The sequence below is a fragment of the Pseudoalteromonas sp. 1CM17D genome (assembly GCF_023161805.1).
Lineage (GTDB): Bacteria > Pseudomonadota > Gammaproteobacteria > Enterobacterales > Alteromonadaceae > Pseudoalteromonas > Pseudoalteromonas atlantica.
In genome coordinates this window covers 1-230,686 of the sequence record NZ_JALNTP010000003.1, presented here as the reverse complement: position 1 = coordinate 230,686, position 230,686 = coordinate 1, and the positions used below count along the sequence as shown (strand labels likewise).

Below are 230,686 nucleotides of genomic sequence, written 5' to 3'. Positions count from 1 at the left end.
AACGTGGTCAACGTGTTAATCGCACCTGGGGCCCTGAAGAAGAGCAACTTAGCGAACGACATAACGCCAGCGACTTTTAATCTAACAGCCCATAACAAGACATTGTGTTATGGGCATTTTTTTATTTAAAATCTGCATTTTCCCTGTCATTAAACTATATTTATTATTGTGTTTTTATAAAATGTAACCTGCTTTACCCGCATTACTTTTCATAAGGCTTTAATGAGTGCAATATAAAAATTTAAATAGTGATGAACGCAGAGAAGCCGTAAAACTTTTATATTCTAATGCTTTATCTGGCATTGGTGTTTCGGCGTTAGTTAGCTTTGTACTTGTATTTGCATTTGACCTAACGGATGAGAGAACAAATCAAGAAAAAATAATTTGGCTTTTTTTTATGCTGGTTGTTTTAGCAGCAAGGCTAATGGATGTTATTTACTTTAACTACACCAAAGAAGTTAACCAGCCTTTTAATGCAAATAGCTTTTTAAAACGCTTTTCGGTGGGGTGTATAGCGACCGCGATTTCGTGGTCATGTTACGCACTGTGGTTTCATAAAAGCTCATCCACCGTTGAAATTACCACCACAATAGCTATTTTGTCGGCATTTGCTGGTGGCTCAGCCAATTTGCTCTCGGGTAGTCGCTTTACCTCGGTGTGTTACAGCATTATTTTATTAATGCCTTACTCTATAGTACTAACCTTATCTGATGACTATTACCACTATGTATTAGGCTTTTTGGGCATTACTTTTTCGGCAATTATGATCGCCTCTTCTTATAAGTCGGCCACATTTACCCAAACAGCCATAAAATTACGAAATCAAAACCGCGAACTACTTAACGAAATGGAAAGCAAAGTAGAAACACGCACAGAAGAAATTTACCGTTTATCAAACACTGACCCACTAACAAGTTTATTAAACCGTACCGCTTTTTTAAAAGTGGCAAATAAACAGCTGGCAGATCACCCCGAGGAAAAACTCGCTTTACTGTTTGTAGACTTGGATGGCTTTAAGCAAATTAATGACTCTATGGGTCATAAAGTTGGCGACCAAGTACTTAAAGAAATAGCCGAGCGACTCACTAACGTTTGCACCCGCCACTTATACAAATGCCGCTGGGGCGGAGATGAATTTTTAATTTTAACAACCTATGAGGATGAACAAGACTTATTTGATTTTTCCAAAAAGGTTATTAAAAGCATTCGTGCCGAGCATGAACGATACAAATACCAAAGCTGGGTATCTGCCACTATTGGCATAGCGTTATTTCCTGAGCATGAGGGCGATTTAAGCGCGTTAATTCGTTCAGCAGATTTAGCTATGTACCATCAAAAACGTATTGCCAAAGGCTGCGTAAATATTTACAACAACGACTTAAAGCGCCAACAAGAGCGCGAACAATTGCTCAGTAAACGCTTGGCAAGTGCAATAAAAGACAACGGCTTGCGGTTAGTGTTTCAGCCTATTGTGGATAGCCAAACAGCGAAGGTAACCTCGTTTGAGTCACTTTTACGCTGGCAATTAAATGACGAAGCGATATTTCCTGATGAATTTATTGCCATTGCCGAGCAATACAACCTCATAACCGAACTTGGCTTATGGGTGATTGAGCAAGCGTGTGTGCAAGCTTGCACGTTTAAAAACGTACAACCCCCTATTGCTGTGAGCGTTAATGTATCTGTAATACAACTTCAAGACCCTGATTTTGTCACTAAGGTTGTAAATATCGTTGATCAATACGGCGTAAAGCCAGAAAACCTGCACCTTGAAATCACTGAATCTGTGTTTGCTGAGGATAAGCTCACCTTTTTAGCAGCAGTAAAAGAGCTGCAAAAACAAGGATTTTGTATTTCTATTGACGACTTTGGTACTGGGTACTCATCCTTGTCGAGCATGTTAGATATTGGTGTAGACATAGTAAAAATAGATAAAAGTTTCATTCAAAACATGGATAAGCGAGGCTTAAGTATAATTCATGCGATTGTGCAAATGGCCTCAACACTTGATTTTATAGTAGTCGCTGAAGGTGTAGAAACCCTAGAGCAAGCCAACATGCTAAAAGAAATTGGCGTGTCTCACCTACAAGGTTATTACTTTTCAAAGCCTATGGAGCAACACTTTGTAGATTCGTACCTCAAAGAGCAAAACAAATTGTGTAGCTAGCAGTATGAAAAAACTCACTAAAGAGCAAGTCTATAAACGCCTTAACAACGATGAAGACGCACGCGCCTGTAAAGACATAAACGAAGATGACTGCAAAGAGGTGGCCGGTAATTTTATTCTTTTATTAACAAGCCAGCTTTTTAGTAAATTTGCCGATGCCCTCCTCAACCCTAAAGTCACTCTGCCTTGGTTAATGCAAAGCTTAAACGTGCCAAGCGCGTTTATAGCGTGGCTGGTGCCTATAAGAGAATCGGGCTCTTTATTACCACAATTAGCGATAGCCAATATTATCCGTAAACTCTCTGTAAGAAAGTGGGTATGGGTTTGCGGTGCATTTGCCCAAGCTTTATGTATTGGCGCTATGGTTGGTGTTTCATTTGTGTTAGAAGGCGCTCAGGCTGGCTATGCAATTTTAGCTCTGCTGGTGCTCTTTAGTCTCGCCCGCGGGTTTAACTCTATTGCTGCTAAAGATGTATTAGGCAAAGTTATTCCTAAAAAAAAGCGGGGCAATATTAGTGGCCTGGCGGCAAGTATAGCTGGCTTTGCAACACTCACTTTTGGTTTAATGATGTGGTTTTTTTCGGGGCAAAAAGAGCAAAATACGGTATTAATTGCGCTGTGTTTAGGCGCCGTTTTGTGGGTTGTTGCTGCACTTTTTTATAGCCGCATAAACGAATACAAAGGGGCGACACAAGGCGGTAAAAATGGCTTTTTAAATGCGCTAAGTAAATTAAAGCTGCTTTATCAAGATAAACAATTTGCACACTTTGTAATTACCCGCGCCTTTTTACTTTGCTCAGCCCTAAGCGCGCCTTTTTATATTATTTTAGCAAGCTCTCAGCAGTTTGAATTTTCATTATTGGCAGTATTTTTAGCCGTGTCTGGCTTAGCAAGTTTAATTTCTGGGCCAATATGGGGAAGACTCAGCGATTTTTCTAGCCAAAAGGTGCTTGTGATCAGTGCGTTACTTGTCACCATAAACGGGGTGAGCGTGTTTGTAATAGCCACATGGTATAGCCAGCTGTTTGAATATGCTTGGGTAATACCTGGTTTTTATTTTTTGCTATGCATTGCTCATCAAGGCGTGCGGCTCGGGCGTAAAACCTATTTAGTAGATATGGCACAAGGCAATAAACGCACTGATTACGTGTCGGTTAGTAATACTGTAATTGGCATTTTGCTTTTAATGTTAGGCAGTATAGGGCTTTTAGAGGTGTTTTTATCAACCGCACAGCTTATTTTGTTGTATAGCCTGCTCGGTTTGTTAGGTGCTATTAGCGCGATTTTTTTGCCTCAAGCGGAGTAATACCAATGCGCAATAATACGTAATCAATTAAGCGAATTAGTATAATAAAAAAGCCCAACAAAATAATTGCCGGGCTTTGGACTTAAGACCTAAGGATAAACAGTCAGCTTTACCTCAAGTTATAACACCTAAGCAGTTACATTTAGCAGTGAGTCACCTTCACTTAAACCAAATTTTTCTTGTACCGATGAAAGAATTGATTCTTTATCTTCATCAGATAGCTGGCTTGAATACTCAGTTAATAACTCATCTAAGTAGCTAACCACTTCGTCAGTATCAACAGATTCTAGCGAGTTTTGCGGCGGCGGTGGCGGGCGCTGCCCTTCAGGGCGTCCTGCATCGCCAATACTTTTAGCGTCAAAATCAAGTTCGCTCATTAAATCAGCCAACTCTTTTGTCGGCGAGATCCCCTGCTCTTCAAATGCAGCTTGAATACTTTGCGCATCTTCCGTGCTGAGGTTTTGTGCATCAAATTCTGCAAGTGTTTCTTTAACAAACTCAGTTTGCTCTGAAGTTAAAGCGCTTACTTGGCTAGATTGTTGAGTCATAAAACTCGCTGAACTACCAATACTGTTGATCATATTTTTCTCCCTTAACGTGAGCGGCGTGGTGGCTTGTGTTCACTTAATTCTTGTTCGCTAATTTCGCCATTCCCATCGGCATCTATTTCGTCAAAAATAGTTTGCGCATCGCCTTGCGGTGGCGCACTTTCGCTAAATTCTGCAAGGCTAATCACACCGTCACCATCTGCATCTATGCTTGAAAAGTCAGGTTTAGGTGGTGGGTTATCACCGCCTCTGGCTGCAACATTGGCTGAAAAAGCCATTGATAATAATGCAGCAACGGCAAAAGTAGAAAAATGCTTCATCGTGGTCACCTTGGGTTAAATATTAATAAAGGGTATGAATATAAAGTACGCTTAAAAAACGCAAACATTGTGCAAACAATAAGGAAATAAAAATAAATCCGATTTTTATCATGTTATTTTTACCTTATTCGGTATTTCGGTTATTGTGATAACTAATTACTTAAAACCACTTTCAATACCTGTTTGAGAGCTAACATACTAAGGACTTATTAACATACATGTTTAATCTTCCAATTTTTCTAGTTGTATCGCAGTGAAAATACCTAAACGCCTCCAGCCACTCGTTGATGATGGCCTAATTGATGAAGTGATAAGCCGCTTAATGAGCGGTAAAGAAGCGGATGTATTTGTGGTGCGCAGCGGTGGCGAAATTCGCTGTGCTAAAGTCTACAAAGATGCCGTTAAACGCAGCTTTAAAAAGGCAGCTCAGTATCAAGAAGGCCGGAAAGTAAGAGGCGGACGCCAAGCCCGCGCCATGGGTAAACGCTCTAGTTATGGGCGACAACTAGAAGAAGAAATTTGGCAAAATGCAGAAGTAGACGCGCTTTCACGTTTATCACGCGCTGGCGTCAGAGTTCCTGATACTTATTACTGTATTGATGGTGTGTTGTTAATGGAGCTTGTGTGCGATGAAGACGGAGATGTTGCTCCACAGTTAGGGCATGTGACCCTTACACAGCAAGACGCTATTGAGCAGTACAGTATGATGGTTCATTATATTAAATTAATGCTGTGCGCTGGTATTATCCACGGTGACTTATCAGAATTTAACGTACTTGTTGATAGTAAAGGGCCTGTAATTATTGACCTTCCACAAGCTGTAAACGCCGCAGCCAATAACAGTGCGCAAGCAATGTTTACGCGCGATGTAAACAACATACGTCGTTATTATGCGCAGTTTGCACCTAGCCTATTAAACACTCATTACGCTAAAGAAATGTGGGCACTGTTTGAAGAGGCCAGCTTAACGCCAAACACTGTGCTCAGCGGAGAATTTGAAGACAGTAACGAATCTGCAGACGTAGATGCGGTACTCGATGAAATACAAGCGGCCGAATACGAAGAGTTCGACCGTTTAGAGCGTATTAAAAACGCTGACGATGAGTAAAACTGCGCTCACGTTTAGCTATTGAGGATGAACAAACCGATAGCCCACACCGTAAACCGACTGAATAACACTGTCGGTTTGCGTTACTTCATCAAGCTTTTTACGTAACTTTTTTATGTGGCTGTCTATAGTACGGTGGCTAACTATACGTTGGTCTGCGTACATGGTGTCCATTAAGCTATCGCGTGAATAGATTCTGTTAGGGTTTGAATACAAAGGCTTAAATAGCTGAAATTCAAAATTAGTAAGTTCTATACTGCTATTTTTATAATTTACACTGTAAGTACTTTCATCCAGTGTCATGGCATTATTTACCGGCTCTTTTGTGGTATTAACACGCCTTAAAATTGCTTTTACTCGCGCCACCAGCTCAGCATAACTAAACGGTTTACAAATATAGTCATCGGCGCCCAGTTCAAGTCCGAGTAACCGGTCAATCTCCTCCACCTTTGCCGAAACCATAATAATGGGCACATTAGAGAACTTTCTTATCGCTTTGCACAGCTCTATACCGCTTTGCCCTGGCAACATAATATCTAATAAAATAACACTTGGCTTATTACTTTCAAGCCAGCTAAGTACTTCATCACCATGATGAATAAGGTGCGTTTGATAATGATGGCTTGTTAAAAAGTCGCTCATTAAATTGGCAAGTTTTATTTCATCTTCAACAATGAGTATTTGCTCACTCATACTTATCCTCTACTGAACTAATAAGGGTAATTTAATAACAATGCCAAGCCCGCCAATACTGGCTTTTTCGGCTGATATTTCGCCATTATGACCTTTAACTATATGCTGACAAATAGACAAACCTAAACCAGAGCCTCCCTCTTGGCGATTGCGAGAGCTGTCTACACGGTATAAATATTCAAACAAGTGCGATAAATGCGTTTGCTCAACGCCTATCCCGTTGTCCTCTATTATAAGCTCTAAATAGGCTTGGCCTTTAATATTTACGTTATTGGCACTTAAAGAAATAGTTGAGCACTGGGCGTAATGCACCGCATTCATTAATATATTATCTAGTAATTGCAGTATACGTGTTTTATCTGCGTTTACTGTGGTGTTGTTAGCACTATTAAGAAGGTAAAAATTAATAGCGTGCTGCTCAAAAATAACGTGATACTTTTGCTCTATGGAGTTAAGTAAAAAGCCTACGTCGGTAGGTTGCATGGTGTAATGCATGCCACCTAGCTCTGCGCTGTTTAGCATGTGTAGGTCGTCAATCAAGCGTTTTAAATGCAGCGCTTCATCGTTAGCAGAACTTATATTTTTATTATTTGGTTCACGTATTCCAAGCAGCATAGCTTCGAGCTCACCGAGTAAAATGCTCATTGGCGTTCTTAGTTCATGAGAAATATTAGCTAACCAGCGTTTACGTACTTGCTCATCTTTAGCGAGCGTAAAGGCCAAGGTATTAAAATCTTCACTAAGCTGGCCCAGCTCGTCTTTTCTATCTAATAAAAGTTTGGTGCTGTACTGCCCTTTGGTTAGCTTATGCATACCACTGGCTATTTGCTTTACAGGGCCAACTAAATGCCTTGCCAGTAAAAAAGACAACATTAAGGTAAGTAGCCCTGCGGTTAACGCAATAAGCCATAAATAGTTAGTTTGTTGCTTTAAAAAATCCAGCTCGTACCCATCTGCTAGGCTTTTTCTTTTTGAAACAGCAAGGTAAGCAATTGTTTTACCTTCAAGCTCTATGGGCGTTTTAATGTACTTTAAATCCTCAAATAATTTACCAAAAATACGCTGCTGGTTTTCATCCAGTAGTGCATAGTGCGCGGCATGCTCGGGCGGTGGGCGTCGATCTCGTTGCGCCATATGCTGTGGGGGTCTGGGTCTGCGTTCACCGCGAATTTCTGGGCGCTGTGGCATATCGCGTAAACTAGGTAAAAACTGGCTTGATTGCAATTGCGATTCAACCAACCTTAAAAAGCGCTGATCGTTACCTATAATTTTATCCCACGAGGGAGTTTGCGCGTATTTATTAGCCAGCTGTACCGCTAATGGCTCTAATGCTTTTACTTCTTTGGCGTTTACAAAATCAATAATACCTTGGCCAATACTGTACTGAATAAGCACAACTAGCCCTGCAATAATGCTAAAGGTGAAGCTAAATAATATTAAAAAAAGTTTGTTATGAATTTTCATTTATTTTTTATAAACCTGACTCTAAAAGCATTTGAGCTGTTATTTATTGCGTATTTTTTTACTGCTAAAACGTATTTTTAAAAGCTCTAAGCCCTTTAAAGAATAGTCTGTAATAACAATTGTATTAATTGCGTGTTCTATTATAGCGACTTATAAATAGCGCCTTTAACAACAACGTATAACGTTAACAAGTAAAAGTGCAAACAATGTGCATTATATGAAAAATTACGCTCAAAAAAGGCGACCTAAGTCGCCTTTGTTATTAATCGTTTTTTAAATGCTTATCAAAAAAATCGAGAAACGCTTGTAACGTTTTAATTCTATGCGGCTGATAGGACAAGTAATGATCGCCATCTTCTAGCTCAATGTAAGTAACATCTTTATCTTCGTCATCTAGTTCATCTTCCATTTCTCTACTATGGTAAATAGGGACAACACTGTCGTCGCTACCATGCACAAGTAAAACAGGTTTGTTGATTGATTTAGCAAAATTGACCGGCGAATTGGCCTCTAACTTATCGCTATTTGTTCCAAACTGTTTTCGTACTATGTCTTTGTTTGTAAAGTGGCGGGCTTTACTCACAATATGCTCAAGGTCAGTTACCCCTGCAAAACTTGCCGCACATTTAAATGTTTCAGGGTGTTTAATAACAGCCATTAAGGCGGCATACCCACCGTAGCTTGCGCCACCAATACAAATTTTATCAGCCTGAGCAATCCCTTGGTCTATTAACCAATTAGCTCCATCTTGTAAGTCATCTTGCATGGCTAAACCAAAACCTTGGATCGACTGCATTAAAAAGTCATAACCATAACCGCTTGAGCCACGAAAGTTAGGCTGTAACACGGCATAACCATTATATGCCAGTAGCGCAGTCCAATAGTCAAAGCCTGCATAGTCTCGCGCCATAGGCCCACCATGTGGAAATATAATAGTGGGTAACTTATCGCCTTTCTCATAGCCAACAGGCAGCGTTAAGTAGCCTTCTATAATAAGCCCGTCACGTGCTTTATAGCTAATGTGTTCTTTACCGGCGTATACGCTTTCGTTAATGTGTGGGTAAACGTCTGCAAAAAATGTTAAGTCACCTCGCTTTCTGTCACCTAACATGTAGGCGCCTGATGTTTTATCTGAGCTGACATAAAGTACATATTTTTGCTGATCGTCGCTGGTGCTAACAATATCCATTTCAAATGAATCTTTAGGTAGTGATGCTCGTAAAGAGCGATGTAGCTTGTCTAAGTCTTCATCCCAATACGCAATACCATCTTCTAAATGCGAATGCGTAAAGCCTGCCACTTCGCCAGTTTTACGGGAGTAAAAAATATCGCCATCGACATCATACTTGTCGTCGCTAAAAATGAGCTCACGTTTGTTAGTTGTTAGATTAAGCTTAAATAATGCATCACGCCCTTCATGTAACGCAGTGATGTATAAAAAGTTAGGGTCTTTATCAAAGCCAAGTATCGAAATGCTTTGCTCACTAAATACTTCGTAGCTAAATAGTGTTTGCCACGACTCATTTTGCTCGTTGTACAGCTCGTAAGTAAATTGTGTTTCATCCATTTTTTTAGCAATACGAACCTTGCCTTGTCTATCAGCAAACCAACTGGTTACATCTGCACGAGCACGTTGTATTTGTTTTTTGCGTAAGGTAGTTAGGTCAAGTTCATACACCGCAGGGGTATTGGCTATTTTAAAATCGCCCTGCACGAGTATTTTATTTTCTTGTTCCGGTAAAAAGCTAATAATTCGGTCAGAAAACTGAGGCTGCTTTTCATCACGCGTGTTGTTTGCTCTAAACGCCAGTTTTATTCCTTTATCATCACTTAGATTATACGAATACATTAATGTAGACGCATACTTAACCCCACCAAATTGATATTTAATGTATCGTGCGCCCAATAACAACACATCATTATTTGCCCAACTAAACCAGTCAAAAAATACAGTGTGGTTATCCGATTTAATAATCGGCTTGCCCTTGCCTGTTGTAAGGCTTTGCACCATTAAAACTAAATCGCCATCAAGGTTTCTAACATACGCAATGTTATTTCCATCTGGTGAGAGCTTAACTTGGCTTATGCTTTTTAAGCCTGCAAACGCTTCTATGGGTAGCTTTTTATCAGAGGCTGATAGGCAGCTAAAACTAAGTAGGGCAAATACTAAAGTGAGGTAAAGTTTAGACATTCAATATCCATTTGTTTTTATAAGTAACGCTTAATGAGTTAACAGTAAGTGTATAAAGTTAATCTGTTATTTTACAATTGTGGCCGCTTTAGTAAAAATTTATCTTTAGTAGAGCTAAAGTAGTCTCCACCCATTTTACCTACGCTGTTTAATCGCGTGGGGTCTATATAGCCATTCACTAACACGTTATCGTCAATATAAATCCCCACCACGTTGAGTAGCATAACTTTGCCGCCACCTGGTTCGTCGCTTATCTGAATAACGTCTCTTAAAGTACACTCGTATCTTACTTTAGCCGCTGCGGCGCCTGGGGATGTTACGTGTGTACTGGCGATTGTTTCAATATTTGCCGCCTCAAATTCACTCACATTATGCGGATAATTAGCGCAGCTTTGATTCATTTTTTCTACTAGCTCTTCACTAACAATATTAACCACGCAGTTGTTAGTGGCTTGAAGGTTTAAAAGCGTGTCTTTATTGGCTTTGTCGCGTGGGTTTACTTGGGTCACGCTCAGCACGGGCGGGTTACAACTGGCCACTGTAAAAAAAGAGTACGGGGCAATATTAGCAATCCCCTCTTTACTAAGTGTGCTTACCCAAGCAATAGGCCGTGGGCTAATACCCCCCACTAAATACGAGTAAACATTGTGCTGCGTGCTTTGCGTTAAATCTAAAAACATAATTTCCCTTTATACGTCGTACTGCAAATCGTAAAAGCGCTTTATTGCGTACAGTATTTCATAACTGCAGCCACTTTTTTAAATATGCGCAAAAAAATAAACATAGTGTGGTTTAAACGCGATTTACGCCTTAGCGACCATCAACCACTTAAAAATGCATTTAGTGATGATTTACCCACGTTACTGCTATACAGCTTTGAGCCACTAATGCTTGAGGATGCACATTATAATGCGCGCCATTGGCGTTTTGTTTATCAATCAATAGGCGAAATAAATCAGCAGCTAACTCGCTATAAAGCAACGCTGTATATTTTTAACCAAAACATGCTGACACTGTTAAACACGCTTAATCAAACATACCAAATAGCAAACATATTTAGCCATCAAGAAATTGGTTTAAACAATACCTTTGAGCGCGATAAAGCCGTGGCTACATGGTGTAAAGCTAACAAAGTTAACTGGCTTGAGTCACAAACGGGCGGCGTTATTCGTGGCAAAAAAAACCGTAAAGATTGGAACGCACGCTGGCAACAAACAATGCAGGCCCCTATTGCTATTCCTAATTGGAAAAACATAAAAACCATTACACTTAATAACTACCAAACACCTAAATTACCCCACAGCTACACGCAAAATGATGACAACTTTCAAATAGGTGGGCCTTTAACTGCGCACACAATATTGCAAAGCTTTTTTGCTGAGCGCGGTAAGGGATATCAAAAAGGCATATCTAGCCCCAGCTTAAGCCGTATTCATTGCTCTAGGCTTTCGCCTTATTTAGCGTGGGGTAATATTAGCCTTAAACAGGTTTATCAAACCGCTATTGATGCATACCATGCAAAACACCCAAGCAAAAAAGGCTGGAAGCGCCCGCTTGCTGCATTTGTATCGCGTTTGCATTGGCACTGCCATTTTATGCAAAAATTTGAAAGTGAGAGTACGATGGAATTTAAAGCGCTCAATGCGGGGTATCATCAGTTCCCATATAGAAACGATGACAACGTACAACACGATATTGAGCGCTGGGCACAAGGCCAAACGGGTATACCCATTATTGATGCCTGTATGCGCTGTTTAAAAACCACGGGCTATATTAATTTTAGAATGCGCGCTATGTTGGTTAGCTTTGTAACGCATCATTTAAATATAAGCTGGCAGCAGGCAAGCTTACCTTTGGCAAATTACTTTTTAGACTTTGAACCTGGCATTCATTACCCACAAATACAAATGCAGGCCTCAGTTACGGGTATTAACACCATTAGGCATTACAACCCAATTAAGCAATCTGAAGATCAAGACCCAACCGGCGCCTTTATTAAAAAATGGTGCCCCGAACTTGAAAAGCTGCCGATAGAATATTTACACGAGCCTTGGCAACAAACACCAATGGAAGCGTTGTTTAACGACTTTAAACTTGGTGAGGACTACCCCGAGCCCATGCTTGATTTAACTCAAGCCTCCAAACAAGCGCGCGAACGTTTATGGCAATATCGCGAGCGCGCCGATGTTAAACGTGCAATTCCTAACATATTAAAAAAGCATGTAGGGCTTACTCGTACACATAAAAACACCGCAACAAGTAATTAATATGGCACATAAAAAAAGTCACTTACCACAAAAAATGTGCCCTGTTTGCAATAAGCCTTTTGCGTGGCGTAAAAAGTGGCAGCGTGATTGGGATAACGTTATTTACTGCTCAGAGCGTTGTAAACGTAATAAAAAGTAAAGGTATTAATCCTTTATGCTATGCGTGAGCTGGCGTCTATTTTGCAAAGGTATGAATAACTCGGCTTTTAAGGCTGTATTTAGGTGTTTTATGTAAATAACGCTTAATAAGCCTGAAAAGCTTACATGCAACGCAAGGAGAAGATGATGACGATTAAAAAAACGGCAAACTCAACCTGGTCAGGCGATATTAAAACAGGTAAAGGCAGTATTTCTACACAAAGCGGCGCACTTGATAAACAACCATTTGGTTTTAATACTCGCTTTGAAGACGAGCCTGGTTCTAACCCAGAAGAATTAGTGGGAGCTGCGCACAGTGCCTGCTTTAGTATGGCGCTTTCGCTTGCACTTGGCGATGCCGGTTTTAAAGCCGATAAAATTGATACTAAAGCCACCGTAAGCCTTGATGAGGTTGATGACGGCTTTGCAGTCACCCATATAGCGCTTGAAGTAAACGCACGTATTAAAGATATTGCTAACGAGCAATTTCAGGCATTGTGTGAGCAAACTAAAAAAAGCTGCCCTATTTCAAAGCTACTTAATACCGAAATCTCCCTAAACGCAACGCTCGACTCAACCGCATAAAACGTAATTTTTAAACCTTACGGTTTTACGCGTTAAGCCAGGTAACCTGTTACTTGGCTTAACACTCATCCCTAACCCTTTTTGAGTTATTTGAGTTTAATAACTCATTTAGCAGTGCTATACCCATCCCTAAAGCAGGCCAAACTACCCATAAATTATTTGGCGATGTAATTAAGTTTATCGCGGTCAAAAATACCAAAACCACAAAGTAACGTGTTAAATTATCAAAAAATGCTGGTGTATTCATGTTTGCTCTCCTCTTAAAATGTAAGGTTATTATTGCCTTAATTTTTAAGCCTGAAAGGTGCTATTTGTCATCAGTTAATATGACATTAGTCATAAATTTATAGTGGCCCCTTCAAGCGCATCTCTACAAATACTTATACAAACATACAGTTACTTACAATTATTTAAATGTATTTTAAAGAGTATTTAATATAATACCTTTTCTAGATACACCTATTTAATTATAAGAAAGGATACTTATGCGCTACTTAATACCACTCTCTTTACTTGCACTTAGCTGTGCTAAGTCAGTAAACGCTGAACAATCAGCATCAAAGCAATGGTTTAATACAATTAACTACGCAAAAATTGATTCACGCTATTACAGCGATAATGTGTACGGATTATCTACGCATTATTACTTTGAAGAGCAACAAAGCTCGGGAGTGTGGGATGATTATGGCTACCTAGATACAGATAGTAATATAGGCTTAAATTACTTTAATTCAGATGGTTTTAGTAGAAAAGGGATTTTTGGAGAAGGCTTTTACGGTAATGCTTTTGCAACCATAGAGCTGCCTAATATTGGCGATACTGATACCTATTCACTTGGCATAGGTTACTTATTTGTTGATTCGTTAAAAGTATCTGCACGTATGGTAGATTACGAATATGGTGACACAGTTTATTTGTTTAAAGCGCAATATAATCACCAAATTAATGACACCGACTACATTGGTTTTACTGTTGAGACGGATGATGAAATAGAGTCGTGGGACTTATCATCACGTTACTTTGCTCACCTTTACGATGAACGCTACTTTACTATAAATGCTGACTATCTCGATGCTGGCGATGATTCAATTTTTAATGTGTTGGCAAATTATTACTTTAATAAGCATGTTGCAGTTGGCGTTGGTTTATACGACTCAGATTTAGTTGTTGAAGGTAAATACTTTATCAACGATAACTACTATTTTACAGCTAATTACACCGATAACGATGACTACGATATATACAATCTCAGTTTTGTAGCTCAGTTTTAGTAAATACAAAAAAGCCGCCTTGCTGGAGTCACTTCTGTTAAACAAGGCGGCTTTTATATTAAAACAGCTATAGCTTACATATTACCTAGCTCTATCATCATTGCGGTATACATACGTAAATTAAGCGCTAATTGCTCAAGCGTAATAAATTCATGCTCTGAGTGGCCGGTATAACGTTTGCCTGGCATTGAAGGGCCAAACGATACGGCATTATCAAATAGCTTTGCGTTAGTGCCGCCCCCTATTGATACAAAGTCAGCTTTTTCGTCACCTGTAAAATGTTTAAAAATATCGAGCAGCTTTTGTGCGTGCGGTGCGTTATCTAACAGCATAGGTGTACCAATAATGGTCTCGACATTAGTAAGCGTTACGTTATTTACCGTTTCCCATTCCTTAATCGCACTGTTTATTTGCGCTTTAAGTAAGTTTTCATCTTTACCAACTGGGCGGCGCGCGTTAATGGCTAACGTTAGTGCACTACCATCGCGTTCAATTACGGTAGGGGCTACGCTCATTGGGCCCATGAATTCATGCTCGTAGGCAATATTACCAAATTGCTTACCATGAATATCTAAACCAATTAATTGATTTACAAATTTTATAAGCTGGCCATCGCTATTATTTTCAAGTGCGACGTCTTTAAATAGCTCGCTCAGATGTGCAATAGCATTAACGCCCGACTCTGGCTCTGATGAGTGCGCAGACACCCCTTTTACAGTTATTTTTAAGCCTTCAGCTAGCTCTTCAAAGTTAAATTCAACTTCACTAAGTGTTTTAGCTTTAGCTTTTAATGAGTTAATAACTGCAGCGCTTGCGTTATGCAGCACTAAGCTTGCATCTTCTGGTATTTGGCTTTTAAACGCGCCGCCCGCTAAATCACTCACATACATACCGGTTTGTTTTGAGGTAGCATTAAAAGTAGGAGCAATTAAGCTCCAGCCTTTCTCGGCTACTACAACTGGGTATGATGCATCAATGGTTACGGCGTATTTTGGCTGCTCGTAGGTTTTCATAAATTCAGTAAGCGGGCCCCAGTCAGATTCCTCCGCTAGGTAAATCATCAGCTCTATGCGGTTATCAAGCTCTATGCCTTTATCTTTAATCGCTTTCATGGCGTATAGTGCGGTGGCTATTGCGCCTTTGTCGTCTTCGGTACCGCGCCCGACTAATTTGCCAGGCTCTGAGGTATCAATAATAAATGGGCTTTGCTTCCACTTACTGGCATTGGCAGGTTGTACGTCTCCGTGGGTTACAACGGTAACCTTTTCGTTTTGATCTCCCATGCCTATAAGCACGGTGTAGCCTAAGTCTTGATAATCAAACCCAAGCTCTGCAGCTTTCATTTTTAATACAGATTTGAAATTAATAAAGTCAGGATTTTGTGGCGCGGGTATCGACTCTTTATTTACCGTAGGAAAAGCCACTAAATTAGTTAACGTGTGAATTTGTGATTGTTGATAAGTATCCACAGCGTAATCGGCAACACTATCAATATTTGTATGTAATTGTGCATGTGCGCTAAAAGCAAATAAAGCACTGCAAAGCAAAGCTAACTTTTTCAAAACGTATCCTTTTGTATGAATCATTACTACCAATGCGCAATAATAAATCGCTTAAATAATTAAATTGGTATTAAAGCTAAATTATACCGCCAAGCAATAGTATTAAATAGCGCTTTGCGGCAGGGTTACAACAATCGCGCTTTAAATTTAGATAGCGGCTTACATTGCATTGGTTGTATAATGCGCGACCTTAATTAATCAGAGTATTAGTACTAATGAACCGCCGCAAAAAAATTGTCACCAAATTTCAGAAAAAAGATAAACGTGCTAATGCTAAATTGCATAAAAGTAGTAAACCGGCGTATGTATCAAAAGCAGAGCGTGAAAAACTAGCTTTAGAGGCGCAGCAAACAACCAACGCCGAGCAAGTTACGCCAACATCAGATTAAACTAAAGCGCCAAGCAACCTATTCTCAACGCTTTATATGGGTTTAAAATGCGTAACTGGCACTTATATTAAATGAGCGCCCTTGCCCAGCTAATTGAGTAAACCCCTTGCTGTTACCTTGCTTAAGCGCTGCAATACTTACCCCGCCTAGGGGTAATTGATAAAACGTATCAAATAAGTTTACCATCTCAATACCCAGCGTAAGCGCATCAAAAGAAGCTTTAGAGCTTATATTAACTAAGCTGTAACTAACGGTTTGGTTTTCTAAGCGGTTAACATCAAGGCGTGATTTTGTATCCACCCACTCCCACGACAGCGCATTTTCAAATACCCCTATTTGCTGGCTTAATGAGAGCGCTGTATGTAACGGCTTAATTTGATAAAGCGGCTGGTTAGTATCGCCGCGCTTACCACGAGTGCTCGTTATGTTTGCTTTTAATTGCCATTCGCCAAACTGTGTTGATTGATAAAGTGACTTACTTATATCAAGCTTTGCGCCATAAAGTGTGGCGTCAACATTAGTAAAGCTTAAAATGTTACGTGTTGTATTTGCTAATCCATAACTATTAAAACTACGTACAATATCTGCATCAATGTAGTCAGTTATATCGGTGTACCACACATTAGCACTTACCCGCCACGCATCATTTTTTGCTGTTTTTGAATACGTTGCACTGATGGTATGAGCGGTTTCGGCTTTGAGGTTTGGGTTACCAATATAACCATTAGCGTCACCGTACCAGCCAATCATAGTGCTTGCCATATTACTTACACCCCAACTGTAACGCTCATATAAATTAGGGGCTCGGCTTTTACGGGCAAGGCCTAATTGCAGCTCGTCATAAAGTGTAACTTGGTAATTAGCTAATACATTTACATCAACTAAGGTGTCGGTTTTGTCTCTATCTGCATTGTTGAAGTTATTGGCAGCTAGCGCATTATTGGCAGTTGTCATTGCGCTCATACTGCCCATATTCATCATACTCATGCCATCGTTATAGGCTTGTACTTCATCAACCTGTGTATTAACACGCTCAATCCTTATACCCGTATTTAACCAGAGCTTGTTATTGATTTGGCTTTCATATTCTGCCAATAAGGCAATACGCTCACGCTTACCGTTATTAATATTTATATAATCATTTGGCCCCATCATGGTTGAGCCTTCAATCGCCGGCCACCAATCATCAATGCGGTAATTATAATATTCTTGTCCAAGTAGTAATGAGCTATTTTGATCAAGTGTAAGGCGCCATTTAAGCTGTGTGCTTATGTCTTTTGCATCTGTTTTCATGGGCATCATGCCGGTTTTTTCTTTACTAAAAAAACCCATTTTGTGTTTAACGCTGTGCCAATTAACTTGCCCTTCTAGCTCACTGTTTTCAAAACTGCGCTTATATTGGGCAATAGCGCCATAACTGGTGTTATCAGTCATATCCATGTACTGATTAGCAAAACCCTGATACGGTATTTTTTGATGCGTAAGCTTTATCAAAAATTGCTGTATATCGTCACGTATCGCGCCAGTTAGGCTGTGGTTTTGAGCCCGATATAATGTATCAAGTACCACATTCCCCTTTCCATCTTTGTAGCTGTTGGCATCACTAAACGACCCTTGATAATTAAGGCTCACAGTATCGCTTGCTAAACGTGCTCCCAAACCTAGTTTTTGGCCGTTATCAACACTGCTGTACTTAGCCGAGACATAGCCTGAATGCCATGCTAGCTCACTACTTTCGCTATATTGTGGTGAAATTGAGTTAACGCTTATTACACCTGCAATGTTATCGCCACCAGCACTCACTGGTGAAACACCAGCAACTACTTTGTAAGCCATTACTTGATTAGCTGATACGTAAGAAAGAGGCGGGTTCATCTGATTAGCGCACGCTGCAGTAACCTCTGCGCCATCAACCAGTACTTTTACTCTATCGCCCATTAAACCATTTAAAATAGGTAAGTTAGACACCCCGCCCGCAGCCGAAAAATCAACACCTAAATTGCTAAGCATTGCCTCTGACGAACCAAGCGATAAGTGCTTGTTGTGTACCTGCCCGTGCACTTCAATAATTTCTAAAGTGTTATCATCTGCAAATACTGCAGGAGAAAAAAGGCCAGTTAATAAAAGTGCTAAAGGAGAGAATAAATAAGTGTGTTGGATATGTTGAATATGAGCCATTTATAATTTATGCCACTGTTATATATGGCATAAATTATATAATGTAGTTACAAGTTTAGAGCGCGACAAAATGTCGCACTTTGAGAACTTACTGCCACTTAACTCGCGTTAAGCTTAGACACTGTTGCAGAAACAGCATCTGCGCCGCGTTCTATTTCTTGAATTACTTCTGAGACTTTCGCTATTAACTCTCGGCCTTGCTCTGACGAATCAGAGACGGAGGTGATTTGCTTTGAAATATCGTTAGTCAGCTCTTGGTTGTTTTTAACTACGGTTGCAATTTCGTTGGTTGAACTGCTGGTGCTTGCTGCAAGCTGCCTAACTTCATCGGCTACCACGGCAAAGCCTCGCCCGTACTCGCCCGCTCGGGCGGCTTCAATGGCTGCATTTAACGCCAATAAATTAGTTTGATCGGCAATACTGCTTATGGTCGACACAATAGAGCCGATAACTGCTGACTGCTCATTCAGGTTTTTAATTAAATCAACCGATTTAAGTACTTGGCTTACAATTGCATCTGAGTTTGCAATTGCATCATGTAATATATCTGAGCCCCTTTTAGCCGTTTGCGCACTCGACACCGCCGATTCATACGCAATTTGTGCGGCCTCACTAACGGCTTCGTTGTCTTTTATGCGATCGGTAATATTAGAGGCAAACTTCACTATTTTTGTCACTTTGCCTTTATTATCTAAAATTGGGTTATAAGTTGCCTCTAGCCATATTTGCGAGCCATCAGAAGTTATTCGTTTAAACTTACCCGACTTAAACTGCCCATCGCTTAGCTCTTCCCAAAACCGAGGGTTATTTTGATAAAAAGAGTCGGTACAAAACATTTTGTGATGTTTGCCAACAATTTCTGCAAGTGAATAACCCACCGTAGATAAAAAGTTTTGATTTGCTTTAATTATGGTGCCATCGGGGTGAAATTCTATTGTAGCCAGCGCCTTATCAAGCGCTTCGGTGAGCGCTTCTTGAGATTTTCGCTGTACATAATTTTTTGTAATATCCGACGCTATTTTAATAACCTTAGTAACCACCCCGTTTACTTCAACAGGAAAATAAGTAGCCTCTAGCCATAGCTTTTCGCCATTAGCGTTAAATCGCATAAAGGTACCGCTTGTTGAGTTTGCCCCTTGCAGCGCTTGCCAAAATTGGCTGTACTCACTCGACTTAGCGTAGTCTGAATCGCAAAACATCCGGTGGTGCTTGCCTATTACCTCTTCTCTTTTGTAGCCTACGGTATCTAAAAAAAGATCATTAGCGTCTAAAATTTTTCCCTTGGGTGTAAATTCAATATACGCTACATGGTTATAAATAGCGGATAGTACTGATTTACTTTCATTGAGTTGACGTTCCAATTCTTCAACTTTGGCGTTATCTTTTCGTAGACCAAACATGTGTTAAACCTTTAGGGAATAATAATAGGATGACAATAACAAACAAATATAAAAATAATATGTAAGTTAGCAATAAATGTAACAACTTTGTAAATATAGGTGTTTTTTAGTTTTTCTGCGAGCAATTAAACACTTGCTAGTGAGCTGCTTTGTAAAAACTTTTTATAAATTAATCTAATAACTAGCACTTTTTGACAGTTAACAAAAGTAAAACAAGCCAAAAATACTATTTTTTATACATGACGCAGTACACTTTTTAACTTAAAATAGCCATCTCACTGACACACTCCACACCTAATATATGTTTACTCTCCACACAGTTAATGTGTGGCTATTCACTATTTTTAAAATCAAAGTTAAAGGATCTTCTATGAGTGCAGATGTTGCGTCGGCATCTAATCAGTTAAATAAAGCTGCTATTTTATTAGTGTTAGCACTAGGTACGTTTATTTTAGGATTATCAGAATTTTCAATGATGCCTATGCTGCCGCTGATCAGTGAAACGTTTGGCTCAACCCCTTCGCAAAGTGGCTATGCAATTAGCGCCTATGCTATTGGCGTTGTGGTAGGCGCGCCGGTATTAATGCTTACAACGGCCAATATGCGAAAACGCAAAGCTTTGCTGATTTTTTTAAGCCTAATGTGTATTTCTAATGGTTTGAGTGCATTAGCAACCTCATTAGAGCAGCTCGTTATTTTTCGCTTTTTAAGTGGCTTACCTCACGGCGCTTACTTTGGTGCCGCTATTTTGCTTGCCTCCGATATTGCCCCTTCGGGTAAACGCGCAAGCTTTATGTCAAAAGTATTTATGGGCTTAACCATTGCGACCATCGTTGGCGTGCCTATTGTTACCTTGGTGGGGCAAAATCTAAGCTGGCGTTATTGCTTAGGTGGCGCTGCGGTTTTAGCGTTTATTGCGTTTATATTTGTATACAAAGTAGTGCCAAATATTGATAACGCTAAGCCATCTAACTTACTTAACGAGTTTGGCGTACTTAAAAATAAACTGGTGTGGTCTATTTTAGGTATTGTTATTATTGGCTTTGGCGGCGTGTTTTGTATTTATACATACATTGCCGATACAATTTTAGATGTAACTAAAACAGCCCCTTACACTATTTCTATCGCTATGGTGATGTTTGGTATTGGTTGTACGTTAGGTAATTACATATTAGGTAAAGCGGCCGATAAATCTGCCATTAAAACCACAGGCCTTGCACTGGTGTGCACCATCGTATTTGCAATTGCCTACGTTAGCGCAAGTTACAATATTTGGATGCTTTATGCGGTTATATTTTTTATTGGTTGCAGTGTGGGTTTGGCAACGCTTATTCAATCTTTATTAATGGATGTAGCCCCAGAGGGCCATGCAATGATTGGTGCATTAGTACAATGCGCATTTAACACCGCAAATGCTATCGGCCCTTGGGTTGGCGGGGCTGTTATTGCACAAGGTGCAGCGCCTAACCAAACAGGTTATGTCGCAGCAGCGTTGTTTTTAGGCGGCTTAGTAATGTGGTTTTTAAGCTACTTGCAACTTAATAAACAACAACCCGCAGCACAAACGTGTTAAGCATATAAAAAGAGCGGCTAATACAATTAGCCGCTCTTTTACTTTAACAAGGGGATTTAATCACCCACCTTACTGGGCCTCTAACGACGCCATATCAATAACAAAACGATAGCGTACGTCTGATTTTTCCATTCGCTCATACGCGGTGTTTATTTGGTCAATATTAATCATTTCGCACTCTGGCAATACGTTATTTTTGCCACAAAAATCTAGCATCTGTTGGGTTTCTTCTATCCCACCAATCAGTGAGCCTGCGATGCGCCGACGACCCATTAAAAGAGGCACAGTGTTTAGCTCTTCTACGGGGCCAACTTGCCCAACAATAACTAGCGTCCCATCTATGTCTAATAAGGGTGTGTAAATAGACAAATCGTGCTTAACAGGTACGGTGTCAATAATAATATCAAAAGCCGACTGCGACGCTTTCATTGCATCTTCGTCAGTCGACACTAAATAATGCTGCGCGCCAAGTTTTACTGCGTCATCTTTTTTAGACTCACTTCGCCCAACCACTGTTACACTCGCGCCCATGGCTACGGCATTTTTAACAGCCATGTGACCTAAGCCACCAAGCCCTACAACGGCAACACGGCTGCCTTTTGTAACGCCCCACTTATGTAAAGGAGAGTAAGTAGTGATACCTGCACATAATAAAGGGGCAACGCGCGAAAGCTCTAGGTTTTCAGGGACTGATAGTACAAATTCTTCACGAACAACAATATGTTTAGAATAGCCACCTTGGGTCATCTCGCCGGTTTCTCTATCTTTACCTGCGTATGTGCCTACCATGCCTTCTTGGCAAAATTGCTCTTCGCCGTTATCACACTGTTTGCAGCTTTGACATGAATCAACCATGCAGCCTACCGCTACTGTGTCACCTTTTTCATAGTTTTTAACAGCGCTACCAATGGCTTTTACTTTACCTACAATTTCGTGCCCAGGGACTAACGGGTAACGGCTGCCACCCCAGTCATTGCGCACTGCATGTAAATCAGAGTGGCATACGCCACAATATAAAATTTCAATTTCTACATCGTTATCGCGTAAATCGCGGCGCTCAAAAGTATATTCACCTAGTTGCGCACCTTCGCTTTTTGCTGCATATCCTACTGTTTTCATAACAACTCCATAGTCTGTAAAAATTTAAGTCGTCTACCTTTTTGCTTATTTAAGTGCTTTATTTAAAAGCCAACCCCATAAGGGCTGCCTCTAAAAATAATACCGGTATGCACTTTGATGTGGTTTACACTAACGCTGGCGCTGTGAATGCACCCTGACCAAAAAAGCCCAACAAGGTTGGACTTTTTTAACTTAAATGTTGGTTACTTATCCAGTAACGTATTTATCTCATCAATGAGTGAATGTATACGTTCAGCATTTTTTCCTAAATCGCTTCGCCCCACGCGTGACTTACTGCGTATATCGACAAAGCGCTGGCTGCCTTCATCATTGATACGCACAACTACATCGTCTTTAAAACCAAACCATGTGGTGGTATCCGTTGCTTCTACAATGCCCGTAGCCGCATTAACATTAACAAGCTCAAACCCTAAATTTTTAACCGCTTGCTCGGTAGCAGCCAATAAGTCTGTTTTTGATTGTGCATAATTTAGTGTTTTTAGCTCAGGGTAAGCTTTGCGTTGCTGCGTGGCTGTTTCTTCTCCTGCGTATTCAGCTGGGTTTTTAGCATCCGCTCGCAGCGGTACAATTGCCACAAATTTTGGCGGGTTAATTAAATCGGTCGAAATATCATGGATCGCGGGTACGCTTTTAGCCTTGCTCATCATGCTCAGTGGCATTGCAATCGCGATGGCTGCAAACACCAATGCCATTAAAGTGCTGCCCATGCTAAGCGTTTTACGCATAAAAATAACCTGTATAACAAGCAGCACTAATGCAGCGCCACCCACATACACCCCAAATCTAAACCCTGCAAACGCAGTACTTAGTTCAACAACGCCATACTTATATAAAGGCCCTGGCAGTAAAACGAGTAAAAAAGCGATTAAACTTACTAAGCTCACTAAAATTTTCATTATTATGATTCCTTTATCATGTGTGATCTTTAATTTTAAGTATTTGAAACCAGTACATTATACTGCCAAGCACTGGGTTTAGATTACAATTAACAGCCAACGCCACTGTATAGTGATACTTAAGTGCTTTAAATAATAAGCTTTGTTCAAAAACCTTAAAATAAGCTAATTAAAACAACTAAATAACGCATTTTTATTATCAAGCAGCGGCGCTTTAACCTTAAACTAACGTACCTAGGCTGGCGTGTCAGTATCATTACACAAAAAAGTCTAAGGTAGCGCTGTTAAAGTTACTTAAATTAGGAAAAATATCAACCAGCTCCGAAACAGGCACGCCAAACCACTGCGCTAACGTTGCAAAGTATTGCTCGTTAGCCACTTGCGGAATTAACCGCCCGCCTCCGGTATCGTATTCGCCCTCTAATTGCTGAGTAAGTAACTGGCCATAAATAGAACGGCCTTTTACCGCGCCGCCCATTACTATTTGATTACCCGCCCAGCCATGGTCGGTGCCATCTCCGTTTGAGGTGAGTGTGCGGCCAAAGTCCGACATAGTAAACGTGGTGACTTTATCATTCATGTTTAGCTCTTTCATGGCACTGTTAAACTCGCTGAGCCCTTGAGCTAGCGTATTTAATAATGCAGGGTGCGCAGTAAGCTGATCATCGTGGGTGTCAAATCCCCCCATAGAGACAAAAAATACTTGGCGCTGTGTACTTAACGACGACTGCACACTAATAGCTTTGGCCACTGCGGCTAATTGCTCACTCAAGCTAGTATCGCTAAAGGTGGTAGTAAGCGCTGGGGCTTGTTCAAGCGCACTGTTCATCGTTTGCGTGTTGGTAATTGCGCTATTTAAGCCATTCGCATATTCACGCCCTAGTACATGGCTTGCATTGCCTAACAAGCGGTTCATTATGTTAGTAACGTGCTCAGTGCGGGGCTGATAGCCACCAAAGGCGTTAATTGTGCTTATGCCACTTTTGTTAAGCGCAAAGGCACTGGTATTTGTGCCTGTTTGCCATAAATTAGTGCCATCGAGAGAGATATTTGCCGCAAACTGATCCTCTACAGCTAATCGCTCTAGCATACGTGCGGCCCACCCACTGTTTAAAGAGGCTTTTTCTCGGCCGTACATCCATGACGCTTGCTGATCGTTATGCGAAAATAAATGCTTAGGTAAAGGCACCGCGTTATTTTTGTAATCTGTTAATGTGGTGGGAGTAAGTAAAGTGCCTACGCCAGCAACAAAGGCTAAATCATCCGACTCAAACACGCTCTGTAAAGGCGCAAGTGAGGGATGAATACCCACGCCACCTGCAAACTGCTGAGAAACACTTAACGCTAGCGGATTGTCTACTGCGAGGTTTTGCCGGCTTTGCTCGTATAAACTACGCTGCTCTCCCTCAAGGGGTAGCAACATATTAAGTGAGTCGTTTCCGCCGTATAAAAATACACACACTAGGGCTTTATAATCACCGAGTTCTATTGCATTAGTTGCCCCCGTGAGTGCTTGAAGCTGCAAACTGGTTAAAGCGGCTGCCGATACCCCGCCTTTTAAACATAATGACAAAAAGTCTCTTCTATTTAGGCTCATTATGCGCTCCTAATACTGCACGTTAAATTCAGGTGAAATAGCAATCATGTATAACAAGTAAGAAACCCTCACGCGGTACTGATCCTCGTCAAAGTAGGCATCTAAATCAAGCAAAGCTTGTGTAGTGTCAGCGCTCATATTGCCGGCAAAATACAGGGTATTATATTGCTCTATCAGTGCGCTAATGCCATTTTGCGTCAAGTAATCCATATCGCTTTGTACATAAACATAAATTCCTGCAGGGTTTAACTCGGTATGCGCTTCGGCTGTACTCCAAACCAAACTTGCAAATAAGGCATTCATTGTGCCTATTAAAGTCGCATCGTTGGCTATTTGTAATTCAGGCGCTACCAAACCTTGGGTGCGTAACGCCGCACTTTGGTAATCGGGTCTAAAAAAGTTAAATACAGAGCCCGACTGCATGGGGCCTTGCCCATAGCTATCGACTAAGTTCCACGTTTTATAATAACCTTGCTGCGACTTCGCATTAAGGTTTCGCCAAAACTGCACGGTTTTTAAAAGTGGTTCTTTAATTTTACCTTGATAGCTAAGTACACTGCCAAAATGGCGTGCTTCGTCATCTAAATAAATAGCTTTAACAACTGCGGCTAAATCGCCTCGTACACCGCTTCCATTATCGTTAAATACACGTGCAACGCGCTCTACATATTGCGCAGTAGGGTTTGAGGTAATTAACCGCTGAATAAGCTGCTTAGAAATAAACGGCGCTACGTTATCGTGATTAAATAAATTATCGAGGGCTATTTTTAGCGACTCCTCTGGCCCATAACCTGGCGGTATAACCTCATTATTTAATAGTACTTTTTCTTTGCTCGAATGGTATTCGCTGTAAGCTTGCATAGGGTTTATATAATCACGGCTTTTGCGTTTAAAGGTTTCGCTGCCGGCAAATGTCCAGCCTGTAAATACACGCGCAAACCCCTGTATTTGAGCCTGTCCGTAAGTTGCTATGCTATTACCGTCTGCATCTAGTTTAGCGGTGCCATCAAGGTTTAACTCATCTAGGCCAATGGTAAATAATTGCATAACCTCACGGGCGTAATTTTCATCTGGGCGAATATTAAGTGCTTCATCAGCTTTTTCGTTCCCTAAATGGCTTAGGTACGTGCCCATAATTGGCGAAAGCGTTACCTCTTCGAGTAACTCTCTAAAATTGCCAAACGCATGTTTGAGCAATAAATCGTAGTAAGTGATCATGCCCTCTGGTTGCGCACGTAAATCGCTATTTTCATCCGATACGACCAATATTTCACTCAGTGCAAATGCAACGCGTTGGCGTAGTTGATCGTCACTTTGTAGCACCGCTTTCCACCATGCATCTATTCGGCTTATATATTTAAAGTCTTCGTCATCTTCAAGTTTTACCAGGTAGTTGCGATGGTAGCTAACTGGCAGTGCTATTTGGTTATCGAGCCATTGTTGCTCACTTAAACCTTGAGCACTGTTTATTTCAGCAAGCGTTGGCCCCATGCTAGCTTGGTGTAATAACCTAGCGGCGCTGTGTATGTCCATGCTGTTTTTGGCTTCAAATGTAACGGTTTGCGTGTTTGTTGCCCCTTCATTATCGGTGGCTGTGACGCTAAATGAGTACGTTATAGGCTCATAACTTTGCGCAGCGGGTATAGTAAGGCGGGTACTTAACGCATCTAATGGTTCATTCAATAACGTGGTGCCCGCGGTTTGTTGCCAAACCACACTGCTTATTGTGCCGTCTTCATCGCTTGCTGTTGCAATTAGCTCAATGGTTTGGCCTTTAGTTAATTCGCTGGGTATGTCGACAACCGATAAGGTAGGAATTTTATTTGAATTGACGGTGGGCGTGTCATCGCCGCCTGAGCCACCACAGGCGCTTAGCAATAGAGCACAACTTGCTAATAAAACTGATTTGTAATGCATGTTAAATCGTCATCGTAAATTAAAGAAGGTACGCGTGTATGTACCGAGTTTGATACGATTATTGAAACACAAAATTTACAATTTAACCTTTTATTTTTTGTAACCGAGCGCTATTTAGCTGTTTTGTCGTTAATATTAACCTCAATAATGGGCTTTTTTTTATTAAAAACGTTCACCTTATTAGCGGCTTTAGCCACACGTTGCCAAGGCGTTTGTAGGTTCTCGTAAATTGGCCGCCAATACGCATCCATTACACTGTTGTGCCCCCGGTCGTTATTGCCAACGCCTACAGTAATTTTACCTACTTGATGCGCTTTTATCAGCGTGCCACAGGCTCTATCCCAAATGGCTAACGCTGAGCCTAGGTTACGGTCAAAATGTTTTGGATTATCGCTGTGATGAATTTGGTGCTGAGCTGGACTAATTAACCAATTTTCTATTTTTTTACCAAAGCTCCACCACACATGTGAGTGGCGTAAATTAGCGCCTAAAGCATTAAAGGCAAATACAAATACATTAGCCCCCAAAATATCTAACATTGATAAATTTCGGCCAAAGCAATACACACAAACGCCCACCACAAAACCTTGGGCTAACGCCATTCGACAGGCATATAAATAGCTTTCAAACGGGTGGCTGCGATAAATGGTCATTGGTGTGAGCACTAACGCGCTATGATGTACCTTATGAAAATGCCACAAAAACGGCACTTTATGCAGTGCTAAATGTAATAAAAACCGTGTTAAATCATCAAATATAAACAATAAAACGGTAAAAATAATTAACACCACAGTACTTGGCAGCTGCCATACTGCGCGCTCACCAAAAAGCCATTGCAGGGCATCACTTACACCAATAGCAACAGGCACCATAGTTAACACTATAGGCACCCACAGCGCGGCTTTAAGTAAGCGGTTTATAATTAATAATTGGTAGTCGAGCTTGGCACTTTTACTCAGCCAAATACGCTTACTAAATAAATAGCGCCCCAACCCACGCCACGTGCGCTTTTTTTGCTGCGCACGGCCCGAGAAATACAGCAACATAGCAATCACTAACGCCGCAATGCTATAGCCAATAAAAATACGTTTATTGGCATCAAACAAATAATTTGGCGTTTGAAGAAGCGTTTGCCATATAGTCTCGAGCATAACTTACCTCTTAAAATTGATATTTGTAACCCACGGCTACGCTACGCGGTTTACCCGGGCGCGCGCCATATGGGCGACGACTAACAATGTTATCTTGGTCAAACAGGTTATCTACCTTAGCGTAAATATGCCCATATTGATCAAGCTCGTAGCGCGCAGCAATATCTACCACTGTTGTTGCGGGTACATCGACACCTGCCAACGGTAATGAAAAATCATTCCCTGTGGTGTTACCAAGCTCACCTGCGGTATAAGCTACGCCAGCAGCCTCTGGCATTTCTGAGGTGTATTTTATTAATACATCAACCGACCAATCGTTATGTGCAAGGCCTAAGCTCAGCGCAGCTTGATGGTTAGGCAAGTACGGTAAATGATCGCCCGGGCGAATATGCCCCCACTGCGTAAATTCGCTAAATAGCTCTTCTTTAAACTCACTTTGCGTGTAGGTATAAGTTAAGCGTACCGGCACATCAATGTGCTTATTTAATGCGTAAGTGTGTGCAAATTGAGACTCAACGCCCCATACATCCACTTCCCCACCACTAAACTCGCGGTCAATTTCGTTTTCGATTCCACAGTTTGACTGGCCACAGCTTTCTACTAAGTTTGAATAATCATTAAAAAAGCTCACTACTTCCACTTGGCTGTTACCGTTGTTGTAACGGCCACCAAATTCATAGTTTACGCTTTTTTCAAACTCTTCATCTCCTTCACGTACAGGGCTAGATGGGCTTGAGGGCACAAACCCTTGGTGTACACCAAAAAGTAACCCTGCATTGGCCGATAATTGGTAAAAGCCACTTAAACCAGGTAACCAAATACGGCTCGATTTATCTTGCCAATCGTTTTCTTGTCCAGGGGCGTCATTTTGATACGACATATCCATTAACTCGCCGCGCACGCCTAAACCAAGAGTTAGCTTATCGAAGGTTACTTTGTCTTCAATATATAACGACCACGCATCGGTAGATTCGGTATTTTGTGTGGTAAATACACTCGCGGTGTCTGTACGGGTGTTAACCGCGTTAACCATGGCGTAGGTGTCTTCAAAGTGATCGCGCTCTATTTCATCTTGATGAAAACGCACCCCAAATGAGAGTGAATGTTCAAGCCCAAACGCAGCGACTTGCCAATCACCATCAAACTGTATGCCTTGTGAGAAAAAGGCTCTGTCGTTCGTTCCCATGGTTAAAAACACATTGCTTTCACCACTTTGAACCGAATCGGCTTGGCCACTAATAACGCTGTATTCACGCTCAAAGCGTGTTGGGTCTGCCAAAATATCCGACAAACTACCACTGCTGTTAGTAACCGCGTTGAGTTTAAGCCACGCACGTTCAAAATCGTTGCGATAGGCGCGGGTTGTAAGGGCAAAATTGTCGCTGCTAAGCTGGTGGGTAAACATCACTTGCGTATGCTTAGTGTCCATATTTGCAGGGCCGCTGGCGGCATAACGGCGATACGGTGTTTGCTGGTAATCTTCTTCGGTTAACCCAAGGTAGGTTTCGTTAGAAAGCTCATCTGAATAGGCCAGCTTTAACTCAAAGCGTTGCTTAAACTGCTCGCTATTAAGTGTGTAATCTAATTTAACTAATAAATCGTCTTTTTCAAAGCCAGTATCTTGCCCACCATCAAGCTCTTTAAAACCGTCACTTTCTAGGTGAACGCCTTCAACTAAAAAGCCAAACTGCCCTTGGCGATTACCATAATACGCGTGCGCTTTTTTATAGCCATCAGAGCCTGCTGAAATATCAAGCATACCGCTGGCGTCATCAGGCACTTGGCGCGACACTAAATTAAGCGTACCCGCCACCGTTTGCGGGCCATAATGTATGGCTGCTGGGCCTTTAAACACTTCAACTGCGGTCATGCGTGTAGTAAGCGGAAAATAATAAGCCGCCGGTGCCGAATACGGCGCAGGGCCAATTAAAACACCATCTTCTAAAATGGTTATTTTTTTACTACGCTCAGGGGTTACGCCCCTAAAACCAATGTTAGGCCTTAGCCCAAAGCCGTCTTCTTCGCGTATGTTTACCCCAGGCACCTGCGATAAAATACGATGAATATCATCAAACTCAAATTGTTCAAGTTGCGCTTCGCCAATTAAAGTTGCCGAGCCTGCTTCGGTGCGCAATTTATCGTTATGGCTAATAATTTGAATATGTTCTAATTCGTTTTTTTGCTCTGCCACTGCTTGGCAACTTACGGCCATAAGCAATGCAATTGTAAGTTTATTGTATTTCATTGTCGCCCTTAGTCGTTATCGCCTGCAGAGGTGGTAGGTAGCTCAAGTGCTAGCTCATTAATAAAGTCATTTTTTAGCTCATCGGTCAGCACTTTCACTTGCCCATGTACATCACGTACCTGTTGCTCGTTATCAATTAGCAAATCGGCCAGCGAGCTATCTATGCTATTTAAAGTGGCTTTAAGGGCTGCTATTCCTTCAACTAAACGTGTTTTAGTAGCCTGTGCTTGCTCTGCATCTAAAAAGTCATCAAAGCCAGTGCCTCCTTGCTCAGCGTCTAAGTTACCCATAATTAACGCTTCAAACGCCGCTAAGTTATTACGAATATTATCTAAAGAGCTTTTCGCATCTAGGCTTTCTACATCTTCAGGGCACGCCGATGCGCCACACGAATTTGAAAAAATACCAATCGGCTCTGCTAATTTTTTATCTTTTACTATTGTGTCGATATAAAACAGTGCATCGCTAATATGATTAAGTGCTTCATGAGTTGTGCTAAAGCGAGAGCCACTTTGGCCGGTATTTTTTAATTCGTTAGCAAAACCGCTATCCCCTTGCCAAGCTTGTAATAACTGCGCTGACGAACTTAAAACATCTTCACTTGCCACCACAGCAAACTCACAACGAGCCTGACGACGCGCTAAATCTGTACGGTTATTCCAATCTGCAAGGGCGTCATTTGCCACACTACAATGATGCGCTAATTGCTCGTTAAACAACACATGCCCAATTGCAAATAAGCCGCGGCGTGTTGCTGTTCTTTCGCTAATGGCATAGGGGCGATTTTGATCTTGGTTAATAACACCGTCTTGGTTATACACCACGTCTTGGTCTATCCCACAACGGCTAAAAGTAGGCCATGAATATATTTGGTTACGTAACTGCCCTGCGTTATCAAGAAGCGGCCCCATTTGCATCATTTCGGCTTGTTGCCAACCCGCCATAGTATCTAGCCAGGCTTGTTGTGCTTGAGCACGCAGCGCAATGGCCTCTTCTGAGCTTTCTTGTACGCTTTGTATTTCAGCTTGGCAGTAATTTTCAACGGCCTGTGTTTGTGTTTGTGCTTGTTGATTAAACAAAACAAACGTCGGTGTTATTACATTATCGACTAAGTTAGCAACGAGTTGTGCTTCATCAAACTCTGTAACCGCAGGCGTAGTAGTTTGCCCGCTATCACTGCTTTGAAAATCACTACCTGTGCTACTTGAGCTACTTTCACCACACCCACTAAGGGTTAATACAGTAGCTGCAACCACAACCCCTTTTTTTGCATAATTGATCATTATTTCAACCCTAAAAACTTTGAAAATTAAACGGCAAAAGGCCAGCCCGTGGGCTGACCTTCCTTGGTGCTAAAACGGGTGGTTATTACCAGTTTTCAACGTTTTGAGCATCAAAGCCGTAAACTTCCTGCATCAAATCACGTGCCTCTACTAACTGCGCTTTGTATGCATCTGTTAGCAGTGGCGCTTCACCGAGTAATGTATGTAGCTCGGCAAATTTACCTGCGTTATCGTCGCTGTAAAAAGGTGAAAATGGGTTAAATTGAAAGTTCAGTGCAAAGCCTTTCATTTCACTAAAGTGTTTAGCTAAATTAGCAAAATCGTCAGCACTTGCCTCTGTACCTTGTACTGTATCAATGTCGGCTAATGTGTCGTTGATGTAATGTACAACGGTGGCTGCAATTGCGTTTTCCCAATTGGCTACAGCAATATCACGTTGTGCTAATAACTGCGTTTTTTGATCATCAGTAAATGCACTTGGTGCAGCATCGTTAATAATTTTACGACCCGCAATAAACGCCGTCATTGCTGCGCTGCTAAAGTCAGTTGCTATTACCGCGCCTTTATCACGTTTAGCTGCATTGGTAGAGTTACCCCAGTTGTATTCACTCGCTAAGTCAATTTTGCCATCGCCATCAATATCAGCGCTTGCGCTACCATCAGAAATAGCCTCGTCGCTAAATTCTAAATAATGACGTGCTGCGCCAAAGTAACCAAAACCTTCATCGTATTGATGCTCTAAAGTACTGTAAGTACCATCGGCTGCTGCATCGGTGTTATCTTCATCAAGCCCTTCGTCTAGGTAATCGTCAGTGCCTTGCGAGAACATTAACGCACCTAGCGTGTGCTTTTGAATAAGCTGGTTTAAATCAAGGCCACTTGTTGTGATGTATGCCGCAGTAATGTCATTACCGTTTACATCCTCAGATTGTGTACCGCTTGCAATTGCATCTACATTAGCGGCAAGTAAATCAAAGTAATGAAAAATAAGCCCTTCTGGTGTTTTTGCTTGAGTGCCAAAGTCACTCCAGCCTTCAAATGTACCTTCTGTTAGCCAATCTTCTTCCATTTTAGACGCATCGTTACCGGCAATTTTACCTGTTAAGGTTTTGCCTGAATTCGAAATTTCTGCAAACGACTGTTGCAATGTAGTTGCGCCATCAATAAACAAAAAGCTGTTATCTTTTACGGCTTCGTAATCGCTCCAATAAGCCATTAACTGCGCTTTAACGGCATCGCCCGTTAAGCCTTCGCTTTCAATGTAATCAACACTTAATAAGCTTATGTAAGCTTTAATTTGCGCCGAAAGTGCATGACGAGCCACTTGGCCTGTGTAACTTACCGCAGAATTACTAGCATTAACTGTTGAGGCAAATTCGTAAACGTTTACGCCATCTTGCGCTTCAATATCAGTTACAGATACGCTCAGTGTTTGTGTAAAACTTAAATCGCCAGCATCGGTTGCAGTAACTGTTACATCAATTGTTTCTACTTGCTCAGCATTAAGCGCTAACGTGCTTTTAAGCGTGAGCTCATTGCTGTCATTAATTTCAAAATACTGTTCATCATCAGAAAGTGTAAATACCATGCCTGTTGCATCGTCATCGGTTGCACTTAAAGTACCGACTACTGCGCCTACTTCATCTTCTGTTACAGCCGCTGTTGATAAGCTAATAGCGGTAGGTGCCGAATTAGTCACTGTTGGAGTGGTTGGTGTTTCGGTGCTATCGCTAGAGCTTGAGCCGCCACACGCAGTTAAACCCATAGTTGCAGTAATTACTGCACTAGCAAGGAGAGATTTACGCAAATTCATGTTGAATCCTAATATTGTATGTGAATCATTCTTATTTGTAATAGCGACTATTCTAATTACAAATACCTAACAATCAACCTAAATGTTGCTTTTTTGTTTTATTTTTAAAATAGTTTTAGTTTTTAGAACAAAGGGAGATCGGCAAAAATACTATTTAACATAGCTAAACAACACGTAAATTGCTTAGCAAAACATTCGCTGTACAAAGCTAATCTACTTATTAAAGTAATTAACTATCAAAAACTTATAACAATGCTTGGTTTGTACTAGATAAGTATTTTTAGAAAGGAACACTGCGGCTTAATGCAAAGTGCGAACATTACGTAAAAATAAAATCACATTAACTTTTTAGATATAAAAGCTATTTGTAATAATTATTATTTATTTTAAAAACGCACCACTTATAGCGTTTAAGTGTGGTTTTTTGCTTCACTTACTGTTTTAGAGGCTTATATCAGCGTATTGATTAAAGGTATACTAGGGTGTGTTGACCTTGGCGGATAGAAATTTGTTCAATCTAGGGGGGATTAAATCACGGCGTGTGGTTTGTAACTTAGTAGGCTCGATAACGGCTTCTGCGTTATTTTAATGACTTACATCCATGTAAGAATAAGTAAAAACCAATTAAGAATAGTTTATCGCCCTAGAAAGAACCCAATGGGCAGCCCATGTTTGGCTTTTATACTGCGTTATCGCCTATTTATGGGGAATAACCAAGTTTCATAGGCTCTGCCTTGCCTAAAAACCAAACATACGGCCGCAAATTCAACCACAAAAATCAACACACCCAAGAGATTATGAGAGGTGGTAATGCATTAAATAGTGTAATTTTACTACTCACTTTTAGCTAAGCCATACAATAACAGAGCCTTTTTATGAAAACAGAAATTCGCTACCGCTTTGAAACCTCGCAAGTTGCTAACCGCTTTGTGCATGTACTAAAAGATTGGCCCGTAAACCAAGTTAAAACTCGCCTATTTAATGGCGGCGACAGTGTAAAAGTCACTTACGAGTATGATGAAAGCGGGTTTGATTACACCTCTGCCGAGCTAGATGATTTAGCAGAGCAGCACGGTGGTAAAGAAGTTTAAGCACTTAACAACAAAAAGCTATTACAGCCCAATTAGCCATTAGCTTTGCTTTAATGGCTAGCGCGTTTTATCACTTTACGTTTTATTCGTGATATTTACGGATCATCGCCACTTTACCGTTTTCAACTTCTATTACTTCCATCATTACTGATGTGTACTCGATTGGCTGCTTACTTTGCGGATGAATGCCCTTAGCGTGGTTTTTATAACGAATCGCAAAACCGCTATCGTTAAATATAAAAGTATTGAGTAGCTCACTTTCATAGTGGGTATGCGCGCCTAAGTAAAAGCTCATGCCTTTGCGCATTAGTTTTTTGCCATCGGCAGTGCGAGAGTCATCTACTTGATACGGTATGTGCTGGCTGCCTACATCGTCTGTTAATAAATTAAGGTAGGCTTCAAGCTCTTTTTCACTTGCGTTAGGCGCTTGCGTGGCGGTCATTGTGTTGTAGTAATGTTGTGCAAATTTATTTAAGTCCAGCGCCTTTTCAGCATTAACCGAAAAGGTACTCACTAATAGCAAAGCTAATGTAAATAGTCGTTTCATCACTTCTTCCTTGTAGTTAAAAGTATAGATTTATATATAGGTACACTATATTCATATGCTCAAAAATAAAACAAATACTTTTAAGTTAATCAACCTACATTTTGCTTTTTACTCTATTGGTTGCCACGCTGTTGGCTGGATCGTCGGGCCAAAAATTCTTGTTACTATGCAACTGTATAATGGTTTGACAGACTCTAAGTCCTTTAAATATAGACTTAGCGGTGAAAAAATAGAAATTAATATTGACGCTATAATTTTCAACTCAGATTGACAAAAGATTGATAAAAAAGATGACTCATTGACACTGTTAAGTTGAACTAAAAAAGCATACTCTATAAATTACCCGGTAATGGACTATTCTCTAGGTATTCCATTAACTCACCATTTTCAAGAATAGATCTGTATAGTACTGCATCCCATGAATTGATGGATTTTTCCTGTTCCATTTCCAGAAATAGAGCTAGAGTATCCCGAAAGTTTTTTTCTTCAGGTCGTTGTCGACAATTATGAGCTCTACGTAAGACGCTTATATACCTTGTCTTAAAGTACTCTTTGAAACGAGTAAGAAAATCAACGCCCTCCAAATGAGACTCAACTAATAAACTTAAGTCATCTGGTATTTCTTCCTTAACAGCTATATCTATTGAAGGAGTAGAAAATGGTGGCGCAAATGTTATTGAGAACAAAGGTCTATCTACGTCATCAAAATATGGATGGATGTATCTCTTTTGGCCATCTTCAGTGACATAGTCTGTGAGTTTCTCACCTTGACACCAATCACACATTGGCGTCAAATTTAATAACAAAACAGATAGCTCTGGAAATATATCTTTAGGAAGGTAATGATCAAGCGTTCTAGGTCTTCCAGGTTCTCCACAGCTAGGACAAACAACTAGTCCATTATGCTTCCTCATCATCTCTAGTTGATCAAAAGGTAACTTTTCACATTTAGGTGTGTATAGCCCTATCAAAGATTTTTTTCGCTTACGAGCCTCTTCTGCGGAATCTGTATAGTTATTCATGTCAAGAGGAATAAGCCCTAATGGGTTTCCATGATGCTCTATAAACATTTCAGCTTGGTTTATAAGATCATTCGTAATCCGATTGTAAAATACTTTATACTTTTGTCTTTCGCTTATAATCCCTCTCAAAATTTCGAGAGAGTCCTCTTCGGGAAGCCGTATTTTAGATACCATTAATTAGGCTTCCTTGAATTCAGCAATTTCATCAACATTTCCTCATTAAGCTCACCTCCGAGCCTATCGATAATGTCTTGAGGATCGCCATATATTCCTAGCTGCTCTTCTACCCACGTATCGAATGGTTTAGTAATCGAGTTATCACCAAAAACATATGATGAAATTCTCTGCATATCTCCACCAAATGTTTCAAAAGGCGGATATTCCACTTCGACGTTATCATTCTGCTTTCGGTAAACATGCACACATTTAGCAGGAACTTCCCTAGTGATAGATAAAGAGTGAGTAGCCAGAATTGCTTTTGATGTAAAGGCTTTCAGAACTTTTTTAAGCAACGCAATAAACTCAATTTCAAGTGCCGGATGTAAGAAAAGTTCAGGTTCATCAATAACAACTAAACTATCTTTCCTTATTTGCCCAACCACATTTACCACAATATAGCAGAACAGTCTTTGCCCAGAACTGATTTCAATTGCCTTATTGTCTTTGATAAAGACAGCGCCAGAATCAAACTTAATACAACTTTTTAAATCAATATTCCATTCTTCTATTTTCTGAATAACATGACCGTCGATTTTAAGATGTTTCTTGTCTTCACCAACTAAAAACTCAGAGAAATCTGGAGTTTGATTAAATAACTCAAAACTTTCAATTATTTCAAATGCGACAAAATCAAACTCAATAGCTGACATCAAAACAGATAATATAGTTTCGAACTTATGCGTCCAATTAGTTAGCGAGCCAAACTTCAAATCATCATGTATTGACGTCAATATTGACGATACAGAATCGCTTGCTGGTAGATTTCGACTAATGCCTACTCTCTGATTCCCATCTACATCCTCAATTATCTTACGAAAACCAAAGTATTTATAAGCATCTTTATCTTTCAAATTTGTTTTTGATAAATCAATCGTAAATTCCTCAAACGGGCTATAAGATATAAGAATTAATTTAGAAATATTTGGGTAGTGATCAAATGGTTCGTGCTGACTTTTAGCAAGGGAAGGCTTGCTTCCTCGTTCAACACCTAGCCAGTATTCAACTAAAGACTTTAATGTATGAGATTTTCCTATTCCATTTTCACCAATAAGAACATTAATATCGTAGGGCAGTAAGTTAGAATTAAACTTAAAACAAATTGGCTCGATTAACCCATCTCTTTTAATTGTATTAAGCGTGAAATCCTTAATGCTCGATACCTCTGCATTAAACACCTTCCATCCGTCTTCGTATGCTTTCCTTGCCCCTCCTTCTCGAAGCGGTGATATAGAAAAGTCATCGTGTTCAATTAGTTTGACAGCTTCTTGATCACCTATAATATTTTTTAAATAACCCGCATCCCTTATTGATGTAAGAGTATTCTTAGCTTCTTCAATTCCAATCTTTGCAATTAAAAAATTATAAAGATCAATATCACTGGGGACCGATACATAATTCAATTCTGGAATAGGAAAAAAACCATCCCACCCACTTTCACATAGCTCATTTAATTTTTTTGGTGAATATTTATCATCTTCAATTAACAATTTGAGTTCAAAATCGAGAAAACTCTTCCCATCAACATATAAGACAGCATTAAGGGTTGTACTTACTCCATAATCATCCCAATTATTGAACGAAAGAGAAAGCATGGTATTTTCAGATGGGAGCTTCGCAGGAGTCGCGCGCCAATTGATACCTTTCTGGTAAAACACTTTCATTTATTATCTAATCCTTTAATAAGAGCCTGAGGATATGGTACTTGAACGTATAAGACTTTAATATTTATGTGACTCGTGTAATTTTTAAGACGTCGCGCTTAAACTTAAACCTTGTTCTGGATAGTTTTAACAAAAAACTTTAAGTATTGCTAACTGTAAATTTTCTAAAGCATAATTACAAAATAGGGTTATCAAAGCACCTGTCTCACGACCTATCTTTTTTAGACTGTATTTTGTGGTAGCATGAGGAACTAATACTTTTATTTATGTCGCTCTCACAAATTTTATAAGATGAATTAAACCTTGAAATATTTTGACTTTTCAATAGTTCCCACTAAACCACTACATGAAAACGCTATTTTTTGGTGGGTTACAATTACACCATGTATTGTGTCAATCTTATTAGTAATCTTACTAATCCCAGCTCTTAATTTCGAAATTAGTGTGGAAGGATATAAATATTTTTTGACAGCCGTTACACTTCCTTTAGGTATAGCATCTATTTCAATAGTTTTGGGTGTAATGATTGGACGCTTCCACGGTTCGAAACAAAGAGCAATGTCAATATCACAGAATGAAATCAACTACCAGTTAGCTCGAAAAAGCCAAACTTTTCAACATTATTTTGAACATAGAACTCAATTTGAAAACTGGCTCAAATCCGAAAGTATAAGTTTAAAAATTGTGGGGCAGACGGATACTATCGATGTAAATGCAATGGGCTTATATGATTTGCTATTTTCAAAGAACACCGTCGAATATTTGGAATATTCAGTTGATCGCTATGAACTGTTTCATCAAATATTAACTATGATGGATTGCATTGGGTCTGAATTAATCGATAAAGCTGATAAAGGTGAATTGACTGCAGAAATGGCTTTTTTTAAGTTATTATCATTTTTAAGTGTAAAACCATTTAAAGCAGAACCTAATTACTGGGCCCCATACCATGATAAGGAAGCATTTATTGACTTGGCACAGCAGATTCCTCAAGTTATTTATAAATCAACAGAGTTTCTGCTTTTGACGGGTTTAGATAATGATGATTCGAACTTATACGAAATATTCGACATCCTTATAGACAGATTAGAAGAAAATGATTTCTTTGAAAAATTAGGGAAGCTGAGGCAAAAAAGCTCCCAAGTTAACGAAATATAATTAAATATCCCTTTAATTGTAGTAGTGTGATTACCAAGGGATTATGTCGGTCTAATTACCGAGCGACTTTGACGTAAATAGCATACCAGCCAGTTATTTAACTGGCTACAGTTTGTGCGGTTTTTTGTAACACTTGCGATCTTTCAACTCTCAGTGCGGTAGTGTTCAAGTTATTTCTAAGCCACATGCTGCGCACACCACCTGCACTAATATCAACACCAAGTGACTCAGTCAGCTTCATTGCGACTTTCTGTTGACCAAGATGTGGATGCTCAATTGAGAATTGCACAACCGCATCTTCTATCGCTTGATCTACACAATTTTTATGTCGCAGGTTTGGAGTCTCTTGACGTTTTAAAGCATCAGCCCCTCCTTGCTTAACCAGCTTTAAGTGACGGTGAATAGTATCTCGCGATACGCCACTTTGACGTGAGGCTGCACTGACACTTCCAAGCTCCTCAATTAGCGCTAATACTTCAAGCTTTTTCTGTACAGCCAAGTCTTCTGATGCAAGTTTACTTGGTTCGTTTACCTCTGATATTTTAAGCTGTCGTCCAGCGAAGTGAGCAGTAAACTCTTTCTTGCTCGTTTTTCTAATTTCTATTTTTTGATTGGCAATCGAGTATTTGAGCGGTGAATCAATCAAGTAAAATTTGTTGTCATAGCTGAAGGTATGATCATTACGTATTTTACGGTGATCTTTGATGACACAGATATCGTCTAGGTTGGTGTGTTTTGATAATGGTGTGAACTCAGAACGTTGTTTCGATTTCACTTGTATTTTAGTTTGCCAGTATTGAGGAATAAAGACATGTTTAAGGTAAGCATTAGCCCCAGCAATATCATTGATATTATTTAACCTAAGCTCCGGCACAAATCGGTCTTGGAAGGTATCAAACGCACGCTCAACACGCCCCTTACCTTGTGGTGAATTAGCAAAAATTATTTCAATACCTAATTCTTCACAGGCGCGTTGCATTTGAGAGAAGTTGCAACGCTTTGGCCCGCCGAATATACCAGCTCTGTCTACATAAAGCGTTTTAAACACACCTTGGGTTTCAATACATTCTCGCATTACCTTTAAGCAACCTACGGTCGTTTCTGAAGGAAAGAACTCGGCGTATACTTCACTAGTAGCATCGTCAATCATGATAACTAAACAGTGCTTTTTATCACCAAACCAACGATGAGGGCTACCATCCATTTGCATCATTAATCCCAGAGCTTCCATGCGTTCTCTGCGTTTGCGAACATTACTACGTCTTCGTTTAGCGCGTTTAACATGGTGGATATCATGCGCCCAACTTCGTAGGGTCTCGCGCTTAACTACGATGTTTTCATTGATTGCTAACTGCTCAGCTAAGTGAAGCAGATTCAAGTCGAAATACTTTTCTTTAATCAGAGTTTGCACGGCTTTTTTAATTGATACTGGTGTTTTATTTGGCGGGGCTTTGCCACGATTACCATGAATAGCAAATTGAATACCGACTTGCTGATATTGTTTGACGTAGCGTTCAATTGTACGTCGTGACTTGTTAAGTAACTTTGCTGCATTGCCAATTGTTATTCTGTTTTCTGCTACTTTAGCAATAATATCAACAGTGAGTTGAGCTTTTGAATCCATCACAATCATCCTCAACATGCCTTATTAGTATTCCAAAAACAAAACACTAACAGACACGTAAAAAAGTGACCGACAAATTCCCTTGGTAATTAGCGATTACGACAGAATCGCTTGGTAATTAAGATACGACAAAGTCGCTTGGTGTTAACACCTTTAATTGTAGTAGCTCATATCTGATCTTACAGTTTCTATGAATAAGTTTGGACTTCACCTGACAGGCAACTTTAAGCTATCAATAGATGATCGCTATCATTTACAACGATTTAAACATTTTTACAAAGCGGACGTTTAAATAACTCAACCCTGCCCAAAAGGATTAATTTGATTTATACATCTTCACTTTATAAATCAATACTCCTCTCCATACGATTCATAAAATATGGATTTTTAAATCACAATTTGATAAAAATGATTTATAACGAACATAGGTTTAAATCACATGTATCATTGGCAACAAAAAAATGGTCGATATGGAATTTAACTTTGCTTGGCGTAAAATTATTGCCTTTGTTGTTGCTAACTGCGACTACAGATAACTGTCTCCGCCAGTGATATAACGTTTTGGTACAAATATCTAATCGCTCAGCGACTTCTGCAACTGAATATCCACGCTCAGTAATTTGTTTAACCGCCGCTTCTTTAAACTCTTGAGTATAACGTTTGCTTTTACTCATAAAACACCTCTTATTAGAAGTTACAATGTAACTCAATGGTGTCTAGCAAACTATGGGAAGTCCAGACAGCCTGCGATCTATGGATACTTTTAATTTATCAACAAGTTTTAGTCTGTATTTTGCAATTTTCATTTGTTAGGCCTTGATTACGCAAAACCTTGAATCTACTGTACTAATAACCAAATTCAAGTTATTTAAGACCGGTTCAACAACCTCTGTAAGAATTAGAGATGCAATATTTTTTGCCAATCCCATTTCATTTACAGTACAAACATAACCTTGATGAACCACTTTATTTCTAATTTTTTGTACATCTTCGGCTTCTGACAAAATTGGCTTTCCATTCATACCTTTGATATCGGATAACTCAATATCGGCAGCATGTGAACACAGTGCATTTAGTAATTTGTTATATCTAGCAAAACCAGATTGACCAATAGTAGAACCAACAATTAGTTCTGCTACGCTTTCGTTATGCACCATGCCGTATAGGACAGGCTTTAACAAAACAACTTTTAAAAATAGTTCGATTGCTGTTGTGTACATAATTAATGCTGAGCGAGGAGATATTTGTAAAAGCTCATTTGCGTGATGATAACTAACAATCGGAGCTTCTATTAGATGAGGATGTTTTAAATAATAGGACTGCATCCTTTCTTCAATGAATTCATCGATAGCTTGCTCTTTATGATCAGGATAAAGCTCTTCACTCATACGATCATAAAAATCATCCATTGCAGCATCATGTTCGTCGTAACTCATATCTATCCTTAGAGGCCTAACAGCCTATTAAACACCATTGTGGTGGTTTATAACACACCAAAACGGCGTTTAATAATGTTATTGGACAAAATTAGGTTTCTACTCAAAACATAGGAATAAATTTAATTTTTTAATGTCTGCTATTCGCTCAAAGCCGACCTATAGAGTAATTACTTTAACACGTCTTGGGGCAAAGGCGATTTATATACATAACCCGTCTATGGACAAAAACAACTTTGAGTATTTATTCGGTAACGCTTCACTAACCGGAATTTTGGGGCGAAGCGAGTAAAATTTCCAAGTGCAGTGACTTGTTAGCATGCTACCGAACACGTTTAGAGTTAGTTAAGTAATCGCTACCAGACAACGGCCCTTTATATATATCTTCTAATAAAAAGTGCAGTACTTCTTTGAGTTCTTTTTTGCCACTTGGCAATGCTATTTTGCCATTATTTACAACGACTGGAATGTCAGGAAAATTGGCCGCAGCAGTGGATATTTGGATAACAGTATAGTTATCTAACACCCCCGAACTCTTAATGGAGTGCGCCATCTTTCTTACTTGCGTATCAGCTTCTGAGATAAAAATTGCAAGATCAGTAATTTCCAATGAAGTATGTTGCGACATCTGAGTTAAGTCTTCGTCTGTTGCCTCTCGATAAAACTCTGACAGATCGAAAACCATTCGAGCATTGTGGAAACTTTTGAACTTTGTTTTATTGCCTTCAATAATTGCTACTAACTTATTATCAATCGTAAAGATATCATCAGTAGTTTTTATAAACGTATTGCCAGTTTGCATCTTTATTATAGGGAGCTGATTTAGCGAAAGAGCCTGTCTTGATGAAAACTTTTGAACAAACACTTTAGTTTGACCATTTGTAGTAATGCCTGTAAATATTGCCTTTATCGGCTCATTTGAGAAGTTGGAAATATTCACGTCCGTAAAAGATGATGCATTTGCATTGATTGCATTCGCCATTAACGTTGATTCACTAATATCATCAATAGTGAGGACTTCATTCGCGTCTGGCTTCCAGTCACCATTAAAATCCACTTCAGTATCTACTCCTTGCTCAAAGGAGACTCGCTGATCTTCAAATATTTGAATTAGCTCTGACTGAAGTGGATTATTTACCCTAATTCGTTTAACTTGACAGCTGCCGCTATCGTCCTTAATAAACGCAAAAAAATTCTGCTGTGCTGTCATTTTATTCCTCTACATCGATAACTATATATTCTGTTAGCTGAGCCACTGTTAAGGGTTGGCTAGCATGCCTAAGTTCTTTTTTTGTTATGAGTACGTAAGTTACACCCTCTGGTGTACCTACTTTATAAAAGTGCCATTTCATGATGCCTAGAAGAGGGTTGAAGTGATAGCTATACCCAGTACTGGTTATCACGGCAAATATTAATAATGTTGGAACCCAGACTGTCCAGTTTAATGCCGTGAAACTTGCGGTAAAAAGCGGTAGTAAATATAAAAGAAGAAAGCCCATATTTTCGCGATCAGCAGCTTCAACAGTCGCTACAGAAAAATTGAACCGCTCTAGGTTCTTTTTGGCATAGCGAAGCATCCAGATGCAAACCAGTACTAGGAATAATGAAGCAGCAATAGCCAAGCTAGCAAATGTTTTTTCGTCATTAAACCAAGCTACCCACGCATAAGTAAAGCCTACAGGAGCTATTGCTGTGCTAGTAAGTAAAATTTTGGCAAGTGTGCTTAACACATTATTTCCTTTGCTCTAAGTTATGATTGAACTCGATTTGCATGCTAACAATTTAATATCGAGCGATTAGGTAGTTTTTCTACCGTAATCTGTCTCGTTTGTCCTATGGCTATTGATAGCAAAGTTAGGAAGTAATTACCAGCATATTGCTCTAAATGTGGTCACGACGAACATGACCTATTGGCTCGTTTTCCTGACTGTGGAAGAAATTTAAGGATTATGGAAATATAAATAAGGATGAACGTCAGCTTCACTCAAAGCCTCCCATAGAGCTTTGTCGTTAACTCGCAATGGGGCAAAGGCGAGTTACATTTATAACTTGCCTCTGGACAGAAACGAGTTAATCATGAATGACTGCTCATGGCACAGACTGTGTAAAAACTAATTTTTAATAAATTGTCTTGGTATGTTCTTAGTTTGAAACCATCTAGGATGGTTGCGATCGATTTTTTCCTAAATGAGAGCCTGTCGCTTTTTATAAAGATTAGCTATTCTTAATTATCTTAGGAAATTTAATTATGAAGAGTGGTTATATGGCAGAGCTTTGTAAAATTCTTGTTATAGATGATGAAGAGATCAACACCTTGCAACTAGAGCATGTTCTGGATGATGTTGGGGTTATTTGTTCATGTAATAAAAGTGAGGATGCCATCGCTCTTATTGAAGAGTTTATACCAGATATACTTTTACTCGATCTAGAAATGCCCAATGTTAGTGGGTTTGACATATTACTCGAAATACAAAAAAGACCTCACCTTGTTGACTTACGCGTTTTGGTCATCACTTCTCATAATGATCCTGAAATCGAGCAAAAAGCGCTTTCATTTGGAGCTATTGATTTCATATCTAAACCTTTGAATTTAACTTTATGCCGAATGAGGGTTGAAAACCATGCAAAAATTCGAATTCAAGAAAAAACTATTCAGCGCACTAAAGCAGCTTTGGCTGCTGAAAAAGAGCACTTACGGATCACGTTAGACTCTATTGCTGATGGTGTTATTTCTACTGATGAGCATGCGTGTATAACTTACCTAAATCCAGTAGCGCAACGTCTAACCGGTTGGTCACAAATTGCGGCTAGAGGGCGGCATATTGAAGAAGTGATGATACTGAGAGATACCTCAACTAAAATACCTTCTATAAATCCTTTATCAGTTGCTCTGAAGGAAAATCGGCCTGTTGCTATGGCTATAAACACACAGTTAATTAGTCGGCAAGGTATGTTGTACCGAGTCGAAGATAGTGCGGCTCCAATATTAGATAAAGATGGTAATAAGCGTGGTGCAGTAATGGTTTTTCAAGATGTTAGCGAAGTTCTTGCTATGTCAGTTCAAATGACTTATTTATCCCATCACGACCAACTAACTGCATTACCCAATCGCGTATTGTTGCATGACAGATTAACTCAAGGAATAGCTAGAGCCTCATTTAATAATACAAAAGTGAGCCTGTTGCTTCTTGACTTAGATAAATTTAAGTACATAAATGATGCGTTAGGGCATCATATTGGTGATGAAATAATTGCCCATATAGGTCATAGCCTTGATAAATTTGCATGTAATGATATTACTGTTGCAAGAGTTGGTGGGGATGAATTTGCACTTGTTGTTCCCTATGAAAAAGATACATTCGGTCTTGAACCGCTTGTTAGTCAAGTGCTAGATGTCATTGCTAAACCTTTCAGATTAGCTGATGAACAACATGTCCTTTCAGCAAGCTTGGGGATAAGTGTGTATCCTGATGATGCATCAAGTGTCGAGGAAATGCTTCGTCATGCAGATTCAGCAATGTATAAAGCAAAACAAGAAGGCGCTAATAGCTATTATTATTTTAGTCATGATCTCCAAGTTGAAATGACTAAGCGTTTAAAAGTGGGTAATTGCTTACGCAACGCGCTAGATAACAATGATCTTGTTGTGCTTTATCAGCCAAAATATGACTTAGTGACTAACGACGTTATTGGTGCTGAAGGATTAGTGAGGCTAAAAGATGACACTGGAGAATTTATATCTCCACTTAATTTTATTGAATATGCCGAAGAATCAGGACTAATTTACCGTTTAGGTGAACAAGTTTTGGAGCAAAGTTGTATTGATGCTAAAAAGTGGCTTGATGCAGGATACCCAAAGAAAGTCGCTGTTAATATTTCAGCTAAACAATTCACTGGTATTTCGCTGGTTGATACGGTTGCATCGATATTAGAAAAAACTAAGCTACCAAGTCGTTATTTAGAGCTGGAAGTAACCGAATCAGCACTGATTGATAATTTTGAACAAACGATAAAGCAATTACAGGCGATCGCTGATATGGGGATTAGCCTTGCGCTTGATGATTTTGGCACTGGGTATTCTAGTCTGTCATATTTGAGACTATTTCCTCTTGATGTGCTGAAGATTGATCAGTCTTTTGTGCGCGATATGCTCACTGATTCTCAATCGCTTGATATTGTTATTGCAATTATCGATTTAGCCAATTCTTTGAACTTACAGATCGTGGCTGAAGGTATTGAAACAAGCCAACAAAGAGAGAAGTTACAATCTCTAGGTTGTGCGATTGGTCAGGGATACTTGCTAGGTAAACCAATGCCCTTTTTAGAGATGATGGAGGTGCTGACTCAAGCCAAAAATAAAGGAAATATATGCACCTAGATCTTAAGCCATTAACGCAATGTAAAATATTAATTGTTGATGATGATGAAATAATTCGTTTTTCACTACAGGCTATCATGGAAGATTACTTTGAAGTCGAAACACAAGCTATGGGCTTACAAGCGTTAGATTATTGCAAATCCAATATCCCAGATCTCATTTTACTGGATGTAAATTTGCCAGACATTAGTGGCTTAGATGTATGCAGAGCGTTAAAGCAGAATATATTGTTTGAGCACGTTCCTATTGTATTTATTACTGCAACTTATGACACTGATTCTCAGAATGCTTGTTGGGAAGCTGGTGCAGCAGACTTTATTGGTAAACCAGTAATTGCTTCAACGCTAATACATCGAACTACAAATCATGTAGAGAATAAGCTGCGCTTGGAAGTGTTGATGGATTTAACTTATAAAGATTCTCTAACAGGACTTTATAATCGTCACTATCTAGAAAAAGAAGTCTGTAATTCGCTGAAACAATCTGAGCGTGACAAAAAGCCGTTTAGTGTGTTAATGATCGATATTGATCATTTTAAACTTTATAACGACCATTATGGTCATCTTCAAGGTGATATTTGTTTAAAACAAATTGCAGACGTGTTTGCCAATACGCTAAAAAGGCCTCATGACGTAACGATTCGATTTGGAGGTGAGGAGTTTCTGATTGTTCTACCTTATACCGACATTAAAGGGATGACGCACGTATGCAAACAAATAATTCTACAAATTAATGAGTCAAATATTGAGCATAGTCAATCATCCATTGGGCACGTTACTGTTAGTATTGGCGGAGTAACAAGTCAGAAACAGAGCACAATGGGGCTTAATAAGTTGATTTCATTGGCTGACGAAGAACTATATTGCGCCAAGCGAGATGGCCGTAATTGCTATAAATTACAGGTTGTTTAATTTGGCTCCTTGTAATTTTAATTATGAGGAGCTAATTTGCTGTTTTTTTTATTGTTTAGTCTATACTTTTCTCTTAGGTAAATTGGTATTGGATAAATAATAATGAATTATTCACCTGATCGTAGACACTTCCTGCGTACAGTGGGTGCAGGAGCAGCGGTATCAACACTCGCATTCAAAGCGCCTTATGTATTTGCGAGAAAAGTGACAACTTTGCGCGTCATGGGCACTCACGTTACACTGCAAGAAGAGCTTCGTCAGCGAGCCATGCGAGAGCTAGGTATAAATTTACAATTTATACCTATGGGGAGTGCTGCTGTTTTACAAAAAGCTGCTGCGGATCCAACTTCTTTTGACCTTTATGAACAGTGGTCAGATTCAATCAATATCCTATGGCAAGCTGGTGCTATTCAACCAATAGACGTAGATAGGCTTGTTTACTGGAATGAAATTAATGACCTTACTAAAACAGGCAAAATAACCCCCTCTGCCAAACTAGGTGCAGGTGATGCACCAAACAAAATTTTATTTGTTCAAAATGATGGTTCATTAGCAAGTACACCTACAAAAAAAATAAGCTTTATGCCATATGTCCACAATGTTGACTCATTTGGCTATAACACCGATTACATCGAAAAAGGACAAGCCTATGAAACAGAGTCTTGGTCTTGGTTGCTGGATGATAAAAATAAAGGAAAAGTGGGCCTTGTTAATGCCCCAACAATAGGCATATTTGATGCTGCGCTTGCTGCTCAGGGCCAAGGCCTGATGACTTTTAACGATATTGGCAACATGAGTATTAACGAAATAGATAAATTGTTTGCAATTTTATTATCGAAAAAAAGGCAAGGCCACTTTTCTGGTTTCTGGACATCAGTACCGCAGTCAGTGGATTTTATGAAGACAAAACGCGTGAATATCCAAAGTATGTTTTCACCGGGTGTGAGTGCCTGTAGAGGCCAAGGTATCCCTGTTGTCAATGCATCCCCGAAGGAAGGGTATCGTGCTTGGCATGGTGTTATGTGTTTATCTGCTAATACCTCGGGGCATGTAAAAGATGCGGCTTATGAATATATGAATTGGTGGCTATCTGGTTATCCTGGAGCCTTTATTGCTCGACAAGGTTACTATATATCTAACCCACAGCGTAGCCAGCCGTTAATGTCTAAGCCTGAGTGGGATTATTGGTACGAGGGAAAAGAAGCAACCACTGAGCTGATTGGAACGGATGGTAAAATTTCTGTACAAGCTGGCCAGACTCGCGATGGTGGAAGTTATATTAAACGTTTTTCAAATATAGCTGTGTGGAATACCGTAATGCAAAATTACGATTATAGTTTAGATAAATGGTATGAACTACTTAATGCTTAAGGACGTCGTTTGGTACATTTAATATCGCGTTCTATTGCAGCGAAAATGACATTAGCGTTAGCACTGGTGGTAATTACACTCAGTATCAGCTACATCGTCATGGATAAACGCTTAGAAGCAATTGATACATCGGTAAATAATATTACGGATATTAGTAGTCATGCCATTGGTATTTTACGAATAAACAAAGATATTGTTGAAATGCAACGTGATATTTCGGTCTATGGCGCATCAGGGAGTGATGCGGTATTTGCTAAGATTGAAGAGAACTACCAAAGTATTGACCAGCGTTTAAAAGCAATAGATAAAAAAAATAATGAAGTTGACGATAAAATTTATATTGATGCCATGTCTGAACTCGTGCTTAGGTATGGTGATAATCTAAGCGTGCTAAAAAAGCGCTATAATATAAAAACAGCATTGATAGATACAGAGCTGCCACGTATTTATTTAGGCGCTGTTGCCCATTTAACAGGCTTACTGCAACTGACCGCAGATTTAAAAGATAAGTTGCTAATTACGCAAAATATAAATATATGGCACACATTACACCACAATGCGCAGCTTTATTTAACTAAAAAGGACTATTCTAAGCGTCAACAAGTCATTAAGGCGCTGCAAAGTCTTTCAAGCTCCGAATTAGCTTTGCAAAAGCAGCAAAACAGGATCGAAAACCCAACAGTTCAGTTAGCTGTAGATTACCAGCAAGCTTTTACTAAAAGCGTCCAAGCAAATCGTAACTATTTAAGTCTAGTTAATGTTGTTATGGCGGGTGATGCCATTGAGTTTAGTGCATTAGCAAATACACTTAGAGAGCAGTCACTGTCACGTTTAATTACAATAAAAGAAACCGGCTCAGTTAGTATTTCAAAAACAGAGTATGTTTTACAGCTACTCGGAGTAGGCGCTATCTTGTATATCATTGGACTAGCGTTATTTTTTCACTTTCATATAGCACATGCGATTAAACTATTGACCAAAAGTTTTCAAAGCTTTCTTAATGGTGACCTATCGGCGCCCATTCACGATTTAACACGCAAAGATGAAATCGGTGTGTTAGCGGGTGCTGCAAATCGTTTCAGGGCGTTAAGTACAGACTTTATTTCTGCAAAAAAAGCAGCGGAACATACTTCTAAGGTCAAATCTGAATTTTTGGCAAATATGAGTCATGAGATCCGCACTCCTATGAATGGAATTTTGGGGATGGCGCGACAGCTTGGCAATACCTCTTTGACAGATAAACAAGCAAGAATGTTAGAGATTATTCAGTCTTCAGGCGCCAGCCTGTTAGTTATCATCAATGATATTCTCGATTTGAGTAAAATTGAAGCCACAAAAGTTGAGCTTGAAAACCAATCAATCGATTTACATAAAATGCTAGATGAGTTAAAGCTACTATTTAGTGAACAAGCAAATGCAAAACAAGTGCAGCTTTTTGTTTCATCGCCGACAGACGAAGAGAATATTATTTTTGCAGGAGATGAAACACGCATAAAGCAAGTACTTATAAATTTGTTAGGCAATGCCATTAAATTTACTGAAAGAGGAAGTGTTGCATTAAATGTAAATGTTCAGAAAGAGGTGAATAATGAGCTTATATTGTCGTTTGGTGTGTCGGACACTGGTATAGGTATATCACACGAGCATATTGATACACTCTTTGAGGCTTTTTCACAGGCAGATACTTCGATTACACGCCGATTTGGCGGAACAGGCCTCGGTTTAGCGATTACCAGTAAGTTATTAGCGCTCATGGATGCGCCTTTAAAGGTAGAAAGTGAGCTTGGTAAAGGCTCGCTCTTCTATTTTGAATTAAAGACTCAAAGGGGTGATAAACAGGCGAGTCGACAACATGAAAATACTAAATTATCAGCACCGCAAGAGATTGATCTATCTAACTTAAACGTATTAGTTGTTGAGGATAATGAGATTAATCAAATTGTTATTGAAGCGCTTTTGAAAGAGTTTAATATCACTTGTATCAATATAGCCGGTGATGGTGAGCAGGCGATTACACAGTGCGAAATGTGTGCGTTTGATATTATTTTTATGGATATGCAAATGCCTGTACTTGATGGGCCTCAAGCAACACTTAAAATTAGAACGATGCCAGCTTTTTTAACAACACCGATAATAGCTTTAACTGCAAATGTACTAGGTAGCGATAAGCAGCGTTGTTTTGAATCTGGTATGGATGATTTTATGGGCAAACCAATAAGTTATGAGTGTTTAAGAGCGGTACTATTAAAGTGGTGTAATCCCCTAACTAAGCATTAGTAACAAAAGGCTAAAAATGAATATTTCCATGAAAGCAAATAAGTCAGTTGTATCTTCAAAGACGTTTCTTAGGTGGATCACGTTCTTTTTTGGTCTGTTGTTGGTTTTGGCTGTTTTACTATTTGAAATGCATGTAAAAAAAGGTGTGTTAATACAAATAGAGGACGAGTTTACAGCAACAAACCTGCGATTGAAAGAAGTTGTGACTTCATTTATATCCCGATCAAAATCGGATCTTAGTTTTTTGCATTCTACACCACCTATTTCAGGGTTACCCAGAGCTCATTATAACAATGGTATAGATCCATATGATGGAACCACTTATGCACAGTGGAAAGAGCAGTTAGAAACTATCTTTATTGGCTTTATGGAAAATAATTTAAATGTTGAGCAACTACGTATTATTGCTATTACAGCCTCAGGGGAAGAGCTTATTCGTGTGCAGCGCCGAGGTGCTTCAGTTGAGGCTGTAGCAGATTATTCGTTACAACCCAAAAGTGGGGAGCTGTATTTTTTACCGAGTTCGCAGCTTGAAGCTAAGCAAATATATTTATCGCCTATGTCGTTGAATCGCGAGTTTCGAGAAGTGACATTTCCATACAAGCCGATGTTACGGTTTTCTATCCCTATTTACAGTGAAGAAGGTAAACGCTTTGCTTTTTTAATTATGAACGTTAGCGCAAATACCTTAATTGAAAAATTAACAACCACAGTGTTTGACTATTCTCAGCTTATAATTAGCAGCTCTGAAGGCGATTTTTTATATCACCCTATCGAAAAGTATCGATTTACAAGAGATTTAGCACCGAACATCACATGGGATACGCTATATGAGCAGCCGATCCAATATCAAGGACTTTATCGTGTGGATTCGAAACAAAAAGCGGGTGATCAATACTATATGTTTTCCGATACAGTTCAAATGCGACCGGGAAAAAAGTTTAGTTATATTGATTTAAGTACTGTCGTTTCAAAGCAGTATATCGATACGATGATTAGTGATAAACGGCTTTTGACTTATGGCTTTTTATTGGTAATTATCTTCTTTACTGTAATACTGCTTATTACTTTTTATCGAAATGCAACCAGAAGCCAAATGCTAGCTGAAGCACGTAGGGAGTCTTCTGCCATTGTCGATGGTTCAATTGATGCCATTGTTGGATTAAATCTTCAAGGTGAACTAACCAGCCTTAACTTTAGTGCAGAGCGATTATTATCAACGTCTAGAGCTTTATCTATAGGTAGGCATACCAATGAACTGATATTACTCCAACAACTGCCGATAGATACGTATATAGCCGATTTGGAAAGCTCGAAGCCACAAATCAAAGATGAACGGTCCATAGAGGTAAATGGGCAATCCTACTTTTTTGCTATCTCTGTAAGCCCGGTATTTTCTGAACAGCTTGTACTCAATGGCCTCGCGCTTATTATCAGGGATATTAGTAAAGAGAAAGCGGCTGAAATTAAGGTAAAACGTTTGAACTCTGAGCTTGAGTCAAAAGTTAGAAACAGAACGCAAGATCTTGCTGAAGCGAAAGATCTGGCTATCAAAAATAGTGATCTAAAAAGCGCGTTTATTTCTAATATCAGCCATGAGCTAAGATCGCCTCTTAATGGTGTGATTGGAACATTGAATATTTTAAAGCGTGAAGAATTACCAGAAAAATCACGTAGGTTGATTAGTATGATGGAGTTAAGTGCCACTAATTTAAACCTGTTGATAAACGATATATTGGATTTGTCTAAGATTGAAGCGGGTAAACTTGAATTAAATTTTAGAACATTTAATCCTAAATATTTGATTGAAGGCTTAGTTGAATCGTGCGCCATATTAGCCTTTGATAAAGAGCTTGAGGTTTATCTTGATACACGAGGTTTAAATTGCCAGCGAGCTGTATCAGACCCATTAAGGTTAACCCAAATAATCAATAATTTAATTAATAATGCGATTAAATTTACAGAGCGTGGTTTCATAAAGATCAAAGTTGAATCAGAAAAGATTGAGGATCAAAAACACAAATTAATTATTAGCGTCCAAGACACCGGCGTAGGCATAGAGTATAGCGCCCAGCAGCACCTGTTTAAAGCATTTAACCAAGCTGATAGCTCTATAAACGCTGAGTCTGGCGGTACGGGACTTGGATTATCAATATGCAAAAAGTTATGCCTGATGATGGGGGGCGATATAAAAGTCAATTCGGTCCCACATAAGGGCAGTACGTTCAGTTTTGATATAATAATTGATAGTGAAAGTAGTGAGAATACACCACAGAACAACCATTATTTGTCTAAAAAAGTCTTAGTTATTAATAATAATAAAGAATCTCAAGAGCTACTAGGACAGTTAATTCGTCATGAAGGGGGCGAGGTAGAACTCTCAAATTTTGAAGATTTAGCCGATATAACTGCTGAACCTTATGACATTATTTTCTTAGATGCAGAAGACAATAAAAATGGTGAGTTAGAACAAATAATTGATGGCTTCATGCACCATAAATCAAACGTTAAAATTGTTGTGTTACATAAACCCGGATGGCCATTACCTGAAGGTATTTCAAGTAAGATAACGACAATTAGTAAACCATTCACACAAAGTGATTTACTAAGAGCGATTGGATTAACTCTGAGTAAGCTTGATCAATTGCAGTTGCTTACAGTAGAAGCAAGCGAAAACAGTGATATACCAGTACGAACTTTAGAGCAAATTGATGGGTGCAGTATATTAATTGTTGATGATACTGAGATAAATATCGCTGTAGCAGTAGCTGCACTTGAGTTTTTACCAATTCACGTAAAAACAGCAAGTAACGGTGAACAAGCTATAGAAGCATTAAAGCTTAGTCGCTTAGCAGGAAAGCCAATATGCTGTATTTTGATGGATTGTCAAATGCCTATCTTAAACGGTTACCAAGCCTGTGAGAAAATTCGTGCAGGTGATGCTGGTAATGAGTTTATAAATATACCTATTATTGCTATGACAGCTAACGCCATGATGGGTGAAAAAGAAAAATGTTTATCGGTTGGTATGAACGACTATATTAGTAAGCCCATTCAAGCTAATGAGGCGCAAGCTAAAGTAATAGAGTGGGCATTATCTAATTACGAAAAAAATGAACATCCGGTCACTGAAATTTTGGCTGAAAAAGAAGTGTTATGGGATCATGGTGCTGCACTTTCTCGTTTACTTAACAAAGAAGCTTTGCTTATTAAAATTTGTACTATGTTTATTAAAACAGCACCTGAAAAATTTAACCAACTAACAGAATTTGTCGATGATCATAATTATGAACAAGTTCGTCAAGTTGCGCATTCTCTTAAAGGTTTATGTGGTGAGATAAGCGCCGACAGGTTAAGAAGTTTGTTTGCAGAGATTGAATTACAAGCAAGCAAGGGGCAACTAGATATTGAAAAAGAGTTTTCACTTTTGGAAAAGCAGCTTCCTGTATTATTAAATGACATTAATGATTGGCTCGAAGAAGATAACGGTTAGATATGCGTTATTTCATGTGTTCTTACTGTAAAGAACTGCATAACTATGATTTTGTGGAATGACGCTTTTAAGAGTAGATATGTGTCACGATTACGAATAGGTTGGCTATTTTGAAGACGCAATGATATTTATGGATTATAGCTAAGCTTATTTTAAGGTTTTTACGTTTTAATGACTAGAATTGGCACTGAGCCAAAACAGGAGGGTCTTCAAGCTCGTTTATGGACATAAATGAGTTAGAGCCGAAGGACGGCTCTGTGCCATTTGCAGACATTAGCAACGCCTGAGCTCAGGTGCATTTGAGACAACGCCTGCTTTTGCGTTAGCAAAAAAGTGGGTGGCGGATCAAATGTCATCTGCAGAGACTTTTTAGGCAGCGTTCACCGTATTCTAGGAACGAGCGTTTACGAGGCACGTGCCGAACTGGCCTTTATGACTTTTGTAAACAACAAAAAAATATTTGGATCAAACTTCGTGTCCACTTCATGCTTCAAGATATTCATAGTTTCAAGGTGCGATTTAGCCATGCGGTATGGCCTGCTAGTCGTCAGTGCATCATACGCATCAATGATCGAAAGTATTCGACTACTCAGGGGAATATCGGCACCAGCCAGTCCGTCTGGGTATCCGCTTCCATCAAATGCTTCATGATGATGTCTGACAATAGACGCGACCTCGTCTCTGTTTGTCAGGAATGTCTCACTAATTATTCTCTCACCGATAACCGAGTGAGCCTTTATCTCTTCCCTTTCATCAGGTGTGAGCTTTCCAGGCTTCGAGAGAACAGTATCACGAACTCCAATCTTACCCACGTCGTGTAATTGACTGGCAATACGCAAGTCATCTAATGAGGGGGCACTCAAATCGGCCGCACGCCCCACTTCCAACGCAAGCGCACAGACGCGGTCACAATGGCCTCTAGTATACGCATCGCGCGCGCACAATGCCGTAATGAGTGATGGGTAAGCATTTTCTTGATCTGGTGCGAGGGCAAAAGCCATTGAATATCTCTCCTTGTTCAGCAACGCCTAACAATTTAATAGTGCGCTCATCACGCATATTTTTGCTGACTTCAAGCTCATCTATCCACATTCCAACAAATAACCGAGGGTATTTCAAGATTTTAAATAAATTTAAATGTAGGATATACGCGTTGCTCGTTTGCTTGACTATATGAATAAACGACACAACTTTATCTATTAATTAGCCCTAAATTTAGCCATCCTCAATGACCGGTTATCGCTCTAAGCTGCCTGTTAGATGAAGCCCGAACTTATTTATCAAAACTCTAAAATCAAACATGATCTACTAAATTCATTCAAAGACTAATTGACCTTTGACTTTATTGAACGGCCTGCTTTAGCTTTTAAAGGCTCTTCTGGCCAACGGTGTTTAGGGTATTTTGATCTCATGTCTTTCGCGACATCAAAGTAAGATGTTTTCCAAAAGTTAGCTAAGTCACTAGTTATTTGAATTGGTCGCTTGGCAGGTGAAAGTAATTCAAACCTTAATCTGACTGTATTTTTAGCTATCATTGGTGACTTTAATTCACCAAAGACTTCTTGCAGTAAGACTGACACTGTTGGTTCTTGGTACTGCTCATACCTAATCTTAATTGATTTTTCGCTTGGTGTTATATAATGAGTAGGGGCTTCTAAATTTAGAGTTTTTTGCTCTTCGTACGATAAAGTCGCTGTTAGTATAGGGTAGACATCTAGGCTTCTGAGAGCCTGCAAACTATTTATATGATTAATATAAGGCAATAACCATTTATCTAAACTATCCAACAATGATTCCTTCGATAATGAAGGAAAGTTGATTTTTTCACTTAACCATTTAACTCTTTGGGTCCAACTCTCACATTTTTCAGTCCAATTGAGTAACGATAGCCCTTCAACTTTAAATAAGCTAGCTAAGCAATCTTGGAACTGTGATTTTTGAATGTTTGCTATGGGTTTCTCAGAGACCGTTATTGCACCATAGCTAACCACTTCTCTACCAACAATTTTTGTCTTATTGTTATCTAGCTTGTACTCATTTTTATAAATGAGCTGCTTCTTGTTGGAAACAATGCTAGCCAAATCTATCGGACTTGCAGAATATACTCTTCCTTCTTTCTTTTGAGCGTCACAGTCACATACAACGATCCAATCAAAATTATTAAGAGGATCATGCTCAGTTAGAAGCACACCACGCCCATTCGCCAATAAATAACCTGAGCTACCAGAGGATCGTTTTTTAGCTAATCGTTCAGGGTAAGCACTTAAAAGCAAAATACCAACATTACGATTAAGTTGTTCAAGCGAAAATTCAATTTCTCTTGGGAATACCCCTAACATCCGTTTCAGTCTTTTCGACTCCTTTATTATCGCTTCTACTGTCTGCCTTTTAATTGGGTATGAATGAAGAGCGCTACTTTTGTTTACTTTATATTCTTGTAAAGCGGATAGCCTTTGGGTGATGTCAACGCTATCAGAACTATAAAACAAATCTCTTTCAGAAATTATTGATGCTAACTCACTCCCTAATATTACTAATTCAGGCTCCTGGATTGTTAAAAGCATAGCCGCTAGTCTAGGATGCAAATTTAGCTTTGAAGCTCTTTGGCCCAACTTGGTCGGCTTATTTAACTTATCTACAAGTCCTAAGGTTGAGAGTAATGTAAGTGATATCTCGAAATGATGTTGTGGTGGAGCTGTTAACCATTTTATATCTGCATAATCTTTATAACCCCATAAAAGAGTTTCAAGTACAGTGGGAGCAAGATCTACTCTTTTTATTTCTTCATCTTTAAAGTCCTGTAGTTTTTGATTGTCTCTCTCTGTCCATAGCCTAATACATTGCCCTTGTTGTAACCTACCTGCGCGCCCCGCTCTTTGTGTAGCTGATGCCTTAGATATCCAACAAGTGTCTAATCTATTCATGCCACTTATAGGGTCATACATAAGCACTTTTTCTAGCCCACTATCGATTACGCATGAAACACCTTCAATTGTTAAACTTGTTTCTGCAACATTAGTTGAAAATATCACTTTCTGTCTACGAGCAGAATCCGAAGAGAGTACCTGTTCTTGCATATCGATTGGTAATGCGCCATATAGACTAAGAAATACCAAGTCCTTTGTTTGGCCAAGGTTATGCTCTGCATACTCACGACATTTACGTATCTCCGCTTGGCCTGGCAAAAAGATTAAAATATCTCCTCCATCTCTCGATAAGGCATCACTTAGAGCATCGCACACATTTCTTTTAAGATCATGTCCAGCTCTTTTATAACTTATTTCGACGGGATATGATCTTCCTGGGCATTTAATTACAGGGGAATAATTCATATATTGAGCAATATACTCAGTATCTATGGTTGCGGACATCACTAATAACCGTAAGTCCTCTCTGATAGATTGCTGCACTTCCAACGACAACATCAAAGCAATATCGGAATAAATACTCCTTTCGTGGAACTCGTCAAATATTATTAAACCTGTCTCTGGTAGCTCTGGATCAATTTGCAAGCGATTTGCCAGAACCCCTTCTGTTACTATTTCAAGCTTTGTATGCTCCGATACTTTCTTATCATTTTTTACTGAGTAACCAACAGTTTCCCCCACTTTCTCGCCAAGCCTATGGGCAAGATAGTTGGCAATGTTGCGCGCTGCCATCCGTCGCGGCTCAAGCATGATAATTTTTTTCGAATCCAGCCAATCAGAGTTAATTAAATACAACGGAACCTCCGTCGACTTACCTGCACCAGGCTCAGCTTGAAGTATCAATGAACGAGCAGCCCCGAGCTGCTCTGAAATTTCAGGGAGAAACTTAATAATGGGGAGTTCTTCTTTCAAAATATATTTAAATTCCTTTAGAAGTTATCAATGCTGTGCTGTATTAAAAATTAAGTATAGAATCTAACTTATTATCATAAAAAAATAGGGCAGCTAAAACCGCTCATATTCTTCCCTCTCAAAATTAGACTAGGACTCATTTCTTTTAAAGACTTTCACCTACATCGATAAACTTCATTACTATAAGTCGTTCTATATGATGCTTTTTATATTGGCATAGTGGACTTAATGAAGTCGCTGATTAAACAAAAGCATGTTCGAGTATTTCCCCTGAAATGCTTTTATAGATTATTTGAAATAAGCCTAAGGAATGTGCTCAATATCTAAATACTTTATTTTGATATAGAACCCCTAACTCGCTGCACGATAATAGCATCATGACTTGTGAAATGATTAAAACTCGAAATTCGAGTAAATACAGGGTTATTTTTTAATTCAGACTCATCCGCATAAACCTTTATTGCATTCAATAGCCAGCCACCTAGTGCGACTAAGCCTCCACCTTTGATGTTAGAGATTTCCATGCCTGCGCCAACTAAAGTAGGAGCAAACCCGGAAATATTAAGCTTTGATAAGCGAGCCTTATTACTCTCTATTGCTTTGATCTCTTGCTTGAGCGTTCTTAGTTTGTGGAAATACTCGCCCTCATCCATGTTTCCATAATCTTTAACAATATTTGGTATAGAACGAATCAAACTACAGGACAAAGCTGAATCAAGTTCGAGTACGTTCATATCGTTATTTATAGCAAATATTTCATTTAACAACATACTGAGCTCAGACTCTCGAACTTGTTGTGAGTTTCCCGTAACACCGTTATAAAGGCCGCTAACGATTTGGCAAGCTGCAACTTCAGAGTAGTTTTCATCATCGAATGGAAAATGATGAGCCCCTAGCCCTTGGGCATACTCATAGCTAGAACTTGCTGTTGTCAGTTCAATTAATAAATCTCGCCCCCGATCCTGAAAGCTTTTTACAGCTAAATTTGAAATACCTAGCCTGTGAGCTGAAGTTGCACCTTCCTTGTTTACCAAAAACTCACCGAATTGCCACTGCTCAGATAGCATTAGTGCAAACCTTTGGATATCGAGGTTATCGATACGCGAGCAGTGGTGTAAGAAATTATATTGTTCATCACTTGAGAACGTAGTCCCAATTATGCCCGACTTCTTCTGAATCCCTTGAATAGTAGTGGCGGCTAATCGTCTTGAAAATAAGATGGCATTTGGGTTTACAGAAATAATGTCTAGTAATAGTTCTTTTGAATACCGACTAAGATTTTGAGGAATTGCAAAGAGTAAGCGGCCACGGGCAACCAACTCTTTGAGCTCATGTTGATTCATTTTGAACATTCTATAGAAATATTCAGCTTCACTCTTCAATGGTAGTGCGATGACAACCTGCTCGTATAGCGTTAAATAGACTCTTATATTTTGTCTAGGAAACACAGATGCATCTACGAAACATCTTGTTTTCTTTATCTCAAAGTTTGGTAGCAAAAAACGATCCCTTTGCTCAGTCTCATCTCCGCTGAAAACAGAATGTCTATTTTGAATCCAAAAGTCTTCGTCTTCTTCGTAACGAGCTAATAGTTGTTGCGGAAATTGTTTCTGTATCAAACCACTAGCTGTGAGTTGCATATTGTTGTAAGTATTAGGCTTATGCTCCACTTTCCCAGGATAATCAGGGATTGTAGTCTCAACGTCAAAAACGTAGTCATACCCTTGATACCCCAAAGATTCGCAAATTAACTTAATATCTTGCTGCTCACTCTCTGTTATCGCTGTTTTAAAAGTCAGTTTAAACTCGTTTGTGGCCCATAAGAAATCGACATGAAATGGATGGTACTTACGTGGTACATTTAAAACTAATTGATTTATCGTCTCATTCATCGTCATGGGCTGACCATGTATTTGAGTTTTTTCAAACTTGCTGCGTGACTCGATCAAACAATAGGTATCAAGAATTTCGCCCACAATAGTAGCAGGAGGTATGCCAGCTGTATGAAATCTATGATACTGCTCTTTTAAATTATTAAGCAGTTCTTCGTTATTTTTTACATCAAGAACAACTGCAAATAGTTCTTTACCATTAGTAAACAGTCCCTTGTGGGTATGCTGATGAGTATCAAATCGAAAGCGCTCATAATCGTGCCGTATAGCATCTATTACTGGCAAACTGTATGGCAGACTGTCATTCATTGTTAGATCCTAATTATAATATACGCTAGGAGCGTTCTTTAGCTTGTATCATTGTGCTAGTTTCTCATATCTTACTCATTAAAATATGTATAATAATACTATTGGGTTATTCATTTTTTTAGCGAGGTATAACTATTTCTGCCCCAAAGTGATTTAGAGTTAAGGTCTCAATAGAGCGAATAGCAAACTGTTACGGCCAATATCAAGCGCAAAGCAAGATATGATCCAGTCAAACGTGCATCGGCTTGTTAGCATAAAGCTCGTCACAAATTAAATAGCATATCTCGTAGCCTGTTCAATATCCCCGCTTTTTGCAGTGTACTCTGAGAACCGATGTATTCGTTCATTTGGCCAACCAATTCCTCATCATTAACAAATTCGTCATCTACGCCGAATTCATGAAAGTAACGGTTTAACTTACAAACACCAATGGTAAATGCACCTTTTGCGCTTCTGTCGATATATACACGACCTTTTTTCAAGATGTGCTCATCATAATTATCAAACAATGGATGGACTATTTTGAAAGCACCTGATGATCTCGGGTACCGAATAACGTTACCTGAAAACGTATCAACTGCTTCATTCATAACCTCTTGATTTCTTTTTATCTCATTGCAATCAGCACAGATAACACAAAGGTTTTTTGGTTCAAACATAAAAGATAAATACAAAGACTTGGGAGCTATATGCTCAACATGAGCGTTACTCGCAGATCTTAGAGATACATCACCTTTACAATAAGCGCAAATTCCCCGCTGTTCGTTTCTGTAAAAATTTCTAATTTTACTGCGAATAGGCATTAATTCGTTTGTACTCCAGTCCAAATGAGAGAAAGTATCTAATCGAAGTTTATCTTCGATGAGTGCGTTATCATCTCCGCTGAAACAAATTGTATTATTAATATGAGGCATAGTGTTTAACTATCTCCTCTACCGATTTAACAAGTTCTAAGGTTGGATCATTTCGGCTAATTGCTTTACATAATACTAATAATTTATCCAGCTCCTGAACCTCATTCTTACCAGCCGCTTTCCTACTCTTTATTTTGGATAGTAAAGAAAATGCCAGCCTAGTTATATATTCATTTCTTGAGCCTGGGGCATCAAAAAGTTCTGCTAACTGAAAATCAGAAGATCTATCATTGAAATACGACGATGGTAATATTTCGTTCTTTGTTAACGAAGTGACAAAACAATTTTTCCCTTCTAACTGAGAAACTATCTGAGGCGAATGTGTTGCAATAAAGAACTGACATGAGCGATATTGAGAAAATGTTCTGATTAATAAAGACATAAACTCTTCTTGCCACTTCGGATGCAGACTAATCTCAGGCTCATCTATAAATATCAATGAAGAATCATTTATATGCCCCGCAATACCCAGCATCATAACCAGCATACATTGTTCTCCAGAGCTGGCGCGACGCAAAGACATATCGCCATACTCTCTCTTATGTAGCTTCATATCCATAAGACGAATCAAATCATAATTTAGAAGAATGTTAATAGACTCTAAAAACCCAATGTTGTGAAAGACTTCCTTATTAATACTAAATGCTTCACCATGATCGAAATCTATATCAACTGATATCGCTTTTTCATAAATAAAAAGATCACCCAAATCATCTAATGCCTTTCTTATTTTGTAGACATCCTTTTCATTCACTTCATTTAAACCTTCCAAGGCTCTCGGTCCAACTTCGATACCAAGATCTTTTAACCATTCAATTTTGAAGCTATTTCTTTCTGAAATTGTTTTATCTAATTTAATTGAGTGCTTATCTAATCTGAAATTCGGTTTAAATATGAGTCGCGCCTCTGGAAGAAACCCTAAAGTGTGGAATACATCTTTTAGCCTGCCATAACCTTCATTTTTGAGAAACCTTTCCAGTATTCCCTTTGTGGCAGAAGATATTAGCGAAATCGATGAGACCCCATAGGGTCCGCCAGATCTCATGCCAATATATCTATAATTTGTTCTAACAACAGATTCTTTGATTCGATTCTTTGGTGGCAACTTAAATTTATCAAATGGACTTGTTGATACAGCAATGATACGACGTTCGTTTCTGCCATATAAATCAGAGTCATAGGGGTATTTATAACCTTGAGGCGATTGGTCAGTTGTCACAAACTCACTAACCATGTTTGATAGCAAACGACTTTTACCCACACCATTCTTTCCTACGATGACAGTAAAAGTGTTCTCATAGTAATCGCTCTCATACGGGATAGTTAAGGGAACCATCCTTTTCTCGTGCTTAAACTCCGTTATTGGAGAAATATCCATTGTATTCTTCCTCATCGCTAAATGTATGGATCACATAGGGTACTAACGTATTAGTATTTATGGGGCACGTTGTTTGTGTCACATAATCCCTTGTTGAACTGAGGTGCTACCTGCACGTAGCTAGGTGTAGATTATGCTATGGGAATTTGCTTTTTAAGCCTAAGGGGCAAGTGGGTGATTTGCTCAATCCTTTACCTTACTTTTAGCTTCCTAGCATCGCTCAGTCGTGTTTTTTATGTTTCTATTACAGCTAATTCAGGAGCTGTAGGCAATCTTTTTTAACCGCGCAGCACATCCCTTCCTAATCCTTACAATTAGGATAACCTATTGAAATTAAGCAGCTCGTTGAAGGTTTCAAACTTTATTGTTCGCATACATCAAATTTTTATCAAAAATTCACGAAATATCAAACAAATCATTAACAGAAACATTTAGTGCTATCGATAATTTCAGAACTTCAATATCTGTCACCCTCCTAACATTAGCCTCAACTTTAGCTAAAGTACTCCTGCTAATTTGCCAATCAATAAGGTTACACTTTGCTACAAGTTGTTCTTGTGTCCAGCCAAGCTTTTCCCTAATTACTTTCACGTTCTTACCAATAATATTCATGTTCCAACCTGCTCCGCTAGCGGAGCTTGATTGTCACAGATAAAAGGCCTAGAATTGCTCCGCTAGCGGAGCAGTCGGTTTTTGGTTAACGTAGTTTGGAATTTCTTTTGAAAATAGACAATTTGGTAGTTCAAATAATTAAAGCTCCCAACTTTAATAACTTTACAACAAGTGATGTCAGATCAGCTTATATCGCTATCAGTAAAGATCCTTTTTTAGACCCTGTAATAATTCGTCGGAAGTTGTATGCTGAGCTTCTAAAGCTTGTCAACAAAGGGTGGTTGAGGAAACAATTATCTAATAAGAGAAAAGGCACCCGCTTTATTAAAACTGAGCTGTTTGATGTTCAAAAGCTAATCGTGTATGCCACTGATAATTATCAACAGATAAAACTCTGCGACGAAATAAAAAAATCATTAACAACAAAGTTAAACCATTATAAAGCCGAATTATTGTTAAACCTCGGAGAGACGGAAGCTTACAAGGAGCTCTACGACGAATTCCCAGAATTAGTCACTGAAATACAATGTAAGTACAACCAAGCTAGAGATAATAACACTAAAATTTTAGGAAAAATTAAAGCCATAGAAAGCTTAATTAACCAAGAGAAACAGCAAAACACATGAAGTTAAGAGTTTGGCAATCTGAATGTATAAATCTAGCACTCAATAAATACTTAGGTGGGCAAAAACATTTTTTAGCTTTGGCTACTCCTGGTGCGGGTAAAACCGTTATGGCCTCTGAATTAGCAAACAAAATGTTAAGCGATGGCCGTATTGATTTGGTTATATGTTTTTCTCCTGCATCTATCGTCGCAAATGATTTTTGTGAGAGCCTACAAACAATAACCAAAGAACGCTTTGATGGACTATTGGGTGCTAAAGGAAGCTCACTAACTTATCAAAGCTTGCAGTACTTAGATAAGACATTTTGGCAATTATTTTCTCGATTTCGTGTATTTGTTATTTTTGATGAAATTCATCATTGTGCAGGCTCAAATATCGAAAATGCTAACGCTTGGGGTGAACAAATAATACGAAACATCAAAGACAAAGCTACTTATACATTGGCGTTAACCGGAACACCTTGGCGATCTGACACTGCGCCAATTACTCTTTCAAATTATTTATATCCTAGCAATAAGATTTCGTGTGATTATGTCTACGGTCTTGCAGAGGCCATTCAAGACGATGTTTGCCGAATTCCTAAAATAGTAGCAATTGATAATAGCAACATTTCGATTGTTGGAGATGAAGAAACAAAAAGATTTAATAGTTTCAAAAGCTTACTCTCTGAGTCTGCTGTGTCTTACCAAAGCGTCATAGAAAATGAGGAGGTTATTAAATATATACTTTTGTCTGCGCAAAAAAAGTTAAGCTATATTCGCTCATCTTCTCCAAGTGCTGCAGGTTTAATTGTCGCCAGTTCAGTTGAACACGCAAATAATATCGCAAACCTACTTAAATCATACCTTAATGAAGAGTGTAGTGTTGTTACCTATCGAGAAAGTGAACCTACTGAAATTATTCAACGATTCAGACATAGTTCCAGCAAATGGATTGTTTCGGTAGGTATGATTAGCGAAGGTACAAACATACCGAGGTTACAAGTATGCTGTCATTTAACTAATATCAAAACAGAAATGCATTTCAGACAAATATTAGGTCGAATCCTTAGAATTACCTCTTCAAAAAATCAAAATGCTGTTTTGTATATGCCTGCACAACCGAAGCTCTTAGAATATGCTTACCGTGTTAAACAAGACGTCCCTTTTGAGGCTGATGTTGTTAAATTTGATAAGATGAAATCACCCATCATGAATGATGTAACAGCGATTACTTTAAACAAAGTTTCTTTAGGTGATAAAAAAACTAAACATTTAATCCATATAACAGATTTTGAGGCTGACAATGATATATCTAGCAACTCAAATATTAAAGAGCAAAATGAATCACACTTTTTAACTAAATCTTACGAACAGGTAGTTAATATATTTGGACGCTTCAAGCAAGAGACTTTAGCTCTAGGCTTTAGCGAATTAAAGTAACTATTTAACTTAGCACCGCCGACGCAAAAGTCTATGTATTATTTAATAATTGATGGTATTTACTATGCCTAAATTCGGATAATAAGTGCAATTTGAAGAAGGCTGATTCCTATATCGATTTCATAAAAATAGTGACAGGCGGAAAAATAACCTATAGTTCTAATCCGCTGGATGAAATGGAAATAATTAGTTCTGGCGTAATGTTTAATGACGCAATACTATTTAGACAAAGCTTGCACTGAACGTTACTTTACTTGCAGAAGCAACAGGGATTAGCGTTAAGGCAATAGAGCGCCATCAAAAGAGTAATAAACCTTTTAACCTATCGACAAGTCAGAGCATGTTGGAGCTAGCAAAACTATCATTATTTGGTGTTTCTTATTTTTATAACGTAAATAGATGGAATTATTGGTTAAGCACACCACATATCCAATTTTATGGCCATAAACCTTTTTCTGTTATAAATACTATACGTGGACGTGAGCTAATTAAACGGACTATTTGTGGGCTTGAACAGGATTTTTCAGCATAAAGCTAGAAGAAGTTCAATTATGGGGTTTTATTGATAGTAATTTGATATTAATAAAAAATTACTTCTGACCTACTATATGCTCTCTTTCGATATTCCTATTATGAATAAGTGTGATTACCATTAGTGTAGTAGCTCCCCTCTGACCTTACAGTTTTTGAAGAATCTGTTTATATTTATCTGACAAATGGTTATGAGCAATAACCTGACTTTGAATAAGTTTGTTGTTTCACCCAATAGATTAGGTCTAATGGACTAATAATAAATAATATTAGTATATCTTAGCTTCGGCAAACTTCTTGCTAAAATTGGAATGATTTTCTACGCCAACAAAAACTGCGTGCTAAAGACCCAAATGGAGTTTTAGCATACACCAACTTTATAAGATTTAGCCTAACGATTTCATGATATTTATGCATAATTTTATGATAAAAGCTTATCAGTTAAATTTCTAGAAAGCATACAGCAGTAAATATTATCTCCTTTGTAAGGTAATAAATCATTTAGATATTTAGCATCAATCAAAGCTGACTTCACACCATTACCATATATGCCATGTAATGCTGCTTCTAACAATTCCCCTTGGGCATGGTTTTTAAAATATACACTCGCCAACATTTCAAAAGCAGTAACTCTAATTTTACGAGATTTAGAATTTTTTAAGATATAGTAAAAAGAATGGCCAAGTGACTCAAAAGTTGCATTGTATTTATCAGTTTCTTCTAGTCTCAGTGCCTCTTCATAGACAATCGTTTGGTAGTTTAAAGACTCCCAGATATAGTAACCTGCTCTTGAGCCAAATTCGCAATCTTTATCAAGTTCCTCATTACTGATAATTACTAAATTCTGAAGTAATTCTGTCAGATACCAAGTAGGAAACTTCGATGGATAAGATTGTTTATTTCTTATAATTTCCAATGATGAGCATTTGATACAATTTAAATAAAAATTAAAAAATGAATTTTTGATAAAAGTATCATCCTGAAGATCGTCATGACGTTCAAGTAACTTGCACTTTTCTTTATTCAAATGAATATTGTTATATTGTTCTAAACTTTCGAAAAAGTTACTACTACCCAAATATTCAACATTACCGATAGCTTTGGATAAAAGTATCGAAAAATCAGCAATACTGTTGTAAGAATAATGATCAACGAAATAGGTATCTGATTCAAACCTAAACTTTGAATTCTCGTCAGTTAACTTTTCAATATCTGCGACAGTTAAAGGCTCTCTTATTAAAAATAGTAAATCTAACGCTAAAGAAGGATTATTAATAAAAAGATAAGACTTCATTTTTGAAGTCATTAGCTTTGTCCTTATAGTCTCTCTTATTGTATTTGGCTGATTAATTAAATACGGAGTCAGTGGTTCAATTATGAAACGAAAAACAGCAGCCTCTTTTACATCAAGTGTTACAATTTCACCTGAAAACTCATTGAATGGGTTTTGTTTCTTCCTTATTTTATCTGTAGTCAATTTATCTATGACTATTTCCAACAACTTCTTTTTGGTGGTTTGTAATTTTATTACATTGATATTTTTGTTTAACACATACTCTATATGCTCTAATTTTTTATCACTTTGATTAACCTCAGCTAAAGCATCAAGTAATTGCGATACTTTTCCACTACTGACTGCCCCATTAAATATAAAAAAGTAAAAAACTATACTAACAAAGATGCATAGTAACAATAATGTTGAATTACTATCAAAACCAGGTATCCATGAATAAGGCAGTAGCAACCCGGATACTGCTAATACATCATAAAATAAGAAGTACAAAGACAAAAATAAAAAAATTATGCAACTAACAACCCACCTTTTAAACTTAAGCTTAATCGCTATCTCTAATTTTTTTTCTTCTGATGATAACGCTAAAAGGGCCGCTAAAACGGCAAAATATGTTAAGAAACCTGAGACATCCATTTAAATACCAAACACAATCCAATATTATCTGATAGCCACTTTACAGTAATGACAATTCACAAACCATCCATCAGATTATTTTTATACTGGTCTGGAAAGATTAATATTAGTGGTTTAAAACCAAACTAGACGTTGAGGCGGGCGACGTTAGATTGCTTATACAAGTCTTCTTCAAGCTCTCGAAGTTTAGCAACTAATTTTAATTCTCTTGCTAATGAATCTTCTAGTCGTTCTTTCGTAAGTTTCAATTCAGCTGTTAGTTTAATAACCCTTTGATCTGAACGTCTTTTAATTTCAGCTTTGGACAGCGTTGTAGAAGTGTTTTCATGTTGGTAAGCTAGAATAGCACTGATAAGGCCAATGTGTTGCCTACGACTTTTCTTTAGATAACCTGCATCATGTCCAGCTTCAATGGATACTCTCGCAGGAGTAATTAACTCTGAAGCAAGACCTATACAACCATCCTTTGTACCTTTTCCTACTTTAAGTCGCTCAAATGCTTCATAACAATCTTTTAAAGCCACAATATTACTCCTTGCTTAATTAACTTTATCTAAGCTTTGCTCAAGCTTTTCTTATTATTTTTATATCTGATTAATTCATCTAATTCTTCCTTAGTGGCTAAGTACTCTACCGAGTCTGGGTGATAGGACGACAATTCTTTTGTTGTTGAGGCTATCAATTTATCAACATTTTCAAACTTAATAACCGCGCATGAACTAGTTAAGCAATCAGCAAACTCGCCTAAAATTGAACATTCACAAATATCATTGTTAGTGCACCCACCTAGCAATGTTTTTCTATAATTAAATTCACCATTATTTACTTTTTTTACTGTTTCACTCTTCAATTCTTCAACAAGTACCTCACCAGTGGTTAGCCTACTTCTTTGTCTTTCTAAGTAACCACCTGTTTTTCCGTGTAGCTCAGTATCTTCATTCATGAGATCGTTCAAAATGGCTTCTGCAGTTTCCAATGACATTCCTACTTGCACTTCTAAAGCAATATGATTTAAGGGCAAAACATACTTCTGAGTTTTGACATCATAATGACCAAAAATTGTTTTCACATTCTCAAAGTTGCGACTGTAGTATCGGCTCATTTCCTGACTGAGGTGCTTAAATTGTTTTGCTAGTGTCGGTAATGATACAAAACCGCTATTAAGTGCATAAAAAGCCAATGATCTTCTCGATTGATGTGAAGTAAGTGGCCATGACATACCTACGTTAAATTTACTTTCTGTAGCAAAGTTTCGATTAGGGTCACTAGCCTGTAATACTTCGAAATCGGCTTCTGATATTAGAAACTGGGGTTTTGAAAGAAAAGTATAGTGACGAGGTTTAAAAGAAGTAACTTCAGACCTATCAGTATCAAAATGACTTTTCATAAAAATTTTAACTGTACTAACAAATAAAGGGCAACGATCAGGCGTCCCGCCCACTATATCAGAATAAGCTCTAACAATAGTTTGAAGTGATAAAACAGCATTTACTACAGAGTTGTGCGCTAGCCAAGATTCTTCTTTGCGATACCCTGTGAACTTAGTTGTCGTAGAGAGTACTTGGATAAGTTCGGATTCAGCTAAAAGCTCTCCATTTTCACCTAGCTTTTCATCTTGCAAAACTTCTTCGTGCACACACTGAAACGGCAACCGGTTAACTTCATCACTTCTCATGCCGGTATATAAATGAATGAGGAACTTCATTTTATACTGGATAATTCCTATCAGCAGTACAAGTGAAGCTCGGCTTCTGATTTCAACATCAAAATGTTTAAACATATCTTTCATTTTATGCTTTGCCACCGCCTCAGGAAACGTAGCGCGACAAGTAAAACCTTCTACATTATTTAGTTTAGCCTGCTTTTTCTGCTCTTTTCTATTTATACCATAATAGGGATCTTTAAATTCACGTATAAACCGACCTAATTTTTCAATACCTTTATGAATATACTGTCTTTCATCTGTTAAATGATTAATAAGTTCAAGATAGATTCTAGTTGGAATAATAGGATGCTGCTTATGCGGTATTGTTTCGTGTAAACCTCTATCATAAACAACATCAAAACCAAGATTTTCCTCACCGATTGTTTTCAACTGCATTAGTAATATATGCAAACGTTGCTTATTTTTCTTCGTCAACGTTTTTGCGTAGTGCGCAAGATAACTCTTGTTTGATAATATGTCCTGAACGCTGATTTTCCCCAGCATTCTATTTTTTTGTAATTTCACTGCGAATTCAACTATTGAGAACAACTCACTCGCATAACTTTTCAACGTAGTTACTGAAAGTGGGCCTGCTTTACCATTTTTAGCCAAAAACATTAAAAGAACATATATCTTTTTCACCTCTATAAGCGTGCTTTTATCAAACTTATCATCACCACTAACAGCTAGTTTTCCCCAAAAAACTGAACACGACCCCCTGGTCGATAGTCTGTAGGGCGTAAAGTCCCATGTTAGACCAGAGAAGATGGCAGTTACTGCACCTTTTGCATTACGACATAGCACAAAGTCATCAGGAATAGTGACTCCAGTTTCAAAACTCAGCTCATCTGGATTACAGTCTTGTGTAAATAAAGAGCTTTCATCCGAGAGCAAGGATAAAAATTGTGGGTTTGTATAGGTTTTTGTTTTTTTCATATTAATCAATAGCCCCTTCAGCACTGTCAATAAAAATTAAGCCTAATTGTTCATATCGCTGTAGACGGCTTTCCCAATATGGTGTTAACTCTCCACGGCGATAAACAAGCTCAATACACTCTTTGACATTTCTCCCCCCCAGCTCTGATTTTATGTTGATCTGATGTAGAATGCTCCTAACCCTAACAGACAGCTTTTCAAAAAGCTCTTTTGCCTTTTCTCTTTCGAGGCTAGCTCTTAAAACACCATCAACAATGTACTGCAAGCTAACAAGCTTATGGGAATCTTCTTTATCATCAGCATGACACATATAATGAGAGCAAAATAAACACCCATATTGGGTTTTACAATTAGGTTTAATTGGTGGATGAGGGATAGCTACTTCGGGTTGCAAATACTTTTCACAATGCCCAGACGCAGTTTTTTTATCCGTGTTGCTGCCGGTCGAAACGTGTATTGCAGCTTCATTAGCAGCCTCCCAAAATAATGATAACTCAGAATGTGACTTTTCAGGCGACACTTCCATGTATGTTTTTTCATTAGTCGATTGGGAGTGTCCTAGTACATTTGCAACTGTATCTTTCTCAATATCAGGGTGTTCGTGTAGGAACAGACTTTTTGATTTACGTACCTCTCTTGGAGTAATTGGTTTAAAGTGGCTAGGCATAAAAACACCAATCATTTTTTCACGCTGAAATTTCCTAAGAGCAGTCTCAGATACAACAGTTGGTTCCCACGATTTTGCCTTCATCCCAAAAAAAAGAGTTTTTACCTCTTTACCATTCAAAAGCCACTGACGAAGTTTTAGATATCGTTTAAATAGACTCACCGCGCCTGATGCAATTTCATATTGGACAACTTTACCTGCTGCTCTGAACTTAATAATCCGATATCCTTTATTGGTTAAAGACTTATTTACTTCCATCTTACCGTCAAACTCTATTCGAGCCATTTCATCAGAATAGGCTCCTGCCAACATAATAAACAGTACTTGATATGCTTGCATTGCGGTACAAGCAAAAGCTCGTCGAGATTTACATCTTGGATTAGAGTTTGCTTCGTTAAACCTCTTTACACTTTGATTGTAATCACGTTTGATGTTTGACTTACTTTGAGGTGAGGGGAGTTTATACATTTCATCTAGCGTACTTAATCGGCCTTCAGTATGGTTGTATATCTTAGATGGTCGGTATATGTAAGGTGTGACCCGATGACTTGCATACGGGAATAGGTAAGTGGTGTAATTTGGCATTTTCAAACAGCATGGGAATGCTGACTTTTCAATTAAAAACTCAGTTAAACATAGCGCTATACTTTTATAAGTATTAAAAGCTGTTTGAAGATCTTGTATCTCTCGTGGCTGAGCTTTATTTACCTTGCCACTAAATTTTACAGTGTTATTTACTATATGTGACTGCGCTGGCTTACCGTAGTGAATAAAAATAAGAAACGATAATGCTATTTGTTTTAATTCAGCGTCACGCGGCGTAAAGTCGATATCAACAGATCTTACTTTGTGGTTCAATTCAAGGGAAATACTATTGTAAGCTTGTTTAGTACGTTCAAAGTCTTGTAAGAAACTGTCCTTAAAACCATAGTCTTCCAATACAGCCAGTCCAGCTCGAGTCTTTTGTATAACAGTGCGAATACTAGAATCTCTGAACCCTCTTGTAACTATATGCTCGATTAAGCTTCTGATAAAATCAATTCTATGTTTTGAGAGACTAGATTCATCAACAAGAAACGGCATATCTTTGTGTGAAGCGGATGAGGTGCAAAATTTATAGTTCAGATAGGCTATATGGCCTAAATCAAGAGGGTATTTTTTACCCGATAATGAGAGTCTTAACTTTTCAGGATGTAGATACTCATTTTCGAACAGTTCAGTTCTGGTAACTGTAATAGTGTCTCTTACGACATAACTATTCATTGTAAGCATCCATCTCTAAATCATACAAGCCAAAAAGTTGCTGCTCATAAATTGATTGAGCGGCAACTCTAGAATCAACAACCATATCAAATAAGCGAAGGTAAGACTCTGTTACTTCACGACTGGCATGGTGTAAGCGCCTTTGAACCATAGATATAATATCAGCATTCATTAAAACCCCTTTAGCAACAAGAGGTTGTAATCTTTGGTAATAATAATATGCATAGGTTGCTCTGAGCCAATGGAATGTAAAGTTTCTTGGGTAGTTAGCACCAGCAAACTTTTCCACCTTTAACTTCATATAATAAGTATTACGCCCTTGCGGTTTGCTTTTAGTTATTTTATAGCGAGGATCTGACTTTGCCATGTAGTGTGGTTCACCTTGAGGTGATAAGAAAAAATACATATCATCATCACTCAGAGTACTGCCATTCTTAGTAATAAATTTGTCTCGTCGTTGTTTGGCTTTTGTAGATTTTGAGTAGATGAGGAGTTGCTTCGCTAATTGTTCTGGGAAATAGAGAACCTGTGGCTTATCAAATTTAGTATCTATACCCGTACCAGGCCCTGCATGTACTTTGAAGGTCCTATCTTTTAAAATATTCTCTTCTTTAAACAGATTTAAATGCTTCATCCTTATTGTTAAAATTGTTTGCTTTCTAGCTCCTGTTTGCAGGGCGATGAAATGCATTAACCGTTCATCCACAGAAAATTCTTTTGTATTTAGAAGTAATAGTAACTCATCTAGTTCAGGCTTCAAAAGTGGTCGTAGGTCTTCACTGGATTCACGAACATAACCTACAGGTATGGGGCTTGCCGAACTACTTACAGCCACACTCTGCCCTCTTTTTACTATTTTTTTAGAATAACTATGCCCGTATGAATTTTGGAAGAACCTTGTGACAGATTCAACAGTGTCAACTTTTCGTAAATCGACATTCGAGTTTGGCTTAGAGGATATAAATTCATAAAAATCATAGACAACTTTTGTCTTTTTATTTAGAGATGTTCGAGTTAACTCTCCATCATTAACCTTTTTCAACAAATCAAAGAAATAAATATAGGTCGGCCGATTAGGTTTTCTTCCAATAAACTTCAGTAAGTCAATTTTTCGCTGCTCACAGAAAATTTTATAGTCCAATAACATGCTAGCTTTCTCTTTAAGCGCAGTATCAGTTCTGTAACCTGGTTTGTTATTTCTAGCGGACTCGAATAAGAAATGATTTGCATCTTCCCAAGGTACGCCATCTTTTTCAAAAGTAAATGGAAACAAATACACATCATGATTTTCATTAAAGGCGGCACAAGGTGTTGAAAAGTAATTAGTAACACCATCATGACACAATACAGCTGAGGAAGACTCATCTAGTGGATTTGTGCTTATATCTGCATATGAGTCTTTGATATGAGTAATCAAAGTAATCCTATCGAATTTGCTAAGCTCCATATATATAGCCTTACTATTGTGGTTAGTCTCAAAAGGAAGTTAGCGAATGACGCAGACAATCACAACGGGTAAATAAAAACTATTTCCGCTCAACAACTGGAGCTACTCCCTAAAGAAGCAAATTTTTAATTCCCTACCTATGTGTCAACCTTATGTTTTCACACACAAGCTGTCAATATCGACCTTAGTACACTAGCTTGGGATAACGTCCTTTCATTTCTTTTTGTACATCGCGATAACTACTAGCCCAAAAGTGCGCAAGATCTTGCGTAAGTTGTAAAGAACGCTTACCTGGTGAGAGTAATTCAATAAGCAGTGGCAGCTTGCCATTTGCAAGCATTGGTGTACTTGTTAAACCATACACTTCTTGCATGCGCACGCTAAGTTTTGCGGGGCCATCTAGCTGGTAATTAATTTTTATATTTGAGCCACTCGGTACCGTTAACCTAAGCGGTAACAGGGTTTTTAGGGCTGTTTGCTGTGTCCAGTCAAAACAATTTTGCAGTGCTTCAAAGTAGTTAAACTTTTTAAGCTGCTCCAGCGTTTTTATATCCTGTAAATATACGCCTAACCAATCATCAGCTGTTTTGATAAGTTGCTGCTCGCTTATTGCCGGGAACGTATCTGGCATAAACTGACTGGCTAAACTCATGCGTATTAATAATTGCTGCGCATCGGGTTGTTCATTAAATAATGCAAAGCCGTGTTTGGTAAATAAATTAAGCCACGCTTTGGCGCGCTCGGTTTTATCAAGCTTTTGCTTACTTGGTTGGCTTGTAAGCGTAATAGCGCCGAGCTTTACTTCGTCTTGATGGATAAAGCGCGCGGTTTTTTCATCAAACTCACACCGGGTAAGCGTAGTAAACAAATGCGGTAAGTAATCTTGTAGCTCAAATGGGCTAAGTGCGGTGGCTGCAAAAATACGCGTGCCTTTATGACCGCCCATGCTTGCAATAGCAAGGTAGTCATCGTTATGCCAGTAATCGGTGTTTAAATCAGCGCCCGCACCATTGGCAAGTAAGTAGCCATTGCCGCGTTTTTTTGCAATGCGATCGGGGTAAGCTAATGCCACCAGCAAACCTAAATGCTCGGTGTTTAGCTCACTGTTACTGTCGGTTACTTTTAAACGGCTTTGCCAGTATTTTAACTGCTGCTTAAATACTGGGTGTGGCCTTTGTTGTTGGCTATGTAGCGCCAAGCTTAGCTCGTTGGCGCTGTTTATTCGGCTCTCAAGCAGCGCCACTAAATAAAGTGCTAAGCGATAAATACCAGGGAGTTCTGCCTCAAGCGCTTGCGCTTTTAAAAGCATATGCGCTAAGCGAATATCCGCCCCAAAACTCAGCATTTTACTACCCAATTTAGTGAGCTTACCTTTGGAGTCGATAGCTTCAAGCATCGTTAGTAAGTTTGCCGCTTGCGTGCATTGCTGCGCTGTTGGCGTATCAAGCAAGGTGAGTTCGCTAATATTTGCGCCCCATTGTTTTGCCTCCAGCATAAGTTGGCTTATGTCTGAGGTGAGTATTTCTGGGCTATCGTGGCTATTGCGTCGCTCAAATGTTTGTTTAGAGCCAAGCCTGTAAACAACCCCTGGCTCTATTCGCCCTGCACGCCCCGCTCGCTGCACAGCAGAGGAGCGCGATATACTTTGTGTTGTAAGCTCAGTTACGCCTGTTTTCAAGTTATAGCTCGCCGCGCGGCGTTTGCCGCTATCAATAACAATACGAATGCCTTCAATGGTTAAACTGGTTTCGGCTACATTGGTGGTAAGCACAATTTTGCGCATACCTTTAGCCGCAGGGGCAATCGCCGCTTGCTGATTGGCTTTATCTTGCTCGCCAAATAATGTGGCAACTAAGCAGTTACTTGGTAAATCATTAAGGGCCTGTTGTACGCGTACTATTTCAAATTGCCCAGGCAAAAACACCAACGCACTACCGCTTTGCTCGTTTAGTGCTTGTTTTATTAAAGAGGGAATAGCATCAAGCCAGCGGCTCTCATCTTTTATTGGTATATATACTTCGTCTATGGGGTAACTACGCCCGCTTGATTGTATAACCGGGCAATCAAAAAACTGCGTATAGCGCTCAGTATCAAGGGTGGCCGACATAAGTAGTATGGTTAAATCGTCGCGCAGCGCACTTTGGGTCTCTAAAGCAAAGGCCAGTGAGGTGTCGGCCGCAATTGAGCGTTCATGAAATTCATCAAATATCAGTAAATCTATATCGCTTAATTCGGGGTCGTTTTGTAGCATGCGGGTAAGCATACCCTCGGTGACTATTTCAAGGCGCGTATTACTGCTTACTTTACTCTCGCCGCGTACACGCAGGCCAACACTTTGCCCCACATTTTCGTTTTGGCACTGTGCTAAGTAATTGGCAATATTACGTGCTGCTAAGCGGCGCGGCTCAAGCATTACAATACGTTTAAAATGGCCGTCGCGCATAAGCTGTAGCGGCAACCAGGTTGACTTACCTGCACCAGGCGGTGCTTGTAATAACGTTATGGGGTTACTTTGTAATGTAGTTAAAAGTTGTTGATATATGTTTTGAACCGGCAGCACTGCTATTTACCCAAAATTGCTTTGTGTGCATTGTAACAAAAACCAAAAATAAACGCGCCGCAAAAGCAGATGAGTTTACGCGTATCCATAATCAGAAATAATTACAGACCGCTCTGTACATTTTTTAAGAACATACGCGTTGCAATAAAAGTAACGCTTCGCTTAAATATATAAATCAATGATTATAAACACAAAATAAAAAGTTTAACTGATTGGTACACGCTTTGCTCCTTTTATAGTGAACGTTAATTAAAGCTAAGTAAGGAGATACTTATGAACAACGATCGTATGAAAGGTAATTGGAACGAACTTAAAGGTAAGGCGCAACAAAAATGGGGCGATCTTACTGACGACGATTTAGACAAAATTGAAGGTAGCCGTACAGAGCTAGTAGGTAAAATACAGCAGCAGTATGGTAAATCTAAAGAAGAAGCAGAGCGTGAAGTAGATGAGTTTGAAAAAACTCACTAATCGCTAACTTCTAAAAAAACCGCCATTTGGCGGTTTTTTTGTTTACTAGAAACCATTTAAGTTAAATTAGGTAAAGCTTACCTAAAATAATTTTAACGAAGCCATTGTTCCTCTCTATTTTGAAATTTTACGGTGTATCCATAATGATTTAACGAAAATATTGTTCCTATATTTTATCTTTAGTTATATTCTTTTATCGCTAATATAACGAACGCGATGGAATAAATGCGGTTAACTATAAATTTAAAGGAACTTATATGAATAATAATGCTGTAGTGTCAGCTTTAAGTGGTGTGACGGATTTATTTGGTGGGTTTTCTCTTCAAAGAGGAGACAATGACAAAAAACAAATCTGGGAAGGAAAAAGCCTCATAGCTAATCACTCTTTTGTATCCGAATTACAAATATTGCTCAATAAATTAGGAACATATAAATCAAAAGTTGATGGTGATTTTGGCTTAAAAACTGCGCTCGCATTAAAGTTATTCCAATGGAACGCCAAATCAGCACCGTATCGATTAAAAAATTTGAGGGTTATTAATCAACTGCCCACCTTTAAGGGAAGTACCTCTGGACAAACTGACAAAGCAACTCGTCGAGAGCTTAATATCTGGGCCGCTAGCAATTTTCAATGTACAGGTGACTTGCTAAGGTTAAGAGAAGCAACTTTTACTAATATAGAGCTCAATCCTAACTTCAAATTAATTGCAAACCAAAATGTATTGAAAGGTGAATTTGTAGTTTCAGCAACTTTAATTACTGAGATAAAAGCAATGAACATTGAAGCAAAAAAACTAGGTTTAAAATTGGTTTTAAACCAGACAGTAAGGCAGCTTGGAGTTTCTCCAAATGGCGCTGTAGTAACGCCAGCAAAACGCAGCCAACATTATATTGGGCATGCTTTAGATTTAAATATTGTTGATGGCTCTAATTGGAACAACTCAACAGCTTTTAAAACTAAAAGTGCTACGTCTTCAGCCATTAAATTTATTGATGCAATGAAAAAAAGAGGGCTTAGATGGGGAGGCGATTTTACCAGGATGGATTCTCCTCACTTCGATAAGCAGCTATCGGCTTCAACATTCGACTATGAAGCTAAGCACTTTTTTAACCAATCATCAATTTCAAACAATCAGATGATTCCACTTTCTATATAGGATACTAAAATGAAAAAAATCCTATTAGGGTGCTTTGCTTTTAGCGTAATCGGCTGCACTGGGGTAGTAACTGCTGAACAAACATCTTCAGAGAAACAGCTATGCGATGACTATAATAATGATAAAGCTATTATTATTATAGGAAATACACCATTTGAAGATTCTGAGTGGTATGCAGACTGGTCATCAATCCTCAATAGCTTTGTTATCGCAAACAATGAGTTTTTACATGTATATAGAGCCAGCCAATTTAAACATACAGATTTAAAAAATTACTCAGTATTATTCAGTAAAAAGTCTAAGCAGAACTACCTACTTGAGGAAGTTATTGAGCCACAATCTTATGAATACGTCCTTCTAGAATATACTCAAGCCAATATACCTAAACATATTAGTGCGTTTAAACCGAACCATGTCAATACAAATTTAGTGAGCAAAATATGTAATTTATGAGTTTGAAAAGACATAGACTTACGAATAAAAAAACCGCCATTTGGCGGTTTCTTTGTTTAACGGCTAAAAAAGGACGTTATTTACGCTTTTAATTGATTACCTATTGGCAGTTGCCTAATACGTTTACCACAAGCGGCAAAAATAGCGTTACACAGCGCTGGGGCGTAAACCGGCGTTGCAGGCTCGCCTACACCTGCTGGCGGTGCATCGCTTTGTATGATTTCTACTTCTACCTCTAGTGGTGAGTCGCTCATACGCGGTACGCGGTAATCATGAAAATTACTTTGCTGCACGCGGCCTTTATCAAAGGTAATACCATCGCTTATTGCTGTTGTAATACCGTAAATAGAGCCACCTTGCGTTTGATTTTTAACGGTATCGGTGTTTACTACCGTACCTGCATCAATAGCCACCCACGATTTAATCACGTTTAAATCACCAGCGTCGGATACCTCTACCTCAACCACAGTAGCCACATAGGTTAAAAAGCTGCGGTGCGCTGCAATACCTAACCCGCGACCTTTTGGCAGCTTTCGGCCCCATTTGCTTATATCGGCTACTTTTTCAATAACATGGCGTAATTTACCAATATCTAATGGGTAAACATCTTTATCGCCGCCATAGTTATCGTACGAGGCATTTTGCTCGGTTACATCTAAAATGCGATCAGGGCCTATGGTTTCAAGTAAATAGTCTTTTTGGTCGCGCCCTGCTTTGTGCGCCGCTTCAGCAATAAATGACTGAATAGCAAAAGCATGAAAAATATTTGATACCGAACGCATCCAACCTACTCTTGTTTTAGCGGGTGCTTCGCCGTTTTCTAACTTTAAGTTAGGTGAGTTTATGGGGTTATCGGTAAAGCCCAAGCGCAGCTCAAAACCTGCAGGCGACGTTGCCCCTTCTTGAAAGGTCGACATAATTGGCGAAAACGCCGTACGGTGTAAGTAAGCCTCAATATTACCTTTTTCATCTAGTGAAGCTTCAATATGTTGAGCCGATACCGCATGATAAAAACTGTGCTGAATATCATCCTCTCGCGTCCACTGTACGCGTATAGGTTGTCCTACTTTCATTGAAATGTAGGCAGCTTCTGCTGAAAAATCAGGTTTTGATTTACGCCCAAAACCGCCACCTAACATGGTGACATGCACGTTAATTTGGCTCTCCTCCATACCAAGTAACGCAGCTACGGTTTTCATATCAGCTTGCGGGTTTTGCGTTGCAGCCCAAATATCTACCCTGTCTTTATTGTACATTGCAGTGGCGCAAGGTGGCTCCATAGGTGCTTGAGCCAAATGCGGCGCGTAATAGTCGGCTACTAACTTATTGCTCGATTTAGCCAATACGCTGGCGGTATCGCCTATTTCACGTACATGCGCTTGCGGCTCATTAACGGTTTGTAATAACGACTTTTTAAATTCTTTTGAATTATAATCGCCGTTTTTACCATCATCCCACACCACCTTTAGTACTTTACGCGCCTGCCATGCAGCCCAGGTATTTTTAGCAACAATAGCAATACCGCCTTTTGGCTGAAATTGCGGCGCACCTTTTGGTACAGGCATTTCAATAATATCAACTACGCCATTAATTGCTTTAGCGGCGCTGGCATCAAACGATTTAACCACACCACCTACTACCGGTGGGCGCTCAATAATAGCCACCAGCGCTTTTGGTTCGCGAACATCAGCAGCAAATGTGGCTTTACCGGTTACTAAATCGGTTAAATCTATATGCGCCATACCGGTATTTATATAACGCCATTCTTTGCGTGTTTTAAGTGTTAACTTATCAACTTCTGGTGGCGTTATTGTAAGTGCTAAGTCGATTAAATCTTTATAAGTAAGCGATTTACCTGAGCTGTGTGTAACCACGTGTTGATTGGCTGTACAGGTTTGCGGCTCAACTTTCCAATATTTAGCGGCTGCGTGCTGCATCATATAACGTACACTTGCGCCCATTTCGCGCAGGCGCTGCATGTTGTAGCGAATACTGCGCGATCCATCAGTATTTTGATCCCCGTATTTAGGGTCGCCCTTACCTTGAATAACAACCACTTTATCCCACGCGGCTTCCATTTCGTCTGCCACAATTTGGGCAATGGCGGTACGAATTTGCTGGCCCATTTCAGAGCGGTGGCAGGTTATTTCAACCATGCCATCGGGGCGCAGCGCTATAAATAAGTTAGCACGTTTTGCTTGCTCAGAGGGTTGCTCTAACACGCCTGCAAACGCTTTTGGTGCACTGCCTACAAAATAAGTGCCTAATACTAATGCGCCTATTGCGCTGGTTTTTAAAAATTGGCGACGGTTTAAGTCAAAGTACGTATTGTCGTTTTTCATACCTCTTCCCCTTGTTCATTTGGGTCAAAATATTCAACGCCCGCAATAGTTTTAGCCGCCGACTTAATTGCTTTATGAATACGCGGATACGTGCCACAACGACAAATATTGCCCGACATATTACTCACTATTTCATCATCAGTGGGATTAGGCTTAGCGGCTAATAAGCTTGCCGCTTGCATTATTTGTCCGCACTGACAAAACCCACATTGCGGCACTTTATGCTCAACCCAGGCTTTTTGCACGGGGTGGTCGCCTTGCTCGCTTAACCCTTCAATAGAGGTAATAGCACGCCCTGCCACAGCCGACACCGGTAATATGCACGAGCGCTGCGCTACGCCATCAATATGTATGGTGCACGCACCACATTGCGCCATACCACAGCCAAACTTAGGCCCGGTTAAATTTAATTCATCTCGAAGATACCAAAGCACCGGCGTTGACGGATCGCCTGTAAACTCATGTTTATTACCATTAACGGTAAGCGTGATCATATTTAACTCCTTGGCAAAGCGCTTTAAAGGAATGCCTTGTTGCGCGAGAACGGTTTGAATAATTGCTACTTTTTTAGCCTACCACTTAGGATTGGTTTATTGAAATTTTTATCGGCGAACCGCCAACTTATAGCTGTTATTTAGTGGCAGCTTTATTAGGTATAAATAAGAAGGCTTTATTGACTCTACTCAGCACTTATAACTGGCTCATTTAATAACTGCTCATCATTTTTATATACTTCAAGCCAACCAGGTGGCGATGTATCGCAACCAATTACAGTAACGTGTAATACGTAACTATAGCGTCCGTTTTTAAACGTATAACTATGATTACCGCCAGTGCCACTAACAGTCACATCGCCGTTAAATAAAACCATATCTGGCTTGTCCTTTGGCCTTTTATCACTACTCCACACTGCATAACGGTAATTTCTATCACCTAAATCATCAACGCGAATATGGTAGCTAGCCGTTTTCCAATCCAGCACTGGCTCTTCATACGTATTAATACTTGAATGGAGTGATTGCTTGTCTTGTTCAATTAAGCGTTTAGCAAATGCCTGCTCTTTAGATGTTCCGCGATTTATACCGAAAATTTTGCCGTCAGTATCAACCCACATCACGCCGTTATTTAGCATAATGCCGCGCCAACCAACTTTATCCCAATCGGTATTAATATTAGAGCTGCCAATAACGGCAACTAGTTCATCGTCGAACACTTCATCAAAGCGGTTAATAAACTCAGCTTCATTTTTAATGTCGGGCAATGGATATTGCCTTTTTAGAGGGTAGCGAATATGCGCAGCAATCGCAGTTTTATCCTCCGCTTTAAAAGCAGCAATAACAGGTAAAACACTCTCGTGATACTTCTGCTCAAGCGCAAATGTGTTCGATGTGAAAAGTAGGAATAGGCAAAGCAATATGTAATTTAGATACTTCATGAATAGTCCTTTATCTAAAGTAATAGAATAGATTTATAAAGAGATTAAATGTATTAGAGTTTTAGGCAAAGTATATCTAATAACCTAAAAGAATAAATAATTATTGTTTTAAATCAATGGAGTACGAATGTAATCCCACTTAAAGCTTAGCCTTTACTATTTTTTAAAAAGGCAGCAAATTCGTGAGGCGAACTATCATAAAATAGACGTATTATATTTTCTGTTTCATCTTCATTTTTATCTATAAAGATTTTAAAGGTGCTACGCTTAAAGAAGGGCCCTAGAAAGCGCCTTCGGATGGAAGCACTGGCAGAAATGCACCATAATTTTTTTTCTAGGCAACTTATTTGCAATGAAGCCTCATTATCCCCTAAGGATTGAAAAAATAAAATTTTCATGGCGGATTCTGAACTCTCATTCTCCCAAATAAAACCTTTGAAAAAGGTTATAGCTTCACTAATGTTTGGTTGTAATGGAACATCCTGCTCCGCTTCCTCATCATAATACCCACAAAAAATATTTTCCATTAGATATTTTTTCCTTTTAAGTTATAAATTTTCAGCTTAAAGAAGCTAAAAATCACATTAAATAAACCTTATAAACTATACAGCTTATTAATAAATACATAGATTATTAATCCGCATATAAACGAAGCTAGTATATTTGAGTAAATTCGAACGTCATAGCTTTTCATAAAGCGTTCTTTCATTATAGTTATGGGGATTAAAGCTAAGCACAAATAAGCAAACCAAGAAGATACAAATATATCTGCTAATTTAGATTGCATTAAGGGAGCGCTATTGCCATATTTTGCGTTACTTATCGCCTCAAAACTCTCACGATCGAATGCGATGGCAGCTACACCAAATAAAAAAATTATATGAGTAAATAATAAAGCTAAATTTAGCGCTCTTTTAAACAAGCTGATTTCATGAGTTTTAATAATACGCGATCCTTGCATTTTAGCTTCCTGTTCCTAAAAATTGATTTGAAAGGCTAGTCTGACTTGTTTAACCTCAAAGCGAAAATTAAATAACGTTCCTGCGAATAAAACAAGTTTGCTTTTACTTTTTTTGGCTAACCGAGTTTGGGTGCCATGGGCTGAAGTATCATAAAAAAGCACAACGCGAGATCCTATGATAATATTTTATATAAACCAAACTTACTTGGTGCTTTTTAAAATCAATCTAAGACACTTTACTTTTTTAACCTAAACAAAACCTGCTACTTCGTTTTTCATTGTAAAAGATTTGAAGTGAAATCTAGCTTATTTTTTCTTATTGGGGCTCTTGCTGCAGGAGTAGCTATATGTTTAATTTATATACTATATTAGATAGCTAAAAAATTGTAGTTAGTCTAAGAGTTGCCAATAATGCATATGTCGAAGCCGTATAAAGTGTAACCGCGACGTCTTTTTTTTACCTTGTTTAAATGATGATTAAAGAGAATTTAATGAAACACGACAGAGTAACATTAAGTGAAAATATAAAGGGTGTTTTTTTATTTGTTTTATTCTTTATCATCACCTTAGTTTTACCGATTGCATCATATAATGAAGTGGCATTTGTCTTTGAGGCGTTAAATAATCACCCGATGATTTTTAAGGAAAAGAGTTTTGCTCCGAGCTTAATTTTAGGCACGCCAGCATTTGCTATGCTCACTCGGCTAATATTATTAAAAGTAAGAAACACTGAAGTAGAGCCAGAGCTTCTAATTAAATGGTATAAGCTCTGTGGGATTACTTTAATTTTACTATTAGTTTCAGTTCCTACTTATACTTACTTTATTGAAAGTAAAATTAAAAGTGAAGGCTATATTATTTGTAACTCTTACAGTGGCAGCACTAGAGGAGCCCCAGATGTATGGGTTACCTCTCAACACTACTGCATTAAAAAAGGTTACAGAGTCAGCTCAGAAATAATAGATTGGTTAAAACAACAAACGACTGAACCAAAACCAAAAGATGTTATAAAAAAAGTAGATGAGCTACTCGCTAATAGCCCTTGATGATTTTTTAAAATACACACAAAAACGAGCCTCTCTGGGCTCGTTTTCGTTTTAACTGATAGCTGAAAGCTAAAAACTGACCGCTGCTCTTTTACTCTGGCTCATACCCCAAGTTAGGCGATAGCCATCTTTCAGCCTCTTCGAGCGTCATATTAGTTCGCTTGGCGTAATCTTCCACCTGATCTTTTTGCACAGCGGCTACGGCATAATATTTTGCCTCTGGGTGTGAGAAATACCAGCCCGAAACCGCAGCTCCTGGCCACATGGCGTATGAGCTGGTGAGCTGCATGCCAATGCGTTTTTCGGTATCGAGTAACTGCCAAATTTTCTTTTTCTCGGTGTGCTCTGGGCACGCTGGGTAACCCGGCGCAGGGCGAATACCTTGGTAGTTTTCGCGAATTAGCTCATCGTTACTTAAGTTTTCATCGGCTGCGTAACCCCAATACTCTTTACGCACTTGTTCGTGCAAGTATTCTGCAAACGCTTCTGCGAGCCTGTCGGCAACGGCTTTTACCATTATTTTATTGTAGTCGTCTTGCTTGGCATCGAACGCGTCGGCTAGGTCGTCTTCTTCTAAACCACCCGTTACGGCAAACGCACCAAAGTAATCAGGTGTGCCTTTTGGCGCAATGTAGTCAGCCAAACAATAGTTAGCAAAGTCGGTTTTTTCGGTTTGCTGGCGTAAATGGCATGAGGTAGTTAACAGCTCTTTGCGGGTTTCGTCGGTGTAAATTTCTATGTCATCACCCACGCGGTTTGCAGGGAATAAACCAATTACACCTAAAGGTTGCAAAGCACCTGACTTTTCAAGGTCGTCGAGCATGTCGTTAGCGTCTTTAAATAAGCTGCGTGCTTGCTCGCCCACTACTTCGTCATCCATTATGCGCGGGTATTTACCAGCGATTGACCACGTCATAAAGTACGGGGTCCAATCTATGTATTTACGTAAAGTCGCAATTGATACATTTTTAAATTCGGTCACGCCCAGCTTTTTAGGCACCGGTGGCGTGTAATTATCCCAATCAAGCTTGGCTGCGTTATCGCGGGCACGCTGTATGGTAACGGGTTTTGAACGTGGCTTTTTGCGCGCTTGTTGCTCGCGTACTTTTTCGTACTCGGCTTTAGTTTTTTCTAAAAAGGCCGGTTTTAGCTCTTTAGATAATAAGCTTGATACCACGCCCACTGCACGGCTGGCGTTATTTACGTACACTACGCCTTTGTCGTACTGCGGTTCAATTTTAACGGCAGTATGCGCTTTAGAGGTCGTTGCGCCGCCAATCATAAGTGGGAGCTCAAAGCCTCGGCGGGTCATTTCTTTGGCTACGTGTACCATTTCATCAAGCGATGGGGTAATTAAACCCGAAAGGCCGATTATGTCGGCTTTTTCGTCAATCGCGGTTTGCAGTATTTTTTCGGCAGGTACCATTACGCCTAAGTCGATTACTTCGTAGTTATTACATTGCAGTACTACGCCTACAATGTTTTTACCTATGTCGTGCACGTCGCCTTTTACGGTGGCCATAACTACTTTACCGTTAGTGGCACCTTCTTCTTTTTCGGCTTCTATGAATGGGTCTAAGTAGGCCACTGCGCGTTTCATTACGCGGGCCGATTTAACAACTTGCGGTAAAAACATTTTACCTGCACCAAATAAATCCCCTACCACGTTCATGCCATCCATTAATGGCCCTTCAATTACGTGAATAGGTTTATCGGCGGCAGCTCGGCACTCTTCCGTGTCTTCATCTATAAAGGTGGTAATGCCTTTTACAAGGGCGTGCTCTAGGCGTTTTTCAACAGGCCATGTGCGCCACTCTAAATCTTCTACGCGTTCGGCTTGTGCCATACCCGAAAACTTAGGGGCTATTTCTACTAAGCGCTCACCTGCACCGGGGTCAGTGTTAAGAATTACATCTTCTACGGCTTTGCGAAGTTCCTCGGGGATATCGTCGTAAACTGCAAGCTGGCCTGCGTTTACAATACCCATATCCATACCCGCTTTTATCGCGTGGTATAAAAACACCGAGTGAATGGCTTCGCGTACGGGGTTATTACCCCTAAACGAAAACGAGACATTAGACACCCCGCCCGACACTTTACAGTGTGGTAAGTTTTGTTTAATTCGGCGTGTACCTTCAATAAATTCTACGGCGTAGTTGTCGTGCTCTTCTATACCGGTGGCTACGGCAAATATATTGGGGTCGAATATTATATCTTCCGGCGGAAAACCAATCTCTTCGACTAATATTTTGTAGCTGCGCTCACAGATTTCGTATTTGCGGTCTGCGGTGTCGGCTTGGCCGTCGGTATCAAACGCCATAACCACAGCGGCGGCGCCAAAACGTTTAATAATTTTAGCTTGGCGTTTAAACGGCTCCTCCCCTTCTTTAAGCGATATTGAGTTAACGATGGCCTTGCCTTGAATACATTTAAGGCCTGCTTCTATTACTTCCCATTTAGAGGAGTCGACCATAATGGGCACTTTAGAAATATCGGGCTCTGAGGCAATTAAGTTTAAAAACTTAACCATGGCCGCTTTTGAGTCCAACATGGCTTCGTCCATGTTTATATCAATAACTTGGGCGCCGTTTTCTACTTGCTCGCGGGCAACATTCAGGGCGGTCTCGTAATCTTCTTCCATGATTAAGCGTTTAAACATGGCAGAGCCAGTTACGTTGGTACGCTCGCCAACATTGGTAAATACTGCAATTTGCTGGGTCATGTTGGCTCCTAGTTTAAGTTACAGGCTTCAAGGCCTGATAAACGCATGCGAACATCAAGCTCTGGTAATGCGCGAGGTTTTACCCCTTCAAGGCCTTTGGCAAACGCACGAATATGCGCAGGCGTGGTGCCGCAGCAACCACCAACAATATTTATAAAGCCCGATTTGCCCCAGTCTATAATCTCTTTCGCCATGTCCTCTGCTTCTAGGTCGTACTCACCAAATTCGTTAGGTAAACCTGCATTTGGGTGTACTGAAGTAAATGTTTCGCATACGCGCGAAAGCTCTTCTACGTATTGGCGAAGTAAATCGGGGCCTAGGGCGCAGTTAAGGCCTATAGAAAGCGGCTTAATATGGCGAATAGAATTATAAAATGCTTCGGTGGTTTGCCCCGAAAGCGTACGCCCAGAGGCATCGGTAATTGTGCCTGAGATCATTACGGGTAATGTGCGCCCTGCTTGCTCAAACGCTTCTTCTACTGCGAATGAGGCCGCTTTTGCATTTAGCGTGTCGAATATGGTTTCGATAAGTATTAAATCGGCGCCGCCTTCCATTAATGCAAGGGTAGACTCAACATAGGCAGTAACCAGCTTATCAAAGGTAATATTGCGATAACCTGGGTCGTTTACATCTGGCGAAATTGAGCAGGTTTTAGAGGTTGGCCCTAAAACACCCGCTACATAGCGCGGTTTTTCTGGGCTTTTAGCGGTGAACTCGTCACATATTGCGCGTGCGAGTTTTGCCGACTCTAGGTTTACTTCACGGCTTATGCTTGCCATGTCGTAATCTTCCATCGAAATGGTGGTTGAGTTAAAGGTATTGGTTTCAATAATGTCTGCACCGGCGGCTAAAAAGCTGCGGTGTATATCGGCAATTAACTCAGGTTTTGTAAGGCTTAATAAATCGTTATTGCCTTTAATTAGTACGTGCCAGTCTTTAAAGCGTTCGCCTCGGTAGTCTTCTTCTTCAAGCTTGTGAGTTTGGATCATGGTACCCATGGCGCCATCTAAAATTAAAATACGCTCTTTTAATGCAGCGCTTAATTCGCTGTGTTTATTATTGTTTTGCACGTTATTCGGCATAGTTGTTAGTCCTCACATCTTGGCTAACTAAATTAATATCATAAGGTGTAGTTTGGTACACGTAGTAATTTAACCAGTTCGAAAACAGCAAAAAAGCATGGCTTTGCCACGTTTTTGACGGCTTTTTACTTGCATCGTTATCTGGAAAATAGTTTTCGGGTTTTGGCGCATCAGGACTTTTTTGTAAATCGCGCTCGTACTCTGCTTTTAATGTGTCGGCATCGTATTCTGGGTGGCCGGTTATAAACACTTGGCTGCCCGACTTATTTTTCATTAAGTAAGCGCCTACTTTTTCAGAGCCTGCCAGCACGACTATATCGTCGCAGGCATTTATTTTATTTATATCTATGTGGCCATAACGTGAGTGCGGCACTAAAAAGTTGTCGTCAAAGCCACGAGTAAGTGCCCCGTGATCAAAGTAACACTGGTGAGTAAACACGCCACAAAGTTTATCTTCTTTTAAATCGCGTTTTAAATTGTAACGATGATACAGCGCGGCATGCGCCGCCCAGCACGAAAACAGCGTAGAGGTAACGTGCTGCTCTGCCCAATCAATAATCACTTTTAGCTCATCCCAGTACGCAACATCGTCGTATTCAAGGTGTGCGAGTGGCGCCCCTGTAACAATTAACGCATCGTAGTTATTGTCTTTCACTTCTGAAAAATAACGATAAAAGGTATCTAGGTGCTCTTCTGAATTGCTACTGCTGCGGTGCGTATCTAGGCGCAATAACTCTACATTTACTTGCAAAGGAGAATTGGCAAGCAAACGAATAAACTGCACTTCGGTTTCTACTTTATTAGGCATTAAATTTAAAATAGCCAAACGCATAGGACGAATTTCTTGCGTTTTTGCGCGACTTTTTGGCATTACAAACACGTTTTCTTCACGTAAACGGGCAATAGCCGGTAGCTCGTCTTTCACTGTAATTGGCATATTTTTTTACTCCTACTCATAAAAACCGAGAATTTATACGCTCTCATTATGAACAGTATGCTAAAAATATCAACCTCTAGATGTATAGATGTCTAAATGAAATTTATTCATGATTTTATACTTTATCAACCTACAGCCATTAGCGCTTTAAAACCCGCCATTCGTTGACTGTTTCACCCGTGAGCCACTACAATACAACATTGAAATTTTTATTATTATTTGAAGGCTTTCCTCCATGGTTTTACCTGATAAGTTTATATTCTCGATGAGTCGAGTATCTAAAGTTGTGCCACCTAAGCGCACAATTTTAAAAGATATTTCGTTGCACTTTTTCCCAGGCGCTAAAATTGGTGTGCTAGGTTTAAATGGTGCTGGTAAATCTACATTACTTCGCATTATGGCCGGTGTTGATCAAGACTTTGAAGGTGAAGCCCGCCCTCAACCTGGTACTAAAATTGGTTACTTACCGCAAGAGCCTGTGCTGGATGAAAGCAAAACAGTACGCGAAATAGTTGAAGAAGCTGTTGGCGAAGTAAAGCATGCCCTTAACCGCCTTGACGAAGTGTACAACGAGTACGCAATGGAAGACGCTGACTTTGACGCCCTAGCAAAAGAGCAAGGCGAGCTTGAAGCAATCATTCAAGCGCACGATGGCCACAACATCGATAACGTTTTAGAACGCGCTGCTGATGCACTTCGTTTACCTGAGTGGGATGCTAAAATTGAGCACCTTTCAGGTGGTGAGCGCCGCCGTGTTGCTATTTGTCGTTTATTACTCGAAAAGCCAGATATGCTTATTCTCGATGAGCCTACTAACCACTTAGATGCTGAGTCGGTTGCTTGGCTTGAGCGCTTCTTACATGATTACGAAGGCACTGTTGTGGCGGTAACGCATGACCGTTACTTCCTTGATAATGTAGCTGGCTGGATACTAGAGCTTGACCGTGGTGAAGGTATTCCGTGGGAAGGTAACTACTCTTCTTGGCTTGAGCAAAAAGATGCGCGCTTACAACAAGAGCAAAAATCTGAAAAAGCACGTCAAAAATCAATTGCTCAAGAACTTGAGTGGGTACGTTCAAACCCTAAAGGTCGCCAAGCTAAGTCTAAAGCGCGTATGGCGCAGTTTAGCGAGCTACAGCAATCTGATTACCAAAAGCGTAACGAAACTAACGAGCTATTTATTCCACCTGGCCCGCGTTTAGGCGACCAAGTGCTTGAAGTTAATAACTTACGTAAGAGTTTTGGCGATCGCGTATTAATCGACGATTTAAGCTTTAGTATGCCAAAAGGCGCGATTGTGGGCATTATTGGTGCCAATGGCGCGGGTAAATCAACCCTATTTAAAATGCTAAGCGGCGAAGAGCAACCAGATAGCGGCAGCATTAGCGTAGGTGAAACTGTAGAGCTTGCAACGGTTGATCAGTTCCGTGGCAATATGGACGAAAGCAAAACCGTATTCCAAGAAATATCTGACGGACAAGACGTGCTAAAAATTGGTAACTTTGAGTTCCCAAGCCGTGCGTACGTTAGCCGCTTTAACTTTAAAGGTAACGATCAGCAAAAGTTTGTGAAAGACTTATCAGGTGGTGAGCGTAACCGTTTACACCTTGCTAAGCTTTTAAAAGCGGGTGGTAACGTAGTACTACTGGATGAGCCAACCAATGACCTTGATGTTGAAACACTACGCGCCCTTGAGAACGCTATTTTAGAGTTCCCAGGCTGTGTAATGTGTATATCGCATGACCGTTGGTTCCTTGACCGTATTGCAACACACATTTTAGATTACCGCGACGAAGGCCAAATTAACTTCTTTGATGGTAACTACACTGAATACGAAGAGTGGCTTAAAAAGACCTTAGGCGCAGAAGCTGCACAACCTAAGCGTATTAAGTATAAAAAAATTGGTTAATTGTTAACTGATATAACAAACCCTGCATTTATGCGGGGTTTTTTTATGCCATTTTTTATCGCTATGGGCTATTTCCCGCTATGCTTGATTTAAATATTACAATAAAGGCAACTCGTTTTATGGAAAATCGACGTCAGTTCTCGCGTATTCTTTTTTCAACCGCGGCTCAATTAGAATTTGCAGGAGAGAGCTACCCATGCAAATTACTCGATGTATCTTTACATGGCGCACTCATTACTAAATGCGCGGCGTTTAGTGGCACAAAAAATAGCGAAGCCACCTTGCGCTTTACCTTGCCACAAAGCGATATAGAAATAAAAATGGAGGTGTTTATTTGCCACATAGAAGATAAACACATCGGCCTTAATTGCCACCATATAGATATAAACAGCATTACCTATTTAAAACGGTTAGTTGAGCTTAATTTAGCCGATGAACAATTACTTCATCGCGAGCTTGCCTCATTGATTGAATAGCGGCAATAGACTCCCTTAGTTAAGTTTATTACCATAGCGCAAACTTTATTATTGATACGGTTATGCGCCTAAACCCTCACTTACCTTTGGTCTATCACAGTAATTATTCGTTTAGCTTTGACCCTAAGCACCGATTTGTAATGAGTAAATTTGCTCATTTATATGAGCAGGTTAAAGGTTTAGGCATTGCAGGTAATAATTTAGTAGAGCCTATTTTGGGCTCCCCCGAGCCACTTGAACTGGTACACTGCGAAAACTACATTCACGATTTATGGCATAACCGTCTAGACGAAAAAGCCATGCGCCGCATTGGCTTACCTTGGTCGCAACCGCTAATGGACCGCACATTCACCGCCCCACAAGGCACGTTACACACTGCACGCTTAGCATTAAAGCATGGCTTAGCCTGTCATTTAGCAGGCGGTACACACCATGCACATACTGATTTTGGCTCAGGTTTTTGTATGGTGAACGACTTAGCCTTTACCGCGCAAACATTAATACAAAGCGGTGAAGTGACCAACGTGCTCATTTTTGATTTAGACGTACACCAAGGCGATGGCACAGCTGCAATGCTTGCACATCAGCCGTATGCGTATACCTGCTCTATACACTGCGAAAAAAACTTCCCGTTTAGAAAATCCCCCAGCGATTTAGACATAGGCCTTGCTAACAATATGCAAGACGCAGAATACTTAGGCGTTGTGGATGATACGCTGCAGTTTTTACTAAAAGAACTCAACCCCGATTTAGTCCTATACGATGCCGGTGTAGATATTTGGCAAGACGATGGCTTAGGCAAACTAGATATAAGCTGGGACGGCATTAAACAGCGTGACCATTTAGTGTTTAAGCGCTGCCTTGAACATAACACCGCTATTGCCAGTGTTATTGGTGGCGGCTACGACAGAGACCATACGCGTTTAGCGCAGCGCCATGCAATAGTAATTGAGCAGGCTGCTGGTTTTTAACAGAAATATTACCTGTGCGCTTTATACTTTTAACTGGCTTGGGGTTAGCCCTGTCCAACGTTTAAATGCCCGCCTAAAGTTAGGTATATCGTAAAATGCCAAACGCTCAGCAACATGCTCATTGCACTTAGCGCGCAAGGTAAGTAAATAAATGGCTTTATGTTTATTTTGCTCATCAACTAAGCTCGAAAAGCGCATATTATGGCATTTTAGTTTTCGTTTAAACGTGGCTGGGCTCATGGCAAAATACTGGGCGGTTTGCTCTAAACTTGCCTCGTTATAAGTGTGTAGATAGCGCCAAACAGCCTCTATAAAGGTGTATTTTTCGTGTGATTTTACAGCCAATTGAGCGCGTGCTTGCATAAAGCGTAATTCGCTGGCGTACGGGTTAGCTTGGCGAAGTAATGTTTTGCTAATAACCCAACGAGTCGTTGGCTGCTCAAAACGCAGCTTTAAACCTAAATGTTGCTCGTACTGATGAATATGACGCGGTCGCTTAAAGCTAAAGTCGAACTCACATTGCGGATAGTGCGGGCTTAAACGCTTTAATAAACTATAAAACGCAGCACTGTAAATTTCTAAAATGTAGTTATGTAGGTCGTCATCAAGCCCTGTAGCAGCATTTAAAAAAATATAAAATTGCTGATTACTTACATAGTGCTGACTAAAAAACAAAGGGCAAAGCTGTAAATGCGCTCGCTGTATTTGTAACAGTGCCGCCCCTAGTTTAGCGCTGAACAATACACTTTGTGCTGCGCTACTTGAATCGTTAACTAATTGACTACCTAGTAAAAAACCGCTGTCGGGGGTGTTCATTAGGCGTTTAAATTGACTTAGTAATTTAACTTGCTGCTCTAAACTAAAGTAATGCTCAACGCTGAGTAAATCTTGCTCAAAAATCCCGGTGCCGCGTAATAATTTATGTAAGGCAACCCCCCTACTTTGCGCAAGCTCTACAACGGCAGTTATAAGCCCCTGTGCAGTTAAATACTTGTCACTTAAGCTAACATAACTGTTCACTGCTGGTGGCTCTTTGCTGTTTTTGTAGTTGTAGGCCGCTGTGCAATTGTTGCATTAGCATGTGAGCTGTATCACTTTTTTGCGCTTGTATGATGTGGGTAGTTACACACTGAAACTTAGCAAGCCCAGAGCCTTCTACTTTAAAAGCACAATGTTTTAATGCGGCTGTTATTTGCCTAAGAAGCTCTTGGCCTTGCTGCTTTGATGTGGCTGGCATTAGCACCATAAAACAGTCTCCCGCATAACGACATACCACATCGCTTAACCGACAGTTCATTAGTATAAGCTCGCTTATTTCGCGTAGCAGTCGATCCCCTTCGCTAAAACCAAACTCATTATTAAAACTAGCGAAGTCGCGTATATCAATAGCGGCTAATAAAACTGGCTGCGGCGCCTTAAGCTGCGTGTTTAAAACGCTTTGTAAGTATTCGGCTGTATAAACGCCGGTAACGGGGCATACTTTGTCGTGCTCACGTAAATGTGCTTCACGGCGCCTTAGCTGTTTATTTAAAACATATTGTTCTTGGTGCCAATGGTATAAACCTAAACTGGTTAGCAGCATCCCAACGGGGGCTGGCAGTGACTCTATCCAGCTTAGCCACTGCTGCGCAGGTTGCATTAACCATTCATCGAGCAAATCGAGCGTGGCCGAGAACATAAATAAACCAAGCCCAAGCACCAAATAACGAGTAACTTTGCCCGGCGGGCGCGAAATAAGTAAGGCAACAATCCAAGTTAGGGTCATAATCACTATGCCGCCCTCACCAATAATATCGAGCCATTGTATGTGTTGCAGCTCTTTGAGCTCCCCTAAATAGGCACATAAAAATATGGCTAATAACGCCATAGCTATAATACTGTATGTTAAAAGCCGATGGCTAATAAAGGGATTAAAGCGCATAGTTTGTCTTATTTAAATTGCGTATGTATTTATGCTACCCGAAGTGCATTTTTTGTAGCAGGGTCATATTAGCTCAATGATGTGACAGCTAAATGATATGCACTTACTTATAAGCTGCACATGGCCCATTAACGCTATATTGCTTAGGAGTGCGATTAGCTCACACGCCAAGGTAAAGCTTTTAAAACCTTAATAACCTGCTGATCTAAATAGGGTGTTGTCACATTTGCGTCATTTAATTTAATTAGTTTGCTTTCAAACCAAGCAGCAACAGGAGCAAATTACATGGCACACTTTAAACTTAAAGCACTGGTAACAGCGCTATCACTTTGCAATTTAGCAGTACATGCAGTACAAGAAGAACACACAACTGATGTAAAAATATCTGAAGAGTTAGTAGTTTATGGCGAAATAGGCTATCGCAACCGCTCACAAGAACTAGCCCCAACGCTTGAATACTCTCAAGAGTACTTTCAGCGTTTTGAACCACTCACCGCTGGCGACGCTTTAAAGCGTGTTCCTAGTGTGACGTTTTTATCAGATGTGCTTGAATCTGACGGCGCACGTATGCGCGGTTTGAGCCCTGCTTACACAAAAGTACTGATCAATGGCGAAGAAGTTCCAGGCGCTGGTGCTGATCGCTCATTTTTTGTTGACCGTATTCCAGCAGAATTAATCGAGCGTGTAGAAATAATTCGTTCATCAAGTGCCAACCGCTCTGCCGATGCAATTGCGGGCACCCTTAACATTGTACTTCGCGATGGCTACAGCTTAGACGGCGGTTATATTCGCGCAGGAGGATTACGCTATGATGATGGTGAACTAAAAGAAAGCTTTGCGGGCGTTTACGGTACTGAGTTTGCAGGTGGACGTTTACTACTAGGGGCTAATTTTCAAGGTCGTTATAACCCAAAACAAAAATCAAGCATACGTTATGGTGATAGCCCTGAAAATAACCCTAATTACGCAACTGATGATTTTGATAACCGTGAAGATCAATCTGATACTCGTGATGGCGATGACACATCATTAAATGCCAGCTTTGAAAAGGTATTTGATAACGGTGGTAAGTTTGATATTAGCGCCATGTGGGTTGATACAGACCGTACCGAAGACGAGCGTTCTTTTGAATATGATAATGCATCTGCAACCTCAGGCTCTATTGTTGAAGGCGGTAACTTGCTTTCAGACAACGCAAATGTTTCATACATTGACCAAACCAACTACAACATAAACTCAGGCTATCAACTACCGCTTTTAGGCGGTACCAGTAAGTTTAAAATAGGTTACGCCAGCTTTGAAGAATCTGTATACGAGCAAGAAGTTGAGCTTGATACATCTGAGCTACCAATGGTTTTTGAAGAAGCCGAAGAAACTGTTGATATCGATGATAAAGAGTGGTCATTGCAATGGCAGCATAGCTTGCTTGTAGGCGACTCAAAAGAAGTTCAATTCGGTGCTTTTGTACAAGGTAAAGAGCGCGACACAGCAATTTTTGAAGCTGAAGATGAAAGTGAGCAAACACTTACTGGCTGGGATCAGTTTAACCAAACACCTATGTCTTTAGCTGTATTTAATAACGAATTTGAAGCAGTAGATGGTGGTGTGAACACCCTCGAAGAAGACCGTTTTGATTTGTTTGCTTTAATCAAACACGAAGCCGATGTGTTCTCATGGGAAATGGGTGTGCGCTGGGAGTCAACTGACTCAAGCATTACCGATACCAATGAAGGCGTTACTGCCGAAAATGATTATGACTTTATTTTACCGTCGGCTCACTTTCGTTACAGTGTAAGTGATAACGGCCGAGTCAGCGCCTCTGTTGCTCGTAGCTTACGCCGCCCAGATTTTGATTACATGACACCGGCTCTACTTGAAGAAGAACTCGCTGATAATGACTTTTTAGGTAACCCAAATCTTAAGCCAGAATCTTCTTGGGGTATCGATTTAGGCTACGAATACCGTTTAGGTAAAAGTGGCGTTGTCGGTGTAAACGTATTTTACCGTGACGTTAGCGACCTAATTGAAATTGCCAGCACAGGTGTTGAAGGCTCAGAAGGCGAAGGTACATTTGTACTGCAACCACAAAATACTGGCGATGGCACAGTACAAGGTATTGAGTTTGATTTATCAACGCCACTGAGCGCAATCAACATGCCAAATACTGGTATTTTCTTAAACTACTCTTGGCTTGATAGTGAAGTTGAAGACAGCTTTGGTAAACGTAAGTTTAATGACCAATCAGATTATGTTTATAACATTGGCTTTATCCAAGATTTACCTGACCTAGGCGCATCATTTGGTGCAACATACCGTAACCAAGGTGATGCTTACGGACGCTTTGTAGGGGAAGAAGTAACAACCTCTTACGGCGCTGACTTGGAGTTATTCGTAGAAAAACGCTGGCAAGATGTAACACTTCGCCTAGTGGGTTCAAACTTACTAGATGCTAGTAAAGATGAAGTTTTCAACAAGTTTGACTCACTTGATGACCAAAACAGCCGTGACTTTGATGAGTACGAGCTTGAGTCTGAAGAAGCAGGCCCAGTCATTCAAGTAATGCTACGTTACGCATTCTAATCACGGGTATTGTCATTTTAAGCACGTATTGGCAAGCCATTACGTGCTTTTTTGGAGTTAAAACATGTTTAAACTGTCTTTTATCATGGCTGCATTATTAGCATCTCATACGCTTAGCGCTGCCACGCCAGTTATTTATAAAGATGAGCTTTATCAACAGCAAAAAATTGCCAAGTTAAATACGCTACCAGATAGCCTTAACTTTATGGTAATTGGCGACTGGGGACATAACGGCCACTTTTATCAAAAAGAAGTCGCACACCAATTAGAAATAGCCATGTATCAAACCGATGCTGACTTTATCATTTCAACTGGTGATAACTTTTACCCGAATGGGGTAGCAAGCGTCAACGACCCTTTATGGCAATCCGCTTACGAAGATATCTATCATGGCCCACATACATTTGAAGACTGGTACGTTGTATTAGGCAACCATGATTACCTTGGCAACGCTCAAGCACAAATTGACTATACAAACAAAAGTCAGCGCTGGCAGTTACCCGCAAGGTATTACAGTAAAACCTTTGAACTTGAAAACAATGAACAAGTTTTAATGGTGTTTTTAGATACCAACCCAATTCAGCCTGAATATAAAACCCGTGAAAAATACCGCTCAACTCAAGGTCAAGGTTATCAAACACAATTGGCTTGGCTTGAAACCCAACTTGCCGGCAGTAAAGCAAAGTGGAAGATTGTGGTCGGTCATCACCCACTTTATTCCAGTGGTAAACGCTTTGGCCGTAACCAAGGGCTTCGCGACATTTTAGAACCTATTTTGGAGCGTCATAACGTGCAAGCTTATATCGCTGGGCACGAGCACGACTTGCAATACAACCAACCAAAAAATAGCAAAGTGGCTCACTTTATCTCTGGTGGAGGCAGTGAAGCACGGTTTGTAAAACAACGTGAATTTACCCGCTACGCAGAAGCAACACCTGGTTTTTTAAGTGTATCTATCAATGGCGAAACACTCAGTGTAAGTGCGATTAATCACCTTGGTGAAGTACGTTTTAGCACTGAAAAGCACATAGATAAGTAAAGGATAAAATAATGAACTTTAAATTAAATACCATTTCAACAGTGCTCTCAAGTGCACTTCTGGTTACAGCTCTTAGCGGCTGCACAAGTAATGAGGAACCTAGCAGCCAAAGCAACGCAGCTATGGTAAAAGCAGCAATAGCTGTGGAAAAATTTGGCCCTCAACAAAATATGCAAGGCTCACAGGCAGCAGCGCTGGGTAATAACCAATGGTTGATTGCCAGCGAAAGCCAGGGCTTATTAGTGGCAGATAAAGACCAAAGCAGTGTGTTATTAGCGGGTAACTTTGAATCTATCTCACTAAAGAAAATCACAGAGCAACAATTTTTATTGGCTAGCCTAGATAACAATCAAGACAATGTGGCTATTTTTAAATTACTGAAAACGGACTCATCTTGGCAGCTAACTGAGCTTACACGTATCAGTCCACCACAAGCTCAGCCTGATGCCGTGTGTTTATTTAAAAACACTGATAACGAGACTGTCTCAGCGTTTGTGCCGGATGTTCGAGGTTTGATCAGCGAAACCATCATTTATGACTTAGCCACTAAGCAAGCAAAAAACATCGCTGTTCGTGAATTTTCAGCCGTTACTGAAACCTCAGGTTGCGCAGTTAATGATGATACTAAAACTTTGTATGTGGGTGAAGCTGAGCTAGGTGTTTGGGCCATTAATGCTGATGCGGAATCAGATGCCAACAAACAACCTGTGGCTTTAGTACAACCATATGGTGAATTAAACAGTGAAATTGGGGCATTATCAGTATCACAAGATGGTACTTTATGGCTTACTGCCACTGATGGCAATATGATCTATGCTTACCACGAAAATACTGAAAAACTAAGTCAGTGGTCACTTTCTGGCGATCACACCATTGAATCTGTTACAGCGAGTTTGATCAATAACAATCAAGCGCAGCTAGTTTTAATTGATGATGAAACAGGTGCCTACATTCAAGCAAATGTTAACTACACTGCGCAAACAGTTACTTCACAAAACCAAGTCGCGATGACTCACCTTCATGCCAGCACACAAACAACGCCAGTTGCAGCATTTGGCGATGCAGCAGATGACCCGGCAATTTGGATAAATGAACAAGACGCTAAAAGCAGCTTAATTTTAGGCACAGACAAACGCCGCGGCTTAATGGTTTATGATCTTGCTGGCAACAAAATACAATCACTTAATGTAGGGCGTTTAAATAATGTTGATGTACGCCAGCATCAGGATATAAACAACGAAACCCAGACTTGGATCACAGCCAGCAACCGCACGCTTAACAGTATTAGCGTGTTTACTGTCGATAGCGCGAACAAAGTAAACCATGTAACAGAAGTAGCCACAAACCTAGCCGAGATTTACGGTATGTGTATGTATTCGTCTGAATCTGGTCAATACATATTTGTTAATGATAAATCAGGTTTATTCCAGCAATATAAACTCACCGGTGAGCAAAGTAACTTAAGCGGTGAACTGGTTAGAGAGTTTACCCTACCAAGCCAGCCTGAAGGCTGTAGTGCTGATGATAAGCGCGGCCAATTATTTGCAGGTGAAGAAGATGCAGGCATTTGGTATATCGGTGCTGAGCCAACTTCTGGCAACAAAGCGCTCATGCTACAAGGTGTAAATGAGCAACTTGTGGCAGATGTTGAAGGCATGGAAATCTATCATGCTGATGATACTCGTTATTTAGTGGTATCAAGCCAAGGCGATAATAGCTATGTGCTTTATAAAATATCAGATAATACACAGCCTAGCCTAAGCTTTGCAGGTAAATTTAATGTGATTGCTAACCTAGATAAAGGCATTGACGGCGCAGGTGAAACAGACGGCTTAACCGTTACAGCTAAAGCTTTACCAGGCTATCCTGAAGGCATGCTTATAGTGCAAGACGGCTACAACCGTATGCCACTACAACCACAAAATTTTAAAATTATTGACTGGCGTGAAGTAAAAAAAGCGATTAAGTAAAAACCTACCATATTTAAACGTAATAAGGCTCTTACGAGCCTTTTTACTATGTGTATTTAAAATAAACCTAGTAAATTTAGAGTTATTAAAGCTATATACTACACTTTAAGCTCATAAATTAATTGAGATTATTATGCGTTTACTTCTTACATTGTTGCTCATTACTATAAGCGGATACGCTTTTGCTGAGAAAGAGGCAGCAGAATTGCCACCACTCAACCCCAAATACAATGCTGAGCATGCAATAGCACTGGTGAATAAAGGTTCAGGAATTTATGCGTTTAACTTACCCGGCTATAAATTACCTCACGATGTACAAGTGGTGTATAGGATTAAAAACCCCGATGTGGCTTTTTTAGATGTTGTGCGCAACGCAGAGCTTATAACGCTAAAGCCCAAACCTTTTAATATTCAACGCTTAATGCGCGGTGAAGAAATAACCATTACCGCAGATGTGTACGAGGGCAATTACAAAAAAGCAGGTAGCCTAATTTACACAAACAGAACAATAGAAATGAGTAAACAGCTATATGCTCGCCAATTAAAAGATTTAGCTAAAGCTAGCCAGTGGCAAGAATACGACATGATAGACCTAGGTAGCACAGAGCGAATTTACATTCATAAAATTAGCCAAGCACCTAGTTTCAGCCACCTAATTTTTGTAGATTTGGTAAATGCCTGTATGCAAAAGTTTAGAACCTCAACCCTCCTTCCTAGCCAGAATGAGTTAACGTATAAATTTATAAACTGCGGCACCCTAAAACCTTTGTTTTACGAAGCAGAAAATTTAAATAAATAGCTTAATAAGCATACTCAGCAATTATGTTTATACCTTCTTGCATGACTTCCTTTGACTGGCCAGCAAAGCCTAGACGCAAGTAACTAAAGTGTTTAGGTTTTAAGCTTCTATAAGAGTCGCAGAAATAAAACTCTGATTCTGTTTGCAAATAAATACTGCGCTTATGTAGATGCTTTTTAATATTAGCCGTATCTATGTTTAAGTTAACCCACATTGCCATCCCACCATCGGGCTTTTTATACTCAATAGGTAAACCTTTCACCTGCAGTGCTCTTAATGAGTTATCCATAGCTTCATACCTATGCTTATATAGCTTAGTCATTCGCTTTAAATGACGTTCAAATGCGCCTTCTTTCATAAAGTGCGCTAAAGCTAATTGCATAACCACATCATTTTTGTGATTCATTAACTGCTTCCACGCATTAAGCTGTGCGATAACATCAGGGGCAGCGCAAATGTAACCGATTCTGGCTGCGGAAAACATAATTTTAGAGAATGTAGAAAGGTAAATAACTATACCCGCAGGGTCATCCGCCGCCATTGGTTGTAACGGGTGACATTGGTAATGAAACTCATGGTCATAGTCATCCTCTATAATCATTACGCCATGTTGGTAACATAACTGATAAATTTGCATACGCCGTGTAGGCGATAAAGTAACAGTTGTCGGGTACTGATGCAGCGGCGTTAAGTACAGCATTTTAATTGAGAAACGGCTAAGTTGCGCTTTCAAATCATCAATACATAAACCGTATTCATCTTGTTTTATATCTACTAATTGTGCGCCACATGCTGCAAAAGCTTTACGGGCTGGTGGATACCCTAACGTTTCTACAGCAACAAAATCGTTAGTGCTAATAAATGCTTTCGAGATTAAAAATAGTGCTTCTTGTGAGCCATTACACACGAGTAGGTCGCTTGTTTTTAAGTTACGCGCTTTATATAAGTAATTGCTTATTTGCACTTTTAACTCACTCACACCACTTATATCACCATAATGAAATTTACTGGTATCTACATGGTTAAAGACATGACTTAAGGAGCGTTTAAATTCTTTATATGGGAAGCTATTAAGATCGGGAAGCCCACCTGCAAAATTATACTTATAATTATTTAAATTCATTGCAGGAGCTGGAACAGCTAACTCTTTGGCAAATTTATAGGCTTTAGGTGTTAAGACTGGCACTTGCTTAGTATTAGCGCTGCCTTGGATAGGTAAGGTTTGCGTTACTTTATAACCGCTACGCTCATGAGACTCTAACCATCCCTCAGCCACTAATAGTTGTAAAGCATTCATTATTGTATGGCGATTTAATTGATAAGCTTTCGCCATCTCTCTAGCTGAACTTAACTTAGCGCCAACCGCAATATCACCTTCAATAATTGCAGTACGAATAGCTTGCGCTAGCTGCAAATACTTTGCCTTATATTGCTTATTAAATTCTATATTAAGTGGCTGCATGTATTTTCTATCTGGTATAGGTAAAAGTTATATTCTGGTTGTTTTTACTAAACCAAATAAGCGTACATTTATTGCTCTTTAATAGCAAAAAATGGAGCGAATAATGTTCACTCAGCATATACATAAAACAAACAAGGTTGTTTTAGAACCACTAAACCATAAACACTTAAATGGATTATATAAAGCAGGTAAGCACCCTAAGGTATGGCAATGGGTACTAGTTAACTACACAAAAACCCCTGAAATGCTAAAAGAGTGGTTTTTAACACAGGCGCAATTTAATAAAGACGAACAGATTGTTTTTGCGATTATTGACACAAATACACAGCAAGTAGTAGGTACAACACGATTATTTAAATTAGATAAACACAACCTGAGTGCTGAAATAGGCCACACCTTTATTAGTAATGACTGGCAGCGAACTTACATAAATACACATGCTAAATTTTTACTGCTCAAATACGCATTTGATGATCTTAATTTAGTGAGAATTACATTTAATACTCATGAATATAATCAAAAATCACGTAATGCTATTGCACGTTTAGGTGCACGTTTTGAAGGACTCGCTTATAAAGATAGAAAGCTCAGCAATGGTAGCTATAGAAACACAGCAAAATTTAGCATAGTTGATGAGCAATGGCCGAACATAAAATTGCAACTAGAGGAGAAGCTCTAATGTACCCACCTTCGCATTTTCAAGAGCATGATATTAAACGTTTGCAGGCATTGGTTGAGCAATTTCCGCTAGCGAGTATTTTAACGCCCAGCTCGCAAAGTGATTTAAATAATATATGCCATGTACCTGTACTATATGATCCCATTTGTAATGTATTCATTGCACACGTAGCTAAACATAACCCACTAACACAATGTGATAAACGTTCTGTAAAATTACACTTTAATGGTGATAGCTGCTATCTATCTCCCTCGTATAGTAATAATAAAACACTGCCAAGCTGGCTTTACTCATCAGTACAAGTCACTGCAAAGGTAGTGATTATTAAAAGCGACAGCGAGAAAGAAAAAATAATGAGTCAATTAACAACCCATTTTGAGCAAACCTTTAAGCCCATGTGGAATATTAATGATATGCCCAAAAGTAGGCGTCAAGCAATGTATCAACAATTAAGCTTTATAGAGTTTACTCCCACTCACTGGAGTGGAAACTTTAAGCTAAGCCAAAATAAATCAGCAGAAATTAGAGCCCAAATAAAAGAAAACCTAAAGCAAGCTCATAAACACTCTATTGCCGCTTTATTTCAAACATGAAAAAAGGCCCTTTCGAGCCTTTGGATTAACTTTGGAAATATAAAGCTTTAAAAAATTATATCAGTGTAAGCAGTTGTGGCGCTGCGCTGTGGTAGTCAACGGCCATAGCAATACTGAGTGCTGTAATATTTATAATAGAAAAAGCAAACACTTGGCGTGCCCAGCTCGTTAAATTAACATTACGGCGATAGCCACGCAGGGCCATAAGTAACCACCAAAAACTGGTAATACACGCCACTGCCATAAAGGCGGCGCCAGTGTAGCCACTTATTGGTAATAGCATGACGACTAAAGCGTACACAGCAATATAAAGTACAATATGGCGCTTCGCTTTATCAATACCTTGCGCTACGGGTAATACGGGAATACCTGCGGCTTGGTAATCTTTAAAGCGAAAAATAGCAATGGCATATGAATGCGGCATTTGCCACAGACTAAACATAACTAATAGTATTAATGCACCTATATCGAACTGCCCGGTTACAGCGCAGTAACCTACAACAGGGGGCACTGCGCCAGAAAGGCTACCTACAAACGTGCCATAAACTGAGTTGCGCTTCATGTAAAGGCTATAAACCCCAACATAAATGATATAGCCAAACGCTGCAAAAAATACCGCGGCTTGTGTGGTGTAAGCAATGAGTAAACCAAAACCTACAACCCCCAATAAAACCCCGTGACTTAGTGCAGCAAAGGCCGACATTTCGCCTGTTACTGTAACCCGCGAACGAGTACGTGCCATGGCTACATCTATGTCCCTATCAATTACATTGTTGATAGCACAGCCCGATGCAACCACAAGTGACAAGCCAATAAGCGTAACAACCATTAGCCATGGGTCTATATCCCCGCGCGAGGCAAGTAAAAAACCGCCTGCAACGCTGATAAGGTTGCCCATAATAATGCCTGGCTTAGTCACTGATAAATAACGACGAAACATCTTCAACTCCTAGTACATCATCATTGCGTTAGATTCGTAAATTATCCAAACCGATAACCCAACAACCATGACGATAATTAGGGCACTGAATAAAAATGAGAAGGTACTTGCACGACCATCTTCTGTCGTAAAATTAAGGTGTAAAAAGTATTTTAAGTGCACCCAAATTTGTACAATAGCTAAAGTAACAATGCTCCAAAGCGTAGTTACTTTTGAAAAGTCGCCTTCCATTACCATGTAAAACGGTATGGCGGTTAAAATTATTGATAGCACAAAGCCTATTAAGTACGTTTTAACGCTGCCATGAGACTCATCATGGTGCTCGTTTTGCATTTGCTTTAACGCGTGCGCTTCGCTGTGGCTCATTACATTGCTCCCATTAAATAAACAACGGTAAATACACAAATCCAAACAATGTCTAAGAAGTGCCAAAATAGGCTTAGGCAGCTTAAGCGTGTCACTGTTTGTTTACCTAAGCCGCGTTTAGCCACTTCTATCATCATAATACTCATCCAAATTAGACCCGCAGTTACGTGCAAACCATGTAAGCCTACTAACGAGAAGAATGAGGTTAAAAAGGCACTTTGTTGTGGACCATTACCATGCACAATTAGGTGATGAAATTCGTAAATTTCCATGCCTATAAACACAGCACCTAAACAAAAGGTAATAAACAACCAGGTGAGTGTTAGTGCCTTTTTTTGCCCTTGTGCGGCAATCATGGCAAAGCCAAAAGTAATACTACTAATGAGTAGCGCCGCTGTTTCTACAGCAACAAAGTCGAGTTCAAAAATGTCTTTACCTGATACACCACCGGCTGTGTTCATAAACAGCACGGCGTAAGTGGCAAAAAACGAGGCAAATAATAGGCAATCGGTCATTAGGTATAACCAAAAGCCAAAAATTGTATCGCCAGAGGTATCGTGATGCTCATGTGCATGATCATCGTGCGAAACTGAGTCTAAATGGGCAGTTTCTACATTCGCAGATAGTGTACTCACGCGCTTAGCTCCTTATTTCCACTAGAATTATACGCAGCTTCAATACGTGCGATTTCATCAGGTTGTATATAGTAATCAACATCGCTGGTGTAACAACGCTTGATAAATAAGGCAATTGCGCCAACAAAACCAACGGCAGCTAACCACCAGATATGCCAGATCATGGCAAAGCTAAATACAGTTAAGCTTGCTGCAATTAACACCCCAGATGCTGTGTTTTTAGGCATATGAATTGGGCTGTAGCTTGCTTTTGTTTGATACGCTTGGCCTTTTTCTTTCGCTTCGCTCCAGGCATCAATGTCATCAACGTGAGGAATAGTGGCAAAGTTATACACTTGTGGAGGTGAGCTAGTTGCCCATTCTAGTGTATGGCCGTTCCACGGATCGCCGGTTGTATCGTCAAGTGCTTCGCGGTCTCTAAAGCTAACAAAGAGCTGCACAACTTGGAAAATAATACCAAACATAATAATGACAGCACCGCCTGCTGCAATGTATAACCACATGTTCCAATCTGGGTTATTAGTGTGGTTTAAGCGACGTGTCATACCTAAGAAACCAAGTACATACAACGGCATAAACGCCACGAAGAAACCAACTATCCAACACCAGAAAGACGCTTTACCCCATTTTTCGCTAAGCTTAAAGCCCATTGCTTTAGGGAACCAAAATACAAAACCTGCAAGGTAGCCAAATACAGCGCCACCAATAATTGTGTTATGGAAATGCGCAATTAAGAATAAACTGTTATGCAACACGTAATCGGCACCCGGAATAGCCAGTAGTACGCCGGTCATACCGCCTACTGTAAAGGTAACCATAAAGCCTAATGTCCAAAGTACAGGAACGCTGATACGTAAACGGCCGCGGTAAATGGTAAACAACCAGTTGAATAGCTTAACGCCAGTTGGGACGGCAATAACCATGGTCATTACCCCAAAGAACGCATTAACGTTGGCGCTCGACCCCATGGTGAAAAAGTGGTGTAGCCAAACAATAAAACCTAAAATAGAGATTGCACCGCTGGCATACACCATCGATTTGTAACCAAATAAACGTTTACCGGCAAAGGTTGAGATAATTTCAGAAAAAATACCAAAAGCAGGCAGTACTAAAATATAAACCTCAGGGTGACCCCACGCCCAAAACAGGTTGATGTACATCATGGCGTTGCCGCCCGCTGCATTGGTAAAAAAGTGAAAATCAAGGTAACGGTCAAGCGTTAGCATGCCCAGCACAGCAGTTAAAATAGGGAAAGATGCTGCAATTAAGATATTTGCCCATGTACATGCCCATGTAAAAATTGGCATTTTCATTAGGGTCATACCTGGGGCACGCATTTTAAACACAGTCGCTAAAAAGTTTACTGCAGTTAAAAGTGTACCGAGCCCGGAAATTTGCAAGGCCCATATATAATAATCGACCCCCACCCCAGGGCTAAAGGTCAGCTCCGAAAGCGGCGGATACGCCACCCAACCTGTTTTTGCAAACTCACCAAATACAAGCGACAAGTTAATTAAAATGGCTCCGCTGGCAGTAAACCAAAAACTTAGGTTATTTAAAAATGGAAAAGCGACATCGCGTGCGCCAATTTGCAGTGGCAATACAATGTTCATTAGGCCAATCATAAATGGCATAGCCATAAATATGATCATGATAACGCCATGCGCTGTAAATATTTGGTCGTAATGCTCAGGAGGCAAATAACCTGGTGCACCGCTGGTAGCAAGTGCTAACTGCGCACGCATCATAATGGCATCAGAAAAACCACGAAACAGCATTATTAATGCTAAAAAGATGTACATTACGCCTAAGCGTTTATGATCAACAGAGGTGATCCAGTCGTGCCAAAGCACGCCCCACTTTTTATATTTAGTAATAAGCCCGGCAATAATAAGCCCGGCAATCGCTATCACCGTCATGGTAACCATTATAATTGGCTCATGAAACGGAATTGCGTCGAGTGAAAGTTTACCTAAAAACGACATTATTATTCCTCGCCCTGGCTGTGAGATGAAGGCATTGCGTGTTCATTCATTTCATGGTGCTTTTTGCTCATTTGCCCATGCTCGCTCATCGCTTGATGTTTTTTGTTCATATCGCCATGTGCCTGCATATACTTCATAACAATGGTATGAAATAGGCCGTCGTCGACCTTGCCATAATAGGCAACAGGATTGTTTTCACTGGCTTTTGCAAGCTCAACATAATTGGCATGAGTGAGGTTATTTGCATTGGCTTTAACGCTTGTTACCCACTTGTCAAAATCAGCTTGTGTTGGGGTGGCAATGGCATTGAACTTCATACCGGTAAAACCTGCGCCACTGTAATTAGCAGAAAAGCCTTTAAATGTGCCCGGCTCATTTGCGATTAAATGAAGCTTGGTTTCCATGCCTGCCATAGAATAAATTTGACTACCTAGCTGAGGAATAAAAAACGAGTTCATTGTGCTTTCTGAAGTGATTTTGTATTCCACCGGCACATTCGCCGGAAATACCAATTCATTTACCGTTGCAATACCTTGCTCTGGGTAAATAAATAGCCACTTCCAGTTTAATGAAACCACCTCTACAGTGAGGTGCTCGCCTTTACCTTCAATAGGTTTATAGGGGTCTAAGTCTTGGGTAGACTGCCAGGTAATAACACCTAAAATAATAACGATAACAATAGGAACAGCCCAAACAACGGCTTCAATCTTATTTGAATGAGCCCATTTTGGAGCATAAATTTCATGATCTTGTGTGTCTCGGTATTTCCATGCGAAATACAAAGTCATCACAATAACGGGGATTACTACGAGCAGCATAAGGACAGTAGCAATGATGATTAAGTTCTTCTCATCAATACCTATTTGGCCTTTTGGATCGAGTATCCCGCCTTTACAGCCTGACAACGCCAGCACCGTACTAGCTAAAGCAATATTACAAAGGTTACGAATTAACAAGGGAGTATCCTACAAACCTAGAGTTTTAATTTGCTGCTTTGAATAAAAATTAAGCAACGATTTTTCAATAAAAACCCAAGTTAACTAGAACTAAATTATAAAAATAAAGGGGACTGAACCCGCTGCAAGTGGATGCAAAAAATACCTAGCAACAAACCCAGCTTCTAAACGCATTTATATAACGTAATAAAAGTTAACTTGGGTGAGTGTTGGTTGGCTGACGTGTTTAAAACACGCGGCTACATTGCTAATGCAAACTTTAATTATTTACAGCAAGAAAAAATAATTAAAACCAGCAACAAGTGAAGCCTTACAGACAACCTGTAAAGCTAGGTGGAGCACGACAACCATGTGCAGCGGACACAGGTTGGTGTACTTTTGCCTCGCGAAAAGCGAAAGCGGCTTTACGAAGGATTATTCCAGCACGACGCGCCGGAAAAATATGGAACAATAACCAGCAAAGGCCAATGAGTAACTGACTAGATATGATCGGATGAGCTAAAAATTGCGTAACGTGCAGCAAAACAGGCTCAACAATAGAGCCATTGCTAAACAACGCTTCAAGCTGAAAGGCATCCTCTAATGCACCACTTAGCAGCATTACCGTATTAAACACTAATAATGTTATAGCGACACACATGCCCTTGCCCGCTTTATTCAAGCGCTCACACGTTTGCGGTTTGCTAGAAGCAAAAGCCGTATTTGTATGATGCAAAGAAAGTGTGTTCAAAGACATTAACCTACTAAATGACTAATAACAAAATTAGAGTAATAAAGCGCGCAATGGAAAAATTAAAAAAACATTGCTGCTGTAAGCCCTAAAACGAGGTGCTAAATACAATCAAACCGGCTAGCACACATTTACCTAGTGAGAATTGATCCGTATCAAACAAACTTTCAAAACTTACTGAAAGTTCGATGCTGAGTATAACAAAGACAGTTTTCGGTTCAACAAAAAATATAAAGTTTTGCGTTAAGCTTTCGCAGCTATTTTGTTAATAGAAAATAACATAATAAAAATAAAGACTTAGTTTATAAATATTTTATATTTAGGAAGCTTGAGGAGTAGAGATAAGGGGGATTAATGAAGTTAAAAATAAAGCCGCACAAACAAAAACAGCCCAAATTCAGTCACCACCGAACTTGAGCCGCCTTTCACACTGACAACATCTTCACACACATATAAAGATTCTTGGTTTACACTGCGTGGCAATTGTAGGGAATAAAAACAACTCAAAACCGGTCACCACCGACCTTGAGTTGCCTTTCACACTGACAACATCTTCACACACAATATAAAGATTTTTGGTTTACACTGCGTGGCAATTGTAGGAGATAAAAACAACTCAAGCTAAGTCACCACCAAACTTGAGTTGCCTTTCACACTGACAACATCTTCACACACAATATAAAGATTCTTGGTTTACACTGCGCGGCAATTGTAGGGAATAAAAACAACTCAAGCTAAGTCACCACCGAACTTGAGTTGCCTTTCACACTGACAACATCTTCACACACAATATAAAGATTCTTTTAAGCGAGGCTAACTTTTATGCCTCAAGCTTATGACTAGAGCCTTGCTCTGTGTCTATGGTTAAACTTTAGAGTGTTAGCTCCAATTTGACAAACGAGAAAAATAAACCTAATAGGTGAAAAAAACTAAACTATAGACCTTGGTCTAATACATTAAGGTTGTGTTTAATTAAAAGAAGATATGAGCACTAAATATACAGGTACAAAAAAAGCGCCATAAGGCGCTTTTTGTCATTAAGCTACTGCTTAAATAATTTGGTTTTCTTTCCAGGCTTGCTCTTTAGCCATACGCTTTTTACGCTTATCACATGGATCGTCACAATCACAGGCTTTATCAATACCTACCGAGCCTAATCCACCGCAACTACTTGCCATAGATTTTCTTTGCACGATCATACCAACAGCCATAGCTATCACGATTAAAATTAATAAACCAAATGTAAGAAGAAAAAGTGACATTGCTTAGCCCCTATTGATCAGCAATAAATTATGCTCAAACATTGTTGAGCGACCGCTAAATTATACACCCAAAACCCACATAGATGCGAGAGAAGTCTATTTCAAAAAATCGGTTGTAATATGCGTTTAGCACTAATAAAGTTTTAGCTAAACGCCATTATATTACAAATAAGGTTTAAAAGCAGTGCTCGCGTAAGTCACAATGCCTTTGTCTGATTTAGCCATTAAGTACACAGGTAAATCGTGCTTTTCAGCGTATGCTTTAGCATCGTCCATTCCCATAACCGTTAATGCGGTTGCTAAGCCATCTGCGGTCATTGCACTAGGATGTAATACAGTAACCGACACTAAGTCATGTTTGATTGGCATGCCTGTTACTGGGTCAATTAAATGAGTGTAAGTTTCGCCATCCATTTTATAAAAAATACGGTAGTCACCTGATGTTGCAATGCCATTCGTACCGGGCGCTAATACACGGTGAACTTTTCGCTCGCCTGGTGGCGCATCTGGCTGCTCTATCGCGATTTTCCAATCTTGGTTATTTGGCTTTTCACCGCCAATGCGCAGCTCCCCACCTATTTCTACCATGTAGTTACTAATATTTTGGCTTTCAAGTAATTGCGCTACTTTATCAATGCCATACCCTTTCGCTGTGGCCGAAAACGACAGCTCTAAACCATCAACTGTTTTAGCAAGGCCCTGCTCAGTAAGATTAAGTTTATCTACACCAATTTTTTCAATCATTGCAGCAAGTGCTTCATCACTTGGGCGCTTAGTTGGTTTTTTATCAGGTCCAAAGCCCCATAAATCTATTAACGGGCCCATCGTTACATCGAGCGTTTTGGTCGACTTACCTAAACGAATCGATTCACTCACCACAGCCCTAAAGTCTTCACTAATTGGCATAACCTGGTTGGCGGGTAATTTATTAAATGTGTTAATTTCAGAATCGGGGATATACGTAGACATAGACTGATTAACCGCTTTCAATTGCTTATCTATTTGCTGCTGTAATTTAGTGGCATCAACGCTTTTATCGTCGGCAAAGTATTTAATATGATAGGTGGTGCCCATCGTTTTGCCTTCTAAAAATAGCTCCTGAGGTGTTTTATCAGCCCCACAGCCAGAGATAAATAGCATTATAGTTAATAAAAAAATACTGATAGCGCCTTGAGAACTGCTTACTCTGTTCATTAAATTAGCCCATGTAAAATAAAATAAAAAAGCCCCGTTGCACAATGTGCGACGAGGCCCGTATTTTAACCAAAACTAAGCTGTTTTGATATGGGTGTTAGCCACCGAAGTCATCTAGTAAGATGTTTTCGTCTTCTACACCTAGGTCTTTAAGCATGCCGATAACAGCCGCGTTCATCATTGGAGGACCACACATGTAGAACTCACAATCTTCTGGCGCTTCATGATCTTTCAAGTAGTTTTCATAAAGTACGTTATGGATAAAGCCTGTGTAACCTTCCCAGTTATCTTCTGGTTGTGGATCAGACAATGCGGTATGCCATACAAAGTTATCGTTTTCAGCTGCTAAGCCGTCGAAATCTTCAACATAGAACATTTCACGCTCAGAACGCGCACCATACCAGAAACTAATCTTACGCTTAGAGTTTAAACGCTTAAGTTGGTCAAAGATATGTGAACGCATTGGTGCCATACCTGCACCACCACCTACGAATACCATTTCAGCGTCGGTGTCTTTAGCGAAGAACTCACCAAATGGACCTGAAATAGTTACCTTGTCGCCTGCTTTAAGTGACCAAATGTACGATGACATTTTACCACATGGTAGGCTTAGGTTTCTTGGCGGCGGCGTAGCAATACGCACGTTAAGCATGATAATGCCTTCTTCTTCTGGGTAGTTAGCCATTGAGTATGCACGAATTGTTTCGTCGTCTACTTTTGACTCCAGGTCGAAGAAACCAAAGTGATTCCAGTCGCCACGATACTCTTCAGGAATATCGAAATCTGCGTATTTAACATGGTGAGCAGGCGCTTCGATTTGGATGTAACCACCCGCACGGAAAGGCACTGATTCGCCATCTGGAATTTGTAGCTTAAGCTCTTTAATGAACGTTGCTTTGTTATCGTTAGAGATAACTTCACAATCCCATTTTTTAACACCGAAAATTGACTCTTCAAGTTCAATTTCCATGTCGTTTTTAACATTTACCTGACACGCTAAACGACAGCCTTCACGGGCTTCACCTTTAGAAATGTGATCAAGTTCTGTTGGTAAGATATCGCCACCACCTTCTTTAATGTGTACACGACACTGACCACAAGAGCCACCGCCACCACATGCAGATGATACGAAAATACCTGATTCAGATAGCGCGCCTAAAAGCTTGCTACCTGCTGATGTTTTAATGGCTTTGTCTGGATCGCCATTAATACCGATGATGATGTCACCGCTTGCAACTAACTTAGATTTAGCACCAATGATAACTAAAACTAGTAGTACAACGATAGCGATGAAAACACCAACGCCTAAGAAAATCTCATAACTCATGATTTATCCTCGCTACCTTTACAGTGAAATACCAGAGAATGACATAAAGCCAAGACCCATTAAACCAACAGTGATGAAGGTAATACCTAAACCACGTAGGCCATCTGGCACGTCTGAATATTTCATTTTCTCACGGATACCTGCAAGTAATGTAATTGCAAGCGCCCAACCAACACCAGCGCCAACACCATAAACAACAGACTCGCCGAAGTTATAGTTACGCTCAACCATGAATGATACCGCACCAAAAATCGCACAGTTAACTGTGATTAGTGGTAAGAAGATACCTAATGCGTTGTAAAGTGCAGGGAAAAACTTATCTAATGCCATTTCCAAAATTTGCACAAGTGCTGCAATAACACCAATGAACGTTAAGAAACGTAAAAAGCTAAGGTCTGCTTCAGGGTAACCAAGCCACTCTAATGCACCCGGTGCAAGTACGGCATGGTAAACCAAGTTATTTACTGGTACAGAAATACCCAGTACCACAATAACGGCTACACCTAGGCCAATTGATGTAGTTACTTTTTTAGATACTGCTAAGAAAGTACACATACCTAGGAAGAAAGCTAAAGCTAAGTTTTCAATAAAAACCGCTTTTACAAATAAACTAATATAATGTTCCACTGCTTGCCCCTTACGCTTTAGCTTCTACTTGGTCTTTCTTATAAGTACGAAGTACCCATATGAATAAACCAATGATGAAGAATGCACTCGGTGGTAAAATCAATAGACCCATAGGTTGATACCAACCACCATCTTGTACTAATGGGATAATATCAACACCGAATAGTGTTCCCTTACCAAATAGCTCACGGATGAAACCAACAGTAAGTAATACCACTGAGTAGCCTAAGCCATTACCAATACCATCTAAAAATGACATAAGTGGTGGCGACTTCATTGCGTACGCTTCAGCACGACCCATTACAATACAGTTAGTAATGATTAGGCCAACGAATACAGAAAGCTCTTTCGCCGTAGCGTAAGAGAATGCTTGTAATACTTGGTCTACAACAATTACTAGTGAAGCAATGATCGTCATCTGTACGATAATACGTACTGATGAAGGTATGTGGTTACGAATGCTTGAAATGAACAAGCTAGAAAACGCCGTTACTAATGTCAAAGCAATTGACATGATTAAGGCATTTTTTAAGCTAGACGTTACCGCCAGAGCAGAACAAATACCAAGTACTTGTAATGCGATTGGGTTGTTAGCTAAAACCGGACCAAATAGGACCGACTTCATTTCTTTAGTATCAGCCATTATTTCAACGCTCCTTCACGTACCTTCGCAAGGAAAGGACCAAAGCCGTTTTCACCAGTCCAAAAGTCAACTGTGTGATCAACACCATTAGAAGTTAGTGTAGCACCTGATAAACCATCAATTTGATGTTCGTTGCTAGCACCGCTTTTCATAATGTTAATAGGTAACTCTTTACCTTGCCATTTAGCTGTCCATTGTGGGTTTTGAATTTCGCCACCCAGGCCTGGTGTTTCGCTATGCTTGTAAAAGTTGATGTTTTTAACTGTTTCGCCATCGCTTTCAAGCGCTAAGAAACCATACATTACACCCCAAAGGCCGTAACCTTGGATAGGTAAAATGATTGCATCTGTAGAACCATCTTCTTTTTTAGAGATGTAAACAGGTGAGTTTTTAGTCATACGCTGAATACCAGCGATGTCCTTAATCCCTTCTGCTTTAAGTGCAAAACTTCTTTGTTGGTCGAATTTCGATTTTTCGAAATCAAATGAGTTTGGATCAGCATCTTCAACAAATTCGCCAGTGTCCATATCAACAACACGTGCTTCGATTTTGCCATCGAATGTGTCAGATACAGAGTTTGCGATTTCAATATCAGCTGCTGCTAAGATATTACGTTGAATATCTTGAGTTTTATTAGCTTGCTGTAAAGGACGAAGCTGTACAGAAGCAAACGATACAATAATTGCACACACTAAACATAGTGCTACAACAACCGTTAACGTTTTGCCGATTGATTCGTTATTACTAGACATTACGTGCCAACCTCCGCTTGATATTAGCTTGCACTACAAAGTGATCGAACAGTGGAGCAAATAAGTTAGCAAATAAGATTGCTAGCATCATGCCTTCTGGGAAAGCAGGGTTTACTACACGGATCATAACTACCATAAAGCCAATAAGCGCGCCGTATGCGAACTTACCTTTATCGGTAAATGCAGCTGATACAGGGTCAGTAGCCATAAAGAACATACCAAACGCAAAACCACCCAGTACTAAATGCCAATGCCAAGGCATTGCAAATACAGGATTGCTCTCAGAGCCAACCGCATTTAATAAGAATGCAGTTGCCACCATACCTAGGAATACACCTAGTACAATGCGCCAAGAAGCGATGCGAACGTAAATTAAGAATAAGCCACCAATAAGCACAGCAAGCGTAGATGTCTCACCTACAGAACCTTGAATGAAACCGTAAAACGCATTCCACCATAGCTCCATGTTGCTGTAATCAAGAGTGCCTACAAACGCTTGACCTAGCATAGTTGCACCAGAGAACGAGTCTACTGCAGTCCATACTGTGTCACCTGAAATTTGTGCAGGGTATGCGAAGAATAAGAACGCACGGCCCGCTAATGCAGGGTTTAAGAAGTTACGGCCTGTACCACCAAAGATTTCTTTAGCAATAACAACACCAAACGTAATACCTAGCGCCACTTGCCATAAAGGAATAGTCGCAGGCAAAATAAGTGCAAATAATACAGAGGTTACGAAGAAACCTTCGTTAACTTCATGCTTACGCACAGAAGCAAATAGTACTTCCCAAAAACCACCTACTGCAAAAGTAACGGCGTATATTGGTAAGAAGAAACATGCCCCGTAGAACATTTTAGCGCCCCAGCCCGACTCAGCGGTTAATTCACCACCAACTAACTGGAACAAGCCAACCTGCCAAGAGTTTGCTAGTTCAAAACCTTGTGCTAAAGCACCTGCGGCCTGATGACCGATGTTGAACATACCAAAAAACATAGCTGGGAACGTCGCCATCCACACTAAAATCATCATGCGTTTTAGGTCGATATTATCGCGAACGTGAGTTGCGCCTTTATTTACATAACCTGGCGTGTAAAAAATAGTCGCGGCTGCTTCATACAGGGCGTACCATTTTTCGTGTTTACCACCTGGTTCAAAATGCGGCTCAATGTCTTCTAAAAATTTCTTTAAACCCATCTCTTAGCCTTCCTTCTCGATCGTTGTTAAGCAATCGCGTAGGATAGAACCATACTCGTATTTGCCCGGACAAACGAAGGTACATAACGCTAAATCTTCTTCATCAAGTTCAAGCGCGCCTAATGAAATTGCACTGTCTAAGTCACGTGAAATTAAGTCACGTAATAATAGAGTTGGCAAAATATCTAACGGCATTACGCGCTCGTAGCTACCAATTGGTACCATGGCACGTTTTGAACCACCTGTAGACGTTGTCATTTTAAATAAACGACTCGGTGCAAGGTGAGAAAGGAATGTACGCGTTACAGAGAATTTATCACTACCTGGTGCAATCCAACCAAACAGCTCTTTTTCGCGACCTTCAAGTAAAACAGATACTTGAACGTGGTAGCGACCTAAGAATGCATGAGGACCTGAAGAAATAGCGCCAGATAAAACAGAACCAGAAATAACACGGTTATCACCGTCTTCTAATTCGCCTGCCACTAAATCATCTAATGAAGCACCTAGTTGTGTTTTCACTAAACGAGGGTTTTTAACGCGAGGACCTGCAAGCGAAATAACACGGTCTGTGTTGATTTCACCAGTAAGGAATAAGTGACCATACGCGATAACGTCTTGGTAACCAATATGCCAAACTTGTTTATTAACAGATACTGCATCAAGGTGATGAATATGAGTACCAACTAAGCCTGCTGGATGCACGCCACCGAACTCATGTACTTCTACTTGAGCGATAGACGAGCTAGGAACTTGACTGCCAGCTTGCTTACATACAAATACTTTGCCATCGGTCAAACGCGAAACAACAGCAAGACCCGCTTCAAATGCAGCTGCATTTTCGGCAATAATTACTGCAGGATCTGCAGCAAGAGGGTTTGTGTCGATAGCGGTTACAAATATAGAGCTAGGATTTGCATCCAACGCAGCTATTTTGCTAAATGGGCGAGCACGAAGTGCTGTCCATTGACCTGACTGTACAAGTACTTCTTTGGCTTTTTCACGCGATAAGCTTGCAAGCTCATCTGCATTGAAAGAGTCAAAGGTGATTTGCTCACTGCCGTTTACTTCAATAACAACAGATTGCAGCACACGTTTAGCACCACGATTAATTTCTTTTACTGTACCAGAAGCTGGTGCAGTAAATAGGACGCCTGGGTTCTTTTTGTCTTCAAAAAGTACCTGGCCTTTTTTGACTTGGTCATCCACACGAACATGCATGGTTGGACGCATACCGATAAACTCTTCACCTAGCACAGCTACACGTTTGATGGCAGAACCATCATGAATAACTTGCTGAGGCGCGCCCTCTATGGGTAAATCCAGACCTTTTTTTATGTTGATCATACGCACTTGCATTAATTAACGGAAAGAAACTGAAAAATCGTATCAACCACGTCGCCACTTGAGTTATCCAAGATATATCAAGGTACAAAAGAACAACTTGCTAGGAATATCAAACAAGCAACGCAGTAAAACTCCTCACATATTGCTTCGATTTTAACATCATTATGTACGACTATGCGAGTGTATTTATGAAAATTATACGACAGAAACGCTTATTTAGTTTTGTTAAGTGTTTTAAATAAAAATCAAGGTAGACCAAAGTGGTAGCCTAAGCACCTAACTGCCACAAAATATCTAAAACACTAAAAGCAAAAAAGCCGCAATAAGCGACTTTTTATAATTACAAAGTATGATTAGTCAATCATGTTTGCAATTGGCTTCACTGCATCTACATCTTGCTCATAGTCAACAGCGTCAATGCCAAAACCAAATAAACGTAAAAATTCGTTATGGTAGCCTACATAATCGGTTAGCTCATCAATTGAGCTCGTGTCTACTTTATCCCAAACAGCTTGCACACGTGCTTGTACATCGTCTTCTAGCTCTTTGTAGTTTTGGAATAAGTGGCCGCCCTCGTCAAAGCGTGGGTTTTCACCGTATAGGTTTTCGCTAAATAAAGCATGAATTTGCTCAATAGTGCCTTCATAAGTGCCATCGGCTTTCATTACTTTAAATAAAGCAGAGATATATAGCGGCATAATTGGAATAGCAGAACTTGCCTGAGTAACAACAGCATTTAAAGACGACACATAGGCTTGACCATTTAAATCTTTTGTCGATTCTTTAATTGCAGCAGTTGCTCGGTCTAAATCTTCTTTTGCTTTACCTATTGTTGCGTGCCCGTAGATTGGCCACGTTAACTCTTTACCTATATAAGTATAAGCCGTGGTTTTAAAGTTATCGGCTAGTACGTCTGCTTCTTTTAATGCATCAATCCACATTTCCCAATCTTCACCGCCCATCACTTTAATGGTGTTGTCGATGTCATCTTGGCTTGCGGCTTCTACTGTTACTTCGTCAATTTCGCGCTTTGACGTATTTAAATTTTTTGTAGTTACAGCACTGCCAATAGGTTTAAGTGTAGATGAATACACCTCACCTGTATTTGGATCGGTACGACGAGGCGATGCTAAACTGTAAATAATACAGTCTACTTTGCCTAAATCTGCTTTGATTGTCTCGATTGCTTTTTGCTTAATTTCGTTAGAAAACGCATCGCCATTAATATTTTTTGACCAAAGCCCAGCTTCATCTGCAGCGTCTTGAAATGCTGCTGTATTGTACCAACCAGCAGAACCTGTTTTACGCTCTGTACCTTCTTTTTCAAAGAAAATACCCAGTGTTTTAGCCCCACCGCCAAATGCCGCCGTAATACGAGACGCTAAGCCGTAGCCAGTAGATGCACCAATTACGAGTACATTTTTAGGCGCATCTTTTAATTCGCCTTGTTGTTTTACATAGTTAATTTGCTCTTGAACATGCTCTGCACATCCTACAGGGTGTGCGTTAGTACAAATAAATCCACGAATTTTAGGCTTAATGACCATTGATCATCCTATATCTTTTACAATAAAAATTAGCGCTAGTTTAAAGGCTAATACTAAAAACACTGATCTGATCAGTTAAACCTGATCAAATACCCCTATTTATATTGGCTAACCTACATTGTGGTTAATTTAGCTTTGAGCCGCCCATACAATTTGGAGAGTCAGGTGCTTCGCCACCCTGCTCTGAAAATTCATCAGGCGTGTACGTATGAATCGCTAAGGCATGAATATGATTTGCTAGCTCATCTTTTAGTACTTCGTTAATTTGGCGGTGGCGCTGTAGTAATCGCTTACCCGCAAACTCTTCACTTACCACAATTACTTTAAAATGCGACTCAGTACCGGCGCTATGCATATGGCTTTCGTTAATTACGTTTAAATGCTTACAGGCAATCGCGCTACTAAGCTTGTCTTGAATTTGTTGTTGCATTGACATTAAAACACCATATTTAGTCACTGATTTGTGCAGCTACTATAACAAGTTAATTTAACTAACTAAATTGCTTTTGTTTAATGTGCTCAATAAAGCGGTACGTTAAGCTGATCCGTGGGTGAGCAAGCGTTGTTTGTTTGGGGATTGCGTGCTGGTAGTCGCGCTGACTATGCCCACTCATCACTAAACAACTACCGCTTTGTAATTTTAAGTCGGTGACTTTATTGGTGGCTTTTTGCTTTAATTTAAGTACGCGCTCAGCACCAAGCGATATACATACAATGGTAGGCTCAGGGCCTAGCTCTATTTCATCATCACTGTGCCAGCCCATGGTGTCGTTACCATCACGGTAATAATTGACTAATAACGAATTAAGCGGCTTATTTAAATGTCGCTCTAAACGTTTTCGCATTGCTAAAAGCACCTCATCCCACGGCTCTACTATTTGTTTACTGTGTGAGTAACCATATTCAATATTTAAGTCGCTCATAAAACATTGCAAACGTGGAATGGGCCCTGTTCTGCCATACACAGTAACATTAGGCTGCTGCCAATTAAGATTTTTTTGTAAATAATAAAATAAATCGAGGCTTTTTTGCGCACTAAGCGCCTTACTTTGATAAGAAAAGCCGTTTGGTAACTGTTGGGGGTTGGCGTTTTGCCGTTGCATGTTAGAATTTACCTACATTAGATTACTGATCAACAAACCATTATGACGACGCAAGCCCAGCTAGGCGATAAAACATTTACTCTTGAACGTTTCCCTTTGGATCAAAAAAACCGCAGTTTACAAGCGTGGGATTCGGCCGACGAGTACCTTATCAATTATGTTAACGAACATCACCCAGATTGTCGCTCATTACTAATTTTAAACGACGCGTTTGGTGCCCTTGCCTGTTATTTTAGTGAATTAACGGTTTGTTCAGTTAACGATTCTTATATTAGCCACCAAGCTGCAGCCTATAATTTAAAAGAAAATAAACTATCAACAGCCCAATTTACACAGTTAGATAGCTTATCTGCGCTGCCTGAAGAGGTTGATTTAGTGCTTATAAAAATACCGCGTAACGTCGGGTTTTTACAGTTTCAATTAAGCGAGTTGAGTGAAGTACTTGCCCCTGGCACACCGGTTATTGCCGCGGGTAAAACAAAGGAAATTCATAACTCAACTATAAAAGCGTTTGTGCAATTTATTGGCGAAACCAAAACAAGTTTGGCCGTTAAAAAGTCGCGTTTAATATTAAGTACAGCTAAAGGCGGTTATAAAGAAGCTAACTTCCCGGTAAGTTGGCAGCTTGAAGGCACTGATTTTAATATAACGAACCATGCCAATGTGTTTTCGCGCGATTCGTTAGATATAGGTGCACGGTTCTTTTTTAATTACTTGCCGCAAACCTCAAAAGCAAAAAGTATTATCGACTTAGGTTGTGGTAATGGCGTAGTGGGCTTAATGACGTTATCACGCTGTCCAAATGCGTCGATAACCTTTGTTGATGAGTCGTACATGGCGGTCGAATCTGCACGTTTAAATGTAGAACTTAACCAAGCAAATAAATTTGATGATTGCCAATTTATAGAAAATGATTGCTTAACCGGCTTTGCAAGAGACAGTGTGGATATGGTGTTGTGTAACCCTCCATTTCACCAAGCCCAAGCGGTTACCGACCACATTGCGTGGCAAATGTTTAAACAAGCAAAAGATACATTAAAAGAAGGTGGCGAGCTGCGTATTATTGGTAATCGTCATTTAGATTATCACGATAAATTAAATCGTATGTTTGGTAACTGTAAGCTATTAGGTTCAAACAAAAAGTTTGTAGTGCTCAGCGCAACTAAAAATAGTGGGATGCTATAAAATGAAATTAACTAAATTTATTTTAGCCTGTTGCTCCATGCTGGTGTTTAGCGCATGCAGTAACCAGCCAAACCAAGTGATATTAAACCCGGTTTATAAAAGCGGCCAAATTAGCGTTATTTCAGCCAGTTTAAGTACCAGCGTTATTGATTTACGTGGTGACAGCGCAACCCTTAAGCTTGTTGAGTCGGACAAAACCAAGACCTTTGCCAGCCAAGATATTGTAACCTCTGTTAAAAGCGTATTAGATAGCGCGCTAAACCGTAACGGAGCAAGTATTTCTAACCTAGCAACAACCCGCTTTGAACTAGACATTCATGCCCTACAAGCAAAGGTGACTGAAAAGCTCATGAGCCATACCAGCGAAGCGCACATTGAGCTAGGCGTACGGGTCATTCGCTCTACCAGCAATTTTAGTAAAGTGTATCGTGGCAGTGCTAATTTAGAAGGGCCGCTGAGCCACGATCGCGCCAAAATTGAAGGTCAACTCAATAAGTTGACGGAACAAATTATAACCCGCATTGTATCGGACCCAGAATTAATTGAATTTTTAGAAGGTTAACAATGAAACGATTTTTAATCTGCTTAAGCCTACTATTTAGTGTAAGCACCTTTGCCGCGCAAGAAGGCCGTTTTGTTCAAAAAGACAATATTTTTCCGCGTGTAGAAATAGTCACGTCATTGGGTAGCATTGTGGTTGAGCTAGACCGCTCAAAAGCCCCTATTACGGTAAATAACTTTTTAACCTACGTAATGGATAAAAGTTACCAAGGCAGTATATTCCACCGTGTAGAACGTGATGTTGAAAACGACCGTGACTTTGTAATACAAGGTGGTGGCTACGATAAAGACCTTGATGGCTTACACGAAAACGACCCTATATTTAACGAAAGTGGCAACGGTTTAAAAAATGATATGTACAGCATCGCTATGGCGTATCAAGACCGTGAACCGCATTCAGGAACTCGCCAGTTCTTTTTTAATATGGATGATAACGATCATTTAAACCCAGGTAGAGATTGGGGCTTTGCCGTGTTTGGCAATGTAATGGATGGTTACGACACGCTAGATAAAATTATGGCTGTAGAAACCGGCTTTAATGAAAAAATTGGCTACGACTTTGTACCAAAAACGCCCGTTGTTATTTTAAATATTAAAGTACTTGAGCAAACCCCATTATAAATCACTGAGGTGCAACTAAGTTGCACCCAACGCCAATGAAGGCCCTATGAGCAAAACCCTCTCAGTAAGCGAATATTTCTCGTATTTTAAAGATAAACGTTTAATCAATATTTTTATATTTGGTATGAGCAGTGGTTTTCCATGGGTACTGATTGGCTCTGTGATGTCGGCTTGGCTAAAAGACGAAGGCCTAAGCCGCAGTATGATTGGCTTATTTGGTATTGTATTTGGCGCATACAGCATTAATTTTATGTGGTCGCCGCTTATTGATAGAACCAAACTGCCATTATTGTACAAATGGTTTGGGCAACGTCGCAGCTGGATTTTATTTTGCCAAAGCTTTATGTTTATTGGCACCCTGCTTTTAGCGGGGCTTGATTTAAAAGCAAACTTAGCGATTGCCGCCGGCTTATGTTTACTCATCGCAGTCGCCTCTGCCACACAAGACATAGCAATTGATGCTTTTAGAATAGACACGTTAAGCGAAAACGAATCTCATAAAGCCACTGCAGCTGCCGCTATGGCCACATCAGGTTGGTGGACAGGTTATGCATTACTAGGGGCTATTCCTTTTTACATGGCCGATATCCCCTCTTTAGATTGGCCACAAGTGTATTACTTTTTAGCCGCTGTTATGTTGATACTAATGAGCGGCGTGTTATTTGCCAAAGAGCCTAAATCAAACCGAGAAGCTGTTCACGCAGAGCTTGAGCGCGTATACCTTGAAAAACTAGCCAGCATTAAGCAAACGCCCTTTACTAAAGTGATTGCTTGGCTTGGCGTTACAGTGGTTGATCCCTTTAAAACCTTTTTTGCTAAAAATGGGGTTAAAACAGCCCTTGCCTTATTAGCATTTATTTTCTTATTTAAAATAGGCGAAGCTTTTTTAGGGCGTATGTCGATTGTTTTTTATAAAGAAATAGGCTTTAGCAACAGCGACATAGCCACTTTTTCAAAAGTAGGTACTGCAGTACTCACCATTGCTTTTACCTTTGTGGGCAGCTTGTTCAATCAAAAGTACGGCATTGTAAAAGGGTTATTTATAAGTGGCGTTGCTATGGCGGGGTCTAATTTAGCATTTTCGGCTATTGCGCTGGTTGGCCCTAATTTAGGCTTATACGCTTTTGCTATTGTCATTGATGGCTTTACTCAGGCTTGGTCGTTAGTGGCTATGGTGGCATTTATATCGATGTTATGTGACCGAGCATTTAGTGCAACACATTATGCATTACTGGCTTCGCTTGGGAATTTAGGGCGTACATTGCTTTCAAGTTACAGTGGTGTGGTTATTGATGATTGGCTAATGGGAAATTGGGCATTATTTTTTGTGTTAACGGCATTAATGGTAATACCTTCGCTGGTGTTTTTATATTTGATTAGGCATAAGCTCTATCAGTTAGAGCAAAATTACCATAAAAATATGTAATGCATCCCTGCATTAACGTGATTTGCTTAGGCCGTTCAAGTGCCCCTTATAACACCCTAAGCAAAACAATATTAATCCGCTTTAATTAAGCCTAGCGCTTCATGCGGATCAACTTCAAGTGCATTACAGTAACGTACAAACTCAATAACATCTAAGCGGCGTTCTTGATTTTCAATCTTACCGATAAATGAGTGAGGTGTTCCTAGCACTTGTGCCAGGCTACGCATTGTATGACCCTTTTCATGGCGTTTTGTTTTAAGCCATTTAGTTAGCTTTTCGTTTTCTTCAGAAGAAACAGTCTTGCCCATCATTTTACATCTCCTACTAGATGATATGACATACCCGTCAAAGCAGTAGTCACACAATGATTGGAGGCATATAAGCAGATACCCACTACATTATTCAATAGCAAGCTATTGCTTAAATAAGCAAAGGTATTGCTACTTATTCAACCTACCAATCTATTCAGTGCTAACCCGCAAAAATAGGATATAGGTTTATTTTTATTAAGAGTGAAATTTTGCCCGTCTCACTCTTGGATACATTATATACTATTAACAGTTCGGTTAAATAATTAATTACATAGTTTGCATAAATTTACCCAACCACTAACCTTTACTTATGCTGAATATTTAAGTTAACGTACCAAAAATATTAAGTTTTTTCCTAAAAAATTAATTGTAAGATAAAAGCACTTTGTTACAAATTAACGTGCGAATAACCTTGCTGTATTGATGTTTAAACAACAGTAAGGGTAAAAAAGTTCCCATAAATAACGTTTTTCCCTAACTAAGGGACTAAAGAGGAAGTATGTTTAGAGTCTTATTTTTGTTGCCTATTTTACTATGCTTTTTATGGTTTTTGTTTTTACGTCACTACGGAGTACCCATTAAACAAGGTAAAAAAGGCTTTTTATACATACTTGCCTTTTCTGCTTTTGTATTAGGCTTTTTTGTATTAATAATGCAGTTTACCCATTACAGCCCAATTGAATTTTAGGCATTAAAAAAGCCGCTAACGCGGCTTTAATAGCTAAGCGTAAATTGCTTAAACGCTAAAACTTGCACCACACCCACAGGTAGTCGTTGCATTAGGATTAGATACAAAAAAGCGTGCGCCTTCTAACCCTTCTGTGTAATCCACTTCGCCATCAACTAAGTACTGAATACTCATTGGGTCAATAACCAGGGTTACACCATTTTTAACTATTTCTAAATCGCCAGGATTTGCTTTTTCATCAAAAGTAAAACCATATTGAAAACCAGAACAACCACCACCTGTTACGTAAACACGCAGTTTCAAATCTGGATTTTCTTCTTCGTCGATTAACTGTTTAACACGAACAGCAGCTGCATCGCTGAACTTTATTGGTAATTCTTCAGACATTTTAAAACCCTCAATATCGCAATGGCGTGATTATCTAATACCCGAGTGTTTTAATCAAGTATAGTCAAACATCTCTTGTGCTATCTTAGGCTTTTAACTATTGCTTTAGCCGATACGATAGCAAAATGTGTTTTCAGTGATTGCTGTAATATTTGTTAATATAAGTGTTTAAAATTGCAAAATCACAAGGACTTACCTGCACACTTTTGTTAAACTGCTCGCTGAAAAAATGTGGCGGAGAATACAGCATGTGGCTTGAGCAACTCAGGCGTCGATTAGCAAAACCAAAAACCTCTGTGCAATTATGCTTATTAGGCGTAAGTGCTGGTTTAATTGCTGCATTTTTTATTATTTTATTTCGCTTAACGATTCTGTTTTTTCAAAGCTTATTTTTAGACACTCCCGATAATTTTACTACTATCCCCTCTCTTGAACGGGTTTTAATGCCGTTAATTGCTGCGCTACTGATTGCTACATTTGCTGCATTTACTGGCTTTAAGCACTACCGATTAGGCATTCCTTTTGTTATTCATCGCATTAAACGCCACTACGGGCAAATGCCGCTTTACAACACCGTAAACCAATTTGTTGGTGGTGCACTGGCACTTATTAGTGGTTTTTCGGTTGGCCGCGAAGGGCCATCTGTTCATATGGGCGCCACTGGCGCAAGTATATTAGCCGATAAACTTCATTTACCGCATAACGCCATGCGTACATTAAGTGGCTGTGGTGTCGCCGCGGGTATTGCGGCCTCGTTTAATACCCCACTGGCTGCGGTTATTTTTGTAATGGAAGTGGTGCTTCGTGAGTACAAAGTGCATATTTTTGTACCAATTATGCTTGCCGCACTAACTGGTGCATTAGCAACCCAATTTGTGTTTGGTGAAGGCTCAGAGCTTGCACTTATTAGCATTACGCCATTGAGTGGTTGGCATTACCCATATTTAATTTTATGTGGCATGGCCTTAGGGGCAATTGCCTATAGCTTTAATCAAAATTTAATGCTGATCATAAAAACATTTAAACCTTTAAGCATGTTTCCTCGTTTACTCATTGCAGGTTGTATTGCGAGTATTATTGCCTATGCAGTTCCCCAAGCAATGGGTTCGGGTATGAGTGCGATTACTATTGCGGTTGAATCGCCTGAAAACGCGCAGCTACTTACCACTATTTTAATAGCTAAACTGCTGGCGACCCTGTTTGCCATTGGCCTAGGAATACCGGGCGGCTTAATAGGTCCCGTTATTGGGCTAGGTGTATTAACAGGTACTTTAATGGCCTTTTTTGCCCAATTTATAAGCCCAGGTGCTGACATTGCAGGCACATACGGCGTATTAGGAATGGCAGGATTACTCGCAGCTACATTACATGCGCCGTTAGCAGCATTAACAACTGTGATGGAGCTTACGTCCTCGCCAGAGATTATTGTACCGGCCATGTTAGTGATAACGACCGCCTATGTAACGGCGCTGCAAGTATTTGGCAATCGGTCTATATTTTTGCAACAGCTCGATTTTCAGGGGCTACCCTATCATGTATCGCCCGCAACAGAGGCGCTACAAAAAGTGGGCATAATGGATGATATGGATGAGGACTTTAAACTGCTTTATTCAGACGATAAAGAGCAAATTAAAAACACCTTAGACGCCATGGATAGCCAAACCCCTTTAATAGTTTACGATGAAGAAAACGGCTATCGCCTAGCAGAGTACGACCTTACCCTGATGTCGGGCGAAAACATAAATATAAACTACATTAGCTTACAAGGCATTAGCAGCCAGTCGACCTTAGCTGATGCCTTTGATATTTTAAAAGATAAACGCAGCGGCGCCCTGTATGTATACAACTTGCTAGATGATCAGCAAATAATGGGGCTATTACGCTGGGATCAAATAAATAATATTTTAACTATTCGTAACAGCCTACTTTAGGATTCTTATGAGCGCTTTACTAATTTATAAAACACTGCACATTTTTTTTATGATTGCTTGGTTTGCCGGTATTTTTTATTTACCTCGGTTATTTGTATACCACGCAATGAGCGAAGAAAAAGCCTGTAACTCTATGCTTAAAGTAATGGAGCGTCGGCTACTCTTTTTTGTTACCCCGTTTGCTATTTTAACGGCCGTTTTTGGTGTACTCACTATTGTAGAATATGGCCGTGAGTGGTTTAGATATAGCATGTGGCTGCACTACAAACTGGTACTGGTCATTATTTTATATCTATACCACGGCTACTGCTTTAAATTACTGAGCGACTTTAAACACGACAAAAATACCAAAACGGACCGTTTTTATCGTATTTTTAATGAGCTCCCAGTTATTGCGCTGCTAATTATTGTTGCGCTTGCGGTAATAAAACCTAATTTATAAGCTGTGTAGCGCATGTTAAACTGCGCTGCAATTTACAATACTTGCTATAACACGCGCGATTGCGTGCCCCATTTTTATGGATTATCGCGCCCCTTTGATTGATTAGGAAAAACCCCATGTTAAGTTTCCAAGGTGAACATATACTGTCGGTAAATCAACTCGACAGAGACTGCATTGAGCGTATTTTTGCAGTAGCGAAAAAAATGGAGCCTTATGCTAAAAAACAAAAGCAAACAACAGTGCTAGAAGGCGCTATTTTAGCTAATTTGTTTTTTGAACCAAGCACGCGTACGCGTGTAAGCTTTGGTACTGCCTTTAATTTACTAGGCGGTGGCGTGCGCGAAACAACCGGCATGCAAAGCTCAGCCCTAGCTAAAGGCGAATCGCTTTACGACACTGCGCGCGTTATTTCGGCTTACGCTGATGCCGTCGCTATGCGCCACCCTGATGCAGGCTCGGTAAGCGAATTTGCAGACGGTTGTACCGTACCGGTAATTAATGGTGGTGATGGCCCAAACGAGCACCCTACTCAAGCACTACTTGACTTGCTTACTATTGAGCGCGAACTCAACCGATTTGATCAAAACATTGATGGCATGCATATCGCCTTAGTTGGCGATTTAAAATATGGCCGCACAGTACATTCATTATCTAAATTATTGTGCCATTACAAAAACGTAAAATTTTCGATGGTGGCCCCCGATGGCCTGCAAATGCCAACGAGTATTTTAGATGCGGTAGAAAATGCAGGCCATAAAATACAATTAGTCAACAAAATGGAAGGGAACTTAGCAGCCGATATTGTGTACCAAACACGTATTCAAGAAGAGCGCTTCCCTTCACAAGAAGAAGCCAATAAATACCGTGGCGGCTTTAGAATTAGCCAATCAATTTATAACGCGCACTGTAAGCCAAATTCCGTGCTTATGCACCCGCTCCCACGCGATAGCCGTTTAGAAGCTAATGAGCTTGATAACGACTTAAACAGTAACGACAATTTAGCTATATTCCGCCAAGTACAAAATGGCGTGTTAATTCGTATGGCACTGTTTGCTTTAACCCTCGGCGTAGAAAACAAAGTCGAGCAATATGAAGTAGACGTACCTTGGTTTAGCCGCAAACGCGACAGCTAAACACTTTTACCAAGCGACAACTAATAGGATTTTTCATGACAATAAGCCAAGATTTATTTAATCGTGCACAAACTTCAATTCCTGGTGGCGTAAATTCGCCTGTACGTGCATTTAACGGTGTTGGTGGTACGCCACTATTTATTACCAAAGCCGAGGGTGCCTTTACCTTTGATGCCGATGGTAACCGTTATATCGATTATGTAGGTTCATGGGGCCCGATGATCATGGGCCATAACCACCCAGCTATAAAGCAAGCTGTTCACGAAGCGGTAGAAAACGGTTTAAGTTATGGGGCGCCCACTGAAGCTGAAATTTTAATGGCCGAAAAAGTAAAAGCGCTTGTTCCCTCAATCGAAAAAGTACGTATGGTAAGCTCGGGTACCGAAGCAACAATGAGCGCCATTCGCTTAGCCCGTGGCTATACAGGGCGTGATAAAATCCTTAAGTTTGAAGGTTGTTACCACGGCCATGCCGACTCATTATTAGTAAAAGCAGGCTCTGGCGCATTAACCATGGGTGTGCCAAATTCACCTGGTATCCCTGAGGATTTTGCAAAGCACACACTTACCGTATCGTTTAATAACCTTGATGAAGTAAAAGCTGTATTTGAAAAATACGCAGACGACATTGCCTGTATCATCGTTGAGCCAGTAGCGGGTAACATGAACTGTATTCCTCCTGTAGAAGGTTTTTTAGAAGGCTTGCGTGCAGTATGTGATGAGTACAAATCGGTGCTTATTTTTGACGAAGTAATGACCGGCTTTCGTGTTGCTTTAGGTGGCGCTCAGGCGTATTACAACATAAAACCTGACTTAACATGTTTAGGTAAAGTCATTGGTGGCGGCATGCCTGTTGGTGCCTTTGGCGGCAAAACCGAAATTATGGATTACATTGCGCCAGTAGGGCCGGTTTACCAAGCCGGTACACTTTCTGGTAACCCTATTGCAATGGCTGCGGGTTTAAAATCGCTTGAGCTATTAAGTGAACCAGGTTTGCACGATAAGTTAGAAGCTATTTCTAAAGCAATTTGTGAAGGTTTTGAAGCAGGCGCTAAAAAAGCAGGCATTCCTTTAACCACTAACTACGCTGGCGGTATGTATGGCTTTTTCTTCACTGAAGCTGAAAAAGTAACCTCTTATAAACAAGCTACAGAATGTGATTTAGAACGCTTTAAACGCTTTTTCCACTTAATGCTTGAAGAAGGTGTATACCTAGCACCTTCTGCATTTGAAGCAGGCTTTGTGTGTGCTGCGCACACAGAGCAAGAAGTACAAGCGACTATAGAAGCTGCAGAGCGCGCCTTCGCTAAGCTATAAGCATCCAACACATGTGTTAATAATGTGCGTTATTAACTCTAAAGTTAAAAAAGCCCTTACGGGCTTTTTTTATTTGTGCGTATTTATAATTGAATGGTTTTTAGCCTTTATACGGTCTCACTTTTTAGACTCACTTTTACCCCACAAGAGAAACGTATGACGAGCTTAAGGCACTTAGCAGCACCTGCTATATCATTAATGGGCAACTTAAAATATAAAACGAAAATTGGTTTAGTTTTTGGTATTTTATTATTACCCCTTGCGCTTAGTTTGTTTTTTTTAGTCTCTTTATTAAGCGAGAGTATAAGCGTCTCTCAAATGCAAAAACAAGGTTTACTGAGCTACAGAGACATTCTTGCAAATCAAATGCAGGGTGAAACCTATAAAAATGTAAAAGTAGCTAAAGCACGTGGTTTTAATGTAAAAGATGAGCAAATAAATGACGTACTTGAGCTGGTTTCAATACAGTCTAATTTAGCCTTAGATAACCAACTTGCGAGTGCTTATGTTAATCGCGCATTAGTTACGCCTATACCTGCGCTTATCATGCAGATAAATGCGACAGCGCAAAGCGCTAATACTGTTCTTACTAACCAGCGTTTTACACCAGAGACTTTTATTGCGCTTTCAAACTTAAGTAAGTCGCTACCTTTGTACCAGCAGCAACTCGATAAAATACTTACAATTGCCACCACGGCCGATGCATCTGTAAATAAAGCACTGACGCCCTCTCTCACTAATTTACATAACGCCATAGCCGCTTTTAAAACAGCCATTGATGAAAAGCTGCTTGAACCAGATGATATACAGCTTACACAAAACGAATTTGCAGGGCTTACCAGCCAAGTGCTTAGTCGTATTAGCCAACTAATTGATAAAAGCATCCCTACCCTTGAATCGCTAATAAATGAAAAACTGAACACGCAACGCTTGACTAGAAACACTGTATTAGCTGCATCATTAATTAGTTTATTGATTGCATTTTACTTAATGGTTGGTTTTTATTTTGCGGTAGTTGATACCATTAATCGCTTTGCCGAAGCTGCGCAAAGAGCAGCAAATGGCGACTTAAATGCGGTTATCAACTCAAGTACTAATGATGAAATGGATATTATTGCAGCGCGATATAACGCACTTCTTAATGCCTTTTCAAAACTTTTAGATAATGTAAAAGCAAGTACTGTGGAGCTATGCGGCGCCACAAAATCGCTTTCACAGGCAAGCAGCCAAACGAGTAACGATGTTGAAAAACAGCAAATACGGGTAAACGCTATTCATGATGCACTAAGTAATATGGAGCAAAGTGCAGTGAGTGTAGAAGAGTCTGCTAATCAAGCGATGTTAACAGCGCAAGATGCCGCGCAGCATGTAAAGCAAGGCTCTAACAACACCATGGAACTTGCCAAATACATGCAAGACCTTCAAGTTGAATTTACCGAAAGCCAACAAGCCCTCAATCGCTTAGCCCAAGATAGCCAAGAAATTAGTAAAGTAAGCAAAGGCATTAGCGAAATAGCCGATCAAACTAATTTATTAGCCCTAAACGCAGCAATAGAAGCCGCACGAGCCGGTGAACATGGCCGTGGTTTTGCCGTGGTAGCTGATGAAGTAAGAACCCTCGCCCAGCGTACACAAACTCAAACCCAAGAAATTCACCAAATTATTAGCTCTCTCCAACAAGCTTCTGACGATACACAACAAAAAATGCGCTCAAGTGTCCAGAAGATGGAACAATCGGTAAAAGCCGCCACCGAAACAAACGATATTTTACAAAATGCAGAGCAAAGCATGGGCGATATAAAACACCAAGGCGAAGAGATAGCACTGCGGGTTAAAGAGCAATCTAACGCAACCACCCAAGCATTAACTGATGCACAAGAAGTCAGTAACTTAGCAGATCACACTCTTCTCTCTGCACAATCTACACTGCAAGACGCACAGCAACTTAGTCAGCTATCTGATGACTTAACTAAATCAATGCAGTTTTTTAAATCTTGAAAATAATAAAAGTGCTTTTAAATTACAAAAAACCCTTCGATTAAGAAGGGTTTTTAAGGTTAATTATTAATAAGTATTAAAAGCGAGCTTCCAAACCTATACGAACGTAACGTGGTGTTTGCCAAGAGTATGCAGCATCATGGTACGCATTTACTTCACCTTCATTTTGCTCATAGTGTTCATTCAGTGATGACTCTGTTTGCGAGTTGAAAATGTTAAATACATTAACCGATGCACGCATGTCGATATCAGATACTGTGAAATCATATGCAGCAGATAAATCTAAGTTAAATACCCAAGGTGTACGGCCATTTGTGCCTCGGCTATGTTTTTCATAGATTTTCTCATCTTGATCACAGTCGCCGTTGCCATTTGTATCTGGACACTCATTAGTATAAATGTAGAAAGTATCACCCCAACCGCCATTTAAATTTGGATCGGTAGATGGATAGCCTTGACCAAATAAGCTCTTAGGACGCCCGCTTTGTAAAGTAGCATTCCAGCCTACAGTTAAGTCTTCCATTGGCTCCCAACTACCAAAGAATTTAAATGTATGGCGTCTATCATTAGGTTGATAGCCCTGAGATCCATCCATAACTGCTGGGAAGTCAAAGTCTTGGGTAATACCCGCATCAGCTTGACCAATATCTGATTTAACAGCACCTTCAAAATTACCTACACTTCTAGCCCATGTATAACCAAACTGATAACGAATAGTGTCAGCTTTATAGTCAAGGCTAAACTCTACAGCGGTGTATTCATTATTTGCTTTAGGTAGGCCTATTGTTTCTGCTGAATAGGTAGTTAAAGAACCACTATCTGGAACACCGTCGTTATTGAATGATGAATCTCCCCAATCGGTTCCATTCCAGTAGTAACCGTCACTGTACCAGCTAGACGAATCGCCAGGGTTTATCATTACGCAGTAAGGGTATGCATATCGCCCACAGTAGTCATCTAATGCTGTTGCAACTTCGCGGTATATACCTTTAACACCTACTGTATATTCATCATTTAAAGCTTGCTGTATACCAATAATATATTCATCTTTAGAGAATGGATCAGCCTCTTGCGCTTGGAAGATATCTTTTTCAGGTATAACCGGTACACCACTCACTTGCTGTGAGTTTTGAATACCACCATTCCCAAGCGTGTCAGCTAATGGCGTTAGGCCTGTTGGTGCGCCAGTTTGTGAATCAACACCAGTATACGTATAAGCTGTGGTTATATCACTAACCCCTGATGCGGCTCTAAAAATAGTATTATTGGCTACGGGTAAGTAATAACGCCCATATGTACCATAAACTTTAGTGTCGCCTGTACCTGTAGGATCCCAAGTGAAGCCTAGTCTAGGTGCAATATCTGTTTCAAAGCTAGTTAGTAACTTACCAGTCGTACCCCAGCTATCAAACTCATCAATACGTAAGCCAACTTTAACTGAGAAATCCTCTGTTACTTGCCACTGATCTTCTATGTAGTAAGCTGTTAACTCTGATTCAAAGCTGCCGCCGCCATCAAAGATACGGTCTTCAACATAGTCAAGCGCTGCACCAGTGTTATTTGTTAGTGCGCCATTATCGGCTTGCCAACTACCATTATCTGCAAGAGTTCTGTAATCATAGCTGTGGCCACCAATAGGACTACTTATATTCTCAGACTTACGCTCTTGGTAATCGATACCAAATGTTATTTCATGGTCATTCCATACATATTCAACATCTAAGCGATATTGGGTATTTTCATCATTATTGGCACCAAAGCTACCGCCTGCACCACAGCCAGTGATTGGATTAGCAGTACCTCGAGAGTCGGTAATAGATGGACAAACCAAGTTTTCTGATTGCGTTTCATATTCTGTTTTAATATTACCAGCCATAGCAGTAACAACTAGGTCTTCGGTTAAAACACCCGTATAACTTAAGCTTTGCGCTTCACCACCACGCTTTAAAATGGCACCATCGATACGATCGCCCACAGTTCCGTTATTGTATTCGTATACTGAACGCTCAATATCACGACGATTAGAATAAGCAAAGTAGCTTAACCTATGGTTTTCATTAATATCCCAATCAAGCTTACCGCCCCAAAATAAATTATCGCCGCCAGAAGCTGATTCATTACGGTATTGATCGTTTGGCGAAAATTCATCTCCACCCCACGTGTATGTAGACTCAGTATCTCTTGGGTTAATTAATCCATAGAAAAACAACGTGTCTTCAATTAGAGGACCACCAGCAGAAATAGTCACATCTGTTTTGCTATCAGTGTCTAAGCTTTCATCTCTAAATATTTGACCTGCGCCATTGTTACCACGAGAAATACTTCCCTCTTCTTGCAAAGAGTCTGGTTGAAATTGCACAACTGCCGCAAATTCCCACTCATTTGTACCACTTTTAGTAGTTGTATTTATGGTACCACCGGTTGCGCGGCCAAATTTGGCAGAGTAACCACCCGTTTTAACTTGGAACTGGTCATAGAACTCAAACGGTACTTCACCACAACCAAGGCCTTGGCGTGTATTAGTAACCTCTAAGCCATTAATATAACATGCATTTTCAGCTACTGATGAGCCACCAAACGACGCAGTATTACCAAAAGCACTGTCTCCTTTAACAGCTCCTGGTGCCAACAATGCAACCGAGGTAAGGTCTCTGTTTATCGGCATACGGTCTATTTCAGCATCTGTAATAACTAGGCCAGAATCGGCAGTTGTTAAATCAATCGAAGAAATACGAGCGCCTAATACTTGAATTACTTCAGGACCGGAATCACTGACTTGTGCTAAATCAAAGCTCGCTTTTGCATTAGCACCTAATGAAACGCGCACACTATCTTCAGCTACAACGGCGCCGTTTTTTAAGATTTGTATTTGATAGCTACCTGAAGGCAATGAAGCAAATCGAAATGAACCGTCTTCAGAAATATTTAATGTTCTTTCTAACCCTGTTGCAGGATTTTTTACTGTTACGGTATACCCTGCTGTAGTAGAAATATTATCGATAGAACCTACAACATCAGATGCCACTGCTGGAAGCGCTACACCTAGTGAAGCGAGAACCGCTATTGCCGTAAGATTTTTTTTGAAAATATTTTTCATACTCTTATCCCTGTTAAGTTTATAATTATTTTTGCACTTTATACAAAATGCATACAGAGGGTAACAAAAGGGTACAAATTGTAAATATGTTAATTAAATAAAGATAAAATAGAAATAAAAATAATTTAAAAACAATAACTTAAATTTATTTTTACATGTTTATTTGTGAAATATAAGATTCTCAATGTTAATTTAAAGAAACAAAAACAGACAATTAATTAACAACAATTCAGTTAATTAAACTATTAACATACTCGTTACAACGCTCTTATTTTTAATCTCGCAAAGTGCTACTTTACTCTAATTATACTTACTGCTTTTTAATTTATTTATAAGAAAATAAGCTAATAAAAGTAATTAAAATTTATTTAGTTTCAAATTTTGATTGCTAGATAGTGAAGCAAATATAATAAAACCGCTGAGTTAGCGGTTTTATTATTAAGGTTTTATTTTATTAGCGTATACACTGCGGCCTAGGTTCAAACTCACTGGCTCTTAGTGGTAACTGAATGACTTTTCCGCATCCGGGCGGTGCTTGTAAACCCGTTCTTTCATTGACGAAAGCCCATCTTATTGATGGCGGGCGTGTATCTGCTATTGCTTCAGGGTTGAGCGGTTTTAAGTAACGAATATAAGCTTCTAGGGCGCCCACACTCCCTGTTAAACCGGTGCTTCTATTATCGTCTCTACCAAGCCATGCAACGGTCACTGTGTTTTGATCAAACCCTGCAAACCAGCTATCACGTAAATCATTACTAGTGCCTGTTTTACCGGCAAGCTGAATTGATGGAAAGTGTAAATTTAAACGCTTAGCGGTGCCGTCTTTTGTCACTCGCTTCATGGCATATTTAGTCATATATACAGCGTCTTTTGCAAAGCGCGGCTCAGACTTAACTTTATGCTTATACAACACGTTACCTACCGAGTCTGTAAGGGCAGATACAGAGGTAAGCTCTCTATACTCGCCATCTGCTGCGATAGTGGTATAAAGCTGGGCAACCTCAAAGCTCGACATTTCTACAGCACCAAGTAGCAGCGAGGGGTATTCATCTATATTACCTTTTGCGCCTAATCCTTTGAGCGTATTTGCAACTTTATCAACACCTACATCTAGGCCTAAATTTACCGCAGGAATATTAATACTGTTACTAAAGGCTTTATAAAGTGGTAATGCACCTCGGTATTGGTGATCAAAGTTCTCAGGTTGCCACACTTTACCTTGCTCATTTGTTACCTGCACAGGGGAGTCATCAAGTAATGTGGCTAAGTTATAGTGTGGTAACTGCAGGGCTGTTAAGTACACCGCGGGTTTAACTAAAGAGCCAATATTTCGTTTAGTATCGAGCACTCGGTTAAAACCTGAATAGCGAACATCGCGCCCCGACACTAATGCCGACACACCGCCTTTTTCTACATTTACTGAGATCATGGCTGCTTCGAGTTTATCGGTGTTAGGGCGTTTTTCTAAATACGGTAAACTTTTTTGAATGGACTCTTCCATCGCCGTTTGTTTTTGCAAATCAAAGTAAGTAAATACACGAACCCCAGCATCTAGTGTTTTTTGATCAGGTAATAACTGCTTAAGCTCACGGTTTACAAGTTCTAAAAAGCCAGGGTATGACTTTTGTAAACTTGCTTTCATAGGCGCTATATCAATTGGGCGTTTAAGTGATGCACGGTATTCTTTTGTAGTTAGTAGCTTGTTTTCAACCATTAAGCGCAGTACTAGGTCGCGACGCTCCATAGTGCGTTCTTTATAGCGACGAGGATTGTAATACGAAGGCCCTTTGACCATCGCCACCAGCAGCGCTATTTGGTCATATTCCAGCTCATCAACAGGCTTTGAAAAATAAAACTCAGAGGCCAAGCCCATGCCATGCACGCCTTGGTTATAAGACTGACCTAGGTAAACTTCATTTAAATAAGCTTCTAAAATCTGATCTTTTGAATAACGGTAATCTAAAATAAGCGCTATAAATGCTTCATTTATTTTACGCACTAAAGAACGCTCACGCGTTAGGTATATATTTTTTGCAAGCTGCTGCGTTAAGGTGCTACCACCTTGCACGGTACGCCCTGCTTTAATGTTTGAATATAGCGCGCGCAAAATAGAAAATACCGACACACCATGGTGCTGATAAAAATCCCGATCTTCTACCACTAATAACGTGTCTTTCAACATAGGCGGAAACTTATCAAGCGGTACAAACTCTCTATCTTGCTTTGAATCATTTCCGATACGGGCTATTTGCACAGGCTCTAGACGAGCGCTGTTTAGCCGCCTGCCAAATTTATCTTTAATGGTTGCTACCTTTTGCCCGGCAAAACGCAGCTCAATAATGTGCGATTCTTCAAAGCCATCATAAAACTCAAAGTCGCGTCGGTAAATTTTTATGCTATCGGCTGTTTTTACAAACTGCCCCGTGCGGCTTAGCCTATTAACTGATGAATAATTTAGGCGCTCAAGCTCCCACACAACCTCTTGGCTAGATAAAAACTGCCCTGGGTAAAACTCCATTGAGCGTGCGTATACTTGGGCAGGTAACTGCCATTTATTACCTTCAAATATACGTGTTGTTTTTGAATCTAAATAAATAAGATACATGGCCATAGCAATAAAAACAGCTAAGCTCAATTTCCAAAAAACAGACCATGTTTTTCGCATAAATGTGCGTTCAACAACAGTGCTTGACGTTTTTTTAGTCGTTTTTGATTTAGCTTTACGTGGCGAGCGGGTTGCTTTGGGTGCACGTTTAGGAGTGGTTTTACTACTGGGTGTTTTTTTGTTGTCAGCCATTTAAGTGTAATTTATTCCAAGGTTTATTCACGAGTGTGAGCTTAGCATATTGGGTATAGCCTAACACCTGAAAAGTTAACCTTCCCTGAAACGAAAAAAAGCCCTACCAAGGTAGGGCTTTATGAACACAATGATTAATCTATTTAATATTAGTTACTGCGAACAGATACAAACTCAGGGTAAGCATCCACACCACAATCGTGTTGGTCCATACCGCTTAGCTCTTCTTCTTCGGTTACGCGAATACCCATAGTTTGCTTTAAAATAGCCCACACAATAAATGAAGCTACAAAAACAAAGGCTAAAATAGTCACTAAACCAATAAGCTGTGTTACAAAGTTTGCATCGCCGTTAGATACAGGCACTAACATAATACCTAGCGCGCCACATACACCGTGAACAGAGATTGCACCTACTGGGTCATCAATCTTCGCTTTATCTAGAGCTACAATGCTAAATACAACCAGTGAGCCACCTAAAATACCTAGTAAACACGCCATTAATGGAGATGGTGAAAGTGGGTCTGCTGTAATAACAACTAAACCTGCTAATGCGCCGTTTAGTACCATAGTTAAATCTGCCTTACCCCATAACACTTTACATACAAACAGTGCAGCAATTGCACCCATTGCCGCTGCGGCATTGGTGTTAAGTAAAATTTGACCTACAGCCGTTGCATTTTCTTTATCTGAAAGAAGTAATTGCGAACCACCGTTAAAACCAAACCAACCCATCCATAAAATAAACGTACCTAATGTAGCAAGTGGTAGGTTAGAGCCTGGAATTGGGTAAATTTCACCGTTTTTACCGTATTTACCTTTACGAGCGCCAAGTAAAATTACACCTGCTAAAGCAGCTGCAGCACCAGCACCGTGAACGATGGCAGAGCCTGCAAAATCTACAAAGCCCATTTCTGATAAGAAACCGCCGCCCCATGTCCAGTAACCTTCCATTGGGTAAATAAAGCCAGTTAAAACAACTGCAAATGCTAAGAAAGCAAATAACTTCATACGTTCAGCAACAGCACCCGATACAATCGACATAGCCGTTGCAACAAATACTACTTGGAAGAAAAAGTCAGATTCTAAAGAGTGGTCAGCATCGGCCGCTTGCGTGCCAATTAATGCGCCAATTGAAGGGATGATGCCGCCTTCAGCGTTGTCTACATACATGATGTTGTAGCCAACCAATAAAAACATGGTACATGCGATAGAATACAGCGCCACGTTTTTAGTTAAAATTTCAGTGGTATTTTTTGAGCGAACTAAACCCGCTTCTAACATGGCAAAACCTGCTGCCATCCACATTACTAGTATACCCGACACCAGAAAATAAAAGGTGTCGAGTGAAAATTTGAGTTCTACAATTGTGTTTTCCATTAATCAGCCCCCTTAAATTGCTTCTTCATCAAGTTCGCCCGTACGAATACGCACAATTTGATCTAAGTCGTACACGAAAATTTTACCGTCACCAATTTTGCCTGTTGATGCAATTTTGGTAATTGCTTCAACTACGCGTTGGCAATTTTCAGTACGAGTAGCAATTTCAAGTTTGATCTTAGGAATAAAATCTACCTGATACTCTGCTCCACGATACAGCTCTGTATGGCCTCGTTGACGTCCAAAACCTTTAACATCAACTACGGTCATCCCTTCAATACCTAAATCAGCGAGCGCTTCACGCACATCATCTAATTTAAATGGTTTTATGATTGCACTAATCATTTTCATAGTGGCCCCCTCGGACGCTTTATTGTTATCCTGTTGGCTTACATAATCCAACCTTTGTGCCACTATTAAAAAACACTTAATATCAACAAGATAAGTATAAATAGTAAATTTAAAACAAAAAAAACGCACCATCAAGGTGCGCTTTTTTAACAACTTAGCTACATTGGTGCATCACCAAAAGTGATGCCCTACTAGCTTGTAATTAGTGTTATTTTTTATATTTACACAACACAGTTTCGGCCATTGTTTTTGGCTTCGTAAAGGGCCGCATCTGCGATGCGCATGGCCTGAGTTAAATCAGTGTTTTGAAAATCAGCAACACCAATACTAATGGTGATAGAAAACGGTTTTTCATCGATTAAAAATTCATGTTTAGCGAGTTTTTTTCTAAAGCCTTCTAAGTACTCTCGCCCACGCGCCGTGTCTATATCATCTAATATAATGGCAAACTCTTCGCCGCCCACCCGCGCAACGGTAAACTTAGAAAACGTAGTTTTAATTAACGTGGCTACCTGCTTTAGTGCCTGATCGCCCGCTTCGTGGCCTAAGGTGTCATTAATATTTTTAAAAAAATCTATATCGAGTAATGCAAGCGTATTTTGCTGTTGTTTTTTTAATAGTTGCTCTGCATATTGGTAAAAATAACGGCGGTTATACATACCCGTTAAATAGTCTCTGTAAGCACTTTCTTTAATATCCGCAATCAGTGACAACTGCTCCATTGTTTGCATAACACGACAATGAAACTCTTCATTCATAAATGGCTTTGTTAAAAAGTCGTTGGCACCGTATTTAATAAACCGAGCCGATAACCCATGTTTACCTGCACCCGAAAGCCCGATAATGGCCAAATCATCGCGCCCTCTAAAATTACGCACCGCTTTAACCAGTTCAAAGCCATCCATTAATGGCATCGCATAATCAGTCATGAGCAATTTTATATTAGGGTTACTTTTTATTATTTCGAGTGCTTGCTGACCATCTTGCGCATCGGTTACATCAAATAATTGCTTTTCTAGCATTTGCTTCATTAAGGAGCGGCTTAACACCGAATCATCAGCAACCAACGCCTTACAGCCTTGATTTCTCAGAAGCTGAGCCACTAACTTGATAGCGTAATGGTATGAATCGCGATTGTCTTTAATTACGTAATCAATAACACCAAGCTCTAGCATTTGTTGGCGCTTATATTCATCAATTTTTGAGGTAAGTACCACAGTAGGAATGGCGTGTGAAAGTGTGAATTTAGCCACCTCGCCATTAGGTGCATCAGGCAAAGTTAAATCAACTAAAGCCAGCGAGTATTTATGTTTCTCAATATAGTCTTGGCATTCATTTAATGACCATGCGAAATCGACAGCGACATCTAAATATTGAGCCGTTAAGTGGCGTAGCACCTGCTGCACTACTTTACTGTCTTCAACCACTAATACTCTTTGCATAAACTTCTCTTTAATCTTGTTATTTTACGTACTTAAACTTGCACTAAAGCGACAAGCTATGAAAAACATCCAGTAAAGTTCTGTTTATGTAGCCAGTAAGTAGGCTAGGTCCATTAATGTAAGCGCAAGGCTTGTATTTAATTCAAATACAAAGCCGACCAAATATACTTGATTTTTTAGCTAAGCTAAACACGCTAGGATAAATTAACCCTAAATAAACAAACGCGCCGTGTATAAGTTTAGACTTAACCAGTATTATCGACCATTAATCTCAATACTTTTGTTATTTGTGTGTTTTTTATTTTAAATAGCATCTAAACAAAAATAAGGAACGACAATGAAGCTTGTCCAATTAACTCGTTACACCTTAGCGCTTGCCATCGTATTACTTAGCAGTACTGCAACAGCAGAAAACCAACGAAAAATAGACATTGATAGCCACGTAGTCACTAAGCATAAAGCAAAAATTAATGGTGAACGCTTTAGCTACACCGTTAAAACAGGCACTCAGCCGGTGTGGAATGATAATGGCGATGCCATTGCCACTTTACAATATACCTATTACACACGAGATAAAGTCGATGACACCGCAGCTCGCCCATTACTGATATCGTTTAATGGCGGCCCAGGCTCTGCATCTGTATGGATGCACTTAGCCTATACTGGCCCACGCGTATTAAAAATTGATGACGAAGGCTACCCCATTCAGCCTTATGGCGTAAAAGATAACCCCTACTCAGTATTAGATGTAGCAGATATTGTTTATGTAAATCCGGTAAATACAGGTTATTCACGCGTAGTAGAAAACGCCAAAGGTGAAATGCTTTCGAAAGAGCAACAAAAAGAGCACTTTTTTGGTGTGAATGCCGACATAAAATACTTAGCTGAATGGCTAAATACCTTTGTTAACCGAAACGAGCGCTGGCGCTCACCTAAGTTTTTAATTGGAGAAAGCTACGGCACTACTCGTGTATCAGGCCTTGCCCATGAACTACAAAACAGTCAATGGATGTACATTAATGGTGTGGTATTAGTATCGCCGACCGATATTGGTATAAAGCGCGACGGTCCTATAAAAGCGGCTAATCGCTTACCTTATTTTGCTGCAACTGCGTGGTATCACAAAGCACTGAATAAAAACTTGCAAGAAAAAGATCTCAATGAACTTTTACCCGAAGTAGAACAGTTCACTATTAATGAGCTTATTCCTGCCCTCGCGAAAGGTGGCTTTATCGATGCCGATAAAAAACGCCAAATAATAAAGAAAATGGCCGAATATGCTGGTCTTTCAGAGCAGTTTGTAGCGCAAAACAACTTAGATATTCCCACTCGATTTTTTTGGAAAGAACTTTTACGTGAGCGTGGACAAACTGTCGGGCGTCTAGATTCGCGCTATTTAGGTATTGATAAACGCGATGCTGGCGAATCACCTGATTACTGGGCTGAGCTTACCTCTTGGCTGCACTCATTTACGCCTGCAATTAACTATTACCTGCGTGAAGAGCTCAACTATAAAACGGATGTAAAATACAACTTATTTGGCAATGTTCACCCATGGGATCGCAGTAAAAATAATACCGGCGAAAACTTACGTTTAGCGATGGCGCAAAACCCGTATTTAAACGTCATGATTCAAGCGGGTTACTACGATGGCGCAACAAATTACTTTGATGCTAAATACACGTTATGGCAGCTTGACCCAAGTGGAAAAATGAAAGACAGGTTAAGCTTTAAAGGGTACCGCAGCGGCCATATGATGTACCTACGACATGAAGATCTTAAGCTTTCTAATAACGACTTACGCGACTTCATTTTAAGCTCCCTACCCGCTAAAGGGCAGGCCGCTAAATATTAATTAAAAGGGCCATTACATGAGGCATTACGAAGATGCCTCATGTTTATTACAGTACACTTTTAACTGTGTAACCACTTCATTAAATCCTGTTTGTAGTGCAAATAATAACGCTTCATCGACCTTATTTTGCGCGGCTAAGCTTTCTATCTGCTGGCAGGTATCACTTAACTTTAACGCTGCAACCGATTTAGCAGATGACTTTAAACCATGCGCCTGAAAAGATAAATCGGCATAATTTAAACTATGTGTATATGCTTCAATTAATTTAACTTGCTCATAAGCGGTCTGTAAAAACGCCTGAAAGACTAAACAATGTACATGCGTATCTTTTCCTAACATCGAAAACAATAAAGGCATATCTAATTGACTGTACATAGAGCTTGCTTGCGCTGTAATTTGCAGCGGCTGTGTATGCGAAGGAACAATGCCTTGCGAGTGTTTCATCAACAGTGCTTTTAGGCTTTCAAGCTCTATCGGTTTAGTTAAAAAACCGTTCATCCCAGCGCTGTAACAATCTTGAATGTTTTTTTCCATTATGTTGGCCGTAACAGCAATAATTATGAGCTCATTGAACTGTGTGTTTTTTCGGATTTTTTTAGCCAATTCAAGGCCATTTAGCAACGGCATTTGAATATCGGTAAGTAGCATATCGAAGGACTTATCTTGGAGCATTTGCCAGGCCTGTTCACCATTATTTGCAAACGTTGAATTAACACCAAGCATGGTCAGTTGCTGCTTTAAAACCTGCTGATTAGTCAGTTGATCTTCTGCCACCAGCACATTTAATACTGGGAGTTTACCTCTGGCGGAGTCTGCGGGCTCACTGCTGGGGTGATTTATCGGTTCATCAGCTTGTATAGTGGTTAAAGCGCTTTCTTTAAAACTATTAAAGCTAATGGTAAAGCACGCGCCTTTATTTATTTGGCTATTTACTTGTAGCTGCCCTTGCATACGCTCTACAAGCTCTTTAGTAATAACTAAACCTATGCCCGTACCATGTGTTTTACTGGTCTCTGCCCCTAGTCTATCAAAGGGTTTAAAAAGCCTTAAAATATCATCTTCTGAAAAACCGCACCCTGTATCTTCAATATCAATATTACAGCGGCTTGAATCAGCAATCTCGCAACGTATATCTATTTTACCTCGCACTTTGTTATATTTTATTGCGTTGGAAAGTAAATTAAGCAGTACCTGTTTAAAACGGCGCTTATCTACATATAAGTAAATACCTTCTAGGGAGTCAATATTGTGAGTATCTATAGTAACAAGCTCAACTCTGGCAAGTTCGCTCACCATTTCAATACTATGCTGTAGCATGTCTTTCACGGGGGCATATTCAAAATTAAACTGCATATTCCCCGACTCAATAGAAGTTAAATCTAGCACGTCGTTTATTAGTAAAAGTAAATGCTCCCCAGCTTGGTAAATACTTTGCGCATTGTCTTTGTGTACCTCGGTTGCTTTACTGTCATATTGATAAAGCTGCGCTAACCCTAAAATCGCATTTAACGGCGTTCTAAGCTCATGGCTCATACTCGCCATAAAGTCAGACTTAGCCTTACTGGCAGACTCGGCTTGAATTCTCAGCGCGTTTACTTTTTGATGATTAATAGCAACCTCACCGGCCATTTTATTAAATGCATTTATGACGCTGCCAATCTCATTTTTTTGCTGAACGCTAACGTGGCAATCAAAGTTCCCTTTAGCCAGTTTAGAAAAGGCGACTTCGAGCGCCCGTAAAGGGCTGGTAATTCTATAATCGACCAACCAAGCTAAGCCAATAAAAAACACCACAAGTATAAAAAACTGAATATAAATTAATGTGTAATGTAGCTTGGCCGCTTCGTTTATTTTGTCTTCAAAATTAACGACTAACGTTATTTCAGCCAAAGGTTTATCTAAAAAAGTAATGTGCTCATTTAACGTAACATTGCCCTGCTGCGCTAACAGCTGCCACTCATCTAATGGGTATAACTGATTACCTGTAGTCGGCTCTACTACCCTAATTGCTTTCCAATTAGGGTTTGTATTAAGTTGCGCGTCTATTTGCTCATACAGCTGTGCGTATTGACGCGTTAATAAAGGGGTTTTTATTGATGTGGATAGTTGCTGTAAAGAGCGCTGCGCTGCGCTAGAAAGGCCATCGTTTACCCACCTAGCTTGCTCTGGCAAAGCGTAAAAAATAAATAAGCATATTAATAAAAAGCCAAATGCCATTACCGCAATAAAGCTTTGAACCCTTAGGCTGCGCCACCAGTTAATTTTCAACATAAAACGAGCGTAAACCCCATTGCGTTAATTGTTTATAATCGTCAATGCTTGCTTTACTTGGGTTAATTATAGGAATACCCGCTAGTAAGTGTTTTTGTTTAGGGTCGCTCCCTATTTCTATAATTGCTTGTTGAACTTGCGCTTGTACCTGATTATTTACTCTAGGGTGAACCACAATGGGGTGGCGGCTAACCTTCCGCGTTTTGTAAATAACTTTTAGCTTTTGCTGCAAATTTTGAGGCTGTTGCTTTAATGTGCCCATCACCCCGCCGCCGGCAGGCGTTGCGTTAAGTGCCACATTTAAATAAACAGATGAGTGCGTTTTTACATACACAGGCTTTATTCTTAAGCCATACAATAGGGCAAGCTCCGCACGCATTAATAAAGAAGCGCCTAACGCATTAGGCGCAGGAAAAGCAATTTCGGCACCTTCAAGCTGCTCAATGGATTCAATATTACTGTTTTTATTGACCACTAATACGCCTTGCAAATGGCGCGCAGTATCTTTCACTATCGGTAAATAGCCTTGCTTGTCGTAAGCAATCACACTATGCCATGGGTTCATATAAGCAAAATCGTAATCGCCATCTGCAAACCCTTGCTCAAAAACCGGGATTGATTCCACGGTAACAAGCTGTAGTTGCACGCCTGTTTTTTCGGTTACTTTATTAAGAAAGGGCTGCCATATTGCAGTGAGTTTTTGAGGCTCATATTGCGGAACTACACCAAAAGTAAAGGTTTGAGCATAGACACCCATACTATTGAATAAAAAAAGCAAAACAACACTACACTTCATATTAGTCTTACCGTCGTAGGTTATGACTATAAGCATAGTTAACGAGTGACTAACGCACCATTTTTATTACGTAGAAATTAAGAGGTTATTTAATTTAGGAGGTTTAAGAAAGTTTCAACAAAAAGATTAAAGCAGGTGCCCATACACACACCTGCTTAAATATATTACTGCCAGTACGGCTCTATATCAAAAGACGCTAAACGGCTTTGCTCCATTGCACTGACTAAGTAATCTGACTTTTGATCTAGCCACTGTTGAATTTTAGCCAACTGCTCGTCTTCTTGCCCGCCGCAAAGCTGCTTTAAATATTCCAGCGTGCTGAGCTCGTACATACCATGAGAAATATCCAGCCACGGTAGCCTAAACTCTAAGCGCTCTTCTTTGTCAAACAATGACCCTAAGCAATTACCGCTTAATAAGCTGTTTTCTAATTGGGTGCGTAAGCTTAAATAATCTTGTGCTGTAAGCGTTTGCTCTTTAGGAAGTAACTTATCTAAATTTTGCCAATCTTTATTAAATAAACGTTTTGCAATTTTAGCTACTGGCTGCTCTGCTGCCTGTAGTTGAGTTTGCCCCCAAAACTTACGCCATTGTTTATCTACCAACCAAGTAGTCAACGACAGCAATAAACGATTGTATCGCGCGCTTTGAAACAAAGCATTAATATCATCAATGCTTGGCTGTAGCTCTTTTAAATCGTTAATAACTTGCGCTAATGCAGGCGCTGCATTTATTTTTTTATAAAATGCATGGCGTTTAGATGTATAAGTTTTTAGCTGAATTGCATTTTCAACCCAAGCTAATTCACTTAACAGCCACTTTAACTCTGTTCTTAATTGCTCAGTACTGTCTTTACTTACAATATCGTCAAACAACCAAAAATTATGCCTAATTAAACTAATGCCATCAGTCACACGTTTGAGCGTTTTTAAACTTGGCTTGTCAAAGTAACACTGCTCATGCTTTTGCACAAAACGAATACCAAAGTTCATGGCCTCTATTAGTGCTTGCTCTTGAGTTGCTTGTTTTTTTAATTTTACAAACCCAATAGACTTACTTGGTTTAAGCGGTGTTTCATCGGCTAGTCGGTAGCCTCTAGCTGCTTTTGAATAAAGCCCTAAACGAATACAGTTTTGGCTAACAAGTTTATCTGCCAAAGCAAATAGCTCGTCTCTGTTGCCCTCAACAAGCTCTATTTCTAGCTCGCTAATAATATCAACCTTACCCGATGCTGCTATTTCGCCTTTATCTAGCACGACTTCAATTTTTGCGCCATTTGGAGTTTCTATTAACCAAGTACGACGAATAAAGTTAGTGCTAAAAATAGGATATAAATTATCGCTAATAGCATTCACTTGCATACCATGAGGCCAAATAGCATTACTAAATGCTAATAAATCAGGACGGCTTGATTCAATTGGTAAGTTGTATTCAGGACGTTGGTGTAGCCCACCCACAACTTCGCCAGCAAGCTTTATTGTTTGTTCGCATTTACTGCCGGCACAGCGGGTTCTAAAACCTATATCAAGGGCTCTTAGCTCTCTACTTGGGGTATCGTAATAGGCATTTTGCAAACTACGTGAAGGTTTATTAATAACCGTTTTAGCAAATTGTGTGATTAGCGAGGGGATCAGTGGAACAACGGCATCTGATACCAAAAACTTCAGTTCTATCTCAGTATCCATTAGGGTTGAGGATTACCTTTAAAATAAATAAGTGCTCAAAATAAACAAAGCCACCTCATTTTGCAAATTTTTTAACCTTTTTGGCTGAGCAATGCCCGCACTGGGTTACAATATCAACCTTGCTATTAACGCGTTTAATCCATACTATCTCACTACTTATGTGAAAATCTCAATCACAACCACAACGGACACGGATAGACTAACAAGGTAGATAAATGCTAAAACACTGTTTACTAGGGCTACTTTTAACAGCCACCTCGTTTATAAGCCAAGCACAAGAAGCTCAAACAGCCAATTCATCAGATGCAAATTCAGCTTATATAATCGATAATCTATATACCTTTATGCGCTCTGGCGCAGGTAAAAACTACCGCTTACTTGGCTCTGTAGATGCGGGTACTAAATTAACCGTGCTATCAAAAGAAGAAAACGGCTTTATAAAAATAAAAGACGATAAAGACCGTGAAGGTTGGGTTGAGTCTAAATTTATATCGCAAACGCCAGGGCTTCATCAGCAGTATCAAACACTCAGTAGCGAAATGAGCACAGTGCAAAACAAACTACGCCAAGCACAAGTTGAACTACCTCAGTTACAAGAACATAATCAAAGCTTAACTAATCAAAACAAATTGCTTAATCAACAAATTACTGAGCTGCAAACAACGCTTGAGCAAGAACGCGCTCAAAAACAAGCAGCCACTGCAAAAGAAAAACGCCAACTACTTACTTATGGTGGCGCTATTGCTTTTATAGGTTTGTTTTTAGGTATTATACTTACCGTTGTACTTTCGCGCCGTAAGCGCTACGAAGGGTGGGCTTAATTAACCTAAACTTTAATTAACTAAGTTTAAAGCCGCTGGCTAATCATTAAAAAAGCACCCTTAGGTGCTTTTTTAATGTGTGTGTAATGTATTGCAATAAGCATTTGGTTTTTAAATATCCAAACGTAAACCGGGATCCTGCTTAATTTTTTCTATTACCATGTAAGTATGGTGAGTACCTACTCCCGGAATATCGACCAAGTCTCCTAGCACCTGTCGATACTCATCCATATCCGAGACCCTAATTTTTAGCAGGTAGTCGTACCCCCCCGCTACCATATCGCACTCTACAACTTGCTCAATTTTAAGTATATGCTCTTTAAATACTTTAAAAACAGCCGTGTTAGATGTCACCAGCGATACTTGCACATGCGCTACTAAGCTCTGATTCAGCTTTTGTTCGCTAAGCTTTGCAAAGTACCCTTCTATATAGCCTTCTTGCTCTAAACGTTTTACACGGTCAAGGCATGGACTAGGACTTAAATTAACCTGTTTTGCTAGGTTAACATTAGAAATTCTGCCGTTCTTTTGAAGAACGTCTAATATTGCTAAATCGATACGATCAAGCAGGCGTAATCTATTTGGACTTGTCATACAGAATTTTATACGGATAAGTTGAAAATATGCCCTGTAAATTATCGTAAATCGTGAAATTTAACCAGCATATTCTGCTGAAATTTAATTAGAATGCACGCATTACATCACTGGTAATTTATTGGTAGCAAAGTTGCTTTAGCTCAACAGCCCAAGCACATAAATTTTGTTCTACTATTTACATATTAACATTCCTAAGGGTTGCTTATGTTATTCAATGGCGATTTGACAACAACCTGTCCTACAAGACAGAAAATTCGTGATTTTTACCGCATTGATGAAAATGCTGTTATTGATCATATTTTACCACTTGCAGAAGTGGGTGTTAAAGCACGAAGCCGTGCATGGGAAAGAGCTCGCCAGATTGTTTTAAACATTCGAAAAGATCAAGACGGTCAAAGCGGTGTAGACGCACTTTTAAATGAATTCTCACTCTCTAGTGAGGAAGGTGTAGTGTTAATGTGTTTGGCCGAAGCCCTACTTCGCGTACCAGACAAAGCCACGCAAGATACGTTAATTCGTGACAAGCTTGCTAAAGGTGATTGGAGTTCTCATTTAGGAAGCAGCGATTCTTTATTCGTTAATGCTTCTTCGTGGGGATTATTAGTAACCGGTAAAATGGTTAACTACACAGATAAAACCAAAGAACAGCAATTTGGCATGCTTAAAAAGACCATAGGTCGTTTAGGCGAGCCTGTGATTCGCAAATCTGTAAACTTTGCCATGAAAATTATGGGTAAGCAGTTCGTTATGGGTCGCACCATTGACGAAGCCATTGAACGCGCTGCTGAAAAAGAGCAAAAAGGCTACGTTTACTCATACGACATGCTAGGCGAAGGCGCGCGCACAATGAAAGATGCTAAGCGTTACTTCGACAGCTACATGAACGCAATCCATGCAATTGGTAAAGCGGCAAATGGCCGTGGCCCAGTTAAAAGCCCAGGTATTTCAGTTAAACTTTCTGCTATTCATCCACGTTATGAGTTTACGCATAAAGACCGCGTAATGGCCGAAATTGTACCTAAACTGAAAGAGCTCGCGCTTGCTGCTAAAAAGTACGACATTGGCTTTACAGTTGATGCAGAAGAAGCTGACCGCTTAGATATTTCTCTAGATGTTATAGAAGCGGTATTCAGCGATGAAGATTTAGGTAACTGGCAAGGTTTTGGTTTAGCCGTACAAGCATACCAAAAGCGCGCTATTTTTGTTATTGAATGGGTAACTGAACTTGCTACTCGTGTAGGCCGTAAAATGATGGTTCGCCTTGTAAAAGGTGCCTACTGGGATACAGAAATTAAAACCACGCAACAAGATGGTTTAGAGCACTACCCAGTATTTACGCGTAAAGCAACTACCGATGTATCTTACAAAGCCTGTGCTATTAGAATGCTAGAAGCACGCGATGTACTGTACCCGCAATTTGCAACACACAACGCTTACACTGCAGCCACTATTTTAGAAGTTGCTAAAGGCGATAACACCGGATTTGAATTCCAGCGTTTACACGGTATGGGCGAATCTTTATTTGACCAAATCGTAAATGAAGAAAAAATTCAATGCCGTGTTTATGCACCCGTTGGCCAGCACGAAGACCTACTTGCCTACTTAGTACGTCGTTTACTTGAAAATGGCGCTAACTCATCGTTTGTAAACGCCATTGTAGATACCACTAAACCAGTTGAGTCGCTATTACCTGATCCAGTAGAAACACTGCAAGGTTTACGTAATAAGTACAATACGCAAATTAAAATGCCAATTGACTTATACGGCGACGAACGTGCTAACTCTAAAGGCATGGACTTAACCGACATTAATGTAATTACGCCATTCAAAGAAAACCTTGAAAACTGGTTTAACGATCACTTAATTGATCAAAGCCAAGTACCTGAAGGCGCATTAGCAGTTAAAAACCCAGCTAATCACAACGAAATCATCGGCCACGTTAAACTGCAATCTGGCGATGAGATGAAAGACATTTTGGCCAATGCAGAAGCGGCATTTGAGTCATGGTCGCAAACATCTGTAAAAGAGCGTGCTAATTTATTACGCCGCGTGGCAGATATTCTAGAGCGTCACCACGATGAGCTCGTAGCTATATGTATTAAAGAAGCCGGTAAAATTGCGCAAGATGGTATTGACGAAGTACGTGAAGCCGTTGATTTTTGTCGTTATTACGCGGCACGTGCAGAAGAACTTGCAAGCGATGAGCGCTTTGAAGCACGCGGTGTAATTTTATGTATTAGCCCGTGGAACTTCCCGCTTGCTATTTTCTTAGGTCAGGTGGCCGCTGCGATAGTGACTGGTAATACTGTTATTGCAAAACCTGCAGAGCAAACAAGCTTAATCGCACTTCGCGCTATTGAGTTAATGCTTTCGGTTGGCTTACCAGAGCATGTAGTACAGCCGGTGATTGCCCGCGGTTCTGAGGTAGGTAAAACAATCGTACCTGATGAGCGTATTCAGGCAGTTATGTTTACTGGTTCTACAGAAACAGGCACACTGATTTCACAAACACTGGCTGCGCGTAACGATATTCAAGTACCGCTAATTGCAGAAACCGGTGGCCAAAACTGTATGATTGTGGATTCAACAGCGCTGCCAGAGCAAGTTGTTGATGATGTAATAAGCTCAGGTTTCCAAAGTGCAGGCCAGCGTTGTTCAGCACTGCGTGTATTATTTATACAAGAAGATGTAGCCGATGGCATTATAGAAATGCTTAAAGGCGCACTCGCCGAGCTGCATATTGGCGACCCGTCATTACTTTCTACCGATGTAGGCCCAGTAATTGATGAAAAAGCCCTTAAAACGCTAAATGATCATGTTGAATACTTAAAAGGTAATGCAACACTTCATTACGAATGTAAGATCCCTGATAACACCGAAAATGGCGCCTACTTTTTTGCCCCTCGTTTATACGAAATCGAAGATTTATCAGTACTTAAACGTGAAGTATTTGGTCCATGTGTGCACATTGTTCGCTTTAAAGCGAATGATATCGACAACGTGATTGACCAAATTAACAACACAGGTTACGGCTTAACAATGGGTGTTCACTCACGTATTGAAGAGCGTTGTGAGTACCTAGCTAAAATGTCGCGTGCGGGTAACGTATATGTAAACCGCAACATGATTGGTGCCATTGTAGGTGTGCAACCATTTGGTGGCCGTGGTTTATCTGGTACAGGCCCTAAAGCCGGTGGCCCTAACTACCTGCAGCGTTTAGTAAAAGAGAAAGCATCACCTGATAACGTGCAAATGACTAACCTAACGCCAGATGAGCTTGATTTACACCATTACAGCGGTGCAAACGAGCAAGTTGAAAAGCTGATGGCTAACTCAATGCGCGATGAGAAAATTTGGCGTGCAACACCGTTAAATGACCGTGTATCGGCTGTTCGTCAGTTGCTTGCTAAAGTAGCAACGGTCGAAATTATTGATGACCTAGCGGACGATTTGGCATTAACGCTTTCAGAAGCGCGTGCACAACTGAACCGTTTAGAAAAACATATGCGTAAGTTTACTACTTTGCCTGGGCCTACTGGTGAATCAAACACCTTGCACCTTGAAGCACGTGGTTGTGTAGTATGTTATGCAGATAAAAGCACGTCATTTAACTTTTGGGCGCTTTCAATCATTACAGCACTTGCTGCAGGTAATACAGTAATTACGGTAGCATCAGAGCTATTTTACGACGAAGCGGTAGCCTTTAAAGATAAGTTTATTGCCACAGGCGTTGCTGAGGGCGTGTTCCAGGTTGCAAAACCTAATCAGCTACAAGCTATTTTGGCTCACCCTCACTTAGCGGGTGCGGTGGTTGCTGCACGTTCGTCTCGTTTAGGTTACTTCAGCCAACAACTTGCGCAGCGTAAAGGTGCTATTTTGCCAGTAATTACTTCAGAGTATTACGATACGTTGATTAAGCGCTTAATTACTGAAAAAACGATCAGTATAGATACTACCGCATCTGGTGGTAATACTTCACTGATGACCCTAGTAGAAGATGACGAATAGCCCATCCAATACTAATTAACTAAAAATGTAAAAAAAGGCACTTAAAAGTGCCTTTTTTTTTACCCTGCAACGTATAATGATGCTAATTTAAACAAAGCCCCATTACAGAAGTAAAAAAAATTGAAAGTCATCTCTATTTCGCAATTACAGCCTGGCATGTTTGTTCAAAGTGTTACAAAACAAACTGGGCGCATTAAAATTAAAAACCAAGGCTGGGTTAAGACTCAGGCGAGTATCGATAAGCTCAAAAAAGCGGGCATTTTAGAAATAGAGATAGATCCAGATAAAACATTAACTACACCCGAGCCCGACACCCAAGCCCCTGCGCCTAAGGCAGAGATTAAAAAACGCGACCCTTGGCTTAAAGTTCACAGTAGTGAACAAGAAATGGGCAAAGCTAAAAAGCTCTACGACGAAGCTAAAACACTTCAACAAAAGGCCTTTGGCGATATAAAAGCGGGTAGAGATATAGACATAGCGCCTTTTAAAGAACTTGCCAGTGGCTTTATGGACTCTATTTTTAGAAACCAAGATGCCCTAGCCTGCTTAACGCAAATGCGTCAAAAAGATGCTTACTTATTAGAGCACTCTATCAACGTTTCTATTTTAATGGGTATTTTTGCAAAGCACTTAGGCATAGAGCGCGACATTATTGTAGAGCTCACTACAGGTGCTTTGTTACATGACATAGGAAAAATTAAAATTCCTGACGAAGTGCTCAATAAACCGGGTCGCTTTAGTGATGACGAATTTAAAATTATGCAAAACCATGCTCTGTATTCTAAGCAAATTTTGGAAGAAGCAGGGTTAACGGGGATTGCTGTAGACATTGCCGGCCTACACCATGAGCGCTTAGACGGAAAAGGCTATCCGTTTGCCAAAAAAGGCGATGAGATAAGCCAATACGTACGTATGGCGTCAATTGTAGATGTATATGATGCACTCACGGCAGAGCGGGTATATAAAGCAGGTATGGAGCCTATAAAAGCGTTTAAAATTTTAAAAGATGGTTGCCCTGATAGCTTTGATGGTGAGCTACTTACTAAGTTTATCCAATGTATTGGCATTCACCCAGTAGGCACCTTAGTGCGCTTATCTAGCCAAAAAGTAGGCTTGGTTACGCAGAGTAACCCTGAAACACCTTTAAAGCCGGTGGTTAAAACATTTTATAGTGCTAAACACGGTCGCTACACGGAAATGCAAGATATAAACTTGGCAAATAAAAAAACAGCCGACAAGCTCGAATCAACTGTTAAGCCGACCGACTACAACATTGACTTAGAGCGCTTTTACAAAAACGCTATTTTACCTTGAGTTAAAAAGTAAAGCCGCAGTTTTGCGGCTTTACTTTATTAGCTGCGCTTTATTGCGGCCAATCCTGTAAAGCTTTAATACTGAATTCATAACCATCAAAATCAAGTACACTTTGCTCTGGGGTAATTTCGCGCACTGTTAGTGCCCCTATGCTCTCCCCTTCGTGTAGCTCTCTCCCATTAAGCTTTATCCAGCGTTTATCTGCACTTGAAGAGTATATATGTGCTTGGTATTTAATGCTTGGCAGCATGGCTTGTAAGCCATCTGGTAATAGCTCAACCGGTTTAACTCGAGATGAACTGCGAGAGGCCTGGGTTACTTCGTAATCTTGTTCTTGCTCCGAGTCTTTTATCGCTTGTGCAAAGGCATCTTTTAATTTACTCGGTACAGCATCAAGCTCCGGGCTACTTTGCGGCGCTTGCGTGCTTGGGGTATTTTCACCATTCAGTGGTTTTCCAAGCACTTTGTACTTGCTCATATCTAAACCTGCTGAGCTTGTATTTTGTGCTTGCGGCTGCATAAATTGCGTGTTTTGGCCGTGTGCATTATAAGCAAGTGGATTATAGCTTTGCGTATTAGGTAGCTGTGCATTGTAAGTTTGCTGATTAAACGCATTTTGATTATACCCGTTAGCATTTATAGGGGTTTGCACATTGTAACCTGGTTGCTGCTGCGCCGGATTATCATTAATAGGGATATACTGCCCTTGTGGGGTAAGCAACATTTTTTGTACCCCGGTAGGTGTTTGTACATACACCAACTGCCCTTCAATCGTTGCTTTATTACTATTTTTTTCAGCCTCTGAAGACGGTGATGTTACAGGTTTTTCGGCTTTATTTTGCGCTGTAGTTGGCTCATCTGTTACTGCTTGTTTTTGTTTTTTGCTATCAGTGCTAACAGTGCTAACAACGTCAACCGGCTGGCTTGTTTTTAATAGTGCGCTGCTTTGAAACCACTTACCCGCTGTAAAGCCACCCGCTATGGCAATAAATGCTGCAATTGCGCCGCCAAGTAGCCACACCATTTTTTTATAGCGCGTAAGTGCTTGCTGCTGTTTTAACTGCGCTGACTGCAAATCATATTGCTCGGCGCTCATATCTGCTTGTTGAGATTGCTTTAATGCATCTAATAAATAAGACATAAATTACCTAACTATATAATAAACGACATGCCAACACCTACTGCAAACAAAGCAGCAAATGCTAAGTAATAATAAATACGGCCAGTGTACTTAGGCGCATTATTCTGCGCAGCCGCAAAGTCCATAGGCAGTGATTCTTGGGCTGATTGTTTTATAATATCACTATCAACAATAAGCTGCTGCTTAGAAAAAGCCCCGACTAACGCGCGCTCACAGACTAAATTCATTAAGCGTGGAATGCCGCCAGTTAACTGATGTACAGCTTGCATAGCATCGAGCGAAAAAACGCCTTTATCACACCCGGCAATATGTAAACGATGCTTTATATACGCAACTGTTTGCCCTTGGGTGAGCGGTAATAAGTGATACCGTGCTGTAATTCGTTGCGCTAACTGCCTAAGCTCAGTACGTTTTAATAATGCCTGAAGCTCTGGTTGACCCACTAAGACTATTTGTAACAGTTTTTTATGATCAGTTTCTATGTTGGTTAATAGTCGTAATTGCTCAAGCACATCGGGGGCAAGGAGCTGCGCTTCATCAATAATTAAAATTGTGTGCCCGCCCGCTTTGTTATTAGCCTCTAGGTGCTGCTTAATAATGTCGGTTAAACTTTTAAGGGTGGCATTTTGGGCATCGTAAGTAATGTTTAGCTCATCACAAATACTGGCCAAAAGTTCAAGCTCCGACAGTGCCGGATTATGGATCATTGCAACTTGAGTGTTCTCTGGCAGTTGCTCTAACATACTGCGGGTAATGGTGGTTTTGCCTGTTCCCACTTCGCCGGTTAGCAATACAAACCCGCCATCTTCGCCTAAACCATAGGTTAAGTGGGCAAGTGCCTCTTTGTGGCGTTCGCTTAAAAATAAATAATGGGGGTTGGGCGAGATCGAAAATGGCTTTTCGCTCAAGCCAAAGTAGCTTAAATACACCGCAATGTTCCTTCGTCATTAAAACTCGGCCTATAATGGCAAAAAAAACGACAAAGTAACAACGTTGTATGCGCTTTATTATTGAAATAACGTAAATTTATGTAAAACAAAAAAGCGCCGCTAAATTTAGCGGCGCTTTTGTATTAAAGCTAAGTGCTTGGCTATTTTATTTTACTTAGTTTTCGTAACGCACCAAACGTAAATACACGTCACTGGTTTTAGCATGTAAGCTATTAAGCCCACTATCAAACTGGTAAACCCATGCTGAGCTCATCGTGCTTACCCCTGAGGTATTACTCCAGTAGTTTTGCAATTTAGTGCCTAAAAACACCTCTTCGTTAATACTTGGCTCGGTGCAGCTGTGCTCTAAAATACTGGCAAGCTCTTTAACATTAGGCACCTGCCAATCGTCGTAATCGGCAGTGGTGTCGTTTTCTGCGCCTCTGAGTGCTTCTTGCCAATTAAGTGACGGGGTAGAGCCTGTGCATGTTTCAGTGTCGCTATCGTAAACTTGTCCGTAGCTACAACGTTGCCACATTAGGCCTGTTTCTGTATCTAACACTGTGCCATCGTCATTAAGAGTGAAGCGAGTGGTTGGTGTTGTTGTATCCGCCCCGTCGTAACACGTTTGCGCTGCGGCTAGTTGAAAGCTTACGCTAAATACAGCCATTGAAAATAGTAAGCATGTTTTCATGATTTTCTCCTATCGGCTTCTGACTAAACGTACATACGCGTATTTTTCTTTCGGGTAGGCTAAGTCATTCCCGTTGCTCATATCGATAATGTACGCTTGCGATAAGCTGGTACCATCGGCTGCAGTTTGCGATGTCCAGTACGGTAAATTCACATCATCTATAGCGCCTGCTTCTGGCATATTTGGAAAAAACGCTTCATCAATTAATACGTTTTCGCCCTGCTTGCCATAATCAATTAAGCTCAACAGCTCAGTGTAAGTTGGTAAGCGCCAATTGGTACCGCCGCAAAAATCTAAGTCGTTCACTTCATTTATATAGGTTTGCACACCACAGCTTGTATCATCTGGACAGGTGGTATTAGCAGTACTGGTATCGGTAAAGGTTGTCGTGCCTAAATCCCAAAAGTAATGATTTTGGCCATCGCGTAAGGTGGTATTAGGTAATGTACCTGACTCTACACTTTTCACTTCCCATACAAGCCCCGTTACGTTGTCGCGTATACAAGTAAAGTCGTCACTATCATCAGCCACTTCATCGGCAAACTGATTTAGCTTAGTGTAGTCAAACGCAAGGTTACCTTGGCCTGCTTTATCGAGTTGGTTGGCAAAGCTGTCTCGACCAAGCTCTGCATCTTGACCCGGAAAGTCACTACTTTGGCAATTGATACGCTGGGTATTGTTATAACACTCGCCTAGGCCACTGTCGTTAATTAACCCTAATGCTTTTGGTGATACGTCAATAAATACGGTATCGGTGTCAGTGCGCCCTTTAGAATCAGTAACAGTGACTTCAAAGCTCAACGTGGTATCTAAATCAACGTCGGAGGCAAAAAATGTCGTGGTACATTGGCTAGTATTTGCCAGCGTTTCGGCATTGCCCGTTAATTGTTGCCAGCTACATGAAAACGTATCTGTTAGGGTGTCACTTTCACTTGCATCTAAGGTCACTTCCTCAAATTCTTCAACGTTTTGGTCATCTCCGGCATTGGCCACAACCAGCTCGTCTGTTTTATTTAATGTCATACTGTATTCAGTACTTGCCTCGCCGCCCTCGTCGTCGGTAACGCTTAATTGCCATATTAAATTAGTATTTGATTCAAGCAGCGGGTGGCTAAAACTTACCGTAGAGTTGTCAAAGTCGGTTACATCTAAATCTGGGCCTGAAATTAATTGCCACTGATAGCTATTAATTTGGCCATTTTCATCAGGGTCGCTCGACTCTTCAGCGCTTAACGTTACGGTGTCGTTATAGGTTGAAGGCAGTGTTTCTGGGGCTGTTTGACTAACAACAGCAAGCGGTAATTGATTACTTGAAGTAATAAATATGCTCACGTTGTCACTAACTAAGCTGCCATTATCTGTTTGATAGCTTACAGATAGTACAAGTTCACTATCGGCTTTAACATCGGGCGCAGTAATTGTTTGCTCTGCACCTTCAAGCGGGAAGCCGTCCACAGATGGGCCGCTAACGCGCTGCCAAGTAAAGGTACCGTCATCTGGTGAGCCTTGTGCGGTGATTGTAAACTCTGTTTTTTCTACAACTTGTAGATCGGTTCCGGCATTAACCGAGGTTTCAACAGCAGAGTCTTCACTACCGCCGCCTCCACCGCCACAGGCAGCCAATAAAAAACAAGATATAAGGGGAGTAAAAGCAAACGCTTTCATAAAACGCACCTATAATGTCAAATAATTACTATAGTGTAATCACTAGCAATAAAGGTGCCATTTAGAGTTATACCAATTCGCTTAATTAAGTGATCCATTTTGAGGCTGGAAAACGTGTCGCAAAATGATTAAGCATTATTGTGGATTGGTATTACATATACGTATCTTGATGAATACGCACAAACAGCTTAGTGCCTATTTTTGAGTAATCTACTTTGTATTCACGCCCATCAAGCGCCTGAATAAACAACAGCTGTTTTTCTTCACCAAAAATATCAGCGCTACTTACATTAACAATTTCAAGGTAACGCTCTTTGGCATCACGCCGGTTTTTAGGTAGGTCCTCTTTAAATGGCTCCAAACCATTTTGAGTTACCTTTATACGTGGGTGCTGCTCTGCATTTACAATGACTAGATCAAGCTTTTTATCTTTATGGATGATGGTGTTGCGACCACTCTTTATAAAAGATCTTTCTTGGCTCATTATTTTTCCTACTATCGCATTTAGTGTCCAACTTGCGATGCTATAAACCGTTCAGGTGCGCGTTTCCATTTATTTAAATCGGCACTGAACGACCAAATGTCTGTCTCTAATACACTTGCGGGTAACAGTAAATTATACCCCGTTAACAACTCAAGGTGCTTGGCTCTGTTAGCAAACATAGCTATAAGTCCAGTATAGCTAAATCCTTTAGGTGAGGTGTATTGTGTCTCTTCTATTAACCATTCTGATGGGCAATTGCCATTTTTGCAATGTTTTTGAACAGCTTGCATAAATAAATTACGCTGCTCTATCAGTAGTTTTCCGGCAATGCGTGGGTGTAAAGCGCTTAAAAATTCGTCCATATCATTGAGTTTTAAACCTACTGCGTTTAATTCAAGGTATTCAAGGCCGTCAGCCACCTTAGGAATACCGCTGTGGTGTAAGTTACTAACATGTAACTGCCACTGGCCATACTTATGCTGATACACAAGTAAGGACTCACTAAGCACTAAACTGTAATAAGGTTCCTGTGTTTTTAAAAAACCAATAAAAATAGCAGCTATGCACATGCTTACTAAAAAAATTTCTATTAAGCTAATTTCACCCGGGCGCAGTAAATTAAACAGCATAATAAATACTAAACCTACGCTGCCTACAGTAAGTACTTCAATGCCATTGCGCGCCCCTTGCGCCCTGTATTTTATTATTGAACTTGGCTTACCCATATTGGTAAAAAGCCATATAAAATAAAAACATAACAATACCCCAGAGTATTATTTTTCTCATTGTTAAACAGGTTTTACACTGCGGTGGTTGCTTCATCGTTTTATCATAATTTTAGTGTTAAATGGGAACAAGTAATTAGTCTCATAAATTTTTACGCCTAACGCACAAATTTATGAGACACATAACCGCCTTTTCACGGTCTTATTTCGTACAATACTTACAATTTATTTTCAGGTATGAAAACGATGTATTCAAAACAGTCAGGTAAAGCTCTTTTTCCATTTTTAATTACGCTTCTTGTTATTTTAAGTGTGTACTTATATTTGCCATCTAGCCATGGCGAACAATCTAATTCAAGTGATACACCCACACAGGTAATGGCTCATACGGTATCGTCTCAAGAAAACACCGTTATGATTGAAGCCATAGGCAGTGCACGCGCAAACCAAGCAATTTATATAAAAAGCGCACAAAGCGATTATGTTACACACATATATTTTGAAGATGGCGACTTAGTAAGTAAAGGCCAACGCCTTGTGCAGCTGCAAAATCAGCAAGAACAATACGCTGTAAAAGAGCTAGGCATTAACTTAAAAGAAGAAAAACGTCAGTTAAGCCGCCTTACTGAGCTTTCTCGTACGCAATCTACCGCTAAATCATTATTAGAAGAGCAGCTTTCTCGCGTAGATGCCACGCAAGCCCAACTAGAAAGCGCTAAAACCAAACTTGATGAAATGCTAATTACCGCGCCGTTTTCTGGCTTATTAGGCAAACGAGAAGTGTCGGTTGGTGCTTATGTAAGTAGCGATACAATTATTACAACGCTTGATGATATTAGTATTATAAAAGTTGACTTTAAAGTCCCTGAAAAATATTTATCTCAACTTAACCTAGGCATGAAAGTACATACTCAAAACGATGCCTACCCAGGGCGCACTTTCACCGGCAAAGTGACCCATATTAGTTCTCGTATCGACTCGATTACTCGCAGTGTAGAAGTAACCGCAAGCTTTGCTAATAAATCCGGGCTATTACGCCCTGGTATGCTTTTAAACACCGCTTTGGAGCTTAGTAGTAATCAGGCGCTTATGGTGCCAGAAAAAGCTGTGATCCCACTGCAAGATAAACATTTTGTATACCAAGTAAAAGAGGGTATTGCCAACAAGGTTGAAGTGCATGTTGCTGGCAGAAATAACGGCTGGGTAGCGATTGATGAAGGCCTTAGCGATGGCGAGCAAGTGATTACCGAAGGCATTATTAAAATTCGCCCTGGTAGCAAAGTAAGTGTTGAGGGTTAATCGGTGAAAATTACAGATACGAGTGTTAAACGCCCTGTTTTTGCCATAGTAATTAACTTACTACTGCTAACATTTGGCTTGGTGGCTTTTTCGATGCTACCACTTAGAGAATACCCTGATATTGAAACCCCTATTGTCAGTATTAGTACTGACTACACTGGTGCTTCGGCAGAAATAGTCGAGACAAAAATAACGCAAATATTAGAAAACCGGATATCGGGTATTGAAGGCATTAAAAGTATTAATTCTTCAAGCAGAAATGGCCGCTCTAATATCGTTATTGAGTTTGATATAAGCCGTGATATTGACGCAGCCTCAAACGATGTACGAGAGCGAGTTGCCCGTGCACTAGATAACCTACCAGAGCAAGTGCGCCCACCAGAGGTATCTAAGTCAAACAGCGACGAGAGCCCTATAGCCTGGTTTGTACTTAACAGTGAAACCATGAACTCGCTCCAATTGAGCGATTATGCACAGCGCTTTATTGTCGACCGATTAGCCGTTGTAGATGGCGTTTCAAATGTACGTATTGGTGGTGAGCGCCAATACGCCATGAAAATTTGGCTAAACCGCCAAGCCATGGCTGCTCGTGGGATCACTTCAAGTGATATCGAAAACACCCTACGCAGCGAAAACGTAGAGCTACCAGCAGGTGAAATTGAATCTATCGACCGCGACTTTACCGTACGTACAGCGCGTAGCTATAAAGACCAACGTGATTTTCAAAACTTAGTTATTAAACGCGGTGAAGACGGCTACCTTGTGCGTTTAGGTGAAGTTGCCGATGTACATTTAGAAGCCGCCGACGATGAAAGCCTGTTCCGTGGTAACGGCCGTAACATGATTGGCCTTGGCATAGTAAAGCAAGCTAAAGCAAACACCTTAACAGTGGTAGACAACGCCCGCAGTGAACTTGAAAAAATAAAACGTAATTTGCCAGAGGGCACCACTATTCAAGACAGCTACGACTCGTCTATTTTTATTAAAGAGTCAATCAACGAAGTATATAGCACGCTTGCCATTTCTATGGGGTTAGTGGTGTTAATAATATTTATCTTTTTAGGTAATATTCGCGCTACGCTTATCCCTGCTGTTACAGTGCCTGTAGCACTTGTTGGCAGCTTTATGTTTTTACTTGCCATGGGTTATTCAATCAACCTATTAACCTTACTTGCGCTGGTATTAGCAATTGGTTTGGTCGTAGATGACGCCATTGTAATGCTTGAAAATATTCACCGTCGGATTGAGCTTGGCGAGCCTCCCTTATTAGCGGCCTTTAGAGGCGCCCGAGAAGTAGGCTTTGCAATTATTGCGACAACGCTTGTGCTTATTTCGGTGTTTGTACCTTTAGTATTTATGGATGGCCGAATTGGCGCCTTATTTACTGAGTTTGCAATGGCTGTAAGTGCCGCGGTGTTTTTCTCTAGTATTACTGCCCTTACCCTCTCGCCTGCGCTGTGCTCTAAAGTTTTAAAAGCGTCAGAAAAAGAAAGTAAATTTAGCCAATGGATGGACCGTGTTTTTAGCAAAGTTGAAAACAGTTACCGCCAATCGCTTACCTCAAATATGACCAAAAAATGGGGCTTAATGATAAGCCTAGTACTTGCTGGTTTTGTTAGCTACTCGTTGTTTTTACAAGTGCCCTCTGAGCTTACGCCAAAAGAAGACCGCGGTACTTTTTTTATTATGATGAGCGGCCCTGAAGGCGCAAGTTATGAAAATAACGCTGCCAACATGGCTAAAATAGAAGAGCGCCTGCTTCCTTACTCAGAAGCTGGCGAATTAAGCCGTGTTTTAGTGCGCGTACCGGGCTGGGGCGGCAGTGGCGGTGTTGCTATCGTTGGCATGGCCGGTTGGGATAAGCGCAAACGCTCTACCTGGGAAGTAATGGACGAAATAAGCGCCAAAATGACCGAAGTAACAGACGTACGTGCTTTTGCTATTATGCGCCGTGGTATTGGCGGTGGCGGCTCTTCTCGCCCGATTGAGTTTGTACTACAAGGTAACGATTACGAGCAACTTGCTGATTGGCGCGACCGCATTATAGAGCGCGCAGAAAAAAATCCAGGCTTGGTAAGAATCGATCACGACTATAAAGAAACCTTTCCACAATTTTTAGTCAGCATAGATAAAAACAAAGCCGCTGATTTAGGTGTCTCGGTATCAGATGTAGGCACCACGCTTGAAACCATGCTAGGACAGCGCCGTGTTACCACCTTTATTGACCGTGGTGAAGAATACGATGTAATTTTAAAAGGCACTAAACAAGACTTTACAAACCCTACTGACATTTCAAATATTTACCTTAAATCACGCAGTGGTGAGCTGGTCCCACTAGATAGCCTTATAAGCTTAAAAGAAGAGGCCACAGCATCGCGCTTAAACCGTTATAACCGAATGCGCGCCATTACACTAAGCGCTAATCTTGCGGACGGCTATACACTGGAACAAGCACTTAACTTTTTAAACAAAGTAGCTGCAGAAGAAAACGACATTGACGGCGCTGTAGATTATAAAGGTGAATCACAATTATATTACGAAGGCGCATCGGCCATGACCTATGTATTTGTGCTTGCCCTAACTGTGACCTTTTTAGTTTTAGCAGCGCAATTTGAAAGCTTTATGCACCCGTTTGTCATTATGCTAACAGTACCACTTGGCCTAATGGGCGCCATGTTTGGCCTATGGGCAACGGGCTTAACGCTTAATATTTATAGCCAAATTGGTATTGTAATGCTGATAGGTTTAAGCGCTAAAAACGGTATTTTAATAGTCGAATTTACCAACCAACTGCGTGATAAAGGCGTAGAATTTAGCGAGGCTATTTTGCAAGCGGCCACTCAGCGCCTGCGCCCAATAATAATGACCTCTCTGACTACGGTAATGAGCGCAGTGCCTTTAGTATTGGCATCAGGCCCAGGCGCAGAGAGCCGCATGGTAATTGGTGTGGTGGTATTTACAGGGGTTATTGTATCAACATTGCTAACGCTTTATGTTGTGCCTGCGGCGTATTATGCCCTAGCCCGCAACACACAGTCGCCAGAATTTTTACAGCAAAAATTAAATAAGCAAGCCGACTCTCACCCGTTAAAAGACGGCGAAGAAATTTAACTGAGCTTACACTGCGCCGTAACTTGCTGTTACGGCGTATTCAATTTATGCTCGCCTTAATACTGTAACATACATAATTAGGACAACTTATGAGCACATCAACACAACTAGCAACATTTGGTGGAGGCTGTTTTTGGTGTATAGACGCTGCATTAAGACGAGTAAAAGGTGTACTAAACGTAAGCTCAGGTTACACCGGCGGTAATACCGACAACCCCACGTATAAATCAGTCTGCTCTGGTACAACAGGCCATGCTGAGGTTGTGCAACTGGAATTTGACAGCGCTGTAGTGAGTTTTGAAACACTGCTTAGCATGTTTTTTACGTTACACGATGCCACGCAATTAAATCGCCAAGGTAACGATATTGGCACACAGTATAGAAGTGTTGTTTATTACCACAACGATGCACAATTAAGTCAAACCAATGAGCTGATAGCTCAGCTACAAAACCATATTAGCGAGCCAATAGTGACAGAGGTTAGCCCTGCTACCACATATTACCCAGCGGAGCATTATCATCAAGATTACTACAACGAAAACCCACAGCAGGGTTACTGTAGTATTTTAATTGCGCCTAAGTTACACAAGTTTGAAACTGTATTTAAAGAATTTTTAGCTGACTAGCTAATTTGCGTTGTTAAAACAATTCTAATACCAATCCGCATAATTAAGTGATCTATTTTGAGGATGGATAAACGTGTTGATAGCAAGGCAAAAAATTCGCTATTTAGTTGTTCTAAATGAGAATTTTTTAACGCAGATAGCGACACGTTTAGCCCCTGAAAATGATTAAGTATTAATGCGAATTGGTATAAATACACATTAAAAAGCCCGATATAAATCGGGCTTTTGTATATTAAAAACGCTATTAAAACTGATAGCTTGCACCTGCAAAAAAGCGGCGCTCTGGGGTGTTGTAGTAATATACGTCACCGCTTGTAAAGTCAGCTCTTGAGTCAACCACATTGTAATCTCTGTCAAATAGGTTCTCTACACGAAGCGACAGCTCAATATTATCGTTTACATGATAGTTACCCGCTAGGTTCCAAAGTGTATACGATCCTAGGCGCGTTACTGCCCCCTCGCGATCACTGCGGTATTGCATATCAATGCGAGCATCAAAATCACCAAATTGCTTTGCGAGCTCCCAATTAACAGTGCGCTTGGCAACATTGCGTAGCTCATCGCCGGTTTCTTTGTTTTCGGCACTTAAATATGCAAAATTAAAGTGGCTATCAAACCCTAAAATTTGCTGTGTAAGGATAAACTCAACCCCTTCATAGCGAGCTTCGTTTATATTAGCTAACGCAAAGTTTTCATCGTAATCAATTTTATCTTCGATGTCGTTTCTAAAAATTGCAAAATCGACTTGTGCACTGTCAAAATTAACATTTACACCAAGCTCGCGGTTTATTGATTTTTCAGGTTGGAGATCCGGATTACCAAAATTTGGGTAGTATAAATCGTTAAATGTTGGCGCTTTAAAACCTGTGCTTTGACTAATTCTAAATGTTGAATTTTCAGATAAATGATAACCAGCCGCCGCAGTATAGGTTGTTTCATCACCAAACTGTTCATCGTCGTCTTGGCGAAGAGTTAAATTGGCAAGCACAGTGTCGGTGTCGTAATAAGCCCCAACAAACACTGCTAATACATCGCGGCTATCCTCATCAAATGCTTGCGAGCTTTGCGATACATCATCGTTATACCAATTAACGCCGCCGCTAATATTAAGCGCATTTGTTAAGCGGTATTGGCCGCTGTAATCTACTTGCGAGCGCTTAGTAATAAATGTACTGGTTAATGGCCCGCCGGTAAAAGAGTCCACATATGTGCTGTCAGAATCATCGGTTGCAAAAGCAACATCTATAGCATGAGATTGGTTAGTGTAGTTTTTGCTCCACTGCGCCGACAGTTGATAGTTTTTAAAGTCCCCTCTTTCAACCGTGCTCGTAGCCGGGCTAAAGCTGCTATCGTAGTCCGCGTAGCCTTCGCTGTACTGGCCTAGTAGCTTAAAGTTACCGTAATGTGCATCTGCATAGTTTACTTTAAAGCCTACGTTTTTATTTTCATAGCTGTCGTCATCGGGCGCTATACCTTGTAATGCATCAAAACCATCGGTTTTTTCAAAGCCTGCATTAAATGCGCTAACCACTTCATCTGATTTTACTGAACCTGCAAGCTGATAGTTTTGATAAGCGTTAGAGCCAAATGTGGCATCAAGTGATACATTGCTCGCTTCACGCGTTATTATATTAATAACCCCAGCTAATGCATCTGAGCCATACACAGCTGCACGCGAGCCTTTTATGATCTCGATTCGCTCAATACTATTTAGCGGCACGTTACTTAATGCTTTTTGTCCTAGCGTGGCTGAGCCCGTGCGTACACCATCAATTAAAATTAACGTATCGCCAGAACCTGTACCACGTAATGATACGCCCGACGTTTGGCCAAAACCACCATTAGGATTAATTTGAAAACCCACCTGTGTGCTTAGTAAGGCCGGTAAATCGCGTACATTGCTTGCATCTATTTCGGCGCGTTCAATTACATTAACGCTCGCTAATACATTATTTATTGATTGTTCAAATTTATTAGCGGTAACAGTGATTTTTTCAATTGGGCTTTGTGCAGCAGATACAGAAAAAGACAGCGCAGCCGAGATAGCAACGCCAAGAGTTGTTTTATTTAGCATGATGTTCCCTATCTTTGCCCACCGCAAAGATTTAAGTAAGTAAGATTACTTCAAGGCCGGTCTCCGGACTCAGTAAACACATAAATGCGTTAATACTTTACCGTTGCGGGGGCAGTGTTGGGATTGCTTTTGTCATAAAGGCGCACCAACTTCCCGATTATCTCGCTGTTAGTTTTAATACTTTAAACCCTGTATTTAGCAACCAGCAAGCACCTTGAAAATAGGCGGTTATTGTGAGCAGTTTGTTTACAAATGTCAACGGACGTCTATATAGCTAAAGGTTATATTATTTATTTTCAGTAAAGCTGGATGATACGCCGTATGAACTTAAAAGCGCTGTGATTTTAGGTTTTATTTCAGACGAAGTTAAAAGCTTATCCATTTGTTTTACCGTAATTTTACTGCGCGCAGGATTAACTAAAAAATGAGTATCGTATATAGCATCTGGGGTATTACTCTTATAAAGCAGGTTCATATTAAAAATGTTGTTCTTTTTAAAGTATTGATAAGCTATGTTATTTAACACCCCTACATCGGCACGCTTTAATAGCAGCATTTTAACAACGTTAAACTCATCGATTGTTAAACTAACTTGGTGTTCTTCACTTAAATACTGTGCATCGGTTTTAAAATCAGCAAAACGATAGGAGTACCCCAATACTCCCGCTTTTGTTAAAGCATGTAAGTCATCGAAATAGCTTTGCTTTTGGGCGTTTTGTGCCAGCGTATACAACTCATTTTTAGCAATAACATAAAAGCTCGTTTCCTGTAAGGCACTTCTTGCTACCTCAGGCACCCATTGCATAGCCATTAAAAACAACATGTCGAACTCCCCCCATTCGACCCACTTTTTGAGCCTTTTTACAGGCAAAGAGTTAAGAGTAAATTTATATTCGCTTTGAGAGTCATTGAGTATTTTTACAAACTCAGGCGCTAACCCTTGCTCTTTTTCGGCATTAATAATAATTGGAAAGTAACCGTCCTCTACCAACACATCTACATTTATTGGCTTGGCAAAGCTAAACTTACTGCTCGCAATAATAAGTATAAAAACAAAAAACTTAAGCATTTAAAGCCTTTAACAGTCGCTATTAAGTAATATTGATATTAAGAATAGCCTAATATACGCAACTGCGTGATAAGCAGGTTTAATAATGCATTTAAATAACGTTAAAAGAGTATGGAATAACAGTGGACTAATTTTACACAGGTAAAAGGGGTTTAGGCTTGCGAGTAAGTAAAGGCTGTAATTAGGGCGGGGTAAAATGTGTGGCTAATATATTCAATAACCACACATTTAAATTTTCACTTTAAAATACTAAAGACACTTAGCTAATTAATCGCGAAAGTTTTTAAACTGGAAAGGCTGACCTAAATCTGCAGTGCGAACGACTTGCATAGCGGCTTGTAAATCGTCACGTTTTTTACCCGTTACACGTACTTCTTCACCTTGAATAGCAGCTTGTACTTTTACTTTTGAGTCTTTAATGGCTTTAACTACTTTTTTAGCCATGTCTTTCTCAATGCCTTGTTTAAGTGCAACATTACGAAACACATTTTTACCAGCACGAGTGATGTCTTGCAGCTCCAAGCTTGCTACGTCCATACCACGCTTAGAAATTTTACCTGCTAAAATATCAAACAATTGCATAACTTGTGAGTCAGCTTCAGCTTTTAGTTTAATTGTTTTGTCGTTTAGCTCAATTGATGCGTCAACACCTCTAAAGTCAAAGCGCGTTTCTAGCTCACGGTTTGCGTTATCTACTGCATTTTTAGCTTCGTTCATTTCTACTTCTGATACGATATCAAATGAAGGCATTGGGTTCTCCTAACTATTAAATCTAAATTTATGCGCCGATTATAACGCTAAAATTATAAATCTTTACATTTTTCTGCCAGTTGTTCAGGTGCGATACTAATTTAGTTTGATATACTGCAGCCTCTTTTTTAAGCGGTTTTAGGATTTATCGTGACAAGGCGTGTTTACCAAGCAGTTTTTTTGATTAGTATTGTGGTGTTTACCCTCTTATTTGCCAAAGAAATAAAAGGCGGCGTTACGAACTTATTTCCACATGTTGATAAAGTTGCCCACTTTGGGATTTTTTTTATACTTGCCATCATTATGGATAAAGCCTTTAAGTTACCGCTGTACACGCAAGTACTTTTGCTTGCGGGCTACGGTGCAGCAATAGAAATAATGCAAGATGCGCTTCCTTACAGGCAGGCCTCTTTAGGTGATTTTATTGCTGATTTTGCCGGTGCGGCCACGTACTTTTTACTAAGAACCATTTTTACTCCTCGAAAAAAGAACCCTTATGGCTAATATTCTTATTATTGGCGACGGCGCTATTGGTTTATTGCTAAGCCATTTTTTATCTAAAGCTCACACTGTTCATGTGTTAACACGCAAAGCCACTGCAAATACACGTTTTTATTGCAAAGCAAAACAGCCTTCGCAAAAAATAAATGCACGATTTATTACGCTTAAGCAAATTAATGAACAGCCCGCGTTTGATATTGTTATTTTTGCTGTAAAGGCTTTTCAGGTGCAATCGGCCTTTACGCAAGTTAAACCCTTTTTATCGCCAAGTAGTGTACTTATTGTATCGCACAACGGTATGGGTAATGTTGAAACGCTCAATGAGCAACTCGATAAGCGACAAGCGTTGTACTTTTTAACCACCAGCATGGCTGGCTTTAAAACAAACGACTTTATAGTACAGCACACCGGTGAAGGTAAAAGCGTATTAGGTGCCTGCAACCCTTGCGCGCACAGTTATTGCCAAGCAATGTGTGAGCAATTGCAAAACGTGCCGCAGCTAAGCTACAGTACTAATATTGAGCAGCTACGTTTTGAAAAACTATTAGTAAATATTGCCATTAACCCATTAAGCGCACTGTATGATATTAAAAATGGTCAGTTACGTGCCCCTTATTTTAATAGCATTATTTTTAACTTATTAACTGAGGCATGCCAAATAGCCCATGCTTTAAAGCTTGATATTAAACTTGCCGATGCGCTTAACAACGCTTATAACGTAATGATGCTAACCGCTGAAAACTACTCATCAATGCATCAAGACGTAGCGCATAACCGACAAACCGAGATAGACGCCATTTGTGGCTATATTAGCCAACAAGGTAAGCGATTAAATATCAGCACCCCGCTAAACGATGCCCTACTTGCTAAAATTAAGGCAAAAAAAAGCGTGGTATAAACCACGCTCTAAATTACGGTTAACCTTTACGGGCGATAAACTTTTACACCCGTAAAGCCTGCTTCATGAAGAATAAGCGCCTGTAACTGGCTCATAACCCCTCTTTCACAATACAGGTAGTAATCCTTATCTTTTGGCAGATCACCAAATTTAGTCGCTAAGCGGAAAAACGGTAAATGCACTACATCTATACCGTCAATCTCAAGCGGCGCTGCATCCTCTTCCTCTGGTGAGCGAATATCAACAACCACAGCACCCGCTGGTAAATCAACTACCGACTCAGCTTCTTTAAGTTCTTGCTTAGCTTCTACGTCTATATCACGCACATCCATAATACGAGCGTTTTCAACAACAGTATTAAGCACATCAAAGTCGAACTTTTCTTCTTCGGCTTTAATAACGTCAAGTTTAGCTTTAACCGTTGGCTTTTTAGATATTACGCCACAATACTCAGGCATGGTTTCGGCCATTTCTGCGGTGCCAATTTTACGGGCAATATTAATAATTTCTTGCTTATCGTGCTGAATAAGTGGGCGCAAAATCAGGGTTTCTGTTACGCGGTCAATCACACTTAAATTAGCTAAGGTTTGGCTAGAAACCTGACCTATACTCTCACCAGTTACCAAGGCTTGAATATTTAATTTTTCGGCTACTTGGCTGCCAGCACGCATCATCATGCGTTTTAGCACAACACCCATTTGGCTGTTTTCAACGTTCTCTAAAATTTCGGCTACAACCGGTTCAAAATCAACCGTGATAAATTTAACTTTATGAGTAGAGCTAAATTTTTTCCATAAATAGTAGCTGGCTTGTTTAACACCAATTTCGTGTGCTGCGCCACCTAAATTAAAGAATAAAAAGTGCGTGCGAGCGCCCTTACGGATCATCTGATAACTTGCTACACCAGAGTCAAAGCCGCCTGACATTAACGAAAGAACGTCTTCTTGTGTTGGCAGTGGAAAGCCTGCCATACCTAGGTGAGTTTGCGTAACTATGTAGGCTTTATCGTCTTTTACTTCTAAGCGAATAGTTACTTCTGGGCGGCTTAACTTAACGCGAGCGCCTTCAACGTGCTGGTTTAAACCACCACCCACGTAACGCTCTAAATCGGTAGAAGTAAAGTCGTGTTGACCAATACGCTTTGCGCGTACACAAAACGTTTTACCAACGATGGTATGCCCTACTAGGTCTATGGTTTTTTTATAGATATCGTCAAGCGTTGTGAAGTCAGTTTCGGTCACTTCAATAAATTGCACAATACCAGGAATGCGCTGCAAGCTATCGATAAAGTCTAGGCGTGTTTGTGCATCATCAAGCTTAGTTACAACAGAAATATTATCCCAGTTGTTTCTTACTTGTACTTTTTCGTCAACACGGCGCAATACAATTTTAATGTTATTTTCTAACACTTTAGTAAAGCGTTTACGTACCGAACGGCTTTTAATGGCAATTTCAGGATGTAGTTTGACGATAAATTTAAGCATAGTTCACTCTTAGACTGCGGGAATTCGCGCTCCCAGGCATTGGGCGCGCGATTATAGCAAAAATTTTTGCGTCTAGGAACTAACCAACTAACAGCAGTTAGGCAAGCGCTGGCGCTTGCTCTGCAAGTTGGGTGTATTTTTCACGTAACTGATTCATTTTAAGAATGCTTTTTTCGGTGCTGTAAGCCCTAAATAATGCTAATACTTTTAAAATGCCATGATAAATATCTTGCTCAGCTAAATTACCACTGAGCCTACGCGCTTTAATATACGGAGTCCAAAAACTAACGGTTAGCTTAAGAGTATGGGCAAGTTCAAGCGCATCTTGCTCTTCTATGGCAATCATTTCGTTATCGCGCAGGCCTAAAATAACTTGGCGAACCTGCTCTAATAAAGTTGACTGAAAACCAATGTAGGCTTGTTTTAAGCTTTCATCTCTGGAGAGGATGTCGCCTAAGTTGTCGTAAAAAAAATGATAGCGCCACATTAGCTCAAATAACGAATCTAAATAAGCAGTTAAATGATCAAACGCATCATCGTTTGCTTCAATAGGTTTAAAATGAGTATGTAAATGCTCGCTGTAAAGCGCAAAAATATGTCGGATAATGTCTTCTTTATTTTTAAAATGATAGTAAAGATTACCCGGGCTCATCCCTAAATGTGATGCAATATGATTGGTTGATATTGCACGCTCACCATGTTCATTAAATAACGAAATACTGGTGTGTATTATTTTATCCTTAGTATTCATATGCGACGACTCAAATTAACTTATAAACTACATTACACTAAATATCAGCCTTGCAGTATAAACAAATCAGGCAGGTTTAAATACCATCATAATTTACTATTTTAAAATACGGGGGTCTGATTATGCTGCACGCAGGCATTTGCATTAATGTGGTGCTGTTAACTAACGCAAAGCCTAAGCAGCGTAATTACACTTTAAAAAACGGTAACGCATTTAAAGCACTTTTACTGATTAAATATCAAACATAAAAGCTCAACCTGATCTCCTAGGCTGATTTGTAGAACAAACACTGATAGACTACTTAAAAAATAATAGTTAGTGAAATCTATGAACGTTACGGCAATCTATCCTGGTACATTCGACCCGTTAACCAACGGCCACACCGACCTAATTCAGCGCGCAGCTAAAATGTTTAGCACAGTTATTGTTGCTATTGCTCATAACCCTTCTAAAAAGCCGTGCTTTAGTCTCGATGAGCGAGTTGATTTAGCCAACTCTATTTTAGGGCATTTGAGTAATGTAAAAGTGATTGGCTTTTCAGGCTTGCTAGCCGATTTAGCTTTTGATCATAAAGCTGATGTGCTTATTCGCGGTATTAGAGCGGTATCTGATTTTGATTACGAATTTCAGCTCGCAAATATGAACCGCCGCCTAAATCCAGATTTAGAAAGCGTGTTTTTAACACCTTCTGAGCGCAACTCGTTTATATCATCAACCTTGGTAAAAGAAGTTGCCCGCCATAATGGCGATGTGAGCGAATTTGTAAGCCCACTTGTAGTGGAAGCTTTAAAACAAAAGTTAGGCTACGACGCAAGCTAAAAAAAACACAATTAGCGCACTTTGGTGCGCTAATATACCTAACTACTTTTTAGCCATAGCTTGTAATTCATTGTGGTTAAATAAAGCGCGTTTAAGCTTTACCAAGCCTAAAATATCTTTGTTTATAATTAATACTATTGCCATTATTAAGTCACTCGAAAACTGGCCAACCCCGTAGACCCCCCATAACCACCAATAGTCATAACTAACCAACACCACATAATCGTAATGCATAGCCATGTGTAATGTTGCATTAAACGTTAAACCACAAAGAAGATAATAATAGGCTGTGGCGTTAGCATGTTTATAATTATAGGAGAGGCAAGCAAGCGTGAAAATGGTAAGTAAATCTGCAATTACTAAATCTAAATATATTGAGCCTGTAAGGATAAATGATGCTTTGAACATAAATAGGCTGAGCGTATAAGAGAGCATCATCACCAAAGAAATGTACATAATATGCTTATTGCGGCAGTTTATTGTACAAGCAAAATTATAAAGAAATGGAACTACAAAAGCCCATGTAATAAAAATACTTAGGTAGTCATTTACTGTGCTCAATGCCATAAATACATGTTGGAGCATTAATAAGCACCCATTTTTTTAACGAGATATTTATTGACTTTTATTAACCCTAAAATATCTTTGTTTATAATTAATACTATTGCCATTATTAAGTCACTTGTAAGCTGCCCAATACCATAAAGCCCCCAAAACCACCAATACTCTATATTCCCAACAACGATACTATCGTAATGCATACCGTAAAATACAAACGCATTAAAACTAAGCCCCACGATTAAATAATAAAAGGCGATCGGTTTAGCTTTCGATAAAAAAATCATCCATATCATCAAAGCGATTATGGTAACTGCATCAAATAAGAACAGTTTTAAGTGAGGTGTGGCTGTTTGCGGGTCCATAACCATACTTGATGTATATGAAGCCATCATAATAAATGATATTTGGGCTAAACTTTTATCTGACTTATTTATGCTTGTAGATAAGCAATATAAAAATGCAAAAACAAACAGCCATGTAATTAAAATGGTTATGTAATCATAAAGATCAGCCATCGCCCATAACAGGTTATGCATATCGGAAACGCTTCAACTTTGTAGTTAAATAATTACTTAGCTTTACTAAACCTAAAATATCTTTATTTAAAAGGCTTACTGTAATCATTAGTAAATCGCTAAAATTAACACCTACAAAGTAAATATCCCAAAACCACCAGTACTCATAGTGATGCATAATATCGTTGTCTATGTACATCGCAAAAAATAAAGAAGTATTAATACTTAACCCAATAAGTAAATAAATGTACAAGGTGCAACTTTTTATAAAAAAACCACATAAAGCAATTGAGGCTAGTGTTGCAGCATCAAATAAGAAAAAATCAAAGTAGGTTATGGAGTCCATATCAATAAATAAGCTAGATGAATATGAAAGTGCCATGATTGATGTTAACCAAACTTTGCTCTTATCAGCGTTATTTATTGAGCTGACCAGTGAGTACAAAAAAGCCATTAAAAAGCCCCACTGTACAAATGCACCTATATAGAAGGTTATATTGGTATTTAATATTAAATCAATCATGAAACCTTAATGCCTGAAAAGTAAAAATTGTACCGCTATCTACACTTTTGAGGCGTAGCAAATACCATAAAACAATAATTAAATTAAATTAACTCACTCCCTCAGCCTTTCTATAAATAATCTCAAATATCTCCTAAGCCGAAGTAAACCTAAAATATCTCTGTTTATAATTAGTACAATTGCCATTGTGAAATCGCTAAAATACATCCCAAAAATATATACCGCCCAAAACCACCAATAGTAAAGTGTACCTTGTATAACAATGTCGTAATGCATACCTAAAAATAAACAGGCATTAAAGCTCAGCCCTACAATTAAATAATAAAAGGGCGTAGGTATAGTTTGTTTGGTGAAATTACGCCACAGAAGTAAAACCAAGATAGTTACAGCATCATAATAAAAATAATTTAAGTGCGGTGTTTCTATAATTGGATCCATAAACAAACTAGCTATGTAGGATACCATCATAATAAATGAAAGTTGTGCCCTGCTCTTATCTGGCTTATTAATACTTGCCGATAAGTTATACAAAAAGGCAATAAGAAAAAACCACGTAAACAAAATACCTACGTTGTACCCTAAATCGACCAGTCCCCAAAGAACATCAGCCACTTTGCTTCAATCTCATAACACCGTTCACTAACTTATCAGTAGCATGCACTAACCTTAAAAAATCCTTTTTTACGAAAAAAATACCAACCATGATGATATCCATAATATTAATAACAACCGTATAAAAAGACCAAAACCACCACGGTTCGTAATTACCACGTACAAACACATCTATGTGCATAGCTAAAAATAATAACGAATTGATGCTCAAGCCAAATAATAAGTAAGTAGATATGCGCTTTTCAGGTAGGAAATACCGCAGAAATAAAATAAAAAATAAAGTGCCTACATCATAGCAAAACAGTTCTATGTAACTAATGTTGTAAATATCTATAACTGTACTTAAGCAGTAAGAAACTACCATAACTAAAGATAGCCATACTGCCTGTTTTGATGGATTGTTAATGCTAGTTGTTAGTGAATATAAAAAGGCCATTAAAAACCCCCACTGCACTAACGCACCGATATAAACTGACACTTCAGGAGGGATTAGAACATTATTCACTATCGCGGTTTCTTAGCAAAGAACGAGTAAATAAGGTTTTTTAAATAAATAATTTTTAAAAAATCTCTATTGATAAACAGCACTAAAATCATGCTCAGATCAGAAATGGCCACCACTGATGAATACAATCCCCAAAACCACCAATAGGTGTAATTATGTAAAATATAAGAGTCTAAATACATACCTAGAGCAAAGCACATGTTGATACTCAGCCCAAGCATAAGATACATAAATGCAACTGTTTTCTCTTTAATATAAAAGTATTGGGCAATAATTAAAACCACAATGGTGATAGCATCTAAAATAGCGAGATCAAGGTAAGTAATGGTTTGGTAATTGAACAAAACACCTGGAAAATACGAAATAGCCATAATCGATGAAAGTATAACTAACGCTTTAAAGCGTGAATTGATAGATGAGACTAAAGAATATAAAAATGCCATGAGGAACCCCCATTGCAATACCACACCGATTATATGGGCAATTCTCACATCTAATAAAAAAGAGATGATATCCATCTTAAAAGTAAACGCTAATAATAAGCACCTCAAAAATAATAAACAACACCATTAACTGAGCACCTAGCTTAGTATTTTACTTATCCAAACTATAACTTTCATCACCATAAACGTATCGATACTTCGTCTTTAAAATGCTAGCTGCAAAAGCCACCTTTTAAGCTTAATTAAGCCTAAAAAGTCTCTATTGATAATTAGTACGGCGATCATACACAAATCAGAAAACATAACAGCCGATGAATAAAAGCGCCAAAACCACCAGTAGGTGTAATTATATAGAATATTGGTATCTAGATACATGCATAGGGCTAAAAAGGTGTTAACGCTAAGGCCGAAGATTAAGTAGACATAAGCTGTCGTTTTCTCTTTAATAAAATAACGCTGAGTTACATACACAGCAACTAAAATAGCGATATCTAAAAGGGCAAAATCTAAATAAGTAACCGTCTGAAAGTTTGTGAATATCCAAGGCAAATAACCTATCGCCATAATACTCGAAAGTACAACAAAGCCTTTAAAGGGGTTATTTATTGAAGATACTAATGAGTATAAAAAGGCCATGAGAAACCCCCACTGCACAATAGCGCTTAATATATAAGCGAAATCGAAGTTAGAGATTACATCAATAATAGCCATGTTGTTTGAAACACTATGTAGTTAGGCAAAAAATAAGTAATATTAACATAATTCATCTGACCTTCGTCAGTACCATCCCTCTCTCCTGGCAACTAAAACTCAATAAATAGCCCCACAAATGCAGCAAACCTCACGTTATTAAAGTTCAGCCACACTTATAACTTTTCAATAAGCCGATTACTCTTTAGCTGGTTAACCACTAGTGAAAGCATCATTAAAACATCAATTACGTTTACGCCGATAGAATAAACACTCCAATACCACCATGGCTCAAAGTTATATAGAACATATAAGTCATAATGCAAAAGCAACGTAAGTACGGCATTAGTAATTAAAGCCAGAACGAGGAACAGGAAAGCTTTGTTACGTTTAAAAACATTGAAGTACTGCAAAGTGAGTAGCGCTACAATTGTAATAAAATCGTAGAACGCCCAATTAAGATATAGGTTATCTAACAATCTTATATAGCTGCCAAAAATATATGAGCAGAGCATTAGCGCAGATAGGTAAACTGGTGACTTATTTTCTTTGTTTATGCTGGAGACTAGACAGTAGAGGAAGGCCATTAAAAAGCCCCATTGGGAGAAAGCCGCTACATAATCCATTAGGGCTTCAGATAAATACATTTAATCTAGGTCGTGGGCTGAGGCTTTGTCGATTTAAACAAACCACATAGCTTACTTTTTAATTTGTGTAGGCCTAAAAAGTCTCTATCTACAATCAAAGAAACAGCCATCAATAAATCGATAGTAATCACCGAGAAAGTATAAAAATCCCAAAAAAACCATGGTTCACTATTACGTAAAATAAAGGTGTCTAGTTGCATACATAAAGCTAAACTAAGATTCGTAGACAATCCAAAAATTAAATAAAGCAATGAACTAGAGCTTGTTTTAATAAAATGTTTCGCTATGAAAAGTGCAGCTATAGTGCAACCATCGTATATTGCTAAATCTAAATAAGTTAATTCATAAATAGACAACCAATCTAAAAAGTACTCATACGATGAGTATGAAATAAACATGATTAATGAACTGAGTAAAAGGGTAGTATTTCTCTTATTACCAATAGAATAAACAAAAACGTTAAACAAAAAGGCCATCATAAAAGCCCACATTGTAAAAGCTGACAAAGAAAAATGACCAAAAAACTCAGTTAAAAACATCAAGAACCTTTAGTTATTATTTTGGTTTAGGAGCACCTGGTAAAATTGATGCTTGTCGTTCAGTTCCCATACTAGCTGCCATCGCCTCTTGAGAGAAGCTTACTGTATCAGATTGTAGGGTTTTAGGGCTAGCAGTTTGTTCCGTTGCAGGCTGTAATTGTTGTGTTTTATTGTATGCTTGCATTTGTAATTGGCTATTAGCTGAAACTTGCATGTGATTGATCCTTGTATAAGTTTTAATATTATTTGGCGCAACTTTTAATCACACCATCATGTAGGTAATTGCATTACCTGTTTTAAGCAGTGATAGCTATTTTGCTATCTGACTTATACAAAGCAACCAGCGTGCCAAGATTTTTTGACATACCCATAATATATGCTAACAAGGTACTTTATTCACACTAAGCCTTAAGTTAACCCTTGCAACTAAAGTGAAAACTCGCACCCCAAACTCATCTGACCAGCTTATTATACACATAAAAAAACGTACAGGGGTAACCGTACGTTTTTTATATCCAGGGAATTTAAGCCACGTATTTACACGGGATCTCCGCACGTGTACTTGGCTTTAAAATATATTCCATTGCTACTTCGTCACAGTTTTCTTTACGAAGGCAAAGTTCGCAATCTTTCATTACCTTCTCTGGTAACGATTCTTTACTACAAAAAGTAAAACGTTGCTGTTCAAAAAAGTCTGGCACACGGGTTAGTACAATAACGCGATTAAGCGCCAATTTTTTGGCTTTTGCTAATAAGTGCTCTACAAGCTGCCTACCCTGCCCAGTTACCGCGCTTTGTGGATCTATGCCTAAAGAGCGTATTTCAGCAAGCCCCGTGTCGTAAATGTATAACGATGCACATCCCGACACTTTGCCGTTTATTTCTGTTACTGCAAATTCATTAATTGAATGCACCATGTCGCTTTTAGCACGCGGCAAGTTTTCACCTACCGTAGCCCAGTGCTGTATCAGCCTAGCAATATCTTCAACATCATCTAAATTTGCATCACGAACCGTTATTTGCTGTTTTTTTTTGGCTTCTTTAACCGCTTTAGTAACTTGTTCAATAGATGTACCGCCAAGCGCTTGACGTGCTTTAATACAGGCATCTATTTCAAGTACTGGGTAAACGTCATCTTCAAATACGTCATTAACCGATTTGTACTGCTCAAGCGAAAGCTCTTCAAGAGTTTTACCTTCGCTTATAGCAAGCTGCACAAGTACACCCACAATGTGGTGGCCTTCTCTAAATGGCACACCTTTAGCTACTAAGTAGTCTGCAAGCTCTGTTGCATTAGCATGGCCACCTTTTGCTGCTGCAAGCGTTTTATCGCCGTTTACTTTTACGCCTTTGATACACGCTTGCGCCATGTGAATACAGGCAAGCCAAGTTGGCATAGCGTCAAAAAGACCTTCTTTGTCTTCTTGCATATCTTTATTGTACGCAAGAGGGAGTGCTTTTAAGGTCATCATCATGGCACTAAACGCGCCAAATACACGGCCCGTTTTACCACGAATAAGCTCTAGTGCATCAGGGTTCTTTTTCTGCGGCATTAACGATGAGCCAGAGGTAACATTATCAGCAAGCTCTATAAATCCGGCTTCACCAGAGTTATAAAATATTAAATCTTCAGCCATACGTGATAAGTGAATCATCGAAATAGAGGCACAGCTTAAAAGCTCTACTACAAAATCACGGTCAGATACGCCATCAAGGCTGTTTTTAGTTGCGCCAGTAAAGCCCAGGCCTTGCGCCAAAGCTTGGCGATCAATTGGGTAGGCAGTACCTGCTAGTGCACCACTGCCTAGAGGGCAAAAATTAAAACGCGCTTTGGCATCTTGCAAGCGGCTTTCATCACGCTCTAGCATTTCTACATAAGCCATACACCAATGGCTAAACAGTACAGGTTGAGCACGTTGTAAATGAGTGTAGCCTGGCAATATAGTGCCCAGCTCGCGCTCAGCTAACGCCACAAACTCAGCTTTTAGTGCAGCAATTGCACCGAGTAAATGATCGGCAGTATCGCGGCACCATAATCTAAAGTCAGTGGCTACTTGGTCATTACGGCTTCGGCCTGTGTGTAGCTTTTTAGCTAAATCACCTACTTTTTCGATTAGTGCAGCTTCTACGTGCGAGTGAATGTCTTCTGCACCTGAGGTTGCCACTGCTTGTGGATCTGCTTTTACTTCTTCAAGCAGTTCATTTAGTGCTGCAACCAATTTGGTGTGCTCATCGCTTGTAAGTACATTTACTTGCTCAAGCGCACCTGCCCATGCCACAGAGCCAATAATATCTTGCTCTGCTAACTGATAATCGAACGGAAGTGAGTCGTTAAATTGTTTAAACGCCTCATCTGGACCCGTAGAAAAACGTCCGCCCCATAATGCCATGAAATCTCTCCAAACCCTGTAATGCCCCTTATACAAGGGGCTATAAATAATTTACTTTTTAGCCATTGCTGAAATTCTGCTCGAAAGCGAGAATAAACGAATAAAGCCTTCAGCATGTGACTGGTCATATACGTCGTCTTCACCAAATGTAGCAAAGTCTTCGCTGTATAAGCTATTAGGTGATTTTTTCTGAACGGCTGTTACTTGGCCTTTGTAAAGCTTAAGTACAACTTCACCTGTAGCAAGTGTAGAAAGCGCTTCTGCGCCCGCTAAAATAGAATCTTTTAGAGGTGTAAACCAACGACCGTCATAGACTAAATGCGAAAACTCACCGCCCAGTACTTCTTTCCACTTACGGCTTGATTTATCAAGTACTAGCTCGTCAATGGCTTGCAGTGCCGCCATAATAACGGTGCCACCAGGTGTTTCGTAACAGCCGCGCGATTTCATGCCTACTAAACGGTTTTCTACAATATCTACACGGCCAACACCATGTGGCGCAGCAATGTCGTTTAATTTAACTAAACAGTCGTAAGGCTTAAGCTGCTCGCCATTTACGGCAACCACTTCACCCTCAATAACCGTAAGCGTTACATGCTCAGCTTTATCGGGTGCTTGCTCTGGTGAATTAGTCCAGGTCCAAACTTGGTCACTAGGCTCACACCATGGATCTTCAAGCTCGCCACCTTCGTGCGAAATATGCCATGCGTTAGCATCACGGCTGTAAATTTTTGTTGCTGAAGCAGAACACGGAATATCACGCTCAGCCAAGTAATCTAATAATGATTCACGGCTTGATAAATCCCACTCACGCCATGGTGCAATTACTTTTAAATCGGGTGCAAGCGCTGCAAAACATGATTCAAAACGTACTTGGTCATTACCTTTACCAGTACAACCATGCGAAAGTGCATCGGCACCTACTTTACGTGCAATTTCAACTTGCGCTTTAGCAATAATAGGGCGCGCCATAGACGTACCTAATAAATAAGTACCTTCGTAAATAGAACCCGTTTTAAGCGTTGGGTAAATGTACTCACTTACCATTTCATCTTTTAAGTCAACTACGTAACACTCAGATGCGCCTGATGCGATGGCTTTTTCTTCAACGCCTTCAAGCTCTTCAGCGCCTTGGCCTACATCGGCTACAAAGGCAATTACTTCACAACCGTAGTTTTCTTTTAACCATGGCACGATAGCTGAAGTATCAAGACCACCTGAATAGGCTAAAACGACTTTTTTAATTGAACTCATAGGTGTTCCTTAACAAAATTTGGATTTAGTAATGTAACTAGCAGAGCATTTTGCGCATGCATGCGATTTTCTGCTTGTTGAATAATTTTAGATGCTGGGCCATCCATTACCTCAGAGGTAATTTCAAACTCACGGTGTGCCGGTTGGCAATGTAATACCGTAGTCGCACCTGTTTGTTCTAGCAATGCTTGGTTTAGCTGATATGGCATGTATTTTTCTTTAACTTGTTCAAGAGGCGTTTCATCGCCCATAGACACCCACGTATCTGCATATACAACATTAGCGCCTACAGCGGCTTCTACACGGTCGCTTACCATTACTGATGCGCCGTTCATTGCAGCAATTTGCTCAGCCTTTTTAAGAATTTGCGAATCAGGCGAGCTGCCTTTTGGTGTAACAGCAACAAAATCTGTACCTAGCGTTGCCGCTAATAACATAAGTGAATGAGTAACGTTGTTACCTTCACCTAAGTAAGCCACTTTTAGCTCGCTCACATCGCCGTGTACTTCTTGTAGCGTTAAAAAATCAGCCAATGCTTGGCACGGGTGATATAAATCACACAAGCTATTAACGACAGGTACACTAGAGTATTCACCTAAGGTGGTTAACGTGCTGTGCTGGTTTACACGCGCTACAATACCATCAGCCCACGTAGAAATATTAAGTGCAAAATCTTTTACAGATTCACGTGCACCCATAGCGCCGTTTTGCTGATCTAAATACACAGCGTGGCCGCCTAAACGGTTAATTCCAATATCAAACGATAAACGCGTACGTAAACTTTGCTTTTCAAATAAGGTAACAATTGACTTGCCTGCTAATACTTGGCTGTACTTTTCTGGCTTTGCTTTTAAATCACGCGCTAGTTTTAGTAAATTTAGTGCGCCTTGTTGGTCTAATTCTAGACCCGTTAAAAAATTCTCTAACATGATAACCCTATGGTGTAATTTTTGTTCCGACATGCTCGCCCTGTAGCAAAGCAGTTAAATTGTCTGGCTTTTGCCAGCTGGAAATATACACACCGCGTCGTAAATGTTGGGCAGCGTGCAGGCTGGTCTTAACTTTGACCTCCATTCCGCCCAGAATTACCCCTTCATCAATTAAAGTATCAATGTGTTTTGTGTCAAGTTGATGTAACGGCTGCTTGTTTGCATCAAGTACTGCTTCTACATCTGTCATAAAAATAAGTTCTGCATTTAAGTTGCTAGCAATCGCTGCGGCAGCTTCATCAGCATTAACGTTATACCAGTTACCTTGCTCATCAAACCCAATAGAGCTCACGATAGGTAACCGACCAAGCTTAAGTAAATCGTTAACAATTGAATCATCATTACTTTCGCACTTACCTACTTGCCCAAGCGCTTTTAGCTTTTGAGACGCCATAACTCCGGCTTCATACAAACAAAGACCAACAGGTTTATGGCCTGCATTAATAGCTTGGCTTACCAGCTGCTTATTTGCACAGCCAGCCAGCGCCCCCACTATGTAAGGCATTTGCTCACTTGGGCTAATACGCAGTCCTTGGTGCTTTGCACTAGCAAAGCCTGCTTGTTTTAGCCAAGTGTCAACTAACGAGCCACCACCATGAACAATAACAAACTGATTATTTTGATCAGCGCTTAATACGTCAAACAAAGCTTTTGCCGCGTTTTCTGTATTAAGTACAGCACCACCTAATTTAATTACCCACGTTTTAGTGCTCATTAAAAGGCTCCTTTTAAGCCAGTGGTGTGATCTAAATTCATTGATAAGTTAATACATTGCAAGGCTTGGCCCGCAGCGCCTTTTAATAGATTATCTATCGCTGCCATAACAATCAGTTGAGTACCTTGCTGCTGCCAACCAATATCTACATACGGTTGTTTTACCACGCTTTTAATAGATGGCACCTTATCAGCTAACAAACGAATCAACGGCTCGTTTTTAAGTACTTGATAAGCATCAGATACGTTTTCCTTGGTAACGCCTGGCTTAAGCTGTACATAAATAGTTTCTAAAATTCCACGCGGAAAATTACCTAAGTGCGGTGTAAATAACACCTTGTGGCCAAGGTGTTGTTCAATTTCAGGCCCATGACGATGGTTAAATAAACCATATGGGGCAAGCGATACTTCACAAAAGTGAGTACCTACGCTGGCTTTACGCCCTGCGCCAGTAACACCTGAAACAGCATTAATAATCACTTTTTCATCACTCAACAAGCCAGCCTGTTGCAACGGCTTTAACGCATTAAGCGCAGCGGTTGGGTAACAGCCGGCTACTGCCACAAGATTTGCATTGGTAATTGCACTGCTATTCCATTCAGCTAATCCGTAGGCTGCTTCGTTTAATAACTCAGGATGTTGGTGCTCAAAACCATAGTAAGTAACATAGTCGTCGTTGCTGGCAAGGCGGTAACCACCTGATAGGTCAAATATTTTTTTACCCATTGCTAAAAACTGCGGGGCTAAATCAACACTTACTTTGTGATCAGTACATAAGCAGATGTAATCGGCACTCGAATTTATGTCATCAAACGCTGATTCGTTAAGTGGTAGTAGAGGAATATCAAGAAGATTTCTATGCTCTGGGTATAAATCACTTAATAATTTATGTTTATCTAAACTTCCCTCAGAGACATAACAGCCCGATAACGTTAAATTAGGGTGCTTAGCAACTAAGCTTGCTAATTCTGCGCCGCTATAACCGCTTGCGCCAATAATCGCTACATTCATTTTTTACTCGTTTATAAATTTACTACTAAATAGGTGTGGTGTTCGCTTACACTAGCTTAGATGCTAGCTAATACTTTTCTCAATGAATTGTTGATTATCGTCGCATTATCTTCATGGCTATACTTAATATATTTATGCTTAAAAAGTGAATTGATATTCATCATAAATACTTTTATATTGTTATGCAATTAAATTGAATAATTATTTTGGATTTTTTTATGTCTTTGCCGTCATTTATCTCTATGTACCAACAACTCATTGCAGCCCCCTCTATTAGTGCAATAGAAGATGAGCTTTGTATGAGTAATAAAGGGGTAATAGAGTTGCTAGCACGTTGGTGCGAAAGTTTAGGTTTTACTTGCGAAATTATAGAGTTAGAAGATGGAAAAGGCCGATACAACCTACTTGCTAAGCGGGGGGAAGGCGATGGCGGCTTAATGCTTGCAGGCCATACAGACACCGTACCGTATGACGATAGCCGCTGGAGCCACGACCCGTTTAAACTCACTGAACATAACAATAACTTATATGGGTTAGGTAGTATTGATATGAAAGGCTTTTTTGCTTTTGTATTACAAGCTATTAGTGAGCTTGATATAAAACAGCAAACACAACCTATTTTAATACTCGCCACTGCCGATGAAGAAACCACCATGGCGGGAGCGCAGCAAATTTGTAAGCATCCTAATTTAAAACCTGCGCGTTGTATTATTGGTGAACCTACTGATATGACTCCTGTATTTACTCATAAAGGACATATGAGCACGGCTATAAGAGTGATTGGCCGCTCAGGTCATAGTTCCGATCCCGAACGTGGTCTTAACGCCATCGAAGTCATGCATAAAGTGATTACAAAGTTGCTGATCTTAAAAGAGCAGTTAAAGAATAAATATTCAGTTGAACATTTTGAAATACCTTACCCTACCTTAAATTTAGGTAATATTCATGGAGGCGACAACGCAAATCGAATTTGTGGCTGCTGCGAAATGCACATAGACATGCGCCCGCTCCCAGGGTTAAGCATTAAAGACTTACAAGCTTTACTTATTGATGCTACCAGCGATATAAACGCGCAATACCCAAGCGCAGTGAGCGTAATTGATTTACACGAGCCCATTCCAGCTTTTAGTGGCAGTACTGATAGCGCACTCGTTAAAATGGCAGAAAAAACTGCAGGGGAAAAAGCCGTTGCAGTAAATTACTGCACAGAAGCTCCGTTTATTCAGCAACTTGGCTGTGAAACAATAGTCATGGGGCCAGGCTCAATTAATCAAGCCCACCAACCTGATGAATTTTTAGCAATGGAGAAAATAAACCCATCGCAAAAAATTATAACTGACATTATTAGGGCAAACTGCTTTAACGCTTAAAAAGAAGACTGTATTAAAAACTCACAGCAAAAATAACAAAGGCGCCCGTTGGCGCCTTTGTTTTAGTTTATACCTAGGCGTTACTGCATATACTTACTTAAGTACTTTTTAAATACAGGGTCTGTTTTAGCAAGCTCTTTTTGCTCAGCTAAAATCTCTTTTAATATAACACCCGATGTGAGCGGATTAGCCAATACCACTCTAAATACCACTGTCGGCTGATTATCGTATTTTGACGGGGTTAAGCGAGTACGCGATACAAACGAGCGTCCTGATTCACGTTGGCGTTTTTGCATACTGGCAGTAAAGCGATTGAGCGACGCGAAAATTTCTAATCGTGTTGCGGCATCTGCTTGAGCTATGGCTTGTTTAATTTGTTTAGGCACATAGCGGTATGTAAGCAAACACAGCTCAGGCTCTGAAATCAGCTCAAAGTCTTCATCGGCTTTAATTAAATCAGCAAAGTAATGTGCTTTTTTGATACTACGATCAATAAGCATTTCGTAACCCTTGCGACCAATAACGCGTAAGCAAGCATGTACTAACATAGCCATACCTGGGCGGCTGCCTTCGAGTGTATGGCTTCCTAAATCTTTTGAACCTTTACGTAATATGTACTCTGCATGGTGCTCTATTGCATCCGTAGCAGTTGGGTCTTTAAATAATACCAAGCCTGCACCCATTGGCACATACATTTGTTTGTGTGCATCAATGGTAATTGAATCTGCGCGCTCAATTCCTTTTAATAATGGGCGATGCGTTTGCGATAAAAGCGTTGCCCCACCCCACGCTGCATCAACGTGAAAATGGCAGTTTATTTGCTGCGCTAAATCGGCCATATCATTAAGAGGGTCGATATTACCGGTCTCGGTTGTACCAGCAACCCCTACAATTGCCATAACTTTTATGCCTTGCGATTCAAGCTCTAAAGCTTTTTCGCGCATGGCATTCACATCAACCTTGTTATTTTCGCAGGTTTTTACACCAATTAAATTTTCACGGCCGATGCCTAGTAAATCAATTGATTTACCTAAAGAGTAATGCCCTCGCTCCGACACTAAAACAGCCAGCCCTTTGTAGCCATAATGCAGCATACCGGCTACGAGCCCTTGAGCGGCAATACCTTTAAAGCTGCCGTCAGGTTTTAATAAGCGGTTACGCGCAATCCACAGTGCCGTTATGTTTGCAACTGTACCACCGGAACAAAAAGCACCGAGTGATGTTTTAGCACTGTGCATCCATTTTGAATAAAACGACTCATTTTGCGAGTAAGCTAAATGATGCATCATGCCAAGCACTTGGCGCTCTAGGGGCGTAAATGCTTTTGAGGTTTCTATTTTTACTAGGTTTTGATTAAGCCCCACCATCAATTTTGAAAGCGGTAGTAAAAAATGCGGAAGAGCCGATGTCATATGCCCAATAAAGCTAGGCGCAGCCGTGTGTACCGAATGGGCAACTAGCTGCTCCATAATATCTTGGGCGTAAGCAGATACAAACGTTGGGTTTTCTGGGATCACCGCAGCCTGAAAATCTTTTTCAATTTCGTGTAATGGTTTTTCAATTGCCGCTATATTTTCGTTTAAAAACCCTGCTAAATTACTCGAAATTTCAAGCTCAATTTTGCTTAAAGTTGAGTCTGGCGCTTCAGGTACAGTAAATATACGCTTAAGGCTTTCTTTAGAGGCGACGGCACAACGCTTTTGATCCATCTTTATACCTAGTGTGTGTGTAGCTAAAACACGCGTTTAACAGTTAAAAATGCCAAACTATGGCGCTATTATAAGCAGCGTGCTTCTTTTAAAAATTGCGCTAACTTTACTGCAATATAAGTAAAATGTCTCCCTTTAAGCCATAAAAGCGACTAAACGGATGACAAATATTGTAAAAAAATTTCAATAATAGGATTTTATTAAAAAGTCACATTTTAGTTTTGGGCAAATTGCATTTATGCGTATACTTAATATGTGTAACAATAAGGGACAAGTATGCTCACAGGGAAATTAAAAGGGAAGTGGTTTATAGCTGGCTTTACATTGTTTTTGGTCAGTTTATTAGTCTATGTTTATTACACCTATAGCTCAGCGCGTAGCGAAATAATGCACGCTGTCGATGAGCGCCTTCTAAATGCCGCCACCAGCGTAAAACATATTTTAGGGCAAAGTTACCACGATAGAATTAGCCAAGGTTACGATATTGGTTTTTCGGTTTACCAAACTAAAAGTAAACAACTCTCAGAGCTTGCACAAGCGCTTGATATAGCTTACGTCTATTCGATGATCATGCGCGATAACAAAGTTTATTTTACCTCATCCAGCTACACTAAAGACGATCAAGAAAATGCGCGGGTTACGCAATTTCTTGATTTATACCCAGAGGCCACCGACATTAACAGGGGCGCGTTTTATTCTACCGAGCCTGTTTTTGAACAATCTAGCGACCAATGGGGTGATTTTAAAACTGTTTTTATTCCCTTTGTAGATAAATATGGTACTACCTACATTACGGGTGCCGACATAACCTTAGATGATTTAAATAAAAAGCTTCAATACAGCGTCACTAAAGCCATAATAACGGCGTGTTTTTTCTTTTTTATTGCGGTACTGGTTGCAGCTATTTATATATATTTGTTAAAGCGTACCCTAACAACAGATGCCAGTACGGGCTTTGCCAATCATATTGCGCTTAAGTACTTTATCAAAAAGAGTAATTCACACCACATGCAGCTTGCCATTATTTGGGTGAACGAAATTGAAGATATTAATAGCTTTTATGGCACTCAAGTTGGCGACAGTGTAATGAAAAACTTGCTCAGTCATTATCAAATTCGCAGCCCGCAAAGCTGTAAAGTATATCGCCTTGCTACCAATAAAATTGTCGTTCTTACCCCTAAAAGCTTTAAAAGCAGCGAACTGAGCGATTTAGTTGAGTCGTATAACGCAAACAGCCCTGTATTAACAAACCCATTTATTTATATAACTTACTGCGCAGGTATCGCCAATGGTAATAAATCACAACTGATTGAAAACGCGCACATTGCAACGCTTCAGGCTAAACACGGCCGCGGTAAGGTTGTTAGCTACTCAAAAGTAATGAGCGATGTAAAAAACCAGTATCAATACAATGTAAGCCTTGCCAAAGAGGTTCAAGAAGCATTTGATAACAACCGCATAGTGCCTTATTTTCAGGCTATGTTTAACACCACCAATAATGAAGTTGTACATTACGAATGCTTAGCCAGAATGGTGACTAAAAATGGCGAAATTTTAAAACCCGACTCATTTTTAAATGTAGTGAGCCGCTCAAGAATGGGCGGACTACTAACGCGCACGCTATTTAGCCAATGTATAGAGCGGTTTAGAAAAACAGATATATACTGGAGCTTAAATATAAGCGATAAAGATATACTCGACCCTAGTTTGAGTGAATACATTGCTAACGAGCTTAAGCGCTACCCGCACCCAGAAAACATCACGCTTGGCCTTTTAGAGTCACACGCTATTACTAATTTTTTAGAGGTTAAAACATTTATTTCTATGGTAAAAACCAAAGGGGTGAATGTCATTATTACTGGTTTTGGTAGTGGTTATTCAAATATTTCGAATGCGCTAAAGCTTGAAGTAAACGGTATAAAATTCGACGGCGCATTAGTAAAACAAGCAGTAAGTGATGAAAATATAGCATTATTTATTGAGCATACAGTTCATGCTGCAAAGCAACTTGGTTTAACGCTCATGGCAGAGTCGGTAGAAAATATAAGTATTGAAAATGCGCTTAAAAATGTAGATGTGGCGCTGATGCAAGGCAATTACTTTGCTTACCCAGCGCCACATGTTAACTCATCAAGCCAAGAGGAAGTGGCCGTTTAAAGATCTATCACTAAACGATGGCTTTGTTGGCCGCTGGCCCAGTATTTACGCTCAAACGGAGTAATTGCTTCGTTTGACTCATACAGCGTTACCTCACAAGGATGACCAGTTAGTTCAAGCGCTCTGGCAAACTCTTTTACATAAATATCCCAGTTGCTGCGCACCTCTAAACGTCCGCCTAGCTTAACAATAAACGGAAAAATAGCCGCGCCGTGCCACCTACGTTGGATATGCTTAGATTTAGGCCATGGGTTAGGATAAAGCAAATAATGATGAGTAGGCTGCCAATTAGCAGCCACAGCTAAACGCCAAAAGTCGTTTAAGTCAGCTTGTACCAAAATGTACTGGCCGCTGTCTGTTTGTTTATATTCAACATCGTGCTTATCTAAGCGGTGTGACGATTTATCAATACCAATAATTAATGCATCTGGGTGGCGCTTAGCTAAATTAGCCGAGCTCTCTCCTACTCCACAACATGAGTCTATAATAAGCGGTCCATTAAAAGCTTGAACCTGCTCATTGACTTCATCAAACGCTTGTTGAGTGTGCTCAGCAATAGGCTTTTTAAACTCTGCGTTTAAATGCTTGTTAACGATTTCATCAATCTTTTCGTGTATACCCGCCTGATTAGATACAATACTGCGTGAATTTGCATCGCTCATTAATGTCTAAGCCCCACACCTTTTTTAATTAACGTTAGCGCTAAAGTAAATAGCACCGTAATAAATACTAATATAACGCCAAGCGCGACACTTAAATCAACATCCGACACGCCTAAAAAGCCATAACGAAACGCATTAACCATATAAATAATTGGGTTTATTTGCGATACATTTTGCCAAAACTCTGGCAGTAGCGTAATTGAATAAAATACGCCGCCTAAGTATGTTAGCGGCGTTAAAATAAAGGTTGGGATAATACTAATATCGTCAAAACTATTGGCGTAAATAGCGTTAATTAAACCACCGAGTGCAAACACCGCTGAGGTTAAAATTACCGTCGCCATAATTACAAATATATTGTGTATTTGAATATCCACAAACAACAGTGATACACAGGTAACAATAAAGCCCACCATCATGCCGCGGGTCATACCGCCGCCCATATAACCAAGTACAATTATGTAATTAGGCACAGGCGCAACCAATAGCTCTTCAATACTTTTTTGAAACTTGGTTGAATAAAAACTAGAAGCAACATTAGAATATGAGTTGGTAATAACCGACATCATTATTAGCCCCGGAACAATAAATTCCATGTAGCTAAAACCACCCATTTCACCAATACGTGAGCCAATTAAATTACCAAAAATAACAAAGTATAAACTCATCGTAATCGCCGGCGGTACTAAGGTTTGCACCCAAATACGTAAAAAACGAATACACTCTTTAATCCATAAACTCTTTAAGGCTACGCCATATTTAAACATTTATTCGCCCCGCCCTTGCTCTAGTAATCCTACAAATAACTCTTCTAATCTGTTTGCTTTATTACGCATACTCAAAACAGTGTTGCCTTGCTCGGTTAGCGCACTGAAAACTGCATTTAAGCCTTGAGATTTAGCCACTTCAACTTCTATGGTGTGCTCATCAGGCATGCTAAACGAGTACCCCTCAAGGGTAACTGGCTGTGCTGGCTGTTTTAAATCGAGCACAAAGGTTTCTTTATCAAGCTTAGCTAGTAACGCTTTTATAGTGGTGTTTTCAACAATACGGCCAGTATCAATAATGGCGATGTTTTTACATAACAACTCAGCTTCTTCAAGGTAATGCGTGGTTAAAATAATCGTTACGCCTTGCTCATTAATTTGGCGTAAAAAGTCCCACATTGAGCGGCGCAGCTCTATATCAACCCCTGCAGTGGGTTCATCTAATATTAGTAGCTTTGGCTCATGCATTAATGCGCGGGCAATCATTAAACGGCGTTTCATACCCCCAGAAAGCGTACGTGCTTGCTTGTCTTTTTTTTCTAATAAGCCAAGCTGAGTTAAATATTTATCGGCACGCTTATGCGCTTCTGCACGGGTAACACCGTAGTAGCCTGCTTGATTTACCAATATTTGGCCAAGCGTTTCAAACTGACTAAAGTTAAACTCTTGTGGGACAAGCCCTAAATGCGCTTTAGCAGCTTCAAGGTCGGTATCGATGTTGTGACCAAACACTTCCACCTTACCTTGTGTTTTATTCACCAAGGACGATATAACACCAATAGTGGTCGACTTACCGGCACCATTTGGGCCAAGCAAGGCAAAAAAGTCGCCTTCAAAAACTTGTAAATCAACACCTTTCACGGCCTCTACACCGTTTTTATAAACCTTGGTCAGGCCTTCTATATTTAAAGCAACATTTTGCTTATTCATTATTTACCCTCACCATAACCCCAACGTTTAGTTAGGTTATGTTCAATGTTTAAATGATCTAAAATTCGCGCCACCATAAAATCAACTAAGTCTTCAATACGTTGTGGCTTGTGATAAAAACCAGGCGCAGCGGGCATAATAGTGACCCCTAAACGCGCAAGCTTTAACATATTCTCAAGGTGAATTTCGCTAAAGGGCGTTTCGCGTGGCACTAAAATTAATTGCCCTCGCTCTTTAATAACTACATCGGCTGCACGCTCGAGTAGGTTATCTGATGCTCCGAGCGCAATAGCAGACACAGACCCTGCACTGCACGGGCATACTACCATTTTTTTAGGGGCCGCAGAGCCTGAAGCTACAGGGCTAAACCAGTTATCTTTACCAAATACTTTTAACTGCTCTGGCTTGGCATTAAATAAAGCGCTTAACTGCTCGGTTGCTTTATCTTCATTAGCTGAGAGTTTAATGTTTGACTCTGTATCAAGCACCACGCGCGCAGCACTTGATATAAGTACATACACTTGAAATTGCTGCGCGAGTAATACTTCAAGCAATCTTAAACCGTAAGGCGCGCCTGAAGCACCACTAAACGCCAGTGTAATTTTATCTTTAAACTGCACATTATTCTCCGCTGTATTTTTTAGCTAAACCATCAACTAAGTGTTGATGTAAGCCATTAAAACCGCCATTGCTCATAATTAATATGTGCTGATTTGGCATGATATTTTCAAGCACAGTGTCAATAATCATTTGCGTACTATTAAAACACTGCATACCGGCATTATCGGCTTGCGCTTTAAGAGACCAATTTAGGTTGTCGGGCTCAAATAACAGCACGTCATCGGCATCACTTAACGAAGCAAGTAGCGTATGTTGGTGTACACCCATCTTCATGGTGTTTGAGCGAGGCTCTAAAATAGCAATAATTTTTTCATCACCCACTTTTGCACGCAACCCCGCAAGCGTGGTTTTAATGGCTGTTGGGTGGTGCGCAAAATCGTCATACACTTTAATGTTATTTATATCGGCTTTAAGCTCCATACGCCGTTTAGGGCTAATAAACTCTTCAAGCGCTGCAATGCTATGCTCAACGGCTATACCTACATGGCGCGCTGCCGCGATAGCCATAATGGCATTTTTAACATTATGCTCGCCTATTGCCTGCCAATTAACCGTGCCTTGAAGTTCATTGTTTAAAAGCACATTAAATTGGCTACCATCAGCGCTTAGCAAGTCATAATGCCAATCACCATTTAGGGTTTCACTTTCGCTCCAGAGCCCTTGCTTAATAACATCATCAAGTGCGACATCGTCTTTTGGCCAAATTACCTTGCCAGTATGAGGTAATGTACGCATTAAGTGATGAAATTGTTTTTTTATTGCGTTTAAATCGTCAAAAATATCAGCGTGGTCAAACTCAAGGTTATTTAAAATGAGCGTACGTGGTAAGTAATGCACAAATTTACTGCGCTTATCAAAAAAAGCGGTATCGTATTCATCTGCTTCTATTACAAAAAATGGGGTTTCGCCCACTTTGGCTGACACACCAAAGTTTTGAACTATACCACCAATTAAAAACCCAGGTTTTAAACCTGCATACTCTAAAATCCACGCCAGCATGCTTGCTGTGGTAGTTTTGCCATGTGTGCCTGCCACCGCAAGCACCCAAGCATTTTGCAATAGGTTATGTTTAAGCCACTCTGGCCCTGATGTATACGGCAAGCCTTTATCTAACACATATTCTACACAGGGGTTACCTCGGCTCATGGCATTACCAATAACCACCATATCTGGCTTTGGCTCTAACTGTTTTACGTCGTAACCTTGGGTTAGCTCAATGCCCAGCTGCTCAAGTTGAGTGCTCATCGGCGGGTAAACATTTTGATCAGAGCCAGTCACTTTATGGCCAAGCGATTTAGCAATAGCCGCTATACCGCCCATAAAGGTGCCGCAAATGCCTAATATATGAATATGCATAACTTTTTAAATCCTTTCGTACTTCGCACGTCTGTGAAGTTTAATGGCGCTATAATGCCAAATTTTAGGCTTCGTGACTATGCGCGTATCGTCAATTCACTGATGCTAAAACAGCGTTAATAAAATAAAAAAGCCCTCTTACCTAAGTAAGAGGGCTTGCTGGTAATAAGCTAAATTACAGCGTTAAAAATACAATTAAGCCTACGCCAAGTAAAAGTCTGTAAATTACAAACGGCAGCATGCCCATTCGTTCTATCACTTTTAAAAACATGAAAATACAGGCGTACGCCGATAAAAACGAGAGGACTACACCTAAAATTAATGTGCTCCAATCAACCACATGATCGCCTAAAGCCAGCTCTATCGTGTAGTAAAGGCCCATCATAGAAATAATAGGTATAGCGAGTAAAAATGAAAAACGCGCTGCGCTTTGTTTGTTCATGCCCAGCAATAAACCCGCTGTCATAGTAATGCCTGAGCGAGAGGTGCCAGGGATCATAGCCACCGCTTGAGCAAAGCCTATAAGCAGCGCTGTTTTCCAGTTAAGCTGATAAATTGTTTTCATTTGCTTACCTTTGGCATCGGCGTACCAAAGTAATAAACCAAAAATAATAGTCGTAGCAGCTATAACCCAGGCACTGCGCAGATACAGCTCAACAACGTCTTTTAGCAATAAGCCTAATAACGCAGCAGGTACAGTGCCCAGTATAATCCACCAGCCAAGTTTACTGTCGTCGGTGGTGCCTTGAGCGCCAAACGATTTAAACCAGGCGCTAAGAATATCAGCCACTTCTTTACGAAAATATATAACAACCGCTATTAACGTACCAACATGCACAGCCACATCAAAAGCAAGGCCTTGGTCTTCCCATCCCAAAATTTGCGAAGGTAAAATTAAGTGAGCTGAGCTCGAAATAGGTAAAAACTCAGTAAATCCTTGTATCAGGGCTAAAATAATTATTTCTAAAATACTCATGGGTTAGAAAACTCCACCTTCCATAGTTTTTGTTGAGGGTTGTTATACGCACTCCATAGCGCAGCAATAGTTTGCTTAGCAACGGGGTGATAAAAATTGGGGGCGACTTCACAAAGAGGCTGAAGTACAAAAGCGTTTTTGGTAATTTCATCGCGAGGTAATTGTGCAGGCGAGTCGCAAATAACGTCATCGTAAAAGAGCAGATCTAAATCTAATGTACGGGGGCTAAATTTTTTATCATCCGCTTTACGCCCGTTATCTCGCTCTATTTGTTTTAATAACTTACACACACGCTCAAGCGGCATTGATGTGGTAGCAGCCACCACCGAGTTATAAAAGTTATTACCTTTAAACCCTACTGCTTCACTTTCAAAAACAGATGAATGCACAATATCTGTAAAGTGTTGCTCAAGTGCATCAAGCGCACAGCGAATATAATGCGCTTTATTTATATTTGAGCCTAAGCTGATATAAATTTGCGCCATTTAGCTCATAGCCTTTGTGCGTGTTATTTCTACACCTACGGTGTTTGCTTGCGCTACAGCGGCCGGTTTGCTCACTCTAATTGTTACTTGTGGTGTATTAAATTCGGTTAATATAATAGTTGCTAGTTGCTCTACTAAGGTTTCAAGTAACTCAACCGGCTTAGCCGTAGTGTGCTCAATCACTCGCTCGCTTACTTTTGCATAATCGAGTGCTAAATTAATGTCATCATTTGCTGCTGCAGGCTTTATATCGCTGAGCATTTCAATATCAAAATAAAGGCTTTGTTTACTTTCTTTTTCAAAGTCGTACACTCCAATAATTGTGTCGACGTGTAGTTGAGATATAAAAACCTTATCCATTGATACTCCAAATAACTATAAACACTCTCTAAGCATACAATGCATTGATAAAATTAATACTGTATATGCTTTAAGCAGTGTTTAAATATGTAAAAATTACTTCTACAATAGCCAAATAGCTAGATTAACTGCAAAATACAGCAGTTAATAATTTTCACGATAAATTGTGCCGCCAATAATAGCGTAAAAGTGCTATCGATGGGTATAGCAATTAAAAAATAAGGGACTTTGTGTTAGCCATTTTACTGTTTGTTTTAGCCTACTTATTAGGGTCGATTTCATCGGCTATATTAGTGTCTCGGCTATTCAAACTGCCAGACCCTCGCAGCAGCGGTTCAAATAACCCAGGTGCCACCAATGTGTATCGTTTAGGTGGAGCCTTTCCTGCGTGCTTAGTATTAGTGTTTGATATTTTAAAAGGCACCATCCCCGTATGGGGGGCTTATTTTTTAGACCTAACGCCTTTAGCACTTGGTTTGGTCGCCGTTGCCGCGTGTTTAGGGCATATGTACCCACTATTTTTTAGCTTTAAAGGCGGAAAGGCGGTAGCCACTGCGTTTGGCTCTTTATTGCCGATTGGTTTATCGTTGGCGGGGCTGTTAATAAGTACCTGGATTATTGTGGTTGCTATTACGCGCTTTTCTTCATTAGGCGCTTTGGTCACGGTGTCGCTTGCTCCACTTTATACGTGGTTGATTAAACCGCTTTACACCCTACCGGTAACCTTTATTACTGTGCTAATTATATTTCGTCATCGCACCAATATTATTCGCCTTTTTAAAGGTGAGGAACCAAAAGTGGGCGCTAAAAAAGCACCCACTAATGAAAAAAATCAATAATTATTGATACTAAATGGCTTCTAAGCTGTCTATTGGCCAACGCGGTTTGGTTTTCATGTCGAGTGTGGCAAACTGGCCTGCTTTTAAGCGCTGCATACCAGCGTAGGCAATCATTGCGCCATTATCAGTACAAAACTCAGTACGTGGATAGTAAACCTGTCCTTTCATCCCTTGCATAACACGCTCAAGCTGTAAGCGCAGCTGTGTATTTGCACTTACTCCGCCGGCAATCACTAAACGTTTTATCCCAGTTTGTTTTAGAGCACGCTTACACTTAATAACCAATGTATCAATCACTGCTGTTTGAAACGCATGGGCGATATCTGCTTTGGTTTGTGCGTCATCATCATTTTCGCGAATCGCTATAGAAGCCGCTGTTTTTAAGCCACTAAAGCTAAAATCAAGGCCTGGCTTATCCGTCATAGGGCGTGGAAAAACAAACCGTTTTGCAACACCTTGCTCAGCCATTTTAGCTAGTCGAGGGCCGCCTGGGTAATCAAGCCCTAGCAGTTTAGCTGTTTTATCAAATGCTTCACCTGCGGCATCATCAACAGATTCACCCAATACTTCGTACTGGCCTATACCGGCTACTTTTACCATCATGGTATGGCCGCCCGACACTAGCAAAGCAATAAAGGGAAACTCAGGCACGTTTTCTTCAAGCATAGGAGCAAGTAAATGCCCTTCCATATGATGCACGGCAACAGCTGGAATATCCCAGCCATAGGCTAAAGAGCGGCCAATAGAGGTGCCTACTAATAACGCCCCGACTAAACCAGGGCCTGCGGTGTATGCAATGCCATCTAAATCTTCTGGGCCACAACTGGCTTGAGCAAACGCAGCGTCAATAAGTGGCAGGGTTTTACGAACGTGATCGCGCGATGCAAGCTCAGGTACAACACCGCCATAATCTGCATGTACTTTTACTTGGCTGTATAACTGGTGAGCCAATAAGCCTTTTTCATCATCGTAAATTGCAATACCGGTTTCATCACACGATGACTCAATGCCTAAAATTCGCACTTTACTTCTCCTGCCTTTATTTACTGCTTAACCTGCACTGTGGTTAAGAGATTTACACACATATTTAAAACTATTTAATTTTATCATTCTCTAGCTAAGGTTTTTACTAAGTTCAACGTAATAAACGCTAAAAATTGCTAGAGAGCAATTAACCACAGTTAATTAATTACAACTATAACGCCAAACCAATATTGGTTTGTCCATCTGCAACGGCCTGCTTTTTAAGTGCCTTAACGTTTTCTGAAGTCACTCGGCCCATATTTTCTACAAAGTCGATTAGCTCACTCAAAACTTCAATTTCGTATTGCATTAATGGGTGTTCTCGTACGGCTTTATTGTCAGCCACTTCACCTTCAACCGTCATTTGGTATTCAATAAAACGCGCCACTGTTGCTTGCGATATTTTACTAACGCTTATAAATTCTTGCTCGTCTTGCCCCATCAAGCCGTGCATTAGGCTCAAAAGCGACGTTGCAGCGTCTATTGCAGGGTAAGTACCAAACATATCAAAGTCGGCAAGTTCAGGTACATTTGGCTCAATTTTTTCTACTTGTTTTTCGAGATCTATTTTACTTTTTGGTAGTAATATTTTTTCCCAGCAAACATTTAACGCACTGCGTAATAAGGCTTCATCACCAAAACCGGTGGCTTCACTAAATAAACCATAATTAGGTAACATACGCTCAATTAAAGCACTTGCTAACACCGCTTTTTGTAAGTAGTTTAGCTCTCTAATACGTTGAAAGTTATTCGCTTTTGTCATTTCTTAACGTCTCACATGACCAACAAAAATCAAATGTTGATCCATTATGCTCATTACAGTTAGGGCATACCCAATCTGGAGCGGATTGTTTTACTTGTTGGTAGTTTACCAATATTTCGCGCGCGTGGCGCTCTTTTATCGAATAAACCTGCACACGTACTTGGGTTTGTTCAAATGGGATTTCGCCTAAGGCGCCTTGAAGCATTTCACCTTGAATTTGGCACTCAATTCCCGCGCTTAATAACAGCCCTTTGATTATATTTGCCTCTAATGTGTTATCTGCTTTGTAAAGCGTTACCCACTGAAAAGCTTGCTGAGTATTATGAGTATTAATATTTTGCAATTATCACCTCAATTATTTTGTGTTTACAATATCCTACGATACTCTACTAAAGTGTATAGCAGGTAACTTTTTTAGGATAAAACAATGACACTTACTACCCCAGGTTTACTTTTTCCAGCAATCTCACTGTTGCTGCTTGCTTACACAAACCGCTTTTTAGTACTAGCGCAATTAATCCGAGAATTAAATTCACGAGAAGGTGAGTCTATTCGCCCCGTTGTTGTGGCTCAAATAACAAACTTAAGAAAGCGCATTAAGCTAATACGTACCATGCAAGTGTATGGTGTGGCGTCTTTTTTATTGTGTACGCTATCAATGTTTGCCTTATTTATAGAATTTAACACTACAGGCATTATTTTGTTTGGGGTGAGCTTAGCGTGCTTAAGCCTTTCGTTATTAACATCGTTATTTGAAATTCATATTTCGTGCGATGCCATAGAAATAGAGCTACAAAGTATTGAAGACAAACCCCTAAGTAACCGCATTACTAAAAACTTTACTAACAAAAGTAGTAAGCCTTAGCGGCTTATTTTTCTAAATTCTTAAACAAGAATAAAGCGATGGCATAACCTAAAACTATAAGCGTTTATGCCTCACTTCATTACAAATCACTACGTAGGATTTTCCTATAGCCTTTTTTCTGGCATACTTTTTTATTAATTAATGCTAAATTATGTCTAAAGTATTACTTTTAAAAGCATCAAAGCGCCTAAGTCATTGTATTTAGCCTTACTTGCTAACATAGCTTAGTTTTAAATAGAGTAATAAATCACTATAAATAAGCCTAATTGGTAATACTTTTAAATGCGTCTTCTCTTTAAATAATACTAAAAGAGGGATATGCTGAGGCAAATATGTCATAAATTTGCAAACACAGTTACATATTAGGCTTCGCTTTTTGAAAGCTCGAATCTAATATTATTGATGTTCGCGACACACGCGACTTACTTATAAAAAGGGACTATAAAGTGAGATTTGAACAGTTAGAACAATTTGTAGCGCTTGGTGTGTTACGCCACTTCAGACAAGCAGCCGAACAAACTCAAATTAGTACATCAGCGCTAACGCGCAGCATTCAAACCCTAGAAGACGAAATGGGGTACGAACTGGTGAAACGCTCAACACGTTCAGTAAAGTTAACACCCGAAGGCGAGCTATTTCTTGATTACGCCAAAAACACCCTTGCCGAACTTGAGCATACAAAAAAACGAATTTCTCAATCGGTTAACGGCAATACTGACGAAAAGTTAGTCATCGGCTATACCAACAAAGCCAGCAGTGTAGTACCTATCTCATGCGGGCAATTTTTAGCACAATACCCCCATGTTAAAATAGAAATGCAATTGCAAGAGCAGCACGAACTTGCACGCAAACTGCAAGAGGGCGAGATTGATATCAGTGTTTATTCGCAGGCAATTAACAGCATCGGCAGCGACATACACCTGCCAGACCAACTGGTATTGTTTGTTTCTAAACATCATCCGTTAGCAAATAAAAGCGATATCAGCAAACACGATTTAGATAGCTACCCTATGTACGGCTGTTTTTCTCAGTCTAAACAAGTACAAAGCATGCTTAACGAAGCCATCGATATGCTCAACAAATCGGCTAGCATTAAGGTAGGCAGCATTGAGCAAGTAATGTCAGGGCTGGTTAAATCAGATCACTTTGCTATTGCAAGTATTGAACACGCGAGCACTCTTGCAGAGCACACAGAGCTTGTACAGCTAAAAACAAATAAAGACTTAAGTCACGAACAACTTGTTATACAAACAAGCCAACAAGCAGCAGTTGGCGAACACATTGACCATTTATTATCTCTTATCAAAAAAGCATCTACGACTATTACTTAAGCCAAGATAAAAATAGCATACCGCATTGCCCTTAAACCTTTTAAGGGCAACCAATTTAGATAGCCCTTACTGATTTACTCTTCTTGTTACCAAAACCTGCAGCACAGCTGCTTAACCTAAAAAGCCCTTTTAGTTTTTATACTTACGCGTTAGGTTTTTATTTGCTTAAGTAGCGGAGCACAAACCACTAGCTATTAAATTTTTTTAGGCTACACTGTCGCACCTTTTTTAATCAACAGACATAAATGAACACACTTTTTAGTTCTGATGTTTATTTAGATGCAATAGAAACCCATGGTTATGTTGTTATACCTAACGCACTTATTAGCGAGCTAGTAGAGAGTTTAATCACCGATTGCCACCGTATTAACCCGCATTTTAGCGCTGCAGGTATTGGCCGTTTAAATGACTTACAAATAGATAAAACCATTCGTAAAGATAAAACCTATTGGTTTGATGGCAGCTCACAAGCACAGCTAACTTATCAAGCAATAATGGAAAGTATAAAAACCACACTTAATCGACAGTTTTTTATGGGCTTATTTGATTATGAGTGCCACTACGCTAAATACACCCAAGGCGACTTTTATAAAAAGCATTTTGATGCATTTAAAGGGCGATCTAACCGCGTATTTACAACAATCCTTTATTTAAATACGCCCGAGCAAGGTGGCGAGCTTGTTATATACAAACCAAAAAGTAAGCAAATAGAGATAATAATTAAACCCACCGCGGGGACACTCGTTATGTTTGAAAGCGAGCGTTTTGCGCACGAGGTATTACCTGCCATTAATGAGCGCTACTCTATTGCTGGCTGGTTTAGAAAGAACGCCTCAATAAGTGGAGTAATTGACCCGCCACGATAAAACCAACATAGCCACAACAACTAGTGGCTATGCTGAGGTTAAATTAATAGCGTTGAGATGAAATTAACGCGCAAATACAAATGACAAGAACAAGCCAACAAAAATAGCTAATCCAACATAGTGATTATTTAAAAACGCTTTAAAACATGAATCACGCGCACGTTTATGAATAAGCACTTGCTGATAAATAAGTAACCCAGCGGCAGTACATAAACCTGCAACAAACGCCAAGCCTAGCTGGTTAATTAAGCCAATAAGCGCCAACAACGCTATAAAATTAGCGTTTAATAAAAATATAATATGGCGGTCGTATTTACCAAATAAAATAGCAGTAGATTTAACCCCTATTTTTAAATCATCATCTCTGTCGACCATGGCATACATAGTGTCGTACGCTACCGTCCAACAAATATTTGCAACAAATAACAGCCACGCCTGCAGCGGTAATGAGTCAACTGATGCCATATATGCCATAGGTATTGCCCAACCAAATGCTGCGCCTAAGACTACCTGCGGAAGATGTGTATAGCGTTTCATAAAGGGGTAGCAAAATGCCAGTGCCAACGCCCCAAATGACAATAAAATAGTGTTGATGCTAAGTAGTAATACCAATACAAAAGCAATGGCTATCAGTAATATAAATAAACTCAGTGCTTCACCTGCACTTACTTGTCCGGTGGCCAAAGGCCGCCCTGCTGTACGCTTAACTGAGCCGTCTATTTTTCTATCTGCAAAATCGTTAATAACGCAGCCAGCACTGCGCATAACAATTACGCCTAAGGTAAATACAATAAAGTTAACTAGGCTTGGCATACCAGCGTTTGCAAGCCATAGAGCCCAATAAGTAGGCCACAGTAATAGTAATGTACCGATAGGTTTGTCAATGCGCATGAGCTGAATATAAAAAGGGCTATGCTGTAATTGCAAAGGGGCTAATTTCATGAGTACAAATAGGCTCCGGGTAAAAATACTTCGCACACTAAAAAGTGATAATCATTAATAGAAAACACACTACGACGACCTAATAAAGGGTGCGTAGTTAAATTCAACTCTTTAACAAGTGACTGCAGCGCATGTTCTGAGTCAAAGCGCCCTACTTCAATATTACTTCGGGTAAGTTCAGGGTGCTGAAAAATAACATCACCTAAAGGGCGCGCGCCCATATTATGCAGTGTTGTTTGCGTTTGTGTACTGGGCAGCCAACTTTGGGCATACACCATGGGTGTATTGTCACACAATAAAAGCACCTCGCGATTAAGTGCTTTATTTGTATTTGAGCCAAGTAGTTGTTGCTGTGCATCGCTTAGGGTAAAAGTTTGCTCATTAAGCACTTTTACACTAAAACTTTGTGCATTACTTTTTAATTTAGCGGTTAATGAATGTGGCTCAAATAGCCACTCTTGCTCTAACGCAGATAAGTTATTTACCAAAGAAGCACATTGCCAATTGGCAGATATAGAAAGCGGAAATGTAATCACAATAGCTCAATAAAATAAAAACCGAGACGATGATAACATTGCCAAAGCATTTGAAAAAGTGATGTTTTACTGCCGATAAATAATTGCAGGAGCTGTTTATTAGGCGCTATTAAGTATAAACTATTTGTATTAAGAAAATGGAAACACACTAAAGATGAAAAAAATAGTATACGCAGGTTTTTTAGCACTGACCCTAAACTGTTTTAGCTTTTCGGCAAAAGCGGAATCGACAGTGGGCTATTTTGGTTTTGAGCCAGACATAATTACCAATTACATAGGCGCTTCAAGTAAAAAAATGGGCTATGTACGCGTGACTATAGATTTAATGCTTAGCAATAATGCAGATATTGCTATTGTAGAGCATCATACCCCGCTTTTACGCGATGCGTTAGTAGAAATACTATCTAAAGAACCTGAAGAAAAAATAAAGTCGCTTACTGGGCGTGAAGAAATTAGAGCAAAGTGTGCCGAAAAATTAAAAAGCCTGCTAAAAGAAGAAACAGGCCAAGAGATTATTCGTGAAGTATTATTTACTAAGTATTTATACCACTAAGCTTACGCTTTTTTAGCATTAAATAAATTAGCGGTTACGGCATAAGCCATGCCGCTTAAAAGCCCACCTAAATGCGCCCAATTAGCCATACCAACAAACAACACATCAGCAAAACCGAGTACCAGCCAAATTAACATAAAGCCAATAATGGCAGTGCTTACTAGCGCAGGTTGCTTAGGATTTAAATAGCTGTGAATCCAACAAAAACCCAATAAACCATACACAACACCACTTAAACCACCAAAGTTAGGCCCCACAATTAAAAACTGAGCCCAGTTACTAATAAGTGCAGTAACCACAAATAGCCCAACTAAGCTCAGCTTGCCGCATTGCTTTTCAATATTATCACCTAACGACATCCACCAAATTAGGTTAAATACAATGTGCATTGCGCTAAAATGAACAAGTGCTGGCGTTAACCAGTTAAGTGGTTGGCTCGGGTTAAACTGCAAAGCAGTATAAATTTGCTCAAAGCCACCCAATAAAAATGCAAAGTAAATAGCAACGCTTACAATACTTACGGTTTTATTTAGCCAGCTTAGTGCTTTAAAGCGCGCCACTAAATTAAGCGATTGTCCTTGATACGTTAAGCCAGATTGTGTACTGCCCACATCCCAAGAGGCTTGTTGATAACGCTCATGATTGGGGTTTTGTACAAATTCAGCCCACAAAGGTTGCACTTGATGAAAGTGCTCGCCCGCGACACAAATAATAACATTACTGCCATCAGCACTGCGCAGTTGCCCTTCTAAGCCTTGGCTTTTTAAATAATCTATAAAGCCCTGTGCGGCACGAGGATTATTTAAACTACCTAGCTCAATCATCGTTCCACTTTCTCGCTGTAAGCCGCTTCCCAAGCTGTAAAGCCACCATCCATGCTATATACATCTTCAAAGCCCTGCTCTACTAAATAACTAGCCGCACCTTGTGAGCTCATGCCGTGGTAGCAAACAATAATAATAGGCTGATCGAACTCTTTTTCCATCATAAACTGAGCTATATTGGCATTTGAAAGCGCTTCAGAGCCAGGAATATGCCCTGCTTGGTACGAATTAGGATCGCGTATATCTGCGATCACTACATCTTCTTTATCAAGTAGTTCGTGCGTTTGTGCTATAGATATATGTTTAAATGCCATTGAAATCTCTTTTAAAAATATAATAAAAAGGCGGCTTAAGCCGCCTCTGTATGCAAACTTTAAACTATTCCCAGTTTAAAATTACTTTACCAGATTGACCTGAAATCATCATATCAAAGCCAGCTTGGTAGTCATCTACCGAATATTGATGCGTAATAATAGGGTCTAAATTAAGGCCTGATTGAATCAAGCTTGCCATTTTGTACCACGTTTCGAACATCTCGCGACCATATATACCTTTGATCACTAAGCCTTTAAATATAACTTTATTCCAATCTACGGCCATATCTGATGGCGGAATACCCAGCATGGCAATTTTGCCACCATGGTTCATGTTATTTAACATAGAATTAAAGGCGCTTGGCACACCTGACATTTCAAGGCCAATATCAAAGCCTTCAGTCATACCTAGCTCATTCATTACATCTTCAAGTTTATCATTCGCAACGTTTACGGCACGTGTAGCGCCCATTTTACGCGCAAGCTCTAAACGGTATTCGTTAACATCGGTAATCACAACATGGCGAGCACCCACATGCTTAGCAACGGCCGCCGCCATAATACCAATTGGTCCTGCCCCTGTAATAAGCACATCTTCACCCACTAAATCAAACGATAAAGCGGTGTGCACAGCATTACCAAACGGGTCAAAAATAGACGCAAGCTCGTCAGAAATATTGTCAGGAATTTTAAACGCATTAAAGGCCGGAATAACTAAATATTCTGCAAATGCGCCTTCGCGGTTAACGCCCACACCGGTTGTATTTCGGCACAAGTGCACACGACCAGCACGACAGTTACGACAATGCCCACACGTAATATGTCCCTCGCCAGATACGCGGTCACCTACTGCAAAGCCACGTACTTCTTGGCCCATATCAACCACTTCACCCACGTACTCATGGCCTACAACCATAGGGGTCGGAATGGTTTTTTGTGACCACTCATCCCATTTATAAATATGAACGTCGGTGCCACAAATCGCGGTTTTACGAATTTTAATGAGTAGATCGTTATGCCCTACTTCAGGCTTGGGTACGTCGGTCATCCAGATGCCGGTTTCGGCTTTTAATTTTGATAAAGCTTTCATAGTTAACACTCAACTAAAAAACCGAAGCAATACTTCGGTTTATAAAAAATTAAATAACGCCCATTTCTTTACCAATACGGGTAAAGGCAGCAATTGCGGTGTCTAGTTGTTCAATACTGTGCGCAGCAGAAATTTGTGTACGAATACGCGCTTGGCCTTTTGGCACAACAGGGAACGAAAAGCCGGTTACATAAATGCCTTCAGCGAGTAGTTTATCCGCCATTAATGAAGCAACTTTAGCATCGCCAAGCATTACAGGAATAATGGCATGATCTTTACCCGCACACGTAAAGCCAGCGGCTTCCATTTGCTCACGGAAATATTTAGCATTTGACCAAAGTTTAGCGCGTAACTCGCCACCATTTTCAAGCATTTCGAGTACTTTAATTGATGCAGTTACAATTGAAGGCGCTAATGAGTTTGAGAATAAGTAAGGGCGCGAACGCTGACGTAGCCATTCAACAATTTCTTTTTTACCTGATGTATAACCGCCTGATGCACCGCCCAGAGCTTTGCCTAGCGTGCCGGTAATAATATCTACACGGTCAAGCACATTACAGTACTCAGGCGTGCCTTTACCGTTTTCGCCAACAAAGCCTACCGCATGTGAGTCATCAACCATCACTAATGCATCATACTTATCAGCAAGGTCACACACAGCTTCAAGGTTACAAATTACGCCATCCATCGAAAACACGCCATCGGTGGCAATTAACTTTGTTTTAGCACCCGCTTCATCAGCTGCAATAAGTTGCTTTTCAAGATCCTCCATATCGTTATTAGCATAACGAAAACGCTTAGCTTTACATAAGCGTACGCCATCAATAATTGATGCGTGATTTAGAGAATCAGAAATAATAGCATCTTCAGCGCCTAAAATAGTTTCAAATAGGCCCGTGTTAGCATCAAAACAAGACGAGTATAAAATTGTATCTTCGGTTTCTAAAAACGCGCTAATTTTTTGCTCTAGTGTTTTATGAATATCTTGCGTGCCACAAATAAAACGTACTGAAGCAACACCAAAGCCATGGTCATCTAAACCACCTTGCGCTGCTTTAATTAGCTCAGGGCTATTTGCTAAGCCTAAGTAATTGTTAGCACAAAAATTAATAACTTTATCGCCAGATGCAACTTCTATTTGAGCTTGTTGCTGCGAGGTAATAATACGCTCACTTTTATACAAACCTTGCGCTTTAACGTCTTCAATTTGCTCTTGTAGTTGGCTAAAAAAAGCAGATGCTCTCATCTGTAGTCTCCAATTAAATGAACGGGTAAACAACAACATTAAAGCCACTGTTTATGTTGAGGTGTATTGTAAAAGTTTAACAAGTAAAATGCACTGTTTGCAGCTCGTCGCTAATACAGGTAATGGCAGCAATACTTAACACTTTAGTTGCGAAAATATAAACGCACTTTATACCAAATAGTGTGCTGGTAAATCGTTAATAGAGTCAATCACTAAATCGGCGTATTGTTTTGCGGTTTCGTCAAATTGTTGGCCAGAGCGAACTAGCACTCGCGTGCTAATAGCCGCTTTTTGTGCCGCTTGCATATCGCTAAGCTTATCACCCACCATAACACTGCTCGAAGGGTCAATATTATGCTCTTGCATAGCTTGTAACAGCATACCTGGATCTGGCTTTCTGCACTGGCACTGTTTTAAATATTGCGCCATCGCTTTTTTGGGATGGTGCGGGCAAAAATACACATCTGTAATTTTAATATTGTGCTTACTAAATTGTGTTTTCATCCACTGAGTTAAAGCTAAAAAGTCATCTTCAGTGTAGTAACCTCGCCCTATTCCTGATTGATTAGTCACTATGATAATTTTATAACCTGCATCATAAAATGCTTTACAGGTACTAAACACACCGTCTATAAATTCAAATTTTTCACTTTGATACACATAGCCATGATCAATATTTACCACGCCATCTCGGTCTAAAAAAAGTGCTTTGTTTTTTTCTGTTACACTCATTTTATAGACTCTTTTTGTACCACATGATCAAACATAGTTTTAACACTGTCTACGCTTATTTGGCTCATAAGGTCATCTCCCTTAACGCGCGTACCCCAAGGCAATTGTTGAGCTGTTTTACCCGTTTGCTTTAGCAGGTTTTGATGATACACCTCAACTACGTAGTCTTGATATAAATAAGGCCCTGTACGTGCAGGATTAGAATGCGCATATAAACCAATAACCGGCGTACCTACCGTTACCGCCATATGTGCTGGGCCGGTATCGGGGGCTAAAACTAAATCAGCGCGCTTAAGTACACATAGCAGCTCTTTAAGTTTTGTTTTACCGACTAAGTTTAAAATAGTGCAGTGACTGTGTTTTATAATTTGATTAGCTAAATTAATCTCAAGCTCAGTTGGGCCGCCCGTTAGTACCACGTTAAAGCCTTGCTCATGCGCGTAATCAGCAAGGGCAGCGTAGCGCTCAGGCAACCAGTTTCGCTGTGCTTTACTGGCCGCTGGCGATATTACCAATAACTTATTTGCCAAATGCGCAGGCCCTAATAGCTCATCTGCTTTGTTCTCATCCGCTAAGGTGTAAGGCATATCCCAGGTAGGTGAATAGTCTTTAACTCCAATGGCACCCGCAAAGCCTTTAAACCCCTCTAGCACATGCGCTTCTTTTTGTGGGGCTATTCGTTTATTTATAAACAAGCTATGTAATTCTTTTGAACGTGCCCAATCAAAGCCTATTTTTACTTTAGCCGGAATACAACGTGCAACAAAGCCAGCTCTTAATGCGACTTGCATATTAAGCAGCACATCAAACTGCTGCCCTTTAAAAGAATGTGTTAACTTTTTAAGTGCATCCTTACCTTGTTTTTTATCAAAAACCACCAGCTCAACCCCAGGTAAATCGGCAAGTAACATGGCTTCTATTTTACCCATTACCCACGTTATTTTTGCATTGGGGTGTGCTTTTTGAATGGCTTGTACAGCACTAACGGCATGACACACATCACCAATGGCAGAGAGTCTTAAAATACAAATTGAGGAGTAATTAGGCACTTGAGTCACGCGTTCCACTTTGGCTTTAAATAATAGACTGCGATCTTAAATTATACTCGCACTAATGCAAGCACTTATGCTGCGCTATAAAACACGTTAATATACACGCATTATTGAATTATTTTAACGAGCTATGTTTAAAACACTAACGCAAGGTAAGCACACTATTTTAAGCCACCCAGATTATTTTAACGAGGTTGATTTAAACTGGTTCAATGCAGATTATTGGCAACAGCAAAATAAAATAGTCGGTGCTAAAAAAGGCCGCGCCACAGCCTGGTTTTTTAAACACGATAGTTTAACCGCTGTACTTAGGCACTATTGGCGTGGCGGTTTAGTTGGCAAGTTGTTAAGCGATCAGTACCTCTACCCTGGACTTAAAAACACCCGTGTGTATAAAGAGTTCAGCTTAATGATAAGGCTTATTGAGCTTGGCTTAAATGTGCCAAAACCCATTGCCGCTAAGGTAACAACCATAGGCTTAATTTATCGTGGCGATATAATTACAGAGGCTGTAAAAGGGGCTAAAAGCCTGCTCGATATTTTAATTGAACGCCCACTAACAGAAAATGAGCTCAAGCGCATTGCCAATACTGTTGCGCTGTTTCACTCAAAAGGTGTGTACCACGCCGATTTGAATATAAATAATATTTTATTTAATGAAACGGGCGAGGTTTATATTATCGACTTTGATCGCGGCGAAATAAAACCACCTAACAATCAATGGCAACAAAGTAATATGGCACGTTTAGAGCGCTCATTTTTAAAAGAGCAAGGACGTAACAACGCTTTTTATTGGCAAAGCAATGACTGGCAAACTTTATTGGCTATTTATAAAGGGCAATTAACCACACAAAGCTAGGTATTGCTTAGCAACCTGTTCAGCCGTTACCTTTTGTAAAATATCGGCATTATCTACATTAGGCTTAGTGTTTAAAACCAGCTCAATTTTAGCCGCTAGCTCATCGCTATGCCCTACAGGCGCTAAATATTTAGCCAAGTCGTTTGTTAAAATTTCGCTCGGCCCAAACGTACAGTTAGTACTTACTACAGGCGTGCCAACAGCTAATGCTTCAATTAACACTGTAGGGAGCCCTTCAAAATCAGAGCTTAATACTAATGCCTCAGCCTGCTTAATCCAGTTATACGGATTTTGTTCAAACCCTGGCACTATAAGTTGTTTCTCAATACCATACGTTTTTGCAAGCTTAAATGCTTTGCTAGGCTTATTGCATAAAAGGACTAATTTGTATTTTTTATCAAGCTTTGCAAATGCCGCAAATAAAATATCGTGGCGCTTTTGTTTAGCTAATCGCCCTACATGAATAACATACGGCGATTGTGGAATTTGCGTATTAACCTCATTTGAGAGCCGCTTTATATCCACTAAATTAAAGGGATTATAAATAGTTGTGATGGCGCTTGGGCTAATTAAACGCCCTTGGGTAATTTCTTGCTCTACCCCTTTAGACACGCACACCAAGGATTTTCCGTTTAAGTTTTGCTTTGACTTTTTAAGATAGTGATAAGAAAACGGGCCTAACTTTTTTTGCCTCGCCAGCTCTGCATTAACAGAGTTATGCATAACAAAGTGAACATTTTTAATTTGGCTTTTAGCCAATAAGTTATTGCTTCTATCTAAATTGCTAAGCACTAAATCTATGGGGCCAATTTGTTTTTGTTTGTTATTAAACCACGCCTCTAGCTTTGCTATACTTTTATTTATTTTCCAAAAGCGATCCACTTTAGTGGCTTTATCACTGAATAAACTTTCAACCTTTATATTCGCAGGGATCGTGTATTCATATTTATTAGCCAACGATAAAATAGTAACGCTATGCGTTTTTACTAGCTGCTGAGCAAGGGTTAGCATCACTTTTTCGGCGCCGCCACCCGCTAACGAGTCTATTACAATCACTATATTCATCTATCGGCAACCATCAGCATGCTTTTAACCCCTTGCGTTATTTCTTCATAGCTATGGGCGCTTTCAAGCAAAGAATATTTTTCTAGTAGCTGGTTAAAATGCGGCTCTATTAGTAAAGCACTGACTTTATTTACTATGTCTTCAATCTCAAAGTTTGCTTTAATTACCACGCCAGTTGTGGCGCAACTTGCTAGGCGCTGTGTTTGATCTTTTGATATAGCGCATGCCACAGCAGGCGTTTTAACAGCAATCGCCTGCAATAGGGTGTCGCCAGCACTTAACAACGCAAATTTAGCTTGCTCCATAAGCGACAAAAACTCACTATTTTCCAACGTATCCAAATTTATAACAGTATTTGATGCTGGCAACGCTTTATCATAATTAGGGCCAAATACCACCACCGCCTTTAACCCTGTTTGCAATGAAATTTGCTCTGCGGCGGCAAAAAATACATCTGCACAGTTTTGATTATCTAGTACATGACCGCCAGAGCCTGCACTCACAATAAAGTAGCTTTGTTCATCAAGCTGATATTTTTTTAACACCTGTTTGGTATCGCACGCTGATGAAAATGCTATGTAAGGGCCCACATTTTTAGGCATAGCCAAAGAAAACATATCTATTTTAGCTTTTTCAGCCCAGCTAAGCGGTTCAATGCAGTAATCGGGCTGTACCACCCAATGGCTATCAATTAGGTTGATACGATTAAGTTTTAAACCTTTCGCTCGCTTTTTCGCATGCTGAGAAATAAACACCACTTTGGCACCCACTTTTTTTGCAGCTTTCATGTGAGCAGCGCGCCCTGCACAATCAAATATTACAATGTCAGGTTTAAAATCGGCTATAACTTCACACACTTTATCGCGCTCTTTAGTCGCAGAGCGCTCAAGCAAGGTGGTATCATATGGGCAGTTTTTAGCGTAGTTCGTGTGTTTATTTAAAACAAAATGGATAGTAAGTGAACCTAGACATTCACTTTCAAGGCTTTGGGCTAGCAACAACGAGCGCATGTATTCACCTATTCCTTGTGGCGATGATACGGGTATAAATAAAAGTCGTTTGTTGCTCATTGCATTCTCTATTTCCTATTTGCGCAGCAGTATATCAATCCCATTGTTTTTACGATAGCTAGGTTACATTTTTATACACAAATTTAACGCCCTAAAATAGATTATTTACTGCAATAGCCATGTTAGATTGGTAAACTTAGCCGCAATCTTAATCACAAGGATCTGAACTTTGCGAAACAGAATCTTTCTACTTTCTTCTCTTTTTTGCGCTATGAGCGCATCAGTAACAGCAGAGCCCTGGGTAAAGCCAGACGATTACGGTCTACGAGCCGACATTCAACAACTGGCCGATGCCGGTGTTATTTTAGCGCCTGTAACCACCTACCCGCTAATGTGGAAAAGCTTTATTGGCGAGCTAGAATCGAGCAAGCTTGAACTTTTATCTCCCAGCCTGCAAGATGCACTGCTTCGTGTAAAACATCGTTATAAGTCAGAAAACAGTAGCTCGCACAGTGTACAACTCTCAGCGTTTGCCGCATCAGACCCAATTATAGCCACCAGCTTTGGGGCAACCAACACACAAGAATCTGAGCTTTCTGCGGCCTACGCCTACCTTGGCGATAACTTTGCGGCGAAGGTAGCCATTAATTACCGTAACGATGGTAAGCAATGCTTAGTTGATGGCAAAACAACCGATGATATAGCCACTAACGAACAAGCACTTGAAGATTGTAACGATACCTCATTTGACGATAGCTACTTAGCCTACCGCTTGGGCAATTGGATTTTTAGAGCCGGTGCCGTAGAGCAGTTTTGGGGCCCAGGTGTTGATAACAGTTTAATTATGTCGGGTAATGCAAAGCCACTGCCGGCACTAAGTGTAACCCGTGAACAAAGCACAGCGTTTGAAACGCCTTGGTTAAGTTGGCTTGGGCAATGGAGCTTTACCGCGCAAATGGCAAAGTTAGAATCGACCCGTGTTATTCCTGATGCGCTGCTTTGGAGCAGCCGTGTTAACTTTCGCCCGATGCAACAGCTTGAAATTGCTTTAAGTTGGTCTGCGCAGTGGGCCGGTGAAGGCCAACCAAGCTCAGCAGGTGATTTTATTGATGTTATTACTGGGCAAACTAATTGTATTGATGGCAATGAAAGTTGTGATAGCTCACTGGAGTCTAAAATTGGTAATCAGCTTGCAGGCATAGATGTGCGTTGGTCTGACACTTTATTTAGTCACCCCTATGCAATCTACGCAAGTACAATTGGCGAAGATGCCAGCTCGCAATTCAAACCAGCCGACAGAGCGTACTTATTTGGCGTACAAACTACGCAGCGCATTTACAATCAAAATGTGCTCGTTAACGTTGAATACATAGACACAGGTGTATCGTGCTCGGCCGAATCAACCAATGAAAACTGCTACTATGAACACTCCGATTATAAATCAGGCTATCGTTACCACGGCCGCACTATTGGCTCAACTTTTGATAACGATGCGCAGTCAGTGGTATTAACACTTTTAGGTCAGCTTTCAAATGGCGATGACTGGCAAGTAAAACTACGTAGTGTGGATTACAACAGCGATAATCGCGACCGTTACCCTAGCAACCCCGATTTAGGTAATACAATTACCAAAACCGGTTATAACTCAAAACAAGTTGAGCTACGCTACAGGCAGCTGGCTATGGGTGGGCGCTTAACGCTCGGCGCTTTTGCATCAAACAACGATGGCGCAGAAAACGACACATCAGCGTTTGCTAAGTACGAATATAATTTTTAAACCGTATATTTAAAATATAGTATTTTAAAGCCAGCTATTTATAACAAAAAAAGGGTTGAAAACGCAGTTTTCAACCCTTTTTTATTTAATCAGCAAATATTACTGCTTTATTTTGCTAATCACCTTAGAGGTTGAACAACCATCTAAAAATGTCAGCACTTCTACTTTGCCGCCATGGCGTAGCACATGATCGGCGCCAGCTATTTGCTCTACGGTGTAATCACCACCTTTAACTAAAATATCGGGGCTTATTTGCTCGATTAATTTAGCGGGAGTGTCGTTTTCGTCCGCGCTGCCAAAGGGAATTACCCAATCTACAGAGGCAAGTGCACTTAATACCATTGCGCGCTCATCAAGTGGATTTATAGGGCGCTCAGGGCCTTTTAAACGCGTAATTGAATCATCATTATTTAAACCAACAACGAGCCTATCTCCACGCGCTTTGGCTTGGGCTAAATAGCGTACGTGGCCTGCGTGTAAAATATCAAAACAGCCATTGGTAAACACTATCGTTTCGCCATTTTGTTTCGCAAACTCAATGTGTTGCAATACATCGTCAAACGGAGTTTGGTAGTGCTCGCCATTGATGTGCAGGTATTGGCCAAGCTTTTGGCTAAGCTCTTCTGGTGAAACCGTTGCCGCACCCAACTTACTTACTACAATGCCTGCGGCTAAATTAGCAATTTCTACCGCATCTTTAGGCTCCATACCTGCCCCGAGCATCACCGCAAGCGTGGCTATAACAGTATCGCCTGCGCCAGTTACATCACTTACTTCTAGCTGCTGCGCTGCAAAGTCGTGTTTTTCATCGGCATTAATTAATGACATACCTTGCTCAGAGCGTGTAAGTAGCATAGCTTTAATACCATTTTTACTAATTAGCTCACGCGCGCTTTGTGCTAATATTTCTTCAGAGCCTGTTTTACCCCCAGCCAAATTAAATTCATGTAAATTAGGGGTAATGTAGTCTGCGCCTTCGTATAAGTGTAAATCGGGCGATTTAGGATCTATAAGTACAGTTTTACCCGCTGCTTTAGCAACGCTAACCATTTCTTTAATCAAGCTCAGCGAACCTTTGCTGTAATCAGAAAATACCACAAAGTCGTAATCATCAAGCACCAGCTCTAAACGGTTTAATAACAACTGGCTATGCTGCTCGCTAAAGGTCTCTTCTAAATCTAGGCGCACAAGTTGTTGATGGCGGCTAATTACACGCATTTTAGAAATAGTGGGTAAATCGCATACACTAACAAGCTGTGAATGTATTTTTTCACCCTTTAAAATAGTTTCTAAGATTTGCCCGCTTTCATCTTCACCAATTAAACCAAGTAAGCCCACTTTGGCATCAAGCCTAGCAATGTTTTTTGCAACATTTGCAGCGCCCCCCGCTTTATCTTCAAACTTGCTTACTTTAACAACGGGTACTGGAGCCTCAGGCGAAATACGCCCTGTATCGCCATACCAGTATCGGTCTAGCATGACATCGCCGACAACTAAAATACGCGCTTTAGATAAGTTTTTTAATAGCGATAAATCCATTACTGCTGCTCCGCAACAACCATATCGATAGCTTCACATAACCAGTGGCCAATAAACATATGTGCCTCTTGGATACGGGCTGTTTCATCATTTTTTATAATAATGGGCAATTTAGCAATGTCTTTTACTTTACCGCCCTCGCGTCCGGTTAAGGCAACCGTAAACGCGCCAATTTTGTTAGCCGCTTCAAGTGCTAAATTAATATTGGCGCTGGTGCCTGAGGTTGTTAAACCAATCACTAAATCTTCTGGTTTACATAAAGCCTGAACTTGACGTTCAAATACCGTATCAAAGTGGTAGTCGTTACTGTGTGCAGTTAATATTGAGGTATCTGTGGTCAGCGCCATAGAGGCAAGTGGGCCACGCTCTAACTTATAACGCACAACAAATTCGGCTGCTAAATGCTGTGCATCGGCAGCACTGCCGCCGTTGCCAAACCAAATAACCTTACCACCAGCTTGCAATGCACTGTGGCACGCTTCTAATAATTGCATAGACTCTTGATGATAAGCCTCCATCGTTTCAAATAAGGCTTGATGACGGTTTAAACTTTCAACGTAGCTTGTTGCCACAGAATCGATAATTGACATGAAAAATTCCTCTAGGAACTGAAATGGCAGGAAAAAATTAAATCCATTATTCCATAGTTTTATTTAGTTGTGTGTATTTTATGGGAATATAGCTGAACTGAATTATAATTTAGTGCTTCACATGTTCAGAAATTATCACTTTCGCGTTAAACTAGCGCCACTTACCTTAATAAAAGTTCAGTATGGCACGCATTTTTTACTCACTCGCTTTAATTTTAATTGGCCCACTGATTGTATTTTACTTGTATGTACTAAGAGGTAAAAAAAATATAGGCTACCGCGCGCACTTTAAAGAGCGCTTTGGTTTTATTAGCAAACACTTATTTAATAATAGCGCTAAACCGGTTGTGTTCCACTGCGCTTCTGTAGGTGAGGTCCTTGCTGCAACGCCACTGATTAAAGCACTGCAAAAACAACACCCGCAGCTTAATATACTTATTACCTGCAATACTCCTACCGGGCGTGCGCAAATTAGTGAACAATTTAAAAATACCGTGGTGTGTTGTTATTTACCTATAGACTTTGCTGGTTCGAGCGCTCGATTTTTAAAGCGCGTGAATCCACAAGCACTGTGTATTTTAGAAACTGAGCTGTGGCCTAATTTAATGGCAATAAGCCATAAAATGAATATACCGGTATTAGTGCTTAATGCTCGCCTAAGCGAAAAATCGCAACAGGGGTATCAAAAGGTGGCAGGGTTAACGCATATAATTATGCGTTCAATTTCAGTGCTTGCAAGTCATAATAAAAATGATGCTAAGCGCTTTATTGAACTTGGTTTACCCCCTTCAAAAAGCCATGTTACAGGCTCAATAAAGTTCGACATTACGCCAAGCAATGAGCAACTAACTAAAGTTGCAAATCTTAAAGCCGAATATAAAACCAAAGAACGTTTTGTATGGGTAGCAGGCTCTACTCACCCGCTTGAACACGAAATGATATTAAACGCCCATCAGCAGCTATTAAAAAAATACCCTAATGCACTTTTAGTTATAGCACCGCGTCACCCAGAGCAATTTGATAAAGTAGCCGATACGCTAACTCAAAGCCCACTTAGCTTTAGTCGTCGCAGCAACAATAACTATCAAAACGAGCAAGTACTATTAGCTGATACACTGGGCGAACTACAGTGTTTATATGGCGCAGCGAATGTAAGTTACATAGGCGGTAGTTTAATTCGCCGAGGTGGGCACAACCCACTTGAAGCTGCTGCTTTTTCGGTTGGTGTTATTACAGGCCCACACACGTATAATTTTGATCATATCTACCCTGAGTTAATTAAACTTAAAGGGGCTGTCGTTGTTGAAAATACCGATGAGCTTGCTAAACAATTAATTAATTTAAGCCAAAACACCAAAGCGTGCCAAAGCTTGGGTATTAAAGCGCAGCAATGTGTAGTAAAAAACCAAGGCGCCATTGAAAAAACATTAACCATTATAAATCAGTATTTAGAGCCAAAAGCATGACTCATCAAGCAATCTCCCAAACCCGCGAGTGGGTATCATCCGTTATTGTAAAATATAATTTTTGCCCATTTGCCCGTAAAGAAGTAGAAAACAACTGTATTCATTATGTGCTTAGCCCTGCAACAAAAATTGATGACGCTGTAATGGACATGCTAGAGCAGTGTGTGCAGCTTGATCAAAATCCAGAGCGCGAAACCACATTAATACTGTTTGATAACGGCTTTAGCGATTTTGAAGACTTTTTAGATTTAGTCGATTTAGCCAATGCCTTACTGGTAGCACAAGGCTTTGAAGGTAAATACCAAATTGCTAATTTTCATCCCGATTACGTGTTTGCCGACAGCGATGAAGATGATGCGGCAAATTACACCAACCGAGCTCCCTACCCTACACTGCATTTAATTCGCGAACTGAGTATGAGCGAAGCGCTTGAACACTATAACGAGCCTGAATCTATACCAGAGCACAATATAAAGCTTGCAAGGCGCAAAGGATTCGACTTTTGGCAGCAACTTTTAGCAAATATAAAAAAACCGAGCGCCTAAACGCTCGGTTTTTAAGTAATATGTTTAGCTGCTTGTATTACTTTTTAACCCAGTTACCATTCACTTCAATATAGTGGCCACTTTTGGTCTTTTCGATTGTTTTAGCTGCTGCGAGTGCCTCTACTTGTGCCAGCGATAAATCGTTCTTTTTAGCCAGCTTTAAATACTGTGCTTTACGTTTAGCGTTAATTTCTTCAACCACGGCTTTTGCCTCGCTGTTTTGTACAACAAGCCCTAGGTAACCTGAGCTATCTTCACCCACTAAGCCTTGGTTTTTAGCATCATCTAAACTAATAGCCCACGCCGAAAACGACAAACATACCGCACTTACTAGAGTAGCAATACTTAATTTATTTTTTATAGTCATCATTTAGCTCCTAAAATAATTCACTGTCGTCACTGAATAAGTTATCGAGTTCTTTATCTACTTTTACTCGAATTTCGTGATCTACTTTTACATTTAGATTGATCGTTATTGGCTCTTTCGCTGCCACCTCTACTCTGTGGGTACATGCGCTTAAAGCGCTAATAGCAGCAAGTGCAATAACGGCCTTAATGCTCAACAAATTTTTCATCATTAGTTTCCTTTTTTAGAGTATTGCTGCTCAACTTTTTGCGTTATTTCGTCGCTCAGTCTAAGCGCTCTTAGCAACGTAAACACGTTTTCTTCGTGATTATAATTAAAGTTAACTTGTTGCTGCTCTGGCTCATTAAAGCCTTGTAAGTTAACACCTAAGTTTAACCAGCCATCACTTTTAAGCGCTACTGTACTATTAAGTTTTTGTATATCAAGGTTTTTGAGCAACCCAAGCACAGGTTGTAACTCTTGTTGCTGGCGCATAACAGCGTCAAACGCTTCGTTATTACTAATAATAAGCTTCCCTTGGCCTTGATTGGTTAGGCTGCCACTTTTTACCTCAACCCCTGTGTCATCAAAATAAAACGGCAACGACCCTTTTAGCCTACCTGTTAGGGTAATACCCGACTTATCGTCAAGCGTTATTAATTTACTGGCATCAACATTTTCAAACGTAACATTAGCTGTTTGCTGCTGCTTTAAAAGCGTGTATTTATCTAAAGAAAATTTACCACCAAAAATATCGCCTTCAACATCAAAGGCCTGCGCGCTATTATTAACCACTTTAATATTACCCGTGATACTTTTAACTACAGCGCCTGCACGTAATTCATTAAGATTAAAGGTAGTAGGGGCAACATTAAGCTGCCCTGAATCGTACTGCCCACCTAGCTGCATACTAAATTGATTAGCTAAGTAGTCGTTATACAGTGCACTGGTATCAGTCATCGTTAAAGTAAAATTTGCTTTTTGTAAATTTACATCACCACTTATACGCCCACCCAATTTTCCTTGGGTTAGCTGAGCTAACGGCTCAAATTGGCTAACGATTGAATTTAACGAAAGCACACTTTGCTGCGGTATAATCACTTCAAACGGATGCGCTACCTTTGAAACATGATGATTGGCCACCAGCTCAACACCATTTACAAATACATGATGAGACGCTTCAAGCGCGCGACTTTGCAGCCCGGTTGACGTTACGTTTATTGTATTTAAATCGATATTTGGACTAATGAGTGTATTTATTTGGGTGTTTGCATTTAAGTGAGCAAATAACTCACCCACACCTAAGCTTGCCCTTGCACTAAGGGTGTTATTAATACCAGTGAGTTTATATTCGTTGTATTGCACGCTTTTAAGCTTACTTTTAAGCGTTACTTTTGCATCGAGCTTTTCATTCATACTTGCTTCAAGGTTACCTGTGTAGCCGTTAAGAGCGCTGCCATAAGCAGCTGCGCTATCAACGCTTAACTCAATACGTGCGCTACCTTCGGGCTTAAAGTCAATAAGTTGAGTAACTGTAAAATCCCCCTTGGCTTTAATATTTTTAGCCTCAGCCGGTAAAAATTCAGGCAAAGCGGTAAGCGCAATATCATAATTACCGCTTAATTGAGCGTTTTTAAGCTGCGTACTTAGCGTTATAGCGTCTATTTCATCTGTATGTAGCTGTGCCTTTAGCTGTGTGCGGGCGCTTTGTAACGGTGCAGCAGTATTTATAAACGTATCTGTAAGCGTTATATCTATATTTTGCTTGGCTTGCTCTGCACTTTTGAGCGTTATTAACGGTAAGGTTAGGTTGTTATGTGCAAAGTTAATTGGTTTAGCTAAAGCCCATTGCCAATTAAGTGGAAGCTGCTTTACAGCAAATGACTTGTAGGCACTTTCAGGAATAAGAGATTGGCAGTTATTACTAAGTTTTACATTGTTTTTAAGCTTGCTTGGGTCAAGCTCAAGGTTTTGGCTATTTAAATTATAGGTAGCACTTAGCACACCTTTGGAGCTGTTTGTTATATCGCAGCTTTGTATTTTATAGTCATACTGGGCTTGTAAATCACCAGTAAGGCTTGCCTCTACTCCGTTAAAGCTAAATGCCTGCGCTGCATTAAAGCTAAGTCCACTTAATAACTCATTATCTGTTTTAAGTAGTTGCTTCAATAATCCATCATTAACTTTAAGCTGCCCTTGTACCTTATTATTGTAAAGCGTTGCGCTTGCGTTTAAATCACCATTGACTACAAACTGGTTAAGCGTGGGCTCGGTGATATTTAGCATTAGCGGGCGCTTTAAAAGCGCACTGTGTATAGTTAAATGCTCAACTGTAATTGTTGGCCTTTTTTCAGGAAGCGCTAAATCTAAAATTGTGGCAGCAGTGCTTGTTTTACTACTTTGAGGAAATGGATTTACATTAAGTACTGCGTGTTTAACTTTAACATGCTTAGTATTAGCAGTAATACCTGTAAGAGCAAGCTCTTGATTTTGGTAACTTAAACAGGCTTTTTGTACGTGCACATTTAACTTACTCGTAAGCGAAAAATCTAAGCAGCTTAAGGTAACACCTGCTTTTTCAAGCTCAGGCGCTACAGCCCATTGTAATAGTGGCAAACGAAATACATAGCCAAGCAAAACTATACTTAGCAATACAGCACCCATAATTAAACCAATGCGCTTTAACATACTATCCTTATAAGCTTTTATTTATACCTTACAAACTATCGTAATTTTAAATCTACGCAATCAAAAAAGGCTGCACAGTGCAGCCTTTTTTATTTTACAGCTAGATTATGAATCTAACTTGTATATGTCGTTTTTAACCTACATTTTTACGTGCATTGCGGAACATACGCATCCATGGGCTATCCTCTTTCCACTCATCTGGGTGCCACGAGTTAGCAACAGCGCGGAATACACGCTCAGGGTGCGGCATCATTACAGTGGCACGGCCATCAGTAGAGGTAATACCGGTAATACCCTCTGGTGAACCATTCGGGTTAGCCGGATATTGCGTTGTCGGGTTACCATAGTTATCTACAAATTTAACCGCAACAGTGCCGCTTTCAAGCGCAGCTTTAGTGGCAGCATCGTTTGCAAATTCTGCATGGCCTTCACCATGAGATACAGCAATTGGCATACGCGACCCAGCCATTCCATTAAAGAACACAGACGGGTTTTCTTGTATTTCAACTAAGCTAAAGCGAGCTTCAAAACGCTCTGACTTATTTGTTACAAAACGTGGCCAATGCTCAGTACCCGGAATTAACTCTTTCAATGTTGATAACATTTGACAACCATTACACACACCTAAGCTAAAGGTGTCTTCACGGTGGAAGAAGTTTTGGAACTGATCGCGTGCCATATCGTTAAACAATATAGACTTAGCCCAGCCTTCACCGGCGCCTAATACGTCACCGTAAGAGAAACCTCCACATGCCACTAAGCCTTTAAATTGCTCAAGGGTTAAACGCCCTTCGAGGATATCGCTCATGTGTACATCAACAGCGGCAAAACCAGCACGGTTAAACGCAGCAGCCATTTCTAAATGCGAGTTAACGCCTTGCTCACGTAAAATAGCCATTTGCGGCTTAGCGCCCGTTGCGATGTACGGTGCGGCTATATCTTCGTTTAAGTCAAAGTTAAGTTTTACGTTTAAGCCTGGATCTTTTGCATCAAACTTGGCATCAAACTCTTGCTTAGCACAATCAGGGTTATCACGACGTGCTTGCATTTGGTACGTTGTTTCGGCCCAAATAGTACGTAATTCAGTACGAGTATGATTAAGTACAGTTTGCTCACCGCGGTTAAATACAATGCTATCGTCGCTATTAAGCGAGCCAATCACGTGGCTAATTGCAGCAACACCGTGTTGCTCAAATACAGCATTTACGGCATCTAAATCGCTGTTAGCAACTTGGATTACCGCGCCAAGCTCTTCGTTATAAAGTACTTCTAGGTCTGAGCCTGTTAAACCCGCTAAATCAACAGTCACACCGGTGTGCCCAGCAAATGCCATTTCAGTTACAGTAGTAAATAAACCACCGTCTGAGCGGTCATGATAAGCAAGTAGCTTGCTATCAGCGACAAGTGCTTGCATGGCATTGTAAAAGCCTTTCAGTAGCTCAGGGCTGTCAACATCTGGAGTAACATCACCAAGCTGCTTGTAAACCTGTGCAAGGCTTGATGCGCCCAGTCGGTTTTTACCCGCGCCTAAGTCAACTAAAATAAGTGATGTATCGCCTTTATCAGTACGTAACTGCGGAGTCACTGTTTTACGCACGTCGTCAACACGGCCAAAGGCAGTAATAATAAGTGATAACGGAGAAGTAACTGATTGCTCAGCACTATCATCCTCGTTTTTCCATGTCGTTTTCATCGACATAGAATCCTTACCCACAGGTATAGTTAAACCAAGCGCAGGACAAAGCTCTTCGCCCACCGCTTTTACAGCTTCGTAAAGGCCGGCGTCTTCACCAGGATGACCGGCTGCAGCCATCCAGTTAGCCGAGAGCTTAATGTTCTCTAGACTACCAATGTTGGCACAGGCAATATTGGTTAGTGACTCTGCCACGGCTAAACGCGCCGATGCACCGTAATTTAATAGTGCTGCCGGCGTGCGCTCACCCAGTGACATAGCTTCACCGTGATAAGTGTCGTACGTTGCTGCGGTAACTGCACAGTTAGCCACAGGTACTTGCCAAGGGCCCACCATTTGATCCCGTGCTACTAAACCAGTAACCGAGCGATCGCCAATGGTAATTAAGAATGTTTTTTCTGCAATAGTAGGTAAGCGCAGTAAACGCTGAGCAGCCTCAGCTATATCAATCGACTCTGCATCAATTGCCTTACCGGTAACTTGCTTTGAAGTTACATCGCGATGCATTTTAGGTGCTTTACCTAATAATACATCAAGCGGCAAATCAACAGGGCTGTTATCAAAGTGGCTGTCGGCAACAGTTAAGTGGCGCTCTTCTGTGGCTTCACCTATTACTGCGTACTGCGCACGTTCGCGCTTACAAATGGCTTCAAAGCGATCAAAATCTTCAACAGCAACAGCCAGTACATAACGTTCTTGCGATTCGTTACACCAAATTTCGTGTGGAGCCATGCCCGGCTCATCGTTAGGAATATCACGTAGTTGGAATTTACCACCACGGCCACCATCATCTACAAGCTCAGGAAACGCATTAGATAAACCACCGGCGCCTACATCGTGTATAAACGCAATTGGGTTTTCATCCCCTAGTTGCCAACACTTATCGATCACTTCTTGGCAACGGCGTTCCATTTCTGGGTTTTCACGCTGTACAGAAGCAAAATCTAAATCTTCGTTTGATTGGCCCGATGCCATGCTTGACGCTGCACCGCCGCCTAAGCCAATGTTCATTGCAGGGCCACCTAGTGCAATAAGTTTTGCACCGACTGGAATATCCCCTTTTTGAACATGATCAGCACGAATATTACCTAAACCACCGGCAAGCATAATAGGCTTGTGGTAACCACGCACCTCTTCACCATTGTGACTTGTTACTTTTTCTTCGTAAGTACGGAAGTAACCTAATAAGTTAGGACGTCCAAACTCATTATTAAATGCCGCGCCGCCTAAAGGGCCGTCCATCATAATATCAAGCGCATTTACGATACGATTAGGTTTGCCAAAGTCGCTTTCCCACGGTTGCTCGTAACCCGGAATACGTAAGTTAGAAACAGTAAAACCAACTAAACCCGCTTTTGGCTTAGAGCCGCGGCCTGTTGCGCCTTCATCGCGAATTTCACCACCTGAGCCTGTAGCCGCACCTGAAAATGGTGCTATAGCTGTTGGGTGGTTATGGGTTTCTACCTTCATTAAAATTTCTATGTCTTCTTGATGATACGCATATTCACCTTGCGCATTCGGGAAGAAACGACCCGCTTTTGAGCCCTTCATTACTGCTGCGTTATCTTTGTACGCCGACAGCACATTTTCAGGATTGTGCTCAAATGTATTTTTGATCATTTTAAACAGTGATTTAGGCTGCTCAATACCATCAATTGTCCAATCAGCATTAAATATTTTATGACGACAATGCTCTGAGTTTGCTTGCGCAAACATAAATAACTCTATGTCGTTAGGGTTACGGCCTAACTTTTTAAAGTTTTCTACTAAGTAGTCTATCTCGTCATCAGCAAGCGCAAAACCTTGTTCAACGTTTGCCGCAGCCAATGCTTCGCGCCCGCCACCTAAAATGTCAACTGATGACATTTCGCGAGGTGAGTCATTGCGGAATAATTGCGCTGCAGAAGCAAGTTCGCTATGCGTTGCCTCAGTCATACGGTCGTGTAATAACGCCGTTACTTGAGCAAGCTGATCTGCACTTAGTTCACCTTCTACGTAATAAGCAATACCACGCTCAACACGGTGAACCTGTTTAAGGCCACAGTTATGCGCTATGTCGGTTGCTTTAGATGCCCATGGTGAAATGGTGCCAGGGCGAGGGGTAACTAAAATAAGTGTGCCAGCTGGGGTATGCTCGGCAATAGTTGGACCGTAAGTAAGTAGTTTTTCAAGCTTAGTTTGCTCATCAACACTCAAAGGCGAGGTTAAATCGACAAAATGTGCATACTCGGCATATACATTGGTGACTGGAAGTTGCGATAGTTTGCAACGCGCTAAAATTTTATTAACTCTGAACTCTGAAAGTGCTGGTGCACCACGAAGGATCAACATAGATAATTTCATCCGGGGTTAGGGATTGAACGATATTTTAGGCGGGCATTATAGTCTATGTAGCACCGAGTTTTAACTCCAAATTGCGCTTTTCAGAAAATTAACTTTTTATTTATATAAACAGCAGCAAAATTACCAATAAAAGCTAAACGCTAAGTGACGCCATAGTGAAGTTTTGGTATAACGGGGTATGAGCTTTATGGGGCGGTTAATGTTGAAAGAAAAGCTAATAATTATCATCACTTTAGTTATGTTGTTGTGTGCGTGTAATATGCAGGAGCAACAAACTCAACTTGCCCAAATTAAAGCACAAAACAAAATACGTGTAGGTACCCTTGCCAGTGCCAGCAATTACTACCAAGCCGTGCAAGGCGAGCAAGGTTTTGAATACGAGCTATCTCAAGCTTTTGCCGACTACCTAGGTGTTGAACTAGAAATAGTGCCGTTTTTTAATTTATCCGATATGTTTGAGCGCCTTGAAAGTGGTGATTTAGACTTAATAGCCTCAGGACTTACCTACAACAAAGTGCGTGCACAGCAATACCGCTATGGCCCCACTTACAGAACAATTAGCCAAAAGTTGGTTTATAAACAAGGTCGAGTTCGCCCACGTGAATTTGACGACCTTGATGGAAACTTTACCGTTATAGCCAAAAGTAGCCACTCTTTAACCTTACAAAAAATAAAAAAGAGTAACCCAGATTTAACTTGGCAAGAAACCGAAGAACTCGATGAAGAGGAGCTTTTACAAGCCGTTATCGATGGCGAAATAGATTACACCCTCGCCGACTCACACACGCTTTCGCTGTTTAGACGCTACCACCCAAATTTAAGTATTGGCTTTTCAGTTACCCGAAATGACCCCATAGCTTGGATCCTTAATAAATCAAAAGATGATTCGCTTTATGCACTGCTAGTGCCCTTTTTTGGTGACGTAAAACAAAGTAACCAGCTGTATGTGCTCGAAGAAAAGTACTTTGGGCACGTACGCCAGTTTAACTACGTTAATACGCTTGCATACATAGAAGCTATAAAAGAAACACTCCCCACTTACAGGCCTTGGTTTGAGCAATATGCAGGTAGCCTTGACTGGCGCTTACTTGCTGCGCTTAGCTACCAAGAATCTATGTGGAACCCTCGCGCTAAATCGCCTACAGGTGTAAGAGGCATTATGATGCTGACACGCAGTACCGCTAAACAGGTGGGCGTAACAAATAGGTTAGAGCCAGAGCAAAACATCCGTGGCGGAGCTAAATACTTAGCTAAGCTCGTTAAACGCATCCCCGACAGAATCCCGCAGCCCGATAGAACTTGGCTTGCACTGGCAGCCTATAATGTAGGTTGGGGGCACGTTAACGACGCGCGCATTATTACCGAACAACAAGGGGCGAGCCCTGATAAATGGGCCGATGTTAAAAAGCGATTACCACTTTTAATCAAAAAACGTTATTACCGTAAAACCCGTTACGGCTATGCGCGTGGCGATGTTGCGGTAAAATATGTTGATAACATTCGCAGGTATTACGATGCACTTGTATGGCTTGATGAAAATAACGCCCTAGAGCCAGAACCTGAATCAGAACCTGAAGCACCTGAAGTTGAAAAAGCAGCTCAACCAAGCAAAGAGCGTATAAACAACGATAAAACCGAACCTACCCCTTCGCTCTCACCTGAAGAAAAAAGTAAGCAAGGTGAAAATAACACGCAGCAGTCTCAGTAAAGCGTTTATATTTACGTTTTTAAATGGGCTATTCAGGCCTGTGAAACATTAAAATGTGGGCATTAAATGCTTATTTTCTCATCTTACCAGGCGCTAATTTCCACTTCAGGCCGAACCACTGTAGTAACTAAATTAAAAATCTGTTTACTTGTCATGAAATGATCACTAATGTGTGTTTATAGTATATTTACCTGATTTTTAATATATATCTTGTGCCTTTCTCACTCTCACGCATTAGGAGAACACATGCTAAAACGTAGACGCACGCAAAAACTAAAACGCAATATTATTCATTCAACAGCCACCAGACGTCGTATTATGCTACGTAACTTACATAAAAAAATTATTTGGCGTCGTCGTATGTTTGCGATGCAGCAAATGATAGAAGTAGATTCAGATAAGGCTAACTAGTCACTAATTTGGCGAGCTGCTTTTTTAGCCGCTTTAATTTGTTCTCGGCGTTGTTTAAAAAACGCCGAAATAGTACTCCCACAGGTTTGACCAAGCACCCCACCTAATACTTCTACTTGATGGTTCAGCCTCGGCTCTTGCAATAAGTTCATAATAGACCCAGCCGAGCCTGTTTTAGCATCAGGCGCACCGTACACGAGGCGCTTTATTCTGCTATGCACTAACAGCCCGGCACACATAGAGCATGGCTCTAACGTAACGTACAAAGTGCAATCAATTAAACGGTAATTATTTAAAGCTCTCCCTCCTTCACGAACTGCAATCATTTCAGCGTGCGCAGAGGGGTCGTTATCAGTAATTGAACGATTATAACCCGCTGCAATAAGCGTGTTATCTTTAACAAGGACAGCTCCTACCGGAATTTCGCCCAATTGCTGCGCCTTATTGGCATAAACTAATGCCTGCTCCATCCAATACTCATCGCTTTTAAGATCGTTCATAGTGCTTACTTTAAATAAATTTTCTCTCGCTATTATATCAACTTGCCTGTTTAAAATGCGTAATTGATTAAATTATTGCAAAAATAAAACAAAATAATGTGGTTTATCGTGGCTCATAGAGTGTGATTTACGCTATAATCTCACGCTTTTTTTATTTAGCTCACAACACAGGTAGCAAATGAAATTTCCTGGACGCCGCAGACATAAACATTATTTTCCAGTGGAAGCTAAAGATCCACTTACTAATCAGCTAAACGCAACTGAGCGATTACAACGTAGCTACATTACGGGTATCGATCAGATCGTTGTTGATATTGAAGCCAAAGTCGATCAGGCTTTTTTAGACGAGTTTCAACTTCGCCGAGGAATGTCGCAAGTTATTGATAGCGATATTACTAACGCACTTTACGACCGTTTAAAACTAAACGACATGGTTGATTACGAATTTGCCGGTGGCACCATTGGTAACACAATGCATAACTACTCTGTACTAGCAGATGACCGTTCAGTATTGCTCGGTGTTATGAGTGAAAACATAAAAATTGGCAGCTATGCCTACCGCTTTTTATGTAACACATCAAGCCGCGTTGATTTAGACTATTTACAACCAGTAGATGGCCCTATTGGCCGTTGTTTTACCTTAATTGATGAAACAGGCGAGCGTACATTCGCAATTAGCGCCGGTTTAATGAATCACTTAAAGCCTGAGTCTATCGATAAACACTTAATTGAGCAGTCATCAGCACTTGTGATCAGCGCCTACCTAATGCGTACACAGGGTGATGAAACAATGACTGAAGCAACCATGCAAGCAGTTAAATACGCTAACGATGCAGGTGTACCGGTAGTTTTAACACTCGGCACTAAGTTTTTAATTGAGCAAGATCCAACCTGGTGGGCTAACTTTGTAAACGAGCATGTCGATATACTTGCCATGAACGAAGAAGAAGGGCTAGCAATTACTGGCTTTGAAGACCCATTATTAGCTGCAGACAAAGCACTTGACTGGGTAGACTTAGTTATTTGTACCGCTGGCGAAAAAGGCTTATTTATGGCCGGTTACGTTGATGAGAGCTTTAAACGTGCAACCGAGTACCCACTTTTACCAGGTGCCATTGCCGATTTTAATCGCTATGAATTTTCTCGTGCAATGAAAAAATCCGATTGCGAAAACCCGATAAAAGCGTATAGCCATACGGCGCCATTCATGGGTGGGCCTGATTCAATCAAAAACACCAATGGTGCTGGCGATTGTGCATTGGCTGCCGTGTTACACGATTTATCAGCAAACGTTTATCATAAGTTAAATGTCGCTAACTCAGCAAAACACGAACAAAAGGCCATTACCTACTCTTCTCTTGCACAAATTAGTAAGTACGCTAACCGCGCAAGTTACGAGGTATTAGTGCAGCACTCTCCACGTTTATCACGTGGGTTGCCAGAGCGCGAAGACTGCCTTGAACAAGTGTACTGGGACCAATAAATAGGGAGCTTTACGTGCTCCCTATTGCGGTATTTTAGAAAATCGAAATATCGAGCTTTTTAGATAGCAGCTCTAATGCTGCTATCCCCGCCACCGAATTACCAAATTCATTAAGCCCTGGTGAATATACTGCCACTGTAAACTTACCCGGTAATACCGCCAATATAGTGCCTGACACACCCGATTTACCCGGCATTCCCACTCTGTAGCCAAAGTCACCTGCCGCATCATATAAGCCGCTGGTGAATAAAATCGAATTTAATTGTTTATTTTGGCGACTACTCAAAACGCGCTTACCCGAGCTGTAATCAACCCCTTTATTCGCTAAAAAGTTATACGCTCTAGCTAGCTCAATACAGTTAAGCTCAATCGCACAAAAATTAAAGTAAGACCAAAGTACATCATCTACGTCATTCTCAAAATTACCAAACGACTTCATTAAATGCGCCATTGCCGCATTTCTATGCCTAAACTCGTATTCAGAATTAGCCACTTTTTTATCAATCACTATTGCACTATTACCTGCAAGTAACCTAAACGTTTCAAGCATTGAGTGGCGAGGTGCTGATAATCGACTGTACAAAGCATCACACGTCACAATCGCGCCAGCATTAATGAAAGGGTTACGTGGTACGCCTTTTTCGAACTCTAACTGCGTAAGAGAATTAAACGCGGTTCCTGACGGCTCTTTGCCTACCCGATGCCATAGCTCGTCGCCATAGCGCTGTAGCGCCATTGTAAGTGTCATTACTTTAGAAACTGACTGAATAGTAAAACGTTTTGAGCAATCCCCCGCACAAATGGTTTCGCCATCAGTGGTATAAATAGCAATAGAAAACTGCTCGCTAGAAACCTCAGCAAGTGCAGGTATATAATCCGCAACTTTACCTTGTGATAACAAAGGGCGCACTTCGTGTGCTATTTCATCTAGTACAGTTTGGTAGTCAGCAGTGGGCAATTGACACCTCTATTTTGGCATTTATAAAAATTTGATTTTAACACGCACAACTTCTGCACGCCTAGCTATGTTACATGAATAAAATAGCAGATAAGCATGAACTTAATGTTTATTTTCAAAGTGATATTTTCTATATCAAAGCAATACTAATCCGCAATAAGCCTTAATCATTTTGCGGGGCTATAAAAACTGATTACACTGAGCACTATGTGCGCCTTGACTTTGCCTATAATGGCTTAGCTTTCTATAAGGATATGAATGTTATGGCTCAAAGGATTCACAAGGGCGGGCATTACAAAGACTGAGTTAGCATGAGATCTTGGCTTTTTATTAAACTCCAGACAGCAAAAAACCCGTTACATCGCTGTAACGGGTTTCTCTTAACTAATTCCTGATAATGTCGTAGTGCCCACAGCGGTGGAGAGTCACATAGCAAATGCTACACTATCGTTGGCCGGGGCTCGCCTTCGAGCTGTTTTG

Annotated in this window: 197 protein-coding genes, 1 pseudogene and 1 riboswitch (1 of these 199 cut by a window edge); of the genes and pseudogenes, 66 read left to right on the top strand and 132 right to left on the bottom strand. The window is 40.1% G+C overall.

All coding sequences use genetic code 11. From position 1 onward, the window contains the following. The 3 genes from yghU to MSC25_RS07520 all read left to right on the top strand — a co-directional run. Positions 1 to 80 carry the final stretch of a glutathione-dependent disulfide-bond oxidoreductase gene (gene yghU / locus MSC25_RS07530; RefSeq protein ID WP_004587400.1) on the top strand. 760 nt of this gene lie to the left of the window's left edge, so 80 of the gene's 840 nt are visible here — the last part of the coding sequence; its start codon lies off the left edge, out of view; the stop codon is at positions 78 to 80. Between the two features lie 146 nt (positions 81 to 226). Beyond that, the gene (locus MSC25_RS07525; protein WP_248443047.1) at positions 227 to 2,167 is read left to right on the top strand and encodes a bifunctional diguanylate cyclase/phosphodiesterase; all 1,941 of its coding nucleotides are present in this window, start codon (positions 227 to 229) and stop codon (positions 2,165 to 2,167) included. A 4-nt stretch (positions 2,168 to 2,171) separates the two neighbouring features. Further along, entirely contained in the window at positions 2,172 to 3,473 is a 1,302-nt protein-coding gene (locus MSC25_RS07520; protein WP_248443045.1) for an MFS transporter, read from the top strand. Between the two features lie 128 nt (positions 3,474 to 3,601). On the opposite strand, the gene MSC25_RS07515 is transcribed toward MSC25_RS07520, so the two are convergent. Both MSC25_RS07515 and MSC25_RS07510 read right to left on the bottom strand, forming a co-directional pair. Further along, a complete protein-coding gene (locus tag MSC25_RS07515) occupies positions 3,602 to 4,054 on the bottom strand; it encodes a hypothetical protein (protein ID WP_004587402.1) in 453 nt (150 codons plus the stop codon). 11 nt (positions 4,055 to 4,065) lie between these two features. Then, entirely contained in the window at positions 4,066 to 4,341 is a 276-nt protein-coding gene (locus MSC25_RS07510) for an EF-hand domain-containing protein (RefSeq protein ID WP_055252984.1), read from the bottom strand. Positions 4,342 to 4,594: 253 nt separating this feature from the next. Here MSC25_RS07510 and MSC25_RS07505 point away from each other — a divergent pair, with 253 nt between their 5' ends. After that, complete coding sequence (locus MSC25_RS07505) at positions 4,595 to 5,449, top strand: PA4780 family RIO1-like protein kinase (protein ID WP_024034251.1); 855 nt, start codon at positions 4,595 to 4,597, stop codon at positions 5,447 to 5,449. An 18-nt stretch (positions 5,450 to 5,467) separates the two neighbouring features. Here the strand turns inward: MSC25_RS07505 and MSC25_RS07500 are convergent, their stop codons facing one another. The 4 genes from MSC25_RS07500 to MSC25_RS07485 all read right to left on the bottom strand — a co-directional run bounded on the left by MSC25_RS07500 (position 5,468) and on the right by MSC25_RS07485 (position 10,477). Then, positions 5,468 to 6,142, bottom strand: coding sequence for a response regulator (locus tag MSC25_RS07500; protein ID WP_029773415.1), 675 nt, complete (start codon positions 6,140 to 6,142; stop codon positions 5,468 to 5,470). 9 nt (positions 6,143 to 6,151) lie between these two features. Next, a complete protein-coding gene (locus MSC25_RS07495) occupies positions 6,152 to 7,606 on the bottom strand; it encodes an ATP-binding protein (RefSeq protein ID WP_248443043.1) in 1,455 nt (484 codons plus the stop codon). Positions 7,607 to 7,868: 262 nt separating this feature from the next. Further along, a complete protein-coding gene (locus MSC25_RS07490; RefSeq protein ID WP_096042075.1) occupies positions 7,869 to 9,797 on the bottom strand; it encodes a prolyl oligopeptidase family serine peptidase in 1,929 nt (642 codons plus the stop codon). A gap of 71 nt (positions 9,798 to 9,868) precedes the next feature. Continuing rightward, positions 9,869 to 10,477 carry a flavin reductase family protein gene (locus MSC25_RS07485; RefSeq protein WP_248443041.1) on the bottom strand — a complete coding sequence of 203 codons (609 nt, stop codon included), beginning with the start codon at positions 10,475 to 10,477 and terminating at the stop codon, positions 9,869 to 9,871. Positions 10,478 to 10,561: 84 nt separating this feature from the next. Here MSC25_RS07485 and MSC25_RS07480 point away from each other — a divergent pair, with 84 nt between their 5' ends. The 3 genes from MSC25_RS07480 to MSC25_RS07470 all read left to right on the top strand — a co-directional run bounded on the left by MSC25_RS07480 (position 10,562) and on the right by MSC25_RS07470 (position 12,787). Continuing rightward, entirely contained in the window at positions 10,562 to 12,064 is a 1,503-nt protein-coding gene (locus MSC25_RS07480; protein ID WP_248443039.1) for a deoxyribodipyrimidine photo-lyase, read from the top strand. A gap of 1 nt (position 12,065) precedes the next feature. After that, on the top strand, positions 12,066 to 12,203 hold the full coding sequence (locus MSC25_RS07475; protein ID WP_024034255.1) for a DUF2256 domain-containing protein: 138 nt from the start codon (positions 12,066 to 12,068) through the stop codon (positions 12,201 to 12,203). A 146-nt stretch (positions 12,204 to 12,349) separates the two neighbouring features. Then, a complete protein-coding gene (locus tag MSC25_RS07470; protein ID WP_029773410.1) occupies positions 12,350 to 12,787 on the top strand; it encodes an OsmC family protein in 438 nt (145 codons plus the stop codon). A gap of 58 nt (positions 12,788 to 12,845) precedes the next feature. On the opposite strand, the gene MSC25_RS07465 is transcribed toward MSC25_RS07470, so the two are convergent. Continuing rightward, positions 12,846 to 13,034 carry a 2TM domain-containing protein gene (locus tag MSC25_RS07465; RefSeq protein WP_248443037.1) on the bottom strand — a complete coding sequence of 63 codons (189 nt, stop codon included), beginning with the start codon at positions 13,032 to 13,034 and terminating at the stop codon, positions 12,846 to 12,848. 238 nt (positions 13,035 to 13,272) lie between these two features. Between MSC25_RS07465 and MSC25_RS07460 the strand changes: the two genes are divergently transcribed. Then, the gene (locus MSC25_RS07460; RefSeq protein WP_248443035.1) at positions 13,273 to 14,058 is read left to right on the top strand and encodes a putative porin; all 786 of its coding nucleotides are present in this window, start codon (positions 13,273 to 13,275) and stop codon (positions 14,056 to 14,058) included. A gap of 74 nt (positions 14,059 to 14,132) precedes the next feature. Here the strand turns inward: MSC25_RS07460 and MSC25_RS07455 are convergent, their stop codons facing one another. Next, the gene (locus MSC25_RS07455; protein WP_248443033.1) at positions 14,133 to 15,620 is read right to left on the bottom strand and encodes a dipeptidase; all 1,488 of its coding nucleotides are present in this window, start codon (positions 15,618 to 15,620) and stop codon (positions 14,133 to 14,135) included. Between the two features lie 215 nt (positions 15,621 to 15,835). On the opposite strand from MSC25_RS07455, the gene MSC25_RS07450 reads away from it, so the two are divergent. Next, a complete protein-coding gene (locus tag MSC25_RS07450) occupies positions 15,836 to 16,009 on the top strand; it encodes a DUF2986 domain-containing protein (RefSeq protein ID WP_248443030.1) in 174 nt (57 codons plus the stop codon). 42 nt (positions 16,010 to 16,051) lie between these two features. On the opposite strand, the gene MSC25_RS07445 is transcribed toward MSC25_RS07450, so the two are convergent. Together MSC25_RS07445 and MSC25_RS20270 are read right to left on the bottom strand one after the other, a co-directional pair. Continuing rightward, the gene (locus tag MSC25_RS07445) at positions 16,052 to 18,187 is read right to left on the bottom strand and encodes a TonB-dependent receptor (RefSeq protein WP_248443027.1); all 2,136 of its coding nucleotides are present in this window, start codon (positions 18,185 to 18,187) and stop codon (positions 16,052 to 16,054) included. 98 nt (positions 18,188 to 18,285) lie between these two features. Then, positions 18,286 to 19,587: a PAS domain-containing methyl-accepting chemotaxis protein gene (locus tag MSC25_RS20270; RefSeq protein WP_282448091.1), complete on the bottom strand. Its 1,302-nt coding sequence runs from the start codon at positions 19,585 to 19,587 to the stop codon at positions 18,286 to 18,288. Positions 19,588 to 19,957: 370 nt separating this feature from the next. On the opposite strand from MSC25_RS20270, the gene MSC25_RS07430 reads away from it, so the two are divergent. Continuing rightward, positions 19,958 to 21,160 (top strand): MFS transporter, encoded by a 1,203-nt coding sequence (locus tag MSC25_RS07430; protein ID WP_004587418.1) that lies wholly within the window; start codon positions 19,958 to 19,960, stop codon positions 21,158 to 21,160. Between the two features lie 69 nt (positions 21,161 to 21,229). On the opposite strand, the gene MSC25_RS07425 is transcribed toward MSC25_RS07430, so the two are convergent. The 8 genes from MSC25_RS07425 to MSC25_RS07390 all read right to left on the bottom strand — a co-directional run bounded on the left by MSC25_RS07425 (position 21,230) and on the right by MSC25_RS07390 (position 33,202). Continuing rightward, a complete protein-coding gene (locus MSC25_RS07425) occupies positions 21,230 to 22,279 on the bottom strand; it encodes an NAD(P)-dependent alcohol dehydrogenase (RefSeq protein ID WP_004587419.1) in 1,050 nt (349 codons plus the stop codon). 203 nt (positions 22,280 to 22,482) lie between these two features. After that, positions 22,483 to 23,196, bottom strand: coding sequence for a DUF1499 domain-containing protein (locus tag MSC25_RS07420; RefSeq protein WP_055252973.1), 714 nt, complete (start codon positions 23,194 to 23,196; stop codon positions 22,483 to 22,485). A gap of 256 nt (positions 23,197 to 23,452) precedes the next feature. Then, positions 23,453 to 24,793 carry a DUF1501 domain-containing protein gene (locus MSC25_RS07415; protein WP_248443026.1) on the bottom strand — a complete coding sequence of 447 codons (1,341 nt, stop codon included), beginning with the start codon at positions 24,791 to 24,793 and terminating at the stop codon, positions 23,453 to 23,455. A gap of 9 nt (positions 24,794 to 24,802) precedes the next feature. Continuing rightward, a complete protein-coding gene (locus MSC25_RS07410) occupies positions 24,803 to 26,710 on the bottom strand; it encodes a DUF1800 family protein (RefSeq protein ID WP_248443024.1) in 1,908 nt (635 codons plus the stop codon). Between the two features lie 110 nt (positions 26,711 to 26,820). Beyond that, positions 26,821 to 27,861, bottom strand: a complete 1,041-nt coding sequence (locus MSC25_RS07405) for a sterol desaturase family protein (protein ID WP_095206724.1) — start codon at positions 27,859 to 27,861, stop codon at positions 26,821 to 26,823. A 10-nt stretch (positions 27,862 to 27,871) separates the two neighbouring features. Continuing rightward, a complete protein-coding gene (locus MSC25_RS07400; RefSeq protein WP_248443022.1) occupies positions 27,872 to 30,106 on the bottom strand; it encodes a TonB-dependent receptor in 2,235 nt (744 codons plus the stop codon). Positions 30,107 to 30,114: 8 nt separating this feature from the next. After that, positions 30,115 to 31,389 carry an imelysin family protein gene (locus MSC25_RS07395; protein ID WP_248443021.1) on the bottom strand — a complete coding sequence of 425 codons (1,275 nt, stop codon included), beginning with the start codon at positions 31,387 to 31,389 and terminating at the stop codon, positions 30,115 to 30,117. Between the two features lie 85 nt (positions 31,390 to 31,474). Beyond that, on the bottom strand, positions 31,475 to 33,202 hold the full coding sequence (locus MSC25_RS07390; protein WP_248443019.1) for a DUF4856 domain-containing protein: 1,728 nt from the start codon (positions 33,200 to 33,202) through the stop codon (positions 31,475 to 31,477). Positions 33,203 to 34,077: 875 nt separating this feature from the next. On the opposite strand from MSC25_RS07390, the gene MSC25_RS07385 reads away from it, so the two are divergent. After that, the gene (locus MSC25_RS07385; protein ID WP_004587424.1) at positions 34,078 to 34,293 is read left to right on the top strand and encodes a hypothetical protein; all 216 of its coding nucleotides are present in this window, start codon (positions 34,078 to 34,080) and stop codon (positions 34,291 to 34,293) included. Positions 34,294 to 34,375: 82 nt separating this feature from the next. On the opposite strand, the gene MSC25_RS07380 is transcribed toward MSC25_RS07385, so the two are convergent. The 3 genes from MSC25_RS07380 to MSC25_RS07370 form a co-directional block, all read right to left on the bottom strand. After that, the gene (locus tag MSC25_RS07380; RefSeq protein ID WP_248443018.1) at positions 34,376 to 34,840 is read right to left on the bottom strand and encodes a nuclear transport factor 2 family protein; all 465 of its coding nucleotides are present in this window, start codon (positions 34,838 to 34,840) and stop codon (positions 34,376 to 34,378) included. 332 nt (positions 34,841 to 35,172) lie between these two features. Further along, a complete protein-coding gene (locus MSC25_RS07375) occupies positions 35,173 to 36,036 on the bottom strand; it encodes a hypothetical protein (protein ID WP_076920516.1) in 864 nt (287 codons plus the stop codon). Beyond that, positions 36,036 to 37,742, bottom strand: a complete 1,707-nt coding sequence (locus MSC25_RS07370) for an AAA family ATPase (RefSeq protein ID WP_076920515.1) — start codon at positions 37,740 to 37,742, stop codon at positions 36,036 to 36,038. Before MSC25_RS07370 ends, MSC25_RS07375 begins: the two co-directional genes overlap by 1 nt. A 303-nt stretch (positions 37,743 to 38,045) precedes the next feature. On the opposite strand from MSC25_RS07370, the gene MSC25_RS07365 reads away from it, so the two are divergent. Then, positions 38,046 to 38,900, top strand: coding sequence for a hypothetical protein (locus tag MSC25_RS07365; protein WP_139336348.1), 855 nt, complete (start codon positions 38,046 to 38,048; stop codon positions 38,898 to 38,900). 97 nt (positions 38,901 to 38,997) lie between these two features. Here MSC25_RS07365 and MSC25_RS07360 read toward each other — a convergent pair whose 3' ends face one another. The 5 genes and pseudogenes from MSC25_RS07360 to MSC25_RS07340 form a co-directional block, all read right to left on the bottom strand. Beyond that, on the bottom strand, positions 38,998 to 40,533 hold the full coding sequence (locus tag MSC25_RS07360; RefSeq protein WP_248443016.1) for an ISNCY family transposase: 1,536 nt from the start codon (positions 40,531 to 40,533) through the stop codon (positions 38,998 to 39,000). Positions 40,534 to 41,060: 527 nt separating this feature from the next. Further along, positions 41,061 to 41,198: pseudogene (locus MSC25_RS07355) on the bottom strand (transposase); the annotation flags it as partial. Between the two features lie 135 nt (positions 41,199 to 41,333). Beyond that, entirely contained in the window at positions 41,334 to 41,960 is a 627-nt protein-coding gene (locus MSC25_RS07350; RefSeq protein WP_076920512.1) for a hypothetical protein, read from the bottom strand. A gap of 322 nt (positions 41,961 to 42,282) precedes the next feature. Then, positions 42,283 to 43,170, bottom strand: a complete 888-nt coding sequence (locus tag MSC25_RS07345; protein WP_024606120.1) for a Kiwa anti-phage protein KwaB-like domain-containing protein — start codon at positions 43,168 to 43,170, stop codon at positions 42,283 to 42,285. Between the two features lies 1 nt (position 43,171). Then, the gene (locus MSC25_RS07340; protein ID WP_024606121.1) at positions 43,172 to 43,690 is read right to left on the bottom strand and encodes a hypothetical protein; all 519 of its coding nucleotides are present in this window, start codon (positions 43,688 to 43,690) and stop codon (positions 43,172 to 43,174) included. Between the two features lie 518 nt (positions 43,691 to 44,208). Between MSC25_RS07340 and MSC25_RS07335 the strand changes: the two genes are divergently transcribed. From MSC25_RS07335 to MSC25_RS07315, 5 genes are all read left to right on the top strand, one after another. Further along, positions 44,209 to 46,338 (top strand): EAL domain-containing protein, encoded by a 2,130-nt coding sequence (locus tag MSC25_RS07335; protein ID WP_248443015.1) that lies wholly within the window; start codon positions 44,209 to 44,211, stop codon positions 46,336 to 46,338. Next, positions 46,329 to 47,249, top strand: a complete 921-nt coding sequence (locus MSC25_RS07330; RefSeq protein WP_248443013.1) for a diguanylate cyclase — start codon at positions 46,329 to 46,331, stop codon at positions 47,247 to 47,249. Before MSC25_RS07335 ends, MSC25_RS07330 begins: the two co-directional genes overlap by 10 nt. Before the next feature lie 102 nt (positions 47,250 to 47,351). Next, positions 47,352 to 48,620: a signal peptide prediction gene (locus MSC25_RS07325; protein WP_248443012.1), complete on the top strand. Its 1,269-nt coding sequence runs from the start codon at positions 47,352 to 47,354 to the stop codon at positions 48,618 to 48,620. A 45-nt stretch (positions 48,621 to 48,665) separates the two neighbouring features. Beyond that, positions 48,666 to 50,897, top strand: a complete 2,232-nt coding sequence (locus MSC25_RS07320) for an ATP-binding protein (protein WP_248443011.1) — start codon at positions 48,666 to 48,668, stop codon at positions 50,895 to 50,897. 16 nt (positions 50,898 to 50,913) lie between these two features. Next, on the top strand, positions 50,914 to 54,390 hold the full coding sequence (locus MSC25_RS07315; RefSeq protein WP_248443010.1) for an ATP-binding protein: 3,477 nt from the start codon (positions 50,914 to 50,916) through the stop codon (positions 54,388 to 54,390). A gap of 404 nt (positions 54,391 to 54,794) precedes the next feature. Here the strand turns inward: MSC25_RS07315 and MSC25_RS07310 are convergent, their stop codons facing one another. From MSC25_RS07310 to MSC25_RS07285, 6 genes are all read right to left on the bottom strand, one after another. Further along, on the bottom strand, positions 54,795 to 55,391 hold the full coding sequence (locus tag MSC25_RS07310; RefSeq protein WP_004589546.1) for an HD-GYP domain-containing protein: 597 nt from the start codon (positions 55,389 to 55,391) through the stop codon (positions 54,795 to 54,797). A 324-nt stretch (positions 55,392 to 55,715) separates the two neighbouring features. Beyond that, positions 55,716 to 58,229, bottom strand: coding sequence for an ATP-dependent helicase HrpB (gene hrpB, locus MSC25_RS07305; RefSeq protein WP_248443009.1), 2,514 nt, complete (start codon positions 58,227 to 58,229; stop codon positions 55,716 to 55,718). Between the two features lie 332 nt (positions 58,230 to 58,561). After that, positions 58,562 to 60,430, bottom strand: a complete 1,869-nt coding sequence (locus MSC25_RS07300) for a hypothetical protein (RefSeq protein ID WP_248443008.1) — start codon at positions 60,428 to 60,430, stop codon at positions 58,562 to 58,564. A 263-nt stretch (positions 60,431 to 60,693) separates the two neighbouring features. Further along, positions 60,694 to 61,344 (bottom strand): HNH endonuclease, encoded by a 651-nt coding sequence (locus MSC25_RS07295; RefSeq protein ID WP_248443007.1) that lies wholly within the window; start codon positions 61,342 to 61,344, stop codon positions 60,694 to 60,696. Next, positions 61,331 to 62,722: an AAA family ATPase gene (locus MSC25_RS07290; protein WP_248443006.1), complete on the bottom strand. Its 1,392-nt coding sequence runs from the start codon at positions 62,720 to 62,722 to the stop codon at positions 61,331 to 61,333. The genes MSC25_RS07295 and MSC25_RS07290 overlap by 14 nt, the downstream gene beginning before the upstream one ends. 396 nt (positions 62,723 to 63,118) lie before the next feature. After that, the gene (locus MSC25_RS07285) at positions 63,119 to 63,334 is read right to left on the bottom strand and encodes a helix-turn-helix transcriptional regulator (protein ID WP_076920003.1); all 216 of its coding nucleotides are present in this window, start codon (positions 63,332 to 63,334) and stop codon (positions 63,119 to 63,121) included. Between the two features lie 107 nt (positions 63,335 to 63,441). Between MSC25_RS07285 and MSC25_RS07280 the strand changes: the two genes are divergently transcribed. Together MSC25_RS07280 and MSC25_RS07275 are read left to right on the top strand one after the other, a co-directional pair. Beyond that, positions 63,442 to 63,960: a hypothetical protein gene (locus tag MSC25_RS07280; RefSeq protein WP_248443004.1), complete on the top strand. Its 519-nt coding sequence runs from the start codon at positions 63,442 to 63,444 to the stop codon at positions 63,958 to 63,960. Then, entirely contained in the window at positions 63,957 to 65,381 is a 1,425-nt protein-coding gene (locus MSC25_RS07275) for a DEAD/DEAH box helicase family protein (RefSeq protein ID WP_248443003.1), read from the top strand. Before MSC25_RS07280 ends, MSC25_RS07275 begins: the two co-directional genes overlap by 4 nt. A gap of 952 nt (positions 65,382 to 66,333) precedes the next feature. Here MSC25_RS07275 and MSC25_RS07270 read toward each other — a convergent pair. The 6 genes from MSC25_RS07270 to hrpB (MSC25_RS07245) form a co-directional block, all read right to left on the bottom strand. Then, positions 66,334 to 67,839, bottom strand: a complete 1,506-nt coding sequence (locus MSC25_RS07270; RefSeq protein ID WP_248443001.1) for a hypothetical protein — start codon at positions 67,837 to 67,839, stop codon at positions 66,334 to 66,336. Positions 67,840 to 67,964: 125 nt separating this feature from the next. Continuing rightward, complete coding sequence (locus tag MSC25_RS07265; protein WP_248442999.1) at positions 67,965 to 68,363, bottom strand: hypothetical protein; 399 nt, start codon at positions 68,361 to 68,363, stop codon at positions 67,965 to 67,967. A 29-nt stretch (positions 68,364 to 68,392) separates the two neighbouring features. Beyond that, positions 68,393 to 70,480, bottom strand: coding sequence for a hypothetical protein (locus MSC25_RS07260; RefSeq protein WP_248442997.1), 2,088 nt, complete (start codon positions 70,478 to 70,480; stop codon positions 68,393 to 68,395). 1 nt (position 70,481) lies between these two features. Beyond that, entirely contained in the window at positions 70,482 to 72,410 is a 1,929-nt protein-coding gene (locus tag MSC25_RS07255; protein WP_248442996.1) for a hypothetical protein, read from the bottom strand. After that, entirely contained in the window at positions 72,403 to 73,857 is a 1,455-nt protein-coding gene (locus MSC25_RS07250; RefSeq protein ID WP_248442994.1) for a site-specific integrase, read from the bottom strand. The genes MSC25_RS07255 and MSC25_RS07250 overlap by 8 nt, the downstream gene beginning before the upstream one ends. A gap of 184 nt (positions 73,858 to 74,041) precedes the next feature. Beyond that, positions 74,042 to 76,417 carry an ATP-dependent helicase HrpB gene (gene hrpB, locus MSC25_RS07245; RefSeq protein WP_248442993.1) on the bottom strand — a complete coding sequence of 792 codons (2,376 nt, stop codon included), beginning with the start codon at positions 76,415 to 76,417 and terminating at the stop codon, positions 74,042 to 74,044. A 273-nt stretch (positions 76,418 to 76,690) separates the two neighbouring features. Here hrpB (MSC25_RS07245) and MSC25_RS07240 point away from each other — a divergent pair, with 273 nt between their 5' ends. The 3 genes from MSC25_RS07240 to MSC25_RS07230 all read left to right on the top strand — a co-directional run bounded on the left by MSC25_RS07240 (position 76,691) and on the right by MSC25_RS07230 (position 78,498). Continuing rightward, positions 76,691 to 76,888 (top strand): CsbD family protein, encoded by a 198-nt coding sequence (locus tag MSC25_RS07240; RefSeq protein ID WP_054983219.1) that lies wholly within the window; start codon positions 76,691 to 76,693, stop codon positions 76,886 to 76,888. A gap of 257 nt (positions 76,889 to 77,145) precedes the next feature. Continuing rightward, entirely contained in the window at positions 77,146 to 78,045 is a 900-nt protein-coding gene (locus tag MSC25_RS07235) for a M15 family metallopeptidase (RefSeq protein ID WP_096739985.1), read from the top strand. Positions 78,046 to 78,054: 9 nt separating this feature from the next. Continuing rightward, entirely contained in the window at positions 78,055 to 78,498 is a 444-nt protein-coding gene (locus MSC25_RS07230) for a hypothetical protein (protein ID WP_096739986.1), read from the top strand. A gap of 80 nt (positions 78,499 to 78,578) precedes the next feature. On the opposite strand, the gene MSC25_RS07225 is transcribed toward MSC25_RS07230, so the two are convergent. The 5 genes from MSC25_RS07225 to MSC25_RS07205 form a co-directional block, all read right to left on the bottom strand. After that, positions 78,579 to 80,840 carry a molybdopterin cofactor-binding domain-containing protein gene (locus MSC25_RS07225; protein ID WP_096739987.1) on the bottom strand — a complete coding sequence of 754 codons (2,262 nt, stop codon included), beginning with the start codon at positions 80,838 to 80,840 and terminating at the stop codon, positions 78,579 to 78,581. Next, on the bottom strand, positions 80,837 to 81,334 hold the full coding sequence (locus tag MSC25_RS07220) for a (2Fe-2S)-binding protein (RefSeq protein ID WP_248442991.1): 498 nt from the start codon (positions 81,332 to 81,334) through the stop codon (positions 80,837 to 80,839). The genes MSC25_RS07225 and MSC25_RS07220 overlap by 4 nt, the downstream gene beginning before the upstream one ends. A gap of 185 nt (positions 81,335 to 81,519) precedes the next feature. Then, positions 81,520 to 82,275 carry a hypothetical protein gene (locus tag MSC25_RS07215; RefSeq protein WP_096739988.1) on the bottom strand — a complete coding sequence of 252 codons (756 nt, stop codon included), beginning with the start codon at positions 82,273 to 82,275 and terminating at the stop codon, positions 81,520 to 81,522. A 146-nt stretch (positions 82,276 to 82,421) separates the two neighbouring features. Continuing rightward, positions 82,422 to 82,802 carry a hypothetical protein gene (locus MSC25_RS07210; RefSeq protein ID WP_096739989.1) on the bottom strand — a complete coding sequence of 127 codons (381 nt, stop codon included), beginning with the start codon at positions 82,800 to 82,802 and terminating at the stop codon, positions 82,422 to 82,424. Between the two features lie 68 nt (positions 82,803 to 82,870). Further along, positions 82,871 to 83,236 (bottom strand): hypothetical protein, encoded by a 366-nt coding sequence (locus tag MSC25_RS07205; RefSeq protein ID WP_096739990.1) that lies wholly within the window; start codon positions 83,234 to 83,236, stop codon positions 82,871 to 82,873. A 491-nt stretch (positions 83,237 to 83,727) separates the two neighbouring features. On the opposite strand from MSC25_RS07205, the gene MSC25_RS07200 reads away from it, so the two are divergent. Further along, positions 83,728 to 84,282, top strand: coding sequence for a hypothetical protein (locus MSC25_RS07200; RefSeq protein WP_055016808.1), 555 nt, complete (start codon positions 83,728 to 83,730; stop codon positions 84,280 to 84,282). A gap of 91 nt (positions 84,283 to 84,373) precedes the next feature. Here the strand turns inward: MSC25_RS07200 and metH are convergent, their stop codons facing one another. Genes metH through metA form a run of 3 tightly spaced genes read right to left on the bottom strand, consistent with a single transcriptional unit; the run spans position 84,374 to position 89,023 of the window. Further along, on the bottom strand, positions 84,374 to 87,004 hold the full coding sequence (metH, locus tag MSC25_RS07195) for a methionine synthase (RefSeq protein ID WP_248442989.1): 2,631 nt from the start codon (positions 87,002 to 87,004) through the stop codon (positions 84,374 to 84,376). Positions 87,005 to 87,012: 8 nt separating this feature from the next. Further along, complete coding sequence (locus tag MSC25_RS07190; protein ID WP_248442988.1) at positions 87,013 to 88,086, bottom strand: homocysteine S-methyltransferase family protein; 1,074 nt, start codon at positions 88,084 to 88,086, stop codon at positions 87,013 to 87,015. Continuing rightward, positions 88,076 to 89,023 carry a homoserine O-succinyltransferase gene (gene metA, locus MSC25_RS07185; protein WP_121637124.1) on the bottom strand — a complete coding sequence of 316 codons (948 nt, stop codon included), beginning with the start codon at positions 89,021 to 89,023 and terminating at the stop codon, positions 88,076 to 88,078. The genes MSC25_RS07190 and metA overlap by 11 nt, the downstream gene beginning before the upstream one ends. Before the next feature lie 235 nt (positions 89,024 to 89,258). On the opposite strand from metA, the gene ettA reads away from it, so the two are divergent. The 3 genes from ettA (at position 89,259) to MSC25_RS07170 (ending at position 92,379) form a co-directional block, all read left to right on the top strand. Then, positions 89,259 to 90,932, top strand: a complete 1,674-nt coding sequence (gene ettA / locus MSC25_RS07180) for an energy-dependent translational throttle protein EttA (RefSeq protein ID WP_029773845.1) — start codon at positions 89,259 to 89,261, stop codon at positions 90,930 to 90,932. 119 nt (positions 90,933 to 91,051) lie between these two features. Continuing rightward, positions 91,052 to 91,408 (top strand): PilZ domain-containing protein, encoded by a 357-nt coding sequence (locus MSC25_RS07175; RefSeq protein ID WP_029773844.1) that lies wholly within the window; start codon positions 91,052 to 91,054, stop codon positions 91,406 to 91,408. Positions 91,409 to 91,470: 62 nt separating this feature from the next. Then, entirely contained in the window at positions 91,471 to 92,379 is a 909-nt protein-coding gene (locus MSC25_RS07170; protein WP_248442986.1) for a histone deacetylase, read from the top strand. A 21-nt stretch (positions 92,380 to 92,400) separates the two neighbouring features. Here MSC25_RS07170 and MSC25_RS07165 read toward each other — a convergent pair whose 3' ends face one another. After that, positions 92,401 to 93,399, bottom strand: coding sequence for an AraC family transcriptional regulator (locus MSC25_RS07165; RefSeq protein ID WP_055252957.1), 999 nt, complete (start codon positions 93,397 to 93,399; stop codon positions 92,401 to 92,403). Next, positions 93,383 to 94,246, bottom strand: coding sequence for a GGDEF domain-containing protein (locus tag MSC25_RS07160; RefSeq protein ID WP_236695068.1), 864 nt, complete (start codon positions 94,244 to 94,246; stop codon positions 93,383 to 93,385). The genes MSC25_RS07165 and MSC25_RS07160 overlap by 17 nt, the downstream gene beginning before the upstream one ends. Before the next feature lie 339 nt (positions 94,247 to 94,585). Here MSC25_RS07160 and MSC25_RS07155 point away from each other — a divergent pair, with 339 nt between their 5' ends. The 4 genes from MSC25_RS07155 to MSC25_RS07140 all read left to right on the top strand — a co-directional run bounded on the left by MSC25_RS07155 (position 94,586) and on the right by MSC25_RS07140 (position 100,688). After that, positions 94,586 to 96,880: a TonB-dependent receptor gene (locus MSC25_RS07155; protein WP_248442984.1), complete on the top strand. Its 2,295-nt coding sequence runs from the start codon at positions 94,586 to 94,588 to the stop codon at positions 96,878 to 96,880. Positions 96,881 to 96,944: 64 nt separating this feature from the next. Further along, on the top strand, positions 96,945 to 97,919 hold the full coding sequence (locus tag MSC25_RS07150; protein WP_248442983.1) for a tartrate-resistant acid phosphatase type 5 family protein: 975 nt from the start codon (positions 96,945 to 96,947) through the stop codon (positions 97,917 to 97,919). Between the two features lie 11 nt (positions 97,920 to 97,930). After that, positions 97,931 to 99,889: a phytase gene (locus MSC25_RS07145; RefSeq protein ID WP_248442981.1), complete on the top strand. Its 1,959-nt coding sequence runs from the start codon at positions 97,931 to 97,933 to the stop codon at positions 99,887 to 99,889. Between the two features lie 133 nt (positions 99,890 to 100,022). Continuing rightward, the gene (locus MSC25_RS07140) at positions 100,023 to 100,688 is read left to right on the top strand and encodes a hypothetical protein (RefSeq protein WP_248442979.1); all 666 of its coding nucleotides are present in this window, start codon (positions 100,023 to 100,025) and stop codon (positions 100,686 to 100,688) included. 1 nt (position 100,689) lies between these two features. Here the strand turns inward: MSC25_RS07140 and MSC25_RS07135 are convergent, their stop codons facing one another. Then, complete coding sequence (locus tag MSC25_RS07135) at positions 100,690 to 102,150, bottom strand: PLP-dependent aminotransferase family protein (RefSeq protein WP_248442978.1); 1,461 nt, start codon at positions 102,148 to 102,150, stop codon at positions 100,690 to 100,692. Positions 102,151 to 102,253: 103 nt separating this feature from the next. On the opposite strand from MSC25_RS07135, the gene MSC25_RS07130 reads away from it, so the two are divergent. Both MSC25_RS07130 and MSC25_RS07125 read left to right on the top strand, forming a co-directional pair. Beyond that, positions 102,254 to 102,829: a GNAT family protein gene (locus MSC25_RS07130; protein WP_248442976.1), complete on the top strand. Its 576-nt coding sequence runs from the start codon at positions 102,254 to 102,256 to the stop codon at positions 102,827 to 102,829. Then, positions 102,829 to 103,422 (top strand): FMN-binding negative transcriptional regulator, encoded by a 594-nt coding sequence (locus MSC25_RS07125; protein WP_054983209.1) that lies wholly within the window; start codon positions 102,829 to 102,831, stop codon positions 103,420 to 103,422. Before MSC25_RS07130 ends, MSC25_RS07125 begins: the two co-directional genes overlap by 1 nt. 55 nt (positions 103,423 to 103,477) lie before the next feature. Here MSC25_RS07125 and cyoE read toward each other — a convergent pair whose 3' ends face one another. From cyoE to MSC25_RS07040, 17 genes are all read right to left on the bottom strand, one after another. Then, complete coding sequence (gene cyoE, locus MSC25_RS07120; protein ID WP_248442974.1) at positions 103,478 to 104,362, bottom strand: heme o synthase; 885 nt, start codon at positions 104,360 to 104,362, stop codon at positions 103,478 to 103,480. A 9-nt stretch (positions 104,363 to 104,371) separates the two neighbouring features. Further along, entirely contained in the window at positions 104,372 to 104,728 is a 357-nt protein-coding gene (gene cyoD / locus MSC25_RS07115) for a cytochrome o ubiquinol oxidase subunit IV (RefSeq protein ID WP_004587444.1), read from the bottom strand. Continuing rightward, positions 104,728 to 105,363 (bottom strand): cytochrome o ubiquinol oxidase subunit III, encoded by a 636-nt coding sequence (gene cyoC, locus MSC25_RS07110; protein ID WP_055252952.1) that lies wholly within the window; start codon positions 105,361 to 105,363, stop codon positions 104,728 to 104,730. The genes cyoD and cyoC overlap by 1 nt, the downstream gene beginning before the upstream one ends. Next, complete coding sequence (gene cyoB / locus MSC25_RS07105) at positions 105,360 to 107,348, bottom strand: cytochrome o ubiquinol oxidase subunit I (RefSeq protein WP_248442973.1); 1,989 nt, start codon at positions 107,346 to 107,348, stop codon at positions 105,360 to 105,362. The genes cyoC and cyoB overlap by 4 nt, the downstream gene beginning before the upstream one ends. Positions 107,349 to 107,350: 2 nt before the next feature. Continuing rightward, positions 107,351 to 108,304 carry a ubiquinol oxidase subunit II gene (gene cyoA / locus MSC25_RS07100; protein WP_248442972.1) on the bottom strand — a complete coding sequence of 318 codons (954 nt, stop codon included), beginning with the start codon at positions 108,302 to 108,304 and terminating at the stop codon, positions 107,351 to 107,353. Between the two features lie 310 nt (positions 108,305 to 108,614). Further along, a complete protein-coding gene (locus tag MSC25_RS07095; RefSeq protein ID WP_248443201.1) occupies positions 108,615 to 109,034 on the bottom strand; it encodes a hypothetical protein in 420 nt (139 codons plus the stop codon). Positions 109,035 to 110,083: 1,049 nt separating this feature from the next. Beyond that, positions 110,084 to 110,296 carry a (Na+)-NQR maturation NqrM gene (gene nqrM / locus MSC25_RS07090; protein ID WP_004587136.1) on the bottom strand — a complete coding sequence of 71 codons (213 nt, stop codon included), beginning with the start codon at positions 110,294 to 110,296 and terminating at the stop codon, positions 110,084 to 110,086. A gap of 162 nt (positions 110,297 to 110,458) precedes the next feature. Next, a complete protein-coding gene (locus MSC25_RS07085) occupies positions 110,459 to 111,490 on the bottom strand; it encodes an FAD:protein FMN transferase (RefSeq protein WP_248442970.1) in 1,032 nt (343 codons plus the stop codon). A gap of 97 nt (positions 111,491 to 111,587) precedes the next feature. Next, positions 111,588 to 112,817 carry an NADH:ubiquinone reductase (Na(+)-transporting) subunit F gene (gene nqrF / locus MSC25_RS07080; RefSeq protein WP_004587138.1) on the bottom strand — a complete coding sequence of 410 codons (1,230 nt, stop codon included), beginning with the start codon at positions 112,815 to 112,817 and terminating at the stop codon, positions 111,588 to 111,590. 18 nt (positions 112,818 to 112,835) lie between these two features. Continuing rightward, positions 112,836 to 113,444, bottom strand: coding sequence for an NADH:ubiquinone reductase (Na(+)-transporting) subunit E (gene nqrE, locus MSC25_RS07075; RefSeq protein ID WP_004587139.1), 609 nt, complete (start codon positions 113,442 to 113,444; stop codon positions 112,836 to 112,838). A 10-nt stretch (positions 113,445 to 113,454) separates the two neighbouring features. Beyond that, entirely contained in the window at positions 113,455 to 114,087 is a 633-nt protein-coding gene (locus MSC25_RS07070) for an NADH:ubiquinone reductase (Na(+)-transporting) subunit D (RefSeq protein WP_004587140.1), read from the bottom strand. After that, positions 114,087 to 114,839: a Na(+)-translocating NADH-quinone reductase subunit C gene (locus MSC25_RS07065; protein ID WP_004587141.1), complete on the bottom strand. Its 753-nt coding sequence runs from the start codon at positions 114,837 to 114,839 to the stop codon at positions 114,087 to 114,089. The genes MSC25_RS07070 and MSC25_RS07065 overlap by 1 nt, the downstream gene beginning before the upstream one ends. Further along, positions 114,832 to 116,034: an NADH:ubiquinone reductase (Na(+)-transporting) subunit B gene (locus tag MSC25_RS07060; protein WP_248442969.1), complete on the bottom strand. Its 1,203-nt coding sequence runs from the start codon at positions 116,032 to 116,034 to the stop codon at positions 114,832 to 114,834. The genes MSC25_RS07065 and MSC25_RS07060 overlap by 8 nt, the downstream gene beginning before the upstream one ends. Before the next feature lie 3 nt (positions 116,035 to 116,037). Next, positions 116,038 to 117,381 carry a Na(+)-translocating NADH-quinone reductase subunit A gene (locus MSC25_RS07055; protein ID WP_004587143.1) on the bottom strand — a complete coding sequence of 448 codons (1,344 nt, stop codon included), beginning with the start codon at positions 117,379 to 117,381 and terminating at the stop codon, positions 116,038 to 116,040. A 353-nt stretch (positions 117,382 to 117,734) separates the two neighbouring features. Continuing rightward, positions 117,735 to 118,928 carry an enoyl-ACP reductase FabV gene (fabV, locus tag MSC25_RS07050; protein ID WP_024034299.1) on the bottom strand — a complete coding sequence of 398 codons (1,194 nt, stop codon included), beginning with the start codon at positions 118,926 to 118,928 and terminating at the stop codon, positions 117,735 to 117,737. Between the two features lie 124 nt (positions 118,929 to 119,052). Then, positions 119,053 to 119,364 carry a BolA/IbaG family iron-sulfur metabolism protein gene (locus MSC25_RS07045; protein WP_004587145.1) on the bottom strand — a complete coding sequence of 104 codons (312 nt, stop codon included), beginning with the start codon at positions 119,362 to 119,364 and terminating at the stop codon, positions 119,053 to 119,055. 55 nt (positions 119,365 to 119,419) lie between these two features. Then, the gene (locus MSC25_RS07040) at positions 119,420 to 120,031 is read right to left on the bottom strand and encodes an alpha-ketoglutarate-dependent dioxygenase AlkB (RefSeq protein WP_004587146.1); all 612 of its coding nucleotides are present in this window, start codon (positions 120,029 to 120,031) and stop codon (positions 119,420 to 119,422) included. Between the two features lie 42 nt (positions 120,032 to 120,073). On the opposite strand from MSC25_RS07040, the gene MSC25_RS07035 reads away from it, so the two are divergent. The 4 genes from MSC25_RS07035 to MSC25_RS07020 are packed head-to-tail and all read left to right on the top strand — an operon-like array spanning position 120,074 to position 123,824. Next, a complete protein-coding gene (locus MSC25_RS07035) occupies positions 120,074 to 121,216 on the top strand; it encodes a methyltransferase (RefSeq protein WP_248442967.1) in 1,143 nt (380 codons plus the stop codon). Position 121,217: 1 nt separating this feature from the next. Continuing rightward, a complete protein-coding gene (locus tag MSC25_RS07030; protein WP_004587148.1) occupies positions 121,218 to 121,778 on the top strand; it encodes a YajG family lipoprotein in 561 nt (186 codons plus the stop codon). 2 nt (positions 121,779 to 121,780) lie between these two features. Next, positions 121,781 to 122,398 (top strand): peptidylprolyl isomerase, encoded by a 618-nt coding sequence (locus tag MSC25_RS07025; protein WP_004587149.1) that lies wholly within the window; start codon positions 121,781 to 121,783, stop codon positions 122,396 to 122,398. A 46-nt stretch (positions 122,399 to 122,444) separates the two neighbouring features. Continuing rightward, positions 122,445 to 123,824 carry an MFS transporter gene (locus MSC25_RS07020; protein WP_004587150.1) on the top strand — a complete coding sequence of 460 codons (1,380 nt, stop codon included), beginning with the start codon at positions 122,445 to 122,447 and terminating at the stop codon, positions 123,822 to 123,824. A 71-nt stretch (positions 123,825 to 123,895) separates the two neighbouring features. On the opposite strand, the gene MSC25_RS07015 is transcribed toward MSC25_RS07020, so the two are convergent. Further along, positions 123,896 to 124,135, bottom strand: a complete 240-nt coding sequence (locus MSC25_RS07015; protein WP_004587151.1) for a helix-turn-helix transcriptional regulator — start codon at positions 124,133 to 124,135, stop codon at positions 123,896 to 123,898. A 499-nt stretch (positions 124,136 to 124,634) separates the two neighbouring features. Between MSC25_RS07015 and MSC25_RS07010 the strand changes: the two genes are divergently transcribed. Then, positions 124,635 to 124,823, top strand: coding sequence for a hypothetical protein (locus tag MSC25_RS07010; protein ID WP_004587152.1), 189 nt, complete (start codon positions 124,635 to 124,637; stop codon positions 124,821 to 124,823). 48 nt (positions 124,824 to 124,871) lie between these two features. On the opposite strand, the gene erpA is transcribed toward MSC25_RS07010, so the two are convergent. Continuing rightward, positions 124,872 to 125,210 (bottom strand): iron-sulfur cluster insertion protein ErpA, encoded by a 339-nt coding sequence (gene erpA / locus MSC25_RS07005; RefSeq protein WP_002958911.1) that lies wholly within the window; start codon positions 125,208 to 125,210, stop codon positions 124,872 to 124,874. A gap of 248 nt (positions 125,211 to 125,458) precedes the next feature. Here erpA and MSC25_RS07000 point away from each other — a divergent pair, with 248 nt between their 5' ends. The 5 genes from MSC25_RS07000 (at position 125,459) to MSC25_RS06980 (ending at position 132,030) form a co-directional block, all read left to right on the top strand. After that, entirely contained in the window at positions 125,459 to 127,141 is a 1,683-nt protein-coding gene (locus tag MSC25_RS07000; RefSeq protein WP_248442965.1) for a chloride channel protein, read from the top strand. Positions 127,142 to 127,148: 7 nt separating this feature from the next. Next, the gene (locus MSC25_RS06995; RefSeq protein ID WP_248442964.1) at positions 127,149 to 127,583 is read left to right on the top strand and encodes a CopD family protein; all 435 of its coding nucleotides are present in this window, start codon (positions 127,149 to 127,151) and stop codon (positions 127,581 to 127,583) included. 116 nt (positions 127,584 to 127,699) lie between these two features. Next, a complete protein-coding gene (locus MSC25_RS06990) occupies positions 127,700 to 128,716 on the top strand; it encodes an aspartate carbamoyltransferase (protein ID WP_004587156.1) in 1,017 nt (338 codons plus the stop codon). Positions 128,717 to 128,751: 35 nt separating this feature from the next. Next, complete coding sequence (hemL, locus tag MSC25_RS06985) at positions 128,752 to 130,032, top strand: glutamate-1-semialdehyde 2,1-aminomutase (protein WP_248442963.1); 1,281 nt, start codon at positions 128,752 to 128,754, stop codon at positions 130,030 to 130,032. Between the two features lie 156 nt (positions 130,033 to 130,188). Then, complete coding sequence (locus MSC25_RS06980; RefSeq protein WP_248442962.1) at positions 130,189 to 132,030, top strand: methyl-accepting chemotaxis protein; 1,842 nt, start codon at positions 130,189 to 130,191, stop codon at positions 132,028 to 132,030. Between the two features lie 76 nt (positions 132,031 to 132,106). On the opposite strand, the gene MSC25_RS06975 is transcribed toward MSC25_RS06980, so the two are convergent. The 5 genes from MSC25_RS06975 to MSC25_RS06955 form a co-directional block, all read right to left on the bottom strand. Further along, positions 132,107 to 135,127 carry a TonB-dependent receptor gene (locus MSC25_RS06975; protein ID WP_024034306.1) on the bottom strand — a complete coding sequence of 1,007 codons (3,021 nt, stop codon included), beginning with the start codon at positions 135,125 to 135,127 and terminating at the stop codon, positions 132,107 to 132,109. 454 nt (positions 135,128 to 135,581) lie between these two features. After that, entirely contained in the window at positions 135,582 to 137,924 is a 2,343-nt protein-coding gene (gene mrcB, locus MSC25_RS06970; protein ID WP_248442961.1) for a penicillin-binding protein 1B, read from the bottom strand. Positions 137,925 to 138,073: 149 nt separating this feature from the next. After that, positions 138,074 to 139,303, bottom strand: a complete 1,230-nt coding sequence (locus MSC25_RS06965) for an ammonium transporter (protein ID WP_004587161.1) — start codon at positions 139,301 to 139,303, stop codon at positions 138,074 to 138,076. A gap of 12 nt (positions 139,304 to 139,315) precedes the next feature. Continuing rightward, on the bottom strand, positions 139,316 to 139,654 hold the full coding sequence (locus tag MSC25_RS06960) for a P-II family nitrogen regulator (RefSeq protein WP_004587162.1): 339 nt from the start codon (positions 139,652 to 139,654) through the stop codon (positions 139,316 to 139,318). Positions 139,655 to 139,875: 221 nt separating this feature from the next. After that, positions 139,876 to 141,096, bottom strand: a complete 1,221-nt coding sequence (locus tag MSC25_RS06955; RefSeq protein ID WP_029773860.1) for a response regulator — start codon at positions 141,094 to 141,096, stop codon at positions 139,876 to 139,878. Positions 141,097 to 141,433: 337 nt separating this feature from the next. On the opposite strand from MSC25_RS06955, the gene MSC25_RS06950 reads away from it, so the two are divergent. Further along, positions 141,434 to 142,951 (top strand): carboxypeptidase, encoded by a 1,518-nt coding sequence (locus MSC25_RS06950; RefSeq protein WP_029773861.1) that lies wholly within the window; start codon positions 141,434 to 141,436, stop codon positions 142,949 to 142,951. A gap of 24 nt (positions 142,952 to 142,975) precedes the next feature. Here the strand turns inward: MSC25_RS06950 and MSC25_RS06945 are convergent, their stop codons facing one another. The 3 genes from MSC25_RS06945 to MSC25_RS06935 form a co-directional block, all read right to left on the bottom strand. Further along, the gene (locus MSC25_RS06945; RefSeq protein WP_248442960.1) at positions 142,976 to 145,222 is read right to left on the bottom strand and encodes an ATP-binding protein; all 2,247 of its coding nucleotides are present in this window, start codon (positions 145,220 to 145,222) and stop codon (positions 142,976 to 142,978) included. Further along, complete coding sequence (locus MSC25_RS06940) at positions 145,209 to 146,018, bottom strand: phosphate/phosphite/phosphonate ABC transporter substrate-binding protein (protein ID WP_248442959.1); 810 nt, start codon at positions 146,016 to 146,018, stop codon at positions 145,209 to 145,211. The genes MSC25_RS06945 and MSC25_RS06940 overlap by 14 nt, the downstream gene beginning before the upstream one ends. A gap of 164 nt (positions 146,019 to 146,182) precedes the next feature. Further along, positions 146,183 to 147,703 (bottom strand): CYTH and CHAD domain-containing protein, encoded by a 1,521-nt coding sequence (locus tag MSC25_RS06935; protein ID WP_248442958.1) that lies wholly within the window; start codon positions 147,701 to 147,703, stop codon positions 146,183 to 146,185. Between the two features lie 215 nt (positions 147,704 to 147,918). On the opposite strand from MSC25_RS06935, the gene MSC25_RS06930 reads away from it, so the two are divergent. Beyond that, complete coding sequence (locus MSC25_RS06930; RefSeq protein WP_024034313.1) at positions 147,919 to 148,524, top strand: TIGR04211 family SH3 domain-containing protein; 606 nt, start codon at positions 147,919 to 147,921, stop codon at positions 148,522 to 148,524. Positions 148,525 to 148,635: 111 nt separating this feature from the next. Here MSC25_RS06930 and MSC25_RS06925 read toward each other — a convergent pair whose 3' ends face one another. Beyond that, positions 148,636 to 149,118: a winged helix-turn-helix transcriptional regulator gene (locus MSC25_RS06925; protein ID WP_055252943.1), complete on the bottom strand. Its 483-nt coding sequence runs from the start codon at positions 149,116 to 149,118 to the stop codon at positions 148,636 to 148,638. 207 nt (positions 149,119 to 149,325) lie between these two features. On the opposite strand from MSC25_RS06925, the gene putA reads away from it, so the two are divergent. Both putA and MSC25_RS06915 read left to right on the top strand, forming a co-directional pair. Then, positions 149,326 to 153,129: a bifunctional proline dehydrogenase/L-glutamate gamma-semialdehyde dehydrogenase PutA gene (gene putA / locus MSC25_RS06920; protein ID WP_029773864.1), complete on the top strand. Its 3,804-nt coding sequence runs from the start codon at positions 149,326 to 149,328 to the stop codon at positions 153,127 to 153,129. 120 nt (positions 153,130 to 153,249) lie between these two features. After that, positions 153,250 to 154,443 carry an HD-GYP domain-containing protein gene (locus MSC25_RS06915; RefSeq protein ID WP_064386891.1) on the top strand — a complete coding sequence of 398 codons (1,194 nt, stop codon included), beginning with the start codon at positions 153,250 to 153,252 and terminating at the stop codon, positions 154,441 to 154,443. 49 nt (positions 154,444 to 154,492) lie between these two features. Here the strand turns inward: MSC25_RS06915 and MSC25_RS06910 are convergent, their stop codons facing one another. The 6 genes from MSC25_RS06910 to MSC25_RS06885 form a co-directional block, all read right to left on the bottom strand. Continuing rightward, positions 154,493 to 155,584 (bottom strand): general secretion pathway protein GspB, encoded by a 1,092-nt coding sequence (locus tag MSC25_RS06910; RefSeq protein WP_248442957.1) that lies wholly within the window; start codon positions 155,582 to 155,584, stop codon positions 154,493 to 154,495. A gap of 11 nt (positions 155,585 to 155,595) precedes the next feature. Further along, positions 155,596 to 156,513: an AAA family ATPase gene (locus tag MSC25_RS06905; protein ID WP_248442956.1), complete on the bottom strand. Its 918-nt coding sequence runs from the start codon at positions 156,511 to 156,513 to the stop codon at positions 155,596 to 155,598. A 175-nt stretch (positions 156,514 to 156,688) separates the two neighbouring features. Further along, positions 156,689 to 157,207 carry a DUF1566 domain-containing protein gene (locus tag MSC25_RS06900; RefSeq protein ID WP_248442955.1) on the bottom strand — a complete coding sequence of 173 codons (519 nt, stop codon included), beginning with the start codon at positions 157,205 to 157,207 and terminating at the stop codon, positions 156,689 to 156,691. 9 nt (positions 157,208 to 157,216) lie between these two features. Then, positions 157,217 to 158,872, bottom strand: a complete 1,656-nt coding sequence (locus tag MSC25_RS06895; protein ID WP_248442954.1) for a DUF1566 domain-containing protein — start codon at positions 158,870 to 158,872, stop codon at positions 157,217 to 157,219. Positions 158,873 to 159,023: 151 nt separating this feature from the next. Beyond that, the gene (locus MSC25_RS06890) at positions 159,024 to 159,356 is read right to left on the bottom strand and encodes a hypothetical protein (RefSeq protein ID WP_024034321.1); all 333 of its coding nucleotides are present in this window, start codon (positions 159,354 to 159,356) and stop codon (positions 159,024 to 159,026) included. A 20-nt stretch (positions 159,357 to 159,376) separates the two neighbouring features. Further along, positions 159,377 to 160,081 (bottom strand): DUF2982 domain-containing protein, encoded by a 705-nt coding sequence (locus tag MSC25_RS06885; RefSeq protein WP_248442953.1) that lies wholly within the window; start codon positions 160,079 to 160,081, stop codon positions 159,377 to 159,379. A 246-nt stretch (positions 160,082 to 160,327) separates the two neighbouring features. Between MSC25_RS06885 and MSC25_RS06880 the strand changes: the two genes are divergently transcribed. The 3 genes from MSC25_RS06880 (at position 160,328) to msrA (ending at position 165,117) form a co-directional block, all read left to right on the top strand. Beyond that, positions 160,328 to 161,380 (top strand): efflux RND transporter periplasmic adaptor subunit, encoded by a 1,053-nt coding sequence (locus MSC25_RS06880; RefSeq protein WP_054983189.1) that lies wholly within the window; start codon positions 160,328 to 160,330, stop codon positions 161,378 to 161,380. Positions 161,381 to 161,383: 3 nt separating this feature from the next. After that, positions 161,384 to 164,491, top strand: coding sequence for an efflux RND transporter permease subunit (locus MSC25_RS06875; RefSeq protein WP_248442952.1), 3,108 nt, complete (start codon positions 161,384 to 161,386; stop codon positions 164,489 to 164,491). An 89-nt stretch (positions 164,492 to 164,580) separates the two neighbouring features. Then, the gene (gene msrA, locus MSC25_RS06870) at positions 164,581 to 165,117 is read left to right on the top strand and encodes a peptide-methionine (S)-S-oxide reductase MsrA (protein ID WP_248442951.1); all 537 of its coding nucleotides are present in this window, start codon (positions 164,581 to 164,583) and stop codon (positions 165,115 to 165,117) included. Positions 165,118 to 165,361: 244 nt separating this feature from the next. Here the strand turns inward: msrA and MSC25_RS06865 are convergent, their stop codons facing one another. The 3 genes from MSC25_RS06865 to MSC25_RS06855 all read right to left on the bottom strand — a co-directional run bounded on the left by MSC25_RS06865 (position 165,362) and on the right by MSC25_RS06855 (position 169,010). Further along, positions 165,362 to 167,191, bottom strand: a complete 1,830-nt coding sequence (locus tag MSC25_RS06865; protein WP_248442950.1) for a TonB-dependent receptor — start codon at positions 167,189 to 167,191, stop codon at positions 165,362 to 165,364. 36 nt (positions 167,192 to 167,227) lie between these two features. After that, positions 167,228 to 167,391, bottom strand: a riboswitch (cobalamin riboswitch). 86 nt (positions 167,392 to 167,477) lie between these two features. Continuing rightward, positions 167,478 to 168,260, bottom strand: coding sequence for an ABC transporter substrate-binding protein (locus tag MSC25_RS06860; protein WP_248442949.1), 783 nt, complete (start codon positions 168,258 to 168,260; stop codon positions 167,478 to 167,480). A 267-nt stretch (positions 168,261 to 168,527) separates the two neighbouring features. Next, on the bottom strand, positions 168,528 to 169,010 hold the full coding sequence (locus tag MSC25_RS06855; protein ID WP_004588518.1) for a YajQ family cyclic di-GMP-binding protein: 483 nt from the start codon (positions 169,008 to 169,010) through the stop codon (positions 168,528 to 168,530). 150 nt (positions 169,011 to 169,160) lie between these two features. Here MSC25_RS06855 and MSC25_RS06850 point away from each other — a divergent pair, with 150 nt between their 5' ends. Both MSC25_RS06850 and MSC25_RS06845 read left to right on the top strand, forming a co-directional pair. Next, a complete protein-coding gene (locus MSC25_RS06850) occupies positions 169,161 to 169,514 on the top strand; it encodes a VanZ family protein (protein WP_064386896.1) in 354 nt (117 codons plus the stop codon). Then, on the top strand, positions 169,507 to 170,409 hold the full coding sequence (locus MSC25_RS06845; RefSeq protein ID WP_248442948.1) for a 2-dehydropantoate 2-reductase: 903 nt from the start codon (positions 169,507 to 169,509) through the stop codon (positions 170,407 to 170,409). Before MSC25_RS06850 ends, MSC25_RS06845 begins: the two co-directional genes overlap by 8 nt. Before the next feature lie 26 nt (positions 170,410 to 170,435). Here MSC25_RS06845 and thiI read toward each other — a convergent pair whose 3' ends face one another. Both thiI and MSC25_RS06835 read right to left on the bottom strand, forming a co-directional pair. After that, a complete protein-coding gene (thiI, locus tag MSC25_RS06840) occupies positions 170,436 to 171,893 on the bottom strand; it encodes a tRNA uracil 4-sulfurtransferase ThiI (RefSeq protein WP_004588521.1) in 1,458 nt (485 codons plus the stop codon). Between the two features lie 97 nt (positions 171,894 to 171,990). Further along, complete coding sequence (locus MSC25_RS06835; protein ID WP_004588522.1) at positions 171,991 to 172,644, bottom strand: TetR/AcrR family transcriptional regulator; 654 nt, start codon at positions 172,642 to 172,644, stop codon at positions 171,991 to 171,993. A gap of 327 nt (positions 172,645 to 172,971) precedes the next feature. On the opposite strand from MSC25_RS06835, the gene coaD reads away from it, so the two are divergent. Next, entirely contained in the window at positions 172,972 to 173,463 is a 492-nt protein-coding gene (gene coaD, locus MSC25_RS06830; protein WP_248442947.1) for a pantetheine-phosphate adenylyltransferase, read from the top strand. Between the two features lie 42 nt (positions 173,464 to 173,505). Here the strand turns inward: coaD and MSC25_RS06825 are convergent, their stop codons facing one another. The 14 genes from MSC25_RS06825 to argC all read right to left on the bottom strand — a co-directional run bounded on the left by MSC25_RS06825 (position 173,506) and on the right by argC (position 184,856). Further along, positions 173,506 to 174,030: a hypothetical protein gene (locus tag MSC25_RS06825; protein WP_248442946.1), complete on the bottom strand. Its 525-nt coding sequence runs from the start codon at positions 174,028 to 174,030 to the stop codon at positions 173,506 to 173,508. Between the two features lie 17 nt (positions 174,031 to 174,047). Next, on the bottom strand, positions 174,048 to 174,560 hold the full coding sequence (locus MSC25_RS06820; protein ID WP_248442945.1) for a hypothetical protein: 513 nt from the start codon (positions 174,558 to 174,560) through the stop codon (positions 174,048 to 174,050). After that, positions 174,553 to 175,062: a hypothetical protein gene (locus MSC25_RS06815; protein ID WP_096740025.1), complete on the bottom strand. Its 510-nt coding sequence runs from the start codon at positions 175,060 to 175,062 to the stop codon at positions 174,553 to 174,555. The genes MSC25_RS06820 and MSC25_RS06815 overlap by 8 nt, the downstream gene beginning before the upstream one ends. Positions 175,063 to 175,155: 93 nt before the next feature. Continuing rightward, the gene (locus tag MSC25_RS06810; RefSeq protein ID WP_096740026.1) at positions 175,156 to 175,674 is read right to left on the bottom strand and encodes a hypothetical protein; all 519 of its coding nucleotides are present in this window, start codon (positions 175,672 to 175,674) and stop codon (positions 175,156 to 175,158) included. Then, on the bottom strand, positions 175,667 to 176,179 hold the full coding sequence (locus tag MSC25_RS06805) for a hypothetical protein (RefSeq protein ID WP_248442944.1): 513 nt from the start codon (positions 176,177 to 176,179) through the stop codon (positions 175,667 to 175,669). The genes MSC25_RS06810 and MSC25_RS06805 overlap by 8 nt, the downstream gene beginning before the upstream one ends. Continuing rightward, on the bottom strand, positions 176,179 to 176,622 hold the full coding sequence (locus tag MSC25_RS06800) for a hypothetical protein (RefSeq protein ID WP_248442943.1): 444 nt from the start codon (positions 176,620 to 176,622) through the stop codon (positions 176,179 to 176,181). The genes MSC25_RS06805 and MSC25_RS06800 overlap by 1 nt, the downstream gene beginning before the upstream one ends. A gap of 204 nt (positions 176,623 to 176,826) precedes the next feature. Then, complete coding sequence (locus tag MSC25_RS06795) at positions 176,827 to 177,258, bottom strand: hypothetical protein (RefSeq protein ID WP_248442942.1); 432 nt, start codon at positions 177,256 to 177,258, stop codon at positions 176,827 to 176,829. A 706-nt stretch (positions 177,259 to 177,964) separates the two neighbouring features. Then, positions 177,965 to 178,498 carry a hypothetical protein gene (locus MSC25_RS06790; protein WP_029773587.1) on the bottom strand — a complete coding sequence of 178 codons (534 nt, stop codon included), beginning with the start codon at positions 178,496 to 178,498 and terminating at the stop codon, positions 177,965 to 177,967. Between the two features lie 16 nt (positions 178,499 to 178,514). Continuing rightward, the gene (locus tag MSC25_RS06785; protein ID WP_248442941.1) at positions 178,515 to 178,712 is read right to left on the bottom strand and encodes a hypothetical protein; all 198 of its coding nucleotides are present in this window, start codon (positions 178,710 to 178,712) and stop codon (positions 178,515 to 178,517) included. Positions 178,713 to 179,022: 310 nt separating this feature from the next. Then, positions 179,023 to 180,888 (bottom strand): argininosuccinate lyase, encoded by a 1,866-nt coding sequence (argH, locus tag MSC25_RS06780; RefSeq protein ID WP_248442940.1) that lies wholly within the window; start codon positions 180,886 to 180,888, stop codon positions 179,023 to 179,025. Between the two features lie 51 nt (positions 180,889 to 180,939). Further along, complete coding sequence (locus MSC25_RS06775; RefSeq protein ID WP_004588532.1) at positions 180,940 to 182,142, bottom strand: argininosuccinate synthase; 1,203 nt, start codon at positions 182,140 to 182,142, stop codon at positions 180,940 to 180,942. After that, complete coding sequence (locus MSC25_RS06770; protein ID WP_248442939.1) at positions 182,139 to 183,071, bottom strand: ornithine carbamoyltransferase; 933 nt, start codon at positions 183,069 to 183,071, stop codon at positions 182,139 to 182,141. The genes MSC25_RS06775 and MSC25_RS06770 overlap by 4 nt, the downstream gene beginning before the upstream one ends. Positions 183,072 to 183,078: 7 nt before the next feature. Continuing rightward, positions 183,079 to 183,846, bottom strand: a complete 768-nt coding sequence (gene argB / locus MSC25_RS06765) for an acetylglutamate kinase (protein ID WP_024034342.1) — start codon at positions 183,844 to 183,846, stop codon at positions 183,079 to 183,081. Then, the gene (gene argC, locus MSC25_RS06760; protein ID WP_248442938.1) at positions 183,846 to 184,856 is read right to left on the bottom strand and encodes an N-acetyl-gamma-glutamyl-phosphate reductase; all 1,011 of its coding nucleotides are present in this window, start codon (positions 184,854 to 184,856) and stop codon (positions 183,846 to 183,848) included. Before argC ends, argB begins: the two co-directional genes overlap by 1 nt. 218 nt (positions 184,857 to 185,074) lie before the next feature. Between argC and argE the strand changes: the two genes are divergently transcribed. Next, positions 185,075 to 186,226 (top strand): acetylornithine deacetylase, encoded by a 1,152-nt coding sequence (gene argE / locus MSC25_RS06755; RefSeq protein WP_248442937.1) that lies wholly within the window; start codon positions 185,075 to 185,077, stop codon positions 186,224 to 186,226. Positions 186,227 to 186,306: 80 nt separating this feature from the next. Here the strand turns inward: argE and panP are convergent, their stop codons facing one another. Next, positions 186,307 to 187,935, bottom strand: a complete 1,629-nt coding sequence (panP, locus tag MSC25_RS06750) for a pyridoxal-dependent aspartate 1-decarboxylase PanP (protein ID WP_248442936.1) — start codon at positions 187,933 to 187,935, stop codon at positions 186,307 to 186,309. A 276-nt stretch (positions 187,936 to 188,211) separates the two neighbouring features. On the opposite strand from panP, the gene MSC25_RS06745 reads away from it, so the two are divergent. Beyond that, positions 188,212 to 190,092, top strand: coding sequence for a GGDEF domain-containing protein (locus MSC25_RS06745; protein ID WP_248442935.1), 1,881 nt, complete (start codon positions 188,212 to 188,214; stop codon positions 190,090 to 190,092). Here MSC25_RS06745 and MSC25_RS06740 read toward each other — a convergent pair. The 8 genes from MSC25_RS06740 to folB all read right to left on the bottom strand — a co-directional run bounded on the left by MSC25_RS06740 (position 190,089) and on the right by folB (position 196,249). Continuing rightward, positions 190,089 to 190,754, bottom strand: coding sequence for a methyltransferase SAM dependent (locus tag MSC25_RS06740; protein ID WP_004588539.1), 666 nt, complete (start codon positions 190,752 to 190,754; stop codon positions 190,089 to 190,091). The two genes, MSC25_RS06745 and MSC25_RS06740, sit on opposite strands and share 4 nt — an antisense overlap. Further along, positions 190,754 to 191,521, bottom strand: coding sequence for an ABC transporter permease (locus MSC25_RS06735; protein WP_004588540.1), 768 nt, complete (start codon positions 191,519 to 191,521; stop codon positions 190,754 to 190,756). Before MSC25_RS06735 ends, MSC25_RS06740 begins: the two co-directional genes overlap by 1 nt. After that, entirely contained in the window at positions 191,522 to 192,451 is a 930-nt protein-coding gene (locus MSC25_RS06730; RefSeq protein ID WP_004588541.1) for an ABC transporter ATP-binding protein, read from the bottom strand. It lies immediately after the preceding gene. Next, positions 192,451 to 193,071, bottom strand: coding sequence for a flavin prenyltransferase UbiX (locus MSC25_RS06725; RefSeq protein WP_004588542.1), 621 nt, complete (start codon positions 193,069 to 193,071; stop codon positions 192,451 to 192,453). Before MSC25_RS06725 ends, MSC25_RS06730 begins: the two co-directional genes overlap by 1 nt. Position 193,072: 1 nt before the next feature. After that, positions 193,073 to 194,428, bottom strand: a complete 1,356-nt coding sequence (gene mpl, locus MSC25_RS06720; protein WP_029773577.1) for a UDP-N-acetylmuramate:L-alanyl-gamma-D-glutamyl-meso-diaminopimelate ligase — start codon at positions 194,426 to 194,428, stop codon at positions 193,073 to 193,075. Between the two features lie 175 nt (positions 194,429 to 194,603). Further along, on the bottom strand, positions 194,604 to 195,404 hold the full coding sequence (locus MSC25_RS06715; protein ID WP_004588544.1) for an undecaprenyl-diphosphate phosphatase: 801 nt from the start codon (positions 195,402 to 195,404) through the stop codon (positions 194,604 to 194,606). Further along, entirely contained in the window at positions 195,401 to 195,889 is a 489-nt protein-coding gene (gene folK / locus MSC25_RS06710; protein ID WP_055252923.1) for a 2-amino-4-hydroxy-6-hydroxymethyldihydropteridine diphosphokinase, read from the bottom strand. The genes MSC25_RS06715 and folK overlap by 4 nt, the downstream gene beginning before the upstream one ends. After that, positions 195,890 to 196,249, bottom strand: a complete 360-nt coding sequence (gene folB / locus MSC25_RS06705; RefSeq protein WP_004588546.1) for a dihydroneopterin aldolase — start codon at positions 196,247 to 196,249, stop codon at positions 195,890 to 195,892. Positions 196,250 to 196,479: 230 nt separating this feature from the next. Here folB and plsY point away from each other — a divergent pair, with 230 nt between their 5' ends. Continuing rightward, positions 196,480 to 197,088, top strand: a complete 609-nt coding sequence (gene plsY / locus MSC25_RS06700) for a glycerol-3-phosphate 1-O-acyltransferase PlsY (protein ID WP_024034349.1) — start codon at positions 196,480 to 196,482, stop codon at positions 197,086 to 197,088. A 9-nt stretch (positions 197,089 to 197,097) separates the two neighbouring features. Here the strand turns inward: plsY and tsaD are convergent, their stop codons facing one another. From tsaD to MSC25_RS06685, 3 genes are all read right to left on the bottom strand, one after another. After that, positions 197,098 to 198,111 carry a tRNA (adenosine(37)-N6)-threonylcarbamoyltransferase complex transferase subunit TsaD gene (gene tsaD / locus MSC25_RS06695; protein ID WP_248442934.1) on the bottom strand — a complete coding sequence of 338 codons (1,014 nt, stop codon included), beginning with the start codon at positions 198,109 to 198,111 and terminating at the stop codon, positions 197,098 to 197,100. Between the two features lie 172 nt (positions 198,112 to 198,283). Beyond that, positions 198,284 to 198,874: a YjaG family protein gene (locus tag MSC25_RS06690; protein WP_004588549.1), complete on the bottom strand. Its 591-nt coding sequence runs from the start codon at positions 198,872 to 198,874 to the stop codon at positions 198,284 to 198,286. After that, complete coding sequence (locus MSC25_RS06685; protein ID WP_248442933.1) at positions 198,858 to 199,217, bottom strand: DUF2007 domain-containing protein; 360 nt, start codon at positions 199,215 to 199,217, stop codon at positions 198,858 to 198,860. The genes MSC25_RS06690 and MSC25_RS06685 overlap by 17 nt, the downstream gene beginning before the upstream one ends. An 84-nt stretch (positions 199,218 to 199,301) precedes the next feature. On the opposite strand from MSC25_RS06685, the gene MSC25_RS06680 reads away from it, so the two are divergent. The 3 genes from MSC25_RS06680 to MSC25_RS06670 all read left to right on the top strand — a co-directional run bounded on the left by MSC25_RS06680 (position 199,302) and on the right by MSC25_RS06670 (position 201,936). Then, on the top strand, positions 199,302 to 199,739 hold the full coding sequence (locus MSC25_RS06680) for a DUF2721 domain-containing protein (RefSeq protein WP_029773572.1): 438 nt from the start codon (positions 199,302 to 199,304) through the stop codon (positions 199,737 to 199,739). Between the two features lie 446 nt (positions 199,740 to 200,185). Next, positions 200,186 to 201,070 (top strand): LysR family transcriptional regulator, encoded by an 885-nt coding sequence (locus MSC25_RS06675; RefSeq protein ID WP_004588552.1) that lies wholly within the window; start codon positions 200,186 to 200,188, stop codon positions 201,068 to 201,070. A gap of 245 nt (positions 201,071 to 201,315) precedes the next feature. Continuing rightward, positions 201,316 to 201,936: a 2OG-Fe(II) oxygenase gene (locus tag MSC25_RS06670; RefSeq protein WP_138611054.1), complete on the top strand. Its 621-nt coding sequence runs from the start codon at positions 201,316 to 201,318 to the stop codon at positions 201,934 to 201,936. A gap of 63 nt (positions 201,937 to 201,999) precedes the next feature. Here MSC25_RS06670 and ubiA read toward each other — a convergent pair whose 3' ends face one another. Beyond that, positions 202,000 to 202,878, bottom strand: coding sequence for a 4-hydroxybenzoate octaprenyltransferase (gene ubiA, locus MSC25_RS06665; RefSeq protein WP_248442932.1), 879 nt, complete (start codon positions 202,876 to 202,878; stop codon positions 202,000 to 202,002). Continuing rightward, the gene (locus MSC25_RS06660; protein WP_029773569.1) at positions 202,875 to 203,414 is read right to left on the bottom strand and encodes a chorismate lyase; all 540 of its coding nucleotides are present in this window, start codon (positions 203,412 to 203,414) and stop codon (positions 202,875 to 202,877) included. Before MSC25_RS06660 ends, ubiA begins: the two co-directional genes overlap by 4 nt. Positions 203,415 to 203,568: 154 nt before the next feature. On the opposite strand from MSC25_RS06660, the gene MSC25_RS06655 reads away from it, so the two are divergent. Then, on the top strand, positions 203,569 to 203,967 hold the full coding sequence (locus MSC25_RS06655) for a flagellar basal body-associated protein FliL (RefSeq protein ID WP_248442931.1): 399 nt from the start codon (positions 203,569 to 203,571) through the stop codon (positions 203,965 to 203,967). Between the two features lie 2 nt (positions 203,968 to 203,969). Here MSC25_RS06655 and glpG read toward each other — a convergent pair whose 3' ends face one another. The 6 genes from glpG to MSC25_RS06625 form a co-directional block, all read right to left on the bottom strand. Then, positions 203,970 to 204,791 carry a rhomboid family intramembrane serine protease GlpG gene (gene glpG / locus MSC25_RS06650; RefSeq protein ID WP_004588557.1) on the bottom strand — a complete coding sequence of 274 codons (822 nt, stop codon included), beginning with the start codon at positions 204,789 to 204,791 and terminating at the stop codon, positions 203,970 to 203,972. Continuing rightward, the gene (gene glpE / locus MSC25_RS06645; protein ID WP_004588558.1) at positions 204,788 to 205,105 is read right to left on the bottom strand and encodes a thiosulfate sulfurtransferase GlpE; all 318 of its coding nucleotides are present in this window, start codon (positions 205,103 to 205,105) and stop codon (positions 204,788 to 204,790) included. Before glpE ends, glpG begins: the two co-directional genes overlap by 4 nt. A 64-nt stretch (positions 205,106 to 205,169) precedes the next feature. Next, positions 205,170 to 206,195: an L-threonine 3-dehydrogenase gene (gene tdh / locus MSC25_RS06640; protein WP_248442930.1), complete on the bottom strand. Its 1,026-nt coding sequence runs from the start codon at positions 206,193 to 206,195 to the stop codon at positions 205,170 to 205,172. A gap of 49 nt (positions 206,196 to 206,244) precedes the next feature. Continuing rightward, on the bottom strand, positions 206,245 to 207,441 hold the full coding sequence (locus MSC25_RS06635; RefSeq protein WP_024034359.1) for a glycine C-acetyltransferase: 1,197 nt from the start codon (positions 207,439 to 207,441) through the stop codon (positions 206,245 to 206,247). Positions 207,442 to 207,609: 168 nt separating this feature from the next. Next, positions 207,610 to 208,173 (bottom strand): D-glycero-beta-D-manno-heptose 1,7-bisphosphate 7-phosphatase, encoded by a 564-nt coding sequence (gene gmhB / locus MSC25_RS06630; protein ID WP_248442929.1) that lies wholly within the window; start codon positions 208,171 to 208,173, stop codon positions 207,610 to 207,612. Then, complete coding sequence (locus MSC25_RS06625) at positions 208,170 to 209,231, bottom strand: glycosyltransferase family 9 protein (RefSeq protein WP_248442928.1); 1,062 nt, start codon at positions 209,229 to 209,231, stop codon at positions 208,170 to 208,172. The genes gmhB and MSC25_RS06625 overlap by 4 nt, the downstream gene beginning before the upstream one ends. Positions 209,232 to 209,355: 124 nt before the next feature. On the opposite strand from MSC25_RS06625, the gene MSC25_RS06620 reads away from it, so the two are divergent. Beyond that, entirely contained in the window at positions 209,356 to 210,084 is a 729-nt protein-coding gene (locus tag MSC25_RS06620; protein ID WP_248442927.1) for a 3-deoxy-D-manno-octulosonic acid kinase, read from the top strand. On the opposite strand, the gene MSC25_RS06615 is transcribed toward MSC25_RS06620, so the two are convergent. After that, the gene (locus tag MSC25_RS06615) at positions 210,067 to 211,149 is read right to left on the bottom strand and encodes a glycosyltransferase (protein ID WP_248442926.1); all 1,083 of its coding nucleotides are present in this window, start codon (positions 211,147 to 211,149) and stop codon (positions 210,067 to 210,069) included. The two genes, MSC25_RS06620 and MSC25_RS06615, sit on opposite strands and share 18 nt — an antisense overlap. Continuing rightward, the gene (locus tag MSC25_RS06610; RefSeq protein WP_248442925.1) at positions 211,146 to 212,219 is read right to left on the bottom strand and encodes a glycosyltransferase family 1 protein; all 1,074 of its coding nucleotides are present in this window, start codon (positions 212,217 to 212,219) and stop codon (positions 211,146 to 211,148) included. The genes MSC25_RS06615 and MSC25_RS06610 overlap by 4 nt, the downstream gene beginning before the upstream one ends. Before the next feature lie 211 nt (positions 212,220 to 212,430). Between MSC25_RS06610 and MSC25_RS06605 the strand changes: the two genes are divergently transcribed. Then, positions 212,431 to 213,936, top strand: coding sequence for a capsule assembly Wzi family protein (locus MSC25_RS06605; RefSeq protein WP_248443200.1), 1,506 nt, complete (start codon positions 212,431 to 212,433; stop codon positions 213,934 to 213,936). Between the two features lie 99 nt (positions 213,937 to 214,035). Here MSC25_RS06605 and hldE read toward each other — a convergent pair whose 3' ends face one another. Next, a complete protein-coding gene (hldE, locus tag MSC25_RS06600) occupies positions 214,036 to 215,475 on the bottom strand; it encodes a bifunctional D-glycero-beta-D-manno-heptose-7-phosphate kinase/D-glycero-beta-D-manno-heptose 1-phosphate adenylyltransferase HldE (RefSeq protein ID WP_096740045.1) in 1,440 nt (479 codons plus the stop codon). Beyond that, positions 215,475 to 216,065 (bottom strand): SIS domain-containing protein, encoded by a 591-nt coding sequence (locus MSC25_RS06595; protein WP_004588568.1) that lies wholly within the window; start codon positions 216,063 to 216,065, stop codon positions 215,475 to 215,477. The genes hldE and MSC25_RS06595 overlap by 1 nt, the downstream gene beginning before the upstream one ends. A 182-nt stretch (positions 216,066 to 216,247) precedes the next feature. On the opposite strand from MSC25_RS06595, the gene waaA reads away from it, so the two are divergent. Together waaA and MSC25_RS06585 are read left to right on the top strand one after the other, a co-directional pair. Beyond that, complete coding sequence (waaA, locus tag MSC25_RS06590; RefSeq protein WP_248442924.1) at positions 216,248 to 217,531, top strand: lipid IV(A) 3-deoxy-D-manno-octulosonic acid transferase; 1,284 nt, start codon at positions 216,248 to 216,250, stop codon at positions 217,529 to 217,531. Then, a complete protein-coding gene (locus MSC25_RS06585) occupies positions 217,528 to 218,076 on the top strand; it encodes a DUF1415 domain-containing protein (RefSeq protein WP_248442923.1) in 549 nt (182 codons plus the stop codon). The genes waaA and MSC25_RS06585 overlap by 4 nt, the downstream gene beginning before the upstream one ends. Positions 218,077 to 218,113: 37 nt before the next feature. Here MSC25_RS06585 and MSC25_RS06580 read toward each other — a convergent pair whose 3' ends face one another. The 4 genes from MSC25_RS06580 to purL all read right to left on the bottom strand — a co-directional run bounded on the left by MSC25_RS06580 (position 218,114) and on the right by purL (position 225,134). Continuing rightward, positions 218,114 to 218,443 (bottom strand): YdbL family protein, encoded by a 330-nt coding sequence (locus MSC25_RS06580; protein WP_004588571.1) that lies wholly within the window; start codon positions 218,441 to 218,443, stop codon positions 218,114 to 218,116. Positions 218,444 to 218,453: 10 nt separating this feature from the next. Beyond that, positions 218,454 to 218,651: a YnbE family lipoprotein gene (locus MSC25_RS06575; protein ID WP_004588572.1), complete on the bottom strand. Its 198-nt coding sequence runs from the start codon at positions 218,649 to 218,651 to the stop codon at positions 218,454 to 218,456. A gap of 2 nt (positions 218,652 to 218,653) precedes the next feature. Next, the gene (locus tag MSC25_RS06570) at positions 218,654 to 221,110 is read right to left on the bottom strand and encodes a YdbH domain-containing protein (RefSeq protein WP_248442922.1); all 2,457 of its coding nucleotides are present in this window, start codon (positions 221,108 to 221,110) and stop codon (positions 218,654 to 218,656) included. A 133-nt stretch (positions 221,111 to 221,243) separates the two neighbouring features. Continuing rightward, a complete protein-coding gene (gene purL / locus MSC25_RS06565) occupies positions 221,244 to 225,134 on the bottom strand; it encodes a phosphoribosylformylglycinamidine synthase (protein ID WP_248442921.1) in 3,891 nt (1,296 codons plus the stop codon). Positions 225,135 to 225,345: 211 nt separating this feature from the next. Here purL and mltF point away from each other — a divergent pair, with 211 nt between their 5' ends. Together mltF and MSC25_RS06555 are read left to right on the top strand one after the other, a co-directional pair. Continuing rightward, a complete protein-coding gene (mltF, locus tag MSC25_RS06560) occupies positions 225,346 to 226,854 on the top strand; it encodes a membrane-bound lytic murein transglycosylase MltF (RefSeq protein ID WP_248442920.1) in 1,509 nt (502 codons plus the stop codon). A gap of 246 nt (positions 226,855 to 227,100) precedes the next feature. Continuing rightward, on the top strand, positions 227,101 to 227,265 hold the full coding sequence (locus MSC25_RS06555; RefSeq protein WP_004588576.1) for a hypothetical protein: 165 nt from the start codon (positions 227,101 to 227,103) through the stop codon (positions 227,263 to 227,265). On the opposite strand, the gene tadA is transcribed toward MSC25_RS06555, so the two are convergent. Further along, complete coding sequence (gene tadA, locus MSC25_RS06550) at positions 227,262 to 227,765, bottom strand: tRNA adenosine(34) deaminase TadA (protein ID WP_004588577.1); 504 nt, start codon at positions 227,763 to 227,765, stop codon at positions 227,262 to 227,264. The two genes, MSC25_RS06555 and tadA, sit on opposite strands and share 4 nt — an antisense overlap. A gap of 178 nt (positions 227,766 to 227,943) precedes the next feature. On the opposite strand from tadA, the gene MSC25_RS06545 reads away from it, so the two are divergent. Further along, entirely contained in the window at positions 227,944 to 229,248 is a 1,305-nt protein-coding gene (locus MSC25_RS06545) for an inosine/guanosine kinase (RefSeq protein ID WP_004588578.1), read from the top strand. 34 nt (positions 229,249 to 229,282) lie between these two features. Here the strand turns inward: MSC25_RS06545 and glsB are convergent, their stop codons facing one another. Further along, positions 229,283 to 230,206: a glutaminase B gene (gene glsB / locus MSC25_RS06540; protein WP_004588579.1), complete on the bottom strand. Its 924-nt coding sequence runs from the start codon at positions 230,204 to 230,206 to the stop codon at positions 229,283 to 229,285. Positions 230,207 to 230,686 lie beyond the last annotated feature (480 nt).

Bases quoted from the DNA above. Each gene is read 5' to 3' on its own strand.
- MSC25_RS07520 (WP_248443045.1), top strand. From the start codon at position 2,172: ATGAAAAAACTCACTAAAGAGCAAGTCTATAAACGCCTTAACAACGAT.
- MSC25_RS07515 (WP_004587402.1), bottom strand. From the start codon at position 4,054: ATGATCAACAGTATTGGTAGTTCAGCGAGTTTTATGACTCAACAATCT.
- MSC25_RS07510 (WP_055252984.1), bottom strand. From the start codon at position 4,341: ATGAAGCATTTTTCTACTTTTGCCGTTGCTGCATTATTATCAATGGCT.
- MSC25_RS07500 (WP_029773415.1), bottom strand. From the start codon at position 6,142: ATGAGTGAGCAAATACTCATTGTTGAAGATGAAATAAAACTTGCCAAT.
- MSC25_RS07495 (WP_248443043.1), bottom strand. From the start codon at position 7,606: ATGAAAATTCATAACAAACTTTTTTTAATATTATTTAGCTTCACCTTT.
- MSC25_RS07490 (WP_096042075.1), bottom strand. From the start codon at position 9,797: ATGTCTAAACTTTACCTCACTTTAGTATTTGCCCTACTTAGTTTTAGC.
- MSC25_RS07485 (WP_248443041.1), bottom strand. From the start codon at position 10,477: ATGTTTTTAGATTTAACGCAAAGCACGCAGCACAATGTTTACTCGTAT.
- MSC25_RS07480 (WP_248443039.1), top strand. From the start codon at position 10,562: ATGCGCAAAAAAATAAACATAGTGTGGTTTAAACGCGATTTACGCCTT.
- MSC25_RS07475 (WP_024034255.1), top strand. From the start codon at position 12,066: ATGGCACATAAAAAAAGTCACTTACCACAAAAAATGTGCCCTGTTTGC.
- MSC25_RS07470 (WP_029773410.1), top strand. From the start codon at position 12,350: ATGACGATTAAAAAAACGGCAAACTCAACCTGGTCAGGCGATATTAAA.
- MSC25_RS07465 (WP_248443037.1), bottom strand. From the start codon at position 13,034: ATGAATACACCAGCATTTTTTGATAATTTAACACGTTACTTTGTGGTT.
- MSC25_RS07460 (WP_248443035.1), top strand. From the start codon at position 13,273: ATGCGCTACTTAATACCACTCTCTTTACTTGCACTTAGCTGTGCTAAG.
- MSC25_RS07450 (WP_248443030.1), top strand. From the start codon at position 15,836: ATGAACCGCCGCAAAAAAATTGTCACCAAATTTCAGAAAAAAGATAAA.
- MSC25_RS07445 (WP_248443027.1), bottom strand. From the start codon at position 18,187: ATGGCTCATATTCAACATATCCAACACACTTATTTATTCTCTCCTTTA.
- MSC25_RS20270 (WP_282448091.1), bottom strand. From the start codon at position 19,587: ATGTTTGGTCTACGAAAAGATAACGCCAAAGTTGAAGAATTGGAACGT.
- MSC25_RS07430 (WP_004587418.1), top strand. From the start codon at position 19,958: ATGAGTGCAGATGTTGCGTCGGCATCTAATCAGTTAAATAAAGCTGCT.
- MSC25_RS07425 (WP_004587419.1), bottom strand. From the start codon at position 22,279: ATGAAAACAGTAGGATATGCAGCAAAAAGCGAAGGTGCGCAACTAGGT.
- MSC25_RS07420 (WP_055252973.1), bottom strand. From the start codon at position 23,196: ATGAAAATTTTAGTGAGCTTAGTAAGTTTAATCGCTTTTTTACTCGTT.
- MSC25_RS07415 (WP_248443026.1), bottom strand. From the start codon at position 24,793: ATGAGCCTAAATAGAAGAGACTTTTTGTCATTATGTTTAAAAGGCGGG.
- MSC25_RS07410 (WP_248443024.1), bottom strand. From the start codon at position 26,710: ATGCATTACAAATCAGTTTTATTAGCAAGTTGTGCTCTATTGCTAAGC.
- MSC25_RS07405 (WP_095206724.1), bottom strand. From the start codon at position 27,861: ATGCTCGAGACTATATGGCAAACGCTTCTTCAAACGCCAAATTATTTG.
- MSC25_RS07400 (WP_248443022.1), bottom strand. From the start codon at position 30,106: ATGAAATACAATAAACTTACAATTGCATTGCTTATGGCCGTAAGTTGC.
- MSC25_RS07395 (WP_248443021.1), bottom strand. From the start codon at position 31,389: ATGATCAATTATGCAAAAAAAGGGGTTGTGGTTGCAGCTACTGTATTA.
- MSC25_RS07390 (WP_248443019.1), bottom strand. From the start codon at position 33,202: ATGAATTTGCGTAAATCTCTCCTTGCTAGTGCAGTAATTACTGCAACT.
- MSC25_RS07385 (WP_004587424.1), top strand. From the start codon at position 34,078: ATGAAAACAGAAATTCGCTACCGCTTTGAAACCTCGCAAGTTGCTAAC.
- MSC25_RS07380 (WP_248443018.1), bottom strand. From the start codon at position 34,840: ATGAAACGACTATTTACATTAGCTTTGCTATTAGTGAGTACCTTTTCG.
- MSC25_RS07375 (WP_076920516.1), bottom strand. From the start codon at position 36,036: ATGGTATCTAAAATACGGCTTCCCGAAGAGGACTCTCTCGAAATTTTG.
- MSC25_RS07370 (WP_076920515.1), bottom strand. From the start codon at position 37,742: ATGAAAGTGTTTTACCAGAAAGGTATCAATTGGCGCGCGACTCCTGCG.
- MSC25_RS07360 (WP_248443016.1), bottom strand. From the start codon at position 40,533: ATGATTGTGATGGATTCAAAAGCTCAACTCACTGTTGATATTATTGCT.
- MSC25_RS07350 (WP_076920512.1), bottom strand. From the start codon at position 41,960: ATGAGTTACGACGAACATGATGCTGCAATGGATGATTTTTATGATCGT.
- MSC25_RS07345 (WP_024606120.1), bottom strand. From the start codon at position 43,170: ATGACAGCACAGCAGAATTTTTTTGCGTTTATTAAGGACGATAGCGGC.
- MSC25_RS07335 (WP_248443015.1), top strand. From the start codon at position 44,209: ATGAAGAGTGGTTATATGGCAGAGCTTTGTAAAATTCTTGTTATAGAT.
- MSC25_RS07330 (WP_248443013.1), top strand. From the start codon at position 46,329: ATGCACCTAGATCTTAAGCCATTAACGCAATGTAAAATATTAATTGTT.
- MSC25_RS07325 (WP_248443012.1), top strand. From the start codon at position 47,352: ATGAATTATTCACCTGATCGTAGACACTTCCTGCGTACAGTGGGTGCA.
- MSC25_RS07320 (WP_248443011.1), top strand. From the start codon at position 48,666: ATGACATTAGCGTTAGCACTGGTGGTAATTACACTCAGTATCAGCTAC.
- MSC25_RS07315 (WP_248443010.1), top strand. From the start codon at position 50,914: ATGAATATTTCCATGAAAGCAAATAAGTCAGTTGTATCTTCAAAGACG.
- MSC25_RS07310 (WP_004589546.1), bottom strand. From the start codon at position 55,391: ATGGCTTTTGCCCTCGCACCAGATCAAGAAAATGCTTACCCATCACTC.
- MSC25_RS07300 (WP_248443008.1), bottom strand. From the start codon at position 60,430: ATGAATGACAGTCTGCCATACAGTTTGCCAGTAATAGATGCTATACGG.
- MSC25_RS07295 (WP_248443007.1), bottom strand. From the start codon at position 61,344: ATGCCTCATATTAATAATACAATTTGTTTCAGCGGAGATGATAACGCA.
- MSC25_RS07290 (WP_248443006.1), bottom strand. From the start codon at position 62,722: ATGGATATTTCTCCAATAACGGAGTTTAAGCACGAGAAAAGGATGGTT.
- MSC25_RS07285 (WP_076920003.1), bottom strand. From the start codon at position 63,334: ATGAATATTATTGGTAAGAACGTGAAAGTAATTAGGGAAAAGCTTGGC.
- MSC25_RS07275 (WP_248443003.1), top strand. From the start codon at position 63,957: ATGAAGTTAAGAGTTTGGCAATCTGAATGTATAAATCTAGCACTCAAT.
- MSC25_RS07270 (WP_248443001.1), bottom strand. From the start codon at position 67,839: ATGGATGTCTCAGGTTTCTTAACATATTTTGCCGTTTTAGCGGCCCTT.
- MSC25_RS07260 (WP_248442997.1), bottom strand. From the start codon at position 70,480: ATGAAAAAAACAAAAACCTATACAAACCCACAATTTTTATCCTTGCTC.
- MSC25_RS07255 (WP_248442996.1), bottom strand. From the start codon at position 72,410: ATGAATAGTTATGTCGTAAGAGACACTATTACAGTTACCAGAACTGAA.
- MSC25_RS07250 (WP_248442994.1), bottom strand. From the start codon at position 73,857: ATGGAGCTTAGCAAATTCGATAGGATTACTTTGATTACTCATATCAAA.
- MSC25_RS07240 (WP_054983219.1), top strand. From the start codon at position 76,691: ATGAACAACGATCGTATGAAAGGTAATTGGAACGAACTTAAAGGTAAG.
- MSC25_RS07235 (WP_096739985.1), top strand. From the start codon at position 77,146: ATGAATAATAATGCTGTAGTGTCAGCTTTAAGTGGTGTGACGGATTTA.
- MSC25_RS07230 (WP_096739986.1), top strand. From the start codon at position 78,055: ATGAAAAAAATCCTATTAGGGTGCTTTGCTTTTAGCGTAATCGGCTGC.
- MSC25_RS07225 (WP_096739987.1), bottom strand. From the start codon at position 80,840: ATGAAAAACGACAATACGTACTTTGACTTAAACCGTCGCCAATTTTTA.
- MSC25_RS07220 (WP_248442991.1), bottom strand. From the start codon at position 81,334: ATGATCACGCTTACCGTTAATGGTAATAAACATGAGTTTACAGGCGAT.
- MSC25_RS07215 (WP_096739988.1), bottom strand. From the start codon at position 82,275: ATGAAGTATCTAAATTACATATTGCTTTGCCTATTCCTACTTTTCACA.
- MSC25_RS07210 (WP_096739989.1), bottom strand. From the start codon at position 82,802: ATGGAAAATATTTTTTGTGGGTATTATGATGAGGAAGCGGAGCAGGAT.
- MSC25_RS07205 (WP_096739990.1), bottom strand. From the start codon at position 83,236: ATGCAAGGATCGCGTATTATTAAAACTCATGAAATCAGCTTGTTTAAA.
- MSC25_RS07200 (WP_055016808.1), top strand. From the start codon at position 83,728: ATGAAACACGACAGAGTAACATTAAGTGAAAATATAAAGGGTGTTTTT.
- metH (WP_248442989.1), bottom strand. From the start codon at position 87,004: ATGACCCAGCAAATTGCAGTATTTACCAATGTTGGCGAGCGTACCAAC.
- MSC25_RS07190 (WP_248442988.1), bottom strand. From the start codon at position 88,086: ATGCCGAATAACGTGCAAAACAATAATAAACACAGCGAATTAAGCGCT.
- metA (WP_121637124.1), bottom strand. From the start codon at position 89,023: ATGCCAATTACAGTGAAAGACGAGCTACCGGCTATTGCCCGTTTACGT.
- ettA (WP_029773845.1), top strand. From the start codon at position 89,259: ATGGTTTTACCTGATAAGTTTATATTCTCGATGAGTCGAGTATCTAAA.
- MSC25_RS07175 (WP_029773844.1), top strand. From the start codon at position 91,052: ATGGAAAATCGACGTCAGTTCTCGCGTATTCTTTTTTCAACCGCGGCT.
- MSC25_RS07170 (WP_248442986.1), top strand. From the start codon at position 91,471: ATGCGCCTAAACCCTCACTTACCTTTGGTCTATCACAGTAATTATTCG.
- MSC25_RS07160 (WP_236695068.1), bottom strand. From the start codon at position 94,246: ATGGCGTTATTAGCCATATTTTTATGTGCCTATTTAGGGGAGCTCAAA.
- MSC25_RS07155 (WP_248442984.1), top strand. From the start codon at position 94,586: ATGGCACACTTTAAACTTAAAGCACTGGTAACAGCGCTATCACTTTGC.
- MSC25_RS07150 (WP_248442983.1), top strand. From the start codon at position 96,945: ATGTTTAAACTGTCTTTTATCATGGCTGCATTATTAGCATCTCATACG.
- MSC25_RS07145 (WP_248442981.1), top strand. From the start codon at position 97,931: ATGAACTTTAAATTAAATACCATTTCAACAGTGCTCTCAAGTGCACTT.
- MSC25_RS07140 (WP_248442979.1), top strand. From the start codon at position 100,023: ATGCGTTTACTTCTTACATTGTTGCTCATTACTATAAGCGGATACGCT.
- MSC25_RS07135 (WP_248442978.1), bottom strand. From the start codon at position 102,150: ATGCAGCCACTTAATATAGAATTTAATAAGCAATATAAGGCAAAGTAT.
- MSC25_RS07130 (WP_248442976.1), top strand. From the start codon at position 102,254: ATGTTCACTCAGCATATACATAAAACAAACAAGGTTGTTTTAGAACCA.
- MSC25_RS07125 (WP_054983209.1), top strand. From the start codon at position 102,829: ATGTACCCACCTTCGCATTTTCAAGAGCATGATATTAAACGTTTGCAG.
- cyoE (WP_248442974.1), bottom strand. From the start codon at position 104,362: ATGTTTCGTCGTTATTTATCAGTGACTAAGCCAGGCATTATTATGGGC.
- cyoD (WP_004587444.1), bottom strand. From the start codon at position 104,728: ATGAGCCACAGCGAAGCGCACGCGTTAAAGCAAATGCAAAACGAGCAC.
- cyoB (WP_248442973.1), bottom strand. From the start codon at position 107,348: ATGTCGTTTTTAGGTAAACTTTCACTCGACGCAATTCCGTTTCATGAG.
- nqrM (WP_004587136.1), bottom strand. From the start codon at position 110,296: ATGTCACTTTTTCTTCTTACATTTGGTTTATTAATTTTAATCGTGATA.
- MSC25_RS07085 (WP_248442970.1), bottom strand. From the start codon at position 111,490: ATGAACAGAGTAAGCAGTTCTCAAGGCGCTATCAGTATTTTTTTATTA.
- nqrF (WP_004587138.1), bottom strand. From the start codon at position 112,817: ATGAGTTATGAGATTTTCTTAGGCGTTGGTGTTTTCATCGCTATCGTT.
- MSC25_RS07070 (WP_004587140.1), bottom strand. From the start codon at position 114,087: ATGGCTGATACTAAAGAAATGAAGTCGGTCCTATTTGGTCCGGTTTTA.
- MSC25_RS07065 (WP_004587141.1), bottom strand. From the start codon at position 114,839: ATGTCTAGTAATAACGAATCAATCGGCAAAACGTTAACGGTTGTTGTA.
- MSC25_RS07060 (WP_248442969.1), bottom strand. From the start codon at position 116,034: ATGGGTTTAAAGAAATTTTTAGAAGACATTGAGCCGCATTTTGAACCA.
- MSC25_RS07055 (WP_004587143.1), bottom strand. From the start codon at position 117,381: ATGATCAACATAAAAAAAGGTCTGGATTTACCCATAGAGGGCGCGCCT.
- fabV (WP_024034299.1), bottom strand. From the start codon at position 118,928: ATGGTCATTAAGCCTAAAATTCGTGGATTTATTTGTACTAACGCACAC.
- MSC25_RS07045 (WP_004587145.1), bottom strand. From the start codon at position 119,364: ATGTCAATGCAACAACAAATTCAAGACAAGCTTAGTAGCGCGATTGCC.
- MSC25_RS07040 (WP_004587146.1), bottom strand. From the start codon at position 120,031: ATGCAACGGCAAAACGCCAACCCCCAACAGTTACCAAACGGCTTTTCT.
- MSC25_RS07035 (WP_248442967.1), top strand. From the start codon at position 120,074: ATGACGACGCAAGCCCAGCTAGGCGATAAAACATTTACTCTTGAACGT.
- MSC25_RS07030 (WP_004587148.1), top strand. From the start codon at position 121,218: ATGAAATTAACTAAATTTATTTTAGCCTGTTGCTCCATGCTGGTGTTT.
- MSC25_RS07025 (WP_004587149.1), top strand. From the start codon at position 121,781: ATGAAACGATTTTTAATCTGCTTAAGCCTACTATTTAGTGTAAGCACC.
- MSC25_RS07020 (WP_004587150.1), top strand. From the start codon at position 122,445: ATGAGCAAAACCCTCTCAGTAAGCGAATATTTCTCGTATTTTAAAGAT.
- MSC25_RS07015 (WP_004587151.1), bottom strand. From the start codon at position 124,135: ATGATGGGCAAGACTGTTTCTTCTGAAGAAAACGAAAAGCTAACTAAA.
- MSC25_RS07010 (WP_004587152.1), top strand. From the start codon at position 124,635: ATGTTTAGAGTCTTATTTTTGTTGCCTATTTTACTATGCTTTTTATGG.
- erpA (WP_002958911.1), bottom strand. From the start codon at position 125,210: ATGTCTGAAGAATTACCAATAAAGTTCAGCGATGCAGCTGCTGTTCGT.
- MSC25_RS07000 (WP_248442965.1), top strand. From the start codon at position 125,459: ATGTGGCTTGAGCAACTCAGGCGTCGATTAGCAAAACCAAAAACCTCT.
- MSC25_RS06995 (WP_248442964.1), top strand. From the start codon at position 127,149: ATGAGCGCTTTACTAATTTATAAAACACTGCACATTTTTTTTATGATT.
- MSC25_RS06990 (WP_004587156.1), top strand. From the start codon at position 127,700: ATGTTAAGTTTCCAAGGTGAACATATACTGTCGGTAAATCAACTCGAC.
- hemL (WP_248442963.1), top strand. From the start codon at position 128,752: ATGACAATAAGCCAAGATTTATTTAATCGTGCACAAACTTCAATTCCT.
- MSC25_RS06980 (WP_248442962.1), top strand. From the start codon at position 130,189: ATGACGAGCTTAAGGCACTTAGCAGCACCTGCTATATCATTAATGGGC.
- MSC25_RS06975 (WP_024034306.1), bottom strand. From the start codon at position 135,127: ATGAAAAATATTTTCAAAAAAAATCTTACGGCAATAGCGGTTCTCGCT.
- mrcB (WP_248442961.1), bottom strand. From the start codon at position 137,924: ATGGCTGACAACAAAAAAACACCCAGTAGTAAAACCACTCCTAAACGT.
- MSC25_RS06965 (WP_004587161.1), bottom strand. From the start codon at position 139,303: ATGGAAAACACAATTGTAGAACTCAAATTTTCACTCGACACCTTTTAT.
- MSC25_RS06960 (WP_004587162.1), bottom strand. From the start codon at position 139,654: ATGAAAATGATTAGTGCAATCATAAAACCATTTAAATTAGATGATGTG.
- MSC25_RS06955 (WP_029773860.1), bottom strand. From the start codon at position 141,096: ATGCAAAGAGTATTAGTGGTTGAAGACAGTAAAGTAGTGCAGCAGGTG.
- MSC25_RS06950 (WP_029773861.1), top strand. From the start codon at position 141,434: ATGAAGCTTGTCCAATTAACTCGTTACACCTTAGCGCTTGCCATCGTA.
- MSC25_RS06945 (WP_248442960.1), bottom strand. From the start codon at position 145,222: ATGTTGAAAATTAACTGGTGGCGCAGCCTAAGGGTTCAAAGCTTTATT.
- MSC25_RS06940 (WP_248442959.1), bottom strand. From the start codon at position 146,018: ATGAAGTGTAGTGTTGTTTTGCTTTTTTTATTCAATAGTATGGGTGTC.
- MSC25_RS06935 (WP_248442958.1), bottom strand. From the start codon at position 147,703: ATGGATACTGAGATAGAACTGAAGTTTTTGGTATCAGATGCCGTTGTT.
- MSC25_RS06930 (WP_024034313.1), top strand. From the start codon at position 147,919: ATGCTAAAACACTGTTTACTAGGGCTACTTTTAACAGCCACCTCGTTT.
- MSC25_RS06925 (WP_055252943.1), bottom strand. From the start codon at position 149,118: ATGACAAGTCCAAATAGATTACGCCTGCTTGATCGTATCGATTTAGCA.
- putA (WP_029773864.1), top strand. From the start codon at position 149,326: ATGTTATTCAATGGCGATTTGACAACAACCTGTCCTACAAGACAGAAA.
- MSC25_RS06910 (WP_248442957.1), bottom strand. From the start codon at position 155,584: ATGTCTTATTTATTAGATGCATTAAAGCAATCTCAACAAGCAGATATG.
- MSC25_RS06900 (WP_248442955.1), bottom strand. From the start codon at position 157,207: ATGAAAACATGCTTACTATTTTCAATGGCTGTATTTAGCGTAAGCTTT.
- MSC25_RS06895 (WP_248442954.1), bottom strand. From the start codon at position 158,872: ATGAAAGCGTTTGCTTTTACTCCCCTTATATCTTGTTTTTTATTGGCT.
- MSC25_RS06890 (WP_024034321.1), bottom strand. From the start codon at position 159,356: ATGAGCCAAGAAAGATCTTTTATAAAGAGTGGTCGCAACACCATCATC.
- MSC25_RS06885 (WP_248442953.1), bottom strand. From the start codon at position 160,081: ATGGGTAAGCCAAGTTCAATAATAAAATACAGGGCGCAAGGGGCGCGC.
- MSC25_RS06880 (WP_054983189.1), top strand. From the start codon at position 160,328: ATGTATTCAAAACAGTCAGGTAAAGCTCTTTTTCCATTTTTAATTACG.
- msrA (WP_248442951.1), top strand. From the start codon at position 164,581: ATGAGCACATCAACACAACTAGCAACATTTGGTGGAGGCTGTTTTTGG.
- MSC25_RS06865 (WP_248442950.1), bottom strand. From the start codon at position 167,191: ATGCTAAATAAAACAACTCTTGGCGTTGCTATCTCGGCTGCGCTGTCT.
- MSC25_RS06860 (WP_248442949.1), bottom strand. From the start codon at position 168,260: ATGCTTAAGTTTTTTGTTTTTATACTTATTATTGCGAGCAGTAAGTTT.
- MSC25_RS06855 (WP_004588518.1), bottom strand. From the start codon at position 169,010: ATGCCTTCATTTGATATCGTATCAGAAGTAGAAATGAACGAAGCTAAA.
- MSC25_RS06845 (WP_248442948.1), top strand. From the start codon at position 169,507: ATGGCTAATATTCTTATTATTGGCGACGGCGCTATTGGTTTATTGCTA.
- thiI (WP_004588521.1), bottom strand. From the start codon at position 171,893: ATGCTTAAATTTATCGTCAAACTACATCCTGAAATTGCCATTAAAAGC.
- MSC25_RS06835 (WP_004588522.1), bottom strand. From the start codon at position 172,644: ATGAATACTAAGGATAAAATAATACACACCAGTATTTCGTTATTTAAT.
- coaD (WP_248442947.1), top strand. From the start codon at position 172,972: ATGAACGTTACGGCAATCTATCCTGGTACATTCGACCCGTTAACCAAC.
- MSC25_RS06825 (WP_248442946.1), bottom strand. From the start codon at position 174,030: ATGGCATTGAGCACAGTAAATGACTACCTAAGTATTTTTATTACATGG.
- MSC25_RS06820 (WP_248442945.1), bottom strand. From the start codon at position 174,560: ATGCATAACCTGTTATGGGCGATGGCTGATCTTTATGATTACATAACC.
- MSC25_RS06815 (WP_096740025.1), bottom strand. From the start codon at position 175,062: ATGATTGATTTAATATTAAATACCAATATAACCTTCTATATAGGTGCA.
- MSC25_RS06800 (WP_248442943.1), bottom strand. From the start codon at position 176,622: ATGGCATTTTTATATTCTTTAGTCTCATCTATCAATTCACGCTTTAAA.
- MSC25_RS06795 (WP_248442942.1), bottom strand. From the start codon at position 177,258: ATGGCCTTTTTATACTCATTAGTATCTTCAATAAATAACCCCTTTAAA.
- MSC25_RS06790 (WP_029773587.1), bottom strand. From the start codon at position 178,498: ATGTTTTTAACTGAGTTTTTTGGTCATTTTTCTTTGTCAGCTTTTACA.
- MSC25_RS06785 (WP_248442941.1), bottom strand. From the start codon at position 178,712: ATGCAAGTTTCAGCTAATAGCCAATTACAAATGCAAGCATACAATAAA.
- argH (WP_248442940.1), bottom strand. From the start codon at position 180,888: ATGGCATTATGGGGCGGACGTTTTTCTACGGGTCCAGATGAGGCGTTT.
- MSC25_RS06775 (WP_004588532.1), bottom strand. From the start codon at position 182,142: ATGAGTTCAATTAAAAAAGTCGTTTTAGCCTATTCAGGTGGTCTTGAT.
- MSC25_RS06770 (WP_248442939.1), bottom strand. From the start codon at position 183,071: ATGTTAGAGAATTTTTTAACGGGTCTAGAATTAGACCAACAAGGCGCA.
- argB (WP_024034342.1), bottom strand. From the start codon at position 183,846: ATGAGCACTAAAACGTGGGTAATTAAATTAGGTGGTGCTGTACTTAAT.
- argC (WP_248442938.1), bottom strand. From the start codon at position 184,856: ATGAATGTAGCGATTATTGGCGCAAGCGGTTATAGCGGCGCAGAATTA.
- argE (WP_248442937.1), top strand. From the start codon at position 185,075: ATGTCTTTGCCGTCATTTATCTCTATGTACCAACAACTCATTGCAGCC.
- panP (WP_248442936.1), bottom strand. From the start codon at position 187,935: ATGGATCAAAAGCGTTGTGCCGTCGCCTCTAAAGAAAGCCTTAAGCGT.
- MSC25_RS06745 (WP_248442935.1), top strand. From the start codon at position 188,212: ATGCTCACAGGGAAATTAAAAGGGAAGTGGTTTATAGCTGGCTTTACA.
- MSC25_RS06740 (WP_004588539.1), bottom strand. From the start codon at position 190,754: ATGAGCGATGCAAATTCACGCAGTATTGTATCTAATCAGGCGGGTATA.
- MSC25_RS06735 (WP_004588540.1), bottom strand. From the start codon at position 191,521: ATGTTTAAATATGGCGTAGCCTTAAAGAGTTTATGGATTAAAGAGTGT.
- MSC25_RS06730 (WP_004588541.1), bottom strand. From the start codon at position 192,451: ATGAATAAGCAAAATGTTGCTTTAAATATAGAAGGCCTGACCAAGGTT.
- mpl (WP_029773577.1), bottom strand. From the start codon at position 194,428: ATGCATATTCATATATTAGGCATTTGCGGCACCTTTATGGGCGGTATA.
- MSC25_RS06715 (WP_004588544.1), bottom strand. From the start codon at position 195,404: ATGAGTATTTTAGAAATAATTATTTTAGCCCTGATACAAGGATTTACT.
- folK (WP_055252923.1), bottom strand. From the start codon at position 195,889: ATGGCGCAAATTTATATCAGCTTAGGCTCAAATATAAATAAAGCGCAT.
- folB (WP_004588546.1), bottom strand. From the start codon at position 196,249: ATGGATAAGGTTTTTATATCTCAACTACACGTCGACACAATTATTGGA.
- MSC25_RS06690 (WP_004588549.1), bottom strand. From the start codon at position 198,874: ATGACAAAAGCGAATAACTTTCAACGTATTAGAGAGCTAAACTACTTA.
- MSC25_RS06680 (WP_029773572.1), top strand. From the start codon at position 199,302: ATGACACTTACTACCCCAGGTTTACTTTTTCCAGCAATCTCACTGTTG.
- MSC25_RS06670 (WP_138611054.1), top strand. From the start codon at position 201,316: ATGAACACACTTTTTAGTTCTGATGTTTATTTAGATGCAATAGAAACC.
- ubiA (WP_248442932.1), bottom strand. From the start codon at position 202,878: ATGAAATTAGCCCCTTTGCAATTACAGCATAGCCCTTTTTATATTCAG.
- MSC25_RS06655 (WP_248442931.1), top strand. From the start codon at position 203,569: ATGAAAAAAATAGTATACGCAGGTTTTTTAGCACTGACCCTAAACTGT.
- glpG (WP_004588557.1), bottom strand. From the start codon at position 204,791: ATGATTGAGCTAGGTAGTTTAAATAATCCTCGTGCCGCACAGGGCTTT.
- glpE (WP_004588558.1), bottom strand. From the start codon at position 205,105: ATGGCATTTAAACATATATCTATAGCACAAACGCACGAACTACTTGAT.
- tdh (WP_248442930.1), bottom strand. From the start codon at position 206,195: ATGAAAGCTTTATCAAAATTAAAAGCCGAAACCGGCATCTGGATGACC.
- MSC25_RS06635 (WP_024034359.1), bottom strand. From the start codon at position 207,441: ATGAGAGCATCTGCTTTTTTTAGCCAACTACAAGAGCAAATTGAAGAC.
- gmhB (WP_248442929.1), bottom strand. From the start codon at position 208,173: ATGAGTGTAACAGAAAAAAACAAAGCACTTTTTTTAGACCGAGATGGC.
- MSC25_RS06620 (WP_248442927.1), top strand. From the start codon at position 209,356: ATGTTTAAAACACTAACGCAAGGTAAGCACACTATTTTAAGCCACCCA.
- MSC25_RS06615 (WP_248442926.1), bottom strand. From the start codon at position 211,149: ATGAATATAGTGATTGTAATAGACTCGTTAGCGGGTGGCGGCGCCGAA.
- MSC25_RS06610 (WP_248442925.1), bottom strand. From the start codon at position 212,219: ATGAGCAACAAACGACTTTTATTTATACCCGTATCATCGCCACAAGGA.
- MSC25_RS06605 (WP_248443200.1), top strand. From the start codon at position 212,431: ATGAGCGCATCAGTAACAGCAGAGCCCTGGGTAAAGCCAGACGATTAC.
- hldE (WP_096740045.1), bottom strand. From the start codon at position 215,475: ATGGATTTATCGCTATTAAAAAACTTATCTAAAGCGCGTATTTTAGTT.
- MSC25_RS06595 (WP_004588568.1), bottom strand. From the start codon at position 216,065: ATGTCAATTATCGATTCTGTGGCAACAAGCTACGTTGAAAGTTTAAAC.
- waaA (WP_248442924.1), top strand. From the start codon at position 216,248: ATGGCACGCATTTTTTACTCACTCGCTTTAATTTTAATTGGCCCACTG.
- MSC25_RS06585 (WP_248442923.1), top strand. From the start codon at position 217,528: ATGACTCATCAAGCAATCTCCCAAACCCGCGAGTGGGTATCATCCGTT.
- MSC25_RS06580 (WP_004588571.1), bottom strand. From the start codon at position 218,443: ATGACTATAAAAAATAAATTAAGTATTGCTACTCTAGTAAGTGCGGTA.
- MSC25_RS06575 (WP_004588572.1), bottom strand. From the start codon at position 218,651: ATGAAAAATTTGTTGAGCATTAAGGCCGTTATTGCACTTGCTGCTATT.
- MSC25_RS06570 (WP_248442922.1), bottom strand. From the start codon at position 221,110: ATGTTAAAGCGCATTGGTTTAATTATGGGTGCTGTATTGCTAAGTATA.
- purL (WP_248442921.1), bottom strand. From the start codon at position 225,134: ATGTTGATCCTTCGTGGTGCACCAGCACTTTCAGAGTTCAGAGTTAAT.
- mltF (WP_248442920.1), top strand. From the start codon at position 225,346: ATGTTGAAAGAAAAGCTAATAATTATCATCACTTTAGTTATGTTGTTG.
- MSC25_RS06555 (WP_004588576.1), top strand. From the start codon at position 227,101: ATGCTAAAACGTAGACGCACGCAAAAACTAAAACGCAATATTATTCAT.
- tadA (WP_004588577.1), bottom strand. From the start codon at position 227,765: ATGAACGATCTTAAAAGCGATGAGTATTGGATGGAGCAGGCATTAGTT.
- MSC25_RS06545 (WP_004588578.1), top strand. From the start codon at position 227,944: ATGAAATTTCCTGGACGCCGCAGACATAAACATTATTTTCCAGTGGAA.